Annotated in this window: 154 protein-coding genes, 2 tRNA genes and 1 pseudogene (1 of these 157 running past the window's edge); 73 read left to right on the forward strand and 84 right to left on the reverse strand. The window is 60.8% G+C overall.

Going from position 1 to position 172,647, the window contains the following annotated elements; translation table 11 throughout:
* Positions 1–371 carry the 5' end (the start) of a methylenetetrahydrofolate reductase gene (locus GKO01_RS03265; RefSeq protein ID WP_099285727.1) on the reverse strand. The gene continues 382 nt to the left of window position 1, outside the view, so only the first 371 of its 753 coding nucleotides appear in the window; it begins with the start codon at positions 369–371; its stop codon lies beyond the left edge, outside the window.
* Positions 368–1,291 (reverse strand): bifunctional methylenetetrahydrofolate dehydrogenase/methenyltetrahydrofolate cyclohydrolase FolD, encoded by a 924-nt coding sequence (gene folD, locus GKO01_RS03270; protein ID WP_099285728.1) that lies wholly within the window; start codon positions 1,289–1,291, stop codon positions 368–370. Before folD ends, GKO01_RS03265 begins: the two co-directional genes overlap by 4 nt.
* Before the next feature lie 83 nt (positions 1,292–1,374).
* Here folD and GKO01_RS03275 point away from each other — a divergent pair, with 83 nt between their 5' ends.
* Entirely contained in the window at positions 1,375–2,439 is a 1,065-nt protein-coding gene (locus tag GKO01_RS03275; RefSeq protein WP_244901303.1) for a threonine aldolase family protein, read from the forward strand.
* Positions 2,440–3,798 carry an L-serine ammonia-lyase gene (locus tag GKO01_RS03280; RefSeq protein ID WP_099285730.1) on the forward strand — a complete coding sequence of 453 codons (1,359 nt, stop codon included), beginning with the start codon at positions 2,440–2,442 and terminating at the stop codon, positions 3,796–3,798.
* A 6-nt stretch (positions 3,799–3,804) separates the two neighbouring features.
* Here GKO01_RS03280 and GKO01_RS03285 read toward each other — a convergent pair whose 3' ends face one another.
* The gene (locus GKO01_RS03285) at positions 3,805–4,935 is read right to left on the reverse strand and encodes a CDP-glycerol glycerophosphotransferase family protein (RefSeq protein ID WP_099285731.1); all 1,131 of its coding nucleotides are present in this window, start codon (positions 4,933–4,935) and stop codon (positions 3,805–3,807) included.
* 232 nt (positions 4,936–5,167) lie between these two features.
* Between GKO01_RS03285 and GKO01_RS03290 the strand changes: the two genes are divergently transcribed.
* Positions 5,168–6,478 carry a lipopolysaccharide biosynthesis protein gene (locus GKO01_RS03290; RefSeq protein ID WP_099285732.1) on the forward strand — a complete coding sequence of 437 codons (1,311 nt, stop codon included), beginning with the start codon at positions 5,168–5,170 and terminating at the stop codon, positions 6,476–6,478.
* Between the two features lie 7 nt (positions 6,479–6,485).
* Here the strand turns inward: GKO01_RS03290 and GKO01_RS03295 are convergent, their stop codons facing one another.
* The 3 genes from GKO01_RS03295 to GKO01_RS03305 form a co-directional block, all read right to left on the reverse strand.
* Positions 6,486–6,800, reverse strand: coding sequence for a superinfection immunity protein (locus GKO01_RS03295; RefSeq protein ID WP_099285733.1), 315 nt, complete (start codon positions 6,798–6,800; stop codon positions 6,486–6,488).
* Between the two features lie 137 nt (positions 6,801–6,937).
* Positions 6,938–8,485 (reverse strand): Do family serine endopeptidase, encoded by a 1,548-nt coding sequence (locus GKO01_RS03300; RefSeq protein WP_099285734.1) that lies wholly within the window; start codon positions 8,483–8,485, stop codon positions 6,938–6,940.
* Positions 8,486–8,619: 134 nt separating this feature from the next.
* The gene (locus GKO01_RS03305; protein ID WP_099285865.1) at positions 8,620–9,066 is read right to left on the reverse strand and encodes a nucleoside deaminase; all 447 of its coding nucleotides are present in this window, start codon (positions 9,064–9,066) and stop codon (positions 8,620–8,622) included.
* Between the two features lie 51 nt (positions 9,067–9,117).
* Here GKO01_RS03305 and GKO01_RS03310 point away from each other — a divergent pair, with 51 nt between their 5' ends.
* The 5 genes from GKO01_RS03310 (at position 9,118) to GKO01_RS03330 (ending at position 14,908) form a co-directional block, all read left to right on the forward strand.
* Positions 9,118–9,852 carry a gamma-glutamyl-gamma-aminobutyrate hydrolase family protein gene (locus GKO01_RS03310; protein ID WP_099285735.1) on the forward strand — a complete coding sequence of 245 codons (735 nt, stop codon included), beginning with the start codon at positions 9,118–9,120 and terminating at the stop codon, positions 9,850–9,852.
* Positions 9,853–9,884: 32 nt separating this feature from the next.
* A complete protein-coding gene (locus GKO01_RS03315) occupies positions 9,885–10,685 on the forward strand; it encodes a pseudouridine synthase (protein ID WP_099285866.1) in 801 nt (266 codons plus the stop codon).
* Between the two features lie 3 nt (positions 10,686–10,688).
* A complete protein-coding gene (rsmD, locus tag GKO01_RS03320; protein WP_099285736.1) occupies positions 10,689–11,288 on the forward strand; it encodes a 16S rRNA (guanine(966)-N(2))-methyltransferase RsmD in 600 nt (199 codons plus the stop codon).
* A gap of 154 nt (positions 11,289–11,442) precedes the next feature.
* Positions 11,443–14,127, forward strand: coding sequence for a DNA translocase FtsK (locus GKO01_RS03325; protein ID WP_244901304.1), 2,685 nt, complete (start codon positions 11,443–11,445; stop codon positions 14,125–14,127).
* Complete coding sequence (locus GKO01_RS03330; RefSeq protein ID WP_099285738.1) at positions 14,117–14,908, forward strand: RluA family pseudouridine synthase; 792 nt, start codon at positions 14,117–14,119, stop codon at positions 14,906–14,908. The genes GKO01_RS03325 and GKO01_RS03330 overlap by 11 nt, the downstream gene beginning before the upstream one ends.
* On the opposite strand, the gene GKO01_RS03335 is transcribed toward GKO01_RS03330, so the two are convergent.
* The 12 genes from GKO01_RS03335 to GKO01_RS03390 all read right to left on the reverse strand — a co-directional run bounded on the left by GKO01_RS03335 (position 14,899) and on the right by GKO01_RS03390 (position 24,440).
* Positions 14,899–15,636 carry a DUF4097 family beta strand repeat-containing protein gene (locus GKO01_RS03335; RefSeq protein ID WP_167383415.1) on the reverse strand — a complete coding sequence of 246 codons (738 nt, stop codon included), beginning with the start codon at positions 15,634–15,636 and terminating at the stop codon, positions 14,899–14,901. The two genes, GKO01_RS03330 and GKO01_RS03335, sit on opposite strands and share 10 nt — an antisense overlap.
* A gap of 19 nt (positions 15,637–15,655) precedes the next feature.
* Entirely contained in the window at positions 15,656–16,075 is a 420-nt protein-coding gene (locus GKO01_RS03340; RefSeq protein WP_244901305.1) for a hypothetical protein, read from the reverse strand.
* A 140-nt stretch (positions 16,076–16,215) separates the two neighbouring features.
* Entirely contained in the window at positions 16,216–16,638 is a 423-nt protein-coding gene (locus GKO01_RS03345) for a hypothetical protein (protein ID WP_099285740.1), read from the reverse strand.
* 88 nt (positions 16,639–16,726) lie between these two features.
* Positions 16,727–18,154 carry a sugar porter family MFS transporter gene (locus tag GKO01_RS03350; protein ID WP_244901306.1) on the reverse strand — a complete coding sequence of 476 codons (1,428 nt, stop codon included), beginning with the start codon at positions 18,152–18,154 and terminating at the stop codon, positions 16,727–16,729.
* A gap of 87 nt (positions 18,155–18,241) precedes the next feature.
* Entirely contained in the window at positions 18,242–19,261 is a 1,020-nt protein-coding gene (locus tag GKO01_RS03355) for an asparaginase (RefSeq protein ID WP_099285742.1), read from the reverse strand.
* A 19-nt stretch (positions 19,262–19,280) separates the two neighbouring features.
* Positions 19,281–19,736 (reverse strand): hypothetical protein, encoded by a 456-nt coding sequence (locus tag GKO01_RS03360; protein WP_099285743.1) that lies wholly within the window; start codon positions 19,734–19,736, stop codon positions 19,281–19,283.
* A 5-nt stretch (positions 19,737–19,741) separates the two neighbouring features.
* A complete protein-coding gene (locus tag GKO01_RS03365; RefSeq protein WP_099285868.1) occupies positions 19,742–20,296 on the reverse strand; it encodes a Fur family transcriptional regulator in 555 nt (184 codons plus the stop codon).
* Between the two features lie 58 nt (positions 20,297–20,354).
* A complete protein-coding gene (ptsP, locus tag GKO01_RS03370; protein ID WP_099285744.1) occupies positions 20,355–22,217 on the reverse strand; it encodes a phosphoenolpyruvate--protein phosphotransferase in 1,863 nt (620 codons plus the stop codon).
* Positions 22,210–22,500, reverse strand: a complete 291-nt coding sequence (locus tag GKO01_RS03375) for an HPr family phosphocarrier protein (RefSeq protein WP_099285745.1) — start codon at positions 22,498–22,500, stop codon at positions 22,210–22,212. The genes ptsP and GKO01_RS03375 overlap by 8 nt, the downstream gene beginning before the upstream one ends.
* A 14-nt stretch (positions 22,501–22,514) precedes the next feature.
* Positions 22,515–22,955, reverse strand: a complete 441-nt coding sequence (locus GKO01_RS03380) for a PTS sugar transporter subunit IIA (RefSeq protein ID WP_099285746.1) — start codon at positions 22,953–22,955, stop codon at positions 22,515–22,517.
* Entirely contained in the window at positions 22,952–23,932 is a 981-nt protein-coding gene (rapZ, locus tag GKO01_RS03385) for an RNase adapter RapZ (protein ID WP_099285747.1), read from the reverse strand. The genes GKO01_RS03380 and rapZ overlap by 4 nt, the downstream gene beginning before the upstream one ends.
* Positions 23,933–23,966: 34 nt before the next feature.
* Positions 23,967–24,440, reverse strand: a complete 474-nt coding sequence (locus tag GKO01_RS03390; RefSeq protein ID WP_099285748.1) for an HPr kinase/phosphorylase — start codon at positions 24,438–24,440, stop codon at positions 23,967–23,969.
* 92 nt (positions 24,441–24,532) lie between these two features.
* Between GKO01_RS03390 and GKO01_RS03395 the strand changes: the two genes are divergently transcribed.
* Positions 24,533–24,883, forward strand: a complete 351-nt coding sequence (locus GKO01_RS03395) for a RidA family protein (RefSeq protein ID WP_099285749.1) — start codon at positions 24,533–24,535, stop codon at positions 24,881–24,883.
* Between the two features lie 169 nt (positions 24,884–25,052).
* Positions 25,053–25,412 carry a UrcA family protein gene (locus GKO01_RS03400; protein WP_099285750.1) on the forward strand — a complete coding sequence of 120 codons (360 nt, stop codon included), beginning with the start codon at positions 25,053–25,055 and terminating at the stop codon, positions 25,410–25,412.
* Positions 25,413–25,546: 134 nt separating this feature from the next.
* Here GKO01_RS03400 and GKO01_RS03405 read toward each other — a convergent pair whose 3' ends face one another.
* Together GKO01_RS03405 and GKO01_RS03410 are read right to left on the reverse strand one after the other, a co-directional pair.
* Complete coding sequence (locus GKO01_RS03405) at positions 25,547–27,262, reverse strand: stimulus-sensing domain-containing protein (RefSeq protein ID WP_373319083.1); 1,716 nt, start codon at positions 27,260–27,262, stop codon at positions 25,547–25,549.
* Between the two features lie 141 nt (positions 27,263–27,403).
* Entirely contained in the window at positions 27,404–28,174 is a 771-nt protein-coding gene (locus GKO01_RS03410; RefSeq protein WP_062031216.1) for a response regulator transcription factor, read from the reverse strand.
* Positions 28,175–28,336: 162 nt separating this feature from the next.
* On the opposite strand from GKO01_RS03410, the gene GKO01_RS03415 reads away from it, so the two are divergent.
* The 5 genes from GKO01_RS03415 (at position 28,337) to infC (ending at position 33,781) form a co-directional block, all read left to right on the forward strand.
* Complete coding sequence (locus tag GKO01_RS03415) at positions 28,337–29,002, forward strand: nucleotide exchange factor GrpE (protein ID WP_174694218.1); 666 nt, start codon at positions 28,337–28,339, stop codon at positions 29,000–29,002.
* Between the two features lie 80 nt (positions 29,003–29,082).
* Positions 29,083–30,003, forward strand: coding sequence for a glycosyltransferase family 9 protein (locus GKO01_RS03420; RefSeq protein ID WP_099285752.1), 921 nt, complete (start codon positions 29,083–29,085; stop codon positions 30,001–30,003).
* Positions 30,000–31,055, forward strand: a complete 1,056-nt coding sequence (locus GKO01_RS03425) for a glycosyltransferase family 2 protein (RefSeq protein WP_099285753.1) — start codon at positions 30,000–30,002, stop codon at positions 31,053–31,055. The genes GKO01_RS03420 and GKO01_RS03425 overlap by 4 nt, the downstream gene beginning before the upstream one ends.
* A gap of 113 nt (positions 31,056–31,168) precedes the next feature.
* Positions 31,169–33,106, forward strand: coding sequence for a threonine--tRNA ligase (gene thrS, locus GKO01_RS03430; RefSeq protein WP_099285754.1), 1,938 nt, complete (start codon positions 31,169–31,171; stop codon positions 33,104–33,106).
* 153 nt (positions 33,107–33,259) lie between these two features.
* The gene (gene infC / locus GKO01_RS03435; protein ID WP_099285755.1) at positions 33,260–33,781 is read left to right on the forward strand and encodes a translation initiation factor IF-3; all 522 of its coding nucleotides are present in this window, start codon (positions 33,260–33,262) and stop codon (positions 33,779–33,781) included.
* 77 nt (positions 33,782–33,858) lie between these two features.
* On the opposite strand, the gene GKO01_RS03440 is transcribed toward infC, so the two are convergent.
* The 6 genes from GKO01_RS03440 to GKO01_RS03465 form a co-directional block, all read right to left on the reverse strand.
* Positions 33,859–35,373, reverse strand: a complete 1,515-nt coding sequence (locus tag GKO01_RS03440; protein ID WP_099285756.1) for a tetratricopeptide repeat-containing glycosyltransferase family protein — start codon at positions 35,371–35,373, stop codon at positions 33,859–33,861.
* 82 nt (positions 35,374–35,455) lie between these two features.
* Entirely contained in the window at positions 35,456–35,803 is a 348-nt protein-coding gene (locus GKO01_RS03445; RefSeq protein WP_099285757.1) for a thiol-disulfide oxidoreductase DCC family protein, read from the reverse strand.
* Positions 35,804–35,831: 28 nt separating this feature from the next.
* Complete coding sequence (locus GKO01_RS03450; RefSeq protein ID WP_099285758.1) at positions 35,832–36,569, reverse strand: SIMPL domain-containing protein; 738 nt, start codon at positions 36,567–36,569, stop codon at positions 35,832–35,834.
* Between the two features lie 74 nt (positions 36,570–36,643).
* Entirely contained in the window at positions 36,644–36,988 is a 345-nt protein-coding gene (locus GKO01_RS03455) for a hypothetical protein (RefSeq protein WP_099285759.1), read from the reverse strand.
* Between the two features lie 58 nt (positions 36,989–37,046).
* Positions 37,047–38,465: a HAMP domain-containing sensor histidine kinase gene (locus GKO01_RS03460; RefSeq protein WP_099285760.1), complete on the reverse strand. Its 1,419-nt coding sequence runs from the start codon at positions 38,463–38,465 to the stop codon at positions 37,047–37,049.
* A gap of 6 nt (positions 38,466–38,471) precedes the next feature.
* Positions 38,472–39,152 (reverse strand): winged helix-turn-helix domain-containing protein, encoded by a 681-nt coding sequence (locus GKO01_RS03465; protein WP_011252400.1) that lies wholly within the window; start codon positions 39,150–39,152, stop codon positions 38,472–38,474.
* A 387-nt stretch (positions 39,153–39,539) separates the two neighbouring features.
* On the opposite strand from GKO01_RS03465, the gene GKO01_RS15750 reads away from it, so the two are divergent.
* The 3 genes from GKO01_RS15750 (at position 39,540) to GKO01_RS03480 (ending at position 43,412) form a co-directional block, all read left to right on the forward strand.
* On the forward strand, positions 39,540–41,252 hold the full coding sequence (locus GKO01_RS15750; protein ID WP_145994732.1) for a hypothetical protein: 1,713 nt from the start codon (positions 39,540–39,542) through the stop codon (positions 41,250–41,252).
* A 154-nt stretch (positions 41,253–41,406) separates the two neighbouring features.
* Positions 41,407–43,167, forward strand: a complete 1,761-nt coding sequence (locus GKO01_RS03475) for an HAD-IIIC family phosphatase (protein ID WP_167383416.1) — start codon at positions 41,407–41,409, stop codon at positions 43,165–43,167.
* Positions 43,168–43,169: 2 nt separating this feature from the next.
* Complete coding sequence (locus tag GKO01_RS03480) at positions 43,170–43,412, forward strand: acyl carrier protein (protein ID WP_099285763.1); 243 nt, start codon at positions 43,170–43,172, stop codon at positions 43,410–43,412.
* 104 nt (positions 43,413–43,516) lie between these two features.
* Here the strand turns inward: GKO01_RS03480 and GKO01_RS03485 are convergent, their stop codons facing one another.
* From GKO01_RS03485 to GKO01_RS03515, 7 genes are all read right to left on the reverse strand, one after another.
* Entirely contained in the window at positions 43,517–44,773 is a 1,257-nt protein-coding gene (locus tag GKO01_RS03485) for a S1C family serine protease (RefSeq protein WP_099285764.1), read from the reverse strand.
* A gap of 75 nt (positions 44,774–44,848) precedes the next feature.
* Positions 44,849–47,347 carry an ATP-dependent helicase HrpB gene (gene hrpB / locus GKO01_RS03490; protein ID WP_167383424.1) on the reverse strand — a complete coding sequence of 833 codons (2,499 nt, stop codon included), beginning with the start codon at positions 47,345–47,347 and terminating at the stop codon, positions 44,849–44,851.
* A 130-nt stretch (positions 47,348–47,477) separates the two neighbouring features.
* Positions 47,478–48,308 carry an NADPH-dependent oxidoreductase gene (locus GKO01_RS03495; protein WP_099285766.1) on the reverse strand — a complete coding sequence of 277 codons (831 nt, stop codon included), beginning with the start codon at positions 48,306–48,308 and terminating at the stop codon, positions 47,478–47,480.
* A gap of 22 nt (positions 48,309–48,330) precedes the next feature.
* A complete protein-coding gene (locus tag GKO01_RS03500) occupies positions 48,331–48,870 on the reverse strand; it encodes an adenine phosphoribosyltransferase (protein WP_099285767.1) in 540 nt (179 codons plus the stop codon).
* Between the two features lie 77 nt (positions 48,871–48,947).
* Complete coding sequence (locus GKO01_RS03505) at positions 48,948–49,298, reverse strand: response regulator (protein ID WP_099285768.1); 351 nt, start codon at positions 49,296–49,298, stop codon at positions 48,948–48,950.
* Between the two features lie 13 nt (positions 49,299–49,311).
* Positions 49,312–50,580 (reverse strand): multidrug effflux MFS transporter, encoded by a 1,269-nt coding sequence (locus GKO01_RS03510; RefSeq protein WP_099285769.1) that lies wholly within the window; start codon positions 50,578–50,580, stop codon positions 49,312–49,314.
* A gap of 51 nt (positions 50,581–50,631) precedes the next feature.
* Positions 50,632–51,327, reverse strand: a complete 696-nt coding sequence (locus GKO01_RS03515) for a TVP38/TMEM64 family protein (RefSeq protein ID WP_244901307.1) — start codon at positions 51,325–51,327, stop codon at positions 50,632–50,634.
* 190 nt (positions 51,328–51,517) lie between these two features.
* Here GKO01_RS03515 and GKO01_RS03520 point away from each other — a divergent pair, with 190 nt between their 5' ends.
* The 3 genes from GKO01_RS03520 (at position 51,518) to GKO01_RS03530 (ending at position 53,128) form a co-directional block, all read left to right on the forward strand.
* On the forward strand, positions 51,518–52,324 hold the full coding sequence (locus GKO01_RS03520; protein ID WP_211563795.1) for a PadR family transcriptional regulator: 807 nt from the start codon (positions 51,518–51,520) through the stop codon (positions 52,322–52,324).
* A gap of 51 nt (positions 52,325–52,375) precedes the next feature.
* Positions 52,376–52,753: a hypothetical protein gene (locus GKO01_RS03525; RefSeq protein ID WP_099285770.1), complete on the forward strand. Its 378-nt coding sequence runs from the start codon at positions 52,376–52,378 to the stop codon at positions 52,751–52,753.
* An 81-nt stretch (positions 52,754–52,834) separates the two neighbouring features.
* Positions 52,835–53,128 (forward strand): putative quinol monooxygenase, encoded by a 294-nt coding sequence (locus GKO01_RS03530; RefSeq protein ID WP_099285771.1) that lies wholly within the window; start codon positions 52,835–52,837, stop codon positions 53,126–53,128.
* A 22-nt stretch (positions 53,129–53,150) separates the two neighbouring features.
* On the opposite strand, the gene GKO01_RS03535 is transcribed toward GKO01_RS03530, so the two are convergent.
* A complete protein-coding gene (locus GKO01_RS03535) occupies positions 53,151–53,729 on the reverse strand; it encodes an NUDIX domain-containing protein (RefSeq protein WP_099285772.1) in 579 nt (192 codons plus the stop codon).
* A 50-nt stretch (positions 53,730–53,779) separates the two neighbouring features.
* On the opposite strand from GKO01_RS03535, the gene dinB reads away from it, so the two are divergent.
* The 3 genes from dinB (at position 53,780) to GKO01_RS03550 (ending at position 56,768) form a co-directional block, all read left to right on the forward strand.
* Entirely contained in the window at positions 53,780–54,871 is a 1,092-nt protein-coding gene (dinB, locus tag GKO01_RS03540) for a DNA polymerase IV (protein ID WP_244901308.1), read from the forward strand.
* A 116-nt stretch (positions 54,872–54,987) separates the two neighbouring features.
* A complete protein-coding gene (locus GKO01_RS03545; RefSeq protein ID WP_099285773.1) occupies positions 54,988–56,181 on the forward strand; it encodes an MFS transporter in 1,194 nt (397 codons plus the stop codon).
* A 32-nt stretch (positions 56,182–56,213) separates the two neighbouring features.
* Entirely contained in the window at positions 56,214–56,768 is a 555-nt protein-coding gene (locus GKO01_RS03550; RefSeq protein WP_062107559.1) for an LOG family protein, read from the forward strand.
* A gap of 25 nt (positions 56,769–56,793) precedes the next feature.
* Here GKO01_RS03550 and GKO01_RS03555 read toward each other — a convergent pair whose 3' ends face one another.
* Positions 56,794–57,270 (reverse strand): GAF domain-containing protein, encoded by a 477-nt coding sequence (locus GKO01_RS03555; RefSeq protein WP_099285774.1) that lies wholly within the window; start codon positions 57,268–57,270, stop codon positions 56,794–56,796.
* 221 nt (positions 57,271–57,491) lie between these two features.
* Between GKO01_RS03555 and GKO01_RS03560 the strand changes: the two genes are divergently transcribed.
* Entirely contained in the window at positions 57,492–58,967 is a 1,476-nt protein-coding gene (locus GKO01_RS03560) for a mannitol dehydrogenase family protein (protein WP_099285775.1), read from the forward strand.
* An 85-nt stretch (positions 58,968–59,052) separates the two neighbouring features.
* Here GKO01_RS03560 and murA read toward each other — a convergent pair whose 3' ends face one another.
* From murA to GKO01_RS03600, 8 genes are all read right to left on the reverse strand, one after another.
* Positions 59,053–60,309, reverse strand: coding sequence for a UDP-N-acetylglucosamine 1-carboxyvinyltransferase (gene murA, locus GKO01_RS03565; RefSeq protein ID WP_099285776.1), 1,257 nt, complete (start codon positions 60,307–60,309; stop codon positions 59,053–59,055).
* Between the two features lie 38 nt (positions 60,310–60,347).
* On the reverse strand, positions 60,348–60,899 hold the full coding sequence (gene dcd, locus GKO01_RS03570; protein ID WP_099285777.1) for a dCTP deaminase: 552 nt from the start codon (positions 60,897–60,899) through the stop codon (positions 60,348–60,350).
* Between the two features lie 89 nt (positions 60,900–60,988).
* Positions 60,989–61,903 (reverse strand): DMT family transporter, encoded by a 915-nt coding sequence (locus GKO01_RS03575; protein ID WP_244901309.1) that lies wholly within the window; start codon positions 61,901–61,903, stop codon positions 60,989–60,991.
* A gap of 6 nt (positions 61,904–61,909) precedes the next feature.
* The gene (locus GKO01_RS03580; protein WP_099285779.1) at positions 61,910–62,089 is read right to left on the reverse strand and encodes a hypothetical protein; all 180 of its coding nucleotides are present in this window, start codon (positions 62,087–62,089) and stop codon (positions 61,910–61,912) included.
* Positions 62,079–63,263 (reverse strand): glycosyltransferase family 4 protein, encoded by a 1,185-nt coding sequence (locus GKO01_RS03585; RefSeq protein WP_099285780.1) that lies wholly within the window; start codon positions 63,261–63,263, stop codon positions 62,079–62,081. The genes GKO01_RS03580 and GKO01_RS03585 overlap by 11 nt, the downstream gene beginning before the upstream one ends.
* A gap of 191 nt (positions 63,264–63,454) precedes the next feature.
* Positions 63,455–65,674 (reverse strand): pyrroloquinoline quinone-dependent dehydrogenase, encoded by a 2,220-nt coding sequence (locus GKO01_RS03590; protein WP_099285781.1) that lies wholly within the window; start codon positions 65,672–65,674, stop codon positions 63,455–63,457.
* Positions 65,674–66,054 (reverse strand): glycerol dehydrogenase, encoded by a 381-nt coding sequence (locus GKO01_RS03595; protein WP_099285782.1) that lies wholly within the window; start codon positions 66,052–66,054, stop codon positions 65,674–65,676. Before GKO01_RS03595 ends, GKO01_RS03590 begins: the two co-directional genes overlap by 1 nt.
* Before the next feature lie 151 nt (positions 66,055–66,205).
* The gene (locus GKO01_RS03600; protein WP_174694219.1) at positions 66,206–67,354 is read right to left on the reverse strand and encodes a hypothetical protein; all 1,149 of its coding nucleotides are present in this window, start codon (positions 67,352–67,354) and stop codon (positions 66,206–66,208) included.
* A 270-nt stretch (positions 67,355–67,624) separates the two neighbouring features.
* Between GKO01_RS03600 and dnaK the strand changes: the two genes are divergently transcribed.
* Together dnaK and dnaJ are read left to right on the forward strand one after the other, a co-directional pair.
* Complete coding sequence (gene dnaK, locus GKO01_RS03605; RefSeq protein ID WP_099285783.1) at positions 67,625–69,529, forward strand: molecular chaperone DnaK; 1,905 nt, start codon at positions 67,625–67,627, stop codon at positions 69,527–69,529.
* A 145-nt stretch (positions 69,530–69,674) separates the two neighbouring features.
* The gene (gene dnaJ, locus GKO01_RS03610; RefSeq protein WP_099285784.1) at positions 69,675–70,817 is read left to right on the forward strand and encodes a molecular chaperone DnaJ; all 1,143 of its coding nucleotides are present in this window, start codon (positions 69,675–69,677) and stop codon (positions 70,815–70,817) included.
* A 73-nt stretch (positions 70,818–70,890) separates the two neighbouring features.
* On the opposite strand, the gene aroE is transcribed toward dnaJ, so the two are convergent.
* Positions 70,891–71,745 (reverse strand): shikimate dehydrogenase, encoded by an 855-nt coding sequence (gene aroE, locus GKO01_RS03615; protein WP_099285785.1) that lies wholly within the window; start codon positions 71,743–71,745, stop codon positions 70,891–70,893.
* Positions 71,746–71,921: 176 nt separating this feature from the next.
* Positions 71,922–72,527 (reverse strand): FMN-dependent NADH-azoreductase, encoded by a 606-nt coding sequence (locus tag GKO01_RS03620; RefSeq protein WP_099285786.1) that lies wholly within the window; start codon positions 72,525–72,527, stop codon positions 71,922–71,924.
* 91 nt (positions 72,528–72,618) lie between these two features.
* On the opposite strand from GKO01_RS03620, the gene GKO01_RS03625 reads away from it, so the two are divergent.
* Positions 72,619–73,056, forward strand: coding sequence for a winged helix-turn-helix transcriptional regulator (locus tag GKO01_RS03625; protein ID WP_244901310.1), 438 nt, complete (start codon positions 72,619–72,621; stop codon positions 73,054–73,056).
* Between the two features lie 25 nt (positions 73,057–73,081).
* A complete protein-coding gene (dapB, locus tag GKO01_RS03630) occupies positions 73,082–73,828 on the forward strand; it encodes a 4-hydroxy-tetrahydrodipicolinate reductase (RefSeq protein WP_099285874.1) in 747 nt (248 codons plus the stop codon).
* Between the two features lie 65 nt (positions 73,829–73,893).
* Here dapB and GKO01_RS03635 read toward each other — a convergent pair whose 3' ends face one another.
* The gene (locus tag GKO01_RS03635) at positions 73,894–74,682 is read right to left on the reverse strand and encodes an SDR family NAD(P)-dependent oxidoreductase (RefSeq protein WP_099285787.1); all 789 of its coding nucleotides are present in this window, start codon (positions 74,680–74,682) and stop codon (positions 73,894–73,896) included.
* A gap of 336 nt (positions 74,683–75,018) precedes the next feature.
* On the opposite strand from GKO01_RS03635, the gene metK reads away from it, so the two are divergent.
* The 7 genes from metK to GKO01_RS03670 all read left to right on the forward strand — a co-directional run bounded on the left by metK (position 75,019) and on the right by GKO01_RS03670 (position 81,358).
* Positions 75,019–76,203: a methionine adenosyltransferase gene (gene metK / locus GKO01_RS03640; RefSeq protein WP_099285788.1), complete on the forward strand. Its 1,185-nt coding sequence runs from the start codon at positions 75,019–75,021 to the stop codon at positions 76,201–76,203.
* Positions 76,204–76,218: 15 nt separating this feature from the next.
* On the forward strand, positions 76,219–76,914 hold the full coding sequence (trmB, locus tag GKO01_RS03645; protein ID WP_099285789.1) for a tRNA (guanine(46)-N(7))-methyltransferase TrmB: 696 nt from the start codon (positions 76,219–76,221) through the stop codon (positions 76,912–76,914).
* Positions 76,915–76,963: 49 nt separating this feature from the next.
* Positions 76,964–78,604 (forward strand): electron transfer flavoprotein-ubiquinone oxidoreductase, encoded by a 1,641-nt coding sequence (locus GKO01_RS03650; protein WP_099285790.1) that lies wholly within the window; start codon positions 76,964–76,966, stop codon positions 78,602–78,604.
* A gap of 106 nt (positions 78,605–78,710) precedes the next feature.
* Positions 78,711–79,460, forward strand: a complete 750-nt coding sequence (locus GKO01_RS03655; protein ID WP_062031103.1) for an electron transfer flavoprotein subunit beta/FixA family protein — start codon at positions 78,711–78,713, stop codon at positions 79,458–79,460.
* Positions 79,460–80,365, forward strand: coding sequence for an FAD-binding protein (locus GKO01_RS03660; RefSeq protein WP_099285791.1), 906 nt, complete (start codon positions 79,460–79,462; stop codon positions 80,363–80,365). Before GKO01_RS03655 ends, GKO01_RS03660 begins: the two co-directional genes overlap by 1 nt.
* A 136-nt stretch (positions 80,366–80,501) precedes the next feature.
* Complete coding sequence (gene lepB / locus GKO01_RS03665) at positions 80,502–81,221, forward strand: signal peptidase I (RefSeq protein WP_099285792.1); 720 nt, start codon at positions 80,502–80,504, stop codon at positions 81,219–81,221.
* A 60-nt stretch (positions 81,222–81,281) separates the two neighbouring features.
* Positions 81,282–81,358, forward strand: a tRNA-Pro gene (locus GKO01_RS03670).
* A gap of 128 nt (positions 81,359–81,486) precedes the next feature.
* Here GKO01_RS03670 and GKO01_RS03675 read toward each other — a convergent pair.
* Positions 81,487–82,797 (reverse strand): glycoside hydrolase family 68 protein, encoded by a 1,311-nt coding sequence (locus GKO01_RS03675; protein WP_099285793.1) that lies wholly within the window; start codon positions 82,795–82,797, stop codon positions 81,487–81,489.
* Positions 82,798–83,187: 390 nt separating this feature from the next.
* Positions 83,188–84,219, reverse strand: coding sequence for a ferrochelatase (gene hemH / locus GKO01_RS03680; RefSeq protein ID WP_099285794.1), 1,032 nt, complete (start codon positions 84,217–84,219; stop codon positions 83,188–83,190).
* Between the two features lie 459 nt (positions 84,220–84,678).
* Between hemH and GKO01_RS03685 the strand changes: the two genes are divergently transcribed.
* Entirely contained in the window at positions 84,679–85,101 is a 423-nt protein-coding gene (locus GKO01_RS03685; protein WP_099285795.1) for a host attachment protein, read from the forward strand.
* 26 nt (positions 85,102–85,127) lie between these two features.
* Here the strand turns inward: GKO01_RS03685 and GKO01_RS03690 are convergent, their stop codons facing one another.
* From GKO01_RS03690 to GKO01_RS03710, 5 genes are all read right to left on the reverse strand, one after another.
* Entirely contained in the window at positions 85,128–86,213 is a 1,086-nt protein-coding gene (locus GKO01_RS03690) for an anhydro-N-acetylmuramic acid kinase (protein ID WP_099285875.1), read from the reverse strand.
* Positions 86,214–86,242: 29 nt separating this feature from the next.
* Positions 86,243–87,130, reverse strand: coding sequence for an N-acetylmuramic acid 6-phosphate etherase (locus tag GKO01_RS03695; RefSeq protein ID WP_099285796.1), 888 nt, complete (start codon positions 87,128–87,130; stop codon positions 86,243–86,245).
* Positions 87,127–88,194, reverse strand: coding sequence for an aspartate-semialdehyde dehydrogenase (locus tag GKO01_RS03700; RefSeq protein WP_099285797.1), 1,068 nt, complete (start codon positions 88,192–88,194; stop codon positions 87,127–87,129). Before GKO01_RS03700 ends, GKO01_RS03695 begins: the two co-directional genes overlap by 4 nt.
* Positions 88,195–88,217: 23 nt before the next feature.
* Positions 88,218–88,856: a 2OG-Fe(II) oxygenase family protein gene (locus GKO01_RS03705; RefSeq protein WP_099285798.1), complete on the reverse strand. Its 639-nt coding sequence runs from the start codon at positions 88,854–88,856 to the stop codon at positions 88,218–88,220.
* 80 nt (positions 88,857–88,936) lie between these two features.
* The gene (locus tag GKO01_RS03710; protein WP_099285876.1) at positions 88,937–89,260 is read right to left on the reverse strand and encodes a hypothetical protein; all 324 of its coding nucleotides are present in this window, start codon (positions 89,258–89,260) and stop codon (positions 88,937–88,939) included.
* Positions 89,261–89,435: 175 nt separating this feature from the next.
* Between GKO01_RS03710 and GKO01_RS03715 the strand changes: the two genes are divergently transcribed.
* Together GKO01_RS03715 and GKO01_RS03720 are read left to right on the forward strand one after the other, a co-directional pair.
* On the forward strand, positions 89,436–90,398 hold the full coding sequence (locus GKO01_RS03715; protein ID WP_099285799.1) for an alpha/beta hydrolase: 963 nt from the start codon (positions 89,436–89,438) through the stop codon (positions 90,396–90,398).
* A gap of 68 nt (positions 90,399–90,466) precedes the next feature.
* Entirely contained in the window at positions 90,467–93,121 is a 2,655-nt protein-coding gene (locus tag GKO01_RS03720) for a 2-oxoglutarate dehydrogenase E1 component (protein ID WP_099285800.1), read from the forward strand.
* Between the two features lie 22 nt (positions 93,122–93,143).
* On the opposite strand, the gene GKO01_RS15895 is transcribed toward GKO01_RS03720, so the two are convergent.
* The gene (locus GKO01_RS15895) at positions 93,144–93,305 is read right to left on the reverse strand and encodes a hypothetical protein (protein ID WP_167383417.1); all 162 of its coding nucleotides are present in this window, start codon (positions 93,303–93,305) and stop codon (positions 93,144–93,146) included.
* Between the two features lie 111 nt (positions 93,306–93,416).
* Positions 93,417–93,492 (reverse strand) — tRNA-Lys (locus tag GKO01_RS03725).
* Positions 93,493–93,643: 151 nt separating this feature from the next.
* On the opposite strand from GKO01_RS03725, the gene arfB reads away from it, so the two are divergent.
* Together arfB and GKO01_RS03735 are read left to right on the forward strand one after the other, a co-directional pair.
* Complete coding sequence (gene arfB / locus GKO01_RS03730) at positions 93,644–94,066, forward strand: alternative ribosome rescue aminoacyl-tRNA hydrolase ArfB (RefSeq protein WP_062031087.1); 423 nt, start codon at positions 93,644–93,646, stop codon at positions 94,064–94,066.
* Positions 94,067–94,410: 344 nt separating this feature from the next.
* Positions 94,411–97,053, forward strand: a complete 2,643-nt coding sequence (locus GKO01_RS03735) for a TonB-dependent receptor plug domain-containing protein (protein ID WP_099285801.1) — start codon at positions 94,411–94,413, stop codon at positions 97,051–97,053.
* Between the two features lie 57 nt (positions 97,054–97,110).
* Here GKO01_RS03735 and GKO01_RS15900 read toward each other — a convergent pair whose 3' ends face one another.
* From GKO01_RS15900 to gyrA, 4 genes are all read right to left on the reverse strand, one after another.
* Positions 97,111–97,287 carry a hypothetical protein gene (locus GKO01_RS15900; protein ID WP_167383418.1) on the reverse strand — a complete coding sequence of 59 codons (177 nt, stop codon included), beginning with the start codon at positions 97,285–97,287 and terminating at the stop codon, positions 97,111–97,113.
* Positions 97,288–97,474: 187 nt separating this feature from the next.
* A complete protein-coding gene (locus GKO01_RS03740) occupies positions 97,475–97,960 on the reverse strand; it encodes a peptidylprolyl isomerase (protein ID WP_086649281.1) in 486 nt (161 codons plus the stop codon).
* A 31-nt stretch (positions 97,961–97,991) separates the two neighbouring features.
* Positions 97,992–98,522, reverse strand: coding sequence for a pantetheine-phosphate adenylyltransferase (coaD, locus tag GKO01_RS03745; protein ID WP_099285802.1), 531 nt, complete (start codon positions 98,520–98,522; stop codon positions 97,992–97,994).
* The gene (gyrA, locus tag GKO01_RS03750) at positions 98,503–101,292 is read right to left on the reverse strand and encodes a DNA gyrase subunit A (protein ID WP_099285877.1); all 2,790 of its coding nucleotides are present in this window, start codon (positions 101,290–101,292) and stop codon (positions 98,503–98,505) included. The genes coaD and gyrA overlap by 20 nt, the downstream gene beginning before the upstream one ends.
* A 295-nt stretch (positions 101,293–101,587) precedes the next feature.
* Here gyrA and GKO01_RS03755 point away from each other — a divergent pair, with 295 nt between their 5' ends.
* Positions 101,588–104,662: a Hint domain-containing protein gene (locus tag GKO01_RS03755; protein WP_167383419.1), complete on the forward strand. Its 3,075-nt coding sequence runs from the start codon at positions 101,588–101,590 to the stop codon at positions 104,660–104,662.
* Positions 104,663–104,800: 138 nt separating this feature from the next.
* Here GKO01_RS03755 and ssb read toward each other — a convergent pair whose 3' ends face one another.
* Positions 104,801–105,385 (reverse strand): single-stranded DNA-binding protein, encoded by a 585-nt coding sequence (ssb, locus tag GKO01_RS03760; RefSeq protein WP_099285804.1) that lies wholly within the window; start codon positions 105,383–105,385, stop codon positions 104,801–104,803.
* Between the two features lie 132 nt (positions 105,386–105,517).
* On the opposite strand from ssb, the gene uvrA reads away from it, so the two are divergent.
* Positions 105,518–108,562, forward strand: a complete 3,045-nt coding sequence (gene uvrA, locus GKO01_RS03765) for an excinuclease ABC subunit UvrA (protein ID WP_099285805.1) — start codon at positions 105,518–105,520, stop codon at positions 108,560–108,562.
* A 32-nt stretch (positions 108,563–108,594) separates the two neighbouring features.
* Here the strand turns inward: uvrA and GKO01_RS03770 are convergent, their stop codons facing one another.
* Complete coding sequence (locus GKO01_RS03770; protein WP_099285806.1) at positions 108,595–109,113, reverse strand: hypothetical protein; 519 nt, start codon at positions 109,111–109,113, stop codon at positions 108,595–108,597.
* Positions 109,110–110,051 (reverse strand): oxygen-dependent tRNA uridine(34) hydroxylase TrhO, encoded by a 942-nt coding sequence (trhO, locus tag GKO01_RS03775; RefSeq protein WP_099285807.1) that lies wholly within the window; start codon positions 110,049–110,051, stop codon positions 109,110–109,112. The genes GKO01_RS03770 and trhO overlap by 4 nt, the downstream gene beginning before the upstream one ends.
* A gap of 143 nt (positions 110,052–110,194) precedes the next feature.
* Here trhO and guaD point away from each other — a divergent pair, with 143 nt between their 5' ends.
* Entirely contained in the window at positions 110,195–111,511 is a 1,317-nt protein-coding gene (gene guaD / locus GKO01_RS03780; RefSeq protein WP_167383420.1) for a guanine deaminase, read from the forward strand.
* A gap of 164 nt (positions 111,512–111,675) precedes the next feature.
* Entirely contained in the window at positions 111,676–112,659 is a 984-nt protein-coding gene (locus GKO01_RS03785) for a DUF3034 family protein (RefSeq protein ID WP_099285808.1), read from the forward strand.
* Between the two features lie 120 nt (positions 112,660–112,779).
* Here GKO01_RS03785 and GKO01_RS03790 read toward each other — a convergent pair whose 3' ends face one another.
* Genes GKO01_RS03790 through GKO01_RS03810 form a run of 5 tightly spaced genes read right to left on the reverse strand, consistent with a single transcriptional unit; the run spans position 112,780 to position 117,417 of the window.
* Positions 112,780–114,183 carry a nucleobase:cation symporter-2 family protein gene (locus GKO01_RS03790; protein WP_099285809.1) on the reverse strand — a complete coding sequence of 468 codons (1,404 nt, stop codon included), beginning with the start codon at positions 114,181–114,183 and terminating at the stop codon, positions 112,780–112,782.
* A 9-nt stretch (positions 114,184–114,192) separates the two neighbouring features.
* Positions 114,193–114,525 (reverse strand): hydroxyisourate hydrolase, encoded by a 333-nt coding sequence (gene uraH / locus GKO01_RS03795; RefSeq protein ID WP_099285810.1) that lies wholly within the window; start codon positions 114,523–114,525, stop codon positions 114,193–114,195.
* Complete coding sequence (gene uraD, locus GKO01_RS03800; RefSeq protein ID WP_099285811.1) at positions 114,522–115,046, reverse strand: 2-oxo-4-hydroxy-4-carboxy-5-ureidoimidazoline decarboxylase; 525 nt, start codon at positions 115,044–115,046, stop codon at positions 114,522–114,524. The genes uraH and uraD overlap by 4 nt, the downstream gene beginning before the upstream one ends.
* The gene (gene puuE, locus GKO01_RS03805) at positions 115,043–115,942 is read right to left on the reverse strand and encodes an allantoinase PuuE (protein WP_099285812.1); all 900 of its coding nucleotides are present in this window, start codon (positions 115,940–115,942) and stop codon (positions 115,043–115,045) included. The genes uraD and puuE overlap by 4 nt, the downstream gene beginning before the upstream one ends.
* Positions 115,943–115,956: 14 nt before the next feature.
* Complete coding sequence (locus GKO01_RS03810) at positions 115,957–117,417, reverse strand: SidA/IucD/PvdA family monooxygenase (RefSeq protein WP_099285813.1); 1,461 nt, start codon at positions 117,415–117,417, stop codon at positions 115,957–115,959.
* A gap of 173 nt (positions 117,418–117,590) precedes the next feature.
* On the opposite strand from GKO01_RS03810, the gene GKO01_RS03815 reads away from it, so the two are divergent.
* The 3 genes from GKO01_RS03815 to GKO01_RS03825 all read left to right on the forward strand — a co-directional run bounded on the left by GKO01_RS03815 (position 117,591) and on the right by GKO01_RS03825 (position 121,687).
* Positions 117,591–118,514: a LysR family transcriptional regulator gene (locus GKO01_RS03815; protein ID WP_099285814.1), complete on the forward strand. Its 924-nt coding sequence runs from the start codon at positions 117,591–117,593 to the stop codon at positions 118,512–118,514.
* 193 nt (positions 118,515–118,707) lie between these two features.
* Positions 118,708–121,065 carry a TonB-dependent receptor gene (locus tag GKO01_RS03820; RefSeq protein ID WP_174694221.1) on the forward strand — a complete coding sequence of 786 codons (2,358 nt, stop codon included), beginning with the start codon at positions 118,708–118,710 and terminating at the stop codon, positions 121,063–121,065.
* A gap of 100 nt (positions 121,066–121,165) precedes the next feature.
* Positions 121,166–121,687: a cupin domain-containing protein gene (locus GKO01_RS03825; protein ID WP_099285815.1), complete on the forward strand. Its 522-nt coding sequence runs from the start codon at positions 121,166–121,168 to the stop codon at positions 121,685–121,687.
* 30 nt (positions 121,688–121,717) lie between these two features.
* On the opposite strand, the gene GKO01_RS03830 is transcribed toward GKO01_RS03825, so the two are convergent.
* Complete coding sequence (locus tag GKO01_RS03830) at positions 121,718–123,814, reverse strand: protein-disulfide reductase DsbD family protein (protein ID WP_099285880.1); 2,097 nt, start codon at positions 123,812–123,814, stop codon at positions 121,718–121,720.
* Positions 123,815–123,940: 126 nt separating this feature from the next.
* Positions 123,941–125,032 (reverse strand): SDR family oxidoreductase, encoded by a 1,092-nt coding sequence (locus GKO01_RS03835; RefSeq protein WP_244901311.1) that lies wholly within the window; start codon positions 125,030–125,032, stop codon positions 123,941–123,943.
* 109 nt (positions 125,033–125,141) lie between these two features.
* Here GKO01_RS03835 and GKO01_RS03840 point away from each other — a divergent pair, with 109 nt between their 5' ends.
* The 5 genes from GKO01_RS03840 (at position 125,142) to GKO01_RS03860 (ending at position 129,362) form a co-directional block, all read left to right on the forward strand.
* Positions 125,142–125,531 carry a winged helix-turn-helix transcriptional regulator gene (locus GKO01_RS03840; RefSeq protein WP_099285816.1) on the forward strand — a complete coding sequence of 130 codons (390 nt, stop codon included), beginning with the start codon at positions 125,142–125,144 and terminating at the stop codon, positions 125,529–125,531.
* A 138-nt stretch (positions 125,532–125,669) separates the two neighbouring features.
* Positions 125,670–128,078, forward strand: coding sequence for a mechanosensitive ion channel family protein (locus tag GKO01_RS03845; protein ID WP_099285817.1), 2,409 nt, complete (start codon positions 125,670–125,672; stop codon positions 128,076–128,078).
* Positions 128,079–128,298: 220 nt separating this feature from the next.
* Positions 128,299–128,607, forward strand: a complete 309-nt coding sequence (locus GKO01_RS03850) for a hypothetical protein (RefSeq protein WP_099285818.1) — start codon at positions 128,299–128,301, stop codon at positions 128,605–128,607.
* 15 nt (positions 128,608–128,622) lie between these two features.
* Positions 128,623–128,847 carry a hypothetical protein gene (locus GKO01_RS03855; RefSeq protein ID WP_099285819.1) on the forward strand — a complete coding sequence of 75 codons (225 nt, stop codon included), beginning with the start codon at positions 128,623–128,625 and terminating at the stop codon, positions 128,845–128,847.
* Positions 128,848–128,849: 2 nt separating this feature from the next.
* Positions 128,850–129,362: a hypothetical protein gene (locus GKO01_RS03860; RefSeq protein ID WP_099285820.1), complete on the forward strand. Its 513-nt coding sequence runs from the start codon at positions 128,850–128,852 to the stop codon at positions 129,360–129,362.
* Positions 129,363–129,406: 44 nt separating this feature from the next.
* On the opposite strand, the gene GKO01_RS03865 is transcribed toward GKO01_RS03860, so the two are convergent.
* Together GKO01_RS03865 and GKO01_RS03870 are read right to left on the reverse strand one after the other, a co-directional pair.
* The gene (locus GKO01_RS03865; protein ID WP_099285821.1) at positions 129,407–130,630 is read right to left on the reverse strand and encodes a YncE family protein; all 1,224 of its coding nucleotides are present in this window, start codon (positions 130,628–130,630) and stop codon (positions 129,407–129,409) included.
* Complete coding sequence (locus GKO01_RS03870; protein WP_099285822.1) at positions 130,627–131,484, reverse strand: creatininase family protein; 858 nt, start codon at positions 131,482–131,484, stop codon at positions 130,627–130,629. Before GKO01_RS03870 ends, GKO01_RS03865 begins: the two co-directional genes overlap by 4 nt.
* A 138-nt stretch (positions 131,485–131,622) precedes the next feature.
* Here GKO01_RS03870 and GKO01_RS03875 point away from each other — a divergent pair, with 138 nt between their 5' ends.
* Both GKO01_RS03875 and GKO01_RS15905 read left to right on the forward strand, forming a co-directional pair.
* Positions 131,623–132,120 carry a DUF2721 domain-containing protein gene (locus GKO01_RS03875; protein ID WP_099285823.1) on the forward strand — a complete coding sequence of 166 codons (498 nt, stop codon included), beginning with the start codon at positions 131,623–131,625 and terminating at the stop codon, positions 132,118–132,120.
* A gap of 283 nt (positions 132,121–132,403) precedes the next feature.
* Entirely contained in the window at positions 132,404–132,541 is a 138-nt protein-coding gene (locus GKO01_RS15905; RefSeq protein WP_156474507.1) for a hypothetical protein, read from the forward strand.
* A 54-nt stretch (positions 132,542–132,595) separates the two neighbouring features.
* On the opposite strand, the gene GKO01_RS03880 is transcribed toward GKO01_RS15905, so the two are convergent.
* Positions 132,596–133,843 (reverse strand): multidrug effflux MFS transporter, encoded by a 1,248-nt coding sequence (locus GKO01_RS03880; RefSeq protein ID WP_099285882.1) that lies wholly within the window; start codon positions 133,841–133,843, stop codon positions 132,596–132,598.
* Positions 133,844–133,991: 148 nt separating this feature from the next.
* Positions 133,992–135,020 carry a phosphate ABC transporter substrate-binding protein PstS gene (gene pstS, locus GKO01_RS03885; protein ID WP_099285824.1) on the reverse strand — a complete coding sequence of 343 codons (1,029 nt, stop codon included), beginning with the start codon at positions 135,018–135,020 and terminating at the stop codon, positions 133,992–133,994.
* A 331-nt stretch (positions 135,021–135,351) separates the two neighbouring features.
* Between pstS and GKO01_RS03890 the strand changes: the two genes are divergently transcribed.
* From GKO01_RS03890 to GKO01_RS03900, 3 genes are all read left to right on the forward strand, one after another.
* A complete protein-coding gene (locus tag GKO01_RS03890) occupies positions 135,352–137,073 on the forward strand; it encodes a hypothetical protein (protein ID WP_244901312.1) in 1,722 nt (573 codons plus the stop codon).
* 238 nt (positions 137,074–137,311) lie between these two features.
* On the forward strand, positions 137,312–139,231 hold the full coding sequence (locus tag GKO01_RS03895) for an AsmA family protein (protein WP_099285825.1): 1,920 nt from the start codon (positions 137,312–137,314) through the stop codon (positions 139,229–139,231).
* Between the two features lie 66 nt (positions 139,232–139,297).
* Positions 139,298–140,623 (forward strand): UDP-glucose dehydrogenase family protein, encoded by a 1,326-nt coding sequence (locus GKO01_RS03900; protein WP_174694223.1) that lies wholly within the window; start codon positions 139,298–139,300, stop codon positions 140,621–140,623.
* A 23-nt stretch (positions 140,624–140,646) separates the two neighbouring features.
* Here the strand turns inward: GKO01_RS03900 and GKO01_RS03905 are convergent, their stop codons facing one another.
* The 6 genes from GKO01_RS03905 to pspF form a co-directional block, all read right to left on the reverse strand.
* On the reverse strand, positions 140,647–142,047 hold the full coding sequence (locus GKO01_RS03905) for a sugar porter family MFS transporter (protein WP_264815871.1): 1,401 nt from the start codon (positions 142,045–142,047) through the stop codon (positions 140,647–140,649).
* Positions 142,048–142,255: 208 nt separating this feature from the next.
* On the reverse strand, positions 142,256–144,136 hold the full coding sequence (gene cysC, locus GKO01_RS03910; protein ID WP_099285826.1) for an adenylyl-sulfate kinase: 1,881 nt from the start codon (positions 144,134–144,136) through the stop codon (positions 142,256–142,258).
* A 2-nt stretch (positions 144,137–144,138) separates the two neighbouring features.
* Positions 144,139–144,933, reverse strand: a complete 795-nt coding sequence (cysD, locus tag GKO01_RS03915; RefSeq protein WP_099285886.1) for a sulfate adenylyltransferase subunit CysD — start codon at positions 144,931–144,933, stop codon at positions 144,139–144,141.
* 77 nt (positions 144,934–145,010) lie between these two features.
* Positions 145,011–145,691 carry a phosphoadenylyl-sulfate reductase gene (locus GKO01_RS03920; protein ID WP_099285827.1) on the reverse strand — a complete coding sequence of 227 codons (681 nt, stop codon included), beginning with the start codon at positions 145,689–145,691 and terminating at the stop codon, positions 145,011–145,013.
* Positions 145,692–145,833: 142 nt separating this feature from the next.
* Positions 145,834–146,793, reverse strand: coding sequence for a methyltransferase domain-containing protein (locus GKO01_RS03925; protein WP_099285828.1), 960 nt, complete (start codon positions 146,791–146,793; stop codon positions 145,834–145,836).
* Positions 146,794–147,050: 257 nt separating this feature from the next.
* Complete coding sequence (pspF, locus tag GKO01_RS03930; RefSeq protein ID WP_099285829.1) at positions 147,051–148,112, reverse strand: phage shock protein operon transcriptional activator; 1,062 nt, start codon at positions 148,110–148,112, stop codon at positions 147,051–147,053.
* Positions 148,113–148,225: 113 nt separating this feature from the next.
* Between pspF and pspA the strand changes: the two genes are divergently transcribed.
* From pspA to radA, 8 genes are all read left to right on the forward strand, one after another.
* A complete protein-coding gene (pspA, locus tag GKO01_RS03935) occupies positions 148,226–148,909 on the forward strand; it encodes a phage shock protein PspA (RefSeq protein ID WP_099285830.1) in 684 nt (227 codons plus the stop codon).
* A gap of 27 nt (positions 148,910–148,936) precedes the next feature.
* Positions 148,937–149,176, forward strand: coding sequence for an envelope stress response membrane protein PspB (gene pspB / locus GKO01_RS03940; protein WP_099285831.1), 240 nt, complete (start codon positions 148,937–148,939; stop codon positions 149,174–149,176).
* On the forward strand, positions 149,173–150,435 hold the full coding sequence (locus GKO01_RS03945) for a hypothetical protein (RefSeq protein WP_099285832.1): 1,263 nt from the start codon (positions 149,173–149,175) through the stop codon (positions 150,433–150,435). Before pspB ends, GKO01_RS03945 begins: the two co-directional genes overlap by 4 nt.
* Positions 150,436–150,437: 2 nt before the next feature.
* The gene (locus tag GKO01_RS03950; RefSeq protein WP_099285833.1) at positions 150,438–151,781 is read left to right on the forward strand and encodes a GIN domain-containing protein; all 1,344 of its coding nucleotides are present in this window, start codon (positions 150,438–150,440) and stop codon (positions 151,779–151,781) included.
* A gap of 52 nt (positions 151,782–151,833) precedes the next feature.
* The gene (locus GKO01_RS03955) at positions 151,834–152,619 is read left to right on the forward strand and encodes an MlaE family ABC transporter permease (protein ID WP_062029251.1); all 786 of its coding nucleotides are present in this window, start codon (positions 151,834–151,836) and stop codon (positions 152,617–152,619) included.
* Entirely contained in the window at positions 152,616–153,431 is an 816-nt protein-coding gene (locus GKO01_RS03960; RefSeq protein WP_099285834.1) for an ABC transporter ATP-binding protein, read from the forward strand. The genes GKO01_RS03955 and GKO01_RS03960 overlap by 4 nt, the downstream gene beginning before the upstream one ends.
* Complete coding sequence (locus GKO01_RS03965; RefSeq protein ID WP_062029257.1) at positions 153,428–153,634, forward strand: hypothetical protein; 207 nt, start codon at positions 153,428–153,430, stop codon at positions 153,632–153,634. The genes GKO01_RS03960 and GKO01_RS03965 overlap by 4 nt, the downstream gene beginning before the upstream one ends.
* Before the next feature lie 172 nt (positions 153,635–153,806).
* A complete protein-coding gene (gene radA, locus GKO01_RS03970; RefSeq protein ID WP_099285835.1) occupies positions 153,807–155,207 on the forward strand; it encodes a DNA repair protein RadA in 1,401 nt (466 codons plus the stop codon).
* A 9-nt stretch (positions 155,208–155,216) separates the two neighbouring features.
* Here the strand turns inward: radA and GKO01_RS03975 are convergent, their stop codons facing one another.
* Together GKO01_RS03975 and GKO01_RS03980 are read right to left on the reverse strand one after the other, a co-directional pair.
* Positions 155,217–156,887 carry an alginate export family protein gene (locus GKO01_RS03975; RefSeq protein WP_099285836.1) on the reverse strand — a complete coding sequence of 557 codons (1,671 nt, stop codon included), beginning with the start codon at positions 156,885–156,887 and terminating at the stop codon, positions 155,217–155,219.
* A 97-nt stretch (positions 156,888–156,984) separates the two neighbouring features.
* Complete coding sequence (locus GKO01_RS03980; RefSeq protein ID WP_099285837.1) at positions 156,985–157,572, reverse strand: IMPACT family protein; 588 nt, start codon at positions 157,570–157,572, stop codon at positions 156,985–156,987.
* An 80-nt stretch (positions 157,573–157,652) separates the two neighbouring features.
* On the opposite strand from GKO01_RS03980, the gene GKO01_RS03985 reads away from it, so the two are divergent.
* The 4 genes from GKO01_RS03985 (at position 157,653) to GKO01_RS04000 (ending at position 165,313) form a co-directional block, all read left to right on the forward strand.
* Positions 157,653–160,241, forward strand: coding sequence for an MMPL family transporter (locus GKO01_RS03985; RefSeq protein WP_099285838.1), 2,589 nt, complete (start codon positions 157,653–157,655; stop codon positions 160,239–160,241).
* Positions 160,242–160,345: 104 nt separating this feature from the next.
* The gene (locus GKO01_RS03990; protein ID WP_174694224.1) at positions 160,346–160,897 is read left to right on the forward strand and encodes a VOC family protein; all 552 of its coding nucleotides are present in this window, start codon (positions 160,346–160,348) and stop codon (positions 160,895–160,897) included.
* Positions 160,894–161,409 (forward strand): cupin domain-containing protein, encoded by a 516-nt coding sequence (locus GKO01_RS03995; RefSeq protein WP_099285839.1) that lies wholly within the window; start codon positions 160,894–160,896, stop codon positions 161,407–161,409. Before GKO01_RS03990 ends, GKO01_RS03995 begins: the two co-directional genes overlap by 4 nt.
* Positions 161,410–162,112: 703 nt before the next feature.
* Entirely contained in the window at positions 162,113–165,313 is a 3,201-nt protein-coding gene (locus tag GKO01_RS04000) for a TonB-dependent receptor domain-containing protein (RefSeq protein WP_244901313.1), read from the forward strand.
* An 87-nt stretch (positions 165,314–165,400) separates the two neighbouring features.
* Here the strand turns inward: GKO01_RS04000 and GKO01_RS04005 are convergent, their stop codons facing one another.
* Together GKO01_RS04005 and GKO01_RS04010 are read right to left on the reverse strand one after the other, a co-directional pair.
* A complete protein-coding gene (locus GKO01_RS04005) occupies positions 165,401–166,369 on the reverse strand; it encodes a nucleoside hydrolase (RefSeq protein WP_099285841.1) in 969 nt (322 codons plus the stop codon).
* Positions 166,366–166,617, reverse strand: coding sequence for a DUF3297 family protein (locus GKO01_RS04010; RefSeq protein WP_099285842.1), 252 nt, complete (start codon positions 166,615–166,617; stop codon positions 166,366–166,368). Before GKO01_RS04010 ends, GKO01_RS04005 begins: the two co-directional genes overlap by 4 nt.
* 176 nt (positions 166,618–166,793) lie before the next feature.
* Here GKO01_RS04010 and GKO01_RS04015 point away from each other — a divergent pair, with 176 nt between their 5' ends.
* The 3 genes from GKO01_RS04015 to GKO01_RS04025 all read left to right on the forward strand — a co-directional run bounded on the left by GKO01_RS04015 (position 166,794) and on the right by GKO01_RS04025 (position 172,251).
* Positions 166,794–167,990, forward strand: coding sequence for a lipase family protein (locus GKO01_RS04015; protein ID WP_099285843.1), 1,197 nt, complete (start codon positions 166,794–166,796; stop codon positions 167,988–167,990).
* Between the two features lie 71 nt (positions 167,991–168,061).
* Positions 168,062–168,865, forward strand: coding sequence for an SDR family NAD(P)-dependent oxidoreductase (locus GKO01_RS04020; RefSeq protein ID WP_099285844.1), 804 nt, complete (start codon positions 168,062–168,064; stop codon positions 168,863–168,865).
* Between the two features lie 80 nt (positions 168,866–168,945).
* The gene (locus GKO01_RS04025; RefSeq protein ID WP_099285845.1) at positions 168,946–172,251 is read left to right on the forward strand and encodes an efflux RND transporter permease subunit; all 3,306 of its coding nucleotides are present in this window, start codon (positions 168,946–168,948) and stop codon (positions 172,249–172,251) included.
* Between the two features lie 81 nt (positions 172,252–172,332).
* Here GKO01_RS04025 and GKO01_RS16640 read toward each other — a convergent pair.
* Positions 172,333–172,482, reverse strand: a pseudogene (locus tag GKO01_RS16640) (IS481 family transposase); the annotation flags it as partial.
* Positions 172,483–172,647 lie beyond the last annotated feature (165 nt).

Consider the following 172,647-nt stretch of genomic DNA (forward strand, 5'->3'; position numbering starts at 1 on the left):
TAGACCTTCAGATGCGGGGCTTCGCGGCGGTAGCGTTCGATGATCTGCGCGGAGGTATTAGGATAAACCACCCGGTCGCTGCCAGCTGGCGGCGGATCTCCGGCGACGACCAGAATAGAGGTCAGCTCCGGCCGGTCCGCACCGGGCAGCGGCGCACCCGGGGCGATATCGGTCGCACGGACATGCGCAATCACCTCGAACGGCGTCTGTTTCACGATCAGCGATGCCGCGTCATGGCTACGCAGATCGAAGCGGATCAGGTCCGGGACGTTCAGCATGCTGACCTGCGGCAGAATCTCCCGCACGGTCTGCACATCCGCCATCAGTGAGTCGGCGTTGCGTGGAACCAGTTCAACAGAAACGCGCGTCATGAGGAGGCATCCGCAGACGTTGAAGAAGATGTGGCGCGGGCCGCCTGAAGCGTGTTGTGCAGCAGGCAGGCAATCGTCATCGGCCCAACGCCACCCGGAACCGGCGTGATGTGCCCCGCGACCGGAAGTGCTTCGTCAAACACCACGTCCCCGACCAGACGGGTCTTGCCGTTTTCCGCTGCAACGCGGGTGATGCCAACGTCGATCACGGTCGCACCCGGCTTGATCCAGTCCCCACGGACCAGACCGCTCTTGCCAGTCGCAACAACCAGAATATCGGCCTCGCGGGCCAGTTCCTTCGTGTTGCGCGTATGGATATGCGCAACCGTAACCGTACAGTTTTCCTTGAGCAGAAGCTGCGCCATCGGCTTGCCCACGAGGTTGGATGCGCCGATCACCACAGCATGTTTTCCGGTCATGTCCTTATGGACGGACTGGAGCAGCATCAGACAGCCCAGCGGCGTGCAGGGTACGATCCCGTCGATCCCGAGCGACAGACGGCCCGCATTGACTTCACCCAGACCGTCCACGTCCTTGTGCGGGGCAATCGCGTTCGTCACGACAACCGGATCAATCTGCGCTGGCAGGGGAAGCTGCACCAGAATACCGTGAATTTTCGGGTTGGTGTTGAGCTGTGCAATCAGGTCCAGAAGGTCTTCCTGCGACGTGCTCTGCGGGAGCATGTGCATAAAAGAGCGCATCCCCACGCGATGGGTCTGGATCGCCTTGTTCTTCACATAGACCTCCGACGCCGGATCGTTACCCACCAGCACCACGGCAAGACCGGGGATCGTATTGCCCTGCTCGACGAATTTCGCCACTTCACGGCCCACCTGATCGGTCAGGGCGCGGGCGATGGCTTTGCCGTCGATGATTTTTGAGGCCAGTTCGGACTGCTTCTCGGGGGACAACATGCTCATGGGCTCTCCGGATGACAACAGGCGGTCGTTTCAGTTACGCTGACGAATGGGCCGTAACGGCTACAGGAACTGAGGATGGTCTCGTGACCGACGAAATACGCAAGAACTTCGCCAGTGACAATGTTTCTCCCGCATGCCCCGCCGTTATGGACGCCATGATGCGCGCTAACGCGGGCAATGTGGGTTCGTATGGCGACGATGCGCTGAGCCGGTCTCTGAATGCGCGGTTTGGCGAAGTTTTTGAAACGGAGGTTGCGGTCTTCCCGATTGTGACGGGAACGGCGGCGAACAGTCTGGCATTGTCCTCGCTCGTGGCGCCCTATGGCGCGGTTCTGTGCGACCAGAGCGCGCATATCAACAACGACGAAGGCGGCGCGCCCGAGTTCTTCATGCATGGCGCCAAACTCGTCACGCTCCCCTCTGCCGATGGCCGCATGAACGCCGAGGCCCTGCGGACAGGACTGCGGGTCAATGCGGAGGGCGGGATCCTCAAGCCCCCCATCCACGCCCTGTCGCTGACGCAGGCCACCGAATGGGGCACGGTCTATGCGCCGAAAAGCCTCGCAGCGCTTTGTGAGATCGCGCATGACCATGACGTTCGCGTTCATCTGGATGGCTCGCGGCTGAGCAACGCCATCGCGCATCTGGGCTGCACACCCGCCGAAGCGACATGGAAAGCCGGGGTGGATGTCCTGTCGTTCGGGGGTACGAAATGCGGGGCGATGGCGGCGGAAGCGGTCGTGTTCTTCGTCAATGACCGCACGCGTCCGGTGCTGAAGGATTTCGAGCGTCGCATAAAGCGCAGCGGGCATCTGTGGTCCAAGGCCCGCTTCCTGAGCGCGCAGCTTCTGGCGCTGCTGGAAGACGATCTGTGGCTGAAAAACAGCACCCATGCCAACGCCATGGCCCAGCGCATCGTCGAAGGTCTGCGCCGGCATGCGGGTGCACAGCTTCCGTTCGAAACGCAGGGCAACGAGGTGTTCGTCATCCTGCCGGACCGGCTTGTCGAAGAACTGGAAGCCGCAGGATTTGGCTTCTATCGCTGGCCCACGCCGGAAGGCGTATCGGGCACGCTGATTCGCCTCGTGCCGAGTTTTCACACACGCATCGAAGACGTCGATGCGCTGCTGGCTGAAATCGCTGCCTGAATGATCAGCCTGTTCGACCTGTTCAAGATCGGCATCGGGCCGTCCTCGTCCCATACCATCGGCCCCATGCGCGCGGCCGCCCGCTTTGCGGAGAGCCTGTGCGATGCCCCGGATGTGGCGCGACTGCGGGTAACGCTTTATGGCTCGCTCGCCTGGACGGCCCGGGGCCACGCGACGGACCGCGCAGTCATTCTCGGGCTGGCGGGAGAAAAGCCCGACACGATGGACCCGGCGCTCGCAGACGACATCGTGCAGTCCGTGACGCAGGCGCATCTCATTGCGTTCAACGGCCATCCCACGCCGTTCAACCCGGACACGGACATCGTACTCGACACGAAGACCGTCCCGCCGGTCCATCCCAACACGCTCCAGTTCGAAGCATTCGATTCCACGGACACCCTGCTCGCCTGCGCGCGGTTCTGTTCGGTCGGCGGCGGCTTCATCGTACCGGAACAGGCCACCGAAACCGCGACCTACGCCCAGCCCGACATGCCGTATGACTTCACCAGCGGCACGGAGCTTCTGGAGCGCACGCAAAACACGGGGCTCGATATCGCAGGCGTCGTTCTGGCGAATGAAAGTGTGCTACGCCCCCGTACGGAGGTCGAAACCTATCTGGACCGGATCGTCTCCGTGATGATGGAGTGCGTGGACGCCGGGCTGCACCGCTCCGGCACGCTGCCGGGACGTCTGAACGTTCGCAGGCGGGCCGCCGCACTCTACGAACGGCTCAAGGACCAAAGCCGCAGCAACCAGCCTTCCGCGCACGGCATCATGGACTGGATCAGCCTGTTCGCCATTGCGGTGAACGAGGAAAATGCCGCCGGAGGGCGCGTCGTCACGGCTCCCACCAATGGCGCTTCGGGCGTGATCCCGGCCGTGCTGCGTTATTACCGGGAGTTCTGCCCCGAATACTCGCTCGACGGACAGCGCCGGTTTCTGCTGACGGCAGCGGCCATTGGCGGTCTGTTCAAGCTCAATGCGTCAATTTCAGGCGCGGAAGTCGGCTGTCAGGGCGAGGTCGGCGTCGCGTCCTCAATGGCGGCAGCGGGGCTGGCGGCGGCCTTGGGCGCTACGCCGCTTCAGGTTGAAAATGCCGCCGAAATCGGCATGGAGCATCATCTGGGCATGACCTGCGACCCGGTGGCGGGGCTGGTGCAGATCCCGTGCATCGAGCGCAATGCGTTCGGCGCGATCAAGGCCATCAACGCGGCATCCCTCGCCATGCATGGCGACGGCGCACATCACGTCTCGCTCGATCAGGTCATCCGCACGATGGCCGAGACGGGACGCGACATGAACCACCGCTACAAGGAAACGTCTCTTGGCGGTCTGGCCGTCAATTTCCCCGAATGCTGAAAGGCCTCACGCCGCGGCCATGAACTCCGCGATGGCGTCCGCAGCGCGTTGCGATCCCCCCAAAAGCGGGGTGCCAAAGGTTTCGTGAAACAGGCTTTCCTGCGCCGGACGATATGCCGCATGGCGTTCCTGCGCGCGGGCAATGGCAGGCATCAGATCGTCCAGATCCTCCACCACTTCACCCAGCGTCCAGTGCAGGAAATACGGGTCATCCCGCCATGAGAGTTTGCGCGGATTGAGGAAAACACAGGGGCGCGGAATACCGAGAAACTCGTAAACCTGACTGCTGACATCGCCAATATAAAGTGCCGCCTGAGACGTGTAGGTCATGTCCAGCATGGCGGACGACCCGGTATCGACCATCACTTCGGGGCTTCGCTGCCGCTTGAGCTGACGTTCGCGAATACCGAACCCCTTGTGGAAGGTCTTGATATGCGGCGCCACGACCAGATTATAGTCGCTCTCCCCGCTCTCGCTCTGGGCCTTGAACCCCCGGATCAGCGGCATCATCCAGCCTGATGCGGAGGTCAGCTTGCGCTGGTAATGCGGGTTATACAGCGCAAACGGGCGACCATTGCCGAACGCGATCGTCTTTTCGCGCTGCACGGCCTCGAACACATCGAATTTCGGATATCCCACGACCCGCGTGGTTTCCTGCTTCAGAAGGCCCTTGTCCTGAAAATAGCTCTCGACCTTGGGGCCGGGAACGAGCGTCAGGTCAAAATCCCGCACCAGATGCTCGTCATTGACGTAGCGGTCTCCAGCGCCATGCATCAACAGGATGAGTTTCGGGCCGCAAAGCCCCATGTCCTTCAGCACACCGGCCGTATATTCCGTCGCCACCACCGCATCATACTGGTTCAGTTCGGCGATGTTCTCCCGCAGCACCACCAATCGTTCCTGATCGAGGCGTCTTGCGCGCTTCAGTAGTCGGGCTTTCAAGGATTTCGGAAAAGCCTTCAGCGGCAGGTCAGGCACGTCCAGTGCACGACGGATGCGTGCGAGATGCTTCACCGTCTCTGGGAAACTGTAATATTCCACCACCTCATGACCGGGGATCGCGGCCAGTGCGCTGGCAACGGACGCCGTGTGGTAGCACTGATAGGGTTCGGCAATATAGATGAAGGCGATTTTCATTAATCAGATGCGTCCTGCCTGAAAAACAGGCCGGAAACCTGCGCTTTTCGGGATTGAGGCCTTCAGGAGAAGACGGGTCGCCGCAAGATCCCGTCCGCAGAAATCCTGACACCGAAATATGTAACATTTTCTTCATAATCTCTGACCTCTTTGTGTCAAGAAACCTTCCCGAAATGCTACAATTCGTTACTGGCATAGACACTCCACTGGCTTTGTGGTCAGTAAGGCCCGCATGTCCGGCGAACGCTCCGTTTTCAAATCCATTTTCAAAAATGTCAGTGTTCTCACCCTCGGTCGCATCGCCAATGCGCTGTGCAGTTTCATCTATATTGCCGTAGCCGTCCGGGCGCTTGGGCTGTCCGATTTCGGGCTGCTGATTTTGATCCATTCGCTGGCCTCGACCGGCTCCGTCCTGTCGCGGATGCAGTCCTGGCAGACGCTGATCCGCTTCGGCAGCGACAGCTTCAGCAGCGATGACACAGACCTCCTGCACCGGGTGGTCCATTTCTGCATCCGTCTCGACACGCTTTCGGCGGCGCTCGCCATCGTGTTCGGCCTCGTGGGCGTGCAGATCTATGGACACACCGCACACTGGTCCGCCCATGTACGGTTTCTGGCGGATCTGTATGTGTGTGTCAGTCCGCTGATGTATTCAGGCTGGGCGAACGGCATCCTGCGGATGGCAGGGAAATTCCATCTCGTCCCGATCATCGACAGCTGCGCCGCCATCGCCAAGACATTCGGCGTGCTTCTGGGCTATGTCCTGCATCTGAAGCTCGGATATTTCCTGTTTGTCTGGGCCATGACAATCGTCATCGATTATGGCTTTTACATTTATTATGCGCTGGACATCCTGCACCGGAAATTCAAGTTCCGGTATTTCCGGGCTTTCCGGCACTGGCGCTGGCAGCTTCCGGGCATGTGGCAGTTCACGCGCGCGGCCAGCATCAACCAAACGCTGGGCAACATCTCGGGCCATGTGGCAACGCTGGTGGTCGGAACAGGTCTCGGACCGGCGGAAGCGGCCGTTTTCCGCGTCTGCCGTCAGATCGCGGACGGGATCGTCACCCCGGCGCAGCTCATCTCTCCCGTGCTCTATCCCGAACTGGTCCGGATGCGGGACCGGCAGGACTGGCGCGGCCTCAAGCGCGTAACCTGGAAAATGTTCGGCGTTCTGGGCGGGCTTTCAGTCGTCCTTCTGCTGCTGTCCGCCTTCTTCGGATCGACGATCTTCCGCTTCCTGCTGCATGTCCATGTGCATCACACGTCGCTCTATATTTCCATCATGCTGCTGGCGGCGGTGTTCAGCCTGCTGGTCATCCCGCTGGAACCGCTGCTGATCGTCGTGGGGCATGTGAAGTTCCTCATGAAGAACCGCACCGCCGTCATGGCGATCTATTTCCCGGCGCTCTATGTTCTGACGCGGCATTTCGGCCTCGCAGGGGCCTGCCTGTCGACGGCGGCGTGTAATGCGACGATCCTGCTGTCGCAAATGCTGGGCGTCTGGTTCTTCTACGACCGGATCGGCAAGGCGGAGCGCTGATCCCGGATCAGTGCAGAAGATGCGTGGCGTGGGAAGAGTGATGGAACACGGCATACCCCGTCACCGCCACTTCCACGAAGACCAGTTCCAGAACGAGCAGGATCTTTTTGCGGGTTGAAAGCGCCCTGAAGCGGGTCTTGATCTTCGCGTCGTCTCCGGTCGCAGCCCATGCGATGGCAGCGAACCAGCCTGCAAATGTAAAAGCAAACGCCAGATTGACCACAAACGCCTCACGCCAGTGAACTTTGCGGGTACAAAGCGCAATGATCGTTGGGAGAAAAGTCAGCGCCAGCAAAGCCAGCGCTCCACCGACGAATTTCATGACAGTAATCAGGTGCACGACAACACGGTCCCGGGCAGGTGAAAGTCCGAGAGTATTTCGGGTTCGATATAAAAACAAACATAAAAAAAGGCGGGAAGGTCTGACCTTTCCCGCCTTTTTGAGTTCTGACGTGCCTCTTACTGGGCGTCGTCGGAGCTGTCGTCATCCGAACCGGTCGGGGAGACGGCTACGAAAAGCTGCTGCCCGTCACGCAGGATGCGCAGGAGCGGCGGCTGCTTGCGGCCCAGCGCGTCATGCACCTGCGCGACGACGGCCTTGGGCGACGGCGTAACGTGATTGCCAACCGCCACAACAATATCACCCGGACGGATGCCAGCCTGATCGGCAGGTGAACCCTGCACGACATCAGCCACGACTGCGCCCTGCACACTATCGTCCAGACCCAGTTCCTGACGCGCACGCGGTGTCAGAGAGGCTAGCGACACACCCAGCTTACCCGCACCGGACTGCGCGCTGTCGGTCGCATCACCCGAAGCATGATCCTGCGCGGACAGATTGCCGACCGTGAAGTTCAGCGTCATTGGCTTGCTGTCACGCAGCAGCCCCAGCGTCGCCTGCGTGCCCGGCGCAATGGAAACGACCTTCACCGCCAGATCATGACCGTTCTTGATCGGTTTGCCGTTCAGCGTGGTGACGACGTCGCCGCTCTTGATGCCAGCCTTCTCAGCCGGGCTGCCCTTGGAGACAGACGCCACCAGCGTTCCGTGCGGCGGCGCGCCCGGCTCGGGGGACTGGAGGTTCAGGGCCTGCGCCATCGTGGGCGAGATGTCCTGCCCTTCAATGCCGAGATAGCCGCGCGTGACATGGCCGGTCTTTTCAAGCTGGCTCACGACGGATCTGACAGTATCGGACGGAATGGCGAACCCGATGCCGATCGAGCCACCACCATTGGGCGAAATAATCATGGAATTGATACCCACGACCTTGCCGTCCTGCGTAAACAGCGGGCCGCCGGAGTTGCCATGATTGATCGGCGCATCGACCTGAATGAAGTCGTTATAGGCGCCCGAATGCAGGTCACGACCCAGCGCGGAGACGATACCCGCCGTCACCGTGCCGCCCAGACCATAGGGATTGCCCACGGCAATGACCCATTCGCCCGGCTGAACCTCGTCGGAATCGCCCAGTTCGATGAAGGGCAGCTTGCCGGTCGGCTTGACGCGCAGGAGGGCGATATCCGTCTTCGGATCGCGGCCGATGATCTTGGCCGGAAGCGTCGTGCCGTCATCGAGCGTGACCGTCACCTTGGTCGCACCGTTCACAACGTGGTTGTTCGTCACGACATAGCCGTCAGACGAGATGATGAAACCCGAACCGCGGGCTTCGACCGTGCGGTTGGGCTGCTGCTGTTGCGGCATCATCTGGAACGGGAAGGGAAACGGGAACGGCGAACCCTGTCCCATACCACCGCCACCGCCGCCCGGACCGTTTTCCTCTTCTTCCGCCACATCCGCCTTGATATGGGACGTGATGGACACGACAGCGGGCTTCACCTGCTTGACGAGCGTGACGAAATTGGGGAGCGCCTGAACGCCCGTCTGGGGCTTGATGGCGCCGCTGGGTGCTGTGGCAGCGGGCGTTGTGTCCGCAAAAGCGAAGGGGGCTGCGACCAGCATGGTGGTTGCAGCGAGAGCGGACAGGGACGTGCGAAAGCGTGTGGTCATATCAATCCCGACTTGTTGCGAAACATCGTGGCTTATAGCGCTGAACTATGAACCCTGTTCCCGTTCCACAAGCTGACCGCCGGGTGAAACATCCGTAAGTTCGTGACGGACTGTGAATTTCGCCCGCCGCAACCTCATTCTGCGATGGGTTTGCGGAGTTTGCGGAAGAAGTCTTTCAGCAGCGCCGACGCCTCACGCTCGCACACGCCGCCGATCACTTCAGGGCGGTGCAGACAGGACGGACGCTCGAAAATGCGCGGCCCGTGCTCCACGCCGCCGCCTTTGGGATCATAAGCGCCGAACACGACCCGCCCGATCCGGAAATGCACAATCGCCGCCGCACACATCGGACACGGCTCCAGCGTCACAACCAGCGTGCAGTCCGTCAGACGCGGACTTTGCAGACGCGCAGCCGCCTCCCGCATCGCCAGAAGCTCGGCATGGGCGGAGGCGTCATGCACGCCCTCGACGTGATTGCGCGCCACCCCCAGAACCCGTCCGTTCGGGGCTAGCACGACCGCGCCGACCGGCACCTCGCCACACGAGGCCGCCTCCCGCGCGGCTTGGAGCGCGGTCTGCATCGCCGGACCGATATCCGTGTAAATCCTTGTCTGCCCCTGACTCATGATGCGATGATGCGGCGCATGACCCCTCCCCGTCCATCCCCTTCGCATCGCGCGCCGCTGATCGGTCTGACGCTGGATCATGAACCCGGCGGGCCGGGGCAGTTCTCGCGTTATCCCTTCCATGCCCTGCGGGAGAATTACCTGAGCGCCGTGAGCGCCGCCGGGGGAATGCCGGTGTGTCTGGGTTATGACTGCGATGCCGAAGCCCTGATGGCACGGCTGGACGGGCTGATCGTTACAGGCGGCGCGTTCGATGTCGATCCGGCACTTTATGACGAGCCCCCGCACCCGCTGACCAGCCCGCACCCGGCCCGCACCACCGCCGAACTGGCGCTCCTGCGGGTCGCACTGGCGCAGGGCAAGCCGGTTCTAGGCATCTGCGGCGGAATGCAGCTTCTGGCGGTACATGCCGGAGGCACGCTGATCCAGCATCTTCCGGAAGAGCTGCAACACGAACAGCCCAACCCGCGCCACGAACCCGGCCATGACATCGACATCGTCCCCGGCACGAAACTCGCGCGGATCGTGGGGGCGGAGCGCATGAGCGTGAACTCCTCGCATCATCAAGCCGTCCGCGACCCCGGACGGGCCAAAATCTGCGCTTATGCGCCGGATGGCACCATCGAAGCGATCGAGCTTGATGGCCCCGGTTTTGCCATTGGCGTACAGTGGCACCCCGAATTCTCCCTCGACCCCGGCGACCGTCGCCTGTATGCGGCGCTTGTGGAGACTGCACGATGACCGACGACAACACCGAAAACACCGCCCCCGAGATGCCCGAAATCTCTGACCTGCATGAGGACACTGCGCCCGAGACGGACGCAGCAGCCCCGAGAGGCGAACGCATCGCCAAGGCGCTGGCCCGCGCCGGCGTGGCCAGCCGCCGCGATATCGAACGCATGATCGAGGACGGACGCATCAAACTGGGCGGACAGATCGTCACGCATCCGGCGACTTTCGTGCAGCCGGGCGACATCATGCTGGTGGACGGCAAACCCGTGGACTCCCCCGAGCGCACGCGTTTGTGGCGCTACCACAAGCCCGACGGCCTGATGACGACCCACAAGGACCCGGAAGGCCGTAAAACGGTATTCGACACGCTGCCCGAAGGTCTGCCGCGCGTCATCAGCGTGGGACGTCTGGATATCAATTCCGAAGGTCTGCTGCTGCTGACCAATGACGGCGAACTGGCCCGCCGCCTCGAACTACCCGGCAATTCCTGGGTCCGCCGCTACCGCGTGCGCGTTTTCGGTGTTGTGGACGAAAAGCGTCTGGCCTCACTGATCAATGGTTTCGACTATGACGGCGTGCGCTACGGTTCCATCGAAGCCGCACTGGACTCGAAAAAAGGCGACAATGCCTGGCTCACGGTCAGTCTGCGTGAAGGCAAGAACCGTGAAATCCGGCGCGTCATGGAAGGTCTGAACCTGCATGTCAGCCGCCTGATCCGCCTGTCCTACGGCCCGTTCCAGCTTGGCTCGCTGAAAGCGCGCGAGCTGGAGGAAGTTCCCGGCAAGACCCTGCGCGAGCAGTTGCCGGACCTCCCCGCCCCGAAGCGTCATCGGACGCGCTGATCCATGCGGATTGTTGGAGGAGACAACAAGGGCCGCGCCCTGACCGCGCCGTCGGGAACCAGCACGCGCCCCACGTCAGACCGCACGCGGCAGGCGATTTTCGACATGCTCGCTCATGCGCCGTGGTACGGGCAGGAGGAGCTGGAAAAGGCTTCCGTGCTGGACTGCTACGCCGGAACCGGCGCGCTGGGGCTCGAAGCCCTGTCGCGCGGGGCGGAAAAAGCCGCGTTCATCGAACGCGACCGCAGTGCGCTCTCGGCCCTGCGGATCAATCTGGACATCTGCAAGGCTCGGGACCGTTCCCGCGTGCTGAGTTGCAGCGTCACGCATCCGCCCAAGGCCACGGAACCCTACACGCTGGTTTTCCTCGACCCGCCCTATGGCAAGGGGCTTGTCGAATCGGGTCTGCGGGCGCTGGCGCGGAACGGCTGGCTGGCGCAGGGCGCGCTGATCGTGGCCGAAACGGGCGCCACGGAAGAATTTACGCCCATCATGCCACCTTCTGAACACTTTATGCCCACACTCACGCCAGAAATCCTCTGTGAACGCCGTTTTGGCGCGGCAAAGGTGACGATCTGGAAGCATTCCTCCACTTTTCCTTAATTTTCCCTCTGTATTCAGTACCCTGTCGGCTATAGTTCAGAGTGAATTTTACAAGCCGCAATCCAGAAAAACGACGGGGTGACGAGACTTGGCCGCGTTCAGCCGATCGACCAGTACAGTGCGCAACATCGTCCGCGACGCGCATGACCGGCACATGACACCGAAACTGCGAAGCGCCCTGCGCGCGCGCTGCATGGAGCTTCTCGGGCTGGTCCTGCTGATCTTCGCCGTGGCGGTCGGGATCGCGCTGTGGAGCTTCAATCCGCACGATCCGTCCTTCAATACCTCGACGGGAACGCAGCCGACGAACCTTCTGGGTCGTACGGGCGCGACCATTTCGGATGGGCTGATCCAGTGGCTCGGCCTCGGCAGCGGCATGCCGATCGTCATTCTGCTCGCCTGGGCCTGGCGCATGGTCCGCCATCACGGCATGAGCCTGCCGATCCTGCGGATCGTGGCCGCCCTTGCCCTACTGCCAGCCGCCGCCACCTTCATCGGCACGCTTCAGCTTCTCATCCCCGGCCTTCAGGTCGACTGGCCGACCGCCAGCGGTCTGGGCGGTGAAATGGGCGTTTCTTTTGCCCATCGCCTGCTAGATGCCGCCCATGCCGAAGCCGGGGCCGCCGGAAACGCGATTGCCGTTCTTCTTGTCCTGCTGCTGATGGGTCTGCTGCTGCCACTGGCTATGGGTCTTGAGGCCCGCGAATGGCGCGCTCTGGGCAAGACGGCCGTGGTGCTGGGGCGCCAGCCCTTCTCACTCGCCAAGCGCATGAACGGCCCGCAGACATCCGATCATCGGCCCGCGCCCGATCCGCGTCTGTATGAATTCCAGCCCAGCCCAGCCGGTGGCGCTCCAGCAGCGGATGCAGCCCCCCTGTCCTTCCTGCGCCGTAGCTTCGGTAAGAGCGATCCGCGCTCCCGCCCCGAGCCGTTCGTGCCGCAGAATACCGGCTGGATGCAGCCCCCCATGGACACGCAGGACGATCCCTACAGCCAGCCAGCCGCCGAGACGCGCCCGGTCAGCCGGACGGAAGCCGCGGCTGCCCGCGCTCGCCAGACTGCGGCGCCGGAAGAGGAAGACGCCCCCTCCAACCCTTATGCCGAGCGTCTGGCCCAGATCGCCCGCCAGCGCGATACGCCGCTGCCGCCCGTCCGGCGTCAGATTGACGACGAAATGGACGAGGATCTGCCCCAGAGCAGCATCGACACACCGCCCGAACCCGAGCCGCAAAAGCGTGGCCTGTTCGGAATGCGTCGCCCGGAACGTCCGCCCGAACCTGTTGCCCCACGTCCCGCCGCGCCGCGCAATGCCGTGGCGACGGGCTGGGAACTGCCCCCGCTCGCCCTGCTGAACCCGCCGCCTCCGCACGCCGTAACGGGGCCTTCGCAGGAGACGTTGCAGTCCAATGCCCGCCTGCTGGAGAGCGTTCTGGCCGATTACGGCGTGCAGGGCACGATCGGCGATATCCATGCCGGTCCGGTCGTCACGCTGTACGAACTCGAACCCGCACCGGGCATCCGCTCATCCCGCGTGATCGGACTTGCCGACGACGTGGCGCGCTCGCTGTCTGTTCTGAGTGTGCGTATTGCCACCGTGCCGGGACGCAACGTCATCGGCATTGAGGTTCCCAACGCCAAGCGCGAGACGGTCTATTTCTCCGAACTGCTCCGCACGCCGGAATGGATGAACGGAAACGGTCGCCTTCAGATCGCGCTCGGCAAGGACATCGCAGGCGTTCCGGTCTATACTGACCTTGCGAAAATGCCGCATCTGCTCGTCGCAGGTACGACAGGTTCGGGTAAGTCGGTCGGTGTGAATGCCATGATCTTGTCGCTGCTCTACCGGCTCAGCCCGGAAGAGTGCCGCCTGATTATGATCGACCCCAAGATCCTCGAACTGTCGATCTATGACGGGATTCCGCATCTCCTGACCCCGGTCGTGACGGAACCGACCAAAGCCGTCAGCGCGCTCAAATGGACCGTGCAGGAAATGGACCGCCGCTACCGCCTGATGGCGCAGCTTCAGGTCCGCAACATCAACGGCTACAACGAGCGCGTGAACCAGCTCCGCTCTTCGGGCGAGATGGTCACCAAGCGCGTCCAGACCGGCTTTGACCCTGAAACGGGCCGCCCGGTGTTCGACGAACAGCAGGTCGCAACAGAAAACCTGCCCTATATCGTCGTCGTCATCGACGAAATGGCCGACCTGATGATGGTCGCGGGCAAGGAAATCGAAACTGCCGTGCAGCGTCTGGCCCAGAAAGCCCGTGCCGCCGGCATCCACGTCATCATGGCAACGCAGCGCCCGTCCGTTGACGTCATCACCGGCACCATCAAGGCGAACTTCCCGACCCGGATTTCCTTTCAGGTTATCAGCAAGTTCGACAGCCGCACGATCCTTCAGGAACAGGGCGCGGAGCAGCTTCTGGGTCAGGGTGACATGCTGTTCATGCAGGGCGGTGGCCGCATCACGCGTGTCCACGGCCCGTTCGTGGCGGATGAGGAAGTCGAGGCCGTTGTGGCGGATCTACGCTCCAAGGGCGATCCGATCTATAACGACGACGTGGTCTCCGGTCAGGACGACGACAGTGCGGGCGGCCTGACAGCAGGGTCCGGCTCAGGCGGTGACGGAGAAGGCACCCTGTTCGATCAGGCCGTGGACATCGTGATGCGTGAAGGCCGCGCCTCCACGAGCTTCATCCAGCGCCACCTCTCGATTGGATATAACCGCGCGGCCAAGCTGATCGACCAGATGGAAAAGGAAGGCATCATCGGTGCCGCGAACCATGTGGGCAAACGCGAGATCCTTGTCCGCCGCAAGGAAGAGCATGAAGACTGACCGCAAGGAGCGGATCCGACGGGCCAAGGCCTCGCGCAACGCCCACAAGCCGCGCCGCCTGCCAACGCAGGCGGACTCCCCCGCCTCCGAAGGCCCGCGCACCCCGTTTTATCCGGGAATGGAGATTCCCGTCCTGCTGGAAACGCCCCGATTCCTGATTCTGGACAAGCCAGCCGGACTGGCGGTGCATCCCGGCCCTTCCACGCAGGATTCCGTAGAAACCCGCCTGCTGCCGCATCCGCGCGGAGGGCCGTGGCTGGCGCACCGACTGGATACGGACACATCCGGCTGCCTGCTGGTTGCACGGCGCAAAACGGCGCTGATCGAGGCGCAGGCAGCGTTTCAGGAGCGGCAGGTCCGCAAGCTTTACTGGGCGGTTGTGGTAGGGAATCTGCCGCAGGATAGTGGCGAAATTGACGCACCGCTTCTGCGGCAGTCCGATCCCTCGGGCTGGCGCATGGTTGTGGATGCGAAAGGCGATGAGGCCCGGACGCGCTGGCGTGTGCTGGGACGCGGCAAGGGTCTGTGCTGGGTGGAACTGGAACTGCTTACGGGACGCACGCATCAAGCCCGCATCCATTGCGCGGAACTGGGAACGCCGATCCTTGGCGATAGGGTTTACGGGGCTGCAGCAGGGCAGTCTTTACCGGGGCTGCATCTGCTCGCCCGCAGTCTGGAACTGAACCTGCCGTCTGACACACTCGCCGCGGAAGCGTCCCCGCCGGATTTCATGGCGGAGACGCTGCGGCGGATGGGCTGCGAGAGCGTGATTCAGTCCTGAACGAGTTTTAGCGTGCCGACCACGCTGTGGGTGATGACGTGATCGCGGCCATCGCCAACCTTCCCGGTGGCCGTGATCGTCCGGACCTCTGCTGACCCGCCGGATTCTTTTTCCCAGTTCCCGATCTGCACCGTTAGGCCGAGAGACTGCTGGAGAGGCAACGTCTTGTCCGAGCGTCGCTGTTTCAGGTGAATGTCGAAGGTTCCACCAAATCCATGAGGCAGGTGGATCGTCATATCGCCGCTGACCGTGCCGATATCAATCGTGCGCATCTGCGGCGCGGCATCAAGCGTAAGGTTTGTATCCCCGCTGACACTGCGGATCATGACATTGTGGGTCGCATGATCAATCGTGCTGTCACCATTCATGGTGCGGATCGAGACTGCACCGTCGGAATGATCGAGCGTGATATCGCCGCTGGCACTGCGGATTTCCACAGCGGCTACCGCATGATCCACATCCAGCGCGCCATTGACCGTATGGACCTCGAGCGGCCCTCTGGACTGCTTGATATGAATGTCGCCGCTGACGGTCCGGACAGACAGCGGACCGTCTGACGTCCCGATACTGACATCTCCGTTGATGCTGGAGAGTTTTCCACCTTCGGGCAGGGTGGACAGGGACATATCGTCCGAAATCGAGGACTGGTTCAGCGGGGCTGCGCAGACCGGAAAGGCCAGTGCTGTGCCGAGGGCGAGAATGGGAAGGGAAAGCGCGAAACGGTTCATGATATGGGCCTTTCGGGCTTCAGCGACCGGCGACGGGACGATTGAGCAAAGCGGCATGCACGCCGCGGGCAATGGCCCAGGCCGTGAGAATGCCCCAGGCCAGTGTCAGCCCCCAGGGTACCACCATGAACACCAGCCCAAGCCCGCCCGTAATAGCGCCCAGAGCCGCGACCATGAGATGGATCGTCCCGATGATGGTCAGGGCGAGCGCACCGTACCAGAACATCCGCACCTGCCAGTCGAGTTGCGTGCGCGTCAGGCCCGTGGCGGAGCGGCGGCTTTTATGCGCGATCATCACGCCGATCAGGGCTGTCACGCCCGTGAAAAATCCGGCGACATACAGCGCATAGATCAACAGGACCAGATCGCGACCGCTCCGGGCATCATCTCCGCGGCCGTAGCGGCTGGCGGGTTCGTAAGGGGCGTAGGATGCGTACATGAGGGAAACATTCCTCTGAGAAAAACTCGACAGCAACCTTGATGCACAAACCGTGCCAGATAGGGATTCCCGGCATTTCGACGCATGAAATCCGCCGGGAACTCTGAAGAAATGGCGTATTGCGCCAGTTCCCGACGAGCCTATTCCGCCAATGCCCGGAAACGTTCGGGAAGCGGGCCATCTCCTGCGAGAATGCCACGTACACCCACGATCAGAGCCACCAGCAGGACGATGTTCCAGACTGCGAAAATACCGATCGGCAGCAGGAAAAGAAGCTGGCCGGGGCCGGAACTTCCGGGCGGTTCCGTCAGGAAACACGCCAGAAACAGAGCGGCGGAACCGACGATAAAGGCAACATCATACCAAAACAAACGCACCAGCCAGTTCAGATGCATCCGCTCTATCCCAACGCTCGGTCGGCGCAGGAGATAGGCGACAATCACACCCGCCAGAAGGCTGATGCCCGTGAAGAAACGGGCGATATACAGTGCATAAACAATCAGCACGCCGCTTCTGCCAACGACGGGGCTAGAGGCTCGGGAGGTTCTGGAAAATTCGCTCAAGCGCGTCTCCTGATGGAAGGTTCAAATGAAAACGCCCGACCAGAGAGGCCGGGCGCAAAATCACGCGATGGTGATGTCCCGGAAAATGTCAGCGGCCAAGTTTGCGGAGCTTCACGCCCGACATGAGCCGCTTTTCGATGACGGCGAGGGACATCCCCCGCGTCTCCGGGACGAACAGGATGGTCAGCAGCAGGAACAGTGCGTTCAGCCCAGCGAAGAGCCAGAACGTGCCTGACGTGCCGAGGGTTTGCATGAGGGTGAGGAAACTCACGCCGACCAGAAGATTGGTCATCCAGTTGGTGAAAGTCGAAATGGCAATGCCGAAGTCACGCCCGCCGAGCGGCTGGATTTCGGAGCACAGCACCCACATCAGCGGCCCCGCCGACATGGCGAAACCAGCGCAGAAAATCATCAACAGGAACACCGCCGCGATCTGGGAGGACTGCGTGGTCATGCCAGTCTGAAGCAGAATGGCCAGAATACCCATGCCGAACGCCATAACCGTAAAGCCCGCATAGAGAATCGGCTTGCGGCCCCAGCGGTCGACCAGTCCCAGCGCTACGAAGGTCGCCAGCATGTTCACCAGACCGATGATGGCCGTACACCACATCTGCGACTGTGCATCGAAATGCGCTGCCGCGAGAATGTTGGGCGCGTAATACATGACGATATTAATGCCCGCGAGCTGCTGCATCATCTGAAGCATCACGCCCAGCGCCACGGAGCGGCGGAAGTTGGGATTGGTGCGGAAGAGCTTGAAACCTTCCTGTTTCGTCTCAAGCTGCTCGCGGATGGCGCGGATTTCCTTGGCGGCCGTCAGCGGGTCTTCCCGCAGGTCCAGCAGGATCTGTCGCGCTTCCTTGTGGCGTCCCTGCGCCGTCAGCCAGCGCGGACTGTAGGGCAGGAACAACACGCCAATCAGGAACAGAACGGCCGGGATGCCAGCCACACCGAACATCCAGCGCCAGTTGCCGCTATAGGAAAAATAGGTGTCGGACAGGAACGCGATGAAAATGCCGACCGTCACCATGAGCTGATAGGTCGAGACCATCGCCCCGCGCGCATCCTCACTGGCGATTTCCGACAGATAGAGCGGAGCCGTGAAGGCGGAAATCCCGACCGCGACGCCCATGACCACCCGAAAGGAAATCATGGACGCGACCGACCAGCACATGGCGCAGCCGATCGTGCCGACGACGAAAATAGCGCCACCCACGATGAGGGAATGTTTGCGGCCAAGCGTCTTGGACATCCAGCCCGCACTCAAGGCCCCCGCCGCCGCACCCGCCATCATGGAACTGACGACCCACTCCAGCGCGATGGTGGAGGCATGATATTCCTTGCCGAACAGGTCCAGCGCCCCTGCCACTACCCCGATATCAAGCCCGGACATGAGACCCGCCAGCGCGGCAATCACGCCAATGGCGATGATTTTGAAGCGCGTTGCGTCGAAAATGGATGTGCTGCTGTCATCCTGCGGCGAAATGGTCCCTATCGTTCCGGGCTGATCATTCATAGGGCAGTGCGTTCCTTTTATTCTGTCATAAAATGACATCAATCTTTCATGCGGATGTCATATCCGTAACCTATAACACAAAACCGTTTACAGCGTGAGGGCACTGCGGAGTTCGCCGACGGTGAACCCGTTCCAGTTCCTCATGGTCTGCGTGGCGGTTGCGTCCAGAATGTCGCGGTCTGCGGCGTCCCGACACAGCGTTTCGCCACCGAAGCGACGCAGCAGGGCGGACATTGCGACTTCCGCAGCGCGATTGGCGCCATCATCGGTTTTGATGGCCAGACCCAACCCCAGTTCCGGTAAAGACGCGATCATCACGCCTTCCGCCCCCATCTTCACAAAGGCCCGCGTGCCGAACCGGTCCATGATTTTCGTGTCATAACGCCCCGTCCCGGCGACCATGAACGGATTGGCTGCTACGGCCTCACGAAGACGTGTGGCCGCACGGAAACGCCCTTCGGACAGTCCGGTTCCCGCGCCGAATCTTGCAAAACCTTTCGCAAGTGCTTTCAGGGGGACGGCATAGGTCGGCATGGAACAGCCATCCATGCCCCGGTTGGCGTCGTCATGCGGCGTGTCCATCATGGCGGCCAGCACATCCGTTACGCGGCGCTGGATCTCATGGGACGGGTCGATATAGCCGGTCGGATCGATTCCCTGATCGCAGGAGAGGCACACCATGCCCGCGTGTTTGCCCGAACAGTTGTTGTGCAGCGGACAGGCGTCCTGATGGGCAGCCGCCAGCGCGCGGCCAGCCGGTTCATAGGTCGGCCAGTGCGTCCCACATTCCAGAGACCCGACATCCCTGCCGACCGATTCCAGCATCTTGGCCGCCATTTCGGCATGGGCTTTCTCGCCACCATGCGAGGCGCAGGCAAGCGCCAGAGCGTCGCCACTCAGACCGAGACGGTCCGCAGCGCCACTTTCCACAAGCTCGATCGCCAGCAGAGATTTGACGGTCGAACGCGGAAACACCGCAGCCTCCACATCCCCGCAGGACCAGACCACGCCACCATCGGCATCCACGACGACCGCCCGGCCCAAATGATGGGATTCGACGCGTCCGCCGCGCGTGACCTCGGCCAGAAGGCCCGACTGTGCTGCCATATGATACTCTTCCTGCCTCTCATGATATTTCCGGACCGAGCACATAGCACGGACGGCCGTCCTGACGATCCGCCGTCAGCCAGGGCTGGATCAGACGCCGTCGAACACGCACGATACCCAGATCTTCCGTCACCGGAGCATCCGCAAGATCCTGCGCCAGATGCGCGGCCGTGCGGAATATGAGGCCGTCCGTCAGGAGGAGGCCGTTTTCCACAATCATCCGGGCGCTGACGATATCTGTCAGATGATACACAAACGCCTCCCCGGACGGAGGGCGGAACCCGACAGGATTCAGGAGACAGGCTTCGACCTCATCCGCATCCAGATGCGTCAGCGGTGGTGTCCAGCCCAGAAGATCCGGTTGGTCAGTCGGGGGCACAGAAGCACGGGGCAGCGGATTTTCCGGGCGCGGACGACGGGACTGGGGCAGCGTTTCAAACAGCGGCGCCGACGACGGGGAACGACGGCGGCCCATGCGTCTCAGCCTGCCGTGGTTTTCGGTCGGCGTACCGGCAGGACACCGGCTTTCTGGCAGGCCACGCACAGGCCTTCGATTTCGACGGTCGCGGACTCGGCTTTAAAGCCCATGCTTTGCGCGGCACGGGTCAGAACCGGCGCGATGGATTCCTGCTCCAGTTCCCACGCCCGATCACAACCCCGGCAGATCAGAAATTGCGCCCGGTGCATCCCGCCTTCGTCATGGTGGTTGCAGCCATGCGGACATTCCACAGCGTGCGAACAGCCTACGAAGGCGCTCAACCGCTCCAGACGGTGGATCAGGCTGTTTTCCAGCAGAAAATCCAGCGCCCGGTAAACCGTAGGCGGGGCGGCTTTCGGATGGGCGGGACGCAGTCTGGCCAGAAGATCATAAGCCCCGGACGGCTTCTCGCTGGACAGGATCAGCCCCAGCACCTGCCGACGCGTTTCGGTCAGGCGCTGACCGTTGCGCTGGCACCACTCGGCCGTGAGGTCGAGGCGCTGTGTGACTTCGGGCGAAAAAACGAGCGTATCAGCAGTGGCAGAAGAATCCGGCATGGACGTCAATATGGCATCCCCGCCCCGCTTTGCCGAGAGACCCACCTGCAAAACAGTGTCAGGTTGCGAACTGCCGGACCAGATCCTGGATCACGTCCGGATCGCTTTCCAGCATGACCTGTCGGCGGAGCTGGTCGCAGTCTTCGAGCGTCAGGGTGCGGATCAGGCGCTTCACGCGTGGCAGGGAGGCGGAGTTCATGGAAAAGGACCGCAGACCCAGACCGATCAGCAGCGCCACCACCCGCGGATCAGACGCCATTTCTCCACAGACCGAAATCGGACGACGCGCCTTTAGGGCCGAATCCGCCGCCGCCTCGATCAGCCGCAGCACACCCGGATGAAGCGGACTGTAGCGGTCCGCCACCATGGAATCCGAACGGTCCACGGCGAGCGTGTACATCGTCAGGTCATTGGTGCCGAGCGCCATGAAATCAGCGTGCCGGGCCAGCGTATCCACCGTCAGAGCGGCGGCGGGAGTTTCGATCATGATCCCCAACGGCGGCAGCGGATCGGGCAACGTATGGCCTTTGCGTTTGAGGCGTCGGGCCACCCGGTCATAGATCTCCCGCGCTGCAACGATTTCGTCTGCGGACGTCACCATCGGCAGCAAAATCCGCACCCGACCGATGGCTGCGCCTTCTTCAGACTCGGCGGCCCGCAGGATCGCGGCGAACTGCGTCTCCAGCACCTCCGGCACCCGCAGGAGCAGACGCACCCCCCTCAGCCCCAGCGCGGGGTTGCCACCATCCGCGACCTGTTCGGCCAGACCCAGCCGACGCATACAGGCCCGACCTTTCTCGCCGCCCCAGTCCAGCACGCGGATCGTGACGGGACGGCCGTCCATGGCCTGCACGATGGCGCGATAGGCGTCTGTCTGACCGTCTTCGTCCGGCAGGTCTTCGCGTTCACCGAACAGGAACTCGCTGCGCAGCAGGCCAATGCCCTTCGCACCATTGCGCAGCAGCATCGGCATTTCCGCGGGCAATTCCAGATTGGCCGAAAGTTCAATGTCCTCGCCGCTCTGTAGCTGAGCAGGCAAGCGCTTGAGCCGTCCGAAGGCCCGCTTTTCCCTGACCTCACGCTGTGCGGACTCTGCCGCCAGACGCAGTTCGGTCTCGTTGGGCGACAGCGTGACGGTCCCGAGATGCCCGTCTACAACCAGCATCTCGCCTTCCTGAACCTGCGCCATGAGGTTTGGCACGGCGAGGATGGCCGGAATATCGAGCGCGCGCAGCAGGATCGCGGTGTGATCCGCCCCGCCCCCGCCCTGCGTGACGACCGCCGCGATGCGTGCGGGATCGATCATGGCAACATCGGCTGGACGAAGCTGCTCCGCCACCAGAACCGAGCCGGGAGACAGGCTGGAAAACGCGCGATAGGAAATGCCGGTCAGGTTCCGCATCAGGCGACGCCCGACTTCTTCGAACTCGCCCGCAAGACGCAGATTGGCGTCGGCGTCCTGTGCGCTGTTCTCCCGCGCCACGGCTTCCGCCATGCGCGAGACCTGCGCCGCCAGTTCCTGCGTGACGTCCGAAACGGCTGCCTCTGCACAAAGCCCCTCGCCCGCGATCCGCTCCCGCACCTGACGCACCAGCCGCGACGGGCCGAGCATCCGTTCATAGACCGTCAGAAGGGAAGCGATTTCCGCACGCCCCTCTTCCGGCAAGCCGACCAGCCGGTCGCGCATTTTCTCTATCTGATGAAATGCCCGAGCGATGGCTTCGTCCAGACGGACGTTCTCTGCCTCCGGCCCAATGGCGCTGTAGCGTTCGGTGATGTCGGGCAGCGGGAGGGCTTCAACCCGTCCGGCAGGGCCGAGTGCCATACCGGGCGTGATGGCCTTGCCTTGGAGAAACGTACTGGAGGACGCGCTGCGGCGGGGCTGTCGGGAAGAGCGGCGACGGGACGGCGTTTCAGTCACGCTCGCCAAATCCGTCCGCGATCAGGGCCTCCAGCGCGTCGAGCGCTTCGACCGCCTGAGGCCCGTGGGCACGAAGCGTCACGCTCTGCCCCTCCCCGGCTCCCAGCATCATCAGTCCCATGATCGACAGGGCGGAGACGACATTGGAGCCGTGAGCAATCGTGGCCTCGGCGTCAAAACGCTCGGCAGTGGTCACGATCTTGGCGGCGGGACGGGCATGAAGCCCCAGATGGTTGACGATGCTGACAGTGCGCGGCGGGACGGACAGGGTCGTATCACTCATTCAGCGAACTCGATTCAATGAACCGGCAGCGTACAGGCACGCGGCCCGCCATGGAGACAGGGGGCAGGAAGTTGTGACGCCACGGCGATATACTTCCGCCCCGCCATTGTGGCCTTTTCCACGCAACCCGCAAGGTCCAGATCGCGACGTGTTTTCGCCAGTTTGACCAGCATCGGCACATTCACGCCCGACACGACCTCAACATGCCCCGGCTCGCGCAGGGACAGCGCCAGATTGGAAGGCGAACTTCCAAAAATATCCGTCAGCACCAAAACGCCATCGCCGGTATCGAGGCGCTGGAGCAGGCGTTCGGCCGCAGGACGCAGCACGGCGGGATCGTCATCATCCGCAACGCCGACCACGCCCACCTGAGTCTGCGGACCCACGACATGAACCAGCGTTTCCAGCAGGACATCGCCAAGACGTCCGTGCGTAATCAGCATGAGTCCGATCATACTGTTCTGTCCTGTAAAGAAAGATCCTGTGGTGGGTCCTGCGGAGGGACGGCCCAGCGCCGGGGCGCCACCCCTTTGCGGGCGAGTTCGCGGTGCAAAACCATCATCGGCCCGACCGGCATGGTTTTGGGAAGAATACGGGCCAGTTCTTCCACGATCGTCACCGAGCGATGGCGTCCGCCGCTGCATCCGATAGCGATAGTGGCATATTTCTTGCCTTCCGCGACAAAACGGGGAAGCACCAGTTCCAGAAGGCTCTGGATATGGCTGAAAAAGGCGGGATAGGCCGGGTCTGACTTCACGTACTGCACGACTGCCTCATCCAGACCGGTCATGGGCTGGAGGAACGGATCATAATGCGGATTACGCAGGAAACGCGCATCGAAAACCATATCGGCTTCGCGCGGCAGACCTGACGGATAGGCAAAGGACATCAGCGCAACCGTCAGCCCGTCCCCACCCGAGCAGCCAAAGCGCGTTTCAATCAGCTGGCGCAGCTCCGGCGAAGGCAGGTCGGACGTGTCGATCACCAGATCCGCATTGGCGCGCAGCGGAGCCAGAAGGGCGGTTTCCTGCTCGATTCCGGGAAGAATGGTGCCGCTTGTCACCAGCGGATGGCGGCGGCGCGTGGCGGTGAAGCGACGCAGAAGGATTTCAGGTTCGGCAGTGGCGTAGAGGAGTTGCACCACGCAGTCCGGCAGAAGGCGAAGGCGCTCCAGCTCTTCAAGAACGCGAGAGGCTTCGAACCCGCGACTGCGGACGTCGATTCCGATGGCCAGATTCTGTCCGGCCCGTGACGCGAGCGCCTGGATCAGATTCAGAGGTGGGTTGTCCACGACCTCATGACCCAGATCTTCAAGAACCCGCAATATGGATGATTTTCCCGCCCCGGACAGACCCGTTACAATCAGGATCCGACGGGACCCGTGACCATAGCCGGATAAGGAGCCAGACTCGGGATGGTTCGCCGATGCCATGCCACACTCTAGCCTTTTTTCTTTTGGTACGGAACTATTTCAAACCTTCACGTTTTTTTAGCGTTTCTCCGGCCCCTGCCACCCATTCATAAGAACCGCAACAGGCTTTGAGCGCCGCCCTGATCCGGGCCACTGTTCCCGGAAAATCGGGCTCCAGACACAACATCACCGCACCCGTCCAGGGGTCCCGACGCGATTCGGGCAGGCGGGGCTGCCCCTGCCCCAGACAGACCCGTAGATGGACCGTCGCTTTCGCAACAAAAGATGTCCGCAGGATTCCTACCCCCCGGACCTCGATCAGCCCCGCAAGTCGCGCCGGGGCCGAAGCCACCGCTCCCTCCAAAAGCACACGATCATCTGCCACCAAATCAAATCCCGCATCCATCAGCCGCAAAGCCAGTTCCGATTTCCCCGAGCCCGATGCCCCCGAAATCAGGACAGCCGCCCCGTTCCACGCCACACAACTTGCATGGACCGAACCTTCAGGCAGGGAGAGCGAGACAGACATGACGGATTGCGACCTCCTTAGGAGCAGACTAAGACCTTGGACCGGACTGGGGCATGACGGCCCCCTGACATGGATCAGGACTTCGAACCACCATGGGCACATCCTTCCCTCCCCCGACCGTCACCGTATATGGAGACGAGGTCACCTGCACGGATTTCAGCGGTTTCAGCGCGGATGGGGATCGGCCCGGACGGCTGACGGATGAATGTCAGGCCGCACTTTCGGCCATTTCTCTGGCGCTGGCCGATCATGGCCTCACGCTGGACCATACCCGGCATGTCGCGGCTATGATCCGCGAAGGACAGACATTCAACCAGTGTCAGGCAGCCCTCAACGAAGCTCTGGGGGGAGCAAAGCCCGCCCTGACCTTGCGGATCGTACAGCGTTTCCCCTTTCCTGAGCAGCGCATCGCCCTCAGTCTGACGGCTACGCCTCACGGATAATGGAACAATGCGCCACTTCATGGCGGGATTTTCCATTTTGTCGAAATAATTCGCTTTCAACCTCTCGGAAACCGAATTTTTCTGACCGAAAATAAAAACTGGCACGCTTCCTGCATTGAAGATTTCCAGACGCAATCAGCGTCGGAACCGACTTCAGGAATGTCGTGCCATGACCCGTTTTTCCACTCTGCTGCTCTGCGCTCTCTCCACCGTCAGCCTCGCCCTGCCGCTTCAGGCCGCCCATGCCGCTCCCAGCGGGATCGGGACGACCAGCACGGAAATCGACCTCTCGTCGCTGGATCTCAGGACTACGCGCGACTGGACCATCGCCAACCAGAAAATTGCCCAGGCGTCCCACGCCGTTTGCCAGAAGCTCATTCAGGACAACTGGCTGGTGGACAGTGATGGCGCCGACTGCGAGCAGGACGCGTTCTCCCGCGCCCATGAGGATCTTTACGTCCTGCGGGACCAGCAGCGCGCGCGCCATCAGACCGGTCATGTCGTCCTCGCCCTTTCCTCCGGGAAGTGACGGCCATGTCCCGGCCCGCTTTTGCGGCCCTGATTCTGGCGCTGCCTGTCGCGGCAGCCCTTATTCCGGGCGCGATTGCGGGTCTGTTCCCGGAGCCCGCCATTACGGTGCAGGGAACAGGCCGGATGGCAGCGTCAGGACGCGCGGGGGAGCCGCACCACGAAACAGGCACCCCTGATCGCACCGGACGCATCCATCCGGTTCTCGGCGAACAGGTTGCCGCGCAAGGCGTGAATGATCTGCCGGCTGATCGCGAGCCCGAGGCCGGAATGCTGGCCGAAATTCTCGGTCTGGGGGCGCTCTGAATAGAAGCGGTCGAAAATGCTTTCCAGCTTGCCGGGCGGAATGCCGGGGCCCTGATCGGTGATGGTGATTTCCACCACACTCCCCGTTCCCGGCCCGCTGCCCGCGATGTCCCGCGCGCTGGCATGGAGCGCGATGATGCCCTTGGGCGGCGAGAACGAGACTGCATTTCCGATCAGGTTCCGCAGCACCTGAACCAGACGGTCCTCCACGGCCAACGCCTTGAGCGGCGGATCCTGATCGCGAACATCCAGACGCAGCACGGGATCGTTTTCCCGGCGGGTGGTCTGGTGCATTTCCGCGAGAATGGCGAGGAGGGCGACGACCGAAACGGGCTCAGGGCGCACGCGGGAGAGTTCGGCATCAATCCGGCTGGCGTCGGAAATGTCGGTAATCAGACGGTCCAGCCGTTTGACGTCGCTATTGATGATCCCCATCAGCCGGTCACGCCGCTCGGCAATCTGAATGCGCGGCAGCGTCTCGACGGCGGATCGGATGGAGGAAAGCGGGTTCTTGATTTCGTGGCTGACATCGGCGGCGAAGCGTTCGATGTCATCCATCCGAGCCCAGAGCGCCAGCGCACTGCCCCGAAGCGAACGGGCCAGAACGCCGATCTCGTCCCGACGGACCAGTAGCCGTTCAGGCACCAGATCCTTGCGCCCATCCGCCTCGCGCATGTCGTTGGACGCCCGCGCCAGCGTCAGGAGCGGACGGGCGATCGTGAGCGACAGGTACCAGGACAGCAGCACCGTCACGACAAGCGCCGCCAGCACCAGCGACAGGATCGAGGACCGGACGGCAAACAGCGTCCGGTCCACTTCCGGCGCATGGCGCGTTAGCTGGATTTCGCCCACCGTCACGCCGTCGCGGACAACGGGCTCCACCACCGTCACGACAAGCTGATGGTCCTTGGTGCGGCGGATGAAGGGGGGCAGTTCAGCCTGCGACTGGAGCGGCCGGGCGTCATGCGGGCCGTCCATAGCGGTATCGTTGGTGTCGAGCGTGACTTCCTCGCTGGAGGTCAGCGGCAGGAGCGACAGCAGCCAGTCATAGAAACTTTCCAAAATATTGTTGCGCGGTGGCTGCCACGGCGTACCGTCGGCAGGATCGGGGAGCGCATGGTCCTGTTTGCGGCGCGATGCCGTGCGGCTGTCCACGACAAGCTTGCCATCCGGATCGAACAGCAGAGCGTGAGCGTTCGGGCTCGGCTCGGTCAGGCTGGCCAGAAGCGGCCGGGCCTGTGCGACATCCAGCTCCAGATTACCCCCGGGCGCGGGATGGCCCGGCCCGTGCGCGTTCACCCGCACAGCGGACTGGCCGAGCGCACCTGCATAGATATGCGCCTGTTCGCGCAGGGCGTTGACGTCGGTTTCCAGCAGTCCGTTCTGGAACTGGTCCAGAAACAGCAGGGTGACGGCCAGAAGGGCGAGCGGCAGGGCGTTAAGCAGCAGAATTCGCACCAGAAGCGGAGACGCCAGACGCCGCCGCGATAGCGAGATTTCCGAAGCCCGGCGCGGGCGCAGGCGCTTCAGGATCTTTGCGGCGATCCTTCGCAGGGACTTGCCCAGCCCCGCGCGCAGACCAGCCCGGGCCGATTCGGCACGCCGCCGGTCCCGGCCCTGTTCCAGCCGGTCGGCATCGAGAATATGGCCTGTCGGAAAAGCCTCCGAATCATCATCCACGCGCGCTTACTCGTCCCGGTAGCGGTAGCCGATGCCGTACAGCGTCTCGATCTGGTTGAACTCGTCGTCCACCTGCCGGAACTTCTTGCGGACGCGCTTGATGTGGCTGTCGATCGTGCGGTCATCGACATAGATGTTGTCCCCATAGGCAGCATCAATGAGCTGATCGCGCGACTTCACCATCCCCGGACGCAGGGCCAGAGCCTTGACCAGCAGAAACTCCGTGACCGTGAGCGCAATGTCCTGCCCGTCCCACAGGCACTGATGACGCGTCTCGTCCAGCGAAAGCTTGCCCCGCACGATGGCGGAGCCGACGGCCGCCACACCCGTGGCCTCGGCCCGGCTGGCGTCCTGACGGCGCAGCAAAGCGCGGATACGCTCGATCAGAAGACGCTGGGAGAACGGCTTGGTGATGTAGTCGTCAGCGCCCAGACGCAAGCCCATGAGCTGGTCCAGTTCCTCGTCCTTGGACGTCAGGAAAATGACCGGCAGGTTCGAGCGCGAGCGCAGGCGCTGGAGCAGTTCCATGCCGTCCATGCGCGGCATCTTCACGTCCAGAACGGCGAGGCTGACCGGGCGCGACGTGATGCCCTGCAGCGCGCTTTCGCCGTCGGTATAGGTGTGAACGGTAAATCCTTCGGCTTCGAGCGTCATCTGAACCGACGCGAGAATGTTCCGGTCATCGTCCACCAGCGCGATAATCGGCGCGGCGGAAGCTCCGGGCGGCGTCTGCGAGGCAGGCGCGGGCGGCGCGTAGGGGGTTCGGGGCGTCTCCATAAGGGGTCCGTCTGCTGAGAACTGTTGCGGCTTTTTACCTATAACCCATGATCCATGATGGCGGAAAATAGGCTTTTCAATGACATGATGCGTCGTTATGCGACGGCGCAACCCTTGTCTTTAGGACAATCAGCGTTATCTCCTGAAGAAGAACGGGGCCGCATGATGGCCCGTCCCACCAAAGAAGGTCGTGACATGACAGACCACAACGCCTCGCCGGAAACGGCCCATGACGTGCCTGAACAGGGCGTCGAGACCTCCGGCCAAGAAACGCCGGGCATGAACGAAACCGGCGGAGAAACGCTGGAAGAGACGACTCCCGAAGCCCGGATCGAGGCTCTTGAAGCCGAGGTTGCGGAACTCAAGGACCGCTGGGTTCGGTCCGAAGCCGAAAGCCAGAACATCCGCGCCCGCGCCAAGCGCGATATCGAGGATGCCCGCCAGTACGCCATCCAGAAATTCGCCCGCGATGTGGTGGAAGCCGCTGACAATCTTGAGCGCGGTCTAGCCTCCCTGCCCGCCAAGACGGAAGGCGAGGATGTCCTCATCACGAAGCTGCGTGAGGGAATCGAGGGCACGCAGCGCTCGTTCCTCGGCATTCTCGAACGCAACGGCATCACTTGCGAGGACCCGACCGGCAAGCCGTTCGACGCCAACCTGCATCAGGCGATGGCGGAACAGCCGTCCGACCAGCATCCGTCTGGCCATGTCATGCAGGCCTGGACGCCGGCATGGCTGCTCAAGGGCCGTCTGCTGAAGCCGGCCATGGTCGTGGTTGCCAAGGGCGAACCGGCTGCGGCACCGCAGGGCGTCGACACCACGGCCTAATCGGCTACAGGGGCGATTTTCTTTGCGGAACGGCAGCCGGAAACGGTTGGCGTTCCGCAACACCCTGCTAAAGTCGGCTCATGAGTCGCATACTTGTCATAAAGCTCGGCGCGCTGGGCGATTTCGTTCAGGCTTTCGGCGCTTTCGCGTCCATTCGGGCCGCCTTCCCCCACGCCACGCTGACCCTTCTGACGACCGCACCTTTTGTAGATCTGGCCCGCGCCGCGCCGTGGTTTGACGACATCCTGACGGATGACCGCCCGTCGATGCGGAACCTGCCGGGCCTGTGGCGCCTGTCACGAAAACTGCGTGGCTATGACCGGGTGTTCGATCTTCAAACCTCAGGTCGCTCCAAAACCTATTTCCGCCTCGCCGGACAGCCTGCAAACTGGTCGGGCATTTCCGATGGCTGCTGCCATCCGCACGGCAATCCGTCGCGCAACGCCATGCACACATTGGCCCGGCTCGACGATCAGCTCCATGACGCCGGGGTCACGCCCCTTTCACGCAGTGTTCCACGCTGGCTTGAGGGCCATGGGCCGGACATTGCCGTCCCCTATGCCGTTCTGGTACCGGGCGCAGCCCCTCACCGCCCTCAGAAACGCTGGCCCAGCGCCCGCTTTGCCGAAATCGCAAAATCCCTTGCCACGAAGGGCATCCGTCCGGTCATCGTGGGAACCCGGACCGAAGCCCCACTGGCTCAGGACATCCTGCGCGTCTGCCCAGCGGCCCTCGACCTGACGGGCCAGACCACGATGGTCGAACTCGCAGGCGTCCTCGACCTTGCCTCCCTCGTGATCGGCAACGACACCGGCCCGATGCATCTGGCTGCCGCGATGGACACACCCTGCCTCACGCTGTTTGGCCCTGACAGCGATCCGCGCCTGACGGCCCCCCTCACCCTCACGTCCGGCAGAACAGAGCTGATCGTGGTGCCCGATCTGGCGATGCTGCCCGTGGAACGGGTCGAGACCTGCATGAACGCCTTGCTGTCCCGATGACCCGAATCCGCTGCGTCATGATGCAGAAGAACGAGGCGACCCTGCTGGAGCCTTGGATTCTATGGCACGCGGCGATTTTCGGCTTTCCCAGCCTGACCGTGATCGACAATGGGTCGACCGATCCCACCGTTCTGGAGATCCAGACCCGCTATGAGGAAAAAGGCGTACGGATCATCCGCGATCACGCATCGCACAGCGATTTCCTGCATAAAGGCGAGGTCATCGCGAACATCATCCGCCAGTGGGATGCAGAAGAGTCCTATGATTTTGCCGTCCCATTAGATTGCGACGAGTTCCTGACGGTTTTTCTGGACCAGCTTTCGCTCGACCCTGACGTCATTCGGCGACAGTTCGACTATCTGAAGCAGGAAAACGCGACCTTCATTACCGAACGCCTGCTGCTGAACGTGCCGGAAGCGCCGGATTACTACCTGCCCCAGATCGTCCGGCGCAGTCTGTTCAAAGCACGAACGATCGTCAGTCTGGACCGCGGCTTCCACAATCCCCAAAGCCTTTATCCTGAGCGCTACGTCCGCACGCCTTTCGTGCATCTCCATCTGCACAACCGCCCCGATTATGAAGATATCCGCCGCTTTGCGCGCCAGAAACTGACCGCCACAGACACAGGCGACGCACTGGAACACCCTGCAAACGGGACACATCTTCACTTCTATTTCCGTACGGACGCCGAGGCTTTTTCTGCCGGTTACCGGCCCGTTCCGAATATCTATGCACCCCTGATCGCGCAGCGCTTCCGCGATCTTGGTGTCGATCCGGACATCCTGTTGGGCACGGGAGAGAGCGTTCCGCACCCTCCACTCAGCATCCCGTCCGGCTTTGTGGCCCATCGGGCGCGGCATGACGGGCAGCAGCACGAATATCGAGTGTTCGATCCGCTGTATTATGCCCGGAGCAATCCGGACGTGACGCAGGACGCCTATTACGGGATCTGGCCCCTCCTCCATTATGTCACGCTCGGATGGGACGAAGGACGGCAGTCCGATCCCCATGATGGGCCGCCTCTGGTGATCCAGACGGACAAAGCGACCTGAAAACGGTTCGACTGTTCGTCTGGGGGTTGCGGCGGGACGGGGATTGAGGCCATTTACCCGTTCATTTTTCGGCAGAGCAATCTGCCGGTCCCACTCGCACAGGAGCGATCTCCATGCCCGCCATCACACTCCCCGACGGAAGCGTCCGCACATTCGACGGGACGGTGACGGGCACGACGATCGCCGCCTCCATCGGACCGGGCCTCGCCAAGGCCGCCATGGCGATGGAAGTGGACGGCAAGCCCGTCGATATCAGCACCGAAATCAGCAGCGACGCGTCCGTGAAGTTCGTCACCCGCAAGGATGAGGACGCGCTGGAAATGATCCGCCATGACGCGGCGCATGTTCTGGCTGAAGCCGTGCAGTCCCTGTGGCCTGAAACGCAGGTCACGATCGGGCCGAGCATCAAGGACGGGTTCTATTACGATTTCTCCCGCGAGAAGCCGTTCACCCCGGAAGACTTCCCGGCCATCGAAGAAAAAATGCGCGAGATCGTGGCGGCCAACACACCGTTCGTCCGCGAGGTCTGGGACCGTGACGAGGCCATCCGCTTCTTTGAAGAGAAGGGCGAGGACTTCAAGGCCCAACTGATTCAGGACCTGCCGGAAGACGAGCAGATCTCGATCTACCGTCAGGGCGAATGGCTCGACCTGTGCCGCGGCCCGCATCTGCGCACCACTGGCGATGTCGGCACGGCGTTCAAGCTGATGCGCGTGGCCGGGGCCTACTGGCGCGGCGACCATCGCAACCCCATGCTGACCCGCATCTACGGCACCGCATGGCGCGACAAGAAGGAGCTGGACGCCCATCTCCTGCGCCTTGAGGAAGCCGAAAAGCGCGACCATCGCCGCATCGGCCGCGAGATGGACCTCTTCCATATTCAGGAAGAAGCCGTCGGGCAGATCTTCTGGCACCGCAAGGGCTGGCGCCTCTATACGGTCCTTCAGGACTACATGCGGCGCGCGCAGGAGCGGAACAACTACGAGGAAGTCCGCACCCCGCAGCTTGTGGATCGCGCTCTGTGGGAGGCTTCGGGCCACTGGGACAAGTATCGCGAGAACATGTTCATCGCGACGGTCGAGGACGAAGACAAAACCCTCGCACTGAAGCCCATGAACTGCCCGTGCCATGTGCAGATCTTCCGTCACGGTCTGCGCTCCTATCGCGAACTGCCGCTGCGGATGGCGGAATTCGGCGCCTGTCACCGTTACGAACCGTCAGGCGCGCTGCACGGCATCATGCGCGTGCGCGGCTTCACGCAGGACGACGCCCATATTTTCTGCACGGACGACCAGATCGCGGACGAGACTGCCAAGTTCGTGGCAATGCTGGCCGAGGTTTACACCGACCTCGGATTCGAGAGCTTCCGCGTGAAGTTCTCGGACCGTCCGGAAACGCGGGCGGGTTCGGACGAGGTCTGGGATCGGGCGGAAGGCGCGCTCAAGAAAGCCTGCGAAATCGCGGGCGTCGAGTACGAATACAATCCGGGCGAAGGCGCATTCTACGGTCCGAAGCTCGAATTCGTTCTGACGGATGCCATCGGTCGTGACTGGCAGTGCGGCACGCTTCAGGTGGACTATGTCCTGCCGGAGCGTCTGGATGCGTCCTATATCGGCGAGGACAGCAACCGTCATCGCCCGGTCATGCTGCACCGCGCGATTCTCGGCAGTTTCGAGCGCTTCATCGGCATCCTGATCGAGCAGTATGCCGGCAAGTTCCCGCTCTGGCTGGCACCCACGCAGGTTGTCGTGGCGTCCATCGTCTCCGATGCCGGCGATTACGCCAACGAAGTCGCCGCGACTCTCAAGGCCGCGGGACTCCAGGTCGAGACCGACATCCGCAGCGACAAGATCAACGCCAAGATCCGCGAACACAGCCTCGCGCGCGTTCCGGTCATTCTGGTCGTTGGTCGTCGCGAAGCCGAGGAACGCAAGGTCGCCATGCGGCGTCTGGGCGGCGCGACGCAGGAAATCCTGTCGCTCGACGAAGCCGTTGCGGCTCTCGCGAAAGAGGCTCAGGCCCCTGACATCGCGCGTGCAACAAAGGATTGAACGTAATCCCCTTGCACCGCGCGTAAGGCAGGACTATGTGCAGAAGGAACGGGATCGGAAATGGCCGTATCCCGCCTTTCTGCGTGAAGGCGGATACAGGCTGCCGGACCCGAACGAAACTGATGACAGGAGCTGACCATAGCTAGACCGCCGATGCAGGCCGCGCCCACCCGTGAAGGACCGCGCGTCAACGAGGAAATCCGTGTTCCGCAGGTTCGTCTGATTGACGAAGAAGGCGAAATGCAGGGCATCATGACGACCCGGGATGCCATGATGCGCGCTTTTTCGGTGGGTCTCGATCTGCTGGAAATCAGCCCGACCGCTGTTCCTCCTGTCGTGAAGATTCTCGACTACGGCAAGTTCAAGTATGAGCAGCAGAAGAAGAAGAACGAAGCCCGCAAGAAGCAGAAGGTCGTTGAGATCAAGGAAGTGAAGGTTCGTCCGGGTACGGGCGAGCATGACTTCCAGACGAAGCTCAAGGCCATTCACAGCTTTCTTGACGAAGGCGACAAGGTCAAGATTTCCCTGCGCTTCAAGGGCCGCGAAATGGCCCATCAGGAGCTCGGCATCAAGATGCTTGAGCGTATCCGGCTGGAAGTCGAGGAAAAGGCGAAGGTGGAGCAGATGCCCCGCCTTGAAAACCGCCAGATGCTGATGGTGATCGCTCCCCGCTAAGGGGTGCTTTCGCCCTGCGAATAAAAAGCCGGCCTCTTCCATCTCGGAAATGGCCGGCTTTTTTTATGGAATGCGCCTCAGGCGGCTTCAGCCGCGAGGTGCGTCCGGTAAAGCGCAACAAACTGCCGCAGCATATCCGCAATTTCGGCCACCGGCGTCTCCCAGTCTCCTGAGTAGGGCTGTCGGAAGATCCTCATAGTGGGATACCACGGCGTCGTGGAACCGGTTTCCCCCCAGCGCCAGCAGGCATCGCTCCGCGAGAGCATCCAGACCGGCAGGCCGAGACCACCGGCCAGATGCACCATGGACGTATCGACACTGATCAGCAGATCCACGCCATAGAGCCCAGCCGCCGTATCCGCGAAATCCATAATACCGTTCGTCGCATCGATCACAGGCAAGCCGGTCTCGGCAATCTGGTTTTTCGCGGCCCCAAGCTGAAAACTGACGAACCGGACCCCTTGCATGTCCATGATGGGCGCGAGCTTCTCCAGAGGGATACTCCGGCGCCGGTCCACCTGTGTAGCAACGGGATCATGGGAGCGGGGATCACCGTTCCAGACCAGACCGACGATCAATTCGGGCTGCTCAGGGATCCGCACCACACCCTGTCGCAACGCACCACCAACGCGCTCCTGTTCCTCAACAGGTACGGACAGATACGGACATTCAGGAGCAGTGTCCGGTGTCAGACCCAGACGCATCGGCAGGCCGACGAGCGGGCAATGCAGATCCAAGGGCAACGATGGATCAAGTGCTGAGACAACGCTGTCAATGCCCTCCATCCGTTCCAGAAGCCTGACGAGCGTGGGCGGAACCTGCACCACGGTCGTCGCTCCAAGCGCTTTGAGCAGTGGCACAAAACGGATGAACTGGAGCGTATCGCCATAGCCCTGTTCGTGATGGATTAGAATGGTTTTGCCTGTCAGATCCTCTCCTTCCCAATACGGGACGGAAAGATCCGTGCGCGGCGTCTGGCTGCACCGCCAACGCCATTCATATTCCCGCCACCCGGCCTCAAAATTTCCAATTTTCAGAAGACTGACAGCCCGTCCGAAACGACAGACGCCGTTTTCCGGTGCCAGAGCAATCGCCCGATCATAATAGGGAAGCGACTCTTCGCTCCGGCCGAGACACTGAAGCGCATGGGCAATATTGTTGATGGCCGGGACATGGTTCGGACAGAGAGAATCGCCGGTGATGGCGTTTTGAAGGGCGTCATGGAATGCGCCTTTACGAGCCTGAACGAGACTCAGATCGACATAATAAGGCGCTTCAGACGGTTTTTGCTGAATGGCGACTTTCAACGCCCGTTCAGCTCCGTCCAGATTCCCTCCTTCCAGACAGGCAATTCCCAGACGATGCCAGATCCTCGGGGCATTGATATCCAGATTCAGGCTCCGGAGATAAAAACAACGCGCCTGTTGCCAGTCTTTGAGACGTTCATACAGACATCCGGCCAGAAATGCAGAATGGGGTTCCTGAGGCAGGGTCTGGACACCGTCATTCAGTTTTTCAAATGCAGCGGGAGCATCGCCTGCATCTGCCAGAGCGAGAATATCCTGTGCCAGCAAACGGAAAGAATTGGGCATGAGGGCTCCTTTTTTTCCGTGGTAGCGAAAGCCCCCTAAGAAACCCTTAAAATATCCTGTTTTCCTGACCGGACCTGATGTTTCAGCTCTCCAGCCTGTAGGCGAGCTTCTGGAGCAAAGGACGAATCCGCAGAAACTGCCCGTATCCCCATTGTAGAACCGCAAGAATGAGCGGGTTCCGAGCCGCTAGCCCCATCGGTCGCAGCAGAGGAATGGCGCGCCACATGGCCGCGAAGGCCGCCGCACCTTCATACAGATGCCCATCTTCTTCCGCATGGAAACGGGCCAGCAGAGTTTCCCGATCCAGCGGACAAGCCTGCGCCGACTCCAGATTGATGAAGCGGATGGCTTTGCGGCGGTCCAGCCGCTTCATCAGCGCGATTTCGCGCCGACACAAAGGGCATCCACCATCGAACCAGACCGTCACCATGCCATGTAACACCCCGGAAGACGGAATATCACTGAGAGAGTTCCGCCTGCACAAAGACGTTCACGCGGAGAGTCTGTTCGTCAGAGCTGCGCTGCGGTGGCGCGGAATCAGCCATACGGGCGGCCATGAGCATAACGGGGCGCGGACCCGGCTCCTGCGAGGAAATACGGACTTCCTTCAGACGCACAAGGTGCAGACCGAGCGTCTGTGCACTTTGCTCCGCCTGCTCGCGGACCTGCTTGAGGGCCGCCGTCCGGGCGTCTTTCAAGAGCTGTTCGCGAGTGGCATCGTCCAGAGACCAGTCCATTCCTTCCAGCATTAAGGACTGTGACTGGAGCTGTCCGGCCAGAGCGAGAAGCTGTACGGAATCCTTGCCGCTTAACTCAAGCTCCTGTTGGGCCGTCCAGCTTTTCGGCGCGTGCTCGGGCGTGTTCTCGTAAATGGAGTATCCCCCCGCCTTCGCTTCGATTCCTGACTGACCACCCGCGAGTTTGAGGGCTGCGGCCATCCGGGTGTTTACGTCCTTCTGCGCCGTCGCAGCAGACGGGCTGTCGGCGCGGACGGACAGGCGGATCGTCAGTTCCGTTGGCGCGGCATGGGCAGTACCGGTCACGTTGAAATCAAGCTGGGTTGTAGCTTGGGTTGTCGTCTGGGGCATGTCAGCGGCCTGTGCTGTGAAGAACGCCCCGGAAAGGGGAAGCGGAGACACGGCCAGAGCGGCCACCAGAAGCGGGGCTGGCCGGATCAGGGAGGAAAGACGGGTCATCGGATCTCCTGAAGACAGGTATCGTGTGGAACGCCCCGAAAAGACAGGCAGTTCAGCGCGTTAGCGCGGCCCGGTCAGCGCGGCTCGGGAGCGTGTTTCAGCAGGACTAACGCCCGACGCAGGCGTTCGATCCCTGCCCGGACATGCCCCTGTGTGCACAGCAGGTTTCCTTGCGCACGCAGATGCCGCGCATCTTCCATCATCCCCAGCGCAATCGCCCCGGAAGGAGCGGCCAGTTCTACATCCACGCTTTTACGCAGCCGCGCGCAGTATTCCGCCGTTTCGGACGTGACCGAAATCGCATCGTCTGACCGCCCGGACGGCTGGTGCTGCGCCGGATGCAGGACCGGCGACGCGGCCAGACAGCCGAGCAGACAGAAAGCCGGGAGGATCACCGGCGAAGGAAGGGAAAGGCGCATTAAAGATCGTGTAGTCCATCCCAACTAAGCGCAGGGTGGGGCTGACATGAAACTTCCGTCATCCAGCTTTCGCAGTGGGCGGGATAACTGGCAGGAGCAGGGTGGCAGTCAGACCCTGCCCCCCGTTTTTCAGTTCAAGCACACCGCCATGCAGGCTCATGACAGCTTGCACAAGCGACAGGCCAAGCCCCGCCCCCGGCGTGTTACGCGCCGTTTCGGCACGAAAAAACCGTTCGGAAGCCCGACCGAGATCGTCCTCGCTCATACCCGGCCCCTGATCCGCCACAGTGATGGCCAGACGGTCACCCCGCATGTCCACCGACAGGGTAATGGCTGTGTCGGGGGGAGCGAACTTAATGGCATTGTCCAGCAGATTGGCGACGGCCTGTTGCAGCAGATGCGGGTCGCCATTCACGGGCCGCACGGTCCCGGCCCTGAAGACCAGCCGAAGCCCGGCGTCTTCGACGGACGCCTCATAAAGCTCGCTCAGCCCTTCCAAAAGGGAACGGACATCCAGAATCGTGAAAGCCGCCCGTCTGGCACCCGCCTCAAGCTGTGCGATCCGCAGCAGAGCCTCAAAAATCGACGTCACCCTGTCGAGATCCATAACCGCGCGATCAATCGCAGCATGAAGTTCCTCGGCGGAGGTGGCGGTACGGTTGGCGTCTTCAAGCCGAGCACGAGCACGGGCAATGGGGGTTCGCAGATCGTGGGCAATGGCGTTGGAGACCTGTTTGACGCCGTCCATCAAGCGGTTGATCCGCTCAAGCATGGTGTTGACGGTCTGCGCCACCAGATCGGTTTCGTTACCGGTCAGGGGGATGCGCTGACTCAGATCGCCCTGCGCCACCGCCGCCGTCGTGCGCGCGATGGAACGGACGACCTGCCGGAAAATCCTGCGGATCGCCAGCGCCCCGCCCGCCGCCAGCAGCGACACCATGACCCACGCCCAGATCAGCGTGTCGGTCAGAACGTGTCGGACAAGCTGCCTCCCACGGACATCGCGTCCCACGATCATCCGGAAACCCTGTGTCAGGGCATAGGCGTGCATCTTGGCATTGGTGCGAAAGCCGTCGCGCTTGATGGCCAGTTCATAAAACTGGTCCATCTGGCTGATGACAACCGGCCATCCAGGCAGATTTCCGGCGAATTTACGACCGTCGGGACCGACCAACAGGTACAGCTCGTCATCATCGACATTCTGGTCCAGTCGGTCCTGAATGGCGAGACTGAGCGCGGGTACCCCCCCCTGCGTCCAGCGATGGGAGAGGTCGGCGGCATCGACCTGCACCGCCAGTTCCACCTGACGATCGAGCTGACCCGTCGTGTTCCACCAGATGAAGGACAGAAACGCCCCGGCCGAAATCACGAATACCAGCCCGTAGGCCAGCGCAAAGTTCAGCCCGGCCGAACGGACCGGCCAGCGCAGACGCCGTTTCAGAAACAGTCCGAGACAGCGACCTTTACGCAGGAGCATTCCCAATCAGTCCGCCCGCAGGATGTAGCCCGCATTGCGGATCGTGTGGATCATGGGCTTGTCGAACGGCTTGTCCACCTTCTGGCGCAGGCGCGAGACATGCACGTCGATCACGTTGGTCTGCGGGTCGAAATGGTAGTCCCACACGCGCTCGAGCAACATGGTGCGGGTCACGACCTGTCCGGCATGGCGGATCAGGAATTCCAGAAGACGGAACTCGCGCGGCTGAAGGTCGATCTTCTCGCCGCCGCGTTTGACGGTGCGCGAGAGCAGATCCATTTCCAGATCACCCACGACCAATCGCGTCTGCGGCGCACTTTCCGGGCGGCCGCGACGGCCCAGCGCCTCGACACGCGCCAAAAGTTCGGAGAAGGCGAAGGGCTTGGTCATGTAGTCGTCGCCACCGGCCTTGAGGCCCGCGACGCGCTCATCCACATCCGCCAGCGCCGACAGCAGCAGAACCGGCGTTGCATTCTTCTGACCGCGCAGGGTTTCGAGAATCCGCAACCCGTCAATGCCGCCCGGCAACATCCGGTCCAGAATTACGACGTCATAATTTTCGCTGACGGCCAGAAACAGGCCGTCCTTGCCATTATCCGCCTCATCAACAACATGCCCGGCTTCCCGCAGCCCCTTGAGCACAAAAGCACGGACAGTAGGATCGTCTTCGACCAGCAAGATACGCATCGTTGTCTCTTTCCCTTCCGAACGCAGTCTCGCCGTTCCTTACAGGAAAGAATACCGGCTTGACGGGCGCCGTCAAAGGCAGTTGTTGAAGATCAGACCTACAAATCCGACGACATCAGACCTGAACAGATCAAATAACTGCTGTTTTCAGAGTGAGCAGGCACGCAGGACGTTCTTCAATATCAAAAAATCATGCAACTGCACTCTGTCCCCCGTCACTCAGGTGCACAAACCTGAAATTACAAACCATTCCTCAAAGCCGTTATCGATTTTGAAGAGCCTCTATTGTCGCCTGACAAGATCCGGTTTCAAGGAAAGACCTCCCTTGAACGTCACTCCAAGAGTGTTGTAGCGTGCTGGATAGAATGTAATACAGGCAAAAAAATAATGTCCGAATTAGATTATAGAATAGATAGTTTTGATTTTTCTAATCATGATTTTTCTAAAATCAAAATAGACGGATGGTTCTTTAATCATAAGAAAAAAATAAATGGAATTTTTTTTCATATTGGCAACACAAAACATAATCTTGACTCTTACGGACTCGATAGCCCAGATGTGTTTCAAATAATTGGGGGGAATTCTCAAAATTGTCGCTTCAGTCAATTTATATTTCTCCCTGAAAATATTTTTTTTGAAGATATTTCTTCATCATTTTGTATTGTAGAATACGCAGACAATACGTTTGAAATTGTTCGTTTTGATGGACCAGACCGTCAGAAATGGGCCATCTCCAAATGCAGAAATTTTTCCGAACTACGAATCCACATGGGCGTTCGGGCATGGGATCGCGCAACACTACGCCATCATTTACAGGAAATAGAAAAACTTACGGGAATAGCCAAACCAGGCGTCGTCATTGGATATTCTGATGACCCAAGACTATATCGGGTAGCTCATGAATACGGATGGGATTACGTTTCTGCACACAACAAAACAGATCTTCCATTTGAAACCCTTGCTTCCTTCTATTTGAGAACAGTCCTGAGTAGTGATGTTGTAATTCTAATTTCTGATATCCGCCCATCATATCAAAATTGGGATAGTCGTTGGATATTTGGAGTACTCAATTTTGGTTCAATTGCTTGTTTTCCACCAGAGCAGATCCAAAAACCTCTTCGCGGCGAGGGTAGTTGGAATAATCCTTTCCAGATTTCTGACCTAAATAAAACCAACCTGGCAGCATTTACGGCACCTGATATCGAATTATTTGGTCTTCCTGGTCTGCGTTCGCGTGCACCCATCACAATAGAAGAAAACAAAAATCCGACGCCTTCGCAAATCGTTTACGCCCTTAATTCTGAAATTATTCCCGTTACATCAAAGGAAGAAAATCAACCGGCGTTCATGATGCCATTTGCGGAATGCATTGCACCATCAACGAAACAGAGAGAGTGCTTAAAAAGTATTCTGCTGGATGCGTACCCCCTACCTTCGCGATACGATCCTAAAAATAGATTAACCAATGATCAGAAATTATTTTCTCATTTTATAAGCCTTGGTGACAATTGTGAGTTTGGATTAATCCAACGTGAAGTCGGCTTGGAACCTCTTGATCTATTTAGATTTGGAGGAATTCAGGAAATAAAAAACCTTATCAAAGCGTTTGATGAGAACCTGCATGCTCTCGGGACACTTGATGATACTAAAATATATGAAGCAGTCGGCGAGTGGATTTCCAGTAGCGACCATTATGGCGTGACCTTTCATACTCATCGATATGTTCATGATTCATCGCGTGAAGATGTTCGTGTAAGCGAACAGAAAAAACTACGGTATCTTGCCAGAAAAACTCTCGAGGATCTTGAAGAAGGAACCAAAATCCTTGTTCGGAAATCCAATGATGTCATCACAGATGATGAAGCCCGTGCTCTCTATCGAGCTGTCAGACGGCATGGAAACTGCCCGATCCTCATAGTGACGCAAGCATCTGGCAAAACAGACCTCAATACAGTGGAAGATTGGGGAGATGGATTATTACGAGGCTATATTTCACATTTCGCGCCTTATGCCGAAGCATATTCAGGATCAGTAGAAGAATGGAGGGATCTCTGCGGAGCCGCCCTTGCTCTTTTAGCCCCGAAAATGGAAATGAATTGACATGTCAACACCCCAACTCGCCTGGCTTCCGGACCCGACTGTCACAACGAAGGGTCATCTTTGGGATCAACGCCTTTCACAGGCAAAAGACGCTGCTCCTGACTGGGACACGCTGCTGGACCTTGCGCGTTATAATCTGAACTTCATGCGGACGATGAAGCTGGATCGCGTCCTAACGCGACAGTTCCCGGAGCCTCCTGCACATCTCTCCGTCAAACCCGTTCGCCTTGCGCTTCTTGGTTCTTCCACAATCAATCATCTCGTCCCGTCACTTCGGGTCGCAGCTTTAAGACATGGTATCTGGCTCACGGTGCATACCGGAGAGTATGGAAGCTATCGACAGGAGCTCGGACAGGATGACGAAGCTCTTAAAGAATTCGCACCCACACTCATTCTTCTCCTTCTGGATGCGCGACATATCGCGGGCTTTCTTCCACGCAATGCCGATCAGGCCACAGCCGATATGGCATGTCAGGAGGTTGTTGAGAGTCTGCTTCCCGAATGCTGGCGAGAAGCCAAAAGCCGCTACGGCTGCCCTGTTCTTCAGACGTCTTTTCTCCCTGTTTTCCCACGTCTCATGGGAAGCGCAGAGGCTCTCCTTCCCTCATCGTCAGCCAACTTCATAACGCGCATCAATTCACTTCTGGCCGCAAGCTGTCACAAGCATGGCGCAATCTTTGTCGATCTGGCCGCTGAGGCAACACAATACGGTCTTGAGGCATGGTATGATCCATCACTCTGGTGGCGTGCCAAACAGGAAATTGCCCCGGGTGCAGCTCCTGCTTTTGGCGAACTCGTAGGCCGCAGTCTGGCCGCACTGGCTGGCCGCTCATCGAAATGCCTTGTGCTGGATCTCGATAATACTCTTTGGGGAGGCGTTATTGGAGATGATGGTCTGGATGGTATTGAGCTTGGGCAGGGAAGCCCTTTAGGCGAAGCTTTTGTCGCTTTGCAGGATTTTGCGCTGCGCCTGAGCCGCAGGGGCGTTGTTCTGGCAGTCTGCTCCAAAAACGATGAGGTAAATGCCCGTTTGCCTTTTCAAAAACATCCAGAAATGATCCTGCGCGAAAAAGATATCGGGTGTTTTGTCGCCAACTGGAACGACAAAGCAGAAAATATTCGCGAAATTGCTTCACGCCTCAATATCGGCCTCGATTCCATAGTGTTTGTGGATGACAATCCATTTGAACGCTCTCGGGTGCGAGAAGCCTTGCCGATGGTCAATGTTCCAGAAATACCAGAAGATCCCACACTCGTTCCCGATGCGGTCGCAGCAGCCGGATATTTTGATCTCATTGAGCTCAGTGCTGAAGATCTCAATCGAAGTGATCAGTATCAGGCTAATCTGCAGCGGCAATCTTTGCAGGAAAGCGCTACGGATCTTGACAGCTATTTGAACGGGTTAGACATGACCCTGATTTATGGCGCGTTCAACTCAACCAATCTTTCGCGAATTACACAGCTTATCAATAAGAGCAATCAGTTCAACCTGACAACACGCCGTTATAGTCAGGATGACCTGACAGCACTAATGGCTGATGACACAGCTTTTGGTCTGTGGTTCCGTTTGACCGACCGCTTCGGAGATAATGGTCTGATTGCGGTTGTCATAGGGCGGGACGCTGCCGAAGGAATTGTGGATATTGATACATGGCTGATGAGCTGCAGGGTTCTGGGCCGTGGCGTAGAAGAAGCAACGCTCAGCGTTATTGCGGCTCAGGCTCGCGCAAGAGGAGCAATAGCGCTTAGGGGAACGTACCTGCCCACGCTCAAGAATAGCATGGTCGCGGACATGTATTCCCGCCTTGGCTTTACATTACTGGAAGACAGGGGAATAGAAGGAAAGTCATACATCCTTCCTCTGGCGGAATGGATGCCCGCAGCAACCTCTATTACCTTAAGTTCGGAGTTTTAAAAATGAACCGTAACGATGTTGTTGAACAGATTACGAAGATCTTTCAAGATGTTTTCGACGATCCCAATCTTACCCTGAAAGATGACACAACTGCCCAGGATATTCCGGGATGGGACTCCGTTGCCATGATCAACATCATTGTGGCTATCGAAGAGCATTTCAACATCCGTCTGAAAACGCGGGAAATTGATGCTCTGAAATCAGTGGGCGATCTCTACGAAACCGTTCTCACCAAAGTATCCTGAGAGACGGGTTTCAGCCTATCTGTATTTTGCGAACAGCAATAAAACCCCAGAAGGACCATTGATAATTAATTGATGCTCTGAGCCACTCTCTGAGGATTGATGGCTCAGTCATCCGCATCCTGCGGACGCGGACCAATATGAATGGGCAGTGTCAGAGACTGTTTGCCGCGCCGGATGCGGAAACTCAGGACCACGCCCGGACGCGCCGCCGCGATACTGCGCAGAAGCATCCGCGCGCTGGTGACGGGCACATTGTCCACTTGCGTCACGATATCTCCGCGCCGCAGACCGCCCTTCTGCGCCGGGCCACCATTATCGACACCGGCAATCCCGATGGCGGTATCACCATCATCGAGCGTGATGCCGAGCCAGCCATGTTCGGCATGGCCCGTCGCCTCAATTTCCGCGACGATCGGGGCCACGATTTCGGACGGAATGCCGAACCCGATCCCCACAGACCCGCCCGCAGGCGTCACGATGGCGGCATTCACGGCCACGACCTGCCCGCGCATGTTGAAGGCCGGCCCGCCCGAATTTCCCGGATTGATCGGAGCATCAAGCTGGATGAAGTCGTCAAGCGACCCGATCCCCAGATCGCGCCCGACCGCCGAGACAATCCCCGCCGTAACGGACGATCCGAACCCGAACGGATTGCCCGCAACGAGAATCCAGTCCCCGATATCGGTCTGCTGGCTGTCGCCCCACGTGACATGCGGAAGCGGCTCGGGGCTGTCGACCTTGATGACGGCAATATCCGTCAGCGGGTCGGCCCCCAGCAGACGCGCTGGCATTTCATGCCCGTTGGACAGCGAGACCACGACCTTGTCCGCCCCGCCCACGACATGGCGGTTGGTCACGATAATGCCGGACGGATCGACGATAAAGCCCGACCCTGCGCCGACCATTTCTTCCTGCTGGCGTTTCATACGATCCCGGTAGCGCTTTTCGAGCGGCGTACCACGGATCTGCGGTGGAGTATGGTCGTGTCCGTCAGGGCTGTTCTGGGTGATGGCGATGTTGACCACGGCCGGGATCACCTGCCTCACCAGCGGGGCGAAACTCAGCGGGCCATATTTGACCAGAAGCGGCGGCAAAGCGGGGGCAGGAGCCGGGACGACGGCGGGCTGTGTCGGGATGCCATGCGCGTCCGTATTTTCGCCCGCGACGGTGCGGTCAGGGATGATGGTCGGAAGCAGTTTCGGCGCGGGAGCCGGCATGGCCGCCGACTTCTGCGGCTGTTCCACGGGATGTGCAACGCTCTGCGGGCTGTTGCCATGACCGCGCAGGGCCAGCATCAGCCCCACCGTCACCACAGTGGCCGTTCCGGCACCGATCGCAGCAGCCTGCAGGGTGCGGTTCATGGGAAACAGGACAGGAACATCGTCATACCGAATCTGCTAACACAGAATTGTTCCACATCCCAAGATCCTGACGATTCAGCGCCCCTGCTGAGATTTCGAACGCGGTTTCGGCGGCTCTGCCGTTGCAGGGTCCTCGGGCCAGTCATGGCGCGGATAGCGGCCCCGCATGTCCCGGCGCATATCGGCCCAGCTTCCTTTCCAGAAGCCCTCCAGATCCGCCGTGATCGCCTGCGGACGTCCGGCGGGGGACAGCAGCGCGCATTGCAGGGCAAGCTGTCCATCCGCGAGTTCCGGCGTCCGGGCCGTGCCGTAAAAGGCCTGCGCGCGGGCGGAAACCGTAGGAACCGCGCCGGTATAGTCGATATCGTGCGTGCTGGCCTTCAGCGTCAGGCGCGGCGGGAGTTTCCGGTCCAGCGCGGACAAATCGGCATAGTCCAGCCGCGCGCGCAGGATGGACAGCAGGTCCAGTGCCCTGACCTGCGCGAGCCGGTCACATCCCGCAAGATATGGCTCCAGCCATTCCAGAGACGCCGCCAGCCCGTCATCGGACAGGTCCGGCAGATGCGGCGCGTAGGTCGCGCGGGCATGGGCCACGCGGGCCTGAAACTGACGTCCAGCCTCCGTCCATGTCAGGGCCTGCGCCGGAGTCGCGGCGATCTGCTGCATCAGCAGGCTCTGCGCTTCCTCGGGGCTGATCTCCCCGTTGCGGTCCCGCAGGACCAGCGCGCCCAGACGGAGCCTACGACGGGCGATGATGCGGCCGGATGTCCCGTCCAGCGTCGTCTCGACCTGCTCGCGGGTCCGGTCCAGAAGGGTCTGGGGCAGGTTTTCAGCGTCCAACGGGGCTGCGAGCGTGATTTCCGTTGAGGTCCGCGTATGGAACGCCGCCCCGGCTAGCAGTTTCTCACGGGCCAGCGGGTCATTGGCCGAGACGCGGGCACTTCCCCCGCCCGCCAGACGGAAACGCCCAAGCTCGCCCGCCGCCTGCGCCACACGATCCGGAAAACCTGCGGCCAGCAGCGCCCCCGCATGGTCCGGCAGCGGGATCAGCGGCACGTCCCGCTCTCCCATCCGGCGCAGGAAGCGTTTGGCGGACTGACGCATATGGAACAGGCTGGCCCGATCCGCCCTCGGATCGTCATGCTCGAACAGGGCGAAGCGGAGGCGGATATCGGCTCCCGGCACAGGGCCAGAAGGGCGGTTCGGGCGTGGACGGAGCGGGTCGCGCTCTTCCAGCAGAGCCGCCAGACAGGCTGCTGTCACGCGCTCCGGCAAGGTCCGGGCCGCGCACAGCATCGCGGCCAGACGCGGATGCGTGCCGAGGGACGCCATACGCTTGCCAAGCGCCGTAATGCGGTTGGCATCATCCAGCGCGCCGAGTTCCCGCAGCAGTTCGCGCCCGCCCGCCAGAACGCCGGAAGGCGGCGTGTCCAGCAGCGGCAGACTGTCCGGAACCGTGCCCATCACTTCCTGCCAGGCGGCGGTGACGAGTGCGAAATCCGTCAGATCGGCCACGAGAATTTCCGGCGCATCCTGCGGGCGCAGGCTGCGCTGCGTCATCTCCGACCACAGACGGATGGCAATGCCCGGAGACTGCCGTCCCGCGCGACCTGCGCGCTGGGTGGCGGTAGCGCGGGAAATCTTCAGCGTTTCCAACCGCGACAGGCCCGTATTCGGGTCAAGCCGCGGGGCACGACGCAGACCACCATCCACAACAATCCGCACGCCCGAGACCGTGACGGACGTCTCGGCAATGGACGTCGCCAGCACGACGCGGCGCGTGTCGGACGGTGCAATGGCGCGGTCCTGATCTTCGGTCGTCTGTTCGCCGTGCAGCGGAAAAACCGGGACCGTGCCGTCCAGCAGCGCCTGCGTGCGCCGGATTTCGCCAACGCCGGGCAGGAACGCGAGAATATCGCCGTCTTCTTCCGCCAGCGCCTGACGAATGGTGCGGGCACAGGCTTCGGGCAGGTCCCGCATATGGGGAATGTCGCGGGTGTGCCGGATGTCGATGGGGAACTGGCGGCCTTCGCTCTCGATCAGCGGGGCGTTCATCAGCGTCGTGAACGCGCGACCATCCGGTGTGGCGGACATGGCCAGAATCCGCAGATCGGGCCGCATTTCGCGCTGCATGTCCAGACAGAACGCCAATGCCGCATCCAGATCCAGCGAGCGTTCATGCACTTCATCGAACAGTACCGCGCCCACACCATCGAGCAGCGGATCAGTCAGCAGGCGGCGCAGAAGCAGCCCCTCGGTCACGACTTCGATGCGCGTTCTGGCAGACATTGCGGAATCGGTACGCGTGCGGAATCCCACGATGCCACCCGGCTTCTCACCCAGCGACGACGCCATGCGCGAGGCCGCCCCACGCACCGCCACGCGACGTGGCTCCACGAGGATCAGACGCTGCGTGCCGAGCCACGGTGCGTCCAGAAGGGCGAGCGGCGTCAGAGTCGTCTTGCCCGCACCCGGAGGCGCGACGAGAACGGCGTTGGGCTGCGTCTGTAACGTCGCCAGAAGCTCCGGCAGAATCGCCGTGACGGGAAGTTCGGGAGGAAGAATGAAGGTCAGAACGCAGCCCCCGCACTGGCAACACCAGCCAGCAGTTTAAAAGTTTTTGGTGAAGCTTTTTTCAAAAAGCTTCAGAGACCTCCGCCTTTTTGAAAAAAGGCGGAACCCAAAAACTTTTCTCTGTATCTTCTTACCGCAATGGAAAGCCGAGTTTGTGCAGCACTGTGCGCATGACGTGCCGTCCGCTCAGGCCCTTGAAGCTGTCCACACGTTTGGCCACCGTTTCCGACCAGGCACGCGACGACAGGCCTTGTTCCTTCTGGTAGTCGTCCGCGATCCGGTCATAGGCCGCGATGCCTGCAGCTTCGTTTTCAGTGCTATAGCGCTCGCGGTGCAGGACCACATCCTGACCCAGACGCGGTTTGTGGCCGTTCTGGGCTGCGGGATCGGGCTGGCCGACGCACAGGCCCACGACTGCAACAGACCGCGGCGGCAGGGACAGGAGGCGTGCCACTTCTTCGGGATGGTTGCGCAGGCCGCCGATATAGACCGTGCCCAACCCGAGGGACTCGAAGGCGGTTACGGCGTTCTGGGCCGCAATACCGGTATCGAGCGTCGCCATGAGAAAGATTTCTTCATAGTCGAGCGCTTCGTGTCCCGTTCCTGCCCGCTCTGCGATCCGCTCCAGCCGAGACAGATCCACGATCCATGCGAGGAACAGAGGCGCAACTTCGATATGCTTCTGGCCACCGCACAGTTCAGCCAACTTTGCCCGCGTTTCCGGGTTTTCGACGGCCACGACGGACCAGACCTGAAGATTGCTGGAGGTTGCAGCTGAGGACGCCGCCGCAATCCCGGCCTCCAGCGTGCCTTCAGGCAGGGCATCCGGCAGATAGGCCCGGACCGAATGATGCGACAGCAGCAGGTCGAGCACCGCATTGTCCGGCAGGGTTTCCGGCGCCGCCGTGCGGTACCGTGTCTGCCACAGTGCGGAAATCCGTTCGGAAGAGGTGCCCGACATATCGTGTCCCTTATTCGTCGCCTTACTCGTCGTACGTCATCAGAGCGTTCAGCGGAACGTCCAGTTTGTCACGCCCCTTCAGATCCGCAAGCTCGATCATTACGGATGCGCCCACGACTTCGGCGCCGACCTTGCGCAGCAGGTCGATGGACGCAGCGAGCGTGCCACCCGTCGCCAGCAGATCGTCCAGCACCACAACGCGCTGGCCCGGCTTGATGGCGTCTGCCTGAATGTGCAGCTCGTCCTCGCCATATTCGAGGCCGTATTTCAGGGAAATGGTCTTGCCCGGCAGCTTGCCCGGCTTACGCAGCATCGTGAAGCCACAGCCCAGACGCAGCGCGAGCGGAGCGGCGGTCAGGAAGCCGCGGCTCTCGATTCCGGCCAGCATATCGGGCTGCCAGGCGGCGATCGCACGAGCCAGACGCGCGGTGGCGACCTGCCAGGCGTCGGGCGAGCGGATCAGCGTCGAGATGTCATAGAACAGGATGCCCGGCTTCGGAAAATCCGGAATTTCGCGGATGTAACTCTTGAGATCGAGCGGCTGGGGATCCTGAAACGACATGGTGGCACGGCTTTCATCTGGTCATGGCAAACAGCGCGGCATGTAGGGGAGTCTCCCCCCCAACTCAAGTCCCGGGCTCAAGTCCGGATCACGGCTGCCGCCTGTTCGATGGCTGCGAGAAGCCCGGCCCTGCGGAACGGTTTGGGCAGAACGGCCATACCATGCGGAGCGGTATCGCGGTCTTCATAATCGCCGGACGTGAGCACGACGGCCATCTGCGGATGACGCTCGCGCAGCAGATGCGCGATCTCCAGCCCGTTATGCGATCCCGGCAGGTTGAGATCCGTCACCAGAAGATCAGGGGCGTCCTCTCCCTCCAGCGCGGCCTCCCCGTCCAGAACATGTCGGACACTCCAGCCTTCCCGCTGGAGAACCGTCTCGACCACCAGCGCAATGGCGGCATCATCTTCGACAAGCAGAGCTTTCATGACGGATGTTTCCTCAGGAATGGCGCGGAGGTTCCGCAATGACCGGCAGGCGGGGCCGCAGCAGGGCGAAGCCCATGGCAGCAACGAAAGCAAACGCCATGAAAAGCGCCATCGGAACGGCCGTCCCGGACGGCATCAGCCCGAACAGCGCGCTCGCCACAGCGCCAAAAAGATACTGCATCGTACCCGCCAATGCCGAGGCCGAACCGGCGCGATCGGACTGTTCGGACAGCGCGCCGACCATGGAGTTCGGTCCGATAACGCCCGTGGGCGCCATGGTGATCACGAGGGCGATGATGAGCGGCCACAGGAACATCGCTTTAATATGCCCCTGCGGATCAAGATCGTAGTTCGAGACCAGCGCCAGCAGGAGCAGAACCGCACAGCCCGCCAGACTGACACCCAGCGCGGAAAACAGCATCCTGCCCGTACTGACGCGCCCGACAAGCTGCCCGTTAAGAGCGGACGCCCCGATCATGCAGATCGCGAACAGCCCGAACAGCATGCCGTAATGAAACGGCGACATCCCGAACACGTCCTCGAACAGCATGGGCGCTGCGGTTAGGTAGGTGAAGGTCACGAAGCCCAGAAAACTCCAGACCAGACCGTTCGTGATGAAGCTGCGGGTCCGCAGAATATAGGTGTAGCGTTCCATGATGGAGATCGGGCGCAGATCGCGACGGTCCTGCGGGGCGAGCGTTTCTGGAAAGACCGTCATCAGCAGAAGGGTACAAAACCCGCCATAGACGGCCGTGGCCCAGAAGATCATGCGCCAGTCCACGAATTTCAGCGCAAAACCGCCCAGCATTGGCGCGAGGATCGGCACGGTGCCCTGAATGACAATCAGGCGGGACATCATTTTTGACGACTCGTCCCCTTCCGTCAGATCGCGGATGCACGCATTCGGCACCACGAGTCCGGCGGACGCCATGATGGCGGAAAAGACGCGGCAGATGCACAGAAACGTCATGCTGGGCGCCATCGCGCAGCCGATTTCGCCCAGCGTATAGCCCAGCATCCCGATTAGCAGCGGCCAGCGACGGCCGAAGCGATCCGAGATCGGGCCGATACTGATCTGCCCGATGGCCAGCCCGATCACCCAGGCCGCCATCGTCGCACTGCCCGCACCGGGTGAGGTGTGAAGCTGGCGCTCCATTTCGGGGAGAGCCGGAAGATAGACATCCGTCGAAACCGGCCCGACAGCCGTGAAAATTCCCAGCAGAACCGGAAGCCATGCGGGCAGGGAATCTCCCCGTCTGTATCTCATGGTCTGGTCTGTCATGCGCGTCTGCCTGTTCACTTCAGGTTGCGGATTGATGGTCTGATGGCGTGGTCAGGGGGCGTCCCGTTCCCGGCCATGCTGACGCAGCAGAACAGCGCCCAGCACACCCGACACGACGAACAGGATTCCCGCAAGCCCCAACTGAAGGACATGCCCGATCCGCGTCCCGGAGCCGACCAGAACGAAAACCAGTGTCTGCGGCAATCCACCCAGAAAGGTCGCGACCGAGAACGGCAACAGCGGCAGCTCGAACAGCCCAGCCGCCGTAGAAACCAGCAGGGCGGACCCCACCGGCATCAGCCGCAGCGTCAGCACCGCGCGGAAAGGCTTTACGTGAAGCGTGCGGGCCAGAGCGGCATAATCCGCTTCCAGCCTGTCATGCAGCCGCGCCCGGAACGCTGCCGGGGCCAGAACCCGCGCCCAGCCATACGCCAGAACCGCCCCCAGCATATAGGCCAGCGAACACAGGACAAGCCCGCCCCATAATCCAAAGGCAAGGCCTGCCGCCACACACAGCGCCTGACGCGGCAGACCGCACGCGCTGTACGGCACGGCCAGTAGCAGGAACCACAACGGCGCGCCCGGCGTCTCGTGCCAGTGCGGAGCGTTTTCCAGCAGATGGTGGATGAATGGCAGTCGCTGGAGTGCTGCCACCAGCACCAGCATCGCGCCGATCGTCAGCGCGGCACGCCACGGCACGATCTGCCGCAAAGTGCGGCGTAGGTCCGGATCGGGGGGGAGAGACATCGGGCTACCCATTCCTGCCCGATACCAGCCGCAGGCCGCCGCGGCTATGGGCCGGACCGTAAACACGTGTTCATGCTGGCGCACCCACCGTTGAAGAATGGGCATCCGAAAAAATCATCCGGCCATATTTTCCTCTTGAAGATATATCGTAAGATACTATATCGTTCGATATATCGAATAGGAGAACATCATGTTCAGACGTAAAATGGATTTTTTCAACACGGACCGTCATGGCCATCATCACCGCGGCGGTTTCTTCGGCAGGGGCCGCCCCGTCGCGGAAGGCGACGACCAGAAAGATGGGCGCAAAAGTGAAGGCCGGGGCGGCGAACGGCCCAATGAAAGACGGGGTGGTCGTCACTGGGGCATGGATGGCTTCGGGCACCGGCATGGCGGCCGTGGCGGCGGTATGGGAGGCGGACGTTTTGGCGGGCGCTTCGGAAGAGGCTTTGGCGGCGATCTCGGCGGCGAAGACTTCACACGCGGTCGCAAGCTGACGGCCGATGAGCTTCAGCTCGTCATCCTCGCTTTGCTCGCGGAAGCCCCGGCCCATGGCTATGAGCTGATCCGGCGCCTCGAAGAGCGGTCAGGCGGATTCTATAAGCCCAGCCCCGGCGTGATCTATCCCTCCCTCACCTATCTAGAAGAAGCCGGCCTCGCCGCCGTCACACAGGAAGGCAACCGCAAGCTCTACAGCCTGACGGAAGAAGGAAAAGCCAACCACGAAACCCGCAGTGAGGAAGCAGCCCGCATCCTCGACGTCCTGAGCCGTATCGGCGCCCGCATGGCGGATGTCCGCGAGGCTTTCACCGGCGTCAACGACCTTGATCCCACACTGGGGCAGGCTTTTCACGATGCACGTTTTGCCCTGAAATCCGCTCTGAAATCCCGCCGCGGCGCGGGTGCAGACGAACTGCGGCGGATCGTGGCGATCCTCAACCGTGCGGCCGCGGAGATCGCAAACCCGGCTTCCGATCAAAAGACATCGGACGAATAAGGCAGGACGCGCCTCTCCCAACGCCTTCACCGATGCCGTAAAGGATGGTCCATGATCGTTCAGGACCATCCCAATTTCTGCAACATGCCCGAGGACATGCGTTACTACCGGCCGGAGCATTTCGGGGCGGGATTCATCGAAAAATCGATGGTCTTCCTCCTGCCGGAACGGCTGAGGAAATTCCGGCGCAACCTGTGGCATGTCCGGCGCAATCCCGGTGACGATGCGGTCTATATGCCGTTGTTCCGCGTCAACTGCGTCCTGCCGTCGGAACCTGCTCCCGTTGGGCTTCAGGGACCGTTCGACGTCTATCCCTTCTATACCCGCACCACAAAAACCCGCAGCCGCGAGCTGGACTATTACGTCCTGTTCGTCTTCCGGGACCGCATGTCGTGGATGCGCTGCAAGGCGCTGCTCGAAAAGCCCTGACCCTCACGCAGCTTTGCCTTTGCGGACGGGCTTCGGCGGGTCAATGATGCACCATTCTCAACCACCACAAGGCTCTCCGCCATGCCCAAGACCCTTTACGCCACGCTCAAGGCCCTTCCCGGACGGCGCGAAACCCTGCGCGGCCTGCTGACGGCACTGGCAAAAGACGTCCGTGCCGAACCCGGCTGCGAGCGTTTCAAGGTCTATACGCTCGCCTCCGACCCCGACCTGTTCCATGTGGAAGAAACCTACCGGGACGACGCGGCCTTTGCCGCCCATATGGCCACCGAACATGGCAAGGTGTTCAACCAGACGATCACGCCGCTGGTCGAAGGCGGCGGATCGGAGGTTGTTTTTCTAGACGCGGTGATCTGATCTCCCGTTCAGGGAAGTCTTTTCAGATCAGACCTTTCGCCCGGATCAGGGCGAAAGCGGCCAGCGAGACCATGCATTTCAGTTCGCCCTCGCGGATCATGGTCTCGAATGCCTCCAGCGTCATGTCATGGCTGGTGATGTCTTCTTCCGTAGCTTCAAGTTCCACTTCACCGCGCGTCAGATTGCGGGCCAGAAAGACATGCCCCTTCTGGTTTGAATATCCGGCCCCCTGATACATCGTGCCGACATGGATCATTTCGCCGGCGCGCAATCCGGTTTCTTCGCGCAGTTCGCCCAGCGCGAGTTCGACCGGATCGACGTTCTCTTTCGTCTCCCACATGCCCATCGGAAGCTCCATCAGCCGCTCGCCTACCGGATAGCGGAACTGCTGGATCAGCGTGACTTTCCCGTCAGCATGCAGCGGCAGGATCACAACGAACTCGCCCCGCTCCACGATGCCATAAAGGCCCTGCTTACCGTTGGGATGGACGATGATGTCCTCACGCAACGCGGTCCAGGGATTGCTGTAGGCCAGCCGGGTCGAAAGCGTCTGGAAACCGGCGTCCTTGCGGGCGTCTTCGATGGTCTTACCGGTGCTCATGGACGGCTCCTGATCTTGTTTCGTTCTTTCGAATCGGCGACACTCACATCATGGAGCAACGCCGGATCGTGCATATCGACATGGACGCATTTTACGCGTCTGTCGAACAGCGGGACGACCCCTCCCTGCGCGGACGTCCGCTCGCGGTCGGGCGGGGCGAAGCGCGGGGCGTGGTCGCAGCCGCAAGCTATGAGGCAAGGCGCTTCGGCGTCCGCTCGGCCATGCCGTCGGTTACGGCCAAACGCCTCTGCCCGGAACTGGTGTTCGTCCCCGGACGCTTTGATGTCTATCGGTCAGTGTCCGCCCAGATCCATGATATTTTCTCCCGCTACACCCCCCTGATCCAGCCCCTATCGCTCGATGAAGCCTATCTAGACCTGACGGACCATCTGGGCGCTTACGGCTCAGCCACACTGGTCGCGGATCGCATCCGCGCGGATATCCACGCCGAAACCGGGCTAACCGCCTCGGCTGGTGTGTCCTACAACCGGTTTCTGGCCAAGCTGGCCTCGGACTATCGCAAGCCCGACGGGCTGTTCGTCATCACGCCCGCCATGGGCCCGGATTTCGTTTCCGCGCTGCCCGTAGATGCGTTTCACGGTATCGGTCCGGCCACCGCCCGGAAAATGCGCGCCCTCGGGATCGAGACGGGCGCGGATCTGCGGACACATGATATCGAAACCCTGACCCGGCATTTCGGCAAGGCGGCGGCGTTCTATTACGGCATCTCACGCGGGATTGATCACCGTCCCGTCGTTGTGAACCGAGAGCGCAAATCCCTCGGAACCGAACAGACCTACCTTCAGGATCTGACCGCCGAACCCGATGCACACACGGCCCTGACGCAGATCGCCGCCAAGCTGTGGGGCAGTCTGCAACGACGTCAGCTTCAGGCCCGGACCGTAACGCTGAAGGTCAAATACGCCGATTTCCGCCAAATCACTCGCGCCCGCACGCTGCCCGCTCCGGTCCCGTCCGAAGACGTCCTGCTGCAGACGGGGCAGACTCTCATGGCGCCGCTGTTTCCTTTTGTGCCAGGTGTGCGTCTGCTGGGACTCACGCTTTCGGGTTTTCATGCGCCCGCCCCCACGTCGTCCGACCAGATGGAACTGCTGTTCCGAGACGCGCCCGACCCTTCATAAGCGCCCTCCACGCGGAATTTATGACCCAAAGACAGGGCCGCCCTCGTGACGGCACCCGTCATCTGGCCTATGCCATGGGGGATCTTTTCACAGACGAGCCTCAGGAGAGCAGAGCCATGACCGCGCAGGAAACGTCGGCGGCCTCACCGACGAAACGTGTTCTTGCCGTCGTCCTGTTCAATCTGCTGGTCTATATCGTGATCGGCCTGCCCAACGCCGTTCTGGCGATTTTCGTCCATGAGAGCTTGGGCTACAGCACCACCGTCGCGGGCATCACGTTCTCGCTCCAGTATTTCGCGACCTTCGCCGCACGCCCTTCCGCCGGGCGACTGGTGGACCGGATCGGCCCCAAACCCGTCGTCATCGGCGGACTTGTCACCTGTGTGCTGTCGGGCCTGTTAATCGCGGGGTCCGGGCTCTTAGCCGCAACGCCGCTGCTGTCTCTGGGAGTGCTGCTCTCCAGCCGCCTGATGCTGGGCTGGGCGGAAAGCTGGGCCGCGACCGGGGTGATCGTCTGGAACATCCGTCGCGCCGGGGCGGAAAACACTGCCATCGCCATTTCATGGAACGGCATCTGCTCCTATGGCGGAATCGCGCTGGGCGCACCGATCGGCGCGAAACTGTCGCTGCTGGCCGCGCCTTATGGCGGGCTGGTCTCGGTTGGTATTCTCTCGGCGGCGCTACCCCTGTTCGGTCTTGCGATCATCGGATTTTATCCCGCCGTCGAACCCCTTCCCGCGACAAGCAAGCCCATCGCTTTTTCGCGCGCTCTCAGACTCGTTCTGCCGCATGGCTCCGCACTGGCAGCAGGCTCCATCGGATTTGGCGCCATCTCGTCGTTTCTGGCCCTGTACTATTCCGTCCTGCACTGGGAGGGCGCGGCGACCGCGCTGGCGGTTTTCGGTTTCATTTTCGTCGTCATCCGCTTTTTCTTCGCCTCACAGATTGCGACCCGTGGCGGCGTGTTCGTAGCGATCGTCTCGCTGCTGGTGGAAGCGCTGGGACTCGCCACGCTCGGCCTGTTCCAGACGCCGTTCGCAGCCCTCGTCGGGGCGGCGCTGACGGGTGCGGGATTCTCCCTGCTGTTTCCCGCACTCGGCGTTCTGGCCGTCAATAGCGCCGGTCCGGAGAACCGCGGGGCGGCACTGGGCGCCTATTCCATCTTCATTGATCTTGCCATCGCGTTCTCGGGGCTGTTTCTTGGACAGGTCATCGAGTTCGCGGGCTACAGAACGATGTTTGCCACCACCGCAGTCTGCTGTCTGGGCGGTGTGCTGATCAGCCGTTCGCTGGGCCGCCGGATTTCCTGACAGATCCTTGCTTCAACTGACACGGACCCGACATGATCATTCGTTCCTGCGCCGTTTTCTGTGGTTCCCGCTTCGGTAACTCCCCCGCTTACGCTGAAGGGGCAACAGAAATCGGAACGGCTCTGGCGCAACACGGAATCACGCTGGTCTATGGCGGCGGGCATGTCGGGCTGATGGGCACGGTGGCGGATGCAGCACTCAAAGCAGGCGGCAAGGTCATCGGCGTCATCCCCGAATTCCTCCATGCCCGCGAAGTCATGCATAAAGGCGTCACGCAGCTTGAAGTCACACCAGACATGCACACCCGCAAGGCCCGCATGTTCGAACTCTCCGACGCCTACGCCATCATTCCCGGTGGCCTCGGCACGTTCGACGAACTGATGGAAATCATGACCTGGAAGCAGCTCGGCCTGCATCAGGAGCCGATCTATATCGTCAATATCGGCGGCTGGGCCACATCACTGGTCGACACGCTGAATGCGGCGGTCGATCAGGGCTTTGCAGACCCGTCCGCCCGCCGTCTGTTCACGGTTGTGCAGGACGTGCCGGAACTGATGGAACACCTCTCCGTCAACGTCCCGGCCTGAGTTCCGGAGCGGGGCGCGTCCCCGCTCACCCCTCCAGCGTTGCCACCAACAGCGCGACAACCTCTTCCAGACGTACACGGTCCGCGTCCGAAAACCGGTTCTTCACCGGGCTGTCGATGTCCAGAACACCCACAAGCGCACCCCGCGCCACGACCGGCAGCACGATTTCCGATTCCGACGCTGCATCACAGGCGATATGCCCCGGAAATGCGTGCACATCCGGCACGACCAGCGTCTCACGGTTCTGCGCGACCGTCCCGCACACGCCTCGCCCCAGCGGAATGCGCGTACAGGCCAGCCGCCCCTGAAACGGCCCTAACACAAGCTGCTGTTCAGCCTCTTTCCAGAGGTAGAAGCCTGACCAGTTAATCTGCGGCAGAGCCTCGAACAGCAGGGCCGCGATATTGGCCATGTTGGCGATCATGTCCGTCTCGGTCGACACGACGGACCGCACCATCGGAACAAGCTCGTCAACGCTCAGGCGATGGATGGGAGCACTCATAAAAAGACAGTCCTGCAAAAACATAAGATTAGGGCCGCCGATCATAGGTCAGATCGGAAAAAACGCGAAAGGACGCCAATTTTAATAGAAAAGCGTTCGTTTCCCGTAATGCTCCCGGGTCTGCGAGAATTATTAGAAATTATTCACAAAATAAAAAACAGTTTCTTCAAATGAAGAGACTTCTAAAAGAAGCCGGTCCTTTCGTCTGAAAGATCCTTTCCATGATCCTGACATCCCAGACCCTTCCGACTCTGCCGGACTCCATCCTGATCTCCCCTTATGATCGGGCAAACGTCACACCCGGCATTGTCCATCTCAGTGTCGGCAACTTCCACCGTGCCCATCAGGCCGTCTATACGGACCGCGCTCTGGCCCTTCCGGGACAGTCCGACTGGGGCATCGTGGGCATGGGCCTGATGGACCTTCCCGGCGAAGTGGCAAAGGCCGAGGCCCTGCACGCACAGGACGGTCTCTACACCCTGCGTGCCTGCCCGCCGAACCGCCCCGATACGGTCCGCGTCGTCAAGTCGCTGGTCGAATACATCCATGCCCCAGCCGACCGCGAGGCCGCTCTGAAGCGCCTGATGGACCCCGCCATCCGCATCGTCAGCCTGACCATCACCGAAGGCGGCTACTACATGGACGAGGCGGGCCGGTTCATGACCGAACACCCCACCATCGCCGAAGACCTGCATCGCCCGGTCCCACAGACGGCTTTCGGCATGATGACCGAAGCCCTGCGCCAGCGCCGTGACGCCGGGATCGCGCCCTTCACCATCCTGTCCTGCGACAACGTGCCCGCGAATGGCGATGTCGCCCGCAATGCCGTGCTGTCCTTCGCCCGTCTGCGGGATGCGGAACTGGCGGCGTGGATCGAAGCCGAAGTGGCTTTCCCGTCCTGCATGGTCGATCGCATCACCCCGGCCGTTCATCCCGCCGACGTGGCGCGCCTCAATGCCCAGAGCGGCATCGAAGACCGCGTTCCGGTGTTCTGCGAAGACTTCATCCAGTGGGTCGTGGAAGACAACTTCCCCGCCGGACGCCCAGCCTGGGAGCAGGTCGGCGTTCTGTTCACGGACGATGTCGAGCCATACGAACAGGTCAAGCTGCGGATGCTGAACGCGTCCCATTCCATGCTGGCCCTGCCCGGCGTGCTGATGGGATACCGGCTGGTCGATGAAGCCATGGGCGACGAACATCTCGCGGCCCTGCTGGAGCAGTTCCTGCGCCACGACGTCTCACCACAACTGACGGCGCCTCCGGGGATCAGCCTGTCGGACTATGCCGCCCAGCTTCTGGAGCGGTTCCGCAACCATGCCGTCAGCGACCAGCTTCTTCGCATCACGTCCGACAGCACGTCCAAGCTGCCGGTCTTCCTGCGCGCCACGGCGGAAGACGTTCTGAAAAACGCGCAGGACCCGCGCCGGATCGCCTTTGCCCTCGCCTGCTACTGTGCCTATCTGGTGGGCCGCGACGACGTACAGGCCAGTTTCGCCGTCACCGAACCCCGCCTGAGCGCCGACGACCGTGCGCTGGCGCTGGACCCGAACCCGGCCAAGGCGCTGGAGATGAGCGTGTTCGCCGGATGGGGCCTTGAAGACTCCGCCGAGTTCCTCACGCGCTTCATCCAGACCCGCGAAGACCTGAAAACACGCGGCACCGCAGCCGTCCTGAAGGATCTGGTCACAAACTCATAAAAGTTTTTGGTGAAGCTTTTTTCAAAAAGCTTCAAAGACCTCCGCCTTTTTGAAAAAAGGCGGAACCCAAAAACTTTTATCCAAATCAGTCCGAAACGCGGGCGATATCGGCACCGCAGGCGGCGAGCTTGCGGTCCACGCCTTCATAGCCGCGGTCCAGATGATAGATACGGCTAAGCTGCGTCTCGCCTTCGGCTGCCAGGCCCGCGAGGATCAGCGAGAAGGACGCCCGCAGATCAGTCGCCATGACCGGCGCGCCCGACAGCTTCGACACGCCACGGATAATGGCGGAGCGGCCATGCACGTTCACGCGCGCGCCCATCCGGTTGAGTTCGGGAACATGCATGAAGCGGTTCTCGAAGATCGTCTCGGTGATCATGGACGCCCCTTCCGCCACGGACAGCATCGCCATGAACTGCGCCTGCATATCCGTCGGAAAGCCGGGATATGGCTCGGTCATGATGTCCACGCCCTGAAGCGTCCCACTGCGACGGACCCGCAAGCCGCGCGCCTCTTCCACAACCTCGACGCCTGTTTCCTCAAGCGTGCGGATTACGGCACCCAGATCATCGGCCCGTCCGCCCACGAGCAGCAGATCACCGCCCGTAATGCCAGCCGCGCAGGCATAGGTGCCGCACTCGATGCGGTCCGGCATGACGGCGTAATGCGCGCCATGCAGCTTCTCCACACCGTCAATAACCAGCGTGCCCGACCCTTCGCCCGTGATCTGCGCGCCCATCGCGTTGAGGCAATGCACCAGATCGCTGATTTCAGGTTCACGCGCGGCGTTGACGATATGAGTGCGCCCCTTGGCCAGCGTTGCGGCCATCAGCAGGTTCTCGGTCGCGCCCACACTGGCAAACGGCAGGATGATCCGGTCGCCCTTCAACCCGTCCGGCGCGGTCGCATTGATATAGCCGTTCTCCAGCCGGATCACGGCCCCCAGCGTCTCAAGCCCCTTGAGATGCATGTCCACGGGCCGCGTTCCAATGGCGCAGCCACCGGGCAGCGAGACCTTCGCCTCACGCGCCCGTGCCAGAAGCGGCCCCAGCACCAGAATGGAAGCGCGCATCTTGGAGACGATGTCATACGGCGCCTCGACGGAACCGATCTCGCCACCAATGGACAGCGTGCGCGGCCCAGCTTCCTCAACCGCAATACCCAGCCCCAGCAGCAGGTCGCGCATCGTCTGGATATCCGCGATGCCCGGAACATTGGACAGCACCAGCCGCTCGGACGTCAGAAGCCCCGCGACCATGAGTTTGAGGCCAGAGTTCTTCGCCCCGCCGATCTCGATTTCGCCTGTCAGGCGGCGGCCACCGCGAATGATGAAACGGTCCATGGTGCGATCCTTGAGAAACGGGCCTTGAGAAGCGGAGGTTAGAGGCGGGGCGTGGTGACGCCGGACTGGCGCATGTATTTTCCGGCACGGTCGGCATAACTGACCTCACAGGGGCTGGCACCCTGGAAGAACAGGAACTGGCAGATGCCTTCGTTCGCATAGATCCGCGCGGGCAGCGGCGTAGTGTTGCTGATCTCGATCGTGACCTGCCCCTCCCATTCCGGCTCCAGCGGCGTGACGTTCACGATAATGCCGCAACGTGCATAGGTGGACTTGCCAAGGCATACCACCAGCGTGTCACGCGGGATGCGGAAATACTCGACCGTATGCGCCAGCGCGAAGCTGTTGGGCGGGATGGTGATGTCCCCTGTACGGGTCACAAAACTGTTGGAGGCAAAATTCTTCGGATCGACAATGGCGCTGTCCACATCCGTAAAAATCTTGAATTCATCGGCCACACGCGCGTCATAGCCATAGGATGACAGCCCGTAAGAAATGACGCCCTCGCGCTTCTGGGCCTCCACGAACGGCTCGATCATGCCTTTTTCCCGGGCCATCTGGCGAATCCATGTGTCGGGCATGATGGGCATGAAAGCACTCCTGAGCGGGGCGACAGAAATCGCCGTGCGTCTAACCCACCTGCTCTAGCGAGCGACGCCCGATCACGCAATGTGTCAGATCAGTCATTTTTCGTGAGCGCCTGTGACGAACGGCCCAGCAGAGCTTCCAGCCATTGCGGGCGCAGCTCGCTGGTCAGCACGCCCCCCACGATCAACACAGCACCCAGCAGCGTCGCAGGAGGCAGATGATCGCCTGCCATCCATCCCACAAGCCCGCCCCAGACGGGCTCTCCGGCATAGATCACGGCTGCTTTAGTCGGGGAGACGGATTTCTGTGCCCAGTTCATCACGACCTGCACCAACGCACTCAACCCACCCAGAGCCAGCGCACAGGCGATCCAGACCCATGAGAAAACCGGAAGCACTTCCCCTGAAACCGGGACCATCAGCCCGGCAAACAGACTACCCGCTAAAAGCTGCATGACCGTTATGCGCAGACTGTCCACACCGCGCGCGTAAAGGCTGATGAGAACGATCTCGATCGCAATGGCAATCGCGGCACACAGCGTCAGCAGATCACCACGCCCAAAAGACAGCGACAGCGCCGCCGGTCCGGCCAGACAGACCAATCCTGCGAACGCCAGACCGATCCCGAGCCAGCTCATGAGATGCGGCGCCCGGCGCAGGAACGCCCACTGAAAGATCGGCACCAGCGGAACGTAGAGCGCCGTAATAAAGGCGGAACGACTGCTGGTGATGTCGTGCAATCCCGCACTCTGCAACACATAGCCGGTCGCAAGAGTAACGCCGATCAAGGTTCCGGCCCAAATTTCCCGCCAATTGAAATCCAGCAGTTTCCGCCCAGCTAGAAGGCCGACGAAAACTGCGGCCATCATGAACCGGACAAAAACGAAAAACCGCGGTCCGCAATGCTGCATGGCGGTATGCAGCACAAGGAAGGTGCCACCCCACAACACTGTCACGCCCGTCAGCGCCAGCTCCTCTGGGGACGGCATGGGGAACTTGCGTTTCACGGGCTCTCAGCGCTCGTCGGGAGCGGATGAGGGAGCCTCATCCTGCGGACGCGCACGCTGCTGCTGTTTGCGGCGCATCAGATTGGCCCGGAGCGCCTTGGCCTCCCGGCTTTCCCGCTCTTCCTTTGCGGCGGCAGCGCGGTCACGGATGATCTGCTCCGTAGGGTTTGCGTCCTTACCGGTCATGGGTCTGTTCCTCGAATGTCGTCCGCAGACGGGTGCCCAGAAGTTCGTCATACACACCCAGTGTGCGGGCCTGCATGAGCGATGTCGTATAATGGGCGATGGCATGAGCGCGGGCCTTTTCCGCCAGCCAGTCCAGCGCGTCTTCGCCTGTTTCCAGCACGCTTTTCAAGGCGTCGGCGAGAGCGTCCGCATCGTCGGGTGGCACGACCAGACCTGTCTCGCCGGGCAGGATTGTCTCCATCATCGCGCCCTGCGCCGTGCCGATCACCGGGCAGCCCATCATCTGCGCTTCCACCAGAGTGCGTCCGAACGGCTCGGGTCGGAGCGATGGCGCCACGACGACGCTTGCTAGCTCGCAGGCCGCGGGCATGTCGGTGCAAGTTCCGATGAACCGGACATGGTCTTCAAGCCCGAGTTCCTGCACCCGCTGCTGCAGCCTACGGGAGAACTTCCGGTCATTCTCTGGGCCTGCCAGAACGCAGATCCATCCCGTGCCCATCTTCGAGCGCAGCAGGCCCAGCGCCTCAAGCAGAACGCCCTGACCTTTCCATGCCGTCAGCCGCGCGGGCATAAGAATGATTTTTGCTTCCGCAGGCGCGCGCCAGGCTTCAGCCAGTTTCTGCACGCGCTCACCGGAAATCACACCGGCTTCGAACTCCTGCGGGTCTGCCCCGCGCGGAATGACACGAAGACGGCTTTCCGGCACGCCGTATTCGCTCCGCAGCCGGCTCGCAATGAACTCCGAGATGGCGATGACGCGCACGCCCCGCGCCAGCACGGAATTATAGAGTTTCTTGCCCCACCATGTCGCCTCATGCACGCCATGCCATGTCGTCACGAGCGGGACGTTTTCGCGGCGACAGGCGATCCATGCTGCCCAGGCCGGAATCCGCGAACGCGCATGGACCAGATCCACGCCTTCACGCCGGATAATCGCCTGCAGATCCCGCGCCCGGCGCAGGACGGCGAAAGGGGATTTTTTCTTCAGATCAAGCGCGATATGCCGACCACCCGCATGACGGAGCTGCACCAGAAGACGCCCCGGACGCGAAGCCACAAGCGCGGTGCCTCCGCCTTGGGTGATAGCAGACGCAATCTCGACAGCCCCGCGCTCCAGACCGCCGGTGCCCAGCACCGGAAGAACCTGAAGGATGACGGGAGAGCGGTCGGTCATGAGGGTTCTGCGGAGCCTGTTCCGGAAGGGTATTTTCAGATGAAAACAGCCTGTAGCCGGGTCTGCCTCCCCTTCCCACCCGAAAAATGAAAAACGGCCCCCCTGAACGACAAAAGGGGCGGCCCCCGTGCCATTTCCAGCACGAAAACCACCCCTTTCGCCTGTATCGGGAGCCGCAGCTCCCGATTTTATCAGCCCTTGTGATCGGGCAGGGCGTAAACCACCAGCTGGTCGCTGACCGGCGTCATCATGAAGTGATGTCCACCCGCCATGATGGCGACGTATTGGTGACCATTGGCCTCGTAGGTCATCGGGTTGGCCTGTCCGCCGCCCGGCAGAACCGCGCTCCAGACCACCTTGCCGGTATGTTCGTCGATAGCGCGGATCTGGTTATCCGTAGCTGCACCGATGAACACCAGACCGCCAGCCGTCACGACCGAACCACCATTGTTCGGTGTGCCGATCTCCCAAGGCAGACCAGTCGGCAGACCCCAGGGACCATTGGCACGGGCCGTTCCAAGCGGATGCTGCCACAGCACCTTCTGACCATGCTTCATGTCGATGGCCGTGATCATGCCGTAGGGCGGACGGTTGCACATCATACCCGTGTACTGGTTCCAGAACGGGGTCACGACGATGCCGTAAGGCGTGCCATCCATAGCGCCGTTACCCTCGGCGCCGCCGCCACCCGGTTTGTAGTTCGGGTCGTCGATCGGCATCAGGCCAAGCGCGTCGGCCTTCTTGCGGGTCACGAGCTGGTCGTACATCGGGGTGATGTTCCAGTTCGCAATCAGGATGCCGCTCTGCGGATCATAGGACATGGAGCCCCAGTCACTGCCGCCGTTATAGCCCGGATACTCGATCCACGGCTTGTCGACGCTCGGCACCGTGAACTCACCCGTATAGTTCGCACGACGGAACTTGATACGGCAGAAGAGCTGGTCAAGCGGAGACATGCCCCACATGTCCGTCTCTTTCAGATCCGGCACGCGCAGGGCGGGCATCCCGGTGGACCAGGGCTGCGTCGGCGCACGCGGATCGCCCGGAATCACACCCGGAGACGGAGCAGGACGCTCCTCAACCGGCAGGATAGGCTTGCCGTCGCGGCGGTCGAGCACGAAAGTCTGGCCGCGCTTGGTCGGCATGATGAGCGCCGGAACGGGCTGACCATCCGGGCCAGGCATATCCATCAGGGTTGCCTGTGAGCCGATATCATAGTCCCAGACGTCCTTGTGAGCCGTCTGGAAGACCCAGCGCGGTGCGCCTGTCTTCACATCGAGAGCAACAACTGCGGAAGAAACCTTGTTCTCTTCGGGGCTCCGCAGCGCACTGTAATAGTCCGAAGCCGAGTTTCCGGTCGGGACGTAAACGAGGCCGAGCGCATTGTCGCCCGTCATCGCAGCCCAGGAGTTCGGCGTACCACGGCTGTAGTGGTTGTTGCCCGTCGGCTGGCTGTGATCGTTGGGATTGTTCACATCCCACGCCCACAGGAACTTGCCGCTTTCGGCGTCATAACCACGAATCACGCCCGACGGCGCCCAGCGGCGCTGGCCGTCGAGAACTTCGTGGTTGACCACGACCACACCATTCACAACCGGCGGCGGCGTCGTCATGGACACGAAGCCGGGGACGGACTCGCCCATGCCCTGCATCAGGTTGACCTGACCGCCATGCCCGAAGCCTTCGCACAGATTGCCGGTCGCGGCATCAACCGCGATCAGACGCATATCGAGCGTACCTTCGAGAATACGATTGTGGCAGGGCTGGCCTTCCGGCACCTGCGACGACGTGAAATAGGTCACACCCTTACACGCGGCGGTGTAGGGAATGGCTTCGTATTTCTCGTTGATGTTGTGACGCCAGATCTCCTTACCCGTTGCCGGGTCGAGCTTCATGATGTCGTTCTGTGCCGAACACATGTAGAGGCCGTCACCCACCTTGATCGGCGTGGTTTCGGCAGCCCATTTGTTCGTCTGTCCCGGGCGCGGATAGCTGCCCGTGTGATAGACGAAAGCCACCTTGAGCTGATCGGCGTTCTGCGGCGTGATTTCCGACAGCGGCGAATAGCGCGTCTGGCTGTCATCACGGCCATAGGCAGACCAGTCTCCCTGCGCGGGAGCAGCACTCTGCTGCGGCACCATCTGCGGAACGTCGTTCGGGTCCATGGACCCGATATCCGGCAGATTGGCAGCGTTCACGCCCGCAGCCTGCGGCGCATAGGGAGACGGGCCGGAGAAGCGGCTCGTACTGGCAGGAGTCGTTGCCGTCGGCTCGTCGGCGTTGCCGGGGCCGGGAACGGAAGCCGTCGGCGAACCGCCACTTCCGGCAGGAGCGAACTGGGCGTTGGCGGCCAGCGGAGCACAGGCCAGCGTGACGCAGGCTGCGGTGGCGAGAAGATGGGATCTGCGCATCAGATGGCTCCCCTCAGGGTGCGGCGGGTTTCCAGTCGGCGAAGAACAGGAATGGTGAGAACGACGAGGATACCCAGCAGCGTGGGGCCAAAATCGCGCGGCAGAAGATCAACCGGGCTGAAACCCACTTCCCACAGCGACCAGACCCATGTGTAAGCCAGCGCACCCAGATAAAGGAAAGCACCGAGCGTACGGCCCAGAACCATGAACACGCCGCTGGCAACCAGCACGACGCCACAGATCAGATAATAGACGGAGCCGCCCAGCATCGCGAGTTGAGCCCCGCCGATAACAAAGAACAGCCCCACCAGAACGATAACAACCCCAAGCACGAGCGTGAGCCACTCGGTCAGGGTTCTGTTGCCATAAGTATTTGGCATCGGTGAAAGCCTCCTGCACTGATACCCGGGACGGTAATTCCGGACTTTCAGGAAAGCTACGGCTCTTTTGCAATATTCCCCTGTTTTATTCTAACAAAACCGTGTGCGAATGCAGTTTCATTATGGCGAATTCAAATAAACGTTATTCCAATTACCCAGCCGGAATCGTGACAACCGCGCCACCCGTATGATTGGTCGCCGCAAGGGCCGCCAGAACCTGCACCATCGTAAAGGCCAGCTTGCTCTGGAAATCCCGGTCGCTGATCCAGAACCACGCATTGTGATAGCTGACGGCAGCGTAAGGATCGTCCGGCTCTTCCTTGCCCGAATGGATCACGACTTCGGGCCGGTTCTCAATTCCGACCTGCCCGATCGTTGGCGGCGTACGACCGGCCTTGATGTCGCCTTCCGGAACCTCGACCTCATAGGCAAGCTGCGTCAGCATCGCGAGCATCGAGCGCGTCAGGATCGCAATCTGGCCCGGATGTTTGGGGTAAGGCCCATAAACGATCTCGGCCTCTTCCGCAGTCGGATCGAGATGCAGCAGGCGGCGCACTTCCGCCTGAATCGCGAGCAGATTGCTTTCCGAAGTGGATGTCAGAACAAGGTAGGACCGTTCAGGCCCCGGCCCGCTGCCACTGCCGTTACTGTCGGACTTGCCACCGTTCTTCTTACTGTCTGTTGACGTTACCGGATCGGTCGTGATGCGGATGGTCATGGCACCCGCAACCTGAAGCTGCCGCAGATCATGCAGCAGCAGATAGAACCGCACCGACCCGCCGCCGAACGGTCCCGCGCCGAGACCCCGCACATTGGACAGACCATCAATGGACTGCGCCGTCAGACGCAACAGCGTGTCGATCGGCAGACCGCCAAGGCTGAGAGGCATGATGACGGTCGGCGAGATCGGCCGGACCACGTTCTCCGCGTATTGCTGCCCGGTGACGGGCTGATAGGTGAAAGTCGGGCTTTCCCCGAGGGACATGCTGCCCGTGCCAAACAGATAGTTCCCGACCGCCGTTGCCGGATAGGCATAGAAACCACCGCTGACGCTCTTGGAGACGCTGTAACCCGCAATCACCTGCGTCGTATCGAGGAAGGTCGGCGGATCAGCATAGCGCAGCCGCACGATGTTGAGCAGCATCTCGTGCTTCTGGGTATCCCCCAGCGCGCGGGAGTATTCGAGCTGGTCGTTACGCAGCTTTCCCGGCCCCATCGGACCACAGGCAGAGAGCCCGATTGCGGAAAAACAGGTCAGGGCAGCCAGCAGCGTGGCACGAAAGTAGGAAGGATTCGGCATGGCTGTATGAAGACTGTCCCATTGGCAGGCAAAGCGGAAGGCCCGACCTTACTAAAGGGCGATGCGCATATCTGAAACCGCCATCTTTCCTTTCAGAACCCGGCGAGACAAGATTCTCGACGAAATGTGTCGTCGAAGTGCTTGAAACACCTTCCAGCCTTGCCTAGATCAGTAGTCGAAACACAGGCCCGTGAGGGTCTGGGGACGTCAATAGGGTTCGATCCGGTGCCTCACAGGGCCGGGACGGACCGCTGAGAGGACTGATTTTACATGAGCAAAGTCATTGGCATTGACCTTGGTACCACCAACTCCTGCGTCGCCGTACGCGAGGGTGACGAAACCAAGGTGATCGAAAACAGCGAAGGCGCCCGCACCACGCCGTCCATGGTCGCTTTCACCGACAAGGGTGAGCGTCTCGTCGGACAGGCCGCGAAGCGTCAGGCTGTCACCAACCCCGCCAACACCCTGTATGCCGTCAAGCGCCTGATCGGCCGTCGTTACGACGATCCGACCGTTCAGAAGGACAAGGAAATGGTGCCGTACGGCATCGTCCGTGGCGACAATGGCGATGCATGGGTCGAAGCCCGCGGCGAGAAGTATGCTCCGTCGCAGATCGCAGCCTATGTTCTGGGCAAGATGAAGGAAACCGCCGAAAGCTATCTCGGCGAGACCGTCTCCCAGGCCGTCATCACGGTTCCGGCTTACTTCAACGACGCCCAGCGTCAGGCCACCCGTGACGCTGGCAAGATAGCTGGCCTCGAAGTCCTGCGTATCATCAACGAGCCGACCGCAGCAGCCCTCGCCTATGGCCTCGGCAAGCGCGATTCCGGCACGGTGGCCGTGTATGACCTTGGTGGTGGCACGTTCGACGTCTCCATCCTCGAGATCTCCGACGGCGTGATCGAAGTGAAGTCCACGAACGGCGACACGTTCCTGGGCGGTGAAGACTTCGACAACCGCATCATCGGCTTCCTCGCCGACGAGTTCAAGAAAGAGCAGGGCATCGACCTGCGTGGCGACAAACTCGCCCTGCAGCGCCTCAAGGAAGCCGCCGAAAAAGCCAAGATCGAGCTCTCCTCCTCCAAGGAGACCGAGATCAACCTGCCGTTCATCACGGCTGATGCTTCCGGCCCGAAGCACCTCGTCGTCAAGCTGTCCCGCGCCAAGCTGGAAAGCCTCGTCGATGATCTGGTGCAGCGTACGCTCGGCCCGTGCCGTGCAGCCATCAAGGATGCGTCCGTCTCCCCGAGCGAGATCGACGAAGTCATTCTCGTTGGCGGCATGACGCGTATGCCGAAGGTCATTGAGACGGTTAAGGAATTCTTCGGCAAGGAGCCGGCTCGCAACGTCAATCCTGACGAAGTGGTCGCCATCGGTGCTGCTGTTCAGGGCGCTGTCCTGAAGGGTGACGTCAAGGACGTTCTGCTTCTCGACGTGACGCCGCTGTCGCTGGGTATCGAGACGCTGGGTGGCGTGTTCACCCGTCTGATCGACCGCAACACGACGATCCCGACCAAGAAGAGCCAGACCTTCTCCACGGCCGAAGACAACCAGAACGCCGTGACCATCAAGGTCTATCAGGGCGAGCGTGAGATGGCGGCTGACAACAAGCTGCTGGGCAACTTCGACCTTCAGGGCATTGCCCCTGCACCGCGCGGCACGCCGCAGATCGAAGTTACGTTCGACATCGACGCCAACGGCATCGTGAACGTGTCCGCCAAGGACAAGGCCACGAACAAGGAACAGCAGATCAAGATCCAGGCTTCTGGCGGTCTGTCTGACTCCGACATTGACCGCATGGTCAAGGACGCGGAAGCCAACGCAACCGCCGACAAGGCCAAGCGTGAACTGGTCGAGCTGCGCAACAGCACGGAAAGCCTCATCCACCAGACCGAGAAGTCCATCACCGAAGGTGGCGACAAGGTTCCGGCGGCTGACAAGTCCGAAGCTGAAGCCGCCATTGCCGAAGCCCGCGAAGCTCTGGGTGGCGAAAATCTCGACGCCCTGAAGGCTGCCAGCGAGAAGCTGACGCAGGCTGCCATGAAGGTTGGTCAGGCTGTCTATCAGGCTGGTCAGGGTGCTGAAGGCGCTGCTGCTCCGGAAGCTGAAAAGAAGGACGACAACGTCGTCGATGCCGACTTCGAAGACCTCGAAGACGACCACAAGAAGCACTGATCGGGTGACTTTCCCGGATGGAGCGCAACGCTCCGTCCGGCCCTGTTTTCCGAGGGCGCCCGTTCCCGCAAGGGGGTGGGCGCCATTCTTGTTTTTCCGGCCCATAACAGGGACCGCCTTCCGGAACGCCCCCTAAGGACCGAACATGGCCATCAAAATCGACTATTACGAATCCCTTGAAGTCTCCCGCACGGCCTCGCCGGACGAGCTGAAAAAAGCCTTCCGTAAACAGGCCATGCGTTTTCACCCTGACCGCAATCCGGGGGATGACGCCGCCGAGCAGAAGTTCAAGGAAATCAACGAAGCCTATGATGTCCTGAAGGACTCGCAGAAGCGCGCGGCCTATGACCAGTACGGCCATGACGCCTTCGAAGGTGGCATGGGCGGAATGGGCGGCGGCTTCGGCGGTGGTTTTGCCGGTGCGGGCGGTCTGGGCGATATCTTCGACCAGATGTTCGGAGACATGATGGGCGGCCGTCGGGGTGGTGGACGCCGGACCGGGGCAGATGTCCAGGTTCAGGTCGAAATCACGCTAATGGAAGCCTTCACAGGCGTGAAGAAGGATGTCGAGGTTCGCACCCGCGTGGCCTGTGAATCCTGCCACGGTTCGGGTTCGGCTGATCCCAAGGCGGGCAGCACCACATGCCCAACCTGTCACGGTGCAGGCAAGGTCCGGGCGCAGCAGGGCTTTTTCCTCGTCGAGCGTCCCTGCCCGACCTGTCATGGTTCGGGACGGACCGTCGCCAATCCGTGTAAGGCCTGCCACGGTACGGGTACACAGGCGAAGACCGAGACCATCAGCATCGACATCCCGGCTGGCGTCGAGGATGGCACCCGCATCCGCATGGCGGGCAAGGGCGAAGCTGGCGGCGAAGGCGTGCAGCCGGGCGATCTGTATGTCCACATTTCCGTCCTGTCGCATGACATTTTCCAGCGCGACGGTGCGAACATCTATTGCCGCGTTCCGCTGCGCATGACGCAGGCGGCTCTGGGCACGGAAGTGGAAGTGCCGGTTGTGGATGGTGGCCGAAGCAAGGTCCGTATCCCTGCCGGAACCCAGACAGGCGAGACGTTCCGTCTGCGCGGCAAGGGTTTCTCGGTCCTACGGTCTTCAGCGCGCGGGGACATGTATATTCAGGTTTCGGTCGAAACGCCGAGCCATCTGACGAAGCGCCAGCGCGAGCTTCTCGAAGAATTCGAGAAGGAAGCCGGGGACGACCACGCCAAGGGCAGCCCCGAAAACAGCGGTTTCTTCGCCAAGGTCCGCGACTTCTTCGACGGTCGCTGACCTTTATCAGGCTTACGAAAAACCCCGGTGCCCTCCCTGAAGGCACCGGGGTTTTTTATGTCAGTTTTTTAGATCAGGCCGCGCCGAAAATATCCTTCAGGGTTTTTTCCATCACCCCGGCATCCAGCGTTTTGCCCAGCCAGTGCTCCACGCCGATCACGCCCTGATTGACCAGCATGCCGAGCCCGTCCAGCACGGTGCAGCCCTTGCTTTCCGCTTCGCGCAGCAGACGCGTTCTGGGCGGGTTCGGGATCACATCGGCGACGATCAGACCCTTGCGCAGGGTTTCGACCTTCAGAGGCGGCATGGTCTCGGAATCGCCCAGACCGATGGATGTCGCATTGATCAGAATGTCCACATCTTCCGGCACGCTGGCATCACCGTCCCAAGCCTGAACATCCGCCTTGGCCGACGTGTTGTCCCGGACGAGGGCGGCGATGGTTTCGGCTTTTTTCGGATCGCGGTTCATGACGGTGATATGAGCGGCGGAGGCCAGCCCCAGTTCTACGGCAATGGCGCGTGCGGCCCCACCTGCTCCTAGAAGCAGGACCTTCTTGCCGGACGGGTCCGTGACCTTTTTGAGAGAGGCCAGAAAGCCCTTGCCGTCCGTATTGTCGCCGATCAGACGGCCGTCGCGGATGGAGACGCAGTTCACGGCCCCGATGATCCGCGCGGATTCGGCCACTTCGTCAAGATACTCGATCACCTTGACCTTGTGCGGCAGGGAACAGTTGAACCCGACCCATTCCATGGCCCGCGCGCCTGCCACGGCGTCTTTGAGACCCTCGGCCTTGACGTCACAGTTGATGTAGCGGGCATCAATGTCGTGGTGCTGGTAGGCGGCCTCGATCATGGCGACGGTCGGGTTGTCGTCGCAGGGTGTCGAGAACGATCCCGTCAGGATGCTGCGGAAATTCTGCTGGCTCATGAGAGGCTCCTCGGATCTGTGCAGTCTTGCGTTCACACGACATGACGCACGGGAGCGCAAAAGGTCCATTCACTTTCAGGAAATCTTGATTTTCCGGATGCCGGACAGTCTGACCCGATATCGAAAATCCAGCCGATCGCCTGCGCATGAGACGATCGGCCGGACAGCAACCCGACTTAGAGCGCGCTGGCTTTCTGCTCTGCGTCCGACAGGATGCGGGCACGGTCAGCACCGCCATTGGTGGCGAGACCTTCGGCTTCGATCACGGTGATGTCCGTAATGCCGATCATGGTGAAAACGGATTTCAGGTAGCTGAGCTGATGCTCGAAGGACGCTGCGGGCGAGCCTTCGCCATACAGACCACCACGCGCCACGGCGAGCACGACTGTCTTGCCCTTGGCCAGACCTTCAATGCCGGACGGGCCATAACGGAAGGTCTGACCCGCCACCATGATGCGGTCGATCCAGGATTTGAGCTGGCTGGGAATCGACAGGTTGTACATCGGCACACCGATGACGACGATGTTCGCAGCCTTGAAGTCACTCAGAGCCTTGGCGCTGGCAACCAGTTCGGGTCGGGCCGACACATCCGGCGTCAGCTCCTTGCCGAGCCATGACAGCGCTTCAACGTCGAGATGCGGCAGCGGATCGCTGGCGAGATCTAGAGAAATGACCTCGACGGACGGGTCTTTCTTGCGAAACTGGGCGACGGCGGCGGCGCTGACCTGACGGCTGGCGGAGCTGTCACCGAGAATGCTGGAATCGATGTGAAGAAGTTTCATTTTGATCTTTCCGGTTCCTGATCGTAACCAGCACCAGATAAGGAACCTTTGAACCCCGCCGCAAGAAGGCACATTCCGGAGCCATAGGCACATGGATGTTCGCGTCAGTGACACCACCCTTCCCCAGAAGCTGTCCGTAAAGCCGGGTGTAGCGCCTTTGAACTGCGCGCAGGACAGCAGCGCCTGCGCCGTCATCCGCTCCATCCTTGCCCGCACGACGGACAAATGGAGCATCCTGATCGTCAAATCGCTCGGACGCGGACCACACCGTTTCAGCGAACTGCGCCGCGCGATCGACGGAATTTCACAGCGGATGCTGACGCTCACCCTCCGCAATCTGGAACGTGACGGCCTCGTCCTGCGGACCGTTACCCCCACGACTCCGCCGCGCGTGGATTATGAACTCACGACGCTTGGGGAATCACTCTGGACGCTGACGGAAGCCTTCGGTCAGTGGGCCATGTCGAACCGCCCCGAAATCGAGGCGGCCCGCGCCCGCTTTGACGCCCGGCTTGACGCCGATCTCTGATATTTTCGCACGCAAGGCCCCCATCATGACCCTGATTTCCGCCCCCCGCATCGGTATTGCCGGCATCACGGGCCGACTTGGCACCCTCTGCGCCGAGGAAGCCGGAAGCGCCCTCACAGGCGGCCTCTCCCGCACGGCAGATGCCTCACGCAATATCACGACCGACCCTGCTACGCTCGCGAAGAACTGCGATGTCGTGATTGACGTCAGCCACGCCACCACTGTCCCGGCCCATGCGGCGGCCTTCGCGCAGGGCGGATGTGCGTGGGTTCTGGGAACGACGGGCCTTGATCGTGGCGCACAGGATGCCGTGAACGCAGCGGCGCAGCATATTCCGGTCCTTCAGGCCGCCAATTTCTCTCCGGCTCTGACGCTGTTTCTGGAACTGGCCCGACAGCTTGGCGCGGGCCTGCCGGATTATGATGCGGAAATTCTGGAGGTTCATCACCGCCAGAAGCTGGACGCCCCCTCAGGCACGGCGCTGGCGATCGGGAAGGCCGTGGCGAAAGGACGCGGAGTCGCATTCGAGGACGTGGCCCGAACCGATCAGAACGGTCTGCGCCCGGACGGGACGATCGGATTCGCGTCCCTGCGCGGCGGGCAGATCGTGGGCGAGCACGATCTCGTCCTGATGGCGGCGGACGAACAGATCACCCTGTCCCACCGCGCACTGGACCGGAGGGTCTTCGCCAGAGGCGCCCTGCTCGCCGCAAAATGGCTCGCCGGACGCCAAGCCGGACTCTACACAATGGCCGACGCCTTAAAGCCCTGAACCTAAAACAGGGTGCAGGGATCAAGATCCCTGCCGGGCCCGGGCAGAGCCCGGACTGCCCCCGTTCAACCACCAGCGATCGGCAGATTCACACCCGTCATAAAGCTGGAATCATCCCCCAGCAGAAACGCCACCACTCCCGGGATTTCGTTGATGTCGCCATAGCGGCGCATCGGCACGCTGCCGATCATCTGCTCGGCTACGATTTTGGGATCGGTGGAGAAATACTGGCTTCCCACCTTGGCCTGAAGCTCGACCTGACGCTCCCACATGAAGCCGGGCCCCATGTAACCGGGGCTGATGGCGTTCACGCGGATATTGTAAGGCGCAAGATCCAGCGCCGCCGTCTCGGTCAGGGCGATGATAGCCCCCTTGGACGCGCCGTAGGCAGCCATGTTCGGCGGCCCCTTCACGCCCGCCATGCTGGCGGTGTTCACCACACGACCGTAATTCTGCGCGATCATATGCCGCACGACAGCCTTGAGAACGTGAAATGCGCCGGTGACATTGATCGTCAGCACACGCGCAAAATCTTCGGACGGGTAATCCTGCACCGGCGCGAATGCGCCCTGATAACCGGCATTGTTGAACAGGAAGTCGATCTTCCCGAAATCCCGCACCACATCCTCCACGGTCTCGGTCACGGCCTCTTCAGACGTCACGTTACAGACATAGGAGCGGGCTTCGACACCCTTTTCCCGCACGGCGGCTTCCGCCTTTTCCAGAGCCTCCCGATTCATGTCCAACAGGGCAATGGCCGTCCCTTCCCCGGCCAGACGGAGGGCGGTCGCAAGACCAATATTGCCACCGGCACCAGTGACGAGACAGACTTTACCGCTAAAGTTATTCGACATCTCAAATGCCTCAAATTCTCTGTTTTTCCCGGACTCGACCTCGGGCCACGTCTTTGACGGGCCATGACGGTCACGGGAACACAAACGCAGCATGACCGGTGTTGTTGAAAAATGAAACGGGGGCCAGCGCTCTCTTTTTCGTAATATCCGTCTGGTTTTTTTGTGATTTCAGAGTGGCTTTCCGGACTTTTCCGCAGAAAACCGCGTTCAGACCTCACACGGCCCCTTGACCCTTGCGCCCAATTCCGCCAAGCCGTCCCCTCCCTGAATGCCACAGACCGCCTGCCAAGGCACACTGTGGCCCTTCTCACCACTCATTCCCTGCGAGGTCCCTGAGTGCGCAATCACGGCGATTTCCTTTTCACATCCGAGTCCGTTTCCGAAGGCCATCCCGACAAGGTGGCGGACCGCATTTCCGATACCGTTCTGGACGCCTATCTGCAGGCCGATCCGGAAGCGCGTGTTGCCTGTGAGACGCTGGTCACCACCAACCGCGTCGTCCTGGCCGGTGAAGTCCGCGGTCCCAAAGAGGTCGAGGACACGCTGATCGACCGCGCCCGTGAAGCGATCAAGGACATCGGCTACGACCAGGAAGGTTTCTCCTGGAAGAAAGCCGAAATCACCTCCTACCTGCACGCACAGTCCGCCGACATCGCTCAGGGCGTCGACAGTGCCGGTGACAAGGACGAAGGTGCTGGCGATCAGGGCATCATGTTCGGCTACGCCACGCGCGAGACCGAACACCTGATGCCTGCGCCCCTGTTCTATGCGCAGACGATCCTCGAGCGCATCCGCGACTACCGCAAGAGCGGCGACGCCCGTGGCGTTGGCCTTCTGCCGGATGCCAAGAGCCAGGTCACGCTGCGTTATGTTGACGGCAAGCCCGTTGGCGTCACGTCCGTCGTGATTTCCACGCAGCATGTCGAAGGCATGAGCCAGCACACGATCCGCGAAACGCTTCGCGACGTGGTCAATGGTATCCTGCCCGAGGGCTGGAACTGCCCGGAAGACGAGTTCTATGTGAACCCGACCGGCAACTTCGTCATCGGTGGACCGGACGGCGACGCAGGCCTCACGGGCCGCAAGATCATCGTCGACACCTATGGTGGCGCAGCCCCGCATGGTGGTGGCGCATTCTCCGGCAAGGACCCCACGAAGGTGGACCGTTCGGCAGCCTATGCCGCGCGTTACCTCGCCAAGAACGTCGTGGCCGCCGGCCTGGCCGACCGCTGCACGATCCAGCTCAGCTACGCCATCGGCGTGTCCAAGCCACTCTCGGTCTATGTTGACCTCGATGGTACGGGCAAGGACGTGGACGAAGCCCGTCTGGGTGCGATCCTCAACGACGTTGTGGACCTCTCCCCGCGCGGCATCCGCAAGCATCTGCGCCTGAACCGTCCGATCTATGTTCCGACCTCCGCTTACGGCCATTTCGGCCGTGCGCCGGATCCGGTTCTGGACAACTTCACCTGGGAACAGACGGATCTGGTCACCACGCTGCGTGGCGCCCTCAACCGGTAATCTGGCAGAAAAACCCTGGTCGAGTCTCTCAAACCCCAACCGGAGCGGCTTTACGGCCGTCAACGCGGCCATCCGCTCCGGGCCCGGCAGCAGCATCTTCTTGAGAAGGCGCTGCCCCGGCTCTCCTTCACCTCACCGGAGAATCCCACTGCGGGATTCTCCGATGCGGTCTCGCGCGTCTTTCTCGAAATCGGTTTTGGCGGTGGCGAACATGCCGTCGGTCAGGCCGAGCTGAACCCGGATGTCGGCTATATCGCCTCCGAGGTCTTCGAGAACGGCCTGTGCTCCCTGCTGTCGCGCCTCGTACCCGAAGGCGAGGAAGACACGGCCACGCCGCCTCCCCATTTCCGCATCTGGGCCGAAGACGCCCGCCTGCTGCTCAAGGACATGCCCGACGCATGCCTCGACCGGGCCTATCTGATGTTCCCGGACCCGTGGCCCAAGGCCCGGCACGCCAAGCGCCGCTTCGTGCATCCGGAAAACATCAAACAGATGCACCGTGTCCTGAAACCCGGCGCCATCTGGCGCGTCGCCAGTGACCATCCCGTCTATCAGGAGTGGGTCACAGAGGTGATGGGTAAGCAGAACCTGTTCGATGCACCGCCCCCGGCCAAGGAACGTCCGGAAGGCTGGTCGCCCACACGCTATGAGGCCAAGGCCTTCCGCGAAGGGCGCGTGCCGTTCTACTGGACTTTCACCCGCCGTCCCTGAAACGCACGCCAAACCCCTATCTCAGTTATTCAGCGAGTTTCCTGACATCATGACCCAGATCGAACGCGAAGAAATGGAATTCGATGTCGTGGTGGTCGGTGGCGGTCCCGCCGGTCTGTCCGCCGCGATCCGCCTGAAACAGCTGATGCCGGATGCGGGCGTCTGTCTGATCGAAAAAGGCAGTGAGATCGGCGCCCATATCGTTTCGGGCGCCGTCATCGAGCCGCGCACGCTTGATGAACTTCTGCCGAACTGGCGCGATCTGGACGCCCCGCTGCGGACGCAGGTGACGGAAGAGCGGATGCTGTTCCTGACCGAAACGCGCTCCTTTGCCGTTCCGTATCTGGATCGCGTGATGCCGCAGATGGCCAATCACGGAAATTACGTCGTCTCGCTCGGCGAAGTCTGCCGCTGGCTCGGTGAACAGGCCGAGGCTCTGGGCGTTGAAATCTATCCGGGCTTCTCGGGTGCGGAACTATTCATCGAAAATGACCACGTCGCTGGCGTCATCACGGGCGACATGGGCATCGAGCGTAACGGCGAGCACGGACCGAACTTCACGCCTGGTATGATCCTCCGCGCCAAGCAGACTATCCTGACCGAAGGCGCGCGCGGCTCCCTCACCGGCCACGCCATGAAGCGTTTCGGCCTGCGCAAGGGCGTCGAACCACAGACCTATGGCCTCGGCATCAAGGAAGTTTGGGAAATTCCGGCCGAAAAGCACCGCCCCGGCCTCGTGCAGCACAGCTTTGGCTGGCCGCTCGACGACAACACTTATGGCGGGGCGTGGCTCTATCATTTCGGGGAAAATCTGGTCAGCTTCGGCTTCGTGACCGGCCTCGATTACGCCAACACCTATCTGTCACCATTCGAAGAAATGCAGCGCACCAAGCTGCACCCGGCCTTCCGGGAGCATTTCGAGGGCGGCAAGCGCCTGATCTACGGCGCACGCGCCCTGTCCGAAGGCGGATTCCAGTCCATTCCGCGCCTGATCTTCCCCGGAGGCGTTCTGGCTGGCGATTCGGCAGGCTTCCTGAACGTGCCCAAGATCAAGGGCACGCATACGGCCATGAAGTCCGGCATGATCGCGGCTGAGGCCGTGGCTGAGGCTCTGGAAAAGGACAAGAAGGAAGCCGCCAGCATGACAGCGCGCGTCCAGCAGTCCTGGCTGTGGTCCGAACTGCGCGACGTCCGCAACATCCGCCCGGCCTTTGCAAAATGGGGCATGAAGCTCGGCGCGCTCTATTCCGGGATCGACAGCATGATCCTGCGGGGTCGTGCGCCCTGGACGCTGCATCACCCACATGCCGATAACGAGACGCTGCGTCCCGCCTCGGTGTGCACGAAGATCGACTATCCCAAGCCCGACGGGAAGATCACCTTCGATCGCGTCAGTTCGGTCTTCCTGAGCAGCACAAATCACGAGGAGAATCAGCCGGTTCACCTCAAACTCCGTAACGAGACCGTCTGGCAGACCGTCAATCACGATGTGTTCGATTCGCCCGAAAGCCGTTATTGCCCGGCAGGCGTTTATGAACAGGAACAGACGGGCGAAAACGCCTGGCAACTCCGGATCAACGCCCAGAACTGCGTGCACTGCAAGACCTGCGACATCAAGGACCCGACGCAGAATATCGACTGGTGCACGCCCGAAGGCGGTGGCGGTCCGAACTATCCGGTCGGGATGTAATTTTCTTCCCGCAAAAGGGCACGGCCAGAGCGGAATGTGACTTTTCCGGTCAGTCCCGCTACGGTGGCGCCCGTTTTTGTGGCGGCGACAGCAGCGAAAGATGACGATGAAAGTTCTGGTCCCAGTCAAACGGGTGGTCGATTACAACGTCAAGGTACGTGTAGCGGCCGATGGCAGCGGTGTCGAAACGCAGGGCGTGAAAATGTCCATGAATCCGTTCGACGAAATCGCAGTCGAAGAAGCAGTGCGCCTGCGTGAAAAAGGTGCGGCTAAAGAAGTCGTGGTCGTGACCGTCGGCGCACAGGCTGCGCAGGACGTGCTGCGCACGGCCATGGCGATGGGCGCGGACCGCGCCATCCTCGTCCGCACGGACGACACGCTTGAGCCGCGCGCCGTGGCCAACGTGCTCAAGGCAATCGCGACGCGCGAAGAAGCCGGTCTGATCTGCATGGGCAAGCAGGCGATCGACGACGACATGAACGCTACGGGCCAGATCCTGGCTGCGAAGCTCGGCTGGCCGCAGGGCACATTCGCCAGCGCTGTGACGGTTGCCGATGGTCGTATCGAAGTTGCCCGCGAGATCGATGGCGGCACGGAAGTCGTGTCCCTCACGCTCCCGGCGGTGGTGACGGCGGATCTGCGCCTCAACGAGCCGCGCTATGCCTCCCTGCCGAACATTATGAAGGCGCGCAAGAAGCCGCTTGAGACGGTCGAAATCGACAGTCTCGGCGTCGATACGGCATCGCGCCTGACGGTGGTCTCTGTGGCCGAGCCCGCCGAGCGCAAGGAAGGCGTGAAGGTAAACAGCGCGGCCGAACTGGTCGAGAAGCTCAAGACAGAAGCGAAGGTGATCTGATGACCGCTCTTGTTCTGGTTGAAGTCGAAAACGGCGCAGTCCGCCAGGCTTCCCGTTCGGCCGTTGCCGCTGCCTCCCGCTTTGGTGCGGTCGATGCCATCGTATTCGGAGACGGCGCACAGGCCGCTGCTGCCCTGCCGGGCGTAACGCGCGTTCTCAGCGTACCGGGTCTGGTCAACGATCTGGCCGAGCCCGCCGCCGACCTGCTGGCTGCCCGCGCGAAGGACTACAGCCACATCGTGGCCGCCGCCTCCGCTACCGGCAAGAACATCCTGCCGCGTCTGGCAGGCCTGCTGGACGTGCAGCCCATCCCCGATGTGGTCGAGATTAAGGACGTCGACACGTTCGTGCGCCCCATCTATGCCGGTAACGCGCTGGCAACGGTTCGCTCCGCCGACAGCATCAAGGTGCTGACGGTCCGCGGCTCCAATTTCGATCCGGTTGCTGCCGAAGGTGGGTCCGCCACGGTTGAGACAATCGAAGCTCCGGCTAGCGAAAAGTCCGTTTTCGTGAAGGTCGAGCTTTCGGCATCCGACCGTCCGGAACTGGAATCTGCCCGTGTGGTGATTTCCGGCGGCAAGGGCCTGAAGGACGCTGCAAACTTCAAGCTGCTCGAACCCATTGCCGACAAGCTGAACGCCGCCATCGGCGCGTCCCGTGCGGCCGTGGATTCCGGTTTTGCTCCGAACGAAATGCAGGTTGGCCAGACCGGTAAGATCGTAGCACCGGAACTCTACATCGCCGTCGGCCTGTCCGGTGCGATCCAGCATCTGGCTGGCATGAAAGACAGCCGCGTCATCGTGGCCATCAACACCGATCCAGAAGCGCCGATTTTCAAGGTCGCCGATTACGGCATCGTGGGTGATCTGTTCGAGGTCCTCCCGACGCTCGAAAAAGCCCTCTAAAACGGCTCGTACCTGAAACGACAAAAAAGGGGCGCCCCATGACGGGACGCCCCTTTTTTCATGACAGGATCTGACGCAGGTTTAACTGGCACTCCGGTCCCCATGAGGCACTCTGTCGGGCACGGAGACCCTCATCATGACCCGCATCCCAACCCTGCGCCAGCTTACCCGCGACATCCTGTCCTGCCTGCCCGTTCTTCTGGGCTTCCTGACCATTCACAGCGCCCTCGCCGCCGCTTACATCGTGCCGTCGGCATCCATGGAGCCGACACTGCGGATCGGCGACCAGATCGGCGTCATCGTCCCGTCCTATGGTCTCAGCACGGCCAATCTGCCGTTCGGCGATGCCCTGAAGCCTTCTTCCGAAACGAACAGCCGCCTGTTCGGGCATCTGCCCCATCGCGGCGATGTGGTCGTGTTCCGCGCACCCGCCAACCTGCACCAGACCTGGATCAAGCGCGTGATCGGCCTGCCGGGCGACACAGTGGCCCTGGTGCATGGTCGGGTCATCCTGAACGGAACGGTGCTTCCATGGAAAGACATGGGGCCAACACGCGAGGAAAGCCGAAAGAACGTCTGGCGTGCGGCAGAACGCTATGAAGAAACCCTGCCGGGAAACATCCACCACGACATTCTCAAAATGTCGCAGGATGGGGAGTTAGACAACATCGCCCCCTTCACCGTTCCCGCCAGCCATCTGTTCGTTATGGGGGACAACCGTGACAACTCCGCCGACTCGCGCGTCAGCGTAGCGGACGGGGGCGTCGGGCTCCTTCCCGTCTGGAACCTTCAGGGGCAGGCCCGCGCCGTCCTATGGTCATGGCGGGATATCGGCAGAACGGCGCTCGTTCTCTGATTTTTCGTCCGTGCCCTCTTGCAGGAAAGCGTTAACCCCTGTAGGAGAAGCGCCGTCGGCCGGAGTGTAGCTCAGCCTGGTAGAGCACTGTGTTCGGGACGCAGGGGCCGGAGGTTCGAATCCTCTCACTCCGACCAGCCGATAATTTTTCCAGAAATCGCCAAAACTGTTTCAGGCCCACAGACCAGCGCGTTCCTGCGTCTGAAATTCAGAACCTGAAACGCAAAAAAATGCCCTCCCCCTTTCGGGAGAGGGCAAAACGGCTTCAGGAACGCTTGTCAAAGGCCGAAGAGGTCGGCCAGACGCCCTGGGCATAAACCTGCCCGTAAGCGTGGACTTCCGTCAGATAGGTCCGCTCACCTTCGAGGACGATCTTCACGGTCGGTGCGAGCGTACCACCGATGCGATAGGTCGCCGGGTCCTGCGGGTCAGCCGAACCGGGCTGCGGCAGGGTATCAATGAAGGACTGCACGTAACCGGCAGGATCGACAAAGTGCGAATAGGTTTCGTACGGCGCAGAGGACGGGTTACCGAGCACGAGGCCCGAACCGTTCAGCGGCGCATACGGACCGAAAATACCGTTCCGGGACACGAAACCATACACACCGTCCGGACCCGTGCTGTTGCCGGTGAAGGTGGAGTGATGAGAGATCGTGAACAGATAGGTCAGACCATCCTGGAAGACGACATGGGGGCGCTCCGTCTGGTCATTGACGCCAAGCGCCGTGACGAGGGCCGGCAGCATTTCCCATTTGGAGAAATCACCCCGCGTAGAGTCGGATGTCAGACGGGCAATGCCGATGGCAGCAGCGCCATACTGCGCGCCAGCCGGAACGGTCGTGGCGGGCGGAACCGGACCCATCTCGTCGGAACCGATGGTGAAGTTCCCGCGCATGCCCGGAACATTGCCTTCAAACAGGGCATAGATCTGGTTGTCGTCAGGATTGCGGAAGATATGCGGATCGCGGAAATCCCAGTAAGCGTCTTCGACGATGTTGGCATAGTTCACGCCGTCTGCCTGGAACATGTCCGTGCAGACATCGAAGCCCTCGAACCAGACGCCGGTGGCATCTGCCAGAATGCGGCCCGTCGTGTAGGACGGAACAGACTCGGACGGCGTATCGTTGACGGAAGTATAGAACAGATCGACCGTATTGGCGCTGTTCTCTCGCATGACGGCACAACCGGACCATTCCCAACTGCGGGAGTTGGCACCTTCCTTGATGACGCGGCCACCGAACTTCCAGTCCGCGCCATTGCCGGTGCGGCTGTAGTAGTAGCCGATATAGGAATAGTTGTTGCGGCTGTGCCAGCCCTCGGTCGTATCGCCCGTGGCGGCACGATCGGCAACGAGGGCGAACATGACGTACCAGCCCTTGAAGGTGACGGTTTTGCCGTGAATATCGCGCAGCAGCCAGGTGTCCCACTGCCACACATCGGAATCGATGACGGGGAACGCATAGTCGATGACCGGCATGGTTGTGGTCGGATCATCGGTACGGATCTTCATCGCATCAGCGATCGTCCAGCGCGAACCGGAATGGACTGCGCTCTGCGTGCTGGAAACAGCGTTCATGAGTTTTCCTGTAGCTGAAAAAGAAAAAACCAGACGCACGTCAGCATCCGAGACCCTGTTTCAGGTCCGGATGCTGACGTACAATCTGAATAAAGAAATCAGGTCCCGTACTGAGCCGTAATTTTTACAAAGAAAAAATATCTTACTTCTGAAATTCGCAACAAAAAAAGACCGCTTCTTTTGGAAGCAGCCTTTTTGAAATTATTTGACCTGAAATTATTTTTTGAACCAGTAATCAATAACGTTTAATGGCTCAGTGCCACAGTTATAGGAAAAAGCTGCGCGCGATGCAAGCAAAAAATTGCCACCTGCCTTTCCGGGCTTCAACGCATAAAAAAAACCCACCCGTCATCGGGTGGGTTCTCCAGAAGGATCAGAAGACTACAAGCCTCAGCGGCGCTGAAAACCGGCCAGCGCGGATCGCGAAAGCTCTTCCAGAAGATCAATCGCGCCTTTCGAGTCGTTCAGGCAGGGCACGAGAGCAAACTCTTCACCCCCTGCTTCCATGAATTCTTCCCGAAGCTCGTTCCCGATTTCATCCAGCGTTTCAATGCAGTCCGTCATGAAGCCAGGCATGATGACCGCAATCTTCGTAATACCCTGTGACGGAAGAGCTTTGACGAAGGGCGCCGTATAGGGCTGGATCCATTCCAGCGGCCCAAAGCGGGACTGGAACGTCAGAGGCATCTGCGCCTCACTCAGCCCAAGAGCCGTCCGCAGTCCGGCAATCGTCCGCTCACATTCGTCGCGGTACGTATCGCCTTTTTCGATGCAGGTTTTGGGAAGACCATGAAACGACGCAACAATCTGCTGCGGCTTGAAAGACAGTTCCGCCAGCGTATCCTGAACGGACGTTTCAAGCGCGCGGATGAAAGCCGGATGATCCGGAAAGGATGGAACCGTCAGAACGGCCGGTTGGCGTCGTAGACGCATGAGGGCACGAAAAAGCTGATCATTGGCCGTGGCGGTCGTGGTTGCGGAATACTGCGGATAAAGCGCAATGCTGACGATCCGGTCGCAGCCCTGATCCATCAGGCTTTCCAGCGCCTTTGCAACGGAAGGGCGGCCATAACGCATGCCCCATTCCACTGGCACACCCTCAGCCTTCAGCCGTTCAGCAAGCCCCTCGGCCTGTCGACGGGTATAAACACGCAAGGGAGAGGCATTTTCGTCCCGATCCCAGATCCGCGCATAATTCGCGCCGCTGGCGAAAGGACGTTTTGTCAGGATGATGCCTTGAAGAATGGGCTGCCAGATCAGAGGAGGACTCTCGATGACGCGACGGTCAGAGAGAAACTCGCTGAGATATCTTCTGACTGAGAAATAGCCTGTATCGTCAGGCGTACCCAGATTGATCAGAAGAACACCCGTCCTGCCTTCTGGCGGAGGGGTAATTCGGGGGGTTTTATGTAAGAAAGCCATGGTGCCCTCTACTGTGGAACCGGGCACGCATTCAGGTAAAGAGGGAAAACGTCTGGAGATACGCGTCCCTTACGGGACGCTATCGTCGGTGCCGTACTTTGGCATAGGAAACATCCGGTTTCCGAACCCCTTGCAGGATAGTATAGGCAAATACCGCAACAGCGGCAGCCATCGGACCAACATACGGCAGAAGAGTATTCGTCAGAGCCATACTTGCCTCCTTTGAGCCTTTGGAAAAGATTTTCCGGTAAGCTCAATTCAGAGATTGAGCATATCTCTTCCGCATTTCAAGAAAAAAATCGGAATTCTTCAAAAAACATTCAAAAAAATGAAATAATCTCCTTTTTTCAATACCTTAGACGAATACGACTCTGCATCACCTTGGCAGCTACAGGCAACCATCCCATCTCAGAGCGGTTACAGACGCACCATCCAATTTTGCATTAAGGATTTTCAGACATGGCTACACAGGACCCCGTCATTTACGTTGTCGCTGACGGCGAAAAAGCCCGTTTTCTGCGCCTTGAAGGTTCACAGCTCCGCACCATCGAAACCTTTGACCTGCACAAAGGCTCCAGCGCGGAAAAGGACGTCGCGTCCATCAAAGCGCCTCACGAAAACCCGCGGGATCAGCTCAAGGTGCATTTCACGCGCGATCTGGCGGCCCATATCAACAAGGCCGCACAGGACCACAACGTCGAAGGCATTCTGCTTGTCGCGCCGCCGCAGGCTTCACACGAGATCCGTGAACATCTCGACAAGCCGACCACCAAGAAGCTTTTCAAGACGCTGGTCAAGGATCTCGTCAATACGCCGGATCACGACCTGCTGAAGCATCTCGACCGCCCGGAAACAGGCTGGCCCGAACTCGCTTCCGTCTGATTGCCATCAGACCGTGGGAAGGGCCGTCAGACAGTCCTTCCCGCAAGACAGGGCTGCCTCACCCCGGTCGTCCCCGGCCAGGAGGACGGCAGCCCGCGCAGATAGCGCACGGCCAGAAGCCCGAAACATTGCGCTTCCAGAGCGTCCCCGTCCCACCCCAAATTGTCTACGGATGCCACAGACCCTAGCCGTCGGGTCAGTCCATCCATCAGGACCGGATTGTGACGCCCGCCTCCCGCCACAAACCACAGTTCCGGCCGCACCGGAAACACCGTTCGGGCCACGGATTCAACCGTAAAAGCCGCCAGAGTCGCTGCACCATCTTCCGCAGACAAATCCCGCACAAGCGCCATGGCTTCAGGATGGAAACTCAGCCTATCGAGTGATTTGGGCATAGGACGTGCAAAATACGGCATCGCCAGAAGCGCCTCCAGAACATCCTGACAGACCGTTCCCGCAGATGCCAGTGCGCCACCGAAATCACAGGGTTGGCCCGTATGCTGGAGCGCCCAGTCATCCAGAAGCGCGTTTCCCGGCCCGGTATCACAGGCCCACACGCCGCGCTCCCCGGCCGGGTCCTGCGCTCCCAGAACCGTCACATTGGCGACGCCACCAATGTTGAGAACCGCAACAGGACGCCGTTCCTGCTCAAGCAGAGCGGCGTGAAACACTGGAACCAGCGGCGCGCCTTCCCCGCCATTTTCCAGATCCCGCGTCCGGAAATCATGCACAACCGGAACGTCGCACCGTTCCTGAAGGAGCCGGGCGTCCCCAATCTGCCAGCTTCGGCCCAGTTCCGGCTGATGCAGGATCGTCTGACCATGAAACCCGATCACCGCAGGTTCCAGATCCGGTGCCTGCTCCCGCAACAAACGCACCGCCTCCACATGCTGCAAAGTAAGATCCCGGGCGATCGCGAGAACGTCGGAATCATCCTCCGCCAGACCCGCCGCACGATCCAGCAGAGCCCGCGTTTTGGCCCGGAGTTCCGGACTGTAGGGCAGCGTCAAGGACGGCCCGGTACGCCCGATTCGCACACCATCCGTTTCGATCAGGGCGGCATCCACCCCGTCTAGAGACGTCCCGCTCATCAGTCCAAGCGCCCAGAGCATCCCGGTCGCGCCCGCGTTGGCCGCAGCGTTCAAAGCCCGGCGAGCGCCAGATGCAGATTGCCCTGGCACCGCTCCAGAAGCGGCTCGATCTCCACCAGAGCCACACCGTGCCGCAGCAGAACGGCCCGTTTCGTATTCCCCTGCACAAGCTTCAGAGCCTCACGCGCCTCTTCGACTGTCCCTCCGGCCAGCTCCATGACCATACGTTCCGCGCGCACCTGAAGCTTCTCGTTGCTGATGCGCATATCCACCATGCGCCCACGATAGACATGCCCCAGACGCGTCATCAGCGCGGTGGAAAACAGGTTCAGCGTGACTTTCTGAGCAGTGCCAGCGGCCATCCGTGTCGAACCGGCCAGAACCTCAGCCCCGGTCGGAATGCAGATCCCGAACTCCGCTTCCTGCAACAGACGCGACTCCGAATTGCCACTCACGCCAATCGTCAGGGCTCCGACTTCCCGTCCGAGCTGGACAACCGCACAGGTGTAGGGCGTGTTGCCGCTGGCCGCGACGCCGATCACCACATCACGTTCGGTCGGATGATAATCAAGCAGATCAAGCCGCGCCTGATCCTCTCGGTCTTCCGCACCTTCCGCTGCCTGCGTCGTCGCCCCGGCGCCACCAGCCAGCAGCAGAACCAGCTTTTCGGGCGCGACACCAAAGGTCGGCGTCAGCTCCACACCATCCTGCAAGCCAATCCGTCCCGACGTCCCGGCCCCCGCATAGACCAGCCGCCCCCCGGCCTGAAGCCGGGGCACAGCCGCCTCGACGGCGCGTTCGATGGACGGCAACGCCTCACCAACCCGATCCAGCGCCGCCTTCTGCGATGTCAGAAGCCGCTCCAGAAGAGCATCGAGCGGCAGGCGCTCGATATCTTCATTGATCGCAAGAACCGTCTCCGTGCGGGAGTTTGTCATTCAGCCTCGTCTTCGTCCGGCACTTCGTTGCGACGGAAAAGCTGCCCGTCCTTCAGAAGTCCCTGCTCCACGATACTTTCCGCAATCTGGACGGCATTGAGAGCCGCGCCCTTGCGCAGATTGTCGGACACACACCACAGCGCCAGACCGTTCTCGACCGACGGATCAATCCGCAGGCGGGACACATACGTCGCATCCTCGCCCACACATTCGATCGGCGTGACGTAACCACCATCCTCGCGCTCATCGCGCAGAATCACACCCGGCGCCTTACGCAGCGCCTCACGCGCCTTCTTCAGATCGACCGGCTTTTCGCACTCGATGCTGATGGCTTCCGAATGTCCGATGAACACCGGAACGCGCACGCAGGTCGCCAGAACCTGGATGTCCGGGTCCATGATCTTGCGGGTTTCGACGGCCATCTTCCATTCTTCCTTGGTCGCACCGTCGTCCATGAAACGGTCGATATGGGGAATGACATTGAAGGCAATCTGCTTGGTGAACTGAGCAACCGTTGGCGGATCGTTGACGAACGTGCCCTTGGTCTGGGCGAACAGCTCGTCCATCCCGTCCTTGCCCGCGCCTGAAACGGCCTGATAGGTCGAGACCACGATCCGCTTGATGCGGAACAGGTCATGCAGCGGCTTGAGCGCCACGAGCATCTGTGCGGTTGAGCAGTTCGGATTGGCGATGATGCCCCGGCTCGCCTTGCCGATGGCGGCGGCGTTCACTTCCGGCACGATCAACGGGATTCCCGGCTCCATACGGAAATGGGACGTGTTGTCGATCACCACGCATCCGGCAGCCGCAGCCTTGGGCGCATAAACGGCCGAAACCGAACCGCCCGGCGAGAACAGCGCAATATCCCAGCCCTTAAAATCGAACGTCTCAAGGTTCTGAACCTTCAGGACCGTCTTGTCCCCAAAGGAAATCTCGCGCCCTGCCGAACGCGGCGAGGCCAGCGCCACAACCTCATCGACCGGAAACTCCCGCTCCGCCAGAATTCGCAGCAGTTCGCGCCCGACCGCACCCGTGGCGCCAACAACCGCAACCCGATAACCCATGATCTTTTCCCGTTCCCTGAAAATCAGCCCGAAAAGGGCAGACGCTTTAAAAGCGCCGACAGACGGTGCCGCCGCAGTTCGTAGCGGGCCTTGCGCCCCGTCGCCATATAGTTGAGCTGGATCGCATAGCGCGTTCCGACAAACTGCCGGTGTCCGTGCCAGGTGGCCGGACCGTTCGGAAACACCAGAAGCGTTCCTTCGGCGGGCGTCACCTCAACATCGAAATCTTCGACATCATCCGGCCCGTTCAACAGGCGCAGGCAGCCATCGCGTGAGGCCCAGTCCTCGCCGCGCGGATTGAGATACAGCAGGATCGTGACCAGCTTGGCCTCCGAATCCCGATGGATCCGCCCGTCCTTTTCCCGCGTGCGCCCGCGCATCGTCAGCATGGTCGGCGCATCCGCCAGATCCAGCCCGAATTTCTCCGCCACCAGCGCCTTGAGCTTCGGCCCCTGCAACTCCGCAATCATACCCGCAACACGTGGCGTCAGCTTCAGCGCCTGTGGCGGAAAGGAGCCACCGGACTTCATTTCCGGCAGATCGGAGACAACCGCCTTCAGGTCATCGTTACCGATGAAATGCGGCACCACCAGATGCGGAAACGGTTTTTCCGCAACGGGCGCACTCTCGAACGCATCATAATCAAGGGAAATCCTGCTCATGGCGCGGAAGGCTAGACGCGGCCCACGTCGGCGACAAGGCCTATTCCACACATGTGAGATCTGCCTTTTACGAAAGAATATTACCCCCGCAGCGGCTTATGCGTCCTGACCATCCGGCTCGTCGCCAGATAGCGGACATATCCTGCCCCCAGACGGTTCGCACCCTTCGTACAGACATGCGGCACCGGTAGGGACGAGATCCGCCCGTCCCACACGGTATGAAGCAGGCGCGGATCTGTCCGACATTCCAGCGTCCGATGATCCACTCCAGATTGTCCGACATCATCCGCCAGAACGGAACGTGCAGACAGATCAACCCGGCGCGGCTCCTGCGCGCCAGCCGATAAACCCGTCAACACAAGACCACTTCCCGTCAGAACTGCAAGAAACAGCAGAGCACGCATGAGCGAAACTCCCATCCCAACAAGGCCGGCTCAGGACCGGTCAGTCACCAAGACGACGTCGGACGTTAAAAGTTGCGGCATCTTTGTGGCGGAACGAACAGATTTTTGCCTTCAAGCCGCCCGACCATCAGGCGTACACATGGTCCTCCTGCCTCCCCGGTGCAAGGTGACACCTATGAACACCCGCCCTCTCGTCCTCCCCGAACTGCTCCCGCTTCTTGAAGAAGTACCGATCGTCGATCTCTCACCCGATGCCCTTCCCGCTTTCCGCAGAGGGCTGGAATATGCCGCCGGACAGTCCTTCCTTCAGGCCGAAGACTATCCCGTCATTCTTGAACGACTGACCATCCCCGCCACAGACACCGCGCCCGACCTCCGCCTCCTCACCGTCCGCCCGCGCAAAGACGCAACATCCCCGCGTCCGGTCCTTCTGCATCTGCATGGCGGCGGCTATTTCGCCGGCCAGCCCGAACTCACAGCCACCCAGCTCTGCCAGTTCGCTCAGGATCTGGACTGCGTGGTCATTTCCCCGGATTACCGCCTCACGCCGGAACATCCCTTCCCGGCAGCGATCGAGGATGCCTACACGACACTCTGCTGGATCACGCGCAACGCCGACACACTCGGAATCGACGCCTCCCGCATCGGCCTGACCGGCGAAAGCGCGGGCGGCGGCCTTGCTGCGGGGCTGGCCCTTCTGACCCGGGACCGCGAGGGACCGACGCTCCTGTTCCAGAACCTCGTCTATCCCGTTCTCGACGACCGCACGACGACGGGTCAGCCCGACGCCTCCCCAGTTGGGGGCGAGTTCATATGGACCCGCGCCAGCAACACCTTCATGTGGACGGCTCTCCTCAATCCCATAACGCCCGGCTCGGCTGACGTCTCGCCCTACGCCGCGCCCGCCCGCGCCACCGACCTATCGGATCTGCCCCCGACCTATCTGTCCGTGGGCGCGCTGGACCTGTTTCTGGACGAAGACCTCGCCTACGCGCAGCGCCTGATCCATCAGGGCGTTTCGGTAGAACTGGAAATCGTGCCCGGCGCCTGCCATATCTTCGACCAGACAGACACCCCGGTCGCCACCCGCTCCATCGCACGCCGCATCGACGCCATGAAACGCGGATTCGGTCTCTGAAGAGTGCGCGGCCAAAAGACAGGCCCCGGTTCACGTCACAGGAGCCGGGGAGACAGGAGAACGAGTTCATGGGCGACCATCGCGATGACCGGGACGCCATCAACGGCGAAAACACCGTCTATCTGGCGGAACTGCACACACGCTGGCAGCACGACCCGTCATCCGTGGACACGGCTTTCGCCGCCCTGTTCGAAACCCTCGGCTCCGACCGCCTGCCCACAGATGCCGCCGAACAGACCGACGCCAGCACCGAGAGCCTGAAATTCGCCTATCGCCTGCGCGGACATGCCATCGCCAAGCTGGACCCGCTCGGTCTGGCACCCGTCCCCGATATTGCCGAACTAAACCCGCCCGGTGCCGACCGGGACCTGATCGCCCGCCTGCGCCGTGCCTACTGCGGCACCACGGCCGCCGAGTTCATGCATCTTCAGGACCCCGCCCAACGCCAGTGGTGGATCGACCGTCTTGAAAACCCTGTTCCCGGCCCGTCGCTGGACCAGAAGCGCCTCCTCCTCGCCCTCACCCGCGCCGAAGCCTTCGAGCAGTTCTGCCAGAAGCGCTTCATGGGCATGCGCCGCTTTGGCCTTGAAGGCGGCGAGAGCGTCATTGTCGCCCTGCGCACCCTGATCGATGCCGCCGCACAGGACGACGTGCGCTCCGTCTCGCTCGGCATGCCCCATCGCGGCCGTCTGAACGTAATGGCCAACATCCTGCGCAAGCCGTTTGCCGCCATTTTCAGCGAATTCGCAGGCACCGCCTTCAAGCCCGACACCATTCAGGGCTCGGGCGATGTCAAATACCATCTCGGCACCGCCACGACGCTCGAACATGCGGGCCATACCGTCCGTATTTCGCTCCTGCCCAACCCCTCGCATCTGGAAGCGGTGGACCCTGTTGTGCTGGGCCGCGTCCGCGCCGATCAGGACCGCGAAAAGGACCACGACCGCCAGCATCATCTGGGCATTCTCGTCCACGGCGACGCCGCCTTCGCCGGTCAGGGCGTCGTGTACGAAACCCTGAGCCTGTCCAAGCTGGAAGGCTACCGGACAGGCGGCACGGTTCACGTCATCATCAACAACCAGATCGGCTTCACTACCGTCCAGTCCGACGCCCATTCCGGCATCCACAATACCGACATCGCCAAATCCGTTCAGGCCCCGATTTTGCACGTCAATGGCGATGACCCCGAAGCCGTCTCCCGCTGCGCTTTTCTGGCGCATGAATGGCGCCGCACCTTCCAGTCGGACATCGTGCTGGATGTGGTCTGCTATCGCCGTCACGGCCATAACGAAGCCGACGAACCCGCCTTCACACAGCCAGCGATGGTCCACGCCATCCAGTCCCGCGCCACGACACGAAGCCTCTACGCCCAGCACCTGATCCGCACGGGCGTCATGACCGAAGCCGAAGTCGAGGAGATGTGGAACCACTTCCAGAACCGTCTGGAAGAACAGTTCGAAAAATCCAAGACCTATCACCCCGACGGCACGGACTGGCTGGACGGCCCCGAAGACCCCACCCGTCTGCAGGACGAGCAGGACCGCATCCAGCCCATGACCGGCGTACCGCTCCGCCGCCTGCGGGATGTTGGAGAGGCCATCGGCACGATTCCGGAAGGCTTGGCGGTTCATCCGCGTCTGGCCCGTCAGATCACGGCACGCGGCAAGGCGGTGGCCGATGGCGGCCCGCTCGACTGGGCGACCGCCGAGGCCCTCGCTTTCGGCACCCTGTCCATGGATGGCCACCCCGTCCGCCTGTCCGGTCAGGACAGCCGTCGCGGCACATTCAGCCAGCGCCACGCCGTGCTGTTCGATCAGGACACAGGCCGCGAAGACACGCCCCTGACCCATATCGCGCCCCATCAGGCCCCGCTGAACATTTGGAATTCCCCGCTCTCGGAATATGCTGTTCTCGGCTTCGAATACGGCTATTCCCTCGGCGATCCGGAAGCGCTGGTTCTGTGGGAAGCGCAGTTCGGCGATTTCACCAACGGCGCGCAGATCATCCTCGACCAGTTCATTGCCTCAGGCGAAACCAAATGGCTGCGGACCTCCGGCCTGACCCTGCTTCTGCCGCACGGCTATGAAGGCGGCGGCCCGGAACATTCTTCCGCCCGTCCCGAGCGCATTCTTCAGCTCTGCGCCGAAAACAACATGCGCGTGTGCAACATCACCACACCCGCCAACTACTTCCACGCCCTGCGCCGCCAGATCGCGCGACGCTGCCGCAAGCCGCTGGTCGTTTTCACACCCAAATCCCTGCTTCGTAACAAGGATGCGGTATCCATGCTGGACGAAATGGGCCCGCACACCCGGTTTCAGCCCGTCATCGCGGACCCGGCCAAGGAAGAAGGCGCACGTCGCGTCATTCTGTGCACTGGCAAGGTCTATTACGATCTGGTTGCCGAGCGCGAGCGCCAGAACCGCAACGACGTCGCCATCATCCGCATGGAACAGCTCTATCCCTTCCCGCACCATGCACTCATGGAGCAGCTCGCCCGCCACCCGGACGCAGAACAGGTCGTGTGGTGTCAGGAAGAGCCCCTCAATAACGGGGCATGGATTTTCGTAGACCGTCGCATCGAACGCGCCCTGCGCGCCTGCGAGCATCGGGTCCAGCGCCCGGACTATGCAGGCCGCGACAGTGCCGCCTCTCCCGCAACCGGACTACCGGGCGTTCACGCCGCCCAGCAGGAAAAACTGGTTCAGGACGCTCTGTCCTGAACCACCCCGAACAGGAAAAACCTCAGGTCGGGCCGCCCTGATAGCCATAGCTGCTGCGGCCCGCGCCCACATTGCCATAATCATCGCCCCGAAATTGCCGAGACCCCTGACCGCCATAATCCGGCCCGCACGCCGCCAGCGCCGCCAGAAGTCCAAGCGCTATCCCAATCCGAACCCGCGTCATCAGTATTTTCCTTGCGTATCAGCCTGTTGCGACATCATAAGCCGCAAAACCCCGGCAGACCACCAGCGGATCGCTGTTGGATGTAGGGACATCTGCTCTTTTCAGGGAAAATGGTGAACCGGCTGGGACTCGAACCCAGGACCATTCGATTAAAAGTCGAATGCTCTACCAACTGAGCTACCGGTTCATCCGCACGCTGGCTACCCCACAACCTATAAGGGCGTCAACCTCACAACCGCGAAAAACAGGCCCAGTGCCTCTCCAGACATGGTCTCTCCTCGCAAAAGAGGCTATGGGCGCCCCACGCTTCGTCTCTTAGCCCCGAAAGGAAGAAACAGATGCCCATCCAGATTCTTCCCGGCCTTGCACTCGAAGACGACGAACTGAAAGTGACCTATATTCTGGCGTCAGGCCCCGGCGGTCAAAACGTCAACAAGGTGGCGACGGCCGCACAGCTCCGCTTCGACGCCGCACGATCTCCCGCCCTGCCAGACCGGATCAGAACCCGCCTGATCGAACTGGCGGGCAGCCGGGCCACGCAGAATGGCGAAATCATCATCACCGCCCGTCGCTTCCGGACGCAGCAGCGCAACCGCGAAGACGCCATAGAGCGTCTGGCGGAACTGATCCGGAAAGCGGCCCATCGCCCTGCGTTCCGCGTCGCCACACGCCCCGGGAAAGCCGCCAGACAGCGGCGTCTGGATGGAAAATCCCACCGGGCAGGGATCAAGCGCAATCGGACCGTGCGTCTGGACGACTGACCGGGGCCATCAACGACACCCATTCCGAACAGGACCAGCCGCAGCTTTTTCCTTTCACCACGATCTCATCCGATACGATCAAATAACATAAATCCGAACCCAAAGCTGGATCACATAAACACCACCGAAACGAACAACTCTATATTTCTCAAAAAATTATCAATGTGGAATTTAATTTCCCCAAACCGAACCGTAAAATCTTTTTGTTGCCAACCTGCAACAGGGAGAAAAACTGTTTTCAGAAATCGTTTTTGCTACTTTCGCGTAACGAGTTTTTATCATTACTCTTCTGAACCCCCCTCTGAACCCAAGGGCGGTGTCTTATGGAGGTACAAAGAGTAATAATGAAATCCCGGCACCGCATCTCCCTGCTCGTGACAACAGCCTTTTCTGTCATGCCCTGTCTGTCCGCGCTCGCCGCGACGACAACCAGTCATCCTGTCCGTCACCACAGCATCCGGACCGGCAGCAGCACGCACGCAACGGCACATCCCGCCAGCGCTCCAGTCGCGAAGACTGCGACGGCCGCGCCACGCAAGAAAAAGACCGACATCAACTTCGCGGGTGAAGCCGAGACGATCAACGTCACCACCGGCACCCATGCGACCAACCGCAAGGCCCGCGAAAGCACGTCCCCCGTCACCGTGGTCTCCGCTGCGACGCTCCGCCGTTCGGGCATGCTGAACCTCTCGGACGCCCTGACCCGGACCTATGCTTCCATCAACGTGGTGGCGATGGGTGCGGATTCCGCAGCTCTGACGTCCTCCATCCAGATGCGCGGCCTCGGCCCGAACGAAGTGCTGGTTCTGGTGGACGGCAAGCGCCGCCACAACACGGCGAACATCACCGCCGATGCAGGCCCGCAGTTCGGTTCCACAGGCGCCGATCTGAACACAATCCCCGCGAACGCCATCGACCATATCGAAGTGCTCGAAGACGGCGCGGCTGCGATGTACGGCTCAGATGCGATTGCCGGTGTGGTGAACATCATCACCAAAAAACAGGCTCACGGCATGCAGACCTCCGTACAGACCGGCGCAAACGCCTATAACGGCGATGGCTGGCAGTACAAGGTCGGCGCTGATGGCGGCGTAAAATGGGGCAGCGACGGCTACCTGCATCTCAGCGGCGAAGTCTATCACACGGATCACATGGTCGTCGGCGCGCATGATCACCGTCTGCTCGGAAGCTGGCCCACCAACGCCACCACGACGGGCTACTATAACGGTATCGTTCCGAATGCGATGAACGTGCCGACCAATTCCAACAAGATCATGAGCACGCCCGAAGAAACCCGCGAAAGCCTCGCCATCGACTTCGGCAAAACCATTACCGAAGGCGTGAATTTCTACGGCCTCATCACCTATATGCACCGCCACGGCGAAGCGTATGAAAACTACCGCACGCCCGTCATCGCGCCCACCATGTATCCGGCTGGCTTCTCCCCGCTCGAAACCTCGGAAGAGAACGACTATGCCGCCACGCTGGGCCTCAAGGGCGACAACTTCCTGGGCTTCGATTGGGATCTGAGCACCACATACGGCGCCGATGGCAACAAAATCGGCAACAAAAACACCGTCAATACCGGTATGCTGGCCAGCACATGCTCCACAGTTCCGGGCTCGGCCTATTATTCCACCGATGGTTGCGGCTGGTCCCCCACCACGACGCGTGCTGAAACCTATCGTATGGCGCAGTGGACCAACAATCTGGACTTCCGCCGCCACTTCAATATCGCCAACGTCGTGCCCATGACGCTGGCCTTCGGCGGCGAACACCGCCTCGAAACCTATGAGATCAAGGCAGGCACCCCGCCCTCCTATGAACTAGGCGGCACGCAGGGCTATGCCGGTCTCGGCCCCAACAGTGCTGGCAACTGGAGCCGTGACATCTGGGCTGCCTATGTCGATGGCGACTTCCATCCGCTCCCGCACTGGGATCTCGATTTCGCAGGTCGCTTCGAGCACTACACGGATGTCGGCAACACGGAAAACGGCAAGGTCTCGACCCGCTATGACGTGAGCAAACGCATCGCGATCCGTGGGACAATCAGCACCGGCTTCCGCGCGCCGACGCTGGCCGAACAGCACTACAGCGCCATGAACGTGGACCCAACCGGCGCCTCCGGCCTGCTGCCCGTCAACTCAACAGCCGCCCGTATTCTGGGTGCGAGCGCCCTGAAGCCGGAACGTTCCGTTAGCGCCAGCGGCGGCATCGTCCTGGAGCCCGTGAAGAACTTCCACGTCGAGACGGATGTCTATCAGATCAATCTGCGTGACCGCATCGTGGGCGGTGGTACCGTCAACGGTCAGCCCGCCGTCGATGCCATCGAAGCTATGGGATACTCCCTGCCTCTGAACAGCATCACCCTCGACAACGTCTCCGCCTATTACATGACCAATGGCGCCAGCACCCGCACGCAGGGGCTCGACATCAAGGCGGACTACACGTTCCGCTTCCATAATGCTGGCAACCTGAACCTCAGCATGGCATTGGACCTGAACCGGACACGTCTGCACCACAACGGAACGGACACCAACGGCAATGTGCTGCTGAACGCACAGAACATCGGCTACATCACGACCGCCTATCCGCGCAGCAAAATCATCCTGAACGCGTTTTATACGATCGGAAAATGGGACCTGAACGTGCGTCAGACCCGCTACGGCGAGACCACGGACATGCTGACCTACTATGACTGGACGGATAAGACGCTCACATGCCCGAGCGGCGGCAAGCTGGCCTATTCCAACAGCTGCTTTGCGCAGTTCAAGAATACGCCGCGCTGGCTGACCGATATCGAAGTCGGCTACCGCTTCAACAGCCACTGGCATCTGGCGATCGGTGCGAACAACGTCTTCAACGTCCGCCCCCGTCGTGTTCCGCAGATCAACAACTCCCGCGGCGCCCAGATCTACGACCAGTTCTCTCTGCAGGTTCCCATCACCGGCGGCTACTATTACGGCCGTATCAACGCCAGCTTCTGAAATCCACTTTCAGACCGTTTCATAAGAAAGGCGCCCCGCTACAGGGCGCCTTTTTCTTTAGAAAATAGCCCGATCCGGAATACTTGCAACATCCGGTGTCGTGATCGCGACAGTATTGGCGAAATGACTGCGCGCATCCTCTCCATGCACCACGCCACTCGAACAGGCAGACAAAGCCAGCGCACAGGATAGAACCATCACGTCCAATACCAGCGTTGATTTCCTGATCATCATTTTATTCTTCCTTTTCTGATCCTGACGACCATACGATCAGAAAAAATATCCGTGAAATCTTATGTTTCTATCCGTTCATAAGAACGATTTATAAAAAACCTTGCCTATCACGCGACATAAATCAGCAACAAAAAAAAGCCGGCGCATCACTGCACCGGCTTTCGTAAAATCCGCTTTTACGCAGGATTCAGGCTTCGACATAGGCCTTGACGATGATGTCGGGGTCCTTGACCACACCACCCGCGCCGGAACCACGCTTGAGCTGGTCCACATATTCCATGCCTTCCGTGACCTGACCGACGATCGTGTACTGACCGTTCAGATGCGGGCTGGCAGCGAACATGATGAAGAACTGGCTGTTGGCGGAGTTCGGTGCCATCGTGCGGGCCATGCCGACCGTGCCACGCTCGAACTTGGCAGCATTCGTGAACTCGGCCTTGAGGTCCGGATAGGAGCTGCCGCTCGTGCCGGTTCCCGTCGGATCGCCACCCTGTGCCATGAAGCCTTCAATCACGCGATGGAACTTCACGCCATCATAGAAGCCTTCGCTGGCCAGCAGCTTGAGGCGCTCGGCCGCCAGAGGCGCCAGATCGGGGCGCAGCTCGATGACCACCTTGCCAGTCTTGAGCTCGAAAACCAGCTTGTTGCCGTCGGGCACTGCAGTATCGGACATCTTGGAACCTTCCAGAATTCGTTGAAGGTTCCTATGTCGGCCCTCGGCCCAGTTTCGACAAGACGATATGTGCAACATCTTCGCTGACGAAGGGTGAAATATCGCCTCCCAGCCGCGCGATTTCCTTCACGATGCGACTGGCCGTACTGCGATGTTCTTCAGACGACAGCAGGAAAACCGTCTCGATTTCCGGGGCCAAACGACGCAAAGCGCCGGAAAGCTGGCTTTCGTAATCGAAATCGCCCCCCGAACGTAGCCCGCGCACAACCGTGCCCGCCCCGGCCTGACGCACGGCATCCACCAGAAGCGTATCGAAGCCAACGACCTCGACCCGCTCCCCATGCGGCAGCTTGTCCACCTCATGCCGCAGAGCCGAGAGCCGCGCCTCCAGATCCAGAAGCGGCTGCTTGCCTTCATTGACCGCCACCCCGACCAGCAGCCGGTCGAACAGCGCGGAGGCCCTGTGGATGATGTCCAGATGCCCAAACGTGACCGGATCAAACGTGCCGGGATAAAACCCGACACGCGGATCCGTCCGCGCCTCAGGCGTCAGGTGCAGCATCGTCACCAGCGGCAGGAGCTTCGGAGGCCACAGTCTCGTCGGCATCGCCCTCTTCCGTGTCATCTTCCAGAACCGGGAAGACACAGATGACGGTTTCGCTGTCATTCAGGCGGAACAGTGTCACGCCGCTGGCCTGACGCGCCATGACGCGGACCTGCGACACCGGAAGACGGATCAGACGCCCCGTATCCGTGACCAGCATGACGTCCGTGCCATCAAGCGTCGGCAGCGTGCCCACCACTTCCTTGCCGCGACGGTTCGCAGAGAAGGTCATGTTGGTAATACCCTGACCGCCACGGCCCGACACACGGTAATCATAGGCCGAAGAGCGACGGCCAAAGCCGCCATCCGTTACGGTCAGGAGGATTTCTTCCTGCTGTTCCAGTTCCTCGAAGCGCTCCTGCGTCAGATCGCCCGCGATCTCGACGATTTCCTCGTCGCCGGACACGGTTTCGTCTTCGGCACTGTCCTCCAGAGCCGCATTTTCAGCACGGCGCTTGGCATTGGCCATCCGCAGATAGGCCGAGCGTTCCTCGACGCTGGCATCCACATGATTGAGGATACACAGCGAAATCACCGCATCGCCATCCCCCAGACGGATGCCCCGCACGCCCGTGCTGCCACGACCGGCAAACACGCGCAGCGTCTCATCCGTGATCTGGAAGCGGATGCAACGCGCGTTCTTCGTTGCGAGGAACACATCCTGACCTTCACGGCAGGTCGCCACACCGATGAGGGAATCCCCCTCGTCGAGCTTCATGGCGATCAGGCCAGACGCACGGATATTGCGGAAATCGCTCAGACGGTTACGGCGCACATTGCCGCTGGCTGTCGCGAAGGCAAGGTGCAGATCGTCCCACAGTTCCTCATCCTGCGGCAGCGGCAGAACGGCCGTAATGGAATCCGTTCCCAGTTCCGGCAGCAGGTTGACCAGCGCACGGCCCTTGGCGGTCGGCGCGGCTTCCGGCAAGTGCCAGACCTTCATCCGGTAAGCCTTGCCGCCCGAAGAGAAGAACATCACCCACTGATGCGTGTGTGCGTTGAAGCTGCGGATAATCACGTCATCGCCACGACGACCCGAGGCCGTACGACCACGACCACCCCGGTTCTGGGACCGGAAAACCTCCAGCGGCGTACGCTTGATGAAGCCGTCGCGCGTGATGGTCACAACCATCTGTCCCGGCTCGATCAGGCTTTCATCGGTCTGGTCACCAAGTGAATCGGAAATTTCCGTCGCACGCGGGGTCGCGACTTCCGCACGGGCCGCCAGAAGCTCCTCGCGCATGACTTCCATCCGGCGCGGACGGCTCTCGATGATCTGAAGCAGCTCACCGATCTTGACGGCCACCTCACCCAGTTCGCCCTGGATCTTCTCGCGCTCCAGACCCGTCAGGCGTTGCAGACGCAGCTCAAGAATACCGCGCGCCTGCGCTTCCGTCAGACGAACCTTGCCATCGATGATGACATTGCCTTCGTCGTGGATCAGTTCCAGAAGCGGAATAACTTCCGAAGCATCCCACTCACGCGCCATCAGCGATTCACGCGCTGTCGCAGCATCCGGGGCCGCACGGATCAGCGCGATGACCTCGTCGATATTCGCGACAGCCAGAACGAGACCGACCAGCAGATGCCCACGATCCCGTGCCTTGTTCAGATCGAACCGGGCGCGACGGAGAATGACTTCCTCACGGAAACGCAGGAAAGCTTCCAGAATGTCCTTCAGCCCCATCGTCCGCGGCTTGCCGTCATCGAGCGCCAGCATATTAGCGCTGAAGGACGTCTGAAGCTGCGTGAAACGGTAGAGCTGGTTCAGCACCACATCCGGCGTTGCATCGCGCTTGAGCTCGATGACAACACGCATTCCGGAGCGGTCGGACTCGTCGCGGATGTCGGAAATGCCTTCGATTTCCTTGGCCCGAACAAGATCGGCGATCTTTTCCTGCAACGTGGCCTTGTTCACCTGATACGGGATCTCGGTGATAATGATGGCCTGACGGTCCTTGCGGATTTCCTCGATCTCGGCACGTGCCCGCACCGGAATGGACCCGCGACCCGTCTCATAGGCACGACGGATACCGCTGCGCCCCATGATGATGCTGCCCGTCGGGAAATCCGGCCCCGGGATGATCTGCATCAGCTCGTCGAGTTCGATGTCCGGATTGGCAATCATCGCCAGTGTGGCATCAATGACTTCGCCCGGATTGTGCGGCGGAATATTGGTCGCCATACCAACGGCAATACCAGCCGCACCATTGACGAGCAGGTTCGGGAAGACCGCCGGCAGAACCTTCGGCTCGTTCTCGCTTTCGTCGTAGTTCGGCTGGAAATCAACGGTATCACGGTCGATATCGTCCAGCAGGAAGGACGACGCCTTGGCCAGACGCGCTTCGGTATAACGCATGGCTGCCGGGCTATCGCCATCGACCGACCCGAAATTACCCTGACCATCGATCAGCTTGACGCGCATCGACCAGTGCTGCGCCATCCGGACCATGGCGTCATAAATCGAGCTGTCACCATGTGGATGGTATTTACCCATCACATCACCGACAGCACGTGCAGATTTGCGATAGGGCTTATCAGCCGTAAAGCCGCTTTCACGCATGGCGTAGAGGATACGGCGATGAACCGGCTTCAGACCGTCCCGCACATCCGGCAGCGCGCGCGATACGATCACGGACATCGCATAGGCCAGATAGGAGGAGCGCATTTCCTCCTCGATCGTCACAGGAAGACGGCCGGAAGAGGGCAGATCAGTCGGCTCGGTCAGCTCGGTCAAGACAGGTCACCACGCTAGAATTCAGTTTTTCCAGCATACCGCATGCGTCGCCATCACGCCACACCCGGCCCACACCCGACACTGTGACGCACATTCTCCTTCAGTCGAAATTCAGGCTCGTAAGCATTCGACAAGTAAAGGCGACGAACGAAAGATTAACGAAGTTCTCCAAAATATAGCTCAGCGTTAACATCTTATTAACTTGCGAGCACCAATTGAGCACGTTAGCAATTCCCAAACACACTCCGGCGAGTCCGTGCCGGAACTTTTTCGGAAAGATCTCATCATGGCCGACACAAACACCGACGACATCACGCCCGCCGGCAGTGACAACGCAAGCTATAACACCACCGAAACAAGCTACCATCAGCAAGATTATTCCTGGCGCTGGGTCGGCCCCGCAACGGGCGGCGACTGGACCGATCCCAGCAACTGGGTTCTGACCGATGCCGGCAATCCGGTTGATACGTCCTCCAGTGCTTTCAGCGGCTATCCCATCCCCCAGAGCGAGCAGAATGCTGACGTCAACGTGGGATACTACGGAAACGAGACACCGAATGTCGTCGTGTCCAATGCCGTTCTCTACAACCAGATCCGCAGCCTCAGCATCTGGCAAAACAGCACCCTGAAAATCACCGCACAGGGTGGAAACGGAAACGTTTTCGCAACAGCCGGTTTTGAGAACTACGGCACCCTCATCATCGACACCCCATCAAAAGTCGAACTTGGCGGCGTGACAGCGGGTAACGGCACCCTGACAATCCTGAACAACGATGGCAATGTGACGTTTGACGACGGGCAGCTGAATAACGGCACACTCAACCTCGTCAACTCAACCCTCGGCACTCTTGCAACGCCCATTAACGTTTCAGGCGGAACGATCAACCTTCAGCAGAACAGCACGCTCATTGCGAACCTGTACGGCGAAGGCGCCACGGTCAACATCGACCCAGCAACCGTCAACACGCTGTATGTCAACGACCGCTTCTCCAATAGCAGCGGCTCCATTCAGAACACCGTCATTAACGGCGTTTCCGAAAACACGCATTTCGGCATCCTGAGCGGCTCCTCTAAGCCGGTCTCCGCCACATATGAAGCCAATACAAACGGCTCCTATACGCTAACGATCACCCTTGATGACGGCCGCGCCATTACGTACCCGACGGTCAATGTCGCCAGCGGCTACACACCGGCTACACAGGCCACAATCGTACAGGACGGCTCGAACGGCTGGCTCATCGAAGACGCTGGCACATCAACGGCTCCTGCCTCCTATGTCACCAGCGACCTGCACCAGCATCTTGCCTCCACCGCAGCCGCAGCGGCTGCAGCCGGTGGCGATACCTCGCAGTACAGCAGCAATGCCGTCAGCTACCACAACCATGACAACGTCTGGCGTTGGACCGGTTCTGCTACGGGTGGCGATTGGTACGATCCGAAAAACTGGACGCTATACGACGGCCAAGGCAACGTCATTAACACATCCAACAGTTCCTTCGGCGGCGACGCGGTTCCGCAGAGCGAGCAGAATGCTGACGTTAATGTCGGCTATGTCGGCAACACCACGCCCAACGTCGTCGTCGCCGACGCACCGTCCTACAACCAAATCCGCAGCCTCAACGTCTGGCAGAACAGCACACTAGAGATTACCGCGCAGGGTAGCAGCACTTATAGCGGCTACGTTTTCGCAACGTCCGGTTTCGAAAACAACGGTACAATTCTCATTAACACCGCAGCAAAGGTCGAACTTGGCGGCGTCACAGAGAACCGTGACGGCGGCACTATTACGATCATGAATAACGACAACAACGTCGTGTTCGATACAAACAGCGTCAATAATGGCGGCACGATCAACCTGATCAACGCAACGCTGGGCGCTGCCACCAACCCAATCTCCGTTTCCGGCGGTACACTCAACCTCTCGCAAGACAGCAGCCTGTTTCTGTCTCCGGGCGAAAACATCAATACCATCAATGTTGATCCGAACACGATCAACACGGTGTATGTTCAGGCTAACGGCCTGCTGCACACAGACTCATCGAACACCCAAAGCGTCGTGATCAACGGCGTCTCCGCCAACACGCATTTCGGCATCTCCGGTGTGTCTTCCGCTCCGACGGCTGCCACCTACACGCCGAACGCTGATGGCTCCTACACGCTTCAGATCACGCTGGCTGACGGTCGCCTGCTGACATTCGGCGACCTGCATATGGCAAACGGCTTTGTTCCAAGAACCAACGCCACCATCGTCCAAGACGGCAGCACTGGCTTTCTTGCGGAAGATTCAGAGGCAGGCTTTTTTATTATCGAAGCCATAGCTGAAGGCCCCTGCTTCCTCGCAGGCAGCATGATCCGCACGCCGGAAGGCGATGTGGCCGTTGAGACCCTGCGCCTCGGCAGCACGGTTCTGGCTTTCGTGAACGGCGAAACCGTCGAGCGCAAAGTCACCTGGGCCGGCCGTTCCCACATGATCGCCAAGGCCGGTCTGGCCGACGCGGAAGCCGGTTATCCGGTCCGCATCATGCAGGGCGCACTCGCCGAAGGCGTGCCTTACAAGGACATGCTGGTCACTCCGGAACACTGCCTGTTCATCAATGGCGGTTTCATCCCGGCCCGTATGCTCGTGAATGGTCGTTCGGTGGTCTATGATCGCACGATCGCCGTTTATGACTACTTCCATGTGGAAACGGCTGAACACTCGGTCATCATGGCAGACGGCATGCTGACGGAAAGCTACCTCGACACCGGCAACCGCCAGTCCTTCCGTCAGGACGGCAGCGTTGTTTCTCTGGGTGGCCGCGAGCGCAACTGGAATGACGACGCAGCAGCTCCGCTGTCCGTCAGCCGGGACGTGGTCGAGCCGATATTCCGTGAGATCGAAGCCCGCGCCATCGCAGCAGGCCTTGAGAACACGGTTGCCGCTCCGGCTCTGACCGAAGACGCCAACCTGTACCTCGTCGCCAGCACGGGCCAGACCATCCATCAGGTCCGCACCGCCAATGGCCGCGCGATGTTCATGATCCCGTCCGACGTGACAGGCGTTCGCATCGTGTCCCGTACCTCCAGCCCGAGCGAAACGGTCGGACCGTTCGTGGATGACCGTCGCGAACTCGGCGTTCTGGTCGGTGAAATCACGCTGTTCGACTCGGGTAACACGATCCGCATCGACCAGCACCTGACGGACGCAGACCTGTCCGGCTGGGACGTTCAGGAGAACACCGCAGTCCGCTGGACGAACGGCAACGCCATGCTGCCACTGACGGCCCGTCAGCCGAACAGCCTCGGCATGCTCGCCATCCAGATCCTGGCCGCTGGCCCCTATCTGGTGACGTCGGAAGAAAACGCAGCCCTGACCGCCTGAAGCCAGCCGGTCTGAAATGAAAAAGCCTCACCCTTTCGGGGGTGAGGTTTTTTTGGGTCTGCACCACAGTCAAAAAAACCCCGGAGGCCTAAGCCTCCGGGGTTTTTCAGTCTTCAGAAGCCGTATGCGGCTATGAACTCAGAACGGAATTTCGTCGTCCAGATCGTTGTCCGGCGGGGCATCCCAGCCGCCATTGCTGCCACCCGAACGACCGCCGCCAGAAGCTCCGCCGGAATTCCCACGGGAACCACCAAAGCCACCGCCCGCACCGCCAGCGGAGCCACCACGGCTCCCACCGCCGAAGCCGCCGCTATTGCCACCGCCATAGCCGCCACCGTTGTCAAAGCCACCATCATCGCCGCCACCGCTGCGATTGCTGTCGATCAGCACCAGATCCCCACGGAACCGGTCGATCACGACTTCAGTCGTGTATTTTTCCTGGCCGGACTGGTCGGTCCACTTCCGCGTGCGCAGTTCACCTTCGATATAGACCTTGCGGCCCTTGCGCAGATAACGCTCGGCGACGTCGGCCGTCCGCTCGTTGAAAATCACCACGCGATGCCACTCGGTGCGCTCCTTGCGCTCCCCGGACTGGCGATCGTTCCAAGTGTCCGACGTCGCAACGGTCAGATTGACGATTTTGCCACCCGACTGCGTGTTGCGGACTTCCGGATCCTTGCCCAGATTTCCGACCAGAATCACCTTGTTGACGCTACCTGCCATTCCCGTCCCAACCAATTTTCTCGAATTGTTCTTTTCATATGGATCGCAAGACCCATTTATAAAGTGATCTAGCATCCCTTGCCGCCAGTTGCCCAATCTCACATCCGTTTTTCTGCACATTCCGGGGTTTCCGTGAGCTTTCCAGACAATCATTCGATTCGAGTCCGTGGCGCCCGCGCCCATAATCTCAAGAACATCGACGCCACGATCCCACGGGATTCCCTGACGATCATCACGGGCCTCTCAGGCTCCGGGAAATCCTCACTGGCGTTCGATACGATCTATGCCGAGGGGCAACGGCGCTATGTGGAAAGCCTGTCCGCCTATGCCCGCCAGTTCCTTGAACTGATGGGCAAGCCGGACGTGGATTCCATCGAAGGCCTCTCCCCGGCCATTTCGATCGAGCAGAAGACCACATCCAAGAACCCGCGCTCGACCGTCGGCACGATCACGGAAATCCACGACTACATGAGGCTGCTTTGGGCGCGCGTGGGAATCCCCTATTCCCCCGCGACCGGCCTTCCCATCGAAGCCCAGACCGTCAGCCAGATGGTGGACCGCATCATGGCCATGCCCGATGGCATGCGCCTGATGCTGCTCGCCCCCGTCGTGCGGGACCGCAAAGGCGACTGCAAGCGTGAACTGGCCGAGCTGACCCGTAAGGGCTTCACGCGCGTAAAGATCGACGGCGAACTCTACGAAATCGCCGAGGCCCCGGAACTGAACCGCAAGACACGCCATACCGTCGAAGTCGTCGTGGACCGGATCGTCGTCAAGGAAGGTCTCGAATCCCGCCTCGCCGACAGCTTCGAGACCGCCCTCGAACTCTCGGATGGTCTGGCTTATGCCGAGGAGGTCAAACGCGCGGGTGAGAAGGAAGCCCCGGCGCATGTCGTGTTCTCGTCGCGCTTCGCCTGCCCGGTCTCCGGCTTCACGATCGAGGAAATCGAGCCGCGCCTGTTCTCCTTCAACGCCCCGATGGGGGCCTGCCCGGTCTGTGACGGCATCGGCACCGAAACCCATTTCGACGAAAACCTGATTGTCCCGGATGATAGCCTGACGCTGGCCGAGGGCGCCATCGCCCCGTGGAAGGGCGCCAGCACGGACTGGTATGACCAGACGCTCGCCGCTCTCGCCCGCCATTGCGGCGATGACATGCACACGCCCTGGTCCGACCTCCAGCCCGCCACGCAAGACCTCATCATCAACGGCTCGAAAGAGCCGATCGACATTCCATATACCGACGGCGGGAAGGTCCACATCGTCACCAAACCGTTCGAGGGCGTGCTGAAGAACCTGCGCCGCCGCATGGCCCAGACGGACAGCATGTGGGTGCGTGAAGAACTGTCGCGCTATCAGTCTGAAAAACCCTGCCATGCCTGCCACGGCGCACGCCTCAAACCCGAAGCCCTGTGCGTGAAGGTCAAGGACCTCAACATCGCCGAAGCCTCGGACATGCCGATCCGCAAGGCGCTCGACTGGTTCTCCACCGTGGAAGCGACCCTCACGCCCCAGCGCGCCGAGATCGCCCGCCGCATCCTGCGCGAAATCACCGACCGTCTGCACTTCCTCGATGATGTGGGGCTGGACTACCTCACCCTCTCGCGCGGCTCAGCAACCCTGTCCGGCGGCGAAAGCCAGCGCATCCGTCTGGCGTCGCAGATCGGTTCGGGCCTGACAGGCGTGCTGTATGTGCTGGACGAACCTTCCATCGGCCTGCACCAGCGCGACAACGAGCGCCTGCTCGGCACGCTCGAACGCCTCAAGCGCCTCGGCAACACCGTCATCGTCGTCGAACATGACGAGGACGCCATCCGCGCTGCCGACTACCTGATCGACATGGGGCCGGGTGCAGGCAAGCTTGGCGGACAGGTCATCGCCGTCGGCACTCCCGCAGAGGTCGCCCAGAACCCCAACAGCATCACCGGCGCCTATCTGTCAGGCCGCAAGGTCATTCCCGTCCCGACCGAGCGCCGCAAGCCCAGCGGCATGCTCACCCTGCACGGCGCACGCGGGAACAACCTCAAAGACCTGACGGTCGATTTCCCGCTCGGCACCTTCATCGCCGTCACGGGCGTTTCGGGTGGCGGCAAGTCCACGCTGGTCATCGATACGCTGTATAAGGCGCTGTCCCGCCAGCTCATGAAATCGAGCCAGACGCCGCTCCCCTATGACCGTCTGGAAGGCGTGGACAATCTCGACAAGATCATCGAGATCGACCAGTCCCCGATCGGCCGGACCCCACGCTCCAACCCCGCAACCTATACGGACCTGTTCGCCCCCATCCGCGACTGGTTCGCCGAACTCCCCGAGTCCAAGGCGCGCGGCTACAAACCGGGACGCTTTTCCTTCAACGTGAAGGGCGGACGCTGCGAAGCCTGTCAGGGCGACGGTGTTCTCAAGATTGAAATGCACTTCCTGCCGGACGTGTACGTGACCTGCGACACCTGTAAGGGCGCACGCTATAACCGCGAAACACTGGAAGTGAAGTTCCGCGGCAAATCCATCGCAGATGTCCTGTCCATGACCGTGGACGAGGCCCTGCCGTTCTTTCAGGCCGCGCCGAAGATCCGCGACCGTCTCGCCATCCTGCAACAGGTCGGGCTGGGCTATGTCGCCCTCGGCCAGCAGGCCACCACGCTTTCGGGCGGCGAGGCCCAGCGCGTCAAGCTGTCAAAAGAACTGGCCAAGCGCGCCACCGGCCGCACGGTCTATATCCTTGATGAACCCACAACCGGCCTGCACACCGAAGACGTCCGCAAGCTGCTTGAAGTGCTCCATACCCTTGTCGATCAGGGCAACACGGTTCTGGTGATCGAACACAATCTCGAAGTCATCAAAACCGCCGACTGGCTGATCGATATCGGCCCCGAGGGCGGAGACGGCGGCGGTCAGGTCGTCGCAGCCGGAACACCGGAAGACATCGCCGCGTGCAAAGCCAGCCATACCGGCCGCTTCCTCGCCCCGCTGCTGGACGCGCCGGGCGCCAGACAACCCCGCAAAGTCACAGCCACCAAAATCACCCAAGCCATGCTCGCCGCCAGCCTGCCACCGCCAAAAGCCGAACGCACAGCCGCGAAAAAAGCAAAAGTCGCCAAAGAAAAAGCAGCGGAAAAAGCTCACGAAAAGAAGCCCAGAGGCCGCCCCGCCGGGTCCCGCAACAAAACCAAAACCTGAACCGACTCACATCCTGAAAGGCCAAATGCCTTTCAGGACACGAACCCCAGAATATACGCCACGCCAAACGCAGTCAGAACCGTGCCATTGAATATCGCGTGGCACAGTGCCGTCGTCCAGAACGGGTTAAGTCCCGCCTCCTTTTCCGCTGTCAGAAAACAGAAATAGAAGCAGCTCCCGCCCACCAGACCGGTACAAAGCGCCGTCAAGGCACTGCGTCCCAGACTGCCGCCGTAATGCGTGAATGAAAACGGCCCCACACAGGCAAGCCACGTTACAAACGGGGTCAGGGGTCGATATCCCAACACCTTCCGCACCAACACGATCGGCAACCAGAAATAAAGCGCCGTTTCTATAATTGGCGCCAGCAAAACAGCCAGCACGACTGACGCTCCGAACCCAGGCTGCCATTTCCCAGTCGCCCCGAATCCCGCTGCACCAATCAAAAGATGCAAAAGGATGGCGATCAGGGCATTGAGCAACGCATAAAGCCCAGCAATCCGAAACGCCCGCCACACTACGACATCACGCAGCGGCGGCTCGACAGTCACTTCTGCCGAACACCCAGATGCCCAGCCTTCCGCGCCTGAGCCAGCGCTTCCTGCCGCTCACGCTCGGCATAACGATGGCGCTGCTCTTCCGTCCGTTCATTGTGGCAATGCGGGCACGACACACCCTGCACGAACAGCGGCGAGGCCTTGTCATGCGCGTTCAGTGGCCGACGACAGGCATGGCACACATCATGCGTCCCGATCTCCAGACCATGCTTCACCGAAACACGCTGGTCGAACACGAAACACTCACCTTCCCACAGGCTCTCTTCCTCGGGCACGGTCTCCAGATATTTCAGGATGCCGCCCTTAAGATGATAGACCTCGTCCACACCTTCCGCCCGCGCAAAGGACGTTGATTTCTCGCAGCGGATACCGCCCGTGCAGAACATGGCAATCTTCGGCAAACGACCTTTCGCTTCCAGTTCCTGCCGCCGTTTGCGAAACCACTCCGGAAATTCACGGAAGGATTTCGTTTTGGGGTCTTCCGCGCCTTTGAACGTGCCGATCGCCACTTCATAATCGTTTCGCGTATCAATCAGGATCGTATCCGGATCGGAAATCAGCGCGTTCCAGTCTTCCGGCGCCACATACCGCCCTACGCCCTGAAGCGGGTCGATATCCGGCTCGCCCATCGTGACGATTTCCTTTTTCAGCCGCACCTTCATCCGGCGGAACGGCAGTTCAGGCGCGCAGGACTCCTTGCTTTCCAGATCCGTACAGCCCGGAAGTGCACGGATATGCGCCATCACGCGCTCCATGCCCTCATCCGTCCCGGCAATCGTGCCGTTGATCCCTTCGCGCGCCAGAAGCAGAATCCCCCTGATCCCCTCACGCTCGCACAGCTCCAGCAACGGTCCGCGCAATGCGGCAGGATCAGCGAACGGCGTGAAATGATACAGCGCGACAATGCGGATCGGTTCGAGAATATCGGACATGAGGCAGGCATCCGGCAACCGGGACCGCAGACACAGCCGCGATCGGATGAAAAAAGACAGCCCCGGAAATATCAGGGCCAAAGCGGGGATGCCAGACCCATATGACGCAGACACAGGCATGATCCCTGCGGTAAAGTGCTCCCATGACCCAGATCAGCGCCATCCGCGGCCCCTTCCTGACCTTCCATGCCGATCCCTTCACCACCGATCCGATGGACGCCCTGCATCACGAGTCCGACGGCCTGATCCTGATCGAAAACGGCCGCATCACCGCTGCCGGTCCCTGGGACAGTCTGCGCGACACCATCCCCACAGGCACACCCATCGACCACTACCCCGACATGCTGATTTCCGCAGGCATGATCGACACGCACGTCCATTACCCGCAGCTCCCAGTCATCGCCTCCTATGGCGAGCAGCTTCTGGAATGGCTGGAAAGCTACGTCTTCCCCGCCGAAGCCCGCTACGCCGATCTGACTTATGCACGCACCGTCGCCCGGCAATTCCTGAACGAACTCCTGCGCGTCGGAACCACGACAGCCGCCGTGTTCTGCACGGTCCACCCCCAGTCCGTGGACGCCTTCTTCGAGGAGTCCGAACGCCTCAACACCTGCATGATTGCAGGCAAGGTCCTCATGGACCGCAACGCCCCGGAAAACCTGCGCGATACCGCCCAAAGCGGCTACGATCAGTCCGCAGACCTCATCGCACGCTGGCACAATCGCGGACGCCAGCTTTACGCCGTCACCCCCCGCTTCGCCCCCACCAGCACCCCCGAACAGCTCGATCTCGCAGGCGCACTTCTCGCCACGAAACCCGACCTGTTCATGCAGACACATCTGCTCGAAAACCGCTCCGAAATCGCCTGGGTCCGCGAACTTTTCCCCGACCGCAACTCCTATCTGGACGTGTACGACAAGGCCGGTCTCCTGCGTCCCCGCGCCATTCTCGCCCATGCCGTTCACGCCGAAGAAACCGACTTCCAGCGCTGCCACGACACAGGCTGCTCCATCGCGCACTGCCCCGGTTCAAACCAGTTCCTCGGCAGCGGCTCTTTCCCGCTCTTTGAAGCCCTCAAACCCGACCGCCGCGTGCCCGTTGGGATCGGCAGCGACATCGGCGCCGGGCCTTCCCTGTCGCTGCTTCAGGTTCTCTCCGACGCCTACAAGGTCGCACAGGGCCTCCAGACCAAACTCCACCCCGCGCAGGGACTCTGGCTTACCACGGCAGGAGGCGCACAGTCCCTCGGTCTTCAGGACAGGATCGGCAGCATCCAACCCGGCCTCTACGCCGATCTCTGCGTCTTCGATCCTGCCGCCACGCCTCTGGGCCGCATCCGCGCGCAGACGGCAGAAACCCTCGCCGACCGCCTGTTTGCCCTGACCATGCTGGGCGACGACCGCAGCGTCGCCGCCACCTATGTCGCCGGAGAACTCCGTCATCAGCGCAAAACAGTCTGAAGCCTGTGACACCAAGTGCTATTTTTATTTTGACTCTGAATTTTCAAAAATCGTAGGGTCATCTTAATTATTTGTCAGCATTTCAGAAACTATACTGGAAAGAGTATTTAACCTGCGAGAATACTTCAGCTCCCCCTCGGGCTCGCGACCTAAAAGCAGGACCCATGAACCACTCCCTCTCTTCCGCGCAGACTTTCCGCTCCCTGTTCTCCCTGACGGCGGCGCTGTCCTTCGGCATCCTTCTTCCAGACCGCATCGCACACGCCGCAGACAATACAGCGAACGCACCACAGGTCACTCTGGGCAACGACGGAAACAGCAACGGGCAATCCCTGTTCCGCACCCTCTTTGACGGACAGCGCGCAATCGGCACCGGTGGCATGACGTCTCTTGAAGGCTCAAGCGGCGGTGGCCTCGCAACCTGGGCCACCATCAGCGGCTATGGCAGCGACAAGAGCGCAGGCATGGCCTTTCACTACAGCTATGTGAACGTCACCAATTACTGGGACCAGAACGTCGGCGCCTCAATCGGTCTTTTTGACCGCGTCGAGCTTTCCTACACCCATAATTTCTTCCAGACCCGGGCCACAGGCGCCAAGCTCGGCATTGGCAACGGCTACCAGTTCGATCTCGACGTCGCAGGCGCGAAAGTCCGCCTTTTCGGCCATGTCGCTGACAATACCCTGATCCCCCAGGTCGCCATCGGCGCCATGTACAAGCATGACAGCGACGGCCGCATCATTCACATGGTCGGCTCAAAACATACCGATGGCGCAGACGCCTATCTCGCCGTCACCAAGCTGTTTCCGAAAGTCGGCATCCTGATCGACACCACCGTCCGCTTCACCAAGGCCAACCAGTGGGGCATCATCGGTTTCGGTGGCGACCTCGATAACAATTACCACGCGCAGTTCGAAGGCTCCCTCGGCTATCTGCCGCCCTTTCTGCCCGGCCTCATTGTCGGCGTGGAATACCGCACCAAACCCCGCAACCAGCGCTTCACCGACGAAAGCAACTGGTTCGATGTCTATACCAGCTATTTCATCAACAAGCATCTGAACATCACGCTCGCCTATGTGTCACTTGGCACGATTGCGACATTCAAAAACCAGACGGGTTTCTATTTTTCCGCTCAGACAGGATTCTGAGGTGACAATCCGGGCTCTGCCCGGACCCGGCAGGGATCTCGATCCCTGCACCCTGATTACATGAATCGGTGTCCAGAGGCCTCCGGCCTTTGGCGGGTTTCAGGGCAGAGCCCTGATCCCTCACCCCTCCCGGATACGCTCGTCGATCAAAGACTCACGCGGAACATCCGTCGCGTGCGTCGCCTCATGAATCGTTCGCTTCACGTTGAAGATCAGATGCAGCGAAATCGCCGACAGCGATCCCAGCGTAATGCCGCTTCCAAACACGATCTTCGCCCACATCGGAAACGTGTCGGAAATATGCGGCTGAGCCGTCGCCAGCATACTCAGCCCGATGCTAGTGCCCACGATGATCACATTGCTCTGCCGGTTGAAATCCACCCGCGAGAGCGTCTGCACACCGACCACAGCCACGGTTGCGAACATCGCCAGCGCCGCCCCGCCCAGAACCGGCAGCGGCACCGCAGCCACCAACGCCCCCAGACGCGGCAGACACCCCAGCATCATCATGATGACCGCAGCAGCAGCCACGACCCAGCGGCTCTTTACCGCCGTCATCCGCACCAGACCAACATTTTCAGCAAAACACGTATAGGGAAACGAGTTGAGCACGCCACCCAGCATGGTCGCGATCCCATCGGCCCGAAGCGTGCGGGCAATGTCTTCGGACGTGATCGGCTTGTCCACGATTTCACCGGTCGCATAGACGTTGCCGATCGTCTCGATCATGGAAATCGTCATGACGATCACCATCGACAGGATTGAGACCGGATGAAACGTCGGCATCCCGAAATAGAACGGATGCGTGATGGACAGAAGCGGCGCGGACGACACCTCCCCGAAATTCGCATCGCCCAGTATCCAGGCCACCACCGTCCCAAGCACCAGTCCGATCAGCACCGCAATCGTAGCGATGAACCCACGAAACAGCCGCTGGATCACCAGAATGGACGCCAGCGTCCCCAACCCGTACCAGATACTCCGCAACGGAACATGGTCCTGCATCACGGACGGACTGACCCCCGAGACAATATCATTCGCCGCCACCGGCAACAGCGCCAGACCGATGATGAGAATGATGGACCCGGTCACGACCGGCGGGAAAAACCGCACCAGCCCGGCGAAATGCCGCGCCATCAGCAACGTCACGAACCCCGCCACGATGACGGACCCGTAAATGGACAACAACCCCGGCGTCCCGCCCCCCACGGCAGAGCCAATAGCGATCATCGGCCCCACGGCAGTAAACGTCACGCCCTGCAACAGCGGCAGCCGAACCCCGACCGGCCCGAACCCTACTGCCTGAAGCAGCGAGGCAATCCCGCAGGTGAACAGATCTGCATCAATCAGATGGATCAGCGTCTCGCGCGGCAGATGCAGCGCTCCCGCCACAAGGATCGGGACAATAACCGCCGCCGAATAGAACGCCAGCACATGCTGCAACCCGTAGGCCCCAAGCCGCCAGACCGGCAGTTTCTCGTCAACGGGATGCAGACCGGTCATCGCGGCATTCTCGGCAGTCATGAAAAGCCCTCAGCTTCCGCGATAGGTGGAATATCCGAACGGCGCCGCCAGCAGGGGCACATGGGCATGAGCCCCTGCCGCCAGCCCGAACACGATCGGCACCACATCCAGAAACGGCGGATCAGACAGAACCTGCCCGCCTTTGCGGAAGTAATCGCCGATCCGGAATTCCAGACAATACATCCCTTTCGAAACGGCAACATCCCGCAGTTCCGGGCAACGCCCGTCCGCATTCGTCTGGCCTTCAAACAGAACCCGATCCCCCTGCAACAAACGCAGGCTCACACCCGCAGCAGGCTTTCCGGACACCGTGTCGAGAACATGCGTGGACAGAGAACTCATGCCGTCACCAGATCTTTCAGACGAAGCCCTGCAATCGCATCAATCTGCGTCAGCGCCTCGGTCAGTTCCTGTTCGGGAGTGCCAGCCAGACGGCGCTCCATTTCATCCATAATCACGGTCTTCGCCGCTTTTCCGGGTGCAGCGACCTTGCGCACGCAAATCACGAACGGCATGGAAAACCGCGCGCGATACGCGTCATTCAGCCCCCGGAACCGCTCATATTCCGCAGGCGTCAGACGATCCAGCCCGGCCGAAGCCTGTTCCGAGGCGGAATGTTCCGTCAGATCCGGATCAATCCCGGCCCGATGCCCAAGCTCCGGATGCGCCCGCACCAATGCAAGCTGCGCCCTCAGCCCAACAGACCGCACAATCTGCGCAAACGCGAGCAGCATCGCATCCACATCCGCGAAAGGCCGCGCCTGGAGCGCCCCTTCCGCCACCCAGGGCGAATGTTCGTAAAGCCCACCGAACTGCGCAACAAACGCCTCGGCCGGCAGTGCATTGACGTCTGAAATCTTCATGCCGGATGCACAGACTGCCAGTGCCGCGCGATGTCCAACCGCGTCGCCACCCACACGCCTTCGCGCTTCTGGATATGCTCCAGAAATTTCAGCAGCCCCAGCGCCCGCGCCGGCTTGCCCGCCAGACGGCAATGCAGGCCGATCGACATCATCCGTCCGCCCTCGCGATACAGCATATCGAACGCATCGCGCAGATAAGTGAAGAACTGCTCGCCTTCCGTAAAACCGTTCAGCGCTGCGAACTTCATGTCATTCGCGTCCAGCGTATAGGGCACGATCAACTGCGCCCGGCCATTAGTCCGATCGTAATACGGCAGGTCATCCGCATAGGAATCGGCGTCATAAACAAACCCACCTTCCTCCGCGACCAGACGCGCCGTGTTCGGGCTCGTGCGCCCCTGATACCAGCCCAGAGGCCGCTCCCCCGTGACTTCGGTGTGCAGCACAATGGCCTCGTGGATATGCGCCCGCTCCACATCCTCGGGGAAATCCTGATAATCAATCCAGCGCAGACCGTGAGACGCAATTTCCCAGCCGCTCTCCTTCATGGCCGCCACCGCATCCGGATTGCGGGCCAGAGCCTTCGCCACACCAAACACCGTCACCGGCATCCCGGCTTCATCGAACAGCCGCCGCAGCCGCCAGAACCCGGCCCGGCTGCCATATTCGTACAGGCTCTCCATCTGCGCACAGCGCGCGCCAATGATGGATTTCGTGCCCACCATTTCGGACAGAAACGCTTCGGACCCCGCATCCCCATGCAGAACCGAATTCTCCGCCCCTTCTTCGTAATTGATAACGAACTGCACGGCGATACGCGCGCCATTCGGCCATTTCGGATCAGGCGGCGTGCGGCCATAACCGATCATGTCCCGCGGATAGCTGTCCTGCGTCATGAACGTTTTCCTTTTCAAAGAACCGGCGGATCGAGACTGACGAGTTCTTCCGTGTCATAAGCCAATAGGCTCGCCAGATGCCTGTCGCCATCCTCCACGAACAGATCGCGCGCAATGCCCCGCGCCAGCTTCTCCACACCGAAACGCATCCCGCTGATGGACGCCCCCGAAAGCCCCATGCTCGGCATGGCCCCGAACGTGAAATTGTAAATTGCCGCCAGCATCGGCGCCTTCGGATCGGCCTTGTCTTTCGACAGGAACTGGAACCGCGCACCCAGATACGGATGGCTCCCCAGAAGCGCACTGTCTTCCCCGGCAGGGGGCGTGAAATGATCCCGCCACAGCAGAACAGACGACGCGAAATCCCGCGTTTCCGGACGCTGCGACAGGTCGATCGTGAACCCCGTCCCGATAATCAGGAAATCGAAGCGCATCTCGCCCTGCGGCGTCGTCACCACGATCTCGTCGCCGTCCATCCGCGTCGCCGTCCAAGGCGTTCCAGGATGGAAAGCGAAGTTCTCATGACGGCGGCAGCGCCAGAACGTATCCTGCGGCGGCGGCTGGTTCAGGCTGTAGATCTGACGCATGAAACGCCAGCGCGTCAGGTCCGGCAGTTCCGAGAAATGCGCGAGAAAGCCCGCATTTTCCATCCAGCGATACGGATTAATGGCCGGAATCTTCGCCCGACGCAGACACAGATCCACCCGCCCCGCACCCTTTTCCAGCGCCGTCGCCGCATTGTCAAACGCGGATGCCCCGGCCCCCAGAACACCGATCCGCTTGCCCTTCAGCGCTTCAAAATCAATGTCTTCGTGCGTATGGGCATAAACGGATTTCGGCAACGTCTCGGAAATAAAGGACGGCACATGCCACGTCCCCCCGCCGTCGATGCCCGTCGCCAGAACCATCCGCCGTGCCAGACGCACCGTTTCCTGACCGGCCGCATTGCGGAATGTCAGCCGCAGCAGCCCCTCGTCCCAGCCAACATGCACCAGTTCCTGATCGTTCACGACCGGAATGTCGAGCGTCTGCCGCACCCAGTCCAGATAGGCCTGCCAGTCATGACGGGAAATCTTGTCCAAATCCTCCCACGCCTGCGCGCCGTAACGCGCCTCGAACCAAGATTGCGGCGTGAGGCTCGGGATTCCCAGATCCGGCCCCGTCACATGCCGGGGCGTACGCAGCGTGATCATGCGCGCAAACGTCGCCCACGGGCCTTCGCCGCCTTTCGCTGCTTTTTCAAAGACCTGCACATTGGTCACACCCTGTCGGCGCAACCCGAAGCACGACGTAATGCCCCCCTGCCCCGCGCCGATGATCGCCACATCCAGAACCGCTTCCCCGTCCCGATCCTGCGTCAGGCTCCAGTTGCCCGTCGCATAGCGGATTTTCGCCAGATCCTCCCGCACGCGCTCTGAAAGCGCGGCCAAAGCCTCCATAGCCGGAGTTTCGACGGGAAAAACGGTGGATATCATGTGTCAAACCCCAAAGAACCGGCACGGACAGGGCAGTCTCCGGAGGGCGCCGGAGTGTCTTTCCGCATCAAAAACGACAGGTCACCTGTCGGGCGGGATAGTTTCACACCGCCTCAAGGTCGTATACTCCATAAAAACGCTCCTCCCGTTCGCAAAAAGAGAGCAGTTCTTCCATGCCTGTCTTCTCACGCTTCCTGCGCTACTTCCTCGCCGTCGCCCAGCACGGTTCCATCCGCCGCGCCTCCGAACATCTGCGCATCGCCGCCTCCGCCATCGACCGGCAGATCCTTCAGGGCGAGGAATCCCTCGGCACCCCCCTGTTCGAGCGCCTGCCCACCGGCCTGCGCCTGACCGCCACGGGCGAACTGCTTTATGCGCACGGCAAGCAGTGGTCGCGGGACCTGACCAATATGTGCGTCCAGATCGAAGACATGCGCGGCCTGCGCCGTGGACAGGTGGATATCGCCGTCCCCGACGCCCTGACCCGCGGCTTCCTGCCCCGCCTGCTCCGCGCCATGCGCACGACCCATCCCGGCATCACCATCTGCACCCATGTCCTCGACAACAGCCGCATTCAGAACACTCTGATCGACGGTTCGGTCGATCTCGCTCTACTGCTCAACCCGACCCATGCCCGCGGTCTTCTGGTCCGCGCGCACAAGGATTTTCCGCTCGGCTTCGTCTGCCTGCCGAACCATCCCGTCGCCGAACGCAAAAGCGCCCGTTTCAGTCTGGCGATGAATTATCCCATGATTATGCCCGAGCCCCCGCTCGCCCTGCACCGCCAGATCGACATTCTACAAATCGACAGCAATCTTCACATCCATGCCGCTGCGTCCTCCGACAATATCCAGATGATCAAGTCTCTGGTTCGCGAGGGCATCGGCCTCGGCATTCTCAGCGCGCTCGACGTCATGGAAGAGGTCACACGCGGCGAACTGGCTTTCATTCCGATTTCCAACCACGACCTCGCCCCTCTGACGCTCGCCCTGTGCGTGGACCACTCCCGGCAGCTGTCCGGCGCCGCCCGACTGGTGATTTCCGAACTCGAAAAAGAGTTCCTCTCCCCCACCACACAGCCCCATCCTACGGCCTGATTTCCCGCCCCGAAAAACTGCGTCATACAGGAGACACGGACTGTCACATTTTTGCACCACCCTAAAAACGGCAATGCCCCGGCCTGCATTTTATCTTTGATGGAGATAGGCCATCCGTTTTACATCCACGTTTCGAATAAATACCGTTTCCAAAGTGAACCTTTTGGTGCGACAGACGCAGGAGCCCGGCAGCATGAAAGACAACCATCAGTCCCGCGGCTCCGGATCACGCTCCGGCTCACTGGGCTACAGGCGTCAGCTTCTCGCCGTCACCTGTCTCGCCGGCAGCGTGCTCGCCGCTTTCGCAACGCCAGCCCGTGCCGCACAGCCCGCGAAACACCACACCCCGCGCCATCAGACCTCCAGCCGCAACGCTCCGAAAGCGGCCCGGACACCCTCACGCGCAGCCGCTGCGCCGCGCGTACCCCATGCGCTTGATGCGTCTGCTGCCGAAACGGTTTCTGTCACGTCCTCGCGCCGCGCGCTGAACGGCGGCGGCGGCATGATGCGCGTCGAAACCGCCCCCCATGCCGTGCAGACCGTCACCAAGGAATTCATCGACATGCGCGCGCCGACCAGCACGGCGCTCGACCTGATCCAGAACCTGCCAAGCCTCAACGTTACGACGCCGGATTCGTCGGGCATGCAAGGCGGGCAGATCCAGTCCCGCGGCCTGACGGATCTTGATATGGGTCTTCTGGTGGACGGTGCTCCGGCAGCGGCGGCGAAATATCTGAGCGAGAATGTCGACTCCGAAAACGTCGAGAGTGTCAGCGTCACGCCCGGTTCCTCGGCGACCGATCTTCCAGTCATGTCCGCCGCCGGTGGCGTCATGAACGAGGAAACACGCACCCCGTCGCAAAAACGCGGCGGCCTGATCGACTTTTCCTACGGCACCAACAACCTGTCGCGCGAGTTCCTGCGCCTCGAATCCGGCGAAATCGGCCATAGCGGCGTGCGCGGTTATTTCTCATTCTCCAACACCCATGCCCGCTCCTGGATGGGTGCTGGCACCAACCAGCGCAAACACATCGATTTCGGCCTCCAGAAAGACTGGCATAACGGCTCCAACGCCAAGTTCTTCCTGTCCTGGAACTCCGCCGACTTCGTCATCGACAACTACCCCACCTCTGACCAGTTCTTCCGCTACAAGCACACCGGACTGGGCTATGGTCGGACGGACGATCGCAAGAGCAACAACTACTGGGGCAACAACAACGACCACTGGAACCAGATTTTCATCTCGGCCCCGGTTCATATCGTTCTCCCCTCGCACCTGTCGTTCGACATCCACCCCTATTTCAGCTTCGGGCAGGGCTGGGACGCCTCTCCGGGCGGCACGACGACCGATGACGCAGGTGTAACGCGCGGCCTGACGAACTACTTCCTGCAGAACGAATACCGTTCGGTCGGAACGATCACGAAACTCAACTGGGAAATCGACCGGCACAACACGTTCTCGGTCGGCTACTGGTATGAAAACACCCAGACGATCCAGTCCTACCCCAGCAGCTACCAGATGGCGGACGGCAATGCGCCAAGCCCCAACTGGGCCGCGTACCAGATTTCCGCTGGCGACAAACAGACGGCCGGTTACGAAATCCAGTCCCTGTTCGTGCATGACACGGCCAAGTATTTCAACGATCACCTGACGGTGGACGCCGGATTCAAGTTCGTCATGACGAACATCTGGAACAAGGATTATTACGGCCGTCAGGAAGCCAACCGCACCGCCCCCCTGCCGCAGCTTTCAATCGGCTACCGCATCAACAACCACCATCAGGTCTACCTGAACGTGGAAGGCGACTACCGCCAGCCCAGCGCGGTCGATCTCGGCTGGCTCTACACCAGCGTCGCCATCCCCAAGAACCAGTATTCCATCAAAGAAGAACTCGGCTACCGCTACCATGACGATTACATCGTCGCCGATGTCGCGTTCTTCAACTACAACCTCACCAACCGCATCGTGGACCAGTATGTCGGCATGAACAGCTACAAGCCGTTCAATATCGGCAGCCAGCAGATGCGCGGCTTTGACGTCATGGTCGCCGGACGCCCGATCCACGGCTTCAGCCCCTACGCCTCCGTCGAATATCTACATGCCTCACAGGACAGCAACGTCTTCGATCCGTATCTGAACACGATGCTGCATTCCAAGGGCACGCAGGCCGTCATGGCCCCGCATGTCATCGCGAATTTTGGTCTGACCTATACCTATAAAGGCTTCTTCGCGAACGGCACCGTCCACTATACCGGCCCGCAATCCGTCAGCATCGCAGGTGACCAGCGCATTCCGGGCTACGTCACCGACACGCTCTCGATGGGCTATCACTTCAAGCCCTTCATGTTCGCGCAGTCCCCGACCTTCCGCCTGAACTTCACCAACCTCACCGGCTCGATCGTCCGCACCGGCGCCATGGGCGCGGTCTATAGCGCCAAGGACCCGAGCACGGTCCATAGCGGCAATCTGGCGCCCTATACCGGCTACGGAAACTCTTTCATGGTTTCCCCACGCTTTTCCATGACCGGAACAATCTCCACCGCGTTCTGACCGGAAGGGACGGGGCACGCGCCTCGTCCCAAAACCACGTCTCCTTCGCTGCGTTCCTGCAACACGCCCCCACATCTCTGTGGAACGGAGGAGACCCCCAATGCCCTTCGGCATGATTTCCAGAAAACAGTCCGCCAGCTCAGCCCTGCTTCTCGGCACAGCGCTTACGCTCTTTTCAGTCGCACACGCCGCCGCCATTCCGACCGAAACCCCGCCCGGCGTTACGATCATCGAAGGTTCAGATGCCGTGGCATGGCAGCCCGCGCCTGCCATGTTCCCTCACGGAACGAAAATCGCCATCCTGACAGGCGACACCACCAAACCCGGCCCCTTCACCCTGCGCGTCATGATGCCAGCCGGATCGTTCATCCCGCCCCATACCCATAATCTGGACGAAATGCTGACGGTCATCAGCGGCAACATCCAGCATTTCGTGGGACACAACATCGACACAACACAGCAGCGCGCGCTCGGCCCGGGCGGCTTCGTTCACCTGCCGGTCAACGTCCCACACGCCATCAAGGCCGGACGTCAGGGCGCCGTTCTTCAGGTTTCGGGAACGGGCCCATTCAACATGGTCTATGTCAGCCCGCAGGATGATCCGCGCAATACGGGCCGCTGAGTCCTTCCAGACGGCCCGAATATCGCAACATCATTTCCCGATCGTCGAGAGCACGATGCCCGGCGTCAGGATCTGCGGTAACACGACGCCATCCTGATGCGGCGCATAATAGATATAGAACGGCACACCATCGCGCCCATGCGCCTTGAGGAACGCGCCGATCGCCGCATTACGGTTCGTCCAATCGCCCTTGAGGAACACGATCTTGTGGTCCCGGAACGCCTGCTGAACGGATGGCACATCCAGCGCCACACGCTCATTGACCATGCAGGTGATGCACCATGACGCCGTCATGTCGATGAACACCGGCTTGCCCTGCGCCCGAAGCTCGGCCAGACGCGCCTCCGAAAACGGCTCGATCCCGGAGTCCGATGCGCCCACAACCACAGGAACCGGCGCGGCCCGCAGCCCCTGCGCCAGCGCGCCCCCACACACCACAACACACAGCACAGCCACGATCCGGCAGAACGCCACCGTCCTACGGCCGCCTTCCAGCATGGACCGACGCTGCCCGACGCCATAGATCCAGCCCGCAAACCCCAGAAGCACAACGCCCCCGGCCGTCAGCGCCACAAACGTCACGCCCCGCTGGATTGCCGCCACCCAAAGCAGCCATACGCAGGTCGCAAACAGCGGAAACGCCAGAACCTGCTTGAGAATGCCCATCCAGGCCCCCGGCTTCGGCATCCGGGACGCCACACCCGGAACCCCGGCCACAAGAATATACGGAAACGCCAGCCCCAGCCCCATCGAGAGGAACACCAGAACTCCCATCACCGGCGGCCCACCCAGAGCCCCGGCAATGGCGACCCCCATAAACGGCGCCGTGCACGGCGTCGCCACAATAACCGCCAGCAGACCCGTCATCATGTCCCCGCTCCGACCGCTGCCCGTCTGGACCTGACCCAGACGCCCGGCGCTGACTTCAAACACACCCAGCAGGTTCAGCCCCATCAGGAACAACAGCCAGCACACGCCGACCACAAATCCCGGCGACTGGAACTGAAAGCCCCATCCCGCCGCAGACCCGGCCAGACGCAGCCCGATCATGACGATGCCCAGCGCCGCAAAAGCCCCGGTCACGCCCAGCGTATAGAACAGCGCGCTCTGAAGCTGCGCGCCCCGTCCGGCACCGCCCATCTTCGCCAGAGACAGCGCCTTCATCGCCAGAACCGGAAACACGCAGGGCATCAGGTTCAGAATCAGCCCGCCCACAAAAGCAAACAGCAGAACCCGCAGCCAGCCAGCTCCCGTTGGTACATCCGAAGCCGGTGCCGCATTCGCCTGCACCGGAGCCGCAGCAGACGCCCCACCGACCGGGCGCGCCTCAATCTGCAATGGACTTTCCTGCCCCGCCGCATCCTTGAGCACGACCACACCCAGCAGCGGCTTGTCCCGATGCGCCGATTTCAGGAATTTTAGCCCAAGCGTCAGCTGGCCGTCCGAAACATGCAGCGGCTGTTCTGCGACCTGATCGATCACGCCCCCGTCCTGCGGCAGGAACCATGCCTGCGACACGGACGCCGCAGACAGCCCCTTGCCTGAAAGCGTCAACACACCATCGCCCGACACACTGGCCGCAAACGGCGACGCCACTGGCGTGGCAGCCTCGGCCTTGCGGAACAGATCCGCCTGCGCCCCGCCTTCCGGCACCTCAGTCGCCGAAGCCGGAAGCGTCAGCGTGAAATCACCGCTCTCAGGAATGCAGACCTGCGCGCAAACAAGCCATTCCGCATGGGCGTGAAGCGTCGTCCCGCCGGCCCCCTTGAGAACCAGATCCTCCGGCAGCGTCACCTCATTGATATAAGCGTAGGACATGAGGCCGCCCTCGCTGATCCGCACCGGCACCGGCCAGCGGATCGGCCCGCCCTTGCCCGTCGCCCCACCATCAGCCGTCACATCCAGCGTCGGCGTGTCTCCGGCATCGCCCGGATTGATCCAGTAAGTATGCCAGCCCGGCTTGAGCTGAAGCCGCAGCCCAACCCGAAGATGCTGATCCGGCCCGACCGCATCGCGATCCGTGACAAGAGTCGCGGTGTCGTTCGCAGACGCAACCGGCGCACTTTCGGCCGCCCGTGCGGACACGGAACCCAGACCCAGAACCCCTGCCAGAAGCAGGGCCGACATGCTGAACATTCGATGCAAGACAGGCTCATTCCACGTTTTCAGAAAACAGCCCTCACCATATCACTGACTGAAACGAAAAGCAGGACCCTTCCGGTCGTGAAACCGAAAGGCCCTACAAACCCCGTGTTACGGGATCAGCTTCTCAGCCCGCAGCCGCGTGAACAGATCGGTGAAAGAGTCCGGCGTGTACTGATATCCCGCAAACCCCGCGAGGCGGCTTTTGCTGATATCCGTCACACATTCGACCGGCCGCCCCAGATCAGCATCCGTATGCCAGGCCGAAGCCAGCCGTTCGATCCGGCTCTCCGCAAGCCCGTATTTCGTGGCAATCCGTTCCCAGAGCTCCGCATCCCCCGCAAGCGTCTCTTCAAGGGATGTCGCATGGCCGGGATATGGTGCAGCCTCAATTCCGAACCATTCCGCCAGACGCGGCCACAGCCATTTCCAGCGAAACACATCCCCGTTCACGATATTGAACGCCTGATTGCGGCACCCCGCCTCGGTCGAAGCCCAGAAAAGCTGCCGCGCCAGTTGCCGCGCATCAGTCAGATCCGTCAGGGCGTTCCACTGCACGGGAGATCCCGGAAAGACGAAAGGCCGTCCCGTCTCGCGACAGATCGTCGCATAAACAGCCAGCGTGCTCCCCATGTTCATCGCATTGCCAACCGCATAGCCGATCACGGTATGCGGACGATGCACACTCCACGAAAACCCGTGCTGGGCAGCGGCTTCATAAAGCGCGTCTTCCTGATCGTAATAAAAATTCGGCAGATCCAGTCGGGGCGCATCTTCGCGGAACGGCGTCACCGGCGGCTCACCGGACGCATAGGATTCGAACGGACCAAGATAATGCTTCATGCCCGTCGTCAGCGCCGCATGAACCAGAAGCCCCGGCTCCGGCAGAGCGGCGAACACATTGCGGATCATCGCGGAATTGACGCGGCAGTTCTCTTCCTCCGTCTCCTGACGCAGCCAAGAGCAGAAAAACACATGGCTCGGCCGCAGTTCCCGCAGCGCATGGGTCAGCGCCGGCAGATCCAGCAGATCGGCTTCAACCGGCAGCACGCCCGCCATGTCATGACGCGGCCTGCGCGCCAGACCATGCACGGTCCAGCCTTCGGCCACGAGACGCGCCGCAATGTTCTGGCCAACAATCCCGGTCGCCCCGACGACCAGCGCGGTCCGAGCTGAAACCATGGCAGGAACAGAAGATGTCATGGGATTTTTCCTTTGCAGAAAACAGGGTCTGCTCCACATCTTGGAGACGATCAGCATTTCCACCAGACGGCACCTTTTCGTGCCCTGGTGACCAAAAGGTTCCCACTTCATGACCCCGCCGCTGCCCGAACAGTACCGTCAGGCACCTTTTGCCGAAGACTGCGCACCCCGGCGGATTCTGAGGCTTTTCAGCGGAAAATGGACCACCATGATCCTGCACACGCTGCATCTTCTGGGCGGCACGGCACGTCCCGGAAAGCTCCAGCGCAGCATCCCCGGCCTGTCGAAAAAAATGATGACCCAGACCCTGCGCGAGCTCGAAACGCAGGGCCTCATCCGCCGCAACGTCCGCCAGATCATGCCGCCCCATGTCGATTACAGCCTGACGGATCTGGGGCAGACCTTCGTGGAACCCGTAGAACTTCTCTACCACTGGGCCATCAGAAACGCCGAGGCCCTCGACCGGCTGATGCCCGACGATAGATCCCTTTCCGAATAAAACACCCACAGGAAGAGGGGTAGGACAGAGGCACCCCCCTGTGCCATGTTCGCACCTAACAACCGCCCTCGGCGGACCACCCGGCGCGGATATCAGACCGCAGCCCAGAACGCGTAATCTCAAGGACCCAACAGACCGATGCCGTCGATCCCCCGTCCCGATCCGTCCGCCCCACCCCGCCCGCGAACCGGACGCGCCGTCCTCGGCCTCTTCCTTTTTCTGCTCCTCGGTTTTCTGGTGCCCGCTCTCCCGGCAAAAGCCGCCGACAGCACCCATCCCCTCAGCCAGCAGGAAGCCCAGCAGCTCCTCAATGTCCTGAACAACCCCAAGGAACGGGACGCCTTCACCCACACCCTCGACCTGATGGCCCGCGGCCTTCCAGTCGCTGCCTCAACCCCTGCCGCAGCCCCCGCAAAAGCCGCACCCGCCAAAACCGTCGCCGATGTGCCGCCCGACATCCATACCGGCCTGAGCAGCATCCGCCTTCAGGCCCTTGGCTATCTGCATAATTTCCTCGATCTGTTCAGCGACCTCGGAATCGTTGGCCGTTGGGCCCACACGACCCTTGCCTCCCCCGATACCCGCAGCACGATCCTGCATGCCTTCGCAGGCGGCATCGTGGTCATGCTCTGCGGTGTGGCTCTGGAGCGGATCGTCGCCCTGAGCCTGCACAAACCGCTGGTTCAACTCACGCAGAACGCCGAAAACCGGGAACAGCGCAACACCGTCGCGAACGAAGACGCCGCAGCGCATGACCCCATCGTCGATGGCTCCAGCGAAACCCGCGCCGCCGACCAGCGGCGTCAGGTCGAAACCCTGCGCTTCCTGTCCCGCGTCCCCTATGCGCTCGGACATTTCGCCCTGAAAGCGATTCCGGTCCTCGTTTTTCTGGCCGTCGCCTATCTGGCCGTTCTGGTCCTCCCCTGGAGCACCAAGACCGACAACGTCATCATGACGCTCGCCAACTGCTACGCCGCCGCCCGGATTCTCTATCTTTTCGTCGAAACCGGATTCGCGCCCCGCTCCCCCACGATCCGCCTCCTGCCCGCCACGGACGCAACCGCTTTCCTGCTGACCCGCTGGTGGAACGTGCTGGTCGCAGCCCCCGCGATCGTCTTCTGCCTGTCCACGCTGGGCAGCCAGTTCAATCTCTCGCCGCGCGGTACGGATGCGATGATCCGCGGCATTATCCTGATCGAACACATCCTGATCGCCGTCTTCATCTGGCGCGTCCGACACCTCGTCAGCAGCGCGCTCCAGCCGCGCGCCGTCCCCAACACCGCGATGTGGACCATCATTGTCGCCATCACGCGCCTGTGGTGGGTCCCGGCCATGTTCCTCGACGCCTCCCTCTGGATCGTCTGGGCCGCCCATCTTCCGGGGGGCTATCGCTGGATTCTCGACACCACCGGCATCACGATCGGCATTCTCGTCGCATCCCGTCTGATCGCCGTGCTTGCCTACGGGCTGCAGGACCGCTTCTTCCGCATCAATCCCGTCCTGACCGAACGCTTCCCCGACATCCAGAAGCGCGCCGACCGCTATTACCCCTTCGCCCGGCGTATCCTGACTGGCGCCATCCTGTTCCTGACCCTGATCGCCATGACCGAAGCCTGGGGTCTGCCCACGTTCGGCTTCTTCATCAAAAACGCCGTCGGCCGCCATTTGCTCGACGCCGTCCTGACCATGCTGGTCGCCCTGAGCATCGCGGTCACGATCTGGGAAATTATCAACGCCTTCCTCAGCCAGCAGCTCACCCGTTTCGAGAATTCGGACCAGTTCGCCCGCGCCACCCGCCTGCGCACGGTGCTGCCCATCATCCGCACCGTCCTGCTGGCCATCATCATCATCATCGTCGCCGTCACAACACTCTCCCAGATCGGCATCAACGTCACCCCGCTGCTCACCGGTGCGGGTATCATGGGTGCGGCCATCGCCTTCGGCTCGCAAAGCCTGGTCAAGGACTTCATTACGGGCTTCTTCATGCTCGTCGAGGACGCCATCCAGGTCGGCGATTGGGTGACGACCAGTGGCGTCGCGGGAACAGTGGAAAACCTGTCCATTCGCACGGTAAAGGTCCGAGACTTCGATGGCGACCTGCATATTATCCCGTTCTCATCCGTGTCCTCCATTGCCAACACGGCCCGCGGCTACAACCAGATTGTCATCCGCCAGCAGGTCGACAATTCCGAGGATCTGCCCCGCGTTGTCGGTCTGATGACCGCTACCATCAAGGAAATGCAGCAGGACGCGGTGTTCGGACCACTGCTGCTGACGGGCTATAACGATCTCGGTGTGGATACTAGCGACAGCAACGGCGCAGTCCTGATCGGAACGGTTCGCACGGCGCCCATGATGAAATGGAAGGTCAAACGCGAATTTTACCGTCGTGTTGCCAACCGCTTCGCGAAGGCCGGCGTCAAGTTCTACACACCTACGTCCTACTCCACGACGCCACCCGGCAACGCCATGCGCATCACCACAGATGCCCCTCTGCCCATCCCGGCCAATGACGCCCCCGGGAACAACGCCCCCGGTCAGACCTGACCTCCAACCGGCTCCTCTCAGGAGCCGGTTTTTTATTGCCGGGAAGCCTAACCCTTAATCATTTAAATAAAGTCTTGCATTGCCATGCGGACAGGCTCATTCTGCCCACACATTATCGAGAACCCTCCTCCCGGTTCCCCGCAGACGATTTCCCGGCCCGATCTTCCCGTGGCCCCGCATCGCCCGCCGATCGGCGAGGATCATGCCAAGGAATTCAGCGATGTCTCTTGTCCTGGTCTCACCAGAGCCGTCAGCCCCCGATCAAACCACCGCCCCGGCCACCACCGAAACACCGCTGGCCCGCCCCGATCCCGCCGCTCTCGCCGAAAAAAACCGTCAGGAAGAACAGGTTCTGAAAAAGCGCTTCATCGGCATGGTCATCGGTCTCGTCCTGGCCCATGCCTATGTCGCGCTCGCGCTGGCCTATTCCTACATGGACAGCCACAACCACCTGCACACCTGCTGGCTGCCGCTGTTCGGCGCCTTCATCTGCGGAATGATCTTCGTCTTCCACGTTTCGATCTCGTAAGCCGGAGCACCCCTTATGTCCCGCACAGTCCGCCACGCCTGGCTCCAGCCTTTCCTATCCACGACATTGTGGACCCTCGTCCTGATCGACATCGCCGTCATGACCTATCTGGAAAATCAGGATTTCTTCAAGGATTACGCTGGCTGGGCCTGGCCCTCCGTCCTGATCACAGGAATCATCGGCTACTTCATCGGCCCTGCAATCGACCGCATGTTCACTAAAAAATCCCCAAGCCCATAAAAATGACCATCCCATCAGACCTGCCGGATCAGGAATACCGCCGCCTCTTTCCACAACTGGCCAGCTACGGTGCCGGTCCGTTCGGAGAGGATGTCGACACATTCGGCGAAACCCTGATGGACGTCATTCAGGACGTGACGGAAACCCGGACGTTCCTCACCCGGGCCGCCGCCATCCGCGAACTCGAAACCCTGCTGGCCTGCAACGAGACCGATCTGGCCCGGATCACATGGGCCCTGATCGCTTTCGATCCGGTTGCGCGGTTCAATGACCAGACTGTCTGGCTCCCGAAACACTCAGCTCCGTTTCCCAGCCTCCGCGACTTCTGGACAGCCCTGTTAAAGAGCCTCGAAATCGGACCTCCTCCCTGGCCAGACACGTCAGCCCGCCAGCTCGGAGGCTCCGTTATGGATCGGCATATCGCCCTGACAGATTCGGATATCGAAGAACGGTTTACCTCCGAAAAACTCCGCGGAATGGCCTATTACATCGAGACCATCAGGATCTACGCCTGACAAAAAAAGGGGGAGAGCAGAACGCTCCCCCCCCTTTTCAGACCTTACCGCAAAATCCCCGTATGCCCGACGCTGTAGCGTCCCGGCTGCGGCCAGACCGTCAGGCCATGCGGCTCCGCGCCAACCGGAATCTTGCGCATCGCCCCCGTATCGGTGTCGATCGCATAGACCACATCGTCGAACCGGCCCGACAGCCAGAGCAGCTTGCCGTCCGCGCTGACATTGCCCATGTCCGGGCTGCCGCCACCGGGGATCATCCAGGTCTTGACGACCTTGTCCGTCGCAAAATCGATGACCGAAACGCCACCCGGCCCATGTTTCGGACCATGAATGCGATGTGACCCGCGATTGGCCACATACATCATCTTGCCATCACGGCTCGGATACAGGCCATGCGTGCCGATACCCGTCGGGATAAAGCCGGTTTCCTTGAAGGAATCCCCGTCCACGACGAACACACCATCCGCCATCATGTCCGCGACATAGAACTTGTGACCATCCGGCGCCGTCAGAATGTCCTGCGGCATCCCGCCCTTGGACAGCTTCAGCATCCCGATCATCTTCAGGTTCACCGTATCGACCTTGGCGACATAACCGCCGAACTCGCAGGTGAAGATCGCGTACTTGCCGTCAATGGAGAAATCGGCGTGATTGACACCCTTGCATTCCGGCGTTTCGACCGAGCCCTTCAGCTCCATCGTATGCGGATCGCGGAAGTCCAGACGCTTGTGCGCCTCGGCCACCGTGATCGCGTATTGCCCGTCCGGCGTGAAATACATGTTGTACGGATCATCAACGGCAATGGACGGGCCCGGCTTGGCCGTCGCCGGATTGATCGGCGTGAGCGACCCGTCCGGACGGCCTTCGCTATTATTCGTCACCCAAAGCGTCCGCAGATCCCAGGACGGCACAACATGCTGCGGCGAATGCCCGACCGGGAACGTGTCCACAACCTGAAAAGACGCCGGATCAATCACCGAAACGCTGTCTCCGCGCAGGTTCGGCACATAAACACGCGCCGGGTCCTGCGCGATCGCGGGCGAGATATGGGACGGGGTCGTCTCGCTATAGATGTTCTTCGGATCAATCACCGGCGGCATACCCGGAATCGTCTGGATGCCGGACGCCGCAACCGGGGCGGCCGCAGCGTCAGCTGGAACCGGGACCATCGGCGCGCTCGGAGAATAGTCCTGCGCATGGGCCGCGGCAGCTCCCAAGGTAGTTCCCAGCAGCGTCATCGCCACCAGAAGAGGAGTCTTGAAGGTCATGGATGGCTCCTTTGGAAAGACTGGATTGCCGCAACCGCGGTCCGGATCTGCATGTCCGTGCCGATCCGGCCGAGTCCGGCCGATGCCCGCCGCGGATCGCCACCATAGACGCCCTCGGCCACACCCGGTTTCGGAGCCTTGCGCAACGCGTCCTGACGCACAAGCGACGGATCAACCGCCAGCATCAGCGACGTATCACTCAGCTCCGCATGAAGCCCCACTTCCGCGCCATAACCCTGCGCACGCAGGGCATCGGCATACTGATGGGGCACGACTTCATAATAATCCCGCACATAAAGCACGGCGGCCTGACCCTTCCAGGCCCGGTTCAGCTCCTGCGTCACCTGCGCCATGAAAGACTGGTATCCCCCATGATCGCCCAGCAGCACGATGCGCCGGAAACCCTGAACGCGGAAACTCTCCGCCGCGCCCTTGAGCAGCCCCTCGAACACGGCAGGCGGCACGGAAATCGTGCCCGGAAACTTCATGTGAGACGTGCGCGGGCTGGTCGAGCCCTCCGGCACATAGGCCACAACAGGCGCCACCAGCGTATGCCCGGCCTGAACCGCAATCATATCGGCCAGAACCTGAGCCCGCACATTATGCTTGCCGACCGCAATATAAGGCCCGCTCTGCTCGGTCCCGCCGACAGGAATAATGACGGTATCGGTCCCCGCCTTCACATCCTGCGCCACCTCGGTCCAGCTCCGGCACGCAAACTCGGCCTGAAGCGCAAGCCCGGTGCAATGTGCGCCGCCCTCGTACAACCCCTGCGCCTGCGCGAAACCCGCAGACAGCCCGATCCCCGCACAGAACAGGGCAGAACGACACGACAGACGAAGCAGATTGAACATCAGGGCCGGAACACCTCTGGCAATGGCTGCCCTTCCCTACCCCATCTTCCCCTTCCTGTTCCAGAGGCCGCGTCTCCAAAGCGGCCCTTTCAGAAGACGCCGGTCTTTTCGCAAACGCATCATGCAGTATAAGACATCATGCCTTTTCCGATTTCCTACGATCCCGATCCTGTCGACAGCGCCGCCCACCTGATTCAGGTCGCGCTTACGCCGGTTTTCATGCTCTCCGGCATCGGCACCCTCATCAATGTCTTCAACACCCGTCTGGCCCGCGTCACGGACCATCTTGAAGACGTCCGCAAGAAACTCGGCACCCCGAAAACGGACGACACCCCTGTCGATCCTATCGACACGCCCGCCCGCCTGCGCAACCAGCAGGCCCGGCTGCATCGCCGCGTCTTCGTTCTGGACGCCGCGATTCTCCTGAACGGGATCGGCGGCGCCTCAACCTGCGGCGCGGCCATGGCGCTGTTCGTAGGCTCTCTGCGCGATGCTTCGACCTCGGCATGGCTGCTGGCGTTTTTTGGCATAGCTCTCGCCTGCACCGTCGGATCGCTCATGTTCTTCCTCGCCGACACCCTCCTGAGCTGGCACGGCCTGCGCCATGACAGCGATCTGAACCTCAACGCAGAATAAGCCGCCGCGCAATTTTATTTCAAAAACCACCGGGAACGGTACTGTTTTCCGAAAGAAATCCGGGCAATTCCCCGGATCGCGCTTTACTTCATCCTTGATGAAATAATCGCATCTTCGTAACGGAAACTTCCGTTCCACAAAGACGGCGAAAGTTTAAAAAGCATTTATGCAGGAAATGCAGGTCTGACCCTGCATCTGTATTTGTTGCTTCGGACATCGATTCTGGAGTTTCTCCCGCTGCACGCCGCAAAACGGCACACAGATCCACACGGAGATTTTCCAGATGACGTCCATGACCCTGATCCACCTGATCGGCCTTCCCACCAGCCTTCTCGCACAGTTCTCGATGGTTGCCTTCGTTCCGATGATCGGCGCCCTGATGATCGCTACGGTTGCTGCTGACCGCGTTTCCGAGAGCTGATCACAGTCTTCTCGGGACAAGCCCGGCCTCGCGCCGGGCGTCCCGCTCCGGCCCTTATTGCCGGACAGACAGATAGGATTGCGGATCCAGCCGGCGGCGCCACAGATCGCACAGCCAGCAGAAACTGATCCCCACCAGCATTCCGACCGATGTCGACCCGACCCAGTCCGTCGGCAGAAACGACATCAGCACCCCCGCCAGACCGGCAATCGTCCAGTTCAACGTCCCCATCAACGCCGCAGCCGCGCCCGCCTGATGCCCGTGATGCGTCAGCGCCAGAATGCCCGCATTCGGCCCAATGAAGCCCAGCGAAAATGTGGTGCACCAGATCAGCGCGCACAGGATCCACGGATTCTGCGGCCCCGCAAATCCGCTCAGACACACCACCACCGCCAGCGCACAGAACAGCAGAACCGCCAGCATCGCAGTCTCCATCACCCGCGTGAACAGGAAACGGTTTGCCAGTTTGGCATTCACCTGCGAACCGATGATGAAGCCAATCCCGTTCAGCCCGAAGAAAATGGCGAACAGATGCGGCGAGAAGTGCAGAATATTCTCAAACAGCGCCGGTGCATTCGACAGATAGGCAAACATCGTGAAGGTCGCAAAACTCACGACCATGACCGCAGAACAGAACAGCGGCTCACGCACCAGGTCCCGGTAACGCGCCACCATCCCGCTAACCGGCAGTGCAAAACGCCGGTCCAGGGGCAGCGTCTCGGGCAGCAGAAACAGCGTGCAGAAAAACGTCACAACGCCGAAAACAACATTCGCCCAGAAAATCAGCCGCCAGCTTCCCCAGTCCAGCAGAAAACTCCCGATCGACGGCGCCAGCAAAGGCCCCAGACCGAAAATCAGCATCAGCTGCGACATCAGCTTCACGCCCGCCGACCCGGTCGCCACATCCCGCACCATCGCCCGCGGCGCCACGGAACTGATCGCCCCGCCCAGAGCCGCCACAAAGCGCAGCGTGCAGAACATGTGAAAACTGGTCGTCAGCGCCAGCCCGACCGAGGCAAGGGCATACACCACCAGCCCGAACAGGAGCGGCAGCTTGCGCCCATACCGATCGCAGAGCGGCCCCAGCGTAAACTGCCCGATTGCCAGCCCCGCCAGCCACGCCGTCAGCGTGAGCTGCGCCGAACCGGCCCCATGCCCCAGATCGTGCTCCAGTTCCGGAAAGGCCGGAAGATACATGTCCGTCGAAACAGGCCCCAGAATGAAGATCACACCGATCAGCACACGGGTCAGGCCATTCATCCCCTGTGGGGATGTCTGTTCGGAAAGCGACGTAACGGACACGCGGGCACCACGACTCAACAAAGCAAAAAACAGAAAACGGGCTTCTCCCACACAGGAGAAGCCCGTTCCATACTCAACGCCTTTTTATCCTGACTGACCAGCCCTGAAATTCAGGTCCGGCCCGTCATTGCGGAGACAGACGCAGGACTTACTTCGGCCAGTTGGCCAGAATGTCCGTGCGCACGCTCTGCGGCAGGCCGACATAGTCGAGGCGGGCATTGTCCGCATCGCCGTGCTGGAAACCCCAGGTAAAGAAGTCACGAACAGCCTTGCCGGACTCCTTCTGCGCCGCATCGACCGGCACCAGAACGAACGTCGCCGTCACGATCGGCCAGGAAGACGCACCATCCGTGTCCAGCAGGTTCACGGCATAATGATCGGCATGAACCCAGTCAGCAGCCTTGGCGGCTTCCGTGAAGCTGGCCAGCGTCGGAGCCACGAAAGCACCGCTATGGTTCTTCATCTGGGCAATGTTCAGGTGGTTCTGGGCGGCATAGGCGTATTCGACATACCCCAGACCACCTTCCGTCTGACGCACCAGAGCGGCCACGCCATCATTGCCACGCGCACCCGCACCGCCCGGCCAGGCGATGGACGTACCGGCACCGAGCTTCTGCTTCCAGGTCGGGGAAACCTGAGACAGATAGGACGTGAACACAAAGCTCGTGCCCGAGCCATCGGCGCGGTGGATCGGAGCCACATCCGTATCCGGCAGCTTCAGACCCGGGTTCAGGGCCTTGATGCGGTCATCGTCCCAGGTCGTGATTTCGCCGTCATACAGCGCAGCCAGCGTCGGACCATCGAGACGGAGCTGGCCCGGAGCCAGACCCGGCACATTCGCCACAACCACGATGCCACTCATGACGGTCGGGAACTGATACAGCTTTTCCTTGGCCAGACGCTCGCCATTCATCGGCTTGTCGGACGCACCGAAATCAACCGTACGGGCGATAACCTGATCCTGACCGGCGCTGGAGCCCACGCTCTGGTAGTTCACGGAAATACCGGCCTGGCTCTTGGCACCCGTGCCCCATGCACCATAGATCGGTGCGGCGAAGCTGGATCCTGCGCCAGTGATGTCCGCAGCCTGCGCCGACGACACGAACGGGGTCATGGCAACAGTGCCAAGGGCCGTGGCGACGAGAAGACCGAATAGCGGAGCTCTGCTCTTGATCATGGGAATCCCTTATGGGGCGTGAAAACTGCCCCTTAGTAACGCTGGCAAGGACACAGAAACAGTAGGACCTGCGTGATAGTTTCATGACAGCCCCCGCACACCCCTAAGTGCCGAAATGTCACACCCCTCCCGCCCCAACCCGCCGGTCAGCGCCCCTTTCGCAACAAAACTGACATATGAAATCCGGAACTCCCTGTTTTCCGGGGCTTTTCGCGCCTTCTGTCATGGAACTGTCATGTTCCCGTCATGAAACCTTCCCATTATTTCAAAAAGCGAATCAGATACCTGAACTGCGGAACACACGCCCTCCCCAGAAGGACGCACCGCAGCAATGGCTTTCTCTTTCCGTCGGACCACAGGTCTCCCCAAGGCCCTTTTGGCCACAACGACTCTGGTTTCCCTCCTCCCGCTTTGTGGCCACGCCCTGGCCGCCGACCAGATGCAGATCATGGAACGGCAGATCCAGGCCATGCAGGCCCAGCTCAGCAGCATGAAGAAAGAACATGCTGAAGAAGTGAAACGCGCCCGCGCCGTTCTCGCCCATCAGCGGGAAGAAGCCGAAAACAATCCGTATGGCCAGCGCAGTAAAATGATTGGCCGTCCCCAGTCAGATTCCAAGATCCACACGGGCGGCATAACCATCGCCTCAATGCTGGCTCCGCCACAGACGGCCAGCACACCATACGGCCAAATCACCGGTACCCCACCAGCCCATTCCAGCCTGTATGGCCCCCTGCGCCGCGGTCAAATTCAGGTTGGCGGTGTACGCATCACTCTGGGTGGCTTCGCTGAGGCCGCAACGATGTTCCGCTCGCGCAACACAGCCTCCGATATCTCCACAGGCTTCAATGCGATCCCATGGGGCAACAACGCAGCCTATCACATGAACGAATTCCACCAGAGCGAGCGTCAGAGCCGTCTGGCAGCATTGGTAGAAGGTAAAATCACCTCCAAACTCGAAGCCGATGCCTACGTCGAAACCGACTTCCAGGGCGCCGGCTCTGCTTCCAATTCACGCCAGTCGAACTCGTACGTCCTGCGCGCGCGCCTGTTTTATGGCGAGCTGAAAGATCAGGCTGACGATCTGCAGATTCTGGGCGGCCAGAACTGGTCCCTCATTACCATGTTTAACAAAGGCATGTCCGCTCGCGACGAGCAAATCCCACTTTCGATTGAAGCCCAGTACGTTCCTGGCTTTAACTGGACACGAAACAGTCAGGTCCGCATCGTCAAAGGATTTGATAACAGCCGCTACCATGTCGGTCTTTCTATCGAAAACCCTTCCGCAGTTCCCACAGGAACGCCTTATGAGCCGACCGGAACAACTGTGACTTACAAAGAGTCCGGCGCTAATGTGAATAATCCAGACACCTACTACGCAACCGATGTTGCCCCAGACATTGTCACCAAATTTGCTGCCGATCCTGGCTGGGGTCACTACGAAGTAACGGGCGTCATGCGCTTCCTTCATGACCGCACCAGCGTTCTTGGCGGTGGACAAAGCCACACTTCAGTTGCCGGCGGTGGCGGTGGCGCTCTGCTACTCCCACTCATCAAAGATAAACTCTACTTCCAGGCATCAGGGCTGGTTGGGATCGGGATCGGCCGATACGGCACCAGCAACATCCCTGATTACAGCTTTAACCAGAACGGGTCGCCTCACCCGCTGCCAGAAGCAAATGTTCTGCTCGGTCTCTACGGAAACCCAGTCAAAGCTCTTACACTCTATGGCTATGTCGGTGCCGAAACCGTCAGATCACGCGCAGCCTATAACGTAAATGGCAAAGCGTATGGCTATGGCAACCCACTGTACAACATGTCGGGCTGCAATACAGAACTCTCATCACTCTGCGCCGCAAGTGGAAACGTCCGAACCGTCGCACAGGCCACAACCGGCTTCTGGTATAATGCTTTCAAGGGGAATTATGGTACCGTCCGTGTAGGAGCCCAATACTCTTACACTTATGTCGAGGCATTCTCCGGCGTTGGTGGAACGCCACATACCGACGACAACATGGTCTTCCTCTCATTCCGATACATGCCTTTTAACTAAACTGCCTTTCGAGGATCATCCGCTTTTACATAGGATGATCCTCATTCCTGCCGCAGAAACACAGAGTGATGAAAACTGCCATTTAATCTCTGGATTATCTTCCAAAAAATCCCAGCACAATTTTCATTATCTTTTGAATATTTTTTGATCACCGCAGCCTCTTTGTGAGACGTTTCGTTTTCACGAAACTTCCCGGTATTGTCCGGCCTCATTGAATACCTCCTGAAAGACTATCCTCTTGCTGCGCTGGTTTCTGGTTTCTCTCCTGTCCCTTACCGTCCTCCTTCTGGCTCTGTTCGGCGCAGGATGGATCTGGATCGACCACCGGGACCTTGCCGCTTTCGCCACGCCACGGCTGGAGAAAAAGCTCGGCCGCACCGTCCATATCGGCGCCCTTCACGTTCATCCGGGCACATGGCTGACCATCGACGCCGACAACGTCTCCGTCGCCAATATCGCCAGCGGCACCCGACCGCAGATGATGACGCTCGGCCATTTCGCCGCCCAGATCCGCCTGACCTCCCTGATCTGGGGTCCGCCTGAAGCGCGCAATATCGTTATTTCAAAGTTCTCCGGCCTGTTCGAGCGCACACCCGCGCATCTGCCCAACTGGCGCTTCGGCCCCCACCAGAACGAGCCCCGCGCGCCCCTCACTCCCGAGGAACAGGCCAAAGCAGACACGCCGCCCGATCTGAGCAGCGCACCGGGCCTCCGCAACGCCACGATCCTCGACAGCGACGTCACCTACCGTTCAGCCAATGGCGCGTCCTACAGAACCACGCTTGAAAAGGTCACATTCGCCTCCACCAGCGACAACAGCCCGTTCACCATGACCCTGACCGGGGCCTATAACGACACCCCCGTCAGCATTTCCGCCGAAATGGAGCCCATCAACGACCTTCGCAAAACACCGGCCCGCCCCTACGCCACCACAGCCCATGTGACCTCCGGCGACATGACCTCGGACTTCACCGGAACCCTGACGGACCCGATGAATTTCGAAGGCGTGGAAGGCCACACCACCGTCACGACCCCCACCTCCGATACCTTATTCAGCGTTGCGGGGATCACGGACGACCACGCCCCCGTCAAACTGGCTCTGTCCGGCGATTTCAGCCATTCCGGCGATGACTGGCATTTCACCAAAGCACAGGGCACCATCCAGACCAGCACGATGGAAAGCGGCGACTTCACCCTGATCGAAGGCAGCCACGGCAAACCCGATGACGTCATGGCCAAAACCGGCTTCGGGCGCCTCGACATCAACGGCCTGATGCCCATCCTCGCCCCGCCAGGCGCAAAGGGCACCAAAAAAGGCCCCTCCACCCTGCACGCCGACCTTCTGCTCATCACGCCCCCCGATCCGGACCCGCTGGTCCATTTCGAACTGACCGCCCGCCAGTTGATCTACAACGCGCTCAATTTTACCAACCTCCGGATTCAGGCCGCCCAGACCCCCAACCGGATTGAAGTTCCCCTTCTGCGCCTGGACTATATCGGCGCTTCCCTCAGCGCCGATGGCCAGATCGAAGCCGATGGAAAATCATCCCGTGTCACAGCCGACGTGGTCCTGACGCATGGGGACATCGATCGCCTGCGCCGCGTCGCCGGTCTGGCGCCCGTTCCGGTCAAGGGCAGCCTGAACTTCCGCATCACCGCCAGTTCCAAGAACGTCCATACCCTCAACGAAGCCATCAGCCGCGCCGACATGACCGCCGCCGTCAGTATGGAAAAAGGCGAAATTGCAAAGGAAATTGTCGAGACCGCCTCGATGGATTTGCGCCTGCTGTTCCGCCACGCCAAGGGCGTGACCCCCATCACCTGCCTGCTCGGCGTCCTTCAGATGCATCAGGGCATCGGCACCGTCATCCCGCTCCGCCTGCGAACAGGTGCCGGGACGATCGCCGCCAAGGCGAATTTCGACCTCCGCCGCAAATGGCTCGATCTCGTCTTCGCCAGCCGCCCCTTCTCGACAAGCTTCTTTGCGCTCGATGTTCCCGTGCGCGTCAGCGGCCCCTTCGATGCCCCGACCCTCTCCCTCGCCACATGGTCGAAGGTCGGGCGCAACATGCTTGCGGATTCAAACGCGGTCACGAACCTCCCTCCCGCCCTTCAGGGTTTCGCGGCCTCAAACGCCTGCGCCCGCCCCACGCGTTAAGGCCCGATTTGCACCCTATCCTGCCCCCGGCTATGCACGTCGGACCGTAAAAGAGAGGGTCCAGAGATGCGTATTGCAATGGTCGGTGGCGGATATGTCGGTCTCGTCTCGGGCGCCTGCTTCGCCGAGTTCGGAGCAGACGTCGCCATCGTGGAGCGGGACCCGAAAAAGCTCGCGGCCCTCCATGACGGCCGCATCCCCATCTACGAACCCGGACTGGACGCGCTCGTCAGCAGCAATGTCGCCGCAGGCCGCCTGACCTTCGGAGACGACCTCGGCGCGGCCATGGAAAACGCCGATGCCGTGTTCATTGCGGTCGGCACCCCCACCCGACGCGGCGACGGCCATGCGGACCTCACCTATGTCTATGCAGCCGCCGAAGAAATCGCGCGCGCCGCCCGGACGGACCTTCTGGTCGTCACCAAATCGACCGTTCCCGTCGGCACGGGTCGCGAAGTCGCCCGCATCCTGCGCCAGACCCGCCCGGACCTGACCTTCGACGTGGCCTCAAACCCCGAATTCCTGCGCGAAGGCAACGCGATCGACGATTTCATGCGCCCGGACCGGGTCATCGTCGGCATCGACCGCTCCGGCCCGGATGGCGGCAGCCGCGCGCAGAGCCTGATCGAACAGCTCTACCGCCCCCTCACAGCCATTCAGGCCCCCATCGTCCTGACGGATCTGGAAACGGCGGAACTGACCAAATACGCCGCCAACGCCTTCCTCGCGATGAAAGTCACTTTCATCAACGAAATGGCCGATCTGTGCGAAAAAGTCGGCGGCAATATCCATGACGTCGCCCGCGGCATGGGCCTCGACCAGCGGATCGGCAGCCGTTTCCTCAGCCCCGGACCCGGCTATGGCGGCTCCTGCTTCCCCAAGGACACCCGCGCCCTGACCGCCATCGCCCAGGATGCCGGCGCCCCCACACAACTGGTAGAAGCCACGGTCGCGATCAACGAAGCCCGCAAGACCGGGATGGCCGAGCGCATCATCACACAGGCGGGCGGAACCCTTGAAGGCAAAACGGTCGGTATTCTCGGCCTGACCTTCAAACCCGATACGGACGACATGCGCGAAGCCGCGTCCCTGCCCATCCTCGCCCGCCTGCACGACGCGGGGGCAACCCTTCAGGTTTTCGACCCCGAAGGCATGGATGCCGCCCGCCCGCTCCTGCCGGATGGCGTGCGCTACTGCGAAGACGCCCTGTCAGCCGCGCAGGATGCAGATGTCGTGGTCGTCCTGACGGAATGGAACATGTTCCGCGCCCTCGACCCTCTCCGCCTGCGTGACGCGATGCGCGGCAACGCCATCGCGGATCTACGGAATATCTGGAGCCCCGACCTCATGCGCGAGGCCGGGTTCAATTACCAGTCCATCGGCCGTCCCTGAAGGGACGGCCTTAGGAATCTGCCTTAGCGGGCCTGAGCTTCAGCCCGGGCCGCAGCACGATCCACCGGTGCAAACGTCCCGTTCTTCAGACGCCGCTCGAGTTCCTCAAGCGACTGCCCCTTGGTCTCGGGCACATAGCGCAGCACGAACCAGAACGCGAAGGCATTGACGGCAGCAAACAGCCAGAACGTCCATCCCGCACCCAGAACCTGCACCAGAGACAGCGTCGTCAGCGAAATCACCAGATCCGCGCCCCAGTGTCCCCCAGCCACGAGGCTCATGCCCTTGCTGCGGCACGACAGCGGATAGACTTCCGCACCCACCAGCCAGATCGCAACCGACAGACTGCCCGTATTGAAAATGGTGTAGGCCATCACCGCAGCCACCGTGATCCACGCTCCGACCCCACCCGTCAGATGCATCGCAAACGCCGTCCCCAGAACGACGAGCGCAATCACAGCTCCCGGCAGCAGACGCGTGCGCCGTCCCCAGTTATCAACGGCCCAACCGCCAAACACCGTCGCAAACACCATGCCCACACCCACGGCCACAGATGTCAGCAGCGCTGAATCCTGACCAAAGCCCGCATCGGCAAAAATCGTCGGCGCGTAATACATGACCGCATTGATGCCCGTGAACTGGCACAGCAGCGCAATGCCCACCGAAGCCATCAGCGCAGGCCGCACCCACGGCTTCGCAAGCTCGGACCAGGGCGCCTGCACATCGTGGTTCTCAAGAATGCCGTCCAGTTCGCGATCCGCAATCTCGTCGGTCGCCCGCACCCGCCGCAGAACCATCCGCGCCTCTTCGGTCTGACCGTTCAGAGCCAGCCAGCGCGGGCTGTTAGGCAGAAACGCCATACCCACAAACAGGATCAGCGCCGGAAGCATCCCAATCCCGAACATCAGCCGCCAGCTCGAATCCCGCAGAAGATAGCCGGTGATGAAGGAAATCGTGACGCCGGACACCACCGCAAGCTGAAAGCCCACGACAAGGCGCCCACGACGCTCGGGAGGGGAGATTTCGGCGATATAGATCGGCACGATCTGCGACGCCCCGCCAATCGCCAGCCCCAGAATAAGTCGGGCAAGAATCAGAACAGCGACACTATGCGCCGAGGCCACAATGACCGTCCCCACAAGGAACAGCGCCGCCGCGATCATCACCGTCCGCCGACGCCCAAGCCGGTCAGAAATGCCACCCGCCACCAGACACCCGATCAGAGCCCCCAGAATAATGGCCGATGTCACGACTTCCGCGCCAAGCGTATCCAGATGAAACTCATTGCGAAGCTGGAGCAGTGCGGAGGAAATGATGCCGGTATCATACCCGAACAGCAGCCCGCCCGTTGCCGAAATCGTTGCAATGAAATTCGTCAGAGCATTCCCGCTCAATCTCATGGACCCGTTCGTGCCCTGCATCATAAAACCTTCCGCCGCGAAGCCGCAGACCGTTATTGTGTAAACAATCCGTCCTCTTTAACGCTCCATCTCACAGAAGTAACATCACAAAAGTGACGGTTTTCGTTTTTTGCGTGAAATTTTTCGTGTCCACGTCCTTTCCCCAGACATGAAAAAACCCCCTTCCCAAATGGAAAGGGGGTCTGACACCACATCAGTAGAAAAAAGAGCTTTACGGCTGAACAATCCGCAGAATGAACGCTGTCAGAGTATTCACCGCATCGTGCTCCGGACGATCCGCAGCCAGACGCAGCTCCGGCGACACCGGCGCCTCATAAGGCGCGGAAACGCCCGTAAACTCCGGGATTTTTCCCGAACGCGCCGCCGCATACAGCCCCTTGGGGTCCCGCTTTTCGCAGGTCTCCAGCGGTGTATCGACGAAGACTTCATGGAAGTTCTCGCCCACGATCTGCCGCGCCTGCGCCCGGTCCGCCTCAAGCGGAGACACCAGCGCCACGATCACGACCTGACCGCTCTCGGCCAGAATTTTCGCCACATGCGCCGCACGGCGGATGTTTTCCCGACGGTCTTCCGGCGAGAAGCCAAGATCGCTGCACAGCCCGGCCCGCAGCGTGTCCCCATCCAGAACGGTCGCATTGATCGCCTGTTCCGAAAGCGCAAGCTCGGCCGCCCGCGCTACCGTGCTCTTGCCCGAACCCGGTAGGCCCGTCAGCCAGAACACGCCGCTCTTGTGACCGCGCGTCTGGACCTGACGGGCCGCAGACACACGGCTGGCTGTCGGATGAATGGCATGTTCGCCGTCCGCCAGTTCAGCCGGACCAATCAGCGGCGCGCCACCGACGATACGCTGGTAACGATCCACCAGAACACCACGCCCGTCGCCAAAGCCCGGCGCGAACGGATCGAACAGCACGGCATGAGACGCCGCCAGTGTGATCTCCGCAAACCCGTCCGGCGGTACACTGTCGCCCTCACGCAGGGTCAGATCTTCCAGATCCACCACGGCATCGATGGACGCCACCGTCACGTCATGCTCGGCCGTCGCCAGACGCAGCGTAAAGCTCTCACCCACCCGCAGCGGCTCACCGCGCAGCCAGAACAGACGTGTGCGAATCCGGGCCGAACGCTCCGGCGCCGCAGCCTTGTCATCCGCCGGGAACAGCAAATCGCCCCGATCCGGCACCAGATCCGGCTCCAGACGCAGCGCGATGGACTCGCCCGCCCCCGCAACCGGAAGCTCCGGCGCATGCCAGCGGCAGACTTCCGCCACCGTCGCAACCTGCCCCTGCGCGCCGATCGTCAGACGATCGCCCGCACGGACGGTCCCGCGTTCAATCCGCCCCGCCACATAGCGCACGCCATCAAAACGATAGACATCCTGCACCGGCATCCGGAACGGCAACGCAGCGCGCGAGGCCGGCGGCGGCACATTGGCCAGCGCTTCCACCAACGTCGGCCCCTTGTACCAGAGCGCCCGCTCGGAACGGCTGGCAATGTTATCACCATCACGCGCAGACGCCGGAACAACAGCCTCAACCTCGATTTCCAGACGGCCCAGAAGCTGACGCACGTCGGACTCGACCTTGACGATCTTCGCTTCGTCGAATTCCAGCAGATCGGACTTGTTGAGCAGCACGATCACATGACGAATGCCGATCAGACGCAGCAACATGGCATGACGCCGTGTCTGCTCCTGCGCGCCTTCCTTGGCATCCACAACCAGCACGGCAGCCTCCGCATCGGCGGCCCCGGTAATCATGTTGCGCAGGAACTGGCGATGGCCCGGCGCGTCCACGATCACGAATTCCCGCGATCCCAGACGGAACGGAATGCGCGTGGAATCAACCGTCACGCCCTGATCGCGCTCGATCTGAAGGGAATCGAGCAGGAAGCTCCACTCCACCGCCAGCCCACGCTTGCGGCTGCTCTCGACGATCTGCGCCAGCTTGCCGTCCTGAAGACTGTCCGTGTCATACAGCAGACGCCCGATCAGCGAGGACTTGCCATGATCGACATGCCCGACAATGACGATGGGCGTTGCCGCAGCACGATGGGTCTCGGAATACTGTCCGGTCACGATATTGTCGCCCATTGTCACAGATACCCCGCCACACGCAGACGCTCGAACACGTCCTCGGATTCATGATCCATCGCACGCCCCGCACGTTCGGACGTCCGGCTGGTTTCCAACTCGGCAATCACTTCCGCCACAGTGGAGGCATTGCTCTCAATCGGATTGGTGATGTCCTGATCGCCCAGCGAACGATACCGCTTGCCGTCTTTCGCGAAATACAGATCCACCAGCGGGATGTTCTCGCGCTCGATATAGCGCCAGATGTCGATCTCGCGCCATGACAGCAGCGGATGGACACGGATATGCATGCCGTCTTCATACGGCGTCGCATACTGGTCCCAGAACTCGGGAGGCTGATTGCGCACATCCCAGCGATGCCCGGCACCGCGCGGACTGAACACGCGCTCTTTCGCCCGCGTCGCCTGCTCGTCACGACGGATACCCGCAATAACGCCACGCAGCTTGTGCTTCTCGATCATCGCGGCCAGACCAGCCGTCTTGCGCGCGGCAGACCGGGCAGCAGGCGGAAGCGACGGGTCGATTTCCTCAACCGGCGGGCAGTAGCCCAGAAGCAAGTCGAGATCCCATTTCTTCGTATATTCGTCGCGGAACGCATACATTTCCGGGAATTTCTTCTCGGTATCGACATGCATGACCGGGAACGGCACGCGCCCCATGAACGCCTTGCGCGCCAGCCACACCATCACGTTGCTGTCCTTGCCCAGCGACCACAACAGGGACAGGGGCTTCAGCTTGCGATAGGCCTCACGCAGAATGAAAATGCTCTGAGCCTCAAGCTGGTCCAGATCATCCATGATGCGTGGTTGTGCCAGGCTTGTGGTGGACTGATCCCGCGACAGGATCGGTGTCTGCGTCATTATCCGCTCCGTAGTCATGCCGGCCTGTGAATGCCACATTCCGTCTTGGCCAGACCGGCCCACCGGCCCGCCCGTCCATCTTCACCATCCTTGACCGCCCTTGTGCACGGAGCACAACCGATCGAGGTGTAACCTTTTGCAACCAGGGGATGCCGCGGCAGATCCCGGCGCTGCATCTGCGCCTCGATCTGCGCCGGGCCCCATCCCGCCAGCGGATTGAGCTTCACGCTGCCATCAGGCTGCGGGTCCAGAACCGGCAACGCCGTGCGCGTTGCGGACTGGCTGCGCTTGCGCCCCGTAATCCAGACATCGAATTCCGGCAGCACCAGATCCAGCGGCTCAACCTTGCGCAGCGCACAGCACGCATCCGGATCGAATGCAGCCAACTGGTCCTGCGGATCACGGTCATGCAACGCTTTGAGCGTGGGCGAGAGGGTGCGCACATCAGACAGGCCCAGACTTCGCACCAGACGATCGCGATACTCCAGCGTCTCAGGAAAATGCCGCTTCGTATCCAGAAAAAACACCGGAACAGACGGATCGATCTGCGCCACCAGATCCAGCAGAACCGCCGACTCCGCCCCGAAAGACGACACCACAGCCACACGCCCGCGCAGCCGTGTCAGCGTCTCCTGCAAAATCCGGTCTTCCGGGATCTGCCGAAGATGATCCAGTTCCGTCCGTGAAAGAGACATGTGTCGCACCTGCCTGTGTCCAGATCAGTCCGACCGCTCAGGCGGCCTGCCAGAGACATAGGCGCACACATTTCAAAAATAAACTATTTTGTTTGATATAACGATTTTATTTTGTGCTAAAACGATGCTGCAAGGCCATTCCTCAGCGCAGAAGCCGCCGCACCCTGCCCGGAACTGCCATCAACCGCTCCCGCCATCCCCGCCGGGCTTCGACCCGAGGAGCCGTCTCCTCTCGCATCCGTCGGGCCGCAGCCGACCCGGGAAGCGGATCAGCAGCCTGCCGCGCCATACGCTCCCAGCTTTCCACGCGCCGCTCCACGTCCGACTCAACCCTGAAAAATACCCCGAATTCAAAGCCCGGAGGCGCTGTGTCCTCAAATCCCGCACAGGCCAGCTCCAGAATACCCTCCCGCGCCAGAGGAACCATCAGCGTCGCAAAATGCCGGGGCGTCAGAACCCAGCAATGCACATCCACATAATGTGAAGGATCGGACAACGCAGGCCGTACCCAATCCAGAGCCTCCTCCAGAGAATACTGAGCTTTCATGTCGCCCGGCAGCGCCAGACCATCATGAAAATCCTGACAGCGCACATCGGAATCGCGCACCTTGTTCAACGCAAAATCAAGAATATCGCGCGGATCAGGCGTCCGCCGTTTCTGCATCCACGCCACCAGCAGATCCGACAACCGGGTCAGTCCCCGCAGCGCATCGAACGAAAAACGGGCATCAGGCAGCATCAGACGGATCTCGCCGCCTTCCGAAAGAACTTCGGAGGCTTCGTGCAGCCACCCGATCAGATCTGGAACATGTTCTGCCACATGCGACGCAACAACCAGATCAAACAGCCCGTCCACACATTCCTTCAAGGGACGGTCCAGCCAGACCACATCCACCGGAACCAGATTGTCGCGGCTCACACCGGGGTCCCAGGCGAACTGACGCAACAGCCCTTCCGTATCCACCCGATCTGCGTAAAGAACGTCGCTGTCCCCACGCGTGAGGACAGGCGTCGTCAGGGCGCCGATTTCCAGACAGCGCGCCCGGCTGAAATCAATGCCACGCCGCAGGGCTGCCTGACGCTTCAGGAAAATATCTGACACGGACCCTCATCATACCCATCCGGACAGAACGCTGCCCTGACATTCCAAGAACCGAACACGGCCAAAAAGCTATAGAAATCCCCAAAAACCTGTCAATGCCAGGAACAGTTTGCCCACCACAAAAACTGGCCCAAAACCTCAAAAAATGGCTCATTATGCCATTTCTCAAAACTCTAAAATCCAAACACACACCATAAAAAGCCCCCCTCACATCATCTGGCACGGTTCATGCATCAGAGGGTTTCATGGACACGCCCTTACTCCTTCACGCCAAGCGCCTTCCGCGCCTCCTTGTCGGCCAGCCCGTGCAGCCGCAGATGATGGCGGAACTGGTAGTAGGTCAGACCCAGCAGTTCCGCAGCGCGCCGCTGGCTGAACTGCGCCTCGCGCAAAGCAGCTTCCAGCAGACTACGCTCATGCGTCCTGACATCCGCCCCGAAGTCACGCGGGAACGTCAGCGCCTCTCCCACTGCCGGAACAACCGCAGGCACCGCCGTCACCGCGCACTGAACCTGAGCGTCCTTCCAGTCCGGCACGACGAACGGGTCCAGCACGATCTCGTCCAGCGCCTTTTCCGGCCGGTCCATCCTGTAAACACTGCGCTCCACCACGTTGCGCAATTCGCGGACGTTGCCGGGCCAGTCATAGGCCTGCAACCGTTCCAGCGCGCGCTCCGTGAACCCCGCAAACATCTTCCGCCCCAGTTCCGCACTCATGCGGGTGGCAAAATGCTCGGCCAGCAGGGAAATATCCTCCGGACGCGCCCGCAGCGGCGGAATATTCACGACATCGAAAGCCAACCGGTCCAGCAGATCCGCCCGGAAGCGCCCTTCCCGCGCCATGGCGGGCAGATCCGCATTGGTCGCCCCGATCAGCCGCACATCCACCCGGATGGTCTCGCTGCCGCCCACACGCTCGAAGCTGCCATATTCAATCACCCGCAGCAGCTTTTCCTGCACAGCCTGCGACGCGGTGCCGATCTCGTCCAGAAACATCGTGCCCCCGTCCGCCCGCTCAAAGCGCGACAGACGCCGTTTCTGCGCGCCAGTGAACGCCCCAGCCTCATGACCGAACAGTTCGCTGTCCAAAAGCGCCTCGGGCAACGCCGCACAGTTGAGCTTCACCAGCGGCCGGTCCCACCGGTCCGACAGCAGAGCCAGGCGCGCCGCCGCCAGTTCCTTGCCGGTCCCGCGCTCTCCGATCACCAGAACCGGACGCCGCAGGGGCGCCAGACGGGAGACCTGATCCAGCATCCCCAGAAATGCCGGAGCCCGCCCGATCGGGGTCGGCACCTCGTCGATATCGGTGCTTCTCGCCATTTTATGGTCTCTCACGCCCCCGTTCAGGTCTTCAGTTCATAACACCCTCAAAACAGCATCACTGACAAGAGCAGGGATCTGTCCTAAGTCTCTTCATCAGGAAGGAAAGCATCATGGGTATTTTTTCTCGCCTCGCCGATATCGTGAACTCCAATCTGAATGCGATTCTCGCCAATGCCGAGGACCCGCAGAAAATGATCCGTCTGGTCATTCAGGAAATGGAAGACACGCTGGTCGAGGTTCGCAGTCAGGCCGTCCGCACAATCGCCGAGCGCAAACAGCTCGAACGCCGCGTGCGCACCATGATGCACGAAGAAGACGAATGGCACCGCAAGGCCGGTCTCGCCATCGAACGGGACCGCGACGATCTCGCCCGCGCAGCCCTCGCCGCCCGCCACAGCGTGGAACAGTCGCGCGAAGCACTGGAACAGCAGATCGCCCAGATCTCGGACGGGCTGGACCAGCAGAACGACGACATCTCCAAACTTCAGGCCAAGATCGCCGACGCCAAATCCCGCGAAAAGGCGCTCTCCATCCGCGCCCGTACCGCACAGGGGCGCCTGAAAACCCGCGAAAAACTCTACGACACCCGCATCGACGACACGCTGAACCGTTTCGATCAAGTGGAACGCGCTCTTGATGAGCTTGAAGGCAAGGCAGAGGCGTATGATCTGGGCCGCCGCACCGGCCACCCCACACTTCAGGAGGAACTCGCGGCCCTTGAAACCGATGCCGTCGTGGAAAACGAGTTCGAAGCCCTCAAGCGCCGTGTGGCCGAAAAGAAAAGCGCAGGCTGAGAAAAGGCTGACCGAAAGGCCCAAGGCATGAATTCGTCCATCTTCCCCTTCCTTGTTCCCATCACGGCCATCATCTGCTGGGCTGTCGTCAGCATGGCCAAACATGCCAGCGGCTCACCAAAAGGCGCGCCCCAGCCAGACCCCATGCTTCAGGCCGCCCTGACACAGGCCGAAGCCCATGCTACGCGTCTGGAAGAAAGGATCGACCAGCTCGAACGCATCCTCGACGAGGATATCCCGGGCTGGAGAGCAAGGAACGCACGATGACACGCCGCCCCGTCCTCTTTTCCGGCCGCCGCCCGGCGCTTCTGGCCCTGCTGGCGGGTACCGTCCTGCTGGCGCCCGCAGCCCATGCCGCGCGCATGACCCTGTCCGGAGAGGATCTGGACCTGTCGATCCCCTGCACCGGACAGGTCAGGGTCGTGGTCGATCCCAACATGAAGGACGGGGCAACGCTTGATTCAAGCAGCCTCGCACAGGTCTCCATGCATACCGGCAAGGAAGAAGCGCAAAGCCGCATCTCCATCACCACAAAGTCCTGCGCCCCCAACGGGAAGCTGACAATCAGCATCTCCCCCAGCACCGGCCTGACAATCCACGACAGCCACGACACGCATTTCGTCATCGCCGGAAAGCTCGCCTCCCTGGACGCCAGCCTCGATTCCGCCACCATGGACATCGAAAACACCCAGTCCCTCGACCTGGACATGCAGGGCGCCTCCAGCGTCCACATCCACTCCCTCGAACGTGCGGCCCAGATCGTGGCCTCCGGCACCTCGACCCTGACGGCCGACACGGCGCAGCTCGCGGCGCTTTCGGTGCAGTTGACGCAGAATGCGGGCATGACGCTCTCGGGGGGCACCATCGACGCCTTGACGCTGATTACGGCCGATCAGGCCAGCGCCACCATTCTGGCTCACGCCACCGTGGCCACAGTCGCGGCCAACGGAACGGGGGATGTCAATATCGAGGCCGTCACGGGCCCGATGGTGCGCTCGGGCAAGGGCACAGTCCGTGTCGGCGCGGAGAATGGCGTGATCTATCGCCCCACGCCGCCGCCACCGGCTGCTATACCGACACCTCCTCCCGCAGCGCCGCAGCCCTCCCTTCCGGTTCAGACGCCCCCTGCCAGCGCGGCTACGACCGTTCCGGCACCCGCGGTTACGCCTCCAGCTGTTTCTTCTGCGCCCGTCATGCAGGCGCCTGTGGTTCAGACACCTACGGTTCAGGCCCCAACCACACCAACCGCGGTTCCGGCTCCAGCGCCTGTGCCCCAGCCTTCCGGGCCTGACAGCCCTGCCATCCCGCAGGCGCCCAGCGTCCCGGCTCCGTCAAAAGCCGCCGAGTCGAATGCGCCGCAAACAACGCAGGCGCCTGCCAGCCTTCCTGTCACAAGCGCGCCCGTCCAGACCGCGCCGCAGACACCAATTCCGGCTCCCGCAGTGACACCCGCCGCCCCAGCAGCCAACCCGACCACCCCCTCGACGACCGGAAAGAGCGCTCAGAATGGCGCTCAGGGAGAATAGGGATGCGCTATCATCTGCATGCGCGTCTGGCTCTGCTCGCGCTTCTGAGCTGCGGTGCCGCGCCCGCGCCACCAGCCCCTCCGGCACCTCCCCCGCCTCCAGCCCCGCCATCCTTCAACGTGTCCTCGACGAGCAGCCCCGACACGCTCGTCATCCCGGCGACATGTCTTGAGACCCTGTCCGTCGTGAGTGGCCCAGATGCGCATATCGTCTCTGGCAGCGGCAGTCTGAAGAAACACGGGGAGCGCCTGACCTTCACGACCACTCCGCAGGACTGCGCGGCTCAGGACAGTGCAACAGTCATGGTTCCGGCACGGACCAGCCTCGACATCCAGTCCTCTCACAACCATACGACGCTCTATCGTATCACCGGCGTCAACGGCGACGTCACGGCGGAGAGCGGACACGGCGATCTCGACATCGATCAGGCCAGCGGCCTGAACCTGACGATGACAGGCCCCGGAGACGTCTCGATCGGGCGGGTGACGGGACGGATGACCGTGCAAAGCCTGTCCAGCGGCGACCTGCAAATCGGCGATCTCGCAGCTTCAAGCGCCAGCATCACGGCCATGTCGTCAGGCGATATCCGAGTTGAACGGGGAAGTGTGGATGTTCTGACGGTCCGGGATTATGGCTCGGCCGATATAACGCTGAACGCCACCGCCCGCGATGCGGATCTGACCCTTCTCGGCAGCGGCGACATCACGCTTCAGAAAGCGAGCGAAACGCTGAAGAAGCGTCCGATCGGGTCCGGCACGCTCTCCGTGGAGGACACAGCCGGTGCGCGGATCACGACCGTGACCACACCGGACGGTTCTGCCATCCTGTCCGATGCGACACGCAAGGTTCTGGATCATCTCGATATCCATATGGATACGCCTGAGATCACTTTCGGCAACACATCCACTGTCCATCATTCCAGCGGTCATGGGGTGATTGGGCTGCTGCTGAAAATCTTTCTGATCATCTGGGCCGTGCGTCTTTTCCGACGCTATCGCCGGACAGGCGTTTTTCCGTTCCGAGGGACGCTGGACAAGGCCGCCGCAGGATATGCGGAAGGTGTGCGGAGCTGGTCCCGGCACCGCGCGGCATGGCAGGAAACACCCGCCGCCAGCGCGACAGCCGTGGTCAGGGATGCCGTGCTTGGTTTCCGGCGTCCGCAACCCGAACCGACGGAAGATTTCTCCCGCTCCGTCCCGCCGGGCCATCCGCTGGCCCGGCTTCAGGATCGGCTGGCGCGCATGGAACGCAGGCTCGGCCTGATCGAACGCTGCGTTACGTCCTCCGATTTCAGTCTGGAGCGGCAGTTCCGGGATCTGGAGCGAACCGATGGCCGACGCGCCTGAATGCAGGACGGAAACTTTGACGTCCGGATGCAGGCAGGGTAGGGGCTGAAGGGTGAATGCCGTTCTTGACCCCATAGCGGCCCTTGGCCGCGCCGCTCTCGGCCTTATCAAGCAGGCAGGTGCTCTGGCCCTGTTCGCGCTGGAGGCTCTGTCGCATCTGGTGCGACCGCCCTTTTACTGGCGGATTTTCTTCTCCAGCCTGATCGAGACGGGGTTCTTCTCCCTCCCCGTCGTGGCGCTGACGGCCCTGTTTTCAGGGGCCGTGATCGCACTTCAGTCCTATGTGGGCTTCGGGCAGTATCATGTGCAGAGCGCGATTGCCGGGATCGTCGTCCTCGCCGTGACCCGCGAGCTTGGCCCTGTTCTGGCCGGATTAATGGTCGCCGGGCGCGTAGGCGCGGCCATGTCCGCACAGATCGGCACCATGCGCGTGACCGACCAGATCGACGCGCTCACCACGCTGTCCACCGATCCAATGAAATATCTCGTGACGCCGCGCCTTCTGGCCGGAACGCTCGCGCTGCCCTGCCTCGTGCTGGTCGCCGATATTCTGGGCGTGATGGGCGGTTTCACGGTTTCGGTCGCCAAGCTCGGCTTCTCGCCCTCGACCTACATCACGGCCACGCTGGATTCGCTCAAGACGATGGATGTCGTCGTGGGCCTCGTCAAAGCGGCAGTGTTCGGATTCCTGATCGCGCTTCTGGGCTGCTATAACGGCTATAACAGCCGGGGCGGCGCAGAGGGTGTGGGCTCGGCCACAACAGCCGCCGTCGTGGGTGCGTCCATCCTGCTCCTGCTGTTCGATTATCTCCTGACAGATCTGTTCTTCTCACAATGAGCACTCCCCCCGTAAGCACGCCCTTAGGCACCCCGAAGATCCGCATTCGCGGCCTGCACAAGGCTTTCGGCTCCAAGATCGTGCTTGATGGCGTGGATCTCGATGTCGAAGCTGGCACGTCCATGGTCATCATCGGCGGGTCTGGCTCCGGGAAATCCGTCCTGCTGCGCTGTATTCTCGGTCTGATCGAGCCCGATGCCGGGACGATCGAGATCGACGGCGAAAACCTACTGACGGCTTCGCGTTCCAAGCAGGATGCCCTGCGTCGGCAGATCGGGATGCTGTTTCAGAACGGTGCTCTGTTCGACAGCATGAGCGTTGGCGAGAACGTGGCGTTCGGCGTTCGCGCCAAGCATTCCGACCGCAATGGCGCGACCCCGTCCCGCACGCAGGCACTGCAAATAGCCGGAGGTCTGCTCGAACAGGTGGGGCTGGACCCGTCTGTCGGCGAACTCAGCCCGTCTGAGCTTTCGGGCGGTATGCAGAAGCGCGTGGGGCTGGCGCGCGCCATTGCGGGCAGTCCCAACATCATGTTCTTCGACGAACCCACGACCGGGCTGGACCCGATCATGGGCGCCGTCATTGACGGGCTGATCGTGGACTGCGTGCAGAAACTCGGCTCCACCGCCATTGCCATTACACACGATATGGCCTCGGCCCAGCGGATCGGAAACCGCGCGGCGATGCTCTATCGCGGGAAGCTGATCTGGCAGGGCGAGGCGTCCGAGCTCATGAATTCGGGCAACGCCATGGTGGATCAGTTCACCCATGGCCGACGCGAAGGCCCCATCACCATGGAGCTGCGCAAATGAGCCTTCTGCCCCGTTTCCCGAAAACCGATCCCATCGTCTGGAAGCGCATCGGGCTGAGCTATCTGATCGCCCTGCCGCTCCTGTTCATCATGTTCCGCCATCAGCCCGCCCATCCGAACATGGTGCTTCAACTTCTCGGTTTTCTGCTGATCATCGTGGTCTCGCGGCTTCTGGCGCGTCTGATTCTGCGGACGCGGGAGTAAGGATTCCGGGCTCTGCCCGGGCCCGGCAGGGATCTTGATCCCTGCACCCTGATTCTAAAGGTTTCCAAAGGTCGCGACCTTTGGTGGGGTCCGGGGCAAAGCCCCGGCTGGATCAACGGCCAAGCACTCCCTATATACTGGGTTTGTTCCCCTCAAATCGAAGAGACCAGCCTTGGCCAAAAAGCCGACCACCCGTTACGTCTGCCAGAACTGTGGCGCCACCTATCCGAAATGGAACGGGAAGTGCGAAGCCTGCGGCGAATGGAACACGCTGGTTGAGGAGACGGTCGAGCCGACGGCCCGCAAGACCGGAAAGCTGAGTTCAGGGCGTCTGCAAACCGTCCGGCTGGATGGCGAAACACGGCCGCCCCCGCGTATTACAACCAGCATTGCAGAGCTGGACCGCGTTCTGGGTGGCGGACTTGTCCCGGCGTCGGTGGTGCTGGTCGGCGGTGATCCGGGCATCGGCAAATCCACGCTCATGCTTCAGACGACCTGCGCGCTCGCGCGGTCGGGGCATCGCGTCCTGTATGTGTCGGGCGAAGAATCGGTGGACCAGATCCGCATCCGCGCCCAACGGCTGGGTCTGGACCGCGATCCCAAAATGCTGGACTCGCTGGATCTGGCGGCCTCCATCAATGTGGGTGAAATCGTCGGCTCGCTGGAGCAGGACCGGGCGCATACGGTCGTGGTCATCGATTCCATCCAGACGATGTGGCTGGAAAGCGTGGAAAGCTCGCCGGGCTCTGTCTCGCAGGTGCGGGCGAGTGCGTTTGAACTGATCCGGCTGGCCAAGACGCTCGGTTTTGCGCTGATCCTGATCGGCCATGTCACGAAGGAAGGCTCCCTCGCCGGGCCGCGTGTTCTGGAACATATGGTCGATGCGGTCATGTATTTCGAGGGCGATCGCGGGCATCAGTTCCGTATCCTGCGTGCGGCCAAAAACCGCTTTGGCGCGACCGACGAAATCGGCGTTTTCGCCATGACCGATATCGGCCTGACCGAAGTGCCCAATCCCTCCGCGCTGTTCCTTGCGGAGCGGCGGGGCAATATTGCGGGGTCGGCTGTTTTTGCGGGGCTGGAAGGCACCCGCCCGGTCCTGCTGGAAATTCAGGCGCTGCTGTCTCCCAAGGCCGGAGATGGGGCGCCGCGCCGGGCTGTTGTGGGCTGGGACACGTCGCGGCTGAACATGCTGCTGGCCGTGCTGGATTCCCGATGTGGCCTCAAGCTTGCGAATATGGATGTCTATCTGAACATCGCAGGCGGCCTGCGGGTGAACGAGCCAGCCGCCGATATGGCGGTGGCCGCGGCCCTTGTGTCCGCCGCCACGGGCCATCCGACCTCCCCCAGTGCGGCCTATTTCGGCGAGGTCGGGCTGTCCGGCGAGATCCGGCAGGTCAGTCAGGCCGATCTACGTCTCAAGGAAGTCGCCAAGCTGGGCTTTGGCGAGGCCATCCTACCCCGGCGCGTCTCGGCGGCCTCCGCAAGGGTCAAGCCGCCCGCAGGCCTGAAACTGCGCGAAATCGGGCATCTGACGGATCTGGTCGGGCTGTTTTCCGACAAGGACGAATAACAGAGGTCTTCAGAAGCGGAAGACGACATTGGACTGAGCATAGCTTCCGCTTTTGCCGCCCGCCGCATGTAACCCGTTCGAGGCCATGAACCGCGCGCCATAGATCTGCCAGGTCAGGTGCCGGTTAAGCTGGAGCTTGAGAGACGCCTGCGGCACCACGCCGATATAGCCGCCGTGATAGATTTTCGAGAATGTGTACGGGCCGGACGAGTTCCAGATCGCGCCATCCGCATTCTCCCGCCACATGAACGGCACCTTGAACTGGATGCTCGCAAAGCCTTTCCAAGGCGTGATGCTCAGGACTGGCGAGAGGCTGACGAGGTTGGACGGCTGGATATAGGTCGTGGTGTCCAGATAGTTTGTCTGCGGGTTGAAGGGCGCCATATAAGTGCGAACCGGGCCGTCCGTTCCGTTGGCCCCACCGGAATACAGATCCGCCTGAACGCCGATGAATGGGTGCAGGGGCGAGGGCGTATGGCGGTATCCCACGATCGTATTGACCGAATAAGCCTGCACGTCGCTCTTTTTCGCGCTGCCAGATTTCTGGAACGTCCCGTCCTGATAGAGGCTGCCGAACGAATATTCGAAAGACGCGGCGGTACCGTACCAGCGGAAGCCCACATTCCCGCGTGAGGACGTGCCTTTCAGGGCACCGGATGCAAGTGGGACGACGGACAGGCTGCCGCCATAGCGGTAACCGTAATAGAAAATATCCAGAAACGAATGGACCGTCTCGCTACCGATGGAAAACTGCGGCACGAGAGCCGTGATGTCCCCGCCATACAGGCGCGTATTGTAATCTTCCGTATCGTGGAACATCAGGGTTGCGTCGGTCTTGGTCTGGACGAAATCGAACGCATCCACGCGGATATTGGGCCAGATCGCATAAATGCGCCCGCCGTTCCACGACAGTGGGACGTTGGGCGTTTCGCGGTTGTACAGAACGTAAGATGGCGCATCGAGGAACTGCTGACGGCCGAACATGAAGCCCGTCTGCGCGCCCGCGAACTTGCCCTTGAACTCGATGAAAGCCTGCTGGAGATCCAGCCGTTTGCGGTACGTCGTATTGTAACCGAAGCCTTTCCATCCTCCCGCATCCGCATTGATAAGTTGTCCGAACAGCCACACATGCTCGCCCAGATGCAGGTCCGCGCCATACAGGTTCCGCACACCGAAACGCCCCGAATTGCTGTTGCCCTTTTTGCCCAGAAAAGGTGCCTCCTCGTACCAGTTGCGCAGACGCGTCTCGCCGGAAAAGGACAGCCAGATCGTCCTCGCATCGTTCAGTGCGATGAACTTCAGCGGATCGAACGGATCGTCGCGCCGACTCTTGTCGCGCAGAAAGCTCCAGTCTTCCGCCCAAGGGGCTACACCGTAACGTCCGACCGGCCCGAAGCCCGCTGATTCGCCGTTGCCATAACTGAACGCGCCCCATGGACCCTGCCGTCCCTGCGGCGCATGATTCTGACTCGCCACAACACGACGCGGCTGGCCCACGACGCCAGCATGGGGATAGTTCTGGATGGGGGGACGTTCCGTAGAAAGAACGTGGATCCATTCTTCCGAATGTGCGGTCGGGGCGGTGGACGAATCGGCGGCCGCTGCCAGTCGGGAGGTGCAGATTCCAAGCGCCATCATAGCCAGAATGGACCGATTCCGATATGAATGATGACGTAACATGCCCTGAAAACTCCAGACGGGGTTCGCAGAACATTATGCAGCAACAAAAAACATCAATCCCGATAGTTTTAAATAAAAATGACTATTTTTTTGGTATTTAATCCAGCCGGGTAATATCCATTTGTCCGCGCGTCAGATCCCGCAGCCAGTCCGTGATGGCATCCGCTTCTTCCACCGGTACGGCCAGTGTCATCCACGCGCCTTCGGCGTCGAACTCACATTCCGTCCGGCTTGCCCGCCAGCTTTCGATCTTGGACTCCACCATCGCATAGCTGGAAAACGGGCAGTGAAAGCGCAACGGCACGGTTTCAATCCGCTCAATCCGCTCTGCTTCGCGCAGACAGGCCGACGCCGCGCCGCCATAGGCCCGCACCAGCCCCCCGGCCCCGAGCTGCACGCCACCATACCAGCGTGTAACGACGATCATGACATTGTCGAAATCCTGCCCTTCGATAGCGGACAGGATGGGCCGCCCGGCCGTCCCACCGGGTTCGCCGTCATCGCTGCATCGGAAGCGCTGACCGGTTTTGAAGGCCCAGCAGTTATGGGTCGCCTCCAGCACGGCAACGTCGCGGAAGAAGGCCATGGCGGCCGCTTCATCTTCCACAGGAGCTGCGGAAGCGCGGAAAACGCTGTTCTTAATCACACTTTCGTAGGTCGCGAGGCCGGGAAGAGTCCATGTCATGGCTTTCCTTCTGCATCAGGATCGCCGAAATGTCAGGATGGGGTAGGGAAACGCTGCCCGTTCTGTTAAGGGTAGCCCCCATGTTTTCGGATCTAACCGGTCGGCTGAATGCCGTCTGCGCGCGTCGTGCGCCTCTCGTTCTGGCGCTGTTTGCACTGCTCTGTGCCGCCTGCGTTGCCCTGAGTGTCACACGCATCAGCGTGACGACGGACACGAGCAAGATGTTTGCCAACAGCCTGCCGTGGAAAAAGCGGAGCATGGAGCTGACGCGCCTGTTCCCGCAGGACAGCAACCAGCTCGTCGCCATCCTCGACAGCCGCATCCCCGAACAGGGACGCATCGCGGCACGGGAGCTTGCGGCCACGCTTTCGCAGGACCACACACATTTCAAGACGGTCGGCCTGCCCGGCGACAACCCTTTCTATAACAGTCACGGCTTCCTGTTCCTCGATACGAAAGATCTGGAACCGCTGCTGGATTCGATCGTCTCCGCGCAGCCCTTTCTGGGCACACTGGCCGCCGATCCGTCTGCGCGAGGGCTGTTCGGCGCACTTGGCCTGATCGGTGAGGGCATCAAGGCCGGACAGGGCATCCCCAGTGGCTTCAACGGCGCGCTGGACGGGTTCGCAACCTCTCTGACACAGGCCGCGGACGGCCATCCGCAGGACATGTCCTGGCAGAACCTGCTGATCGGCAAGCTGGCGGAACTGGGATCGCGATACGAGTTTGTCGTCACGCAACCCAAGCTCGATTACAGTTCCTTCCAGCCCGGCGAAGGCGCTACGACCGCCATGCGTCAGGCGATCAACAACCTTGAATTCGTGAAAACGAAACAGGTCACGGGCATCATTACCGGTGAAGTGAAGTTGTCGGACGAGGAGTTCTCCACCGTCGCACACGGCATGGTGCTGGGGCTCATCATTTCGCTGGTTCTGGTTGCAGTCTGGCTGATCCTCGCGGTCCATTCCCCGCGCGTCATCCTTCCGATCCTGCTGACCCTCATCGCTGGCCTGCTGCTGACGACTGGCTTTGCCGCTCTGGCTGTGGGTGAGCTGAATCTGATCTCGGTAGCCTTCGCCATCCTGTTCGTGGGCATCGCAGTCGATTTCGCCATCCAGTACAGCGTGCGCCTGCGCGGACAGCGCAACGCGGACGGCTCGTACCCGTCCCTGCATGACGCCATCGTTCTGACGGGTCAGGAAAGCGGCGCGCAGATCCTTGTCGCCGCCCTCGCCACGGCGGCGGGCTTCCTCGCTTTCTATCCCACGAGCTTTATTGGCGTGGCGCAGCTCGGGCTGATTGCGGGCTTCGGCATGCTGATCGCCTTTTTCTGCACGATGACGCTTCTGCCAGCTCTGCTGTCCGTCTTTCGCGCGAAGCTGGGCAGCGGAGAGCCGGGTTTTGCGTTCATGGCGCCTGCGGACGCGTTCCTGCGCCACAAACGCCACAAGGTTGTCGGCATCTTCGCACTTCTGGGCATCGTGGGGCTGGCCCTCATGCCGCTTCTGAAGTTCGACGCTGATCCGCTGCACACTAAAGACCCCAACACCGAGGGGATGCGGGCGCTGCATCTGCTGGAAGCCAATCCGCTCACGACGCCCTATAGCGCACAGGTTCTGACCCCGAACCTGACGGACGCGGCGAAAGAGGCTGCGGAATTCTCGAAGCTTCCCAGCGTGCATGACGTGCTGTGGCTCGGCGCGCTGGTTCCTGATGACCAGAAAACCAAGCTGGCCATGATCGAGGACACTGCCTCCATCCTCCTGCCGACCATCACAGTAGCCAATCCTGAACCCGCACCGGACGCCGCCGCCATCCGCGCCGCCGCTGTCTCTGCCGTGCAGAAGCTGGATGCCGTGAAGGACCAGCTTCCCGCACCGCTGGAAAAAATCCGTCAGGCATTGCACACGCTCTCCACGGCACCGGACAGCACGCTGCTTCAGGCCAGCACGGTCCTGACGCGCTTCCTGCCGGACGAACTGTCGATGCTGCGGATGGCGCTTCAGCCCACCCCCGTCACGATGGAGAACATTCCGCAGGATGTGCGCCGCGACTATGTCCTGCCTGATGGCCGCGCGCGACTGACGATCCATCCCAAGGGACAGATGTCCGAAACACCGGTGCTGCACCGCTTCGTCAGCGAACTGCGTTCGGTCAATCCGGATGTTGCCGGCCCCGCGATGGAAATCACGGAAAGCGCCAATACGATCGTGCATGCCTTCAAAGTGGCGGCCATCTGCGCGCTCATCATGATTGCCATCATCCTGCTGGTTGTGCTGCGCCGCCTACTGGATGCCGCCCTTGTCATGGCACCGCTGCTGATGTCGACCCTTCTGACCGTGATCCTGATCGTCACGGTGCCGGAGACGCTGAACTACGCCAATATCATCGCCCTGCCGCTGCTTCTGGGTGTGGGCGTGTCGTTCAACATCTATTTCGTCATGAACTGGCGCGAGGGCGTCAAAGGCCCGCTGACGTCTCCCACGGCGCGTGCGGTGCTGTTCTCCGCCCTGACGACCGCAACGGCTTTCGGCTCTCTCGCCCGTTCGGGCCATCCGGGCACGGCGAGCATGGGGCGACTGCTTCTGATGTCCCTCGGCTGCACCCTGCTCTGCACAATGGTATTCGTCCCGGCCCTGCTCCCCAAACGCCCCACCGACGAGGCCTGATTACAGGCTTCCTCTGCTGACACGGTTTGCCGCAATGTGACAGGCATTCTGGCAACCGTGCGTTTCCTCAGGGGTTGAGATCTTCTGCAACGGAGGATCGCCCTTTGACCACAGAACATTCGGGCCTGCCGCGTGGCATCGACCATGTCGGTGTCACCGTCCCGGACATCAACGCCGCCATCCGCTTTCTTGAAGAAGCGTTCGGCGCAGTTGCCCTCTACCGGAACGTCACCCGCACCGCGCCACAGAAAGGTCCGGAGACGGAAAAAATTCTCGGCCTTCCGGGCGGCACGGTCGTCATTGAAATGTGCATGATGGCGCTCGGTCATGGGCCGGGCATCGAACTGTTCGAAATGAAAGGTCCTGACCAGCGCGAGGCCGCGCGCCCGTGCGACTGGGGCCTTCAGCATTTCGCCGTCTATGTCGATGACATCCACGCCGCCTGCCACCGTTTCCGCGAAGCGGGCGGCACACTTCTGACCGAACCACAGGGCCAGCCCTCTCTCGAAGCCGCACCGGGCAACATGTTCTGCTACGGGCGTACGCCCTGGGGCATGATCGTGGAACTGGTCTGCACGCCACATCAGGAACGCTTCAACGACATCGCCCCCATGGACCGATATCAGCCACCCGCGCTGAAAGGATCAGACGCATGACACGCCTTCTTCCCCTAGCTGCGGCACTCCTCGTCGTAACGGCCTTCGGTGCCGCACACGCTGCTGATCCCACTCCGCCAACGGCCTGGTATTGGCATAACTGGACGGACCATGACGGCATCAGTCACATGACCCGCTGCCCGTTCCATAATTACGATCTAAAAACTATGTCCAAACCCGCAGGGCCGCAATGGCAGGACCATGTGCATGAAGGCAATGCCCGGATCATTTCCACCGTGCAGCCCGCGCACTGGGACGGAAGCTGGCACCCCGACCCTAAAGTCCAGTGGATCATCCCGCTGAAGGGCTCCTGGTACGTGACGGCCATGGACGGGAAAAAAGTCGTCATGGGGCCCGGGGACGTCTCCCTCGGCGAAGACCAAATGAGCCGCAAGGACGCAAAAGGCCATATCGGTCATTTCGCAGGCAATATTGGCGACGGCCCCGTCACGCTAATGGTCATCCAGACGGATGAACAGCCAACCACGGATCAGCCCTGCCGTTTTCATTAAGGTTCAGGAATGGTCGGAAATTTTCTCTTCAAAAAGCTGCGCCAGCTCCAGAAACAGAAACAAACGCAAAAAACCGTAACAACATTTATATTTAGTGATTAATATCTCAAAAAATCCCCCAGAATCGTTTTCCCCTTGTTTTTCATGGGTTATGGATGAAAGAAATTTCTAATATAAACTATATTGAATCGCCATTAAGTCATATTTGAGATTTTATCCCGATTAATGAATGACTTTTCAGAAATCAAAAATAACTTCCTACATACATGCAGATTTTTATATAATATCGAAAAGAAAAATACAGATCGATGAAATATTTTTAATATGGGATATATTTTGATTTTTGTCGCACAAATAAAGAAATATAATTGTGTTCCTTTATTTATTTAATTCATATTTGATTTTGTATCTATTTTTTATATTTGTATTTACTTTATTCTTTTTGAATTTCTTTGAAATAAAACTATGAAATATGAAAATGTGACATAAGCGCAACGCCTTTCATGACATGTGACAGGCATGTTGCATTTTCGTAGCAGAAGCATTGCGCACCGTTTCGGTTTCCGATGAACATGTCGCCAGAGATACAAAATTTTCTTGCGACCTTATTCGAGAAGGAACAGCGGCCGCGATGACCACCTCTGTGCAACACTCACTCAAAAGACGCACTCCTGTGCCCCGGACAGTCGTCCGGATGTTCCTGATGGCCGGCATTTCCTACAGTGTCCTGCCTTGCGTGAACGCTCATGCCCAGAGCACCACGACCGCACCCGCAAAACACGTTTCCGCTCACAAGAGCGCAGCCAAGAAAAAGGCTCCGGTAAAAGCTGCCACGACAGCCAGAACTGCACCCAGCGCAGGTCCGACATCCATTGTCGCAACCCCGGTTACAACCGCGACGGCTCCCGCAACCCAGTCGAACAGCAAGGTGCTGCAGCAGGGAACGGAAGCTGCAAACACAGATGAAGTTGTCACGGTCACCGGTACACGCCTGTCCCAGACACGCCTGACAAATGTCATGGCTGGAACAACACTCAGCGCAGACCAGATCAAGAAGCGTGGTTACACCGATATCGGTATCGCGCTGATGCGTGAAAATCCCGCTTTCGGTGTCGGCGACAACACACCGATCGGTAGCCAGGGCAGCTTCGGTGCAGGTCAGTCCTTCACCTCCCTGCTCAATCTCGGCAGTGATCGAACCCTGACGCTGGTCGACGGTATGCGCATGGTGGGCGGGTCGACGGCATCCCTTTACGGTGCGGGATCAGGGTCGCAGGTTGATATCAGTGCCATTCCGACCTCAATCCTGAAAGGGGTGGAAACCAAGCTGGGTGGCGCAGGTGCAGCCTATGGCGCGGACGCTGTGGCTGGTGTGGTCAACTACCAACTTGACGATCACTTCACTGGCGTAGACTTCAATGCCCAGGGCAACTGGAGCCAGAAGCTCGATGCCCCCGGTGAGAAAATCACCTTCAAAGTTGGCCACGACTTCGATCACGGCAAAGGCGGCATGGTATTCGATGTTGAATACCGAAATAACGGCGGTATGGTCGACAATGACCGGCCTTATCTGACCGGTCGCAACGCCACCACATATGTTCGTCAGCCGATCGGCGGAACAGGCAAGTACACTTATAATCTTGCGCAGGGTGCGCGTAACGTCATCGCATCTGTCACTGGCGTTCCGCAGTTGAGTGCTGGAAATCCGCCGATCTACGGTGGTCAGGTATTGAGCGGCATCTCCAATGCTGCCGGTCAGCCCCTGATGTTCAGTGGCAATGGCCAGTCCCTCGTCCCGATGACGTGGAACTATGCTACCAAAAGTCCAACTACGGTCGTGGGTGGCAACGGAACGGCACTTCAGGATTATAGCCAGCTTTATACCCCTACCGACAAGCTGAACCTGACGCTGCTCGGTCATTACGACATCACCGACCATATCCATGCAACGTGGCAAGGTTGGTACGCTCGAGGCACTGCGTCCAGCACCGTTGGGCAGGGCACTTGGAATACTCCGCTCTTTGCCTCAGACCCACTGACACTGTCCAATTACCACAACAATGCTGAAGTGAACGGCGCTTATGCGCTGAGCACCAACAATCCGTATCTGTCGTCTTCTGCACGCAGCACGATTGTGAATGCCCTGTCCGCAGCCGGATTACCGACTGACACGTTTTACATGTCGCGCCTGAATCAGGATCTGGATGCGGGCATGTATCAGACAACGATGCAGATGTATCGCTTCCAAGGAGGACTGAACGGTGACTTCGACGCCGTCGGTCGTCACTTTAATTGGAAAGTTCGCGGGGAATACAGCCGCTATCTGAACGATACATGGCAGCCTTCCATCGTCACACAAAACCTCGTCAACGCGCTTAACGCCACGACGGACGCCAGCGGCAATATTGTCTGCGCCCCCGGCTATACCAGCGCTCCCATCAAGACCCGCAGCTCCACTTGCGCACCTTTCAACCCGTTCGGCACCGGTCAGTCCACACCTGCAGCACGGAATTACATCCTGGCTGATGCCCATCAGAAGAATGCCAACGCACAACGCGACATTCAGGCTGAAATTTCCAGCACGGTCATGCGCCTTCCCGCTGGCGATATCCGCTGGGATATCGGTTACGAACATCGCCGCGAAGGTTATCGCTTCAATCCAGGCGCATTCTCCCGCGGATGGGAACAGTCTGACGGTTCATATCTGCAGTATGGCAACTCAACCTCACTGCCGCCCACAGGCGGCGCCTACCACACGCATGAAGTATTCGGAGAGCTTGACGTTCCGCTGGTCTCGCCCAGCATGCATGTTCCGGGTGTCTATAACCTTTCTGCAACAGCGAACGGTCGTTACATCAATAACAGTATGACCGGTGGCTACTGGACTTATATGTTCGGTGGCTCATGGTGGCCGACGCAGGACTTCGGCCTGAGCGGCAACTATGCCCGTTCGGTCCGCAACCCGTCCGTTACCGAACTGTTCGCTCCTAAGAGCACGGATTACGAAGATGGTATCGATCCCTGCTCGTCGGCTGGTGTTGATGCTGGTCCGAATCCCGCCGTGCGTGCCGCTAACTGCGCCAAGGCCAGGATCAAGCAGCCGTTCGAGTCAAACTTCAACAACTTCACCGTTCAGGGCACCGCAGGTGGCAATAACAAACTAAAGAACGAAGTTTCCACCAGCTATACCGGAAACCTTGAATTCCGCCCGCACTTTATTCGCGGCTTCGACTTTACGGGATCCTTCGTAGACGTAAAGATCAACAACGCGATCACATATCTTGGTGCTCAAGACATCATGGACGGTTGCTACGACTCGACGTCCTACGGGCCTAACAATACCTACTGCGCTGCCTTTACACGTGGAGCAGATGGCCAGCTCCAGAACTATCAAGCTGGTTATTATAATATTGCCAACTACGAGACACAGGCTCTGCAGGCACGTCTTGAATATAACAGCCCGCTGTCACGCTTCGGCCTGCCGTCTTCCGCTGGTGAAATCGGCCTTACAGGAAACTACGTCCACTACCTGAAGAGCCAGCAGAGCTACCTGGGCAACACCTATCTGCTCAGCGGTACAACAGCAACACCCAACGACAACTTCACGCTGAATGCGAACTATATCCGTGGTCCCTTCAGCCTGCAGTGGCAGACCCTCTGGTATGGCCCTTCGCACTACGCAGTGCAGGTGCCGGCCACCCAGTACTTTGCCAACAAACGTCCGTCCTTTGCCATGTTCAACCTGACGCTTGGTTACGAAATTACCAAGAACTTCAGCGCCAACTTCATGGTGAACAACATCACCAATGCGCTGCCGAAATATCCCGGTACGGTCAGCCTGAATCGCTACTACGATGCGATCATCGGCCGTTCCTTCCAGATGAATCTCGGGGTTCATTTCTGATCGTCTGATCAGGCGGAACACAAAAAAGGGGGGCTTCGGCCCCCCTTTTTTTGTTTTTGTAGAGATGTGTCACGGACAGCGAAAAACCTAGTCCAGAAGAGCAAGTCTTTCCGTCAGCAGGGAATAGAAGGCATCTGCCTCAACATCATTGATCCATAACGCATTCGGAACGCGATTGGTGACGTTCCACAGATCCACAACACTCTGACCCACGCACAACGGCGCGTCGACCTCGATCTCCACATTACAACGCAGCCCCGAGAAAAGCTGGGGCCACAGCAGAAAGCCAATGGTGAGCGGATCGTGCAACGCACCGCCCTCCCAGCCATATTTGAGCTTCTCGAACCGGTCTTCCGCCCCCAGCATCCGCACGACCATGTCCGTCACGGGCGAGCCGACTGCCGCAATCGGTTTCAGACGGGCCGGTGTGGCGATGGCGCGATGCGTCACATCCAGCGGCAGGAGCGTGATGGGGATGCCGGAACGCATGACGATGCGGGCGGCATGAGGATCCACGAAGAAGTTAAATTCAGCGGTCGGCGTGATGTTGCCACCCTCGCGCTGGGCACCGCCCATGGCCACGATCCCCGCGATCCGGGACGCGATATCAGGCGCATGGGTCAGGGCCAGCGCCAGATTCGTCATCGGGCCGAGACAGACCAGCGTAATCGTACCTTCCGGCTCACGACGCAGCAGGTCCACGAGATAGGTTGCGGCATCAATCGCCTGCGGACGCAGCGTCGGCTCGGGAAGATTAGCGCCCGCCATGCCCGTTTCGCCATGCACATGCTCGGCACTGATGGGCATACGATGTAGCGGACGGGCCGCGCCTGCGAATACCGGAATATCGGTGCGACCTGTCAGTTCAAGCAGGGCGCAGGCGTTTTTCGTCGTCAGAGCGACGGGAACATTGCCAGCGACGGTCGTGATGGCCTCGACCGTCAGTTCCGGCGAGGCCAGCGCCAGCAGGATGGCCACGGCATCGTCCTGACCCGGATCGGTGTCGATGACGATACGGCGGGGTGCGGTCCCGATGGAGCTGGCCTGTGTCATCATGCGTCTTCTTCGGAATCCTTGATCCAGACCTCGACCGGTCCTGTGACCTTGATCGTCATTGGACGGCCACGACGGTCCATGGCTTTGCCAACGGCCAGACGCACCCAGCCTTCGCTGATGCAGTATTCCTCGACGGTGGTGCGCTCTTCGCCCTTGAAGCGGACGCCGATGCCGCGGGAGAGCAGCTCTTCGTTGTAATACGGGCTGTCAGGGCTGGCGGAGAGACGATCGGGAATGGTGTCGGTCATGGCTATCCTCGTTGTATCAGATCCGATCAGGTCGGACCGGCGCGTCAGAGGTCTTCTCTGTAGCGCCGGATGGGCAGCTCTCCAAGTCCGACACCAACACAACGCCGGATATGGCCGCTCCCACAGAGCGCGGAGCACTGCTATGAGAGACGCTTCTTGTCGGAGACAGACCGCCCATGCCGTATTGCTCTTTTCGCCATAAACCGCTGACCGCCCTGACATCGCTCGTCATGCTTCTGACGGCCGGGGCCGCCCTGTCCGGCTGCGCCTCGGATGACGATGGCGACAACTGGTCCGTCAGCGCGCCCGTCTCGGCGGGACAGGCGATCCGGCTGGATTCCGTACCGTCTCATGAGCCGGCTTCCGTCTATCGCCTGACCTATCGCAGCACGGATGCACGCGACCCGCATCAGCTCGTCCGTGTGTCGGCGCAGGTTCTGGTCCCGCACGGTCCGGCTCCGGCGGGAGGCTGGCCTGTTCTGGCCTGGGCGCATGGAGAGAGCGGCCTGCACCTGACCTGCGCGCCGTCCGTGATGGGAATCGGCACCGTTCAGGCCCGTTTCTATGACGGATGGCTGCGTCAGGGCTTTGCGATCGTCGCGACCGACTATCCCGGCATGGGCGAGCCGGGCGCACCGCTTCTGCTGAATGCACGTTCGGAAGGCATGAGCGTGCTGGATTCCGTACGCGCGGCCCGCGAACGCCTCCCGGACCTGTCGGACAATGTGGTGCTAAACGGCCATGCACAAGGTGGACAGGCGGCTCTGGCGGCGGCGGCCATGGCCTCGACCTATGCGCCGCATCTGCATATTCTGGGCACGATCGCCGCCGCCCCGCCCTATCTGGACGAAAAGGCGGCGCAGGAGCTTCTGCATCCCGCCAATCCGCACAGCTTCTCCCCCGCCGTGCCGGAACTCCTGACACTCGGACAGTCGCTGGTCGAGGCCGATCCGTCCACCGACATCAACGAGGCCTTCACGCCCCGGGGGCAGCGCCTTTTGCATGATGCGGGCTCCATGTGCGCTTCGGATTTCTTCCCGATCGCCAAACGCTCCGGCCTGACGCCAGCAACCCTGCTCGAACCCGAAGCGGGCCGCGTGCTGGCACCGGCATTTGGCTGGGCGAAATATCCGGGCTTCTCCCTGCCCTCACCTGTTCTGATCGAATCCGGCGCGCAGGATCTGCACACCTCCACAAGCCAACAGAAACGCCTTGTCGCGCGTCTCTGCGCCGCTGGAACGCCCGTAACACACCGGATTCATGACGCCAGCCATAACGGCACGCTCGCCGCCATGATTACGGAAGCCCACAGCTTCGCCGGGCAGCTTCTTGCGGGCACCAAACCCCGTTCGGACTGTAACTCCGCGAACTAACCTGACAGAGAAGAGATGTTTTCGCTCCTTCGGGGGTCGCTTCGCGGAAACACTCTGTTAAAATCGGCCCTATGAATATCCTGATTACAGGGGCCGCATCCGGGATCGGACGCGGTCTTGCCCTGAAACTGGCCCGTCCGGGCGTTTCCCTACATCTGTGCGATCACGCTGAAGATGGCTTGATGGAAACAGCCCGACGCTGCGGTGGACAGGGAGCCAGAGCGGTGCCGACCGTGCTGGACACGCGCGATCGGCAGGGCATGGCGGAGTGGGTCGCCGCCGCGTCGGAAGAGCGGCTCGATATGGCGTTTCTCTGTGCGGGCATCACGGGTGGACTGCCGCATACCGACACCGACGGTCTGCTTCTAGAGCGTGAAGAGCGCGTCCGCGACATGCTGGATATCAACCTGACTGGAACGCTCAACACGTTCTTTCCAGTCGTCGCGGCCATGCGCGGGCAGGAGCGAAACGGCGAAAACCTGCGGGGGCGGATCTGCGTGATGGCGTCCGTCGCGGGATTCGTGTGCTACCCTGGCACGCCGTCCTATTCCGCATCCAAGGCCGCACTGGACCGTTTCATCGTGGCCAATGCGGGCCGGCTGGGTAGTTTTGGCATCAGCCTGACCAGCGTATGCTGCGGATTTGTGGATACGGCCATGGTGCAGGGAAACCGCTTTGCCATGCCGGGTCTGGTGTCCACGGAAGAGGCCGTGCGCCGAATCCTGCGCGGAACGCTGCGCCAGACGCGCCGGGTAATCTTTCCGGCATGGCTGGTCATGGGGTCCCGCCTGATGGATCTGCTGCCGCCCCGTCTGGCGGAACGCTATTATGTCACCCAGCCTTCCGCACAGCCGGCAGGCATGCCGGACTTCTGACGGCCCGCACACTGAAGAACTGACATTTTGTGTCCTATCAGTAATGACCTGAAACGCGGTTTTGTGGATAAACTGACCGCATGAATTTCTGCCGCCTGTTCATAGACCGCCCGGTCGCGACGACACTGATGTCCATTGCCATCTTCATGGCGGGACTGATCTGCTATCCGCTCCTGCCCGTCGCCACGATGCCGGACATGACCACGACATCCATCATGGTCGTGGCAACCCAGCCGGGCGCTGACCCGCAGCAGATGGCAACCTCCGTCACAACGCCTCTGGAACGCAGGCTCGGCTCCATCGCGGATCTGGAAAGCATCGAATCCGACACCAGTGCCGGACAGGCCCAGATTTTTCTGGAATTCTCGTCGTCGCGGAACATCGACGGCGCCCTGCGTGACACGCAGGCGGCCCTGCGCGCCGCGCGCGCCGACCTGCCGACCGGAACCATGGACGCGGATCCGCAGGCTTTCAAAATGGATGGCGGCGGCTTCCCGGTCTATCTGATGAGTCTGACCGGTGACCAGAAAACACAGGCCGAACTCTACGATATCGCCAATATCCGCATCAAACCGCTGCTGGCCGAGGTCAAGGGCGTGGGACGTGTGGAGGTCGTGGGATCGACAAATCCCGCCGTGCGCGTCGAACTCAATCCCAACCCGCTCTATAAATGGGGCATCGGTCTGGAGGACATCCGCACCGCCCTTGCATCGGCCAATGCCTTCACGCCCAAGGGTTTCATCGACAGCAATGGCCAGCGGATGATGCTGTCCACCAACGATCAAGCCGTCAACGCAGCCCAGTACCGGGACCTGATCATCGCATACCGCAATGACTTCTATCCCGTCCGGCTGAGCGATATCGCCACCGTCACGGACAGCGTGCAGGACGTCTATCAGACCAGCTATATCAACGGACATCGCGCCGTCACGCTGGTCGTCACAGCCCAGCCGCACGCCAATACCGTGGCTATTGTGGACGGCATCAACGCCAACCTGACGCATCTGCGCGATGCCCTGCCGGCGGACGTCAATCTGGTCGTAGGTCTCGACACGTCCCGCTCCATTCGTGCGTCGCTGGCGGATGCGCGACTGACGCTGATCCTGTCCGTCGTGCTGGTCGTGCTTGTGATTCTGCTGTTCTTCCGCAGATTCGTCACGACCCTGATCCCGGCCGTAACGGTCCCCATCGCGCTCTCCGGCACACTGGCAGCCATGGCGGCGTTCAACTTCACGCTCGATGTTCTGTCGCTCATGTCCCTGACCATTGCGGTCGGCTTCGTGGTCGATGACGCCATTGTCGTGCTGGAAAACATCGCCCGGCATATGGAGGAAGGAAAGGACCGTTACACGGCCAGTCTGGTCGGGTCTTCGGAGATTGGCTTTACGGTCCTGTCCATCAGCGCCTCGCTGGTCGCCGTCTTCATCCCGCTGCTGTTCCTGCCGGGCGGAGCGGGTTCGATCATGTTCGAGTTCTGCATGACGATGATTTCCGCCATCGTCATTTCCATGTGGCTCTCCCTCACGCTGACGCCGATGATGTGCGCACGGATGCTGGAAATCGACCACGGCGATCAGCCCCGCAAAGGCTTGATCGGTTCTATCGCGTTTCTCACGGAAACCTCACTGGACTGGACGCTGAAGCAGTACGGCCGCTCCATGCACTGGTGTCTGCACCACCCGGTCTTGATGGGCATGACGCTGCCGCTGAGCTTCGTGGTGCTGATCGGCTCCATCGTGCTGATGCCTAAGGAATTCATCCCCTCACAGGACATGTCGCTGCTGGCGGGACGCATCAAGGGCGACCCCACGATGTCCTTTCAGGAAATCGACCGGCGTCTGCGGGAAATCGGCGCCATCGCCCAGACGGACCCCGATGTCACGTCCACCACCATTTTCAGCGACGATAAAAACAGCGGCGAACTTTATATCCATCTGAAGGAAAAGGACGAGCGCGTCTCCGCCGAAACCATTCTGGATCGCATCCGCAAACGCGTACCCAACGAACCCGGAGCGGACGTCTCGTTCTGGAGTGTGGGCGGCAGCAGTCAGGGCGGCAGCAGTTCCAAGAATACCGGCAGCTACCGCTACGTCCTGCGCGGAGACAATGTCTCGGACCTGTTCGGTTATGTCCCGATCCTGCTGAACGCTCTGCGCGCCTCGGGAAAGCTGGTCAACATTTCGTCCACGACCGAGGGGCAGTCCGTCGCGGCTTACATCACCGTCCAGCGCGACACGGAAGCGCGCTATGGCGTCACCCCGCAGTTGATCCAGAACGTCCTGTACGATTCCTATGGTCAGGCCATCGTCTCCACGATCCATCTGCCCACGACCGAACACCGCGTGGTCATGGTGCTGGCCCCGAAATACCGGATGGACCCCGAGACGCTTCATCAGGTCTGGATTTCCACCTCCGCAGGTACGGCGGCCGGTGGCGTGGCCTCCAATCTGATCCGCGCCCGCAGCGACTCCAGCACCTCCGCCAGCAGTTTCACGTCTCTCGCAACGGCCTCCATCCAGAACTCGCTAGCCAACCAGTTGTCAGGCAATACCTCCAGCGGTTCCGCCGTCTCGTCCTCGATCGAAACCATGATCCCGCTGATGAACGTCGCATCCATCCTATGGAAGCCACAGCCCCTCGATATCACCCATCGCGGCAACTATTATTCGGCCAATATCTCGTTCGATCTGGCGACGGGCGTGAGCTACAACGATGCGGTCGCTCTGATCAAACAGACCATGCAGAGCACTCATGCTCCCGATGGCGTGCTGGGCGACTTCACCGGAACAGCTGGCGACACACGCAAGCTCATGATCAATGGCGCCCTAGCGTTCCTCGCCGCTATTGCCGTGATGTATATCGTGCTGGGCATTCTTTATGAGAGCCTGATCCATCCCATCACGATCCTCTCCACCCTGCCCTCCGCCGGAATCGGCGCGGTTCTGGGGCTGTGGATTGCGGGAGAGTCCTTCAGCATCATCGCCATGATCGGCATTATCCTGCTGACAGGCATCGTCAAGAAAAACGCCATTCTCGTCATCGACTTCGCCATCCATGCGGAACGTGTCGAGAAACTCTCCCCGAAAGATGCCATCTTCAAAGCCTCCATCACCCGCTTCCGCCCCATCCTGATGACATCCCTCGCCGCTGCACTCGGCGCGGTCCCACTCATCATCAGCAACGGTTATGGTGCGGAAATGCGCCGTCCGCTGGGTGTTTCCATCCTCGGCGGAATGATCGTCAGCCAGCTTCTAACCCTTTACACGACGCCAATCGTCTATCTTTGGATGGATGCCATCGGCGTAAAGACAAAGCGTCTGTGTCACAGACTGCTCGGCCTGCTGCGCCGCCACAATACCTCCGCCCGATTATCCAGACGAACCTGAGTAATATTCAGGTTTTAAACTTCACGGGCTCGTCACTGTATTATTGACAAGCCCGTTTCTCGCTCTGGATCAGCCATTACCAGCACAGGCAAGTTCAAAAGAATGGCAACGAAGCAGGATGCCATCGGTCCGCGTGGCCTTGATGTCTTCCAGTGTCTATCCATTGCCGATCGGATCGGCAAAATACGTGCAGTTATCAGACTGCGCGATATGGATGAGATAGGGAACGGCAGTGGTACAGCAAGCAGGAAGTCCTAGGAGCAAACATCTAGTTTGGTATCATTCTTAGGACGCAAGCTGATTGCGCTTTTGAACGCGAGCCGAGGGCCGAAGGCTCAGAACGCAAAAAACGCCTCGGGCAATCAAGCTGAGGCGTTATTGGAGAATTCGTTAAAG

Origin of the sequence: Gluconobacter kondonii, from assembly GCF_002723995.1 — a bacterium.
Taxonomy (GTDB): domain Bacteria; phylum Pseudomonadota; class Alphaproteobacteria; order Acetobacterales; family Acetobacteraceae; genus Gluconobacter; species Gluconobacter kondonii.

What these genes read in the sequence shown, in the direction of transcription:
- folD (WP_099285728.1), bottom strand. Translation starts at nt 1,291, where the DNA reads ATGAGCATGTTGTCCCCCGAGAAGCAGTCCGAACTGGCCTCAAAAATC.
- GKO01_RS03280 (WP_099285730.1), top strand. Translation starts at nt 2,440, where the DNA reads ATGATCAGCCTGTTCGACCTGTTCAAGATCGGCATCGGGCCGTCCTCG.
- GKO01_RS03285 (WP_099285731.1), bottom strand. Translation starts at nt 4,935, where the DNA reads ATGAAAATCGCCTTCATCTATATTGCCGAACCCTATCAGTGCTACCAC.
- GKO01_RS03290 (WP_099285732.1), top strand. Translation starts at nt 5,168, where the DNA reads ATGTCCGGCGAACGCTCCGTTTTCAAATCCATTTTCAAAAATGTCAGT.
- GKO01_RS03295 (WP_099285733.1), bottom strand. Translation starts at nt 6,800, where the DNA reads ATGAAATTCGTCGGTGGAGCGCTGGCTTTGCTGGCGCTGACTTTTCTC.
- GKO01_RS03300 (WP_099285734.1), bottom strand. Translation starts at nt 8,485, where the DNA reads ATGACCACACGCTTTCGCACGTCCCTGTCCGCTCTCGCTGCAACCACC.
- GKO01_RS03305 (WP_099285865.1), bottom strand. Translation starts at nt 9,066, where the DNA reads ATGCAGACCGCGCTCCAAGCCGCGCGGGAGGCGGCCTCGTGTGGCGAG.
- GKO01_RS03310 (WP_099285735.1), top strand. Translation starts at nt 9,118, where the DNA reads ATGATGCGGCGCATGACCCCTCCCCGTCCATCCCCTTCGCATCGCGCG.
- GKO01_RS03315 (WP_099285866.1), top strand. Translation starts at nt 9,885, where the DNA reads ATGCCCGAAATCTCTGACCTGCATGAGGACACTGCGCCCGAGACGGAC.
- rsmD (WP_099285736.1), top strand. Translation starts at nt 10,689, where the DNA reads ATGCGGATTGTTGGAGGAGACAACAAGGGCCGCGCCCTGACCGCGCCG.
- GKO01_RS03325 (WP_244901304.1), top strand. Translation starts at nt 11,443, where the DNA reads ATGACACCGAAACTGCGAAGCGCCCTGCGCGCGCGCTGCATGGAGCTT.
- GKO01_RS03330 (WP_099285738.1), top strand. Translation starts at nt 14,117, where the DNA reads ATGAAGACTGACCGCAAGGAGCGGATCCGACGGGCCAAGGCCTCGCGC.
- GKO01_RS03335 (WP_167383415.1), bottom strand. Translation starts at nt 15,636, where the DNA reads ATGAACCGTTTCGCGCTTTCCCTTCCCATTCTCGCCCTCGGCACAGCA.
- GKO01_RS03340 (WP_244901305.1), bottom strand. Translation starts at nt 16,075, where the DNA reads ATGTACGCATCCTACGCCCCTTACGAACCCGCCAGCCGCTACGGCCGC.
- GKO01_RS03350 (WP_244901306.1), bottom strand. Translation starts at nt 18,154, where the DNA reads ATGAATGATCAGCCCGGAACGATAGGGACCATTTCGCCGCAGGATGAC.
- GKO01_RS03355 (WP_099285742.1), bottom strand. Translation starts at nt 19,261, where the DNA reads ATGGCAGCACAGTCGGGCCTTCTGGCCGAGGTCACGCGCGGCGGACGC.
- GKO01_RS03360 (WP_099285743.1), bottom strand. Translation starts at nt 19,736, where the DNA reads ATGGGCCGCCGTCGTTCCCCGTCGTCGGCGCCGCTGTTTGAAACGCTG.
- GKO01_RS03365 (WP_099285868.1), bottom strand. Translation starts at nt 20,296, where the DNA reads ATGCCGGATTCTTCTGCCACTGCTGATACGCTCGTTTTTTCGCCCGAA.
- GKO01_RS03375 (WP_099285745.1), bottom strand. Translation starts at nt 22,500, where the DNA reads ATGAGTGATACGACCCTGTCCGTCCCGCCGCGCACTGTCAGCATCGTC.
- GKO01_RS03380 (WP_099285746.1), bottom strand. Translation starts at nt 22,955, where the DNA reads ATGATCGGACTCATGCTGATTACGCACGGACGTCTTGGCGATGTCCTG.
- rapZ (WP_099285747.1), bottom strand. Translation starts at nt 23,932, where the DNA reads ATGGCATCGGCGAACCATCCCGAGTCTGGCTCCTTATCCGGCTATGGT.
- GKO01_RS03390 (WP_099285748.1), bottom strand. Translation starts at nt 24,440, where the DNA reads ATGTCTGTCTCGCTCTCCCTGCCTGAAGGTTCGGTCCATGCAAGTTGT.
- GKO01_RS03395 (WP_099285749.1), top strand. Translation starts at nt 24,533, where the DNA reads ATGGGCACATCCTTCCCTCCCCCGACCGTCACCGTATATGGAGACGAG.
- GKO01_RS03400 (WP_099285750.1), top strand. Translation starts at nt 25,053, where the DNA reads ATGACCCGTTTTTCCACTCTGCTGCTCTGCGCTCTCTCCACCGTCAGC.
- GKO01_RS03410 (WP_062031216.1), bottom strand. Translation starts at nt 28,174, where the DNA reads ATGGAGACGCCCCGAACCCCCTACGCGCCGCCCGCGCCTGCCTCGCAG.
- GKO01_RS03415 (WP_174694218.1), top strand. Translation starts at nt 28,337, where the DNA reads ATGATGGCCCGTCCCACCAAAGAAGGTCGTGACATGACAGACCACAAC.
- GKO01_RS03420 (WP_099285752.1), top strand. Translation starts at nt 29,083, where the DNA reads ATGAGTCGCATACTTGTCATAAAGCTCGGCGCGCTGGGCGATTTCGTT.
- GKO01_RS03425 (WP_099285753.1), top strand. Translation starts at nt 30,000, where the DNA reads ATGACCCGAATCCGCTGCGTCATGATGCAGAAGAACGAGGCGACCCTG.
- thrS (WP_099285754.1), top strand. Translation starts at nt 31,169, where the DNA reads ATGCCCGCCATCACACTCCCCGACGGAAGCGTCCGCACATTCGACGGG.
- infC (WP_099285755.1), top strand. Translation starts at nt 33,260, where the DNA reads ATGCAGGCCGCGCCCACCCGTGAAGGACCGCGCGTCAACGAGGAAATC.
- GKO01_RS03440 (WP_099285756.1), bottom strand. Translation starts at nt 35,373, where the DNA reads ATGCCCAATTCTTTCCGTTTGCTGGCACAGGATATTCTCGCTCTGGCA.
- GKO01_RS03445 (WP_099285757.1), bottom strand. Translation starts at nt 35,803, where the DNA reads ATGGTGACGGTCTGGTTCGATGGTGGATGCCCTTTGTGTCGGCGCGAA.
- GKO01_RS03450 (WP_099285758.1), bottom strand. Translation starts at nt 36,569, where the DNA reads ATGACCCGTCTTTCCTCCCTGATCCGGCCAGCCCCGCTTCTGGTGGCC.
- GKO01_RS03455 (WP_099285759.1), bottom strand. Translation starts at nt 36,988, where the DNA reads ATGCGCCTTTCCCTTCCTTCGCCGGTGATCCTCCCGGCTTTCTGTCTG.
- GKO01_RS03460 (WP_099285760.1), bottom strand. Translation starts at nt 38,465, where the DNA reads ATGCTCCTGCGTAAAGGTCGCTGTCTCGGACTGTTTCTGAAACGGCGT.
- GKO01_RS03465 (WP_011252400.1), bottom strand. Translation starts at nt 39,152, where the DNA reads ATGCGTATCTTGCTGGTCGAAGACGATCCTACTGTCCGTGCTTTTGTG.
- GKO01_RS15750 (WP_145994732.1), top strand. Translation starts at nt 39,540, where the DNA reads ATGTCCGAATTAGATTATAGAATAGATAGTTTTGATTTTTCTAATCAT.
- GKO01_RS03475 (WP_167383416.1), top strand. Translation starts at nt 41,407, where the DNA reads ATGAAGCTGGATCGCGTCCTAACGCGACAGTTCCCGGAGCCTCCTGCA.
- GKO01_RS03480 (WP_099285763.1), top strand. Translation starts at nt 43,170, where the DNA reads ATGAACCGTAACGATGTTGTTGAACAGATTACGAAGATCTTTCAAGAT.
- GKO01_RS03485 (WP_099285764.1), bottom strand. Translation starts at nt 44,773, where the DNA reads ATGAACCGCACCCTGCAGGCTGCTGCGATCGGTGCCGGAACGGCCACT.
- GKO01_RS03495 (WP_099285766.1), bottom strand. Translation starts at nt 48,308, where the DNA reads ATGTCGGGCACCTCTTCCGAACGGATTTCCGCACTGTGGCAGACACGG.
- GKO01_RS03500 (WP_099285767.1), bottom strand. Translation starts at nt 48,870, where the DNA reads ATGTCGTTTCAGGATCCCCAGCCGCTCGATCTCAAGAGTTACATCCGC.
- GKO01_RS03505 (WP_099285768.1), bottom strand. Translation starts at nt 49,298, where the DNA reads ATGAAAGCTCTGCTTGTCGAAGATGATGCCGCCATTGCGCTGGTGGTC.
- GKO01_RS03510 (WP_099285769.1), bottom strand. Translation starts at nt 50,580, where the DNA reads ATGACAGACCAGACCATGAGATACAGACGGGGAGATTCCCTGCCCGCA.
- GKO01_RS03515 (WP_244901307.1), bottom strand. Translation starts at nt 51,327, where the DNA reads ATGTCTCTCCCCCCCGATCCGGACCTACGCCGCACTTTGCGGCAGATC.
- GKO01_RS03520 (WP_211563795.1), top strand. Translation starts at nt 51,518, where the DNA reads ATGTTCAGACGTAAAATGGATTTTTTCAACACGGACCGTCATGGCCAT.
- GKO01_RS03525 (WP_099285770.1), top strand. Translation starts at nt 52,376, where the DNA reads ATGATCGTTCAGGACCATCCCAATTTCTGCAACATGCCCGAGGACATG.
- GKO01_RS03530 (WP_099285771.1), top strand. Translation starts at nt 52,835, where the DNA reads ATGCCCAAGACCCTTTACGCCACGCTCAAGGCCCTTCCCGGACGGCGC.
- GKO01_RS03535 (WP_099285772.1), bottom strand. Translation starts at nt 53,729, where the DNA reads ATGAGCACCGGTAAGACCATCGAAGACGCCCGCAAGGACGCCGGTTTC.
- dinB (WP_244901308.1), top strand. Translation starts at nt 53,780, where the DNA reads ATGGAGCAACGCCGGATCGTGCATATCGACATGGACGCATTTTACGCG.
- GKO01_RS03545 (WP_099285773.1), top strand. Translation starts at nt 54,988, where the DNA reads ATGACCGCGCAGGAAACGTCGGCGGCCTCACCGACGAAACGTGTTCTT.
- GKO01_RS03550 (WP_062107559.1), top strand. Translation starts at nt 56,214, where the DNA reads ATGATCATTCGTTCCTGCGCCGTTTTCTGTGGTTCCCGCTTCGGTAAC.
- GKO01_RS03555 (WP_099285774.1), bottom strand. Translation starts at nt 57,270, where the DNA reads ATGAGTGCTCCCATCCATCGCCTGAGCGTTGACGAGCTTGTTCCGATG.
- GKO01_RS03560 (WP_099285775.1), top strand. Translation starts at nt 57,492, where the DNA reads ATGATCCTGACATCCCAGACCCTTCCGACTCTGCCGGACTCCATCCTG.
- murA (WP_099285776.1), bottom strand. Translation starts at nt 60,309, where the DNA reads ATGGACCGTTTCATCATTCGCGGTGGCCGCCGCCTGACAGGCGAAATC.
- dcd (WP_099285777.1), bottom strand. Translation starts at nt 60,899, where the DNA reads ATGCCCATCATGCCCGACACATGGATTCGCCAGATGGCCCGGGAAAAA.
- GKO01_RS03580 (WP_099285779.1), bottom strand. Translation starts at nt 62,089, where the DNA reads ATGACCGGTAAGGACGCAAACCCTACGGAGCAGATCATCCGTGACCGC.
- GKO01_RS03585 (WP_099285780.1), bottom strand. Translation starts at nt 63,263, where the DNA reads ATGACCGACCGCTCTCCCGTCATCCTTCAGGTTCTTCCGGTGCTGGGC.
- GKO01_RS03590 (WP_099285781.1), bottom strand. Translation starts at nt 65,674, where the DNA reads ATGCGCAGATCCCATCTTCTCGCCACCGCAGCCTGCGTCACGCTGGCC.
- GKO01_RS03595 (WP_099285782.1), bottom strand. Translation starts at nt 66,054, where the DNA reads ATGCCAAATACTTATGGCAACAGAACCCTGACCGAGTGGCTCACGCTC.
- GKO01_RS03600 (WP_174694219.1), bottom strand. Translation starts at nt 67,354, where the DNA reads ATGCCGAATCCTTCCTACTTTCGTGCCACGCTGCTGGCTGCCCTGACC.
- dnaK (WP_099285783.1), top strand. Translation starts at nt 67,625, where the DNA reads ATGAGCAAAGTCATTGGCATTGACCTTGGTACCACCAACTCCTGCGTC.
- dnaJ (WP_099285784.1), top strand. Translation starts at nt 69,675, where the DNA reads ATGGCCATCAAAATCGACTATTACGAATCCCTTGAAGTCTCCCGCACG.
- aroE (WP_099285785.1), bottom strand. Translation starts at nt 71,745, where the DNA reads ATGAGCCAGCAGAATTTCCGCAGCATCCTGACGGGATCGTTCTCGACA.
- GKO01_RS03620 (WP_099285786.1), bottom strand. Translation starts at nt 72,527, where the DNA reads ATGAAACTTCTTCACATCGATTCCAGCATTCTCGGTGACAGCTCCGCC.
- GKO01_RS03625 (WP_244901310.1), top strand. Translation starts at nt 72,619, where the DNA reads ATGGATGTTCGCGTCAGTGACACCACCCTTCCCCAGAAGCTGTCCGTA.
- dapB (WP_099285874.1), top strand. Translation starts at nt 73,082, where the DNA reads ATGACCCTGATTTCCGCCCCCCGCATCGGTATTGCCGGCATCACGGGC.
- GKO01_RS03635 (WP_099285787.1), bottom strand. Translation starts at nt 74,682, where the DNA reads ATGTCGAATAACTTTAGCGGTAAAGTCTGTCTCGTCACTGGTGCCGGT.
- GKO01_RS03650 (WP_099285790.1), top strand. Translation starts at nt 76,964, where the DNA reads ATGACCCAGATCGAACGCGAAGAAATGGAATTCGATGTCGTGGTGGTC.
- GKO01_RS03655 (WP_062031103.1), top strand. Translation starts at nt 78,711, where the DNA reads ATGAAAGTTCTGGTCCCAGTCAAACGGGTGGTCGATTACAACGTCAAG.
- GKO01_RS03660 (WP_099285791.1), top strand. Translation starts at nt 79,460, where the DNA reads ATGACCGCTCTTGTTCTGGTTGAAGTCGAAAACGGCGCAGTCCGCCAG.
- lepB (WP_099285792.1), top strand. Translation starts at nt 80,502, where the DNA reads ATGACCCGCATCCCAACCCTGCGCCAGCTTACCCGCGACATCCTGTCC.
- GKO01_RS03675 (WP_099285793.1), bottom strand. Translation starts at nt 82,797, where the DNA reads ATGAACGCTGTTTCCAGCACGCAGAGCGCAGTCCATTCCGGTTCGCGC.
- hemH (WP_099285794.1), bottom strand. Translation starts at nt 84,219, where the DNA reads ATGGCTTTCTTACATAAAACCCCCCGAATTACCCCTCCGCCAGAAGGC.
- GKO01_RS03685 (WP_099285795.1), top strand. Translation starts at nt 84,679, where the DNA reads ATGGCTACACAGGACCCCGTCATTTACGTTGTCGCTGACGGCGAAAAA.
- GKO01_RS03690 (WP_099285875.1), bottom strand. Translation starts at nt 86,213, where the DNA reads ATGCTCTGGGCGCTTGGACTGATGAGCGGGACGTCTCTAGACGGGGTG.
- GKO01_RS03695 (WP_099285796.1), bottom strand. Translation starts at nt 87,130, where the DNA reads ATGACAAACTCCCGCACGGAGACGGTTCTTGCGATCAATGAAGATATC.
- GKO01_RS03700 (WP_099285797.1), bottom strand. Translation starts at nt 88,194, where the DNA reads ATGGGTTATCGGGTTGCGGTTGTTGGCGCCACGGGTGCGGTCGGGCGC.
- GKO01_RS03705 (WP_099285798.1), bottom strand. Translation starts at nt 88,856, where the DNA reads ATGAGCAGGATTTCCCTTGATTATGATGCGTTCGAGAGTGCGCCCGTT.
- GKO01_RS03710 (WP_099285876.1), bottom strand. Translation starts at nt 89,260, where the DNA reads ATGCGTGCTCTGCTGTTTCTTGCAGTTCTGACGGGAAGTGGTCTTGTG.
- GKO01_RS03715 (WP_099285799.1), top strand. Translation starts at nt 89,436, where the DNA reads ATGAACACCCGCCCTCTCGTCCTCCCCGAACTGCTCCCGCTTCTTGAA.
- GKO01_RS03720 (WP_099285800.1), top strand. Translation starts at nt 90,467, where the DNA reads ATGGGCGACCATCGCGATGACCGGGACGCCATCAACGGCGAAAACACC.
- GKO01_RS15895 (WP_167383417.1), bottom strand. Translation starts at nt 93,305, where the DNA reads ATGACGCGGGTTCGGATTGGGATAGCGCTTGGACTTCTGGCGGCGCTG.
- arfB (WP_062031087.1), top strand. Translation starts at nt 93,644, where the DNA reads ATGCCCATCCAGATTCTTCCCGGCCTTGCACTCGAAGACGACGAACTG.
- GKO01_RS03735 (WP_099285801.1), top strand. Translation starts at nt 94,411, where the DNA reads ATGAAATCCCGGCACCGCATCTCCCTGCTCGTGACAACAGCCTTTTCT.
- GKO01_RS15900 (WP_167383418.1), bottom strand. Translation starts at nt 97,287, where the DNA reads ATGATGATCAGGAAATCAACGCTGGTATTGGACGTGATGGTTCTATCC.
- GKO01_RS03740 (WP_086649281.1), bottom strand. Translation starts at nt 97,960, where the DNA reads ATGTCCGATACTGCAGTGCCCGACGGCAACAAGCTGGTTTTCGAGCTC.
- coaD (WP_099285802.1), bottom strand. Translation starts at nt 98,522, where the DNA reads ATGCTGCACCTGACGCCTGAGGCGCGGACGGATCCGCGTGTCGGGTTT.
- GKO01_RS03755 (WP_167383419.1), top strand. Translation starts at nt 101,588, where the DNA reads ATGGCCGACACAAACACCGACGACATCACGCCCGCCGGCAGTGACAAC.
- ssb (WP_099285804.1), bottom strand. Translation starts at nt 105,385, where the DNA reads ATGGCAGGTAGCGTCAACAAGGTGATTCTGGTCGGAAATCTGGGCAAG.
- trhO (WP_099285807.1), bottom strand. Translation starts at nt 110,051, where the DNA reads ATGTCCGATATTCTCGAACCGATCCGCATTGTCGCGCTGTATCATTTC.
- guaD (WP_167383420.1), top strand. Translation starts at nt 110,195, where the DNA reads ATGACCCAGATCAGCGCCATCCGCGGCCCCTTCCTGACCTTCCATGCC.
- GKO01_RS03785 (WP_099285808.1), top strand. Translation starts at nt 111,676, where the DNA reads ATGAACCACTCCCTCTCTTCCGCGCAGACTTTCCGCTCCCTGTTCTCC.
- GKO01_RS03790 (WP_099285809.1), bottom strand. Translation starts at nt 114,183, where the DNA reads ATGACTGCCGAGAATGCCGCGATGACCGGTCTGCATCCCGTTGACGAG.
- uraH (WP_099285810.1), bottom strand. Translation starts at nt 114,525, where the DNA reads ATGAGTTCTCTGTCCACGCATGTTCTCGACACGGTGTCCGGAAAGCCT.
- uraD (WP_099285811.1), bottom strand. Translation starts at nt 115,046, where the DNA reads ATGAAGATTTCAGACGTCAATGCACTGCCGGCCGAGGCGTTTGTTGCG.
- puuE (WP_099285812.1), bottom strand. Translation starts at nt 115,942, where the DNA reads ATGACGCAGGACAGCTATCCGCGGGACATGATCGGTTATGGCCGCACG.
- GKO01_RS03810 (WP_099285813.1), bottom strand. Translation starts at nt 117,417, where the DNA reads ATGATATCCACCGTTTTTCCCGTCGAAACTCCGGCTATGGAGGCTTTG.
- GKO01_RS03815 (WP_099285814.1), top strand. Translation starts at nt 117,591, where the DNA reads ATGCCTGTCTTCTCACGCTTCCTGCGCTACTTCCTCGCCGTCGCCCAG.
- GKO01_RS03820 (WP_174694221.1), top strand. Translation starts at nt 118,708, where the DNA reads ATGAAAGACAACCATCAGTCCCGCGGCTCCGGATCACGCTCCGGCTCA.
- GKO01_RS03825 (WP_099285815.1), top strand. Translation starts at nt 121,166, where the DNA reads ATGCCCTTCGGCATGATTTCCAGAAAACAGTCCGCCAGCTCAGCCCTG.
- GKO01_RS03830 (WP_099285880.1), bottom strand. Translation starts at nt 123,814, where the DNA reads ATGTCGGCCCTGCTTCTGGCAGGGGTTCTGGGTCTGGGTTCCGTGTCC.
- GKO01_RS03835 (WP_244901311.1), bottom strand. Translation starts at nt 125,032, where the DNA reads ATGACATCTTCTGTTCCTGCCATGGTTTCAGCTCGGACCGCGCTGGTC.
- GKO01_RS03840 (WP_099285816.1), top strand. Translation starts at nt 125,142, where the DNA reads ATGACCCCGCCGCTGCCCGAACAGTACCGTCAGGCACCTTTTGCCGAA.
- GKO01_RS03845 (WP_099285817.1), top strand. Translation starts at nt 125,670, where the DNA reads ATGCCGTCGATCCCCCGTCCCGATCCGTCCGCCCCACCCCGCCCGCGA.
- GKO01_RS03850 (WP_099285818.1), top strand. Translation starts at nt 128,299, where the DNA reads ATGTCTCTTGTCCTGGTCTCACCAGAGCCGTCAGCCCCCGATCAAACC.
- GKO01_RS03855 (WP_099285819.1), top strand. Translation starts at nt 128,623, where the DNA reads ATGTCCCGCACAGTCCGCCACGCCTGGCTCCAGCCTTTCCTATCCACG.
- GKO01_RS03860 (WP_099285820.1), top strand. Translation starts at nt 128,850, where the DNA reads ATGACCATCCCATCAGACCTGCCGGATCAGGAATACCGCCGCCTCTTT.
- GKO01_RS03865 (WP_099285821.1), bottom strand. Translation starts at nt 130,630, where the DNA reads ATGACCTTCAAGACTCCTCTTCTGGTGGCGATGACGCTGCTGGGAACT.
- GKO01_RS03870 (WP_099285822.1), bottom strand. Translation starts at nt 131,484, where the DNA reads ATGTTCAATCTGCTTCGTCTGTCGTGTCGTTCTGCCCTGTTCTGTGCG.
- GKO01_RS03875 (WP_099285823.1), top strand. Translation starts at nt 131,623, where the DNA reads ATGCCTTTTCCGATTTCCTACGATCCCGATCCTGTCGACAGCGCCGCC.
- GKO01_RS15905 (WP_156474507.1), top strand. Translation starts at nt 132,404, where the DNA reads ATGACGTCCATGACCCTGATCCACCTGATCGGCCTTCCCACCAGCCTT.
- pstS (WP_099285824.1), bottom strand. Translation starts at nt 135,020, where the DNA reads ATGATCAAGAGCAGAGCTCCGCTATTCGGTCTTCTCGTCGCCACGGCC.
- GKO01_RS03890 (WP_244901312.1), top strand. Translation starts at nt 135,352, where the DNA reads ATGGCTTTCTCTTTCCGTCGGACCACAGGTCTCCCCAAGGCCCTTTTG.
- GKO01_RS03900 (WP_174694223.1), top strand. Translation starts at nt 139,298, where the DNA reads ATGCGTATTGCAATGGTCGGTGGCGGATATGTCGGTCTCGTCTCGGGC.
- GKO01_RS03905 (WP_264815871.1), bottom strand. Translation starts at nt 142,047, where the DNA reads ATGATGCAGGGCACGAACGGGTCCATGAGATTGAGCGGGAATGCTCTG.
- cysC (WP_099285826.1), bottom strand. Translation starts at nt 144,136, where the DNA reads ATGGGCGACAATATCGTGACCGGACAGTATTCCGAGACCCATCGTGCT.
- cysD (WP_099285886.1), bottom strand. Translation starts at nt 144,933, where the DNA reads ATGGATGATCTGGACCAGCTTGAGGCTCAGAGCATTTTCATTCTGCGT.
- GKO01_RS03920 (WP_099285827.1), bottom strand. Translation starts at nt 145,691, where the DNA reads ATGTCTCTTTCACGGACGGAACTGGATCATCTTCGGCAGATCCCGGAA.
- pspF (WP_099285829.1), bottom strand. Translation starts at nt 148,112, where the DNA reads ATGGCGAGAAGCACCGATATCGACGAGGTGCCGACCCCGATCGGGCGG.
- pspA (WP_099285830.1), top strand. Translation starts at nt 148,226, where the DNA reads ATGGGTATTTTTTCTCGCCTCGCCGATATCGTGAACTCCAATCTGAAT.
- pspB (WP_099285831.1), top strand. Translation starts at nt 148,937, where the DNA reads ATGAATTCGTCCATCTTCCCCTTCCTTGTTCCCATCACGGCCATCATC.
- GKO01_RS03945 (WP_099285832.1), top strand. Translation starts at nt 149,173, where the DNA reads ATGACACGCCGCCCCGTCCTCTTTTCCGGCCGCCGCCCGGCGCTTCTG.
- GKO01_RS03950 (WP_099285833.1), top strand. Translation starts at nt 150,438, where the DNA reads ATGCGCTATCATCTGCATGCGCGTCTGGCTCTGCTCGCGCTTCTGAGC.
- GKO01_RS03960 (WP_099285834.1), top strand. Translation starts at nt 152,616, where the DNA reads ATGAGCACTCCCCCCGTAAGCACGCCCTTAGGCACCCCGAAGATCCGC.
- GKO01_RS03965 (WP_062029257.1), top strand. Translation starts at nt 153,428, where the DNA reads ATGAGCCTTCTGCCCCGTTTCCCGAAAACCGATCCCATCGTCTGGAAG.
- GKO01_RS03975 (WP_099285836.1), bottom strand. Translation starts at nt 156,887, where the DNA reads ATGTTACGTCATCATTCATATCGGAATCGGTCCATTCTGGCTATGATG.
- GKO01_RS03980 (WP_099285837.1), bottom strand. Translation starts at nt 157,572, where the DNA reads ATGACATGGACTCTTCCCGGCCTCGCGACCTACGAAAGTGTGATTAAG.
- GKO01_RS03985 (WP_099285838.1), top strand. Translation starts at nt 157,653, where the DNA reads ATGTTTTCGGATCTAACCGGTCGGCTGAATGCCGTCTGCGCGCGTCGT.
- GKO01_RS03995 (WP_099285839.1), top strand. Translation starts at nt 160,894, where the DNA reads ATGACACGCCTTCTTCCCCTAGCTGCGGCACTCCTCGTCGTAACGGCC.
- GKO01_RS04000 (WP_244901313.1), top strand. Translation starts at nt 162,113, where the DNA reads ATGGCCGGCATTTCCTACAGTGTCCTGCCTTGCGTGAACGCTCATGCC.
- GKO01_RS04005 (WP_099285841.1), bottom strand. Translation starts at nt 166,369, where the DNA reads ATGATGACACAGGCCAGCTCCATCGGGACCGCACCCCGCCGTATCGTC.
- GKO01_RS04010 (WP_099285842.1), bottom strand. Translation starts at nt 166,617, where the DNA reads ATGACCGACACCATTCCCGATCGTCTCTCCGCCAGCCCTGACAGCCCG.
- GKO01_RS04015 (WP_099285843.1), top strand. Translation starts at nt 166,794, where the DNA reads ATGCCGTATTGCTCTTTTCGCCATAAACCGCTGACCGCCCTGACATCG.
- GKO01_RS04020 (WP_099285844.1), top strand. Translation starts at nt 168,062, where the DNA reads ATGAATATCCTGATTACAGGGGCCGCATCCGGGATCGGACGCGGTCTT.
- GKO01_RS04025 (WP_099285845.1), top strand. Translation starts at nt 168,946, where the DNA reads ATGAATTTCTGCCGCCTGTTCATAGACCGCCCGGTCGCGACGACACTG.